General features: G+C 47.5%; 201 protein-coding genes and 1 tRNA gene (2 of these 202 running past the window's edge). 117 read left to right on the plus strand and 85 right to left on the minus strand.

The window, feature by feature from the left end; all coding sequences use genetic code 11:
• Positions 1-92, plus strand: the 3' portion of a protein-coding gene (locus tag HQ865_RS23250) for a hypothetical protein (protein ID WP_173417203.1). It extends 694 nt beyond the left edge of the window; only the last 92 of its 786 coding nucleotides appear in the window; its start codon lies off the left edge, out of view; the stop codon is at positions 90-92.
• Positions 93-175: 83 nt separating this feature from the next.
• Here HQ865_RS23250 and HQ865_RS23255 read toward each other — a convergent pair whose 3' ends face one another.
• From HQ865_RS23255 to HQ865_RS23280, 6 genes are all read right to left on the minus strand, one after another.
• Positions 176-1,555, minus strand: coding sequence for a sialate O-acetylesterase (locus tag HQ865_RS23255; RefSeq protein ID WP_173417204.1), 1,380 nt, complete (start codon positions 1,553-1,555; stop codon positions 176-178).
• Positions 1,556-1,953: 398 nt separating this feature from the next.
• A complete protein-coding gene (locus tag HQ865_RS23260) occupies positions 1,954-3,024 on the minus strand; it encodes a PA0069 family radical SAM protein (RefSeq protein WP_173417205.1) in 1,071 nt (356 codons plus the stop codon).
• Between the two features lie 29 nt (positions 3,025-3,053).
• Complete coding sequence (locus HQ865_RS23265; protein ID WP_173417206.1) at positions 3,054-3,689, minus strand: response regulator transcription factor; 636 nt, start codon at positions 3,687-3,689, stop codon at positions 3,054-3,056.
• A complete protein-coding gene (locus HQ865_RS23270; protein WP_173417207.1) occupies positions 3,661-4,488 on the minus strand; it encodes a sensor histidine kinase in 828 nt (275 codons plus the stop codon). Before HQ865_RS23270 ends, HQ865_RS23265 begins: the two co-directional genes overlap by 29 nt.
• Positions 4,449-5,111 carry a hypothetical protein gene (locus HQ865_RS23275; RefSeq protein ID WP_173417208.1) on the minus strand — a complete coding sequence of 221 codons (663 nt, stop codon included), beginning with the start codon at positions 5,109-5,111 and terminating at the stop codon, positions 4,449-4,451. The genes HQ865_RS23270 and HQ865_RS23275 overlap by 40 nt, the downstream gene beginning before the upstream one ends.
• 59 nt (positions 5,112-5,170) lie before the next feature.
• Positions 5,171-5,671, minus strand: coding sequence for a hypothetical protein (locus HQ865_RS23280; RefSeq protein WP_173417209.1), 501 nt, complete (start codon positions 5,669-5,671; stop codon positions 5,171-5,173).
• A gap of 213 nt (positions 5,672-5,884) precedes the next feature.
• On the opposite strand from HQ865_RS23280, the gene HQ865_RS23285 reads away from it, so the two are divergent.
• The gene (locus HQ865_RS23285) at positions 5,885-7,012 is read left to right on the plus strand and encodes a metallophosphoesterase family protein (protein ID WP_173417210.1); all 1,128 of its coding nucleotides are present in this window, start codon (positions 5,885-5,887) and stop codon (positions 7,010-7,012) included.
• A 4-nt stretch (positions 7,013-7,016) separates the two neighbouring features.
• On the opposite strand, the gene HQ865_RS23290 is transcribed toward HQ865_RS23285, so the two are convergent.
• The 5 genes from HQ865_RS23290 to HQ865_RS23310 form a co-directional block, all read right to left on the minus strand.
• Positions 7,017-7,655, minus strand: a complete 639-nt coding sequence (locus tag HQ865_RS23290; RefSeq protein WP_173417211.1) for a LutC/YkgG family protein — start codon at positions 7,653-7,655, stop codon at positions 7,017-7,019.
• Positions 7,656-7,728: 73 nt separating this feature from the next.
• A complete protein-coding gene (locus HQ865_RS23295; RefSeq protein ID WP_173417212.1) occupies positions 7,729-9,144 on the minus strand; it encodes a family 43 glycosylhydrolase in 1,416 nt (471 codons plus the stop codon).
• Positions 9,145-9,213: 69 nt separating this feature from the next.
• Entirely contained in the window at positions 9,214-9,909 is a 696-nt protein-coding gene (locus HQ865_RS23300; RefSeq protein ID WP_173417213.1) for an SGNH/GDSL hydrolase family protein, read from the minus strand.
• A 25-nt stretch (positions 9,910-9,934) separates the two neighbouring features.
• Positions 9,935-11,464 carry a glycoside hydrolase family 28 protein gene (locus HQ865_RS23305; protein WP_173417214.1) on the minus strand — a complete coding sequence of 510 codons (1,530 nt, stop codon included), beginning with the start codon at positions 11,462-11,464 and terminating at the stop codon, positions 9,935-9,937.
• Between the two features lie 102 nt (positions 11,465-11,566).
• Positions 11,567-11,893, minus strand: a complete 327-nt coding sequence (locus tag HQ865_RS23310; RefSeq protein ID WP_173417215.1) for an RNA recognition motif domain-containing protein — start codon at positions 11,891-11,893, stop codon at positions 11,567-11,569.
• Positions 11,894-12,283: 390 nt separating this feature from the next.
• Here HQ865_RS23310 and HQ865_RS23315 point away from each other — a divergent pair, with 390 nt between their 5' ends.
• The gene (locus HQ865_RS23315) at positions 12,284-12,739 is read left to right on the plus strand and encodes a DinB family protein (RefSeq protein ID WP_173417216.1); all 456 of its coding nucleotides are present in this window, start codon (positions 12,284-12,286) and stop codon (positions 12,737-12,739) included.
• A gap of 3 nt (positions 12,740-12,742) precedes the next feature.
• Positions 12,743-14,668, plus strand: coding sequence for a TlpA disulfide reductase family protein (locus tag HQ865_RS23320; protein ID WP_173417217.1), 1,926 nt, complete (start codon positions 12,743-12,745; stop codon positions 14,666-14,668).
• Positions 14,669-14,897: 229 nt separating this feature from the next.
• Here the strand turns inward: HQ865_RS23320 and HQ865_RS23325 are convergent, their stop codons facing one another.
• Positions 14,898-16,466, minus strand: a complete 1,569-nt coding sequence (locus HQ865_RS23325; RefSeq protein WP_173417218.1) for a CotH kinase family protein — start codon at positions 16,464-16,466, stop codon at positions 14,898-14,900.
• A 234-nt stretch (positions 16,467-16,700) separates the two neighbouring features.
• Between HQ865_RS23325 and HQ865_RS23330 the strand changes: the two genes are divergently transcribed.
• Positions 16,701-17,474 carry a cupin domain-containing protein gene (locus HQ865_RS23330; RefSeq protein ID WP_173417219.1) on the plus strand — a complete coding sequence of 258 codons (774 nt, stop codon included), beginning with the start codon at positions 16,701-16,703 and terminating at the stop codon, positions 17,472-17,474.
• 366 nt (positions 17,475-17,840) lie between these two features.
• Here the strand turns inward: HQ865_RS23330 and HQ865_RS23335 are convergent, their stop codons facing one another.
• Positions 17,841-18,839: a glycoside hydrolase family 43 protein gene (locus tag HQ865_RS23335; RefSeq protein WP_173417220.1), complete on the minus strand. Its 999-nt coding sequence runs from the start codon at positions 18,837-18,839 to the stop codon at positions 17,841-17,843.
• A gap of 260 nt (positions 18,840-19,099) precedes the next feature.
• Between HQ865_RS23335 and HQ865_RS23340 the strand changes: the two genes are divergently transcribed.
• Entirely contained in the window at positions 19,100-19,486 is a 387-nt protein-coding gene (locus HQ865_RS23340; RefSeq protein ID WP_173417221.1) for a DoxX family protein, read from the plus strand.
• A gap of 369 nt (positions 19,487-19,855) precedes the next feature.
• On the opposite strand, the gene HQ865_RS23345 is transcribed toward HQ865_RS23340, so the two are convergent.
• Complete coding sequence (locus HQ865_RS23345) at positions 19,856-20,404, minus strand: REP-associated tyrosine transposase (protein ID WP_173417222.1); 549 nt, start codon at positions 20,402-20,404, stop codon at positions 19,856-19,858.
• A gap of 183 nt (positions 20,405-20,587) precedes the next feature.
• On the opposite strand from HQ865_RS23345, the gene HQ865_RS23350 reads away from it, so the two are divergent.
• Positions 20,588-21,115 carry a 5' nucleotidase, NT5C type gene (locus HQ865_RS23350; protein WP_237073559.1) on the plus strand — a complete coding sequence of 176 codons (528 nt, stop codon included), beginning with the start codon at positions 20,588-20,590 and terminating at the stop codon, positions 21,113-21,115.
• 194 nt (positions 21,116-21,309) lie between these two features.
• On the opposite strand, the gene HQ865_RS23355 is transcribed toward HQ865_RS23350, so the two are convergent.
• The 3 genes from HQ865_RS23355 to HQ865_RS23365 form a co-directional block, all read right to left on the minus strand.
• A complete protein-coding gene (locus HQ865_RS23355; protein WP_173417223.1) occupies positions 21,310-22,617 on the minus strand; it encodes a nucleoside hydrolase-like domain-containing protein in 1,308 nt (435 codons plus the stop codon).
• A 14-nt stretch (positions 22,618-22,631) separates the two neighbouring features.
• A complete protein-coding gene (locus HQ865_RS23360) occupies positions 22,632-23,642 on the minus strand; it encodes a pectinesterase family protein (protein ID WP_173417224.1) in 1,011 nt (336 codons plus the stop codon).
• Positions 23,643-23,944: 302 nt separating this feature from the next.
• Positions 23,945-24,487 carry a 30S ribosomal protein S16 gene (locus HQ865_RS23365; protein WP_173417225.1) on the minus strand — a complete coding sequence of 181 codons (543 nt, stop codon included), beginning with the start codon at positions 24,485-24,487 and terminating at the stop codon, positions 23,945-23,947.
• A gap of 259 nt (positions 24,488-24,746) precedes the next feature.
• Here HQ865_RS23365 and ffh point away from each other — a divergent pair, with 259 nt between their 5' ends.
• The 3 genes from ffh (at position 24,747) to HQ865_RS23380 (ending at position 30,778) form a co-directional block, all read left to right on the plus strand.
• Entirely contained in the window at positions 24,747-26,075 is a 1,329-nt protein-coding gene (gene ffh / locus HQ865_RS23370; RefSeq protein WP_173417226.1) for a signal recognition particle protein, read from the plus strand.
• A 394-nt stretch (positions 26,076-26,469) separates the two neighbouring features.
• Positions 26,470-29,787 carry a TonB-dependent receptor gene (locus HQ865_RS23375; protein ID WP_173417227.1) on the plus strand — a complete coding sequence of 1,106 codons (3,318 nt, stop codon included), beginning with the start codon at positions 26,470-26,472 and terminating at the stop codon, positions 29,785-29,787.
• Positions 29,788-30,076: 289 nt separating this feature from the next.
• Positions 30,077-30,778 carry a hypothetical protein gene (locus HQ865_RS23380; RefSeq protein WP_173417228.1) on the plus strand — a complete coding sequence of 234 codons (702 nt, stop codon included), beginning with the start codon at positions 30,077-30,079 and terminating at the stop codon, positions 30,776-30,778.
• Positions 30,779-30,883: 105 nt separating this feature from the next.
• On the opposite strand, the gene HQ865_RS23385 is transcribed toward HQ865_RS23380, so the two are convergent.
• A complete protein-coding gene (locus HQ865_RS23385; RefSeq protein WP_173417229.1) occupies positions 30,884-32,641 on the minus strand; it encodes a lysophospholipid acyltransferase family protein in 1,758 nt (585 codons plus the stop codon).
• A 73-nt stretch (positions 32,642-32,714) separates the two neighbouring features.
• On the opposite strand from HQ865_RS23385, the gene HQ865_RS23390 reads away from it, so the two are divergent.
• From HQ865_RS23390 to lpxB, 4 genes are all read left to right on the plus strand, one after another.
• Positions 32,715-33,551 carry a helix-hairpin-helix domain-containing protein gene (locus HQ865_RS23390; protein ID WP_173417230.1) on the plus strand — a complete coding sequence of 279 codons (837 nt, stop codon included), beginning with the start codon at positions 32,715-32,717 and terminating at the stop codon, positions 33,549-33,551.
• On the plus strand, positions 33,548-34,075 hold the full coding sequence (locus tag HQ865_RS23395) for an adenine phosphoribosyltransferase (RefSeq protein WP_173417231.1): 528 nt from the start codon (positions 33,548-33,550) through the stop codon (positions 34,073-34,075). The genes HQ865_RS23390 and HQ865_RS23395 overlap by 4 nt, the downstream gene beginning before the upstream one ends.
• Positions 34,076-34,232: 157 nt before the next feature.
• Positions 34,233-34,487 carry a hypothetical protein gene (locus HQ865_RS23400; protein WP_173417232.1) on the plus strand — a complete coding sequence of 85 codons (255 nt, stop codon included), beginning with the start codon at positions 34,233-34,235 and terminating at the stop codon, positions 34,485-34,487.
• Positions 34,488-35,594 carry a lipid-A-disaccharide synthase gene (gene lpxB / locus HQ865_RS23405; protein ID WP_173417233.1) on the plus strand — a complete coding sequence of 369 codons (1,107 nt, stop codon included), beginning with the start codon at positions 34,488-34,490 and terminating at the stop codon, positions 35,592-35,594. It abuts the gene before it with no gap.
• A gap of 252 nt (positions 35,595-35,846) precedes the next feature.
• Here lpxB and HQ865_RS23410 read toward each other — a convergent pair whose 3' ends face one another.
• The 4 genes from HQ865_RS23410 to HQ865_RS23425 form a co-directional block, all read right to left on the minus strand.
• Positions 35,847-36,002 (minus strand): hypothetical protein, encoded by a 156-nt coding sequence (locus tag HQ865_RS23410; protein ID WP_173417234.1) that lies wholly within the window; start codon positions 36,000-36,002, stop codon positions 35,847-35,849.
• 35 nt (positions 36,003-36,037) lie between these two features.
• A complete protein-coding gene (locus HQ865_RS23415) occupies positions 36,038-36,196 on the minus strand; it encodes a hypothetical protein (protein WP_173417235.1) in 159 nt (52 codons plus the stop codon).
• Between the two features lie 32 nt (positions 36,197-36,228).
• Complete coding sequence (locus HQ865_RS23420) at positions 36,229-36,411, minus strand: hypothetical protein (RefSeq protein ID WP_173417236.1); 183 nt, start codon at positions 36,409-36,411, stop codon at positions 36,229-36,231.
• 179 nt (positions 36,412-36,590) lie between these two features.
• Complete coding sequence (locus HQ865_RS23425; RefSeq protein ID WP_202020422.1) at positions 36,591-37,796, minus strand: MFS transporter; 1,206 nt, start codon at positions 37,794-37,796, stop codon at positions 36,591-36,593.
• Positions 37,797-38,391: 595 nt separating this feature from the next.
• Between HQ865_RS23425 and HQ865_RS23430 the strand changes: the two genes are divergently transcribed.
• Positions 38,392-38,465, plus strand: a tRNA-Ala gene (locus tag HQ865_RS23430).
• Positions 38,466-39,017: 552 nt separating this feature from the next.
• Here the strand turns inward: HQ865_RS23430 and HQ865_RS23435 are convergent.
• Positions 39,018-39,212: a hypothetical protein gene (locus HQ865_RS23435; protein ID WP_173417237.1), complete on the minus strand. Its 195-nt coding sequence runs from the start codon at positions 39,210-39,212 to the stop codon at positions 39,018-39,020.
• 251 nt (positions 39,213-39,463) lie between these two features.
• On the opposite strand from HQ865_RS23435, the gene trxB reads away from it, so the two are divergent.
• The 20 genes from trxB to HQ865_RS23535 all read left to right on the plus strand — a co-directional run bounded on the left by trxB (position 39,464) and on the right by HQ865_RS23535 (position 66,314).
• Positions 39,464-40,438: a thioredoxin-disulfide reductase gene (gene trxB, locus HQ865_RS23440; RefSeq protein ID WP_173417238.1), complete on the plus strand. Its 975-nt coding sequence runs from the start codon at positions 39,464-39,466 to the stop codon at positions 40,436-40,438.
• 399 nt (positions 40,439-40,837) lie between these two features.
• Positions 40,838-41,806 (plus strand): FecR family protein, encoded by a 969-nt coding sequence (locus tag HQ865_RS23445; protein ID WP_173417239.1) that lies wholly within the window; start codon positions 40,838-40,840, stop codon positions 41,804-41,806.
• 34 nt (positions 41,807-41,840) lie between these two features.
• Positions 41,841-43,289 (plus strand): redoxin domain-containing protein, encoded by a 1,449-nt coding sequence (locus HQ865_RS23450; protein ID WP_173417240.1) that lies wholly within the window; start codon positions 41,841-41,843, stop codon positions 43,287-43,289.
• A gap of 15 nt (positions 43,290-43,304) precedes the next feature.
• A complete protein-coding gene (locus HQ865_RS23455; protein WP_173417241.1) occupies positions 43,305-44,339 on the plus strand; it encodes a TlpA family protein disulfide reductase in 1,035 nt (344 codons plus the stop codon).
• 50 nt (positions 44,340-44,389) lie between these two features.
• Positions 44,390-45,805, plus strand: a complete 1,416-nt coding sequence (locus tag HQ865_RS23460) for a TlpA family protein disulfide reductase (protein WP_173417242.1) — start codon at positions 44,390-44,392, stop codon at positions 45,803-45,805.
• A 229-nt stretch (positions 45,806-46,034) separates the two neighbouring features.
• Positions 46,035-49,403: a SusC/RagA family TonB-linked outer membrane protein gene (locus tag HQ865_RS23465; RefSeq protein WP_173417243.1), complete on the plus strand. Its 3,369-nt coding sequence runs from the start codon at positions 46,035-46,037 to the stop codon at positions 49,401-49,403.
• An 11-nt stretch (positions 49,404-49,414) separates the two neighbouring features.
• Complete coding sequence (locus HQ865_RS23470; protein WP_173417244.1) at positions 49,415-50,854, plus strand: RagB/SusD family nutrient uptake outer membrane protein; 1,440 nt, start codon at positions 49,415-49,417, stop codon at positions 50,852-50,854.
• 12 nt (positions 50,855-50,866) lie between these two features.
• A complete protein-coding gene (locus HQ865_RS23475) occupies positions 50,867-51,595 on the plus strand; it encodes a DUF4843 domain-containing protein (RefSeq protein WP_173417245.1) in 729 nt (242 codons plus the stop codon).
• A 23-nt stretch (positions 51,596-51,618) separates the two neighbouring features.
• Complete coding sequence (locus HQ865_RS23480; protein ID WP_173417246.1) at positions 51,619-53,127, plus strand: PKD-like family lipoprotein; 1,509 nt, start codon at positions 51,619-51,621, stop codon at positions 53,125-53,127.
• Between the two features lie 24 nt (positions 53,128-53,151).
• Entirely contained in the window at positions 53,152-54,285 is a 1,134-nt protein-coding gene (locus tag HQ865_RS23485) for a TlpA family protein disulfide reductase (protein ID WP_173417247.1), read from the plus strand.
• A 65-nt stretch (positions 54,286-54,350) separates the two neighbouring features.
• Positions 54,351-56,087 carry a trypsin-like peptidase domain-containing protein gene (locus HQ865_RS23490; RefSeq protein ID WP_173417248.1) on the plus strand — a complete coding sequence of 579 codons (1,737 nt, stop codon included), beginning with the start codon at positions 54,351-54,353 and terminating at the stop codon, positions 56,085-56,087.
• Complete coding sequence (locus tag HQ865_RS23495) at positions 56,084-57,787, plus strand: trypsin-like peptidase domain-containing protein (protein ID WP_173417249.1); 1,704 nt, start codon at positions 56,084-56,086, stop codon at positions 57,785-57,787. Before HQ865_RS23490 ends, HQ865_RS23495 begins: the two co-directional genes overlap by 4 nt.
• Before the next feature lie 41 nt (positions 57,788-57,828).
• Complete coding sequence (locus HQ865_RS23500) at positions 57,829-59,259, plus strand: redoxin domain-containing protein (protein WP_173417250.1); 1,431 nt, start codon at positions 57,829-57,831, stop codon at positions 59,257-59,259.
• Positions 59,260-59,522: 263 nt separating this feature from the next.
• Positions 59,523-59,972, plus strand: coding sequence for a protein-disulfide reductase DsbD domain-containing protein (locus HQ865_RS23505; protein ID WP_173417251.1), 450 nt, complete (start codon positions 59,523-59,525; stop codon positions 59,970-59,972).
• A 102-nt stretch (positions 59,973-60,074) separates the two neighbouring features.
• Positions 60,075-60,596, plus strand: coding sequence for an ACT domain-containing protein (locus HQ865_RS23510; protein ID WP_173417252.1), 522 nt, complete (start codon positions 60,075-60,077; stop codon positions 60,594-60,596).
• Between the two features lie 37 nt (positions 60,597-60,633).
• Positions 60,634-62,271: a protein-disulfide reductase DsbD family protein gene (locus HQ865_RS23515; RefSeq protein WP_173417253.1), complete on the plus strand. Its 1,638-nt coding sequence runs from the start codon at positions 60,634-60,636 to the stop codon at positions 62,269-62,271.
• A gap of 114 nt (positions 62,272-62,385) precedes the next feature.
• On the plus strand, positions 62,386-63,540 hold the full coding sequence (locus HQ865_RS23520; RefSeq protein ID WP_173417254.1) for a cysteine desulfurase family protein: 1,155 nt from the start codon (positions 62,386-62,388) through the stop codon (positions 63,538-63,540).
• Positions 63,541-63,543: 3 nt separating this feature from the next.
• The gene (locus HQ865_RS23525) at positions 63,544-64,353 is read left to right on the plus strand and encodes a sulfite exporter TauE/SafE family protein (protein WP_173417255.1); all 810 of its coding nucleotides are present in this window, start codon (positions 63,544-63,546) and stop codon (positions 64,351-64,353) included.
• A gap of 10 nt (positions 64,354-64,363) precedes the next feature.
• Positions 64,364-65,746: an MBL fold metallo-hydrolase gene (locus tag HQ865_RS23530; RefSeq protein ID WP_173417256.1), complete on the plus strand. Its 1,383-nt coding sequence runs from the start codon at positions 64,364-64,366 to the stop codon at positions 65,744-65,746.
• A 100-nt stretch (positions 65,747-65,846) separates the two neighbouring features.
• Complete coding sequence (locus tag HQ865_RS23535) at positions 65,847-66,314, plus strand: Lrp/AsnC family transcriptional regulator (RefSeq protein ID WP_173417257.1); 468 nt, start codon at positions 65,847-65,849, stop codon at positions 66,312-66,314.
• Here HQ865_RS23535 and HQ865_RS23540 read toward each other — a convergent pair.
• The 3 genes from HQ865_RS23540 to HQ865_RS23550 form a co-directional block, all read right to left on the minus strand.
• Positions 66,302-66,892 (minus strand): RNA polymerase sigma-70 factor, encoded by a 591-nt coding sequence (locus tag HQ865_RS23540; RefSeq protein WP_173417258.1) that lies wholly within the window; start codon positions 66,890-66,892, stop codon positions 66,302-66,304. The two genes, HQ865_RS23535 and HQ865_RS23540, sit on opposite strands and share 13 nt — an antisense overlap.
• 368 nt (positions 66,893-67,260) lie before the next feature.
• The gene (locus HQ865_RS23545) at positions 67,261-67,629 is read right to left on the minus strand and encodes a hypothetical protein (RefSeq protein ID WP_173417259.1); all 369 of its coding nucleotides are present in this window, start codon (positions 67,627-67,629) and stop codon (positions 67,261-67,263) included.
• Positions 67,610-68,149, minus strand: a complete 540-nt coding sequence (locus HQ865_RS23550) for an SRPBCC family protein (RefSeq protein WP_173417260.1) — start codon at positions 68,147-68,149, stop codon at positions 67,610-67,612. The genes HQ865_RS23545 and HQ865_RS23550 overlap by 20 nt, the downstream gene beginning before the upstream one ends.
• Before the next feature lie 325 nt (positions 68,150-68,474).
• Here HQ865_RS23550 and HQ865_RS23555 point away from each other — a divergent pair, with 325 nt between their 5' ends.
• The 26 genes from HQ865_RS23555 to HQ865_RS23680 all read left to right on the plus strand — a co-directional run bounded on the left by HQ865_RS23555 (position 68,475) and on the right by HQ865_RS23680 (position 105,442).
• A complete protein-coding gene (locus HQ865_RS23555; protein WP_173417261.1) occupies positions 68,475-74,117 on the plus strand; it encodes a HAMP domain-containing protein in 5,643 nt (1,880 codons plus the stop codon).
• A 6-nt stretch (positions 74,118-74,123) separates the two neighbouring features.
• Positions 74,124-75,362 carry a hybrid sensor histidine kinase/response regulator gene (locus HQ865_RS23560; RefSeq protein ID WP_173417262.1) on the plus strand — a complete coding sequence of 413 codons (1,239 nt, stop codon included), beginning with the start codon at positions 74,124-74,126 and terminating at the stop codon, positions 75,360-75,362.
• 73 nt (positions 75,363-75,435) lie between these two features.
• Positions 75,436-76,389: an acetylxylan esterase gene (locus HQ865_RS23565; RefSeq protein WP_173417263.1), complete on the plus strand. Its 954-nt coding sequence runs from the start codon at positions 75,436-75,438 to the stop codon at positions 76,387-76,389.
• Between the two features lies 1 nt (position 76,390).
• The gene (locus HQ865_RS23570) at positions 76,391-77,071 is read left to right on the plus strand and encodes a GDSL-type esterase/lipase family protein (protein WP_173417264.1); all 681 of its coding nucleotides are present in this window, start codon (positions 76,391-76,393) and stop codon (positions 77,069-77,071) included.
• A gap of 2 nt (positions 77,072-77,073) precedes the next feature.
• A complete protein-coding gene (locus tag HQ865_RS23575; RefSeq protein ID WP_173417265.1) occupies positions 77,074-77,826 on the plus strand; it encodes a phytanoyl-CoA dioxygenase family protein in 753 nt (250 codons plus the stop codon).
• Between the two features lie 258 nt (positions 77,827-78,084).
• Complete coding sequence (locus HQ865_RS23580) at positions 78,085-79,350, plus strand: MFS transporter (RefSeq protein ID WP_237073561.1); 1,266 nt, start codon at positions 78,085-78,087, stop codon at positions 79,348-79,350.
• Between the two features lie 4 nt (positions 79,351-79,354).
• A complete protein-coding gene (locus HQ865_RS23585; RefSeq protein WP_173417266.1) occupies positions 79,355-80,302 on the plus strand; it encodes a hypothetical protein in 948 nt (315 codons plus the stop codon).
• Between the two features lie 16 nt (positions 80,303-80,318).
• Positions 80,319-81,137: an HpcH/HpaI aldolase family protein gene (locus HQ865_RS23590; RefSeq protein WP_173417267.1), complete on the plus strand. Its 819-nt coding sequence runs from the start codon at positions 80,319-80,321 to the stop codon at positions 81,135-81,137.
• Between the two features lie 6 nt (positions 81,138-81,143).
• On the plus strand, positions 81,144-82,097 hold the full coding sequence (locus tag HQ865_RS23595; RefSeq protein WP_173417268.1) for an aldo/keto reductase: 954 nt from the start codon (positions 81,144-81,146) through the stop codon (positions 82,095-82,097).
• A 373-nt stretch (positions 82,098-82,470) separates the two neighbouring features.
• A complete protein-coding gene (locus HQ865_RS23600) occupies positions 82,471-85,608 on the plus strand; it encodes a SusC/RagA family TonB-linked outer membrane protein (RefSeq protein ID WP_173417269.1) in 3,138 nt (1,045 codons plus the stop codon).
• A 19-nt stretch (positions 85,609-85,627) separates the two neighbouring features.
• A complete protein-coding gene (locus tag HQ865_RS23605) occupies positions 85,628-87,274 on the plus strand; it encodes a RagB/SusD family nutrient uptake outer membrane protein (protein ID WP_173417270.1) in 1,647 nt (548 codons plus the stop codon).
• Between the two features lie 40 nt (positions 87,275-87,314).
• Positions 87,315-88,244, plus strand: a complete 930-nt coding sequence (locus HQ865_RS23610) for a DUF5017 domain-containing protein (protein WP_173417271.1) — start codon at positions 87,315-87,317, stop codon at positions 88,242-88,244.
• 19 nt (positions 88,245-88,263) lie between these two features.
• Complete coding sequence (locus tag HQ865_RS23615; RefSeq protein ID WP_173417272.1) at positions 88,264-89,664, plus strand: fasciclin domain-containing protein; 1,401 nt, start codon at positions 88,264-88,266, stop codon at positions 89,662-89,664.
• A 17-nt stretch (positions 89,665-89,681) separates the two neighbouring features.
• Positions 89,682-91,085, plus strand: a complete 1,404-nt coding sequence (locus tag HQ865_RS23620; protein WP_173417273.1) for a sialidase family protein — start codon at positions 89,682-89,684, stop codon at positions 91,083-91,085.
• 84 nt (positions 91,086-91,169) lie between these two features.
• Positions 91,170-92,408 (plus strand): mandelate racemase/muconate lactonizing enzyme family protein, encoded by a 1,239-nt coding sequence (locus HQ865_RS23625; RefSeq protein ID WP_173417274.1) that lies wholly within the window; start codon positions 91,170-91,172, stop codon positions 92,406-92,408.
• Positions 92,409-92,411: 3 nt separating this feature from the next.
• Entirely contained in the window at positions 92,412-93,425 is a 1,014-nt protein-coding gene (locus HQ865_RS23630) for a D-2-hydroxyacid dehydrogenase (protein WP_173417275.1), read from the plus strand.
• Positions 93,426-93,433: 8 nt separating this feature from the next.
• Positions 93,434-95,218: a sialidase family protein gene (locus HQ865_RS23635; protein ID WP_173417276.1), complete on the plus strand. Its 1,785-nt coding sequence runs from the start codon at positions 93,434-93,436 to the stop codon at positions 95,216-95,218.
• Positions 95,219-95,230: 12 nt separating this feature from the next.
• The gene (locus HQ865_RS23640) at positions 95,231-96,709 is read left to right on the plus strand and encodes a sulfatase family protein (protein WP_173417277.1); all 1,479 of its coding nucleotides are present in this window, start codon (positions 95,231-95,233) and stop codon (positions 96,707-96,709) included.
• 31 nt (positions 96,710-96,740) lie between these two features.
• Positions 96,741-98,126 carry a sialidase family protein gene (locus HQ865_RS23645; protein ID WP_173417278.1) on the plus strand — a complete coding sequence of 462 codons (1,386 nt, stop codon included), beginning with the start codon at positions 96,741-96,743 and terminating at the stop codon, positions 98,124-98,126.
• Positions 98,126-99,052: a dihydrodipicolinate synthase family protein gene (locus HQ865_RS23650; RefSeq protein ID WP_173417279.1), complete on the plus strand. Its 927-nt coding sequence runs from the start codon at positions 98,126-98,128 to the stop codon at positions 99,050-99,052. Before HQ865_RS23645 ends, HQ865_RS23650 begins: the two co-directional genes overlap by 1 nt.
• A 171-nt stretch (positions 99,053-99,223) precedes the next feature.
• Complete coding sequence (locus HQ865_RS23655) at positions 99,224-101,197, plus strand: carbohydrate binding domain-containing protein (protein WP_173417280.1); 1,974 nt, start codon at positions 99,224-99,226, stop codon at positions 101,195-101,197.
• Between the two features lie 9 nt (positions 101,198-101,206).
• Positions 101,207-102,070 (plus strand): aldo/keto reductase, encoded by an 864-nt coding sequence (locus HQ865_RS23660; protein ID WP_173417281.1) that lies wholly within the window; start codon positions 101,207-101,209, stop codon positions 102,068-102,070.
• A gap of 127 nt (positions 102,071-102,197) precedes the next feature.
• Positions 102,198-103,118 (plus strand): Gfo/Idh/MocA family oxidoreductase, encoded by a 921-nt coding sequence (locus HQ865_RS23665; RefSeq protein WP_173417282.1) that lies wholly within the window; start codon positions 102,198-102,200, stop codon positions 103,116-103,118.
• 3 nt (positions 103,119-103,121) lie between these two features.
• A complete protein-coding gene (locus HQ865_RS23670) occupies positions 103,122-103,904 on the plus strand; it encodes an SDR family oxidoreductase (protein WP_173417283.1) in 783 nt (260 codons plus the stop codon).
• 13 nt (positions 103,905-103,917) lie between these two features.
• Complete coding sequence (locus HQ865_RS23675) at positions 103,918-104,703, plus strand: SDR family oxidoreductase (RefSeq protein WP_173417284.1); 786 nt, start codon at positions 103,918-103,920, stop codon at positions 104,701-104,703.
• Between the two features lie 25 nt (positions 104,704-104,728).
• Entirely contained in the window at positions 104,729-105,442 is a 714-nt protein-coding gene (locus tag HQ865_RS23680; protein ID WP_173417285.1) for an SGNH/GDSL hydrolase family protein, read from the plus strand.
• Between the two features lie 194 nt (positions 105,443-105,636).
• On the opposite strand, the gene HQ865_RS23685 is transcribed toward HQ865_RS23680, so the two are convergent.
• From HQ865_RS23685 to HQ865_RS23695, 3 genes are all read right to left on the minus strand, one after another.
• The gene (locus tag HQ865_RS23685; protein WP_173417286.1) at positions 105,637-107,010 is read right to left on the minus strand and encodes an NAD-dependent succinate-semialdehyde dehydrogenase; all 1,374 of its coding nucleotides are present in this window, start codon (positions 107,008-107,010) and stop codon (positions 105,637-105,639) included.
• Between the two features lie 10 nt (positions 107,011-107,020).
• The gene (locus tag HQ865_RS23690; RefSeq protein ID WP_173417287.1) at positions 107,021-108,196 is read right to left on the minus strand and encodes an iron-containing alcohol dehydrogenase; all 1,176 of its coding nucleotides are present in this window, start codon (positions 108,194-108,196) and stop codon (positions 107,021-107,023) included.
• A 248-nt stretch (positions 108,197-108,444) separates the two neighbouring features.
• Positions 108,445-109,308 (minus strand): AraC family transcriptional regulator, encoded by an 864-nt coding sequence (locus HQ865_RS23695; protein ID WP_173417288.1) that lies wholly within the window; start codon positions 109,306-109,308, stop codon positions 108,445-108,447.
• Positions 109,309-109,499: 191 nt separating this feature from the next.
• Here HQ865_RS23695 and HQ865_RS23700 point away from each other — a divergent pair, with 191 nt between their 5' ends.
• From HQ865_RS23700 to hisD, 11 genes are all read left to right on the plus strand, one after another.
• Entirely contained in the window at positions 109,500-109,892 is a 393-nt protein-coding gene (locus tag HQ865_RS23700) for a RidA family protein (RefSeq protein ID WP_173417289.1), read from the plus strand.
• Entirely contained in the window at positions 109,893-110,885 is a 993-nt protein-coding gene (locus tag HQ865_RS23705) for a 3-hydroxyacyl-CoA dehydrogenase family protein (RefSeq protein ID WP_173417290.1), read from the plus strand. It abuts the gene before it with no gap.
• Positions 110,886-110,906: 21 nt separating this feature from the next.
• Positions 110,907-112,211, plus strand: coding sequence for an aspartate aminotransferase family protein (locus HQ865_RS23710; protein ID WP_173417291.1), 1,305 nt, complete (start codon positions 110,907-110,909; stop codon positions 112,209-112,211).
• 21 nt (positions 112,212-112,232) lie between these two features.
• Complete coding sequence (locus tag HQ865_RS23715; RefSeq protein WP_173417292.1) at positions 112,233-113,174, plus strand: 3-hydroxyacyl-CoA dehydrogenase NAD-binding domain-containing protein; 942 nt, start codon at positions 112,233-112,235, stop codon at positions 113,172-113,174.
• Positions 113,174-114,262: a dipeptidase gene (locus HQ865_RS23720; RefSeq protein WP_237073568.1), complete on the plus strand. Its 1,089-nt coding sequence runs from the start codon at positions 113,174-113,176 to the stop codon at positions 114,260-114,262. The genes HQ865_RS23715 and HQ865_RS23720 overlap by 1 nt, the downstream gene beginning before the upstream one ends.
• 13 nt (positions 114,263-114,275) lie before the next feature.
• Positions 114,276-115,640, plus strand: a complete 1,365-nt coding sequence (locus HQ865_RS23725; protein ID WP_173417293.1) for a neutral/alkaline non-lysosomal ceramidase N-terminal domain-containing protein — start codon at positions 114,276-114,278, stop codon at positions 115,638-115,640.
• A gap of 369 nt (positions 115,641-116,009) precedes the next feature.
• On the plus strand, positions 116,010-116,870 hold the full coding sequence (locus HQ865_RS23730) for a fumarylacetoacetate hydrolase family protein (RefSeq protein WP_173417294.1): 861 nt from the start codon (positions 116,010-116,012) through the stop codon (positions 116,868-116,870).
• 16 nt (positions 116,871-116,886) lie between these two features.
• Positions 116,887-118,026 carry a D-TA family PLP-dependent enzyme gene (locus HQ865_RS23735; protein WP_173417295.1) on the plus strand — a complete coding sequence of 380 codons (1,140 nt, stop codon included), beginning with the start codon at positions 116,887-116,889 and terminating at the stop codon, positions 118,024-118,026.
• A 45-nt stretch (positions 118,027-118,071) separates the two neighbouring features.
• Positions 118,072-120,996 carry an FAD-binding and (Fe-S)-binding domain-containing protein gene (locus HQ865_RS23740; RefSeq protein WP_173417296.1) on the plus strand — a complete coding sequence of 975 codons (2,925 nt, stop codon included), beginning with the start codon at positions 118,072-118,074 and terminating at the stop codon, positions 120,994-120,996.
• Positions 120,997-121,423: 427 nt separating this feature from the next.
• Positions 121,424-123,616: an alpha-galactosidase gene (locus HQ865_RS23745; protein WP_202020423.1), complete on the plus strand. Its 2,193-nt coding sequence runs from the start codon at positions 121,424-121,426 to the stop codon at positions 123,614-123,616.
• A 21-nt stretch (positions 123,617-123,637) separates the two neighbouring features.
• A complete protein-coding gene (gene hisD, locus HQ865_RS23750) occupies positions 123,638-124,927 on the plus strand; it encodes a histidinol dehydrogenase (protein WP_202020424.1) in 1,290 nt (429 codons plus the stop codon).
• Positions 124,928-124,971: 44 nt separating this feature from the next.
• On the opposite strand, the gene HQ865_RS23755 is transcribed toward hisD, so the two are convergent.
• Positions 124,972-126,003: a hypothetical protein gene (locus HQ865_RS23755; protein ID WP_173417297.1), complete on the minus strand. Its 1,032-nt coding sequence runs from the start codon at positions 126,001-126,003 to the stop codon at positions 124,972-124,974.
• Positions 126,004-126,012: 9 nt separating this feature from the next.
• Positions 126,013-127,743 carry an ArnT family glycosyltransferase gene (locus HQ865_RS23760; RefSeq protein ID WP_173417298.1) on the minus strand — a complete coding sequence of 577 codons (1,731 nt, stop codon included), beginning with the start codon at positions 127,741-127,743 and terminating at the stop codon, positions 126,013-126,015.
• Between the two features lie 135 nt (positions 127,744-127,878).
• On the opposite strand from HQ865_RS23760, the gene HQ865_RS23765 reads away from it, so the two are divergent.
• Positions 127,879-128,334, plus strand: coding sequence for a DinB family protein (locus HQ865_RS23765; RefSeq protein ID WP_173417299.1), 456 nt, complete (start codon positions 127,879-127,881; stop codon positions 128,332-128,334).
• A gap of 1 nt (position 128,335) precedes the next feature.
• Here HQ865_RS23765 and HQ865_RS23770 read toward each other — a convergent pair whose 3' ends face one another.
• From HQ865_RS23770 to HQ865_RS23795, 6 genes are all read right to left on the minus strand, one after another.
• A complete protein-coding gene (locus HQ865_RS23770) occupies positions 128,336-129,097 on the minus strand; it encodes a hypothetical protein (protein WP_173417300.1) in 762 nt (253 codons plus the stop codon).
• Between the two features lie 250 nt (positions 129,098-129,347).
• Positions 129,348-129,998: a 4'-phosphopantetheinyl transferase family protein gene (locus HQ865_RS23775; protein ID WP_173417301.1), complete on the minus strand. Its 651-nt coding sequence runs from the start codon at positions 129,996-129,998 to the stop codon at positions 129,348-129,350.
• Positions 129,998-130,249 (minus strand): acyl carrier protein, encoded by a 252-nt coding sequence (locus HQ865_RS23780; protein ID WP_173417302.1) that lies wholly within the window; start codon positions 130,247-130,249, stop codon positions 129,998-130,000. The genes HQ865_RS23775 and HQ865_RS23780 overlap by 1 nt, the downstream gene beginning before the upstream one ends.
• A gap of 3 nt (positions 130,250-130,252) precedes the next feature.
• Entirely contained in the window at positions 130,253-131,521 is a 1,269-nt protein-coding gene (locus tag HQ865_RS23785; RefSeq protein ID WP_173417303.1) for a beta-ketoacyl-[acyl-carrier-protein] synthase family protein, read from the minus strand.
• Entirely contained in the window at positions 131,518-131,982 is a 465-nt protein-coding gene (locus tag HQ865_RS23790) for a 3-hydroxyacyl-ACP dehydratase FabZ family protein (protein WP_173417304.1), read from the minus strand. Before HQ865_RS23790 ends, HQ865_RS23785 begins: the two co-directional genes overlap by 4 nt.
• A gap of 14 nt (positions 131,983-131,996) precedes the next feature.
• On the minus strand, positions 131,997-132,797 hold the full coding sequence (locus tag HQ865_RS23795; RefSeq protein ID WP_173417305.1) for an SDR family oxidoreductase: 801 nt from the start codon (positions 132,795-132,797) through the stop codon (positions 131,997-131,999).
• Between the two features lie 286 nt (positions 132,798-133,083).
• Between HQ865_RS23795 and HQ865_RS23800 the strand changes: the two genes are divergently transcribed.
• From HQ865_RS23800 to HQ865_RS23835, 8 genes are all read left to right on the plus strand, one after another.
• The gene (locus HQ865_RS23800; protein WP_173417306.1) at positions 133,084-133,563 is read left to right on the plus strand and encodes a hypothetical protein; all 480 of its coding nucleotides are present in this window, start codon (positions 133,084-133,086) and stop codon (positions 133,561-133,563) included.
• A gap of 12 nt (positions 133,564-133,575) precedes the next feature.
• On the plus strand, positions 133,576-134,475 hold the full coding sequence (locus tag HQ865_RS23805) for a hypothetical protein (protein WP_173417307.1): 900 nt from the start codon (positions 133,576-133,578) through the stop codon (positions 134,473-134,475).
• Positions 134,476-134,490: 15 nt separating this feature from the next.
• The gene (locus tag HQ865_RS23810; protein ID WP_173417308.1) at positions 134,491-135,639 is read left to right on the plus strand and encodes a beta-ketoacyl-ACP synthase III; all 1,149 of its coding nucleotides are present in this window, start codon (positions 134,491-134,493) and stop codon (positions 135,637-135,639) included.
• A 284-nt stretch (positions 135,640-135,923) separates the two neighbouring features.
• Positions 135,924-136,331 carry a hypothetical protein gene (locus HQ865_RS23815; RefSeq protein WP_173417309.1) on the plus strand — a complete coding sequence of 136 codons (408 nt, stop codon included), beginning with the start codon at positions 135,924-135,926 and terminating at the stop codon, positions 136,329-136,331.
• Positions 136,321-137,337: a BtrH N-terminal domain-containing protein gene (locus HQ865_RS23820; protein ID WP_173417310.1), complete on the plus strand. Its 1,017-nt coding sequence runs from the start codon at positions 136,321-136,323 to the stop codon at positions 137,335-137,337. The genes HQ865_RS23815 and HQ865_RS23820 overlap by 11 nt, the downstream gene beginning before the upstream one ends.
• The gene (locus tag HQ865_RS23825; RefSeq protein ID WP_173417311.1) at positions 137,325-138,086 is read left to right on the plus strand and encodes an ABC transporter ATP-binding protein; all 762 of its coding nucleotides are present in this window, start codon (positions 137,325-137,327) and stop codon (positions 138,084-138,086) included. Before HQ865_RS23820 ends, HQ865_RS23825 begins: the two co-directional genes overlap by 13 nt.
• On the plus strand, positions 138,076-139,359 hold the full coding sequence (locus tag HQ865_RS23830) for an ABC transporter permease (RefSeq protein ID WP_237073570.1): 1,284 nt from the start codon (positions 138,076-138,078) through the stop codon (positions 139,357-139,359). Before HQ865_RS23825 ends, HQ865_RS23830 begins: the two co-directional genes overlap by 11 nt.
• A 7-nt stretch (positions 139,360-139,366) precedes the next feature.
• On the plus strand, positions 139,367-139,630 hold the full coding sequence (locus HQ865_RS23835) for a phosphopantetheine-binding protein (RefSeq protein WP_173417312.1): 264 nt from the start codon (positions 139,367-139,369) through the stop codon (positions 139,628-139,630).
• A 190-nt stretch (positions 139,631-139,820) separates the two neighbouring features.
• Here HQ865_RS23835 and HQ865_RS23840 read toward each other — a convergent pair whose 3' ends face one another.
• Positions 139,821-142,013 carry a transglycosylase domain-containing protein gene (locus tag HQ865_RS23840; RefSeq protein ID WP_173417313.1) on the minus strand — a complete coding sequence of 731 codons (2,193 nt, stop codon included), beginning with the start codon at positions 142,011-142,013 and terminating at the stop codon, positions 139,821-139,823.
• 332 nt (positions 142,014-142,345) lie between these two features.
• On the opposite strand from HQ865_RS23840, the gene HQ865_RS23845 reads away from it, so the two are divergent.
• The 5 genes from HQ865_RS23845 to HQ865_RS23865 all read left to right on the plus strand — a co-directional run bounded on the left by HQ865_RS23845 (position 142,346) and on the right by HQ865_RS23865 (position 147,605).
• Positions 142,346-143,413: an Mrp/NBP35 family ATP-binding protein gene (locus tag HQ865_RS23845; RefSeq protein WP_173417906.1), complete on the plus strand. Its 1,068-nt coding sequence runs from the start codon at positions 142,346-142,348 to the stop codon at positions 143,411-143,413.
• A 258-nt stretch (positions 143,414-143,671) separates the two neighbouring features.
• Positions 143,672-143,950: a NifU family protein gene (locus tag HQ865_RS23850; RefSeq protein WP_173417314.1), complete on the plus strand. Its 279-nt coding sequence runs from the start codon at positions 143,672-143,674 to the stop codon at positions 143,948-143,950.
• A 90-nt stretch (positions 143,951-144,040) separates the two neighbouring features.
• The gene (locus tag HQ865_RS23855; RefSeq protein ID WP_173417315.1) at positions 144,041-144,676 is read left to right on the plus strand and encodes a peptidase associated/transthyretin-like domain-containing protein; all 636 of its coding nucleotides are present in this window, start codon (positions 144,041-144,043) and stop codon (positions 144,674-144,676) included.
• A gap of 758 nt (positions 144,677-145,434) precedes the next feature.
• Positions 145,435-146,943, plus strand: coding sequence for a DUF2271 domain-containing protein (locus tag HQ865_RS23860; RefSeq protein ID WP_202020425.1), 1,509 nt, complete (start codon positions 145,435-145,437; stop codon positions 146,941-146,943).
• A complete protein-coding gene (locus HQ865_RS23865) occupies positions 146,943-147,605 on the plus strand; it encodes a PepSY-associated TM helix domain-containing protein (RefSeq protein WP_173417316.1) in 663 nt (220 codons plus the stop codon). Before HQ865_RS23860 ends, HQ865_RS23865 begins: the two co-directional genes overlap by 1 nt.
• A 749-nt stretch (positions 147,606-148,354) precedes the next feature.
• Here HQ865_RS23865 and HQ865_RS23870 read toward each other — a convergent pair.
• The 11 genes from HQ865_RS23870 to HQ865_RS23920 form a co-directional block, all read right to left on the minus strand.
• Positions 148,355-149,881, minus strand: coding sequence for an IS1182 family transposase (locus HQ865_RS23870; RefSeq protein WP_173413881.1), 1,527 nt, complete (start codon positions 149,879-149,881; stop codon positions 148,355-148,357).
• Positions 149,882-149,969: 88 nt separating this feature from the next.
• Positions 149,970-151,583, minus strand: coding sequence for a M28 family peptidase (locus tag HQ865_RS23875; RefSeq protein ID WP_173417317.1), 1,614 nt, complete (start codon positions 151,581-151,583; stop codon positions 149,970-149,972).
• Positions 151,584-151,828: 245 nt separating this feature from the next.
• Positions 151,829-152,263 carry a ribose 5-phosphate isomerase B gene (rpiB, locus tag HQ865_RS23880; protein WP_173417908.1) on the minus strand — a complete coding sequence of 145 codons (435 nt, stop codon included), beginning with the start codon at positions 152,261-152,263 and terminating at the stop codon, positions 151,829-151,831.
• 329 nt (positions 152,264-152,592) lie between these two features.
• Complete coding sequence (locus HQ865_RS23885; RefSeq protein WP_173417318.1) at positions 152,593-152,925, minus strand: MGMT family protein; 333 nt, start codon at positions 152,923-152,925, stop codon at positions 152,593-152,595.
• 2 nt (positions 152,926-152,927) lie between these two features.
• Positions 152,928-153,578 (minus strand): tRNA (guanosine(46)-N7)-methyltransferase TrmB, encoded by a 651-nt coding sequence (gene trmB / locus HQ865_RS23890; RefSeq protein ID WP_173417319.1) that lies wholly within the window; start codon positions 153,576-153,578, stop codon positions 152,928-152,930.
• Between the two features lie 338 nt (positions 153,579-153,916).
• The gene (locus HQ865_RS23895) at positions 153,917-154,357 is read right to left on the minus strand and encodes a hypothetical protein (RefSeq protein WP_173417320.1); all 441 of its coding nucleotides are present in this window, start codon (positions 154,355-154,357) and stop codon (positions 153,917-153,919) included.
• A gap of 8 nt (positions 154,358-154,365) precedes the next feature.
• Positions 154,366-154,704, minus strand: a complete 339-nt coding sequence (locus HQ865_RS23900) for a hypothetical protein (RefSeq protein ID WP_173417321.1) — start codon at positions 154,702-154,704, stop codon at positions 154,366-154,368.
• Positions 154,705-154,775: 71 nt separating this feature from the next.
• Complete coding sequence (locus tag HQ865_RS23905) at positions 154,776-155,042, minus strand: YtxH domain-containing protein (protein ID WP_173417322.1); 267 nt, start codon at positions 155,040-155,042, stop codon at positions 154,776-154,778.
• Positions 155,043-155,178: 136 nt separating this feature from the next.
• On the minus strand, positions 155,179-156,222 hold the full coding sequence (locus HQ865_RS23910) for an AI-2E family transporter (protein ID WP_173417323.1): 1,044 nt from the start codon (positions 156,220-156,222) through the stop codon (positions 155,179-155,181).
• Positions 156,223-156,468: 246 nt separating this feature from the next.
• On the minus strand, positions 156,469-156,678 hold the full coding sequence (locus tag HQ865_RS23915; RefSeq protein WP_173417324.1) for a histidine kinase: 210 nt from the start codon (positions 156,676-156,678) through the stop codon (positions 156,469-156,471).
• Positions 156,679-156,682: 4 nt separating this feature from the next.
• The gene (locus HQ865_RS23920; RefSeq protein ID WP_173417325.1) at positions 156,683-158,119 is read right to left on the minus strand and encodes a sigma-54-dependent transcriptional regulator; all 1,437 of its coding nucleotides are present in this window, start codon (positions 158,117-158,119) and stop codon (positions 156,683-156,685) included.
• Between the two features lie 151 nt (positions 158,120-158,270).
• On the opposite strand from HQ865_RS23920, the gene HQ865_RS23925 reads away from it, so the two are divergent.
• Positions 158,271-159,038 carry a helix-turn-helix domain-containing protein gene (locus HQ865_RS23925; RefSeq protein ID WP_173417326.1) on the plus strand — a complete coding sequence of 256 codons (768 nt, stop codon included), beginning with the start codon at positions 158,271-158,273 and terminating at the stop codon, positions 159,036-159,038.
• Positions 159,039-159,108: 70 nt separating this feature from the next.
• Positions 159,109-159,519: a DUF1398 domain-containing protein gene (locus tag HQ865_RS23930; RefSeq protein ID WP_173417327.1), complete on the plus strand. Its 411-nt coding sequence runs from the start codon at positions 159,109-159,111 to the stop codon at positions 159,517-159,519.
• Positions 159,520-159,686: 167 nt separating this feature from the next.
• On the opposite strand, the gene HQ865_RS23935 is transcribed toward HQ865_RS23930, so the two are convergent.
• From HQ865_RS23935 to HQ865_RS23970, 8 genes are all read right to left on the minus strand, one after another.
• The gene (locus tag HQ865_RS23935) at positions 159,687-161,213 is read right to left on the minus strand and encodes an IS1182 family transposase (RefSeq protein ID WP_173413881.1); all 1,527 of its coding nucleotides are present in this window, start codon (positions 161,211-161,213) and stop codon (positions 159,687-159,689) included.
• Between the two features lie 90 nt (positions 161,214-161,303).
• A complete protein-coding gene (tatC, locus tag HQ865_RS23940) occupies positions 161,304-162,173 on the minus strand; it encodes a twin-arginine translocase subunit TatC (protein ID WP_173417328.1) in 870 nt (289 codons plus the stop codon).
• Positions 162,174-162,218: 45 nt separating this feature from the next.
• Positions 162,219-163,559 carry an acetyl-CoA carboxylase biotin carboxylase subunit gene (gene accC / locus HQ865_RS23945; RefSeq protein ID WP_173417329.1) on the minus strand — a complete coding sequence of 447 codons (1,341 nt, stop codon included), beginning with the start codon at positions 163,557-163,559 and terminating at the stop codon, positions 162,219-162,221.
• 103 nt (positions 163,560-163,662) lie between these two features.
• Positions 163,663-164,148, minus strand: coding sequence for an acetyl-CoA carboxylase biotin carboxyl carrier protein (gene accB / locus HQ865_RS23950; RefSeq protein ID WP_173417330.1), 486 nt, complete (start codon positions 164,146-164,148; stop codon positions 163,663-163,665).
• A 310-nt stretch (positions 164,149-164,458) separates the two neighbouring features.
• Positions 164,459-165,448 (minus strand): beta-ketoacyl-ACP synthase III, encoded by a 990-nt coding sequence (locus tag HQ865_RS23955; protein WP_173417331.1) that lies wholly within the window; start codon positions 165,446-165,448, stop codon positions 164,459-164,461.
• Between the two features lie 13 nt (positions 165,449-165,461).
• Positions 165,462-166,400 carry a phosphate acyltransferase PlsX gene (gene plsX, locus HQ865_RS23960; protein WP_173417332.1) on the minus strand — a complete coding sequence of 313 codons (939 nt, stop codon included), beginning with the start codon at positions 166,398-166,400 and terminating at the stop codon, positions 165,462-165,464.
• Positions 166,401-166,416: 16 nt separating this feature from the next.
• On the minus strand, positions 166,417-166,608 hold the full coding sequence (rpmF, locus tag HQ865_RS23965; protein ID WP_173417333.1) for a 50S ribosomal protein L32: 192 nt from the start codon (positions 166,606-166,608) through the stop codon (positions 166,417-166,419).
• A gap of 17 nt (positions 166,609-166,625) precedes the next feature.
• Positions 166,626-167,150 carry a YceD family protein gene (locus HQ865_RS23970; RefSeq protein ID WP_173417334.1) on the minus strand — a complete coding sequence of 175 codons (525 nt, stop codon included), beginning with the start codon at positions 167,148-167,150 and terminating at the stop codon, positions 166,626-166,628.
• 302 nt (positions 167,151-167,452) lie between these two features.
• Between HQ865_RS23970 and HQ865_RS23975 the strand changes: the two genes are divergently transcribed.
• Positions 167,453-168,220: an SMI1/KNR4 family protein gene (locus tag HQ865_RS23975; protein WP_173417335.1), complete on the plus strand. Its 768-nt coding sequence runs from the start codon at positions 167,453-167,455 to the stop codon at positions 168,218-168,220.
• Between the two features lie 95 nt (positions 168,221-168,315).
• Here HQ865_RS23975 and ruvC read toward each other — a convergent pair whose 3' ends face one another.
• From ruvC to thrA, 12 genes are all read right to left on the minus strand, one after another.
• Complete coding sequence (ruvC, locus tag HQ865_RS23980; protein WP_173417909.1) at positions 168,316-168,906, minus strand: crossover junction endodeoxyribonuclease RuvC; 591 nt, start codon at positions 168,904-168,906, stop codon at positions 168,316-168,318.
• 63 nt (positions 168,907-168,969) lie between these two features.
• Positions 168,970-169,632 (minus strand): hypothetical protein, encoded by a 663-nt coding sequence (locus tag HQ865_RS23985; RefSeq protein WP_173417336.1) that lies wholly within the window; start codon positions 169,630-169,632, stop codon positions 168,970-168,972.
• Between the two features lie 8 nt (positions 169,633-169,640).
• Entirely contained in the window at positions 169,641-170,075 is a 435-nt protein-coding gene (locus HQ865_RS23990; protein ID WP_173417337.1) for a hypothetical protein, read from the minus strand.
• 122 nt (positions 170,076-170,197) lie between these two features.
• On the minus strand, positions 170,198-171,523 hold the full coding sequence (locus HQ865_RS23995) for an amidohydrolase (protein WP_173417338.1): 1,326 nt from the start codon (positions 171,521-171,523) through the stop codon (positions 170,198-170,200).
• Between the two features lie 65 nt (positions 171,524-171,588).
• A complete protein-coding gene (locus tag HQ865_RS24000; protein ID WP_173417339.1) occupies positions 171,589-172,584 on the minus strand; it encodes a phosphotransferase enzyme family protein in 996 nt (331 codons plus the stop codon).
• Between the two features lie 258 nt (positions 172,585-172,842).
• Positions 172,843-173,124: a hypothetical protein gene (locus tag HQ865_RS24005; RefSeq protein ID WP_173417340.1), complete on the minus strand. Its 282-nt coding sequence runs from the start codon at positions 173,122-173,124 to the stop codon at positions 172,843-172,845.
• Positions 173,125-173,267: 143 nt separating this feature from the next.
• Positions 173,268-175,994, minus strand: a complete 2,727-nt coding sequence (locus tag HQ865_RS24010) for a YncE family protein (RefSeq protein ID WP_173417341.1) — start codon at positions 175,992-175,994, stop codon at positions 173,268-173,270.
• Positions 175,995-176,045: 51 nt separating this feature from the next.
• On the minus strand, positions 176,046-176,477 hold the full coding sequence (tnpA, locus tag HQ865_RS24015; RefSeq protein ID WP_173417342.1) for an IS200/IS605 family transposase: 432 nt from the start codon (positions 176,475-176,477) through the stop codon (positions 176,046-176,048).
• 175 nt (positions 176,478-176,652) lie between these two features.
• Complete coding sequence (locus tag HQ865_RS24020) at positions 176,653-176,883, minus strand: hypothetical protein (RefSeq protein ID WP_173417343.1); 231 nt, start codon at positions 176,881-176,883, stop codon at positions 176,653-176,655.
• Positions 176,884-177,011: 128 nt separating this feature from the next.
• Positions 177,012-178,316 carry a threonine synthase gene (thrC, locus tag HQ865_RS24025; protein WP_173417344.1) on the minus strand — a complete coding sequence of 435 codons (1,305 nt, stop codon included), beginning with the start codon at positions 178,314-178,316 and terminating at the stop codon, positions 177,012-177,014.
• Positions 178,317-178,494: 178 nt separating this feature from the next.
• Positions 178,495-179,472, minus strand: coding sequence for a homoserine kinase (locus tag HQ865_RS24030; protein WP_173417345.1), 978 nt, complete (start codon positions 179,470-179,472; stop codon positions 178,495-178,497).
• A 185-nt stretch (positions 179,473-179,657) separates the two neighbouring features.
• Complete coding sequence (gene thrA, locus HQ865_RS24035) at positions 179,658-182,108, minus strand: bifunctional aspartate kinase/homoserine dehydrogenase I (RefSeq protein WP_173417346.1); 2,451 nt, start codon at positions 182,106-182,108, stop codon at positions 179,658-179,660.
• A gap of 497 nt (positions 182,109-182,605) precedes the next feature.
• On the opposite strand from thrA, the gene rsgA reads away from it, so the two are divergent.
• Positions 182,606-183,526 (plus strand): ribosome small subunit-dependent GTPase A, encoded by a 921-nt coding sequence (gene rsgA / locus HQ865_RS24040; RefSeq protein WP_173417347.1) that lies wholly within the window; start codon positions 182,606-182,608, stop codon positions 183,524-183,526.
• A gap of 103 nt (positions 183,527-183,629) precedes the next feature.
• Positions 183,630-184,088 (plus strand): D-aminoacyl-tRNA deacylase, encoded by a 459-nt coding sequence (gene dtd / locus HQ865_RS24045; protein WP_173417348.1) that lies wholly within the window; start codon positions 183,630-183,632, stop codon positions 184,086-184,088.
• A gap of 55 nt (positions 184,089-184,143) precedes the next feature.
• On the opposite strand, the gene HQ865_RS24050 is transcribed toward dtd, so the two are convergent.
• Complete coding sequence (locus HQ865_RS24050; protein ID WP_173417349.1) at positions 184,144-184,509, minus strand: GxxExxY protein; 366 nt, start codon at positions 184,507-184,509, stop codon at positions 184,144-184,146.
• 225 nt (positions 184,510-184,734) lie between these two features.
• Here HQ865_RS24050 and HQ865_RS24055 point away from each other — a divergent pair, with 225 nt between their 5' ends.
• The gene (locus tag HQ865_RS24055; RefSeq protein ID WP_173417350.1) at positions 184,735-185,067 is read left to right on the plus strand and encodes a nucleotide pyrophosphohydrolase; all 333 of its coding nucleotides are present in this window, start codon (positions 184,735-184,737) and stop codon (positions 185,065-185,067) included.
• 1 nt (position 185,068) lies between these two features.
• Positions 185,069-185,779, plus strand: coding sequence for a DUF4349 domain-containing protein (locus HQ865_RS24060; RefSeq protein WP_173417351.1), 711 nt, complete (start codon positions 185,069-185,071; stop codon positions 185,777-185,779).
• A 188-nt stretch (positions 185,780-185,967) separates the two neighbouring features.
• On the opposite strand, the gene HQ865_RS24065 is transcribed toward HQ865_RS24060, so the two are convergent.
• Positions 185,968-186,612, minus strand: coding sequence for a class I SAM-dependent methyltransferase (locus HQ865_RS24065; protein WP_202020426.1), 645 nt, complete (start codon positions 186,610-186,612; stop codon positions 185,968-185,970).
• A gap of 147 nt (positions 186,613-186,759) precedes the next feature.
• On the opposite strand from HQ865_RS24065, the gene HQ865_RS24070 reads away from it, so the two are divergent.
• From HQ865_RS24070 to HQ865_RS24080, 3 genes are all read left to right on the plus strand, one after another.
• Positions 186,760-187,953 carry a glycosyltransferase gene (locus tag HQ865_RS24070; protein WP_173417352.1) on the plus strand — a complete coding sequence of 398 codons (1,194 nt, stop codon included), beginning with the start codon at positions 186,760-186,762 and terminating at the stop codon, positions 187,951-187,953.
• Between the two features lie 255 nt (positions 187,954-188,208).
• Positions 188,209-189,753: a sulfatase family protein gene (locus HQ865_RS24075; RefSeq protein WP_173417353.1), complete on the plus strand. Its 1,545-nt coding sequence runs from the start codon at positions 188,209-188,211 to the stop codon at positions 189,751-189,753.
• A 75-nt stretch (positions 189,754-189,828) separates the two neighbouring features.
• Entirely contained in the window at positions 189,829-190,302 is a 474-nt protein-coding gene (locus HQ865_RS24080) for a DUF6252 family protein (RefSeq protein WP_173417354.1), read from the plus strand.
• 22 nt (positions 190,303-190,324) lie between these two features.
• On the opposite strand, the gene HQ865_RS24085 is transcribed toward HQ865_RS24080, so the two are convergent.
• Together HQ865_RS24085 and HQ865_RS24090 are read right to left on the minus strand one after the other, a co-directional pair.
• Positions 190,325-191,098, minus strand: a complete 774-nt coding sequence (locus tag HQ865_RS24085; RefSeq protein WP_173417355.1) for a phosphosulfolactate synthase — start codon at positions 191,096-191,098, stop codon at positions 190,325-190,327.
• A 107-nt stretch (positions 191,099-191,205) separates the two neighbouring features.
• Complete coding sequence (locus HQ865_RS24090) at positions 191,206-192,195, minus strand: hypothetical protein (protein WP_173417356.1); 990 nt, start codon at positions 192,193-192,195, stop codon at positions 191,206-191,208.
• A 55-nt stretch (positions 192,196-192,250) separates the two neighbouring features.
• Between HQ865_RS24090 and HQ865_RS24095 the strand changes: the two genes are divergently transcribed.
• Positions 192,251-193,261 (plus strand): dipeptide epimerase, encoded by a 1,011-nt coding sequence (locus HQ865_RS24095; RefSeq protein ID WP_173417357.1) that lies wholly within the window; start codon positions 192,251-192,253, stop codon positions 193,259-193,261.
• On the opposite strand, the gene HQ865_RS24100 is transcribed toward HQ865_RS24095, so the two are convergent.
• The gene (locus tag HQ865_RS24100; RefSeq protein WP_173417358.1) at positions 193,258-194,478 is read right to left on the minus strand and encodes a 3-deoxy-D-manno-octulosonic acid transferase; all 1,221 of its coding nucleotides are present in this window, start codon (positions 194,476-194,478) and stop codon (positions 193,258-193,260) included. The two genes, HQ865_RS24095 and HQ865_RS24100, sit on opposite strands and share 4 nt — an antisense overlap.
• A 56-nt stretch (positions 194,479-194,534) precedes the next feature.
• Between HQ865_RS24100 and HQ865_RS24105 the strand changes: the two genes are divergently transcribed.
• The 5 genes from HQ865_RS24105 to HQ865_RS24125 are packed head-to-tail and all read left to right on the plus strand — an operon-like array spanning position 194,535 to position 199,676.
• Positions 194,535-195,845, plus strand: coding sequence for a UDP-glucose dehydrogenase family protein (locus HQ865_RS24105; protein WP_173417359.1), 1,311 nt, complete (start codon positions 194,535-194,537; stop codon positions 195,843-195,845).
• A gap of 3 nt (positions 195,846-195,848) precedes the next feature.
• Positions 195,849-196,832 carry a UDP-glucuronic acid decarboxylase family protein gene (locus tag HQ865_RS24110; RefSeq protein ID WP_173417360.1) on the plus strand — a complete coding sequence of 328 codons (984 nt, stop codon included), beginning with the start codon at positions 195,849-195,851 and terminating at the stop codon, positions 196,830-196,832.
• 6 nt (positions 196,833-196,838) lie between these two features.
• Entirely contained in the window at positions 196,839-197,867 is a 1,029-nt protein-coding gene (gene galE / locus HQ865_RS24115; protein WP_173417361.1) for a UDP-glucose 4-epimerase GalE, read from the plus strand.
• 7 nt (positions 197,868-197,874) lie between these two features.
• The gene (gene rfbB / locus HQ865_RS24120) at positions 197,875-198,927 is read left to right on the plus strand and encodes a dTDP-glucose 4,6-dehydratase (protein WP_173417911.1); all 1,053 of its coding nucleotides are present in this window, start codon (positions 197,875-197,877) and stop codon (positions 198,925-198,927) included.
• A gap of 2 nt (positions 198,928-198,929) precedes the next feature.
• Complete coding sequence (locus HQ865_RS24125; RefSeq protein WP_173417362.1) at positions 198,930-199,676, plus strand: tyrosine-protein phosphatase; 747 nt, start codon at positions 198,930-198,932, stop codon at positions 199,674-199,676.
• Between the two features lie 106 nt (positions 199,677-199,782).
• On the opposite strand, the gene HQ865_RS24130 is transcribed toward HQ865_RS24125, so the two are convergent.
• Positions 199,783-201,027 carry an ABC transporter permease gene (locus tag HQ865_RS24130; protein WP_173417363.1) on the minus strand — a complete coding sequence of 415 codons (1,245 nt, stop codon included), beginning with the start codon at positions 201,025-201,027 and terminating at the stop codon, positions 199,783-199,785.
• 146 nt (positions 201,028-201,173) lie between these two features.
• On the opposite strand from HQ865_RS24130, the gene HQ865_RS24135 reads away from it, so the two are divergent.
• Positions 201,174-201,893, plus strand: a complete 720-nt coding sequence (locus HQ865_RS24135) for a peroxiredoxin family protein (protein ID WP_173417364.1) — start codon at positions 201,174-201,176, stop codon at positions 201,891-201,893.
• Positions 201,894-202,045: 152 nt separating this feature from the next.
• Here the strand turns inward: HQ865_RS24135 and HQ865_RS24140 are convergent, their stop codons facing one another.
• Positions 202,046-202,399 (minus strand): HesB/IscA family protein, encoded by a 354-nt coding sequence (locus tag HQ865_RS24140; protein WP_173417365.1) that lies wholly within the window; start codon positions 202,397-202,399, stop codon positions 202,046-202,048.
• A 95-nt stretch (positions 202,400-202,494) separates the two neighbouring features.
• On the opposite strand from HQ865_RS24140, the gene HQ865_RS24145 reads away from it, so the two are divergent.
• The 3 genes from HQ865_RS24145 to dnaA all read left to right on the plus strand — a co-directional run bounded on the left by HQ865_RS24145 (position 202,495) and on the right by dnaA (position 206,422).
• A complete protein-coding gene (locus tag HQ865_RS24145) occupies positions 202,495-203,025 on the plus strand; it encodes a DUF7935 family protein (RefSeq protein ID WP_173417366.1) in 531 nt (176 codons plus the stop codon).
• A gap of 3 nt (positions 203,026-203,028) precedes the next feature.
• Positions 203,029-204,579, plus strand: a complete 1,551-nt coding sequence (locus HQ865_RS24150) for an acyl-CoA mutase large subunit family protein (RefSeq protein ID WP_173417367.1) — start codon at positions 203,029-203,031, stop codon at positions 204,577-204,579.
• Between the two features lie 415 nt (positions 204,580-204,994).
• Entirely contained in the window at positions 204,995-206,422 is a 1,428-nt protein-coding gene (dnaA, locus tag HQ865_RS24155; RefSeq protein WP_173417368.1) for a chromosomal replication initiator protein DnaA, read from the plus strand.
• A gap of 787 nt (positions 206,423-207,209) precedes the next feature.
• Here dnaA and HQ865_RS24160 read toward each other — a convergent pair.
• The 5 genes from HQ865_RS24160 to HQ865_RS24180 form a co-directional block, all read right to left on the minus strand.
• Positions 207,210-208,643 (minus strand): EMC3/TMCO1 family protein, encoded by a 1,434-nt coding sequence (locus HQ865_RS24160; RefSeq protein WP_173417369.1) that lies wholly within the window; start codon positions 208,641-208,643, stop codon positions 207,210-207,212.
• Positions 208,624-209,193 (minus strand): hypothetical protein, encoded by a 570-nt coding sequence (locus HQ865_RS24165; protein WP_173417370.1) that lies wholly within the window; start codon positions 209,191-209,193, stop codon positions 208,624-208,626. Before HQ865_RS24165 ends, HQ865_RS24160 begins: the two co-directional genes overlap by 20 nt.
• Complete coding sequence (locus HQ865_RS24170; protein WP_173417371.1) at positions 209,190-209,750, minus strand: RNA polymerase sigma factor; 561 nt, start codon at positions 209,748-209,750, stop codon at positions 209,190-209,192. Before HQ865_RS24170 ends, HQ865_RS24165 begins: the two co-directional genes overlap by 4 nt.
• A 581-nt stretch (positions 209,751-210,331) precedes the next feature.
• Complete coding sequence (locus tag HQ865_RS24175; RefSeq protein ID WP_173412997.1) at positions 210,332-211,867, minus strand: IS1182 family transposase; 1,536 nt, start codon at positions 211,865-211,867, stop codon at positions 210,332-210,334.
• A 78-nt stretch (positions 211,868-211,945) separates the two neighbouring features.
• A complete protein-coding gene (locus tag HQ865_RS24180; RefSeq protein WP_173417372.1) occupies positions 211,946-212,248 on the minus strand; it encodes a hypothetical protein in 303 nt (100 codons plus the stop codon).
• Between the two features lie 162 nt (positions 212,249-212,410).
• On the opposite strand from HQ865_RS24180, the gene HQ865_RS24185 reads away from it, so the two are divergent.
• From HQ865_RS24185 to HQ865_RS24200, 4 genes are all read left to right on the plus strand, one after another.
• Positions 212,411-213,394, plus strand: a complete 984-nt coding sequence (locus tag HQ865_RS24185; RefSeq protein WP_173417373.1) for a pyruvate dehydrogenase complex E1 component subunit beta — start codon at positions 212,411-212,413, stop codon at positions 213,392-213,394.
• A 266-nt stretch (positions 213,395-213,660) separates the two neighbouring features.
• Positions 213,661-214,506 (plus strand): dienelactone hydrolase family protein, encoded by an 846-nt coding sequence (locus HQ865_RS24190; protein WP_173417374.1) that lies wholly within the window; start codon positions 213,661-213,663, stop codon positions 214,504-214,506.
• Positions 214,507-214,622: 116 nt separating this feature from the next.
• Positions 214,623-215,594: a lysylphosphatidylglycerol synthase domain-containing protein gene (locus tag HQ865_RS24195; protein WP_173417375.1), complete on the plus strand. Its 972-nt coding sequence runs from the start codon at positions 214,623-214,625 to the stop codon at positions 215,592-215,594.
• Positions 215,578-216,708, plus strand: coding sequence for a glycosyltransferase (locus tag HQ865_RS24200; RefSeq protein ID WP_173417376.1), 1,131 nt, complete (start codon positions 215,578-215,580; stop codon positions 216,706-216,708). The genes HQ865_RS24195 and HQ865_RS24200 overlap by 17 nt, the downstream gene beginning before the upstream one ends.
• Before the next feature lie 617 nt (positions 216,709-217,325).
• Here the strand turns inward: HQ865_RS24200 and HQ865_RS24205 are convergent.
• Both HQ865_RS24205 and HQ865_RS24210 read right to left on the minus strand, forming a co-directional pair.
• On the minus strand, positions 217,326-218,081 hold the full coding sequence (locus HQ865_RS24205; RefSeq protein ID WP_173417377.1) for a LytR/AlgR family response regulator transcription factor: 756 nt from the start codon (positions 218,079-218,081) through the stop codon (positions 217,326-217,328).
• Between the two features lie 214 nt (positions 218,082-218,295).
• A complete protein-coding gene (locus tag HQ865_RS24210) occupies positions 218,296-220,110 on the minus strand; it encodes a sensor histidine kinase (RefSeq protein ID WP_173417378.1) in 1,815 nt (604 codons plus the stop codon).
• A 471-nt stretch (positions 220,111-220,581) separates the two neighbouring features.
• On the opposite strand from HQ865_RS24210, the gene fumC reads away from it, so the two are divergent.
• From fumC to HQ865_RS24230, 4 genes are all read left to right on the plus strand, one after another.
• On the plus strand, positions 220,582-221,979 hold the full coding sequence (gene fumC, locus HQ865_RS24215; protein ID WP_173417379.1) for a class II fumarate hydratase: 1,398 nt from the start codon (positions 220,582-220,584) through the stop codon (positions 221,977-221,979).
• Positions 221,980-221,983: 4 nt separating this feature from the next.
• Entirely contained in the window at positions 221,984-222,571 is a 588-nt protein-coding gene (locus HQ865_RS24220) for a fumarate hydratase (RefSeq protein ID WP_173417380.1), read from the plus strand.
• Between the two features lie 5 nt (positions 222,572-222,576).
• Positions 222,577-223,365, plus strand: coding sequence for a S1/P1 nuclease (locus HQ865_RS24225; protein ID WP_173417381.1), 789 nt, complete (start codon positions 222,577-222,579; stop codon positions 223,363-223,365).
• Between the two features lie 91 nt (positions 223,366-223,456).
• Positions 223,457-223,891 (plus strand): low molecular weight protein-tyrosine-phosphatase, encoded by a 435-nt coding sequence (locus HQ865_RS24230; RefSeq protein WP_173417382.1) that lies wholly within the window; start codon positions 223,457-223,459, stop codon positions 223,889-223,891.
• A 350-nt stretch (positions 223,892-224,241) separates the two neighbouring features.
• On the opposite strand, the gene HQ865_RS24235 is transcribed toward HQ865_RS24230, so the two are convergent.
• Positions 224,242-227,157, minus strand: a complete 2,916-nt coding sequence (locus tag HQ865_RS24235; RefSeq protein WP_173417383.1) for an outer membrane beta-barrel protein — start codon at positions 227,155-227,157, stop codon at positions 224,242-224,244.
• A 406-nt stretch (positions 227,158-227,563) separates the two neighbouring features.
• Here HQ865_RS24235 and HQ865_RS24240 point away from each other — a divergent pair, with 406 nt between their 5' ends.
• Positions 227,564-227,836 (plus strand): hypothetical protein, encoded by a 273-nt coding sequence (locus tag HQ865_RS24240; protein ID WP_173417384.1) that lies wholly within the window; start codon positions 227,564-227,566, stop codon positions 227,834-227,836.
• A 47-nt stretch (positions 227,837-227,883) separates the two neighbouring features.
• Here the strand turns inward: HQ865_RS24240 and HQ865_RS24245 are convergent, their stop codons facing one another.
• Positions 227,884-229,131, minus strand: a complete 1,248-nt coding sequence (locus HQ865_RS24245) for an aspartyl protease family protein (protein ID WP_173417385.1) — start codon at positions 229,129-229,131, stop codon at positions 227,884-227,886.
• 179 nt (positions 229,132-229,310) lie between these two features.
• On the opposite strand from HQ865_RS24245, the gene HQ865_RS24250 reads away from it, so the two are divergent.
• Positions 229,311-230,513: a D-alanyl-D-alanine carboxypeptidase/D-alanyl-D-alanine-endopeptidase gene (locus HQ865_RS24250; RefSeq protein WP_237073573.1), complete on the plus strand. Its 1,203-nt coding sequence runs from the start codon at positions 229,311-229,313 to the stop codon at positions 230,511-230,513.
• Between the two features lie 148 nt (positions 230,514-230,661).
• On the plus strand, positions 230,662-230,686 hold the 5' portion of the coding sequence (locus HQ865_RS24255; RefSeq protein ID WP_173417387.1) for a TfoX/Sxy family protein. 344 nt of this gene lie beyond the right edge of the window; the window shows 25 of its 369 coding nt (coding positions 1-25); it begins with the start codon at positions 230,662-230,664; its stop codon lies off the right edge, out of view.

Raw genomic sequence — 230,686 nt, forward strand, 5'->3', positions numbered from 1 at the left:
TGCAGATAAAACAACTATGGGGCGCCGCCGAACTAACCCGTACTGATATCGCGGTGCCGGGATTGAGGATCAGATTTGGGTACAAGTTCTGATTTGCTTCGCGTCATTGAGTCATTACGCTACACTGTCATTTATCCGATGTATCCCAATGACTAATGACAGCGTAGCGAAATGACTAATGATCATCCGTCCTGAACGGGGATGCTGGCAAGCCTTCCTGATTGTATAAGTTGCCTGTTGGCCTGTCGGCCCAGGCGTAGCGTACCTGTGTGGGGTTTGATATTTCGGCGCTGCTTACTTCAACCTGCTTCCCGTTGATCACCGCATCAGCCAATACCCATTTATTATCGGCACCGGCAATAACAAAACCTTTCAGCGGGCCGTCCTTGGCCAGCAGACCACTGCCAATATGATCGAACTTCAGGATCATCTTGTTGCCTTTTATTGCTGCCGATTTAAACATCGGCCCTGAATATTCCAGCCCTTTTTGGCCGTAAAGCAATGCCTTTGCCGGTAATGACAGGCGATAACCAGCCTCGGGTTTTTGTGGATAATGCCACCCGCCCGAGCGTAGATCGAAATTAACGGTCATGGCCATATTAGGTAAGCTAAGCGCCTGCCGTTGCCCCTCGCGCACCATTGGGATAAAGGCGGCGGTATCTAAGGGGATAGGCTTATTGGGCCTTTCGCTGGAAAGCTGGCCGTAGTAAAACGGGAAATCGCCCTGGCCCCAGGCTTTGCGCCAGCCGTTTATCAGCATTTTGAATTGCACGCCGTATCGCGGGGTCATCACGGTATCGTAGGTGTTTTGTTCGCCCTGTATCCAAACGGTGCCTTTTATGCCATAGCCCACAACGGGAGCCACATATTTATTAAAGTTGCTGCCGGCGGCTATGTTTTTGGTGGTGCGCATGCCTGGGTCGGCGGCTACGGTTTCCTGGTCAAACCAGGTCTCTATCAGGGTGCCGCCAACTGCGGTTACCATCAGCCCAACTGCGCAATCTACTGATTTTAAGATCTCCTTGCCAAAAAAGAAACCCGTTGCCGAGCAGCCCCCCGCCGTAGCCGGACTGATCACCTGCCAGTTAGCGGTACTGTTGCGTGGCGGTCGCATATTCATATAACGCATCAGCGGCAGATTGGCGTTTTTAATGGTATCAGCAAAGCGGTCTTTAAACTGGCTGGTATTGTTTAGCGTAAGGTCCATGTTAGATTGGCCTGCGCATTGCCAAACCTCACCCACGTAAACATCGGTAAGGGTAATGGTATTGCTGCCGGCAATAGTCATCTCCAGCGGACCGGCTGCTTTCATTGGACTTAACACTATGCGCCATTTACCATCGGTACCGGCTTTGGTAGTTTTAGTTTGCCCGTTAAAAGTTATGGTTACTTGCTCGCCGGCACCGGCAGTGCCCCAAACAGGGCAGGGCATTTTGCGTTGCAGCACCATATGATCGCTAAAGGGTGGGGCGATGATAATGGCAGCTTGTGCTACGCTAAAACCCAACAATAAAAACACAATGGCAACGCCACGGGCAATGGGGATAGTTTTCATAAAAAAGGATAATTGGTTGTGATCCAGTTTAAATATCACATTAAATAAAAATTGTAGTATCCTGTGCTATCCTGAAAAGCGGGTATGGTCACAGAGGTTTTACAAAAGGTGTAGCTATATAAACCGCTTAAGTTTTTAAAATATGCCGTCATTCTGGAGCGATATAATCCCGGTGGCCTCTAATGGTTTTTATGACATGCCGATGAAAGCCCCCTCTAAATCTCCCCCAAAGGGGGAGACTTTGGAACCCTCTCCGCTGGAGAGGGCAGGGTGAGGCTTCAGCGGAAAAACAAACATGTCATGGGTAGCGATAGCGAAGACTCTCCGTTATGTGAGTAGACTACATAGTTTGGGATTCTTCGCTATCACTCAGAATGACGATCTGGTTTATAAGAGAATTAAAACAAACTCGTTTGCCGCCCATTTTTGGGGATGAACAGCGTGTGATCCATCGCCGGCATTTCGCGGCCTTGCATAAAACGGTTGCAGGCCATGCGGAAAAGCTGGTGGATAGACCGGGCTACTTGTCCTTCACCGCTCATGCGGCGGCCGTATTCGCTATCGTTCAGTGATCCATCATGGCAGGCGCGAATCATGTTCAGCACCTTTTCGGCACGATCAGGGAACGCTTTGTGGATCCAGTCGGTAAATATTTCGGCAATACTGCCGTTCAGGCGTACAATGGTGAAGCCGGCCCCGCGCGCGCCACGGTCGGCTGCGGCTTTTATAATAGCTGGTACCTCGTTGCTGTTTAAGCCGGGGATGATGGGGGCAGCCATTACCCTTACGGGGATGCCACGTTCCGATAGTTTTTGTATCACGTTCAACCGGCCGCTGGCAGTAACGGTGCGCGGTTCCAGTTTTTGGCGCAGTTGCTCGTTTAACGAATTGAGGGATACGTTTACGCTAACCAAATTCATAGATGCCAGTTCGGCCAGGATATCGATATCGCGAAGGATCAAATTATTCTTGGTAATGAAGGCTACGGGATTGCGATAGCGCAGAAACAATTCGAGCATGCGGCGGGTAATTTCCAGTTTGCGTTCTATTGGCTGATAACAATCGGTATTGCCCGATAGCAGGATGGTTACCGGTTTGTAATTCTTTTTATTAAAATATTCTTCCAGCAGTTCGGGTGCGTTGCGTTTAACGATGATCTTGCGTTCGAAATCCAGCCCGGCACTGAAGCCATAATATTCGTGGCTATTGCGGGCATAACAGTAGATGCAACCATGCTCGCAACCCTGGTAGGGGTTAATGGAGTGCATATTGCCCAGGTCGGGGCTATTGCTTTCGCTGACGATCTTTTTCGGGGTTTCCTCGTAGATCTGTGTGGCCGAATTTTCCAGTAAAGGTTCATCAATCCCCTCTATATGGTCCTGCACATATTTACGCTGTAAAAACTTGTTGTGGGTATTAACCTGCGCACCCCTGCCCTTAAAAAACTCCGGATTATCCTCATGTGCCATAGCACAAATTTGCTAATTTATTTAGCAAATTACAATTCTATCAATTTATTTTTTATGGCATAAAGTACCAGGCCAACACGGCTTTTTATCTGTAGTTTCTCAAAAAGCTGGTCGCGGTAACCATCAACCGTGCGCGCGCTGATGCACATGGTGTCGGCTATTTCTTTGTAGGTCAATTCGGTAGCGGCAAGCTTTAAAAACTCCAGTTCGCGGCTGTTTAGTTTGATCAGTTCGGGCTTATGGTTAAAGCTGTTGATGATGTGGCGGGTAACAAACTCGGGGTAATAAACTTCTCCCTGCGATACCTTTTGCAGCGCCTGCTCAAACTCGTGTGGTTCGGCATCTTTTAGCAGGTAACCTTTTACGCCCATCTTCACCATTTCCAGCACCTTTTCGGCATCGCCAAACATGCTAAGGATGATAATATGGATATCCGGGTAGTTTTTGCGCAGCCAGCGGGCGGTTTCGGTACCATCCATTATTGGCATGTTGATATCCAATAAGATAATATCAGGCTTAACTTTTGGGGTAAGCTTGTTGGTTAGTTCTTCGCCATTGCCGGCTTCAAACAAAACCTGGTAGCCTTTAAATTCGCTGATAAGCGACGCGATGCCGCTGCGAAAAAGGCGATGATCGTCAACCAGCGCTATTTGGATGGGTGCCATCTATATTTAGTTGTTTAAATGGATCGAGTTTAACTTTAATTATACAGCCTTGCCCCGGCGCTGTTTCAAGCGTTGCTACGGCACCGATCAGGGCCGCACGGCTTTCCATATTCTTTAATCCGGCACCGTTTTTTGTGTTGGCCGTATCGGTGGTAAAGCCAATTCCGTCATCGGCAAGCGTCAAATTAAACGATTCTTCGTCATATATCAAACTAATGCTAAAATTACGCGCGTGGGCATATTTCAGCGCGTTATTCAACGCTTCCTGGAAAATGCGGAACAATACCAGTTCGCGTTGCTCACCCAGGCTGTATTGATCGCCGCTTACCTGCAAATTTATTTTGATCAACCCGCTTTTGTTAACGCGGTCTATCTCCAAATTCATCGATCGCACCAGGCCAAACTGGCTGATCTGTTGAAAACTCAAACTCTTGGAAAGGTTGCGCAGATCGGTAATTACCTGGGCCAGCAGGTCGCGGCTCTCGTCTATCTTTCGCTGTTTTTTATCCTCGGCCATACTGGCGGTAGTGCCCAGGTTAAGTTTAACAAACGAAAGCACCTGCCCGATGTTATCGTGCAGTTCCTGGCTGATATAATTGAGGGTTTGCTCCTGCACTTCTATCTGGGTGGTTAGTATCTCCTGGCTGAAGACAGCCTTCATATGTTCCTGCTCGGTAATATGTATGGTGCGTTTTTTTTGATAAAAGAATAGAAAGCTGATGATGAAAATACCCAGCAACAATAGCATAATGGTGCCTGCTATAATGATGAGGACATAGTCTTGATCGGCCTGAAACATAGAAACGCAATTATTAAGCAAGAATATAAAATAATGTTGGCCACTCCGCTAACAACATGAAAAATTTCCCTGAATAATAATGGCCGGCTATACGCTAAATTAAACGAAGCGAAAAACAAAAATTCGGATAAGAAAAAGAACAGCAGGCCGGTGTTGACCCAAAAATCGGGCTTGTGCAGCAGGGCCGTTTCCTTATCAAACTCACCCATCAGCAAATAAAAGAAGCGGCATACCATAATGATCAGCACGCCGTACTGTATCACAATAGCGATGGAGCACAACCGCATAATGCCCTGTATAAAGCAAATATCTATCAGCGTAAAAGTGAATACGCAAAGCGTAATAAAGGTGAAGCGTTTTTTCTCCTTCTTTTCGCGATAAGCACTAATAATAAAGAAGCTGTAGAACAGGTATTCGAACGCGATCTCGATATTTACCGCCCATAAATTTGATTTATTGGGGCCTATGCCAAAAAGCTTGTTAGACGACCCATACTCATACAATAAGATAATGGCCAGGTAAGGCAAAAAAAGCTTGTAGCGGGTAAGGTTGAATCTCTTGTACGAGAAAAGGCAAATAAAAAAAGCGGCTACTTCTAAAACTAAATTAATTATTCTGGCCATACGAAATGTAAATGCCGGTTATTTTATCAATAACCGGCGTTTCACCATAAATATAAGTCTTAGTCGATAGCGCAGCCACAGCCGGTATCAGGCGGGCAGATGAGCCCGTGGTTTACACCGCGGCCATCGCCTTCACCTTCGGTATCACCACTTTTTCCATCAGCGCCGGCTTCTACAAGGTCCTCATCGTTTTTGATCAGGTCGCGGTCGCGTTGGCCATTGATGTTTTTGGTAGGTACCAATATTACGGTTTGCTGGTTGTGATAATGAGACGGGATCTCATGGTCGCGGTGCAGCACGCCGGTTTTGTGTACGGCAAAATAAACACGCAGGCCAAATTCATTATTGTTTTCGGCATTGCAGCCATGGTCGGCAAACATCTGGTCGATGGCTGCCTTGGTAAACCAAACACTTTTTGAATCTTTAGTGCGGTCAAGGTCAACTATATTGCCGTTCTCGTCCTTCTTTTTAATTACTTCGTAATAGTTATCAACTAATTTTTGTAACTGGCTTTTCTTCACACCACCATTGCCGCGCGAAGTAGGGTTTAATTTTGACATTGGGCTTTAATTTATAGGTTAATATTTGGCTAAAAATAACATTATGTTTCAAATAAAAGCATACCGTTTTTTCACGGTATAAAACACAGTTAAAACCCCCTTACATACTGTGGTTTACACTAAAATTCAACCCATTATATTTTGTCAATTTTGATGCGCACGTCAATCTTAACCTATAAACACAATTTGGCTTAAAAAACTGTTATATATTTTATGCGAAGCCTGCTACAACGACTACTAAAAAAGCCGATCATCAGGCTGACCGATAAATACTCATCGCGCCCCGATAAAAAGCGCGTGAACAAGGCATTGACCGAACTTTACCAGGATATTGCCGGTGGAGGCAGCAAACGCGGGAAAGTGATCCCGTTCGACGCGTCGGCACAAAAATTCATCATCCTGTCCGATCAGCATAAGGGCGCGCGCGATGGCGCAGATGATTTTGCCATGGCCGAGAAAAATTACCTGGCCGCGCTGGATCATTATAACCGCAACAGCTTTCATTACATTAACCTGGGCGATAGCGAGGAACTTTGGGAGAACCGGTACCTGAGCATTAAAAAACATAACAAAGCTACGTTTGAGCACGAGCAGCTTTTTTTAAAGCGTAATGCTTTCACCAAGATCTTCGGTAATCACGATCTGTATTGGGATAACGATCCGCTGGCGGCATTTGGCCTGTCGCAATTGTATGGCCAAAGCGTAAAAGTTTTAGAGGGCGTTGTGCTGCAAACCAAAGTCCATAACAGGGAATTATCTATCTACCTAACACATGGCCACCAGGGCGATCTGCAAAGTGATGGCAACTGGCTTAGCAAGTGGTTTATATCAAACGTATGGGGTCCGCTGCAGGCATATCTACGTATTAACCCCAATACCCCCGCCAATAACGATCAGCTGAAGACCACGCACAACCGCATGATGTATGAATGGAGCGAAAAGCGCGAAGACCTGCTGCTGATCACCGGGCATACGCACCAGCCGGTGTTTAAATCGTTAACGCATCTTGAAACCTTGTATGCCGGACTTGACAAAGCCAAGGCAGACAACGATGAACCCCGCATACGCAACCTGCAGCACCAGATTGATGAACGCCATTTTAAGGGCGATAAGGTTTTAGAATTTAAAGACCATGACTATAAACCGTGCTACTTTAACAGCGGCTGCTGCTGTTTTGACGACGGCGACATTACCGGGATAGAAATTGAGGATGGGCACATACGGCTGATCAAGTGGAAATATATAACGCATAAACAGCCACAAAGGGTGGTACTTGATGAATGCAGCCTGGGCGACCTTGTAAACTTTGGCAATAAAAAACCACAGTTACAGCACGCCTAAGTAATTAGCCATCGAGCAGGAAAACAAACAACTCCTTAGGGCCATGGGCGCCCAACACCAGCGTTTTCTCGATATCGGCCGTACGGCTTGGGCCGGTGATATTGCTGATCATACTGGGGATATTGCTGCCATATTTTTCCTTTAGCAATTTAAAGGCATCCTTTAAATCGGGTACCAGTTGCGATGTATAGGCTACCACCAAATGCACCGGCGGGTAAATGCTAAGCCTGCGCCCGGCGCCATTGGCGTTGCTGATCATTATGCTGCCATTGCGGGCCACCAGGGCTTCGCAAAGGGTTATGCCTGCTTCGGCCTGGTCAAAATCTTTATCGGTCTCAAAAAAGGGGAATTCGTAGTTCTTTAATAATTGCTGCAGGGCGGGTTCCCAGCAGTATATCTTGTGCCAGCTGCGCTCTTCGGCAATGGTGAGCAGTTGTTCTATCAGGTGTATCTCGTCTTCGCAAAAAATAAAGTTGCCGGCCACCGCCATCAGTTGCTCGGCGAAGATCACCTCCAGCAGTTCGTCATTATCGGCATAAAGTGGTAGTTGCTCCAGGTTGGGGTAGGGGTTGTCCCGCTTCTCCAGCAAGGCGCTGCGCACTTTTTTCAGCAATTTTTCTTTGGCTGTGGTAATGTTTTTCATGCTTGCTTAACGTACCGGTTGAGTTTGGCTTCAAAAGTACAAAAAGCTCAGTACATTATGTTCAGGTACCCGCTCAATTAACTAACACCTGATCTATCCAAACCATGTTTCCCTTACTGCCATAATCGTTCCGGCGCTTATCGCTCCATTTGCTGTGTTCGCCTAAAACGGTAATGGTTAAGGTATAATCATCTTCGGGCAAAAGCGGATTAATGAACCTGATACCTTTTGTTTGATTAAGGGAATACATGTCTATCGTAGCCGTCAATATTTTTTTACCACGGCGGTTACTGATACTTATCTGTGCATAGCCACCTGTTGGCCCGGTCGGGCCATAAACCACTACCCGCTTACCGTGAAATTTAACAGTAAGCATGGCGCCCTTTTCATCAGAGCTGCCGTTAGCTAAGTTTGAAGAAGTATTATGCTGCCAGTTCCCGGTAAATGCATACGCGTTTTTATCACCGGCCAGTACGCTTTTGCCGGTTATCAAATTTTGCAGCGGGGGCATGTTCCAATGAGTATCTAAACACCAGCTATCCATATAATTTGGTATATATAACGATGTGCCGTGGATGTAAAGCGGTTGCCACACATAAGTAGCTGCCGATGCCTGTCGCGGGTACGACCATCTATCGCCCATGAACATAAAAATAGTATCCCGTTCGGTTTCAACAGGGAGCACAAAGGTAGTTTGCGAGTTATAGGTCAGGCTGCCCTCGGGCGCAAATAGTCCGCGGGCCGTCCATGGGCCTTTTAATGATGTTGCCGTCAGGTAGAAATTATCATTACGTTCCCAACTGGTGCGGTGCGAGCCGAGCCAAAAGTAAATTCCGCCCTTTTTCAATATTGCCGGCGACTCGCATTCGGGCGACATATCTTTGATGACCTGTTCGGTGGCGCTTTTGTAATCGTCGCTCAACCGGTAGATCTCGCCGCTGTGCAGTAGCAGATAGCCCGTGCCATCCGTATCCTGGAAGGTACCCATATCCCATTTCCGTATCGGTTTGCCGTTAAACAATATCGGCCCGCGAAAGGTATATGGTCCCGTAATTTTACTTGCCGTAGCATAGCCAATGCATTGGTCTTTATATCCCATATCGTCGGTATGCATCAGCATCACATATTCACCGGTTTTGGGGCACTTCATCACCTTCGCACGTTCGCCAACGCGATTGGGGCCAAGCCGGCCGCTATCCTGCACGGGTAGGGCAATACGCTCAAACTTCCAGTGGCTCAGGTCGGTTGATGAATAACAATTGAAGCCTGTGAACGCGTTTGTCGTATCAGAATGCTTTTCGCCGAATAGATAATAACGGCCATTATCTTTAATAATACCCGCCGCGTGGGCGCTTACCACCTGTCCGCGGTCATCAAACCAGGGCACGCCCGAGTAAATAGTAGAGGCGATGCCGGTTTTTTGAGCGATGGCGTTGCCAGAAAGAGTTAAGAATAGTAGTGTGAGAATAGATTGGGAGAAATTTTTCATTGATGGTTATGCTATGTGCAACCACATCGATGGATGTGAAACCCATCGCTATAATGGTTAAGGTTTTGTTTACTTCACCATCAGTGCAACTACCGGTTCTATCAGCTTGCGCGATGCTACGGCATCCATGTGCAGGCCGTCGGTGCTCATGGTTTCCATATCAAGGCCCGGGGTTTTATGGCCGTTCACAAACAGGCAGCCGTTCTTTTTGGCTATCTTTTCAAAGCTTTTGCTCATGGCCTCTACGCGCTTGTTACCGCCGATGTATTTTTCCTGCGTATCGGTCTTGCTGCCATAGGGGGGAGGCGAGATGATAATGATCTTCGCTTTATTGATGGTGGGATAAGGGCAGTTTTTTATCTTTTTGATCAGCGTTTCCAGGTTACCGGGTACCTCCTGCTGGCGCGGGTCGAAGATGGCCTTAGCATCGTTGGTGCCCAGTTCCATCACCACAAAATCGTAGGGGCGGTCGCCGGTTGCATCGGCGGCCTTTTTCAGGTTGCCATCTATCACCATCAGCGAATTGGCGGTGGTATCATTTAAATTAATGAAGCCAATGGTCCGGCCCGATTTGCTGATGTTAAACACCGTAGCATTGGGTAGCGCTGTCTTTAACTGGATTGGCCAGCTATGGGGAAAGGTACCATTACTATCGCCAAGTGTAAAAATATTCAGTTTCTTGTCTGACAATGCCGTGCCCTGCGCATGCGATAAGAACGGCAGCAGCGATAATAAAACAACCATAAGCCTCATTTTATTTTTCATGATGTTCCTGTTTAATATAAGCTGTTTAATAAACTACGTTGGTACTGTTGTTTGCTTCGTAAACCGGTTTTGCCCCGCTTGCCGATTTGACATTGGTAAAGTTCAGCCGCTCGGCATCTTTAATTACAATGCGCGCGTTATCGGGTGTAATGATGTTGGTAAAGCTGCAATCTTTCAGCTTATGGGCATCGTCCTTAAAACCGTTCAGATCCATCACCGGCCCTTTGGCAACGCTGGCTTTCGACAGATCGATATTCCGGAACGTGAAATTAGCGAACGTTGGCGGCTCTGGAGCGGCGGCGCCATCATTGTTATAGTTAAGAGCCGTAAAAATGGTGATCTTTAATAGCTGGCAATCGGCCACGGTTACGTTTTTTACATAGCCGCCGCGCTCTTTGGTGCCTTTTATCTGCATGCCGTTCAGCAGCGCGCCTGCTTTGCAGTCCTGCACCAAAACATCGCTCACCCCGCCCGACATTTCGCTGCCGATGGAGATGCCATGCCCCTTAATAAAATCGCAATCGGTAATGCGCACGTTGCGGGTAGGCTTGCCAATGGTAAAGCCCTCGGGGTTTTTGCCCGATTTAATGGCGATGCAATCATCGCCGGTAGAGAAGCTGCAATTGAAGATATAGCTATCGTCGGACGAATCGGGATCCAAACCATCGCCGTTATGGGCCGTACTCACAATTTTCAGATCGTGGCAGGTAACGCCCTTGCTGTAAATATAGTGGATGGTCCAGCAGGGCGAATCCTGGATGTTAAGGCCCTGGATCTCCACATCGCGGCAGTTCAGCAAGCAGATCAAGCGCCCGCGAACCCGAAGACCGCCGTGGTCCATCATGTTTTTAGCCAACGGACTGTTGCCCCCGCTGATGGTGCCTTCGCCTTTAATGTGCAGATCATCCACCGTATATCCGCCTTTATTATTCATGATACCAGCGTTGATAAGGCTGGCGTAGGTTTTCATTTCCCAGCCCTCAAAGCGGTTATTGATAAATGGGAGATAATCAACATCGCTCACGCTACCTTTTAATACCCCACCTTTGGCAATTTGCAGGGTCATGTGGCTTTTCAGGTAAAGCGCGCCGCTCATAAATGTGCCCTCGGGTATCAGTACGGTGCCATTGACCGGGCATGCGTCTATAGCTTTTTGAATGGCTTTGGTGTTAATGGTTGCGCCATCACCTTTGGCACCAAAATCTGTTACGTTAAAGGTTTTGCCCTGGTGTTGAGTGTTGAATTTAACAGGGGCGGATGGCGCCGAGAGTTTGCCATCCCTGTCTTCGCTGCGGACAGCGCAGCTATACGTCTTTACCGGCGACAGTCCATTCAGTATATAATTGCCTTTGGCGGTTGTGCCTGCTTCCTTACCATTTAAAATAATATGATAGCGGACAATATCATCGTACTTTACAGGCTTATCCCAAATAAGGGTGGCCGATGTGGCCGATAGGGTACCCGGCGCTACCATTAGTTTTTGAGGTGCCTCAGTAGCAAAGGCAGCGGACAATCCGCTTAACAGCAGGGCAAGCAATAGGTATTTCTTTTTCATTAATGGCAATAATTGGTGGCGTGCTGCACACACGATAGGTAAAAGTATACATTGCCCTGAAAAATACCGTCCCGAACTGTTATGACGATGTTATACTTGCGTTTAGGTATTACGCCTTGGCCGCATTTTTTTTGGCGGGCCGGTACGCGGGGCAACTTTTACGTAAGATCTAACTGGTGCTGGTGGTGCTTCCTCAACCATGTTTAAGCGTAGTTCCTTACCGTGCAGCATGTAGCCGTCAAGCGCGTCAACCGCGGCATCAAGACCGGCCCTTTCGGTAATTTCGAGAAAGGCGTAGCCTTTAGAGATCCTTGTTTTTTTATCCCTTACAATTTTAATGGTACTTACCGTAGCGTGAAGGCTAATTAATTGCACCAGTTCCATTTCGGTAGTATCTAAGGGAAAACCACCGACATATAATTTAACCATAACCTACATTTAGTGTCAGGATAAAAATAAGCATTCTGTTTGAGATATGGTTCAGTATTTTTACCTGTTAATTTTAGCTATTTTTTCGGCATAGCGGTAGTTTATTGATCTATTTGCTATTTATTTAACCACAAAGGTCGCAAAGGAAGAAACACAAAGGGCACAAAGATTTTAGTTGGAGATATTTAAGTTTTTAAAGGCGCAAAGCTCGTTTTTTGCCTTTGTGAGTTTTGTATCTTATCTTCTTTTTTCAATTCCCTGTATTCTTTGTGGAATCAACAACACGAAGATCTTTGTGTACTTTGTGATTAAATCATCGATAATTTAACACGTAACAGCGCTAAAACCAAACATAAATCAGCATCTTTAAGCAACCAAGACCAACACCAAATGAAAAGTGTATTTAACCCTGCCGATGTTGCCGAATTAACCGGCCGTATTAATAATTTAACACCTGCCACGCAACCACAATGGGGCAAAATGAGCGTGTCGCAAATGCTGGCGCATTGCAATGTGAGTTACGAAATGGTGTACGATCCTGAAAAACATCCCAAGCCCAAAGGACTGATGAAGTTTATTGTGAAGGCCTTTGTAAAGAAAGTGGTAGTTGGCCCCAAACCTTACAAAAGGAATACCCCGACAGCCCCGGCTTTTATTATTAAAGATGACAGGAGCTTTGAAACCGAGAAAGCCCGATTGACAGACTACCTCAACCAAACCCAGCAGCTTGGCGAAACACACTTCGACGGTAAAGAATCGCACTCGTTTGGGCCATTAACGGTGGGCGAGTGGAATACCATGTTTTATAAACATTTGGATCATCATTTAATGCAATTTGGGGTGTAGGGTATGATGCAGAAATTTGTAAAAGCAGCGTTATTTGTTTGGCTTACCGGATGTGCGCAAACCTTGCTTGCCCAAAACCCTTTAACCAGCAGCCCGGCTTTTCCCGAACGGGGGCAGGAGGTAACTATTACCTACCACGCCGGATCGCCCGGTGCTAAAATACCTGCGGGCGCAAAAAACATCAGCCTGGTGTTTACCTACTCTACCTTTTACGAGTTACCTTATAAGTTACCACTGGTGCAGCACGGTAACGATTGGTCGGTTACTTTTAAATTGCAGCGCTACGCCACCTTTGCCACGTTTTATGTGCAAAGCGACAATATAATTGATAAGCCCGCCGATAATAAACATTACAATATAGCCGTATACACCAACGGTAAACGGGTAGAAAACGGCTACCTGCACGAGGCTTACAGCCTGAGCGCGCAAATGGGCCGTAGTGCACTGGTGCACGATATGCAACGTCAGTTGCTGCAGACCGAACTGGAGAATTACCCCGATAATTACGAGGCGAAGATCCGTTTGATCACCAATGGCATAGCCGGCACTAAAGACGCGGCCGAAAAGAAAAAGCTATACGAACAAGGCGAGCAGATGATTGCCGGTTACTTTGCCCAGGCCCCCACCGTTATGGGCCGCATTAACAAGGTAACCATGGGCTACCTGATCCTGGGTGAGAACAGCCGGGTCGATTCCGTACACCGTGTGGTGGTTAACAAATACCCAAACAGCGATGCCGCCATGGATCTGCTGACCGAGATCGTCAACAAAGAGAAGGATACCACTAAGCGCATTATCAAACTGGAGCAGGCCTTAAAAACAGCTAAAGACCCGCGTGGCGATGGCGCTAAATCGCTACACTCGGACTTGTTTGATTATTACGCGGCCCGCAAGAATGCGCCAAAAGCATTGTATCATGCCCGCTTTTTCAGGAATGATACCAGTCCGCACCGTGCGCGTACCTTAAAGGAAATTGCCGAAACGCTGACCAAAAACCACTTAGCACCGGATACAGCGTTGAAATATGCCGGCCAGGCACTGGCCATTGTTGACACTTACCCGGTAGGCATTATCCGTTATTTCCCTGAGTTTGGCTATATTCCCGCTTATGTAGCCGATAGTACCCGTGCTAAGCAAGTGGGTATGGCCAGGGCAAGTTTGTTATCGATAGCAGCTATCAATCATATATCAAAAGGCCATACGATAACTGCTATAAAAGAAGCTGATGAGGCTGTAACTTTGTCAGACGATAAGCAAACGTTGAATAATATAGCCTGGGTTTACGAGCGTCAACATCAGCCCGAAAAAGCCTTTAACACCTATTGGAAGATATTACTTAAAGAACCCGGCGATAGCCTTGCCCTTAAAGCATCCCGCAAAAATTACCAGGCCTACAAAGGTTCGGCCGATGGGTATAAAGAGCGCCTGGCCGAACTGGAAAAAATACAAAAGCAGCAAATGACCCGCCTGGTTAAAAAAGAATTGCTGAACCTGCCCGGTCCGCAATTGTTAGCCATTACCGATTTGCAGGGCCACCCGCTGGATAAGGAAAGCCTGAAAGGCAAGGTGGTGATCATGGATTTTTGGGCTACCTGGTGCGTACCCTGTATGGAGGAATTGCCCTACCTGCAAAAGGTATATACCAAGTATAAAGATAACCCCAGGGTTGTGTTTATGGTGATAAACAGCGGTAGCAAAAACACACTTGCCGATGCGCAAAACTGGGCCAAGCAACATAGTAACTACACTTTTCCGTTGTTTTATAACGGCGACAGCAATATTGGCGATAAGGTTGGCTTTAACCTGATACCTACCATCGCCGTGCTCGATCGATCGGGCAAGATGCAGTTGCGCACCATTGGTTTTGAAGGCGCGGTGTTAGAGCAAAAGCTAAGCGCCGGGATTGACCTGCTGTTGGAGGGGATGTAAATTCGACATGAGAAGTAGTGTCCCCCCAAAAAAAATCACGTCGGGGCTATTGGTGGGTAGAAACAAAATAAGACACGAAGCGTTCCGAGCGGAACGCTTCGTGATGACCGCATGGAATCTACCGACCAAATGTGCCTGACGGCACATTCGGAATACTTATGAAAGCATAGGCCTCTGTGCCCTCTGTGTTTCTCCCTCTGTGGCCTCTGTGGTTAAATCAACCTTATCCCTACCATGAACCCATGTTAGCATCCATCCAATTGATGCGTTGCTGCAGAAAATCTTTCATATAGGCTACTTCTTTATCGTAAGTGCCCAGCCAAACGGCGTTTGGCCATACATATTGGTCTAATATCGGCCATTTCTTAAAGTTTTCCTGCTGCGATAGTTTCAGGTAGGCGGCGGTTTGGTCGATATCGGTAAAGATCTGCTTAACCTCTTTTTCCCTTATCTGTGCCCATTTGGCTCGCACTTTTAAATCGTAGGTTGGGTCTTGCGCCAGGCGGATCATCCAGGTAGCGTCGCGGATAAACCAGATGCCGGTTGGGTTTTGGGCAGGGGTATAATTGATGTTACCTGCGCTCAGATCAAAATCCCAGATGGGGCCCATATTCAGTTTGCCGTCGCGGTCTTTATAGTAGAAGATACTGCTGAAATCGCGGGCATCGTTCTCAAATATCTCGTTGGTAAAATACCAGGTGATAAACGAATCGGGGTTGATGTATTTGGCATAACCCTTATCCGGGTCTTTAAAATCGGCCGAGAACAGGGCATCTTCGGCAGCCTGGAAATAATTGTGGATATAATCCAGCTGTTTAGCGGTAGGCGCGTCCGGCGATTTTACCACAAAGGGCAAATTCTTAGTGGTTCTGAACCACGATGCACCGTCAAGTTTCTGGTCAAGCTCTACCAGGTAACCGCCAGTAATTTCGCTGTCGGATGTGTTTTTATCGCTCAGCTCCTTTATCGCTACCCGGTTTGAATTAACTTCAACCGAGGTAGTGAGCAGGTAATTACCCACAAATTCGCCGTTCAGTACTACTTCAACAAAGCGGCAATCGGGGGTAAAGTCGGCGCCCAGTCTTTTGCCCAGTTGCAGGGCCAGGTAGTTACGCATCAGGGTTTTATCATCATAATTGGCCAACAATATCCAATCCTTAGCCGCGGCCATACCCAGCATCATTATCTTCGAATCGAACTTGATCTTATACGGCTTCTTCTTAAACTCGGGCAAAGCCCAGGTAGAGTTGCCATGACCTTTTATCTGCATGGTCATGCTGTTAACCTCCTGCGTAAAGCCCTGGTTAGCATCAATAATAACACTGCCTTTTACATAGTTATCTTTAGAGGAAATAGCCGATGCCGATGTGATGTATAAAACAGGCAGCCCGGTAAACACCTTAAACTTTACCGTATAAGTTTTAACATCGCCGGTGGCCGAGGTAACATTTAGGATAACCGGCTTGGTGTAATCGGTAATAGTAACGCCGCTTACCTGGGTGGTGTCGCCTACTTTTACAGTGGTGTTGGCCGTGCGCGTGGTAAAGGTTAAAGCCAGTTTTTTTACCAGCATCCTGTCGGGAACTAACGCGGTGATATCCGTACCCGATATGGTGCAGGTAACATCGGCAGCAATTTTGCCGGTATTGTTTTTAGCCTGGATAACAGCCGATGTTATGCCAGCGCTATCAGGCTTTACAACCGGTTTAATTTCTTCGCCATCTATGGTGGTGGTGCCTTTTTTGCAGCACCATACACTTAAAGCTATCAATACTAACAGCGCGTACCTTTTTATCATATTTTTTTGCACGTAAACTATCCCGGGGAATGCACTATTGCATCCCATTTTTAATTCCTCCACGAAAACGGCTGCTTTTGGTAGATGAGCCTTTTATGAGATAACAAAACCAACGCCTGCGCGTACCGGATTTTGTTGGGGGACAAAGATAAAAAATATAAATATATTTTTACTTAACCTGTTGATAGTGAATTTCATTACTAATTGTTACTTTCGGCTACCAGATAACCGTTTATGATGAAAAACTTACTCCTTTTAGGCATGCTTATTATAGCCGCAGGTGTGGCCGCGCAGCAAAAACCAGTACCATCGGGCGTGTACCACGTGGCCGATGCGCCTGTTGTTAAAAGCGGCGACCGCGAAAGCCGCAAGTTTGCCGAGGGCAGCACCGCCGAATTGAGTTACTTCCGTGTGCATAGCAGCACGCAATATAAAGGCGCGGCACCCAAACCGCCGCATGCCCAAACCGATATCGAAGAACTGATCTTTGTTACCGAAGGCACCATGAAGTTTACCATGGGCGATAAAAGCCAGGTGTTGAAAAAGGGCAGCATTGTGCTGGTGCCCCCACATACCATGCAGGCTACCGAGAACGCAGGCGATGGCCCGCTGACCTACTATGTACTGATGTTCCGTTCTAATAAGCCGATGGACCTGGAACGCTGCGCCAAAGCCGGCGGACCGGTGATGCTAAGTGCCGATTCGCTAAAATATGTTCCATCGGCTAAGGGTGGGGGCATCAAGTATTTCGACCGGCCGACTGCCATGAGCGAGAAACTGGAGATGCATATTACCGAACTGAAAGGCCGCGGCCCCAGTCATGACCCGCATACGCATGTGGATACCGAATTGATCCTGATGCTGGAGGGCGAGTGCGAGGAAAGCATCAACGGGAAAACTTACCGTGGTACCGCCGGCGATTTCTTTTTGATGAACAGCAACGAATTGCATGGCATTACCAATATACAGGATAAGCCCTGCCGTTATTTGGCCATCCGTTGGAAGTAAGCCCCGACTTGCGAATCTTATCATAAAAATCTTCCCCGTAAAGCAAAATTAAAAGAGTTGTTTATAAGAGCTATTGCCCGGTGTTTATCGGTGTAGTATATCATAAAGTGCCATTACGCTTACCACGGGCTGTTTTACATTAAGCATTATTAAAGAACGATTGGATTTTGCTGTTTGTGAAACTGGGGTTCCTCCAAATTTTATTTGGAGATTTAGGTTTAGCTAAAAAAGCGGCCTTTGCGAAGATCGTACAATGAATGTTTGTACTACAGCGAATATATACAATATACAAAAAAATAACGGCATGAGCAAATGCACGCTGCCGGTTTGGGCTAATTGTTTTTAGTGGAGGGTCGTACACCTTCGCTACGGCTTATACTCTTTACCCACCACCAGCTTATCGCCCGAAAGATCAACCTCGAATAAGTGCGGGATGCGGATGTACTTGCCGTTAACACTTTTGTGGCTGTGGATGCACATCAGCTGTTTGCCGTTCAGATCGGTAAAGAGCATGCCATGGCCAAAATCGGGCGGGGTGATAGGGTTCTTCTCCTGCACCCAGGGGCCATCCAGCTTGCCGCTGGCGGAGTAGGCCACGCCCTGTGTGTATACATTGTAAACCCAACTGGTCCAGATGATGCCCAGCTTACCGGTTTTGGTTTGGAAAACATAAGGGCCATCGGTTACCTTGTTTGGGCGGTCCTTGCCGTTCTCGTCCTTTTCCCGGCTCCAGGGCGAATCGCTGGCGCGGAACAGCACCTTCCCCTCTCCAATGCTGCCGCCCAGGTCGGGCTTCAGGGCAATCTTTTCAACCGTGCCGTTCCAGTTTTGCAGCCACTCGTAGCAGTATAGCATATAAGGCTTGCCATTCTCTATCCAAAAAGTGGCATCCAAAGTAGGCTTATTGGCGGGCAGATAGGTGGGATCCTGCATGGGCACGTAAGGGCCGTCGGGCTTATCGCTTACCAAAATATGGCAGGCGCGGCGTTCTATCACGTTGCCCTTCACGGTATCTATCTTCACATCGCGATTGGTAAAGGTGGCGAAGTAATAGTACTTGCCTTTATACTCGTGCAGTTCGGCTGCCCAGATCATGGGCCTTGGCCCCATCCACGAATTGGGGTCGGTTTGGGTTACCCGGTAGGGGCCGTCCCACAGTTTCATATCCTTGCTTTTCCATAGCAAGCCGCCGGTGCCGGTCATGTAATACATGTTAGTTTTACTGTCGGCCATAATAAAAGGGTCGCTCAGGCGGATGGAATCTAAGGGGATATTCTTTTTAGGTTCCATTTGCCGCATGCCCTGGGCGAAAGTTATAATGGGCAAAAGCAGGCAGGCTAACAGGGTAAGTTTGATGTTTTTCATCTGCGGGTTTTTAATGGTGATACTAAGATGAGGAAATGCATCCGTTTTTACAGGGGACTGATTTGTAAAATTGAGGGGAGAAAACCATAACCGTAGAAACACGATACCTCGTGTCTCCAGATATTTACAAAAAGCAAGAAGCACGAAGTATCGTGTCTCTACAGTCAATGCTTTCTTTCAATTTACATTGCCTTTATCTTTATCCGTATTATCATAAATACTACTATCTTAGATATCGAAAACCAATAATTAAAATTAACATGAGCAAGAAAGCGATCAACATTATTTACTGGATCTCGACCGGGCTGATATTGGCCATGATGCTTTTTTCGGCAGCCTCCAGCTTTATGGAAAACCCTGATGGCGCGAAAATGCTGGCAGCAATTGGCTACAGGCCATATGTATTGCACCTTTTGGCGGTAGCTAAGGTATTGGGTGTAATAGCCATCCTTACCCCCGGTTTCCCGCGACTTAAAGAATGGGCCTATGCTGGCTTTATGTTCGATCTGATCGGCGCTACCTATTCTTTTTATGCTTCGGGTTTTGCTTTTAAAGACTGGGCATTTATGCTGGTATTAATTGCTGTATTGGCATGCTCATATATTTTTTATCATAAAAGGTTAGCGTTAAAGGGTAGCGTGGCGTAAAGATCATTAATGTAGAGCCACATATTTGTGGCTCTTTTTTAAATATCGCTGCCACAGGTTTAGCGCAGCGTAACCTGTGGTACAGTTCGCTGAAGTTTACAAACTTCAGCGAAATTGTACTTAAACTATTAAAATAATATCCAACAACGGTTAAAGTTGTTGGTTTCTCTTAGGTTTTGTTTTTTGTAATGTAGATGCTTTTTGAGAGGTATACTTGGCAACTTGCGCTTGTATGAGTTTAGGTAATTTCTGTTAGTCGCTGCCGCAGGTTTAGCGTAGCGTAACCTGTGGTACAGTTCGCTGAAGTTTATAAACTTCAGCGAACTGTACCCGTACCTGTGACATGCTTTTATTATTCAGTAAAAGCAATCACACCATCAAAGTAATATCTAACAACCCCTTCTCTCCCGCATAATCTCTTGCACTGCTATACAAATAATGTTGCGGCTCACTCACCCAGCCGGCCTTAACCGGGTTATGATGTATGTAATCAACCTTTTGTTGCATTACCTCGTTGCTGAATAGTTCTATCGGGTGGACACCTTGTTGCCAAAACTGATGGTATTGATTAGCCGGATTATAAGCACCCTCTTGTTCAAACATCCAGATCATCCATTTTTGGCGGCTTTCCTGCGGGTTTTCTCTAATTGCTTTTACAATTTCTTTGGATGTGTGTTTTTTCATATCGCGCACAATAGCTTCCATTGGCAGTTGCCTGGTACCAATAACCATGTGTACATGATTGCTCATGATACACCAGGCATATACTTCCAATCCTTTATTAGCGATACAATATTTTATACTATCAAGCAATATTTCCTTATAAACAATCCGCGTAAATACGTCTATCCAATTAACTACCGAAAATGTAATAAAGTATGGGTTTTGCTGATTGTGAAACTTATAATTCCGACTCATGATGATGCAAGTTAAAAACTTGCCCGAATATTACCACAGGTTACGCTGCGCTAAACCTGCGGCAGCAAGGAGTTAAAAACTTGCCCGAATATTACGAGATACGAAGTATCGTGCCTCTACAATCTTCCCATTTTACATTTCCCTTACCCGCCTCTCCCCAATTTTCCCGACCTTGCCCATCTCATGAATAAACAACGCATTGCCATTGATATGGACGAGGTTTTGGCCGACCCTATTGGCAAATTTATAGACATTTACCAGCGCGAACACGGCTACACCTACACATTAGACCAAATGCACGGCAAGGAATTTCGCGACCTGTTGCCCGAAGAATTACAACCCACCCTGCGTGAATATATTAACCGCAAAGGCTTCTTCCGCGACCTGGAATTGATACCTGACAGTCGCGAAGTGGTAGAGCAGTTATGCCAAAAGTATGATGTGTTTATCGTTTCGGCGGCGATGGAGTTCCCCAACTCGCTGGAGGATAAGCTGCACTGGCTGGGCGATCACTTCCCGTTTATCCCCTGGACCAATATTATCTTCTGCGGATACAAAATTGTGAAAGCCGATATCATGATAGACGACCGTATCCGCAACTTCAGCGGGTTCGACGGCCGTAAGCTGCTGTTTACATCGCCCCATAACATCGCCATTACCGAATACGAACGGGTGAATACCTGGGATGAGGTGGCGGTGTTGTTGTTGTAAAACTATATCGTATAGACACGATACTTCGTGTCCCTACGGCTCCTGCCCTCTTTTCGCGAAGCGAAGAGAGGGCCGACCAGCGCAGCGTAGTCGGGGTGAGTAAACTGCGTGGCGAGGACTCACCCGGTCGTTGCTTCGCTTGACCACCCTCTCTTCGGCTTCGCCGGAAAGAGGGGATAATGGCTAAAGATTACCTACTTTAACCAAGCCCAGCGTTTGCCCCAATCCAGCATAATATCGCTGCGCCATTTCAGCACGGTTTGGCTGCCCTGCCAAATACCATCGTAAAGGGATGCATCGGGTTTATCGGTATACCAGTTGCTGCCCAGGCGGTAATCTGTTTGATGGGGCTGGCCCGGCCACAGGTTGCTTATCACCAACTTGCCCTGCAATGGCTCGAAGCCCGGGATTTTGGAACTAACCTTATAATTCAGCGTTTCGGTTTGCTTGGGGCAGTAGCGAATTACGTAATCGCCGTTGCCGTTATAAAAGCCGTCCCACTTTTGCTCGCCAATGCCGGCTTGCATGGTTAGGGTAAAACAGGCCGAATCGGGGGAAATATTAATTTTTGGTCCTTTAAAATGGAACTCCACTGTTGAGAAAGTGGGCACAGTATCGGTTATGGTCGTCGCGCGGTCGTAAACTATCCGGGCGCTGTGGTTAAACTTAATAAAGCTGCCACCCCAGCTTTCCCTTAGCGGGTTTTTCGGGTCGCCATCCATCATATACAGCAGCGATGGCGTATCGCCCATTTTGGGTATACCTTTGTAATAACTCTTAAAGGCCGCGCCCATATAGCCGGCATTGCTGATAAAGTTATTATAATAATTGGCTGGCTTCAGGTTTTCGGGCGATCCATTGCCCGAGAAGAAGCCATAGTACGAGCTATTACACTCGATAAACCACAACTTAGGGAAATTGGCGGCGATGTAGGCATAGCTGTTGGCGCTCCACTTTTTATTGGGGCCCCCTATCCAGTAAACCCGTATGCGCGATGCGATCTCAGGCGCATCATGCAGGGCCTGGGCCACATCTTCCAATCCGCCCCAAACCAAGACCCACAGTGGGCGGGTATCTTCCTTTTTTGCGCATTTGATGATCCAATCCGAACCCTCGGTAGCGGTTAAATAGCCTTTATATGGCGCGGCGCCTTTGCGCCCCTGTTTGCAAATGGCCCGCAAGGCATCGGGAGTGGGATATCCTTTTTGGTGCTGCTGTAGCTTGGGCAGGTCCTTTTCGTACAGGCCGATCATTTTCAGGATCTCCTCCTTATTGCCGGCCCCGTACGATGGCGACGACACCAGGCCCTCGGTATCGAACAGGTGGCTGTATATCAGGAAGTGGATCATCGATTGGTTATCGTCCGGGTCGGTGCCGCCAATATCGGTACTGATGAGGATGCGCGGTTTAACGGGTACCGGTTGCTGGGCATATGCCAGGCCTGTTAGGATGAAGCACAGGCAGGCAAAGATTATCGCTTTTATATTCACTTTAAATATCATAGGATGCATTGATATTAAGGGTTCCATTTACGGTTGAAAGTCCACGCGGCGTTAATATCACCGGCCTTGGGCGCGCCCGGTGCCTGGTAAAGATTATCTTTCAACCAGTTGAATTTAGGGCCGTCGGTATGGGCATTGGAATAATAAACGGTCGATTCCCAAACCATCGGCTTGGCGGTTTCGGCCTTATAAATAGGCTTATCCATCATGTTTTTATCAAAATGGCAATCTATCAGGTAAAAACTGGCCTCGTGGTGATAGCGGCCTAACTGGAAGTGCTGCTCGCCCTTAAAATAGCAGTTGCGGAAAACGCTTTTGATATCGCGGCCCTTGCTGCCATCGTGCCAAATGGCAATAGCGCCGGGTACATTGACAATAAAGGTGCAATTTTCGGCATAGGCCCAGCCACGGGGACAGTAAAAATCGGTGCCGCCTATCAGCGTACAATCCTTAAAATAATACATGCCTGTGCCGCTCCATGGCGATACCGTATCCTGCCCGTACGAGCGGACAATACAGTTGATCACCTTTAACCGGGTGGCCGTGCCTGTTTTCAGGGTAAACTGGTGCGCGGTTTTCACCACTTTTGTCTTTTCGGGTTTGCCCGTTTGGGCGTTGGTGCAATCAATAAATACCGAATCGGCAGCATCGTGGCCATAGGTGTTCTCTACCGTCAGATCGCGCAGGGTAATATCGTTACCGTCGATATTCATCACCGCGCTGTTTTTATCGCCCGGGTGCTGGCAGGTATAAATAAGGTGCGAGATGGATCCGCTGATCACCGTGCCCGTTTTGCTTTCGCCCTGTAGCGTGATGTGGTTTTTACGTATCGATAGCTGTTCCCTATAAAAGCCGTTCTTAATAAAGATCAACCTATCCTCCGCCGCCGAATCGGGCAGACTTTGCAGCGCCTGCTGTATGGTGCGGAAATCGCCCTTGCCCGATGGATCTACCACTATCCGGGTTTTAGCGGCTTGGCAAAGCGGTGCTATCAGCAAAAGGATGATGGTGCAGATTCTGGTCATTTTAAACTATCGCAAAATACAGGTTATCGATCGGGTGCTTGCGTGCGCAAGGCTTACAATGATAATGAATATCAACTTAGATTAAATGTAGGATGCGGGTAAATCTACGCAATCGATTGCGCTTACATAGATTTTAACCACAGAGGACACAGAGGGAGAAAAGCACAGAGGTCACAGAGAAATGAAATTACAAAAGAACTCTGTGTCCTCTGTGAAAATCTCTATGCCCTCGGTGGTTAAATCGCCACAAAAAAAGCCCCCCGAAATTCGGGAGGCTTTCTGTAAGCTTTCTAAGCGATAAATTATTCAGCGCTTTCTGCAGCTTCGTCAGCAGCTGGTGCTTCTTCAGCTTCAGCAACCGGTGCTTCTTCCACCTCTTCAGCAGGAGGGGTGTTTTTAGCAGCGATGGCAGCGGCTTTGTCTGCATTACGTTTAGCTTCAGCGGCAAGGGCAGCTTTTTTAGCGGCTTCCTTAGCTGTAGATAACGAATCTTTTTTACCGGTGATCTTGCTGTCTTTGCCTTCTAACCAGGCAGCAAATTTTGCTTCTACCTGCTCTTCGGTCAAAGCGCCTTTTTTCAGGCCGCCTTGTAAGTGTTTTTTGTATAACACACCTTTGTACGACAGGATCGCGCGGCAGGTATCGGTTGGTTGTGCACCATTGTTTACCCAGTCAAGCGTTTTGTCAAAGTTAATGTCGATAGTAGCCGGGTTGGTGTTTGGGTTGTACGAACCTAAACGCTCAATAAAGCGGCCATCGCGTGGAGCGCGGGAATCCGCTACCACGATGTAGTAAAAAGGTTTACCTTTTTTACCGTGTCTTTGCAGTCTGATTTTAGTTGCCATTTTTTTCTTTTATGTATTCAACATTGCCCCCGGAGTATTCTGCGGGGCTGCAAAGGTAAGTATATTATTTATACTGTGCAAGTTATTGTTTATCTGAACCTTGATTAAACGGATTTTGGGATTACAGGATTATTTTGCAAGGTTTCTGAAATCCTGTCCTCGGATAAATCTGTTTAATCAAGGTTCAGACAATCACCAAGAAATCAATTCAAAATCATACCTTTGTATCCGCAATTTTTTGATATAAGTACTAAAAGATATGTTCGAAAATCTTTCAGATAAGCTCGACAGGGCGTTTAAGGTATTAAAAGGACAAGGCACCATAACCGAGATCAATGTGGCCGAAACCATGAAGGAGATCCGCAAGGCCCTTTTGGATGCCGACGTTAACTATAAAACTGCTAAGGCCTTTACCGACGAGGTGAGGCAAAAGGCCATTGGCCAAAACGTACTGACCAGCATTTCGCCGGGACAGTTGCTCACCAAGATCATGAACGACGAGCTGACCGACCTGATGGGCGGCAGCACAGCCGACCTGAACTTCCCGGCAACGCCTACCATTATATTAATAGCGGGCCTGAACGGTGCGGGTAAAACCACCTTCAGCGGTAAACTGGCCAACTTTTTAAAAACACAAAAAAATAAAAAACCATTACTGGTAGCCGGCGACGTTTACCGCCCTGCGGCCATCACCCAGCTACAGGTTTTGGGCGAGCAGATCGGCATCCCGGTTTATGCCGACCTGGAATCTAAAGACCCGATTGGCATTGCCCGTGCAGGTGTGGCCCAGGCCAAGCAGAACGGCAACAACGTAGTTATTATAGATACCGCCGGCCGTTTAGCAATAGACGAGGCCATGATGGTGGAAATAGAACAGGTAAAGGCCGCCGTTAATCCGCACGAGATATTATTTGTGGTTGACGCCATGACCGGCCAGGATGCCGTGAACACCGCCAAGGTGTTTAACGACCGCCTTGACTTTACCGGCGCGGTACTGACTAAGCTGGATGGCGATACCCGCGGTGGCGCGGCGCTATCCATCAAATCGGTAGTGAACAAGCCGATCAAATTTATTGGTACGGGCGAAAAGATGGAGGCGCTGGACGTTTTCCACCCCGACCGTATGGCCTCGCGTATTTTGGGCATGGGCGACGTGGTATCCTTAGTGGAGCGCGCGCAGCAGCAATTTGATGAAAAGGAAGCCGCCGAACTGCAAAAGAAGATCCGCAAGAACAAATTCGACTTTAACGACTTTTACGGCCAGATCCAACAGATCAAAAAAATGGGTAACATGAAAGATCTGATGGGCATGATACCGGGCGTTGGCAAAATGATGAAGGATGTGGAAGTAGGCGACGATGCCTTTAAAAACATCGAGGCCATAATCCAATCCATGACCAAGTTTGAAAAGGAAAACCCGGATGCCATTAACCAAAGCCGCCGTACCCGTATAGCCAAAGGTTCGGGCACTAACATTGCCGAGGTTAACCGCCTGCTAAAGCAGTTTGAGGATATGCGTAAGGTGATGAAGCAAATGAGCAACCCGGCAGCCATGGCCAATATGATGCGCCGTATGCCGAAGATGTAATCTCTTTTTAGGTAAAAGCCGAAAGGATAAAGGCGAAAGCTAAAAGGAAGGCCCTATGCAAAAGCATAGGGCTTTTTTATAACCAAAGCCTTTGTGACCAGATCTGAAATTGAAGATCTTTGTGGCTCATCAAAAGGCAATTCTTTGTGGCCTTTGTGGTTAAATTGCCACCAACCCTTAACAGACACAAAAAACATCAGCCAATACCATATCGCATTTTGGCGGTTTTTTGAAAATGAAACTAATTGAAATAATTGCTAATAAAAAGGCAATTAATTGCAATAATACGAACCAATAAGTGTAATAATTGTTAAATTATTGTGCGATAAGATAATCGTTAGTTAACATATGGTTAACATTATAGCTAAACCTTTGTGGTCAAAGAAAACCACACATGAAAAAGCTCTACTTTATCATTTTTTCCGTGCTCATTTTAGGCATAGCCAATGAGGCCAATGCCCAGATCACCACCGGTGTTATCAGCGGTAAGGTGACAGATGCAAAAGGCGGTACATTGCCGGGTGTAACCATTAGCGTGGTAAACACCAGCACAGGCACACGCTACGGCAACCAAACAAACGCCGATGGTCGGTACACCATCACCAACGTTAACCCGGGCGGCCCGTATGTAATTACAGCCAGCTTTGTTGGTTACAAAAAGCAAGAATTAACCGGCATTACCGTAAACTTAGGTAACGCTACTTACAACTTCCAGTTGCTTGACGAATCGACAGCCCTAAAGGAAGTTGTAGTAAAATCAACCGGCGGTACTACTAAAACAGGCGCCAGCACCCGTATCAATCCAAACCAGTTGCGCACTATGCCATCGCTTAGCCGCAGCCTGCAGGACCTGACCCGTTTAACCCCGCAAAGCAATAACAACTCGTTCCAGGGTACTAACTACCGTTACAATAACGTAACCTTAGACGGTGCCATCAATAACGACGCGATCGGCTTCAGCCCATCATTAGGCGGCCAGAACAACGTATCGGGCCAGGTAGGTAGCAGTACCCGTACAAGCCCTATCTCGCTTGACGCGATCCAGGACATACAGGTTTATATTGCCCCTTACGATATCAAAATTGGTAACGTATTGGGTGGTAGTATCAATGCGGTTACCCGCAGCGGTACAAACACTGTTACCGGCTCTATCTACGGTTTTGGCCGTGGCGCGTTCATGATCGGCGCTAACCGCCTGCCCACCAACGTTGGTGGCGATAACGCCAGCGAACCATCTGCCTTCCACGATTTTCAATTCGGTGGCCGTTTAGGCTTACCTATCGTTAAGGATAAATTATTTTTATTCACTAACGAGGAGTTTGCACGCCGCCAGGATCCGGTTATCTTCGCGGCAGGCAGCGCGGGTTCGGCCGGTATTTTATCAGAGCAGGACGCTATCGACATTACCAAAGCATTTAAATCGTACACCGGTGGCCTTGACCCGGGTGTTTATGGTAATACTACCATCTTCTCTAATTCTAACAAGTTTTTTAACCGCTTAGACTGGAACATCAACGATAAAAACCAGTTGACCCTGCGTAACAATACCATCACTTCTACCGCTACCAACCTTGAGCGCGATCAGCAGAACTTCCGCTTCAGCGGTATCGACTATACATCACATAACAACTCAAACTCAACAGTTGCCGAGTTAAAATCAAGGTTCAGCAACTCGGTAAGCAATAGCTTCCTGTTAGGTTACTCTAACGTACACGATTACCGTGATCCTAACTCGAGCCCTGCATTGCCGCAGATCGAGATCACCGGCCGTACACCTGGTACTACCATCTTCCTGGGCACCGACCGTGAGGCCGCGATATTTGATATGCACCAGAAAACATTCGAGATCACCGATAACTTTACGCTGAACACCGGTAAACATACCTTTACCTTTGGTACACACAACGAGTTATATAACATCACTTATAACTTCGTAAACTCATGGAACGGTCGCGACGCGTATAGCAGCATTGATGCCTTTACCGGTGCGTTCAACTCTAACCCGGCTACGGTTACCGCTTTCACCCCATTGCGTGTAAGGGCTAACTTTAACTATACTAACAACACCCGCGATTATATCCTGGCTAATCCATCAGCCCAGTTTAAAGTTAACCTGCTAAGCCTTTACGCTCAGGATGAGATCCAGGCTGCCGATAACTTCAAACTTACCGGCGGTTTACGTATAGACTACGCAGGTGTACCAAACAAGCAGCCTTTAAGCGCCAAAACTACCGGCGCCGCTGTAGATCCTAACTACGGTACCACTTTTACCTACACAAAACCATCTGAAATTCAGAACAAATACCTGGATAACATCGAGTTTAACGGCCGCTTATCGTTCAACTACGATATCAATGGCGACCAAAGCGCTGTGATCCGTGGCGGTACAGGTACCTTTACCGGCCGTGTTCCGTTTGCCTGGTTCGGTTACGCGTTCTACAACAACGGTAACACTTACGGTGCTTACGATAAAAACAACATCAATACTACTACCAATACCATTACTCCGGGTACTAACCCAACCCAGGCCCCTGCAAACGGTGGTTTAGGTTTTGTTAACCAGCAGGTACCTGCTCCAAATACCAGCGCTACCGGCCCAACCCAGGTGGATATGATCGATAACAACTTCAAAATGCCACAGGTATGGAGAAGCAGCTTAGCCTTTGATTACAAAACACAGGATCAGTGGAGATTCTCTATCGAGGGTATCTACACCAGCGTTATCCACGACTTGAAATTCCAGCAAACCAACACTACCGACCAGGTTACTTACTATCCGTACGACGTACAGAAGCAACAGCCAATATTTGTGAACACCAAACCATCGGCTAACTTCACCAACGCTTACCTGTTATCAAACACCAGCGAAGGTAAACGTTACAGCATTACCGGCCAGGTTGGTAAAACATGGCCAATGGGATTGAATGCAGAGTTTAGCTATACCTATGGTCAGTCTAAAGATATCACCAACGGTATCCGTAACTCAATGGAATCAAACTGGCAGTTAAACCAGGCGCTTAACCCTAACTCGCCTACACTGGCTTTCTCAAACTTCGATGTTCGCCACCGCATTGTGGCTAACCTGAGCTATAAATTAACTTACGGCGCTGATAAAAAGAACTCGTCAAACTTCGCCCTGTTCTTTAACGCTGCTTCGGGTACGCCATACAGCTTCGGCTTCCTGCCAAGCGCTATCGATGGTACCGGTCAGCAAGTTAGCTTAGCTTACATCCCAAGCGTAGGCGAAACCATCAAATTCTTTAGCACTACACCAAACACACCAAGTGCTGCAGAGCAGGCAATGGCCAACGCGTTCGATCAATACATCAACGCCGACCAATACCTGAGCACCCGTCGCGGTAAATTTACAGAGCGTAACGGTGCCCGCACGCCTTGGAACACCAGCGCCGACTTCCGCTTCACTCAGGACTTCAGCGTAGGCAGCGGTGCTAAAAAACAAATGTTAACCTTTACGTTTGATATCATTAACTTAACAAACCTGTTGAACCGTAACTGGGGCCACTACTATTTCTCTCCAAACACGTTCAACTCTACATCAAGTATCGGTTTAACCCGCAACGTTACGCCATCGTTTGCTAACGCTGCTACTACTTACCCTACTTACAAATTTGTTAACCCGGGTGTACCTTACGCGGTTGATCCGTTCCAGTCGCGTTACCAAATGCAGTTTGGTGTACGTTACACTTTCTAATACGTAAAGAGCAAACAATTAATAATACCAGCCCCGCTGCCATTTGGCAAGCGGGGCTTTTTTGTTGGAAAGGCGCCCATTACGCAGAACTTTTTAAAGATATGTGAATATTGATGCCATTAGTAGAGAAATAGCATCTGCATGAAAATGAGATAAAACTTAGCGAAGGATTTTGCGCACAATAGCGTCTAATATGCAACGCGTAATTGTCCATAATTTGTCCGTTTAGTTTTTATATTAACTATTTGTATAAGTTGTAACTTTACGTTAACCGATCATAATTAACGCCATGAAAAAGCCTTCACCTAAAGCCGTTGCTCCACGGCTAAACTGTGACAAGGCCGGGTGCTTGCTGTGTTGCAGGGCCGGTCTTTTATTAATAATGCTGTTGCCTGCCTTTAAAACGCATGCGCAGGATTTTTTTCCCGAACAAAAAGATTACGCTGTAAGCGTGGGTACCGACCTGGAACTACCGGGCAAAAATCTTAGCGATTACCGGAAGGCAGTAGCGGCTAACGTAGGTATAATGCGCCTGCTGGACAGGTTTACAGTGGGTGTTAATTTTTCGTACCGCGAGTTTAGTCCCATTACCCCTGTTGTGGTAGAGCAAATAGACCCGGCGCACCAGTCTACCAGTACTTACTCCAGCTATAGTACCTTTTTATTTTATTTAAGCGGCGCATATAATGTGTCGCTTTCCGAAAAAGTAAAAGCCTATGGCGGCCTGAACGTGGGTGTGGGCTACAACACATCATCGATCCTTTATCAGCAGGATGATACTAACCTGTATTTTGGCGGTGGTGTTAAACAGCTTTATGCAGCCCCTAAACTGGGTTTAAGCTATGCTATAAATAATAATGTTGATGTAGAAATACACGCGGCCTATAACCTGCTTGCGCAAACAGGAAACCTGACTAACCCTACAACCCATGTTACCCGCACCAGTTTTTCATCGCTAACTACGGGTTTGGGATTGATGTTTAAGTTTTGAGGAAGACGGGAAGACCGGAAGACAGGAAGTCCGCAAGTATAAGCAAATCCTGTCTTCCGGACTTTCCCACTTGCGGACTTCCGGTCTTCCAGTCTTTCGGACTAACTACAAATTCTTCCCCAGTTTTTCCAACATTTCGTGGGGTACGTTGTGCAGGTCTAACACCAGGAAGCCATCAAGGCAATCGGCAAACTTAGGGTCGATATTGAAGCAGATGATCTTGGCGTTCAGGGCGATGTATTGGCGCAGCAGCACCGGTACCTTCATGTTGCGGGTTTCTACTTCAGATATAATGCTATCCAAGCCCTTCAACGAATCGTCGGCCCCGGCCATCAGCAGATCGGTATCTATTTTGGAAAAATCAACCTTAAACTTCTTTCTCGGCCGCACATATTGCGCCATATCATGGTCGAAATGGTTTTTGGTGATGTAATCGACAATCAACGATTTAGAAAACTTGCTGAAGGTATTGCTGATGCTCACCGGGCCAATGAGGTAACGGTAGCGCGGATTGTCGATCAGGTATTTCAAAATACCCTTCCATAGCAGGAACAGCGGCAAGGCCTTGCCCTGGTATTCGGCACGGATAAATGAGCGGCCCAGTTCAAGGCTGCGCTTTAATACAGATGTAAACTGACCTTTGATCTTAAATACCTCTGCCGTATAAAAACCTTTTTTGCCGCGGCTATAAAATATCTCATCGCCCAGGCCAATACGGTAGGCGCCTACGATGAGTTTGGTCTCCACATCCCATATAAACAGGTGATGATAATAGATATCATACTCGTCCAGGTCGATGCTTTTATTGGTGCCCTCGCCCACCTCCCGAAAGGTAATCTCGCGCAGGCGGCCTATCTCGCGGATGATATTTGGAATAAGCGATGTTGGCGCGATATATACCTCGTAGTTTTTTTCGGTCCACACCAGGTGGTCTTCGCGCAGTGGTTCCACTTCGCGTTCAATAATGCTGCGGTCGGTCTCAAAGGCCACCTCTTCCGGATCCTGCTTTATTTTAAACAGGTTGCGGGGACTAAATAACTTCTTTTCCTCCTCAAGCCCCGTGCCCAGCGCGTAAGTCTTGGCGCGCAGGTAGTTAAGTAGCTTGGTGGGGTTGTTACTATCGGGCACATCGGCAATATGTATCGGCTTACCGATGCGCAATTTAATGGTGTGGCCATGCTTGTTAAACAACTCGGATGGTAACTTGGCCGTACGCAGCGCCGGGTGGATCATGCTCAGCAGGTTGAACAATAACCCGTTGTTGCCATGGAAGTAAATAGGCACCACCGGTACCTTGGCCTTGGCAATAATTTTACCTACCACCGGGTGCCACTTGCGGTCGGTTACCTGTTGCTGTTCAATTTTATAGGTAGATACCTCGCCGGCCGGGAATATCCCGATGGGGGTGCCGTTCTTCAATAACTCCAGCGTGCTTTTCAACCCGCTGATGCTGGATGAATGGTCGATGTTCTCGAAGGGGTTTACGGCGATAAAGTAATCGCTCAGATTAGGGATCTTCTTCAGCAGGAAGTTGGCCATCAGCTTGGCATCGGGCCGGGCCATGCAAAGTATTTTTAATAATACCATACCCTCAATGCCGCCGTAAGGGTGGTTGGCAATGGCTATAAAGGCGCCATCAGAGGGAATGTTCTTCAGCTCGCGCTCGTCAAAATCAATAGTAACGCCCACGCCCTCTAAAATGGCGTCCACAAATTCGGGGCCTTGCTTGGGCTGGGCCTGGGCAAACAGATCGTTCACCTGGTTTATCTTCATGATCTCCATCAGCAAGGCTGCCAGGCCGGGCATTTTCAACTTATCCAGCTTGGTGGCTTTGGCAAATTCTTCTTTAGTGATGATCTTCATGTTTTCCGGTAGTAGCGTTTAATAGGTAAATATCCTTAAATTTTATTTAATTTACAGCACATAGCGTTCGCCCATGTCCTTATCGCCAAAAAAATACTTTTCGGTTACCAAAAAAGAGTGGAACGGTTTAGTTGTGCTGATGATCCTTATCGCATTGGTTTTAGTTGCACCGTACGTGTATCAATCATTTCACAAAAATGAGACCATTGATGTGAAGGACTTCAATGCCGCCGTAGCCCGGTTGAAGGGTACCGGGTTGGTAGACAGCAATACTACTGCAAACGCTACACCCTTTCGCTTTAACCCCAACAACCTGCCGCCCCAACAATGGGCAAAGTTGGGCCTTACCGAACAACAGATAGGCACCATTAAAAACTACGAAGCAAAAGGTGGTCACTTTAACAGCAAGGCCGATCTGAAGAAGATGTACAGCATCAGCGCCGAGGATTATAAGCGACTGGCTCCCTACATCGATCTGCCCGAAAAAGCGGGATACGTGGAAAAAACAAACGCCGTGGTAGAGATCAATAGCGCTGACACTTTAAAACTAATGCAGATCCGCGGTATAGGCAGCGGGTATGCCAGGCTCATCATCCGTTACCGCGACAGGCTGGGCGGCTTTTACAAGAAGGAACAACTAAAGGAAGTGGCCGGATTAGATTCGCTGACTTACCAGGATATCATCCCTTTTATAAAGGTGGATGAGGCTAAGATCATTAAAATAGACCTGAACAAGGCCACCCAGAATAGCCTTGCCGTGTTCCCGTACCTAAGTTACAAGCAACGTAATGCCATTGTTGAATACCGTAATCAACACGGCGATTATAAAGAATTAGCCGACTTAAAGAACATTCCTATTATAGATGATGTACTTTTGCGTAAAATTGAACCCTACATCAGTTTGAAATGATTGCAGAAGAAATAAAGAAAGCCATCAGGGATATCCCTGACTTCCCGAAGCCGGGTATTGTTTTTAAAGATATTACACCGATATTAAAAGACGCCGCCCTGTGCGACCGCATACTGGACGCTTTTGCCGAGCAACTAAAAGATACCAAAATAGATGTGGTGGCCGGTGTAGAAAGCCGTGGCTTTTTGTTCGGTTTATCGTTGGCAGGCCGCTTAGGCGTGCCCTTCATACCCGTGCGCAAGGCCGGCAAGCTGCCATTCACCATCAAGCAAAAAGCCTATAAGCTGGAGTATGGCACCGCCACCATCGAACTGCATACCGATGCTTTTGAACCCGGTCAGCACATATTGATACACGACGACCTGCTGGCCACCGGCGGCACGGTAACCGCCGCCAGCGAACTGATACAGGAAATGGGCGGCATAGTGGCGGGCTTTAGCTTTGTTGTGGGGCTTGGCTTTTTAAATGGGCGGGAAAGGATAGCGCCTATTAATGATAATATTTTGGTGCTGGCAGATTATTGAGTGGCTGCGCCAGAGATTAGTTGATTAGAGATTAGGTTAAAAAAATTGTCATGCCGAACTTGTTTCGGCATCCCATCTGATTAGTAACACCCATGCATAAGTACCTTGTATGTGGGGTGCCGAAACAAGTTCGGTATGACAGACTAAAATTGAAAACATGTTAAACAAAAACAATATACCCACCGGCATCCTTATAGGCTTGATCCTGCCGGTAATATCGGCCTTAATACTGGAACTTGGTTTTAAGGATTGGATCTACTTCCACCGTGGCTTACCTTACTTCGCGGTGGTGGCCGCCAATTTGGTCATCATCAGGATACTGGCTAAAAAGGGGCAGGACAGGACGGCTTCCGGCATCATGATCGTTAGTTTTGTGTTTATGGTGTTGGTTTATTTTTTCAGGTACAGATAAATGAAGTATTACCTGGTAGCGGGCGAGGCCTCGGGCGATCTGCATGGCGCCAACCTGATGAAGGCGCTAAAGGAACGCGACCCTGATGCCGATTTCCGGTATTTTGGTGGCGACCTGATGCAGGCGCAGGGTGGCACGCTGGTTAAGCACTATGCCGATATGGCCTTTATGGGCTTTACCGAGGTGTTGATGAACCTGCGCGCCATCTTTAAAAATCTGGCTGCCTGCAAAGCCGATATCAGCGCCTGGCAACCCGATGTCGTGATCCTGGTCGACTTCCCGGGCTTTAACCTTAAAATATCCGAATACGCTAAAAAGCAGGGCTTTAAAACCTGCTATTACATATCGCCCAAAGTTTGGGCCTGGAACCAAAAGCGGGTACTGAAGATCAAACGGGTGGTAGATCACCTGTTCTGTATACTGCCTTTTGAGGTTGATTTTTATAAAAAATGGGGCATGAAGGTAGATTATGTAGGCAACCCCCTGCTGGATGCCGTCTCGGCCTTCACGCCCGGTCCTGATTTTTTAACGGAGCATCATTTAGGCGATAAACCCATCATTGCCCTGTTGCCCGGCAGCCGCAAGCAGGAGATCAGCCGCCTGCTGCCCGATATGGTGCAGGTGGCCGTAAGGTTTCCGCAGTACCAGTTTGTAATAGCCGGCGCGCCATCGTTCAACGCCGGGTATTACAACAAATACCTTGGTGGGCAAAATATCCCCATTGTTTTTAATGCCACTTACAACTTGCTTACAAACGCCCGTGCAGCAGTAGTTGCATCAGGTACGGCCATGCTGGAAACGGCCTTATTTAATGTGCCGCAGGTGGTGGTTTATAAGGGTGGAGCCATTAGTATTGCCATAGGCCGCATGGTTATCGCCGTAAAATACATCTCGCTGGTGAACCTGATTATGGATAAGCCGGTAGTGAAGGAATTGATACAAGGCGATTGCAATCCCGGGCAGATCAGCGCTGAACTAAATCAGCTGGCTGCCGACACCCCGCACCGCACCCAAATGCTGGCCGATTACGATGAACTGGATCTCCGCATGGGGCAACCCGGCGCATCGGGTAAAACGGCGGATTTGATTATTGGGTATATGAGGTAGGTAATTTAACCACAAAGAACACAAAGAAGTACCGTACTCATTAGCACAAAGGTCATAAAGAGATTTTTGTGCTGATGAGTTAAATCTTTGTGTTCTTTATGCAAAATCTTCGTGCCCTTTGTGGTTAAATTGCCGCCACGGCTCACCACCGGGCAACAGACTTAAAAAGCAAAACCCTCTGTGCTTAACACAAAGGGCTCTGCCGTTTTCATAGATAATGTAGTAGAATTTGATAGGTAGATGTATGATAGATCAGGCGGCGATGAGCTGTTGCTGCTCGCCAACCTTACGTATGTTATTGTTTTTAGCGCGGAAGGCTTTCAGGTCTTCCATTAGCAGGTCCATCAATTGCTGATCGAACTTGGCGACTAATTTACTTGGGGCGGTTTTTGCGGTGTAAGTTTTCATATAGTTAAATGTTTTGGCAGGTTGACGTTTTTTTATTAAGCTGCTTTTAAGCGGTTGTTCAGGCTGTTTTGAATGGTGCTTACCAACTGGTTGTGGTTGTTGCGGGCCGACAGATCATTTACCAGGATGTTTTTCAGTTCCTCGTCAAAGCGGGCCATCAGTTTGCTTACGTTGAATTTCTTTTGGTTTTTCATAGTGGTAATGTTTTGCTGAATGTGGTATTTAACTAATTCTTTTTTTCCTTGTCAATATGATCGGTTTCGCTGAGGTTGTCCTTGCGGCGCTTCGCCTCTTCGTATTGCCTCTCGATCTGCTCCTTATCGCGCGCATCCGAAGGCTGGTTGGGGTGCAGCGGGTCTTCCCACTCTTTTTCCCCTTCAGGCGTTGTTTGTTTTTTCGCGGTCGACATATTGCTTATTAATTGATGTGTTAGCTATTATTCCAATTCAGTGCCAAAAATTAAATTCGGACGAAAAATTTGTCATAATCATGTCCTGTAAAACAAAAAAACACGCCGGATAGCGTGTTTTGTATGGTGCAGTTGACAATTTGATTACAATAAAACCTACACTGTGTTTTGTAGAGTAGTCAGGACAGTGCGGTTGCACGGTGCGCTTTCATCTTCTGCCGGGTGAGCAAATGGACGATAAGCACAACGCTGGATAAAGTGATACCGATAGCGCATACACCGGGCCACTGGTAATGCTGCCAGGCCATGGTAGCCAGGAAAGTGCCTGTAGAGCCACCGATAAAATACGATACCATATATACGGTATTAATACGGTTACGCGCCGCCGGGTTAAGCGCGAAGATGACGGCCTGGTTAGAGATATGTGTGGCCTGTACGCCAACATCCATCAATATTACGCCGATGCCTAAGCCAATTAAATTGTTGCCTGATAACAGGAACAGCACAAACGAAGCGATAATTAACACGATAGTAAAGGCCGATAATTTGTACGAGTCCATTTTATCGCTCAGGCGGCCCATCATGCCGGCGGCTACGGCGCCTAATACGCCCAGCAAGCCGAAGCCACCGGCCACATCGCTGCCCAGGTTAAATTGATACTTTAATAAGAATACCAGTGTTGTCCAAAACGCGCTGAAGCAGGCAAAGCAAAGCGCCCCGCGGAAGGAGGCCAACCGCAATGCCGGCTCATCCATAAATATTTTCACCAGCGATGCCATCAGGTGCTGGTACTTGCCTTTATAATCGGCCTCAACGCGGGGCAGTTGCAGGTAAACCAGCAGCCAGATAACCAGCATCATGCCTGCCGCTATATAAAACATGGCCCGCCAGCCAAAATGTTCGCCGATAAAGCCACTCAGTGTGCGCGATGCCAGGATACCTACCAGCAGGCCGCTCATAATAAAGCCTATTTTTTTACCACGCTCGTGCGGTTGGGCTAAATGCGCGGCCATAGGCACCAGCAATTGCGGAATAACCGAACTGATGCCGATGCACAAACTGGCTATTAATAAGATGGTAATGGTTGGCGCCCAGGCGGCTATCAGCAGGGAAGTGACCACAAAAATAAAATCGATCAGCATTAATTTCTTCCGCTCGAACATATCGCCCAGCGGAACGATGAATAACAGGCCCAGGGCGTAACCAATTTGCGTGAAAACGGCAACTTGCCCCGCTTTAGCACTGTTTATATGGTACGAATTGGCGATGTCATCCAGCAAAGGCTGATTATAATAGATGTTTGCCACCACAAAACCGGTGGTAATGGTCATTATCCATAAAATTAGCGGAGTTAGATGTGGTTTTTCTGATATTTTGCTTGTCATGTATAAATTTGGTCGGTATTTGCGCTTTTTTTGATTGTAAAATTATCTAAATATTAAGTTTGTGATAACTTAATGAGTTAAATACTGCTTTTTTGTCCTTGTTTGGTCTATTATTTTATATTTTTTTAATATTTTTTAAAATTTTTGTGATTATTTGATAGTTGGATTATAAAAAACTATTACTTTTGTATAGAAACGCTGGAATAGCTATCTGAAAATTGTGTTTTTTGAACGATAAATATTTTTTGATATAATTATGACAATCTTTTTTTAAATTATTTTAAAAAAATACAACGAATATCAAAACTAAGTGTTACTTTTACACCGTATTAAAAATACACATTAAAACGTCTTCTCATAATTTAGGTTTATAATTGGTTAGTAAAGGCCCCTGCCCATCAGGGGCTTTACTTTTTTATAAACTTTCGGTTGCAAAAGTACACGCTCAACATTTTATAAAACTCGGTTTAAAGTAAAATTTGTGTTTTAAAGACAGATCGTCCCGATGTTTACAGGCGGATCAAACCCATATAAAATAATTTTTAATTAGGGTTTACATTTTTAATAAGATATGATATATTTGCATCCCGCAATTGGGGGATTAGCTCAGCTGGCTAGAGCGCTTGCATGGCATGCAAGAGGTCACCGGTTCGACTCCGGTATTCTCCACTGATTATCAAGCACTTACAAGTATAGTAAGTGCTTTTTTATTTTCAGAGACCTCCAAATAGCTCCCCTGTATCCTCCACTTCACGCTTCCGGTAACAGTTTATGGCAGTAAACGCCATAAAGTAGTTTAAAATGGTTTAAAATTACCGTAGACCTCTTGCGTACCCTGCAAGCGTTTTCCTTCGCCAAAATAACCTAATACTTACTTTATTGGCGTTTTATTTTTGAGTAGTTTCTCATATAAAGAAGGACTGTCTTCGGATGTTATCCCGAGGTCAAAGTTGAGTTTCTAAAGAAAATTATATTATCCGAAGATACTAATGATGAAAAAAGATTTTGGACCGCTATTTGCCTCATCAATGACTTTCAATACTATGATTTAGAAAGGGCGATCAACTTTGCGGAAAGCATGAGAACAAATTTTCCTAATTCAGTTTATAGCGAGCGATTTATTGATATTAAACAAACCCTAATCGAATTTTCCTACGTGGATTTTTGCGGTTAGTTTTCGTGGCAATCTTCCTACTGGCCGGGGAACTCCCTTAGATATCCTTACGATTTAGCCTTCGATTTTTTAAAATCAACTTCCTTTTCGATCCGTCCTTGTATAATCTTGCAATATTCTACCGTAACATCAATCCAGTTTTCAAGTTCTTCATGATTGACGATTAAAGAATCTCCAATTTTGTATTTTTGTGCAGCCACCCACATTGTTTTAAAAACCAAGTATCGACCAACTGATCCCATCCGTAAAAAATTAACTGACGCCTTTGCACACGGAGAGCTCCTCCTTTTAATCGGGAATGAAAATAATAATAACCAGGTGATATAAAAGGCGACAAAAAATGAAAATTATGATTAATTGACGAAGAAAAACCAGGTGTTTTTGCAGTTTTTTTACGAACTATTGATTGTTAATTTAATGTAATGGATTTTTATAAAATATTTTAATAGATAGTTGCTTCCCGGGAATTATAAAAAGCCTTGGGCTTTACCTTATGAATTTAATTGATAAAACCGAACACGTAAAATGCCTGATCATCGGGTCGGGCCCGGCAGGCTATACGGCTGCCATATATGCATCGCGCGCTGATCTGAAACCTGTTTTATATACAGGCATACTGGCCGGCGGCCAGCTAACCCAAACCACCGAGGTAGAAAACTATCCCGGCTACCCTGATGGCATCCAGGGCCCCGAAATGATGGAGAACTTCCGCCGCCAGGCCGAGCGGTTGGGTACCGATATCCGTTTCGGTTATATCACTTCGGTTGATTTTAGCAGCCTGCCGCATAAGGTAGTGGTTGATGAAAGCAAACCCATCCTGGCCGATACGGTGATCATCTCTACCGGTGCATCCGCTAAATGGCTGGGGCTGGAATCAGAGCAAAAATATAATGGCTTCGGCGTATCAGCCTGTGCTGTTTGCGATGGTTTCTTCTTCCGCGGGCAGGATGTGGCTATTGTAGGGGCAGGAGATACCGCCGCTGAAGAGGCTACCTATTTAGCCAAGCTTTGCAAAAAGGTGTACATGCTGGTAAGGCGCGATGAGTTCCGCGCATCAAAAGCGATGATGCACCGCGTACTGAACACCCACAACATCGAGATATTATATAATACCGAAACCAAAGAAATTGTAGGCGACGGTATGAATGTAACTGGCGTTAAAGTACAGAACAATCAAAACAACGAAGAAAAGACACTGGAGGTAACCGGTTTCTTTGTAGCCATTGGCCACCACCCGAATACCGATATTTTTAAAGGCTGGCTGGATATGGACGAAACGGGTTATATCAAAACCAAAGCGGGCAGCACGTATACCAACATCGAGGGGGTATTTTGCTGTGGCGATGCGCAGGACCATGTTTACCGCCAGGCGGTAACAGCGGCAGGTACCGGCTGTATGGCCGCTATTGATGCCGAACGTTACCTGGCCGCTAAGGAGCATGTGGCTGTATTGGAAGAAATTATTTAAATAAACCCGGTAGGTAAGAAGACCGGATGCAGTTGTAGTGATTCTGCATATGTGTTAGGTTAAGGGAAGGCCGCTTACCCGGCCTTTATTCTGATAATGCTTATATGTGGACCAAACGCAAAGACAAAACGACGATACAGGAAAAACTGTTTGTTTTGGTCGTCAGTGCCGGCCTCATCGCACTGGTGATAATTGTCAAAATGATCTTTGATCTCTTCTTTTGATTGCTTCGCGCCGTTATTATCCTCTCTTTTATTGATAACTGATCGACCCTAATACGGTTTGGCTGCCCATCTTCGGCCATTTCAAGGCCGCGGTATTAAAAAATTTAAATTTTTTTTCAAAACCACTAAGGGTAAGCCCCATAGTTATGTAACTCCATTATATAAAACCAAAATAATGGAAGAAAAACAATTGGATCTGTTGATGAGGAAATTCCTGGATGGAACCGCCAACGAATCTGAAAAACAACAATTGAACGACTGGTACCGCGTTCAAAATGAAAGGGACATCATTTGGGAAACCGACCAGCCGAATGAAGAAAAGCAGGTAGCTAAGCAGATGCGCCAAAAATTGGAAGCGCATATATATGCAGGAAGGTCCCGGTCTATGAGGTTTAATAACGGGGTGATCGGTCGTGCGGCTGCTATATTCATTGGTGTATCGGTTATGGCGGGGGCTTACTTCCATTTTAAAGGGCCTAAATCAAACCTGCTGCCTGATAGAGCGGTAATTGCCGCTACAAGCGCGCTGGAGAACAGGTATGTGCTATTACCAGATAGCAGTACAGTATTGCTGCACCCGGGCGCGAAGATCGATTACCATTTTGATGGAAAAACCAGGCAGCTTACACTAATTGGCGAGGCTTATTTCGATATCAGGCATAAAACAGATCAGCCCTTTATTATCCATACCGGCAAAGTGATCACTACGGTATTGGGCACAGCCTTTAATATCAAAGCCTACCCGGGCCAAAAGGTAACCGTAGCGGTAACCAGGGGCAAGGTGAGCGTGATAGATGAAACTAAAAAAATGCTGGCCATACTGACGCCAAACCAATCGGTTGAATACAGCAGCGAGACAAAAACAGCCAATCAGCGTGCGGTAAAATCGGAAGAAATGATCACCTGGGTAAAGGCCGATATGCAGTTTGACGATATACCATTTAAGGAACTTGCCGAAAAATTAGAACACAGGTATAATGTATCGATCAAATTTAAGAGTCCGGCATCGGAAAAACAGCTGATCAGCGGGCATTTTAACGGAACGGAACCACTTGACCGTGTACTGCAGATCATATCTGAAACCACGGCTACCACTTATACTATTGATGGTAATACGGTAACTGTTGATACTAAAGGGAATTAATAAAGAAATAAAGCTCCGGCAAAAAATATAGTATATGAATTTGTATAAAAACATCGGTTTAATAGTGTTACTGAGCGGTTTAGCTTCTGTAGCCAATGCCCAGCAAAACAGGCAGCCTGCCAAACCCGATAGCTTAACGCTTTATTACCAGGGTTTAGCCAGATCGGGCACTACTGAGGATAAAGTAAAAATAACAACCGGCTTAAAACAACTGGCAGATAAGGATGAGGCCGGGATAACGCAAGCCACAAAAATTGCCGTAGCGATAAAGGCTACGGATATGGCCGATTCGTTAAGAAACGTTACCATCAAGCGTTACCCGCATGGGCAAGCCGCCTTTATTAAACAGTATAACGAACTGGTATCGGTAAAAGCTACGGCTGCCGAAAAGGAAAAAAAGTATGACCTGCTGATCAAACAATTCCCCGAGCCTGCACAAAATGCTGATGTGGCGTATGACTACGCCCGTTCTGAAGTGGCTTACAGTTATGCCCTGGAAGGCAACGCCGCTAAATGCGAGCAATGGGTGGAGACGGTTAAATCGCCATCGTACCTGGCTACCATAAGAACCATGAACGCGCAGACCTTAGCTTCGAAAAACGAATTCGCCACGGCCGAGCGCATGATCAGGAAATCGGTAGCTGCAGCAAAATCAGCAGCTGATGCCGGCAGCGGGAACAAAGACGCTTACTATGCTAACGTGAGTGCTTTGGCCAACGTGTTATATAAAGAGCAAAAATTTAAAGATGCTTTAACCTTTGCTACCGAGGCGTACGAAGGCAGCACACGCAAAACCGGCAGCGTTAAAACTGTATACGCATTGGCCCTTACAGCCAACAATCGCGGTAAAGATGCTTTGCCGATGTTGGTGGAGGAGGTAAAGGCCGGGCGTGCCAACGCTGATATTAAAGCCAGCTTGAAGGCAGCTTATGTGCAGGATAAAGGTTCGGATACCGGGTATACCGAGTTTATAGGCGGCCTGAGCAGCGAGTTGCAAAAAGCGGTTTTGGCCGGCTTGTCTAAAAAAATGATATCCGAAGCCTCGCCCGAATTTGCGCTTGTTGATCTGAACGGGGCGAAGGTGTCTCTTGCCAGTCTTAAAGGTAAGGTAGTGATCCTTGATTTTTGGGCTACCTGGTGCGGGCCTTGCAAAAAATCGTTCCCGGCCATGCAAATGGCACTGACCAAATACAAGAACGACCCGAACGTGAAATTCCTGTTTATCGACACCTGGGAAAGGGTGCCCGACCCTGCAAAAGATGTAAAAAGCTTTATTAAAGATAATAAGTATGATTTCCAGGTATTACTTGATGATAACAAGACCAAAGTAGTCGACAAGTTTGGGATCACCGGCATCCCTGCAAAGTTTGTGATAGATGGCAACGGAAAGATCAGGTTTAAACTAACCGGTTTTGATGGCGCTGATGATGCCGCGGTTGAAGAAATATCGGCAATGATAGAAATGGCAAAAAAGACAATTTAAATAAAAAGACACCACATGAAAATTTACGCGAAAGCGCTTAGCGTTTTATTATTATCCGGTTTATCCGCAACCGGTTTGCACGCCCAGGCACCTGCTCCCCCGGTAAAAGATCTGGGCGAACCTGCCCCCGCCTTAACCGTAGGCAAATGGCTGAAGGGTGGCGAGGTTGACGGCCTTAAAAAAGGAAAGGTTTATGTAGTTGAATTTTGGGCTACCTGGTGCCTGCCTTGTATTGCCGGCATGCCGCACCTCTCGGCTGTAGCGCACGAGTTTAAAGATGTAACCGTAATTGGTTGCAGCATTTTAGAACGCAAGACTACCGACCTGGCAACGATAGAAAAGTTTGTGGCCGGTAAACGCGATACCATGGATTACCACGTGGCGGTTGACGATGGCAGTAAAATGGCCGATAACTGGCTGAAAGCCTATGGCGAGCGCGGTATCCCTTTTGCCTTTATTGTAGATAAGCAAAACCGTATAGCCTGGGCAGGGCACCCGATGAACCTGGACAAGATACTGCCGCAAGTGGTATCCGGTAAATGGAACGTAGAGAAGGCCGCGGCTGATAGGAAGGATATGCAGCGCTTATCGAAAATTGATGGCAATGAGGTGGTAACCACTTTAAATAAATATATGGGGCGGCCAGGTAACCCCGTTGGCGCGCTTGCCAGGATAGATAGTTTTTTGAAGGTTGAACCCGGGTTGAAGTATTACCCTAAAATGGGCCATTTCACCTTTGTTGCTTTGGCCAAAACAAACGAAGCCAAAGCGTTGCCATTTGCTAAAACATGGTTCGAAGCTAATAACGACGCGCCATCTTATGCTACGGTAACGGATGCGGTGAACTACCTTGAACACCCCAGCCCCGAAATGTATGCTTTTGCAGCTTATTGTTATCAGGCGCAAATAGACAGGTACCCCTGGAGCATGGACTTGAAGGTGACCTACAAGGCGATGGCCGACCTGTACAAAAAAGGTGGCGATGAAAAGAAGGCGGCCGAATTTGCAAAAAAATCGGATGCCGCGCCCGCTGGCCGGCCAGCTCATTGATATTAAAAATCACAATCACTCAAAAACAATCACCACTAATAAAAACAACAATGAAGTACTTATTTACCCTGCTTTGCATCGGCATAATGCTATACGCAGGCGCGCAGAACCGTCAGCGCGTAAACCCGCTATTAAAAGAACTGACAGACCAGAAAGACCAGCAAGTATTGGCCGCTAAGTTGAAAACGCTGGAGGATAGCCAGAAAGAAGAAGATGTGAAACTGCTGGCCGATTATTATAACGCCACCGGCAACAAACAAAAGAACGAAGAAATAACCAAGCTGATCATGACGCGTTTTCCCAACGGAGCGATGGCGTTTGATGAGGCGGCTAACAATATTTATAATGAAAGAGACCCATTAGCCAACGAAAAAAGGCTGAAGGCGCTCATCGCAACATTTTCTTCAAACCCTGCTTTAGCAAATAACAGGATGTTTAATGCATCACGGTATTATGTAGCTATTACTTTTTTAGGAAAAAATAAACCGGAAAAGGTGAAGGAATACCTGGAGGCCATAACCGATACTACCTACAAAACTAACGCTTACTCGTATGCTGCCCGCGAAGCAATTGGTACCGGCGACTATGTTTTGGGCGAACAACTGATCAGGAAAACCTTTGCCGATGTGGCAAGGAGAGGAAACGTTAACCCTGCCGATATGGTTGAGTATTCAAGAATAGCCGGCCACTTGTTTTACCTGAACGGGAAGTATAAAGAAGGCTTCCCTTATGCCAAAGCCGCTTACGATGGCAAAAGCTTATGGAAGGATGTAAAGCCGATGTATTTAGACTATCTGGTAGCCAATCACGATTATAAAGAGGCTTACCCGATGATGGAGGAAGCCATCCGCACCGGCAACGCTTCGGCCGAGGTTAAAGCTCAATTTAAAAATGCTTACGTGGCCGCTAAAGGCAGCGACGCGGGCTTTACCGAATACGAAGCATCGCTATATACCGCGATGAAGGAAAGCATCAAAGCCGAACTTGCCAAAAAGATGATGAACGAGCAGGCCTTTGATTTCCACATTACCGACCTGAACGGGAAAGCGGTTTCCCTGTCCGATTTTAGAGGAAAAACCGTTGTGCTTGATTTTTGGGCTACCTGGTGTGCCCCTTGCAAGGCATCGTTCCCTAATATGCAGGCAGCGGTAACCAAGTATAAAAACGACCCGAACGTGGTGTTCCTTTTTATCCATACCTGGGAAACTAATAACACGCCTGCCAAGGATGCTGGAAGTTATATCAGGGATAAAAAGTTCACTTTCAATGTGCTTATTGATGCTAAAGACCCGGTTACCAAGGCCAATAACGCCGCGGTGGGTTACAAGCTAAAGGGCATTCCCGCTAAGTTTATTATCGATAAAAACGGTAAGATCAGGTTTAACTCGCTGGGCGGTGGCGCCGGCGGCAACGATGCTTTTGTAGAAGAAATATCAACCATGATAGAGCTGGCCAAGGCGGCTTGATCTGTGTTTAAATATACCCCTAACTAAACTAATTGATGAAAGGAGAACGCAACATGCATTGAATTATACTATCCGGAAATTGAAAGAAGCCGGGATGCGGCAACATCCCGGCCGATAGGATCAATAAATAATTTTTCACGAGAATTTACTTTACCCTTAACAAATGTATAAAAACTTTATCCATAAAGATGGGAAGTCTATTTGCTGCGCGCTTAAATTATCACTTGCTATGAGAGTCACCATATTTATATTCCTGGTTACCATATTTCAGGCAAAGGCTTTAACTTCTATTGCGCAAAAGATCACCATTAACGAAAAAAACGTATCGCTAAAAGAGATATTTAACGACATAAAAACACAGGGCAATTTTGATGTGTTTTACAGCAGCAGCCTTATTGACCCGGCCAGCAAGGTTAGTGTAAACGTGCAGCAGGGCAGTGTAGAAGATGTGTTGAACGAGGCGCTGGCCAATTTACCGTTAACTTATTCCATCAGCGACAAAGTTATTGTGATCACTCGCAAAAAGGCATTGCCTCCCGCGCCGGTATCTGCTGCAGCAGCGGCCGATACGGTGGTGAGCGGTACCGTAGTGGATGCTAAAATCAAGGAAAGCATACCCGGGGCTACCGTAAGTATTAAACAAAGAAAAGGCCTTGTTATTACCGACAAGGATGGTCATTTTATGCTGAACGCCCGCACCGGCGATTCCATACTGGTATCCTTTGTAGGCTACAAACCTAAAAGTGTAGCTGTAAAAAATGTAAAAACACGCTTACTGATTGTACTTGAAGAGGCGGTGAGCAATTTGAACGAAGTTACGATCAACGGTTTATTTACCCGTAAAAACACCACGTATACGGGTACGGCTTCTACCTTTAACCAGGAAGAATTATTAAAGGGAGGCTCGCAGAATGTGATCCAAAGCTTAACCGCCCTGGATCCGTCGATCGTTTTGGTACCGAATAATACTTTAGGGTCCAATCCAAACGCTTTGCCCCAGTTGCAGGTGCGCGGCCAAAATGGCCTGCCCGATCTGACCGGAGGGAGCGTTGCCAATGATCCGAATCAGCCCCTTTTTATATTGGATGGCTTTGAAACCACGCTGCAAAAAGTGGTCGATCTGGATATTTACCGGGTGGCCAGCGTTACCCTGCTTAAAGATGCCGCATCGAAGGCTATCTACGGATCGAAGGCGGCTAACGGCGTAGTAGTTATCGAAACTATTAAACCTAAACCCGGCCAGGTGCGCCTTACCTATAACCTGACCGGAGGCCTGAGCGCGCCTGATCTGAGCAGCTATCATCTGACCAACGCCTTTGAAAAACTACAGGCCGAGGTTAACGCCGGTGTTTATACCAGCACCAGCCCAACCAACCAGTATAACCTGGCTACCGAATACAATACTTATTTAAAGAACGCCCAAAGCGGAGTAAATACCTACTGGCTTTCTAAACCACTGCAAAACGGTATCAACCAAAGGCACTCGTTCATGTTTGAAGGTGGCGACGACCGCCTGGTTTACGGCGTGCAGTTATCCTATAACAACAACTCCGGCGTAATGAAGGGTTCGGCCCGTAATACGTTTGGCGGCGCTATTAACCTGAGCTATCGCTTTAAGGGATTAAACATCAGCAACGTGCTGACCCTTACCTCAAATAAGGCCTCAAATTCGCCATGGGGCGATTTTTCTACCTACGCGGCCATGAATCCTTACTTGCCTTATTTTGATGCTAACGGCAATATCCTGAAGCAGATCAATACGGTGCTTACACCACCGGCAGGTTCGCCCAACCTAACATCAAGCCCGGTTTATAACCCGGCGTATAATTCAACCTTAAGTTCGTTTGATGTAAGTAAGTATACTGATATCACCAACAATACATCGGTAGACTGGGCCATTACTCCGGCTTTCCGGGTGATCGCTAAATTCAGCATCACGGCGCAAAACAATGGCTCGGATACCTACAAGGCTGCCGATGATACCTACTTTACATCGGCTGTTTACCAAACCAGCACAGGTGTTTACCGTAAGGGCTATTATATTAAAGGTAATGGTACCATTAATAACTGGACGAGCAATGCGGTTGCCAACTATACCAAAAAACTGGGTAAAAGCACCGCGGCGCTGAACGGTGGTTATGAGGTAAGCAGCATGTCGTCGGCCGGTAGTTCGTTTAGTGTGGAAGGCTTCCCTAATCCTATGCTGACTTTGCCATCGCAGGGCTTGCAGTATATGCTTAATACCACGCCAACCAGCAGTGAAAGCACCGTACGCTCTTTAGGTTTATTCGCTTCGGGTAACTATGCCTTTGCCGAAAAATACCTGTTTGATGGTACCTACCGCGCTTCCGAATCATCGCAGTTTGGATCGAACAATCGCTGGGGACAATTCTGGTCGCTGGGTGTGGGATGGAACCTGCATTACGAAGACTTTTTGAAGAATGTGCACTTCCTCGATCTGTTGAAGCTGCGCGCCACCACCGGCTTTACCGGTTCGCAGGGTTTTAGCGCTTATCAAAGCGTGGGTACTTATGGCTACTACCTTAATTCAAATTATCAGAATGCAACCGGCGCCTACCTGTTAAGCCTCGCCAATCCCGACCTGGCCTGGCAGCGCCTGCAGGAGAATAACTATGGCGTAGATTTCGGCTTCCTTAAAAAGATCAGTGGTTATTTTAACTATTACGTGAAAACCACCAATGGTTTGTTAACAGATATCACCCTGCCGCCATCTGCCGGTTTTACCACTTATAAGGCTAATTTGGGTATCGTACAAAATGTTGGCTTCGATTTCAACGTGCGTTATATGATCTATAACGATCCTAAAAAACGGAACTACTTCAATGTATTTGCCACAGTGGCGCACAATACCAATACGCTGAAGCAGATCTCGGCAGCATTGCAGGCTTATAATAATAGCACCGCCGCGTCGCTTTCAAACGCTACTGCCACTGTGCTTAACCCTACGGTGGTAGTCAACAAGCCTAAGATCTTGTTAAAGGAAGGCCAGTCAATGAATGCCATATATGCTGTTCGTTCACTGGGTATCGACCCGGCTACAGGTAAAGAAGTATACCGCAAACTGGATGGCTCGGTTACTACCACATGGTCTGCCGATGACCTGACCGTTGTAGGTGATAACCTGCCTAAGATCAATACCGACTTTGGCTTCAGCCTGGCGCAATCGGGCGTTATTGTTAATGCCATCTTCAATTACCAGACTGGCGGGCAAATATACAACCAAACACTGGTTGATAAAGTAGAGAACGCCAATATCTATAACAACGTCGACATCAGGGTACTTACCCAGCGCTGGACAAAACCGGGCGATATCAGCTTCTTTAAAAACATAGCCGACCAAACACAAACACAGGTAACATCGAGGTTTGTAGAGAACAACCGCATACTTACCGCAAGTTCGCTGCAACTGCAATACGAGCTGGACAGGATCAAGGCTATCAAGCGCCTGGGCTTTACCCGCTTCAGGCTGGGCTTGCAAACCAGCAACCTGTTTGTGATATCGAGCGTAGAGCAGGAGCGCGGTACATCTTATCCTTTTGCCAGGGAAGTGGCTTTTACCTTAAATGCTAACTTTTAATTAAAAGAATTATGAAATTACGAATTGCTTTTTATACCCTGATCCTTGGCGTGGTGACCTTATTGGGAGCATGTAAAAAATGGATCGATGTACAGCCTAAAACGCAGATCGACCAAAATGTATTCTTCGCCAACGCGCAGGGTTTTAAGGATGCCCTGAACGGGGTTTATTTGAAGATGGGGACTACTCCGCTTTATGGTAAGGAATTAACCTTTGGCCTGGTTGATGTAATAGCCGGAAATTATAACATTTCTGCAAGCAATGGCTCTGTGGCGTATCAGCAGGCTTTTGCCGCCAACTATACCAACACAAACGTTCAGCCTATTATTGATGGCATTTGGTCTAACCAGTATAATGCCATTGCCAACGTCAACAACCTGCTGCAGCATATCGATGAGGTTGATCCCTCGATGTTTGCCGGTAAGGACCATGACGTGATCAAAGGCGAAGCTTTAGGTTTACGCGCATTCCTGCATTTTGATTTGCTGCGTTTGTTTACAAAGGCACCTGCTAACGGCGGTTTGGATACTTATGGCGTGCCGTATGTAACCACCTACGCTCCGGTCGTTACGCCAAGGCTTACGGTAAAGGCTACGCTCGCTAATATCATGAACGACCTTAAATCGGCAGAAACCCTGCTGAAGGCCGATTCATTATACGCTAAGAACATAGCGGTACCTGCCCGCGATCTGCGCTTTAACTATTACGCGGTTAAAGCTGTAGAGGCCCGGGTTTACTTATGGCAAAACGACCAGGCCAATGCCCTTGCCGCCGCGCAGGAGATAATTGCCGCCGCGCCGGTAAAGTTCCCTTTTATTTTACAATCGGTTATTGCAGCCAGTGCAGAGGCTAACAAAGACAGGGTGTTTACAACCGAGCATATCTTTGGGCTGAATGTAACCAACCTGGCAAACAATTATGCAGGTATTCTTGATTCGAGCAGGTTTACCAGTACTTTGGTCATCAACGCCGCACGGCAAACGCAACAGTTTGAAACGGCTACCGTAGGTTTAACCGATTACCGTAATGTTTACCTGATCAGGAATTACACTACGCCTACTGCTAAGATCTTCTTTGGTAAATTATACCAGCCCTCCGGCATATTGGCCGCTTACGCCAACCGCATGCCGCTGATCAAGGTCCCCGAGATGTACTATATAGCGGCAGAATGTTTGGCTACAACTAACCCAACGCAAGCCATCACTTACCTCAACACAGTACGTACGGCGCGGGGCATTACCACGCCGCTGGCATCAAACCTTACGGCCAGCGCCATCCAAACCGAAATTATGAAGGAGTACTGGAAGGAGACGACGGTGGAGGGCCAGATGTTCTTTTATTATAAGCGAACCAATGCCACCACCGTGCCCGGCATAGGTGCTGTCGGCGGTTACCTGTCCAGCAATTATGTGCTGCCGTTACCAGTTTTAGAAAATCAATTTGGATATTAAAATATTAAGGTGATGAAAAAATTAATGATGTTAATTGGATTAATTATCCTGTCGGGCGCCTTGTTTACCGCCTGCAAAAAAAATGACCACGATAAGGAATATAAAGACGTTGACCGTATAAGCCTCACCGGTGATCCGCTGCAGCTGGCCACCGCCGATTCTACACTGTTTACCTTTTCCATTTATCCAAAAGATACCACAGCATATAATATGCACGTGCTGGCATCTATCATGGGTAACGTAAGTACAAAGGACCGTCAGTTTACAGTAAAGGTACTGTCTTCGTCTACCGCCTTGCCCGAGGAATACACGTTGCCATCTACCTTTACCATTAAGGCCGGAACGGTTAAAACCATGCTTAACATCCGTGTAAAGCGTGCCGCAAGGCTGGCCAGCGCCAATGCTAAACTGGTATTGCAGATAGCCAATAATGATAACTTTCAGCAGGCGCCGCACCCCACCTTTAGTTTGGTGTTTACCGATCAGCTAACCATGCCGCCAAACTGGGTAAGCGCGGTTCAATTTTACTTCGGTACTTACAGTAAAGTGAAGCATAGCCTGCTGATACTTTCGCAGCCGGAGTATAAGGACCTCTCGGCGCTGGCAGGCCTTTATCCGCAGATATTTTATGTGGCAAGCGCCGGGCTGGACAGTTTAACGCGCTACAACAACGCGCATCCCGGCAACCCGATGAAAAATGAGAACGGATTGGCCATTGGCATTTGCAATGGCTGCAATTAATCATTCAATTAAAAGGATCGATCATGAAATTATTAAAATATGGAGTATATATCGCCCTGCTAAGCGCGGTATTGTTTTCCTGCAAAAAAGATCTGGGGAATTATACCTACACCAAGCTGCCCAACTTTTATGTAGATACCGTGGGCCAGGTGAAAAGCTTTTCGCTTTACCCGGTTACCGGCACGCTGACTATTAACCCTAAGATAGTTTACGATGGCGACGCGAGTAACCTAACCTACCTGTGGCGGTCGTACGGCAGTACAGCCGATACCCTGAGCAAAGAGAAGAACTTAAATGTTACCAATCTAACTTACGTGCCGGGCAACTACACTGCCGAATTGCAGGTAACCGAAAAATCGACTGGCATCCGGGCCTTAATGCGTTACAGCTACACCCTGCTATCCTTACGTGCTGATGGCTGGCTGGTTGAATATGAAACAGCGGCAGGCGGTAGCACCGATGTGGCGCTGATCAGGCATAACGAGGAGAACCTTAACGTTACCACCGATGATGTGCAGATGAATATCTTCTCGGCCATCAACGGCGCCCCGCTTACCGGTAAGCCAGTAGCCATCATTAGTAACACATCATCGCCAACGCTGGATGCGGTGTATACCGATAAAACCGCGGCAACTGTAAACCGGCCTACCTATAAGGTTACGTTGAATTTTGGCCAGATGTTCTCTTCAGGCGCGGCGCCGGCCACACCAAATATCCAGGCCGTGGGCGAGATCCCGTTCTTCGGCAACCACATTGTGAACAATGGGGATGTGATATGGATGTACAGCGGTTTGCTGGTAGGTAAGATCACTATCGATAACAAGGGTTACTACGCGGCACCGTTTATGAGTACGCTATACGCTCAAAACGGTATGTTTTACGACGCCCTTAACATGCGCTTTTGCTACCTTCAACAACAAACCAACCAGGGCGCCGCATTTGCCGGCCCGGCAGCAGGCTTTACACCAAGGTTTAGCCTCAACAACATTGGGAAGAACATGCTATACATGGGCCTGGGCAACGGTATTTTAAATAATGATACCTATAAGTTTGCTTTTTTTGAGGATCTGGATAAATCGCACCGCTGGTTGTATGGTATTAGCCCAACCACGCCAAACGCGCCTGATTACGCGCTAATTGATATATCGGCCATGCCGAATATTTTTAACGCCAAGTACTTCGCGCTGGGAACCTTAGGGCCGGTGGCATTTTACGCTACAGATAATAGCGTGTATAACTTCGCGTTTAGCAACACCACCAGCACCACTACAACGCCGGTAGCCGGCTTTACTGCCCCGGCAGGCGAGGTGATCACCTGTATCAAACCGTTCCTGGCGCAGGGCATTGGTTACACCGCTACTACATCGCAAAGCAACAAATTGCTTTACGTGGCTACATGGAATGCTACCACAAAAGCAGGCAAGGTGTACGTGCTTTCTACCAACGTAACCAGCGGCGCTATCGGAACAACTCCATTGAAGGTATTTAGCGGATTTGGAAAGATCGCTTCGATGGCTTATAAGCCACTTTAGTATCAGACAAACAAAGTAAATAAGATGAAAAATATAAAAATATGGGCCGGTTTTATAACAGCCCTTTGCTTATCCACTGTAGTTTTCGCGCAGAAGCCTGCAGTTACCCTTAAAATGGGCGATCCTGCCCCGCCTATAAAAATAGCTAAATGGCTGAAGGGCGAGCAGGTAGACGAGTTTAAAAAAGGCCAGATCTACGTGGTGGAATTTTGGGCGACCTGGTGCGCCCCCTGCCGAAAAGGTATGCCGCACTTATCAGAACTTGCTGAGAAGTATAAAGGTAAGGTGAATATTCTCGGCATCGATATTTTAGAGGTCTCAAAAGTAGCCGATAAAACCATTGATTATATGCCCAATGTTGAGCGGTTTGTAGCAAGTATGGGTAAAGCTATGGATTATAACGTCGGCGCAGACGGGCCTGATGCTTTTATGACCAAAAATTGGATGAATGCGGCGGGACAGCGGGGTATCCCGTGTGCGTTTATTGTTGATGGCAATGGGAAGGTGGTTTGGTACGGGTTCCCGCCATCAGGAATGGATGAAGCCCTTGAACTATTGGTTGCCGGAAAATGGGATGCCAATTCGCCGGCGCTTGTTGCTGAAATGGCCAAAAAGAAGGACGATCAGATTATGGAGATCCAAAAAGGGTATACACTTGCCTGGAAGGCAAAAGATAAACGCAAACAGATCGAGATCATTGATCAAATTATACCTATTGTAGGGGTTAACAATTTTGAAGGCGGGCATTGGCGCATGTATAAATACAAGTTCCTTACCGACATCGACCCTGTCGCCGCGAAGGCTTACGGGCAAGAGGTTTTCAAAACATATGAAAACTCCCCTATCATGCTGCTGGAATGGGCGGAGAGTATTATGGGGACAACAAAATTATCGCAATCACCAATCGTCGATGAAAATGTGCGCGATTACGATCTGGTGATGCAGATCGTCAAAAAAGCGATGGAGCACAGTGATCTGCAAGACCCGACCGTTCAAGCCATTTACGCCCAGGCCCTTTATCGCACAGGAAAAAAAGCTGAAGCAATCGCTGCGATGGAGAAGGCAAATAAATATCTTGCCACGAGTACTCAACATATTTCCGAAGAGCAAAAGGCCGAATACCAGACACTACTTGCTAATTACCGGAGCGGTAAATAAAAGTATGATGGTGGAGCTATGTTTTAAGATGCTTCTATCGGCTTTAGCCATCTCAAACATTTGATATGAAAAACAAACAAATTATAACAGCATTGTCCACCGCGACAATGCTGTTACTAAATACTATTGCCTTTTCGCAAGCTAAGGAGCTTGAAAAATTTACCCGGCAGGTACAGGAGGTAATTAAGAAGGCAGCCCCGGCCACCGTGTTTTTAGCAGATTACGATCCTCAAAAAAAGATCCTGACCAACGAACTCTTCAGCGGGGTAGTGGTCAGCAAAGACGGCCTGATACTTACCGCCGCCCACGTTTGCTTTCCGAACAAAACGTATATCGTAATTTTCTCTGATGGGACCGAACGCACGGCCACCGGTTTAGGCCGCATGCAATCTGTAGACGCGGCTATTATGAAAATTAACGAGCCGGGTAATTATCCAAGTGCGCCAATCGGCTGGTCGTCATCGCTTAAGGTGAATGAGCCTTGCATCAGTATTGCTTACCCCGGCAGCTTTAACACCAATACCATAAATACGCCGCCCGCAAAGCCAAAACGGCAGGTAGTTCGCCTGGGTTATGTAGCCGAACCTTTAACACGCCGTGGTACACGCATCCGTACCACCTGCCTGATGGAGCCCGGGGATTCGGGCGGCCCGGTGTTTGATATGTATGGCAGGGTAGTGGGTTTGCATAGCAGCATCAATATGCCGGTTACAGATAATATGGAAATACCGGTAGACCTATATCGCAAATACTGGACGGCCCTTAACAAACCCGAAGATTATAAAGCCATGCCTGCCGAGGATCTTGTACCGGTAGATTCGTTACGGATGGGCGAGAAGAACTTTATCGGCATCGCCAAACTGGATTCTACCTTCGGCGGACTGAAATCAAAGTATACCGACTATAGCCTGTTGGTAAAGAGTGTAAACAAGGGCAAGCCACTAAGTATTTTAGGCACAGCCGTATCGCTGGATGGATTAGCTGCTAAAAATCTGCTAAAGGGAAAAGGCTTCCTGGTTACCAAAAACTCTATGCTGGGCGATAGCATACAAGTGCAATTGCCCGATGGAAAAATGGTAGCGGGGAAAATCATCAGCCGTGATAATAACAGCGATTTGGCCCTGGTACAGATTGACACGAAGCTGAAAAATACCATCGATATCTATTCGCTTAAAGCAGATAGTATTACCAACGATCAGTTGGGTACTTTACTGCTCTCTGCCGAACCAGCCAAAACAGGTGTAGTGAGCGTATTGGCTTCTGCCGAGTTTCCGCTTAAAAACTTTTCGAGTATCGGCTATCTCGGTGGTGGCACCGCGAACAAGAACGGCAAGCTGGTGATGAACATGGTGCAGCCGAACACCGCCGCAATGGAGTTTTTAAAGGTGGATGATGAGATAACCAGTATCGACGGGCAAAAACTCAGCACCCCCGATGATTTTCTGAAAGCCATACAAAAGCACAAGCCTGGCGAGGTGGCGGTAGTTAACGGTAGCCGTGATAACAACGCCTTTTCTTATAATATCACCCTGCGCTTGCGCCCGCCGGCTAACAGCACACACATCGCGTCGAGATTTGAGGGTGGCCGCAGCGAACGTTACGACGGCTTTTGGGACACTTTTGTGCACGATGCTGTGATCAAACCATCAGAATGCGGAGGGCCGGTGTTCGATAGCAACGGTCGATTTATAGGCATCAATATGGCGCGTTACAGTCGTGTTAGTTCCATAGCCACTGCGGCACGCGGCGTTCAAAAATTTGTGGAGACTTCGGCCCGGTCATTAAGCAATACACAGATATGAGCGCGCGCAATATGATATTGATGGCTTTGGTCCTTGTATTGGGATTGGGACGTGCTTCCGCGCAGGCGTTAAATACTGGCGCGTTGCAAAAAAGCGTGCAGGAGGGCATTAAAAAAGCCTACCCCGCCAGCGTGAAGATAATGGGTTTTGATACCGTTCGGAAAATGCAGAACAGCGCGCAATTCAGCGGGGCGGTGGTGAGCGCCGGGGGGCATATCCTTACCGCGGCACATGCTATTCAACCTAACCGTACTTACAAAGTGCTGTTTCCTGATGGTAAAACCTGCATCGCCGTTGGGCTTGGCCGGATAGACCTTGCCGCCACACCTACCCAGCCAGACGTGGCTATGATGAAGATCATTACGCCCGGCAAATGGCCTTATGCGGAAATGGGTTGGTCATCGGCCCTTAAAAAGGATGAGCCTTGTATCAGCATTGCCTATCCCGAAACTTTGGGGCAGCCGCTGCCAACCGTGCGATTTGGATATATTGCCGATACGCTGAACAAGTGGGGTTTTATCCAGTCTACCTGCGTAATGGAACCCGGCGATTCAGGCGGTGCATTATACGATTATATGGGCAGACTGATCGGCTTGCACAGCCGCTGCGACTTATCGGAAGATATTAATTACGAGATCCCGGTCGATTACTACCGCAAATACTGGACGGCCTTAAATCAACCCAAAACATACACTGTTTTGCCGGAAGTTGTGGACGATGTAAAGAAGGATCCAAAAGCGTCGCAGATCGGTGTATACGCTGATCTGGAACATTTAGGCAAAACCCTGGATGCAGTAGCGGCCCCGTTTAGATCGGGCATGGTAGTTATCACCAGCAAGGTAAAAGGAGTGGATCAAAAGATCAATGGCACTATTATCGAACCTGTGGGATTGGGCGCGAAGAAGTACCAGGGCCAGCATTTTATCATCAGCAAAAGTTCGTATGTTGGCGATATGCCTATGGTAGCCACGGCGAAGGGAGCAGCGGTTAAAGCGAAGATAATTGCGCGCGATGCGGCAAATGACCTGGTGATATTTGGCTTAGATAGCAAGCTGGAGGGCGGTATCAAGATCGATATCAATAATGCCGATAGTTTGCAGTTAACCCAGTTAGGCAACATCCTGTTATTGCCACGGGTCGATTCGCTACCCAAAGTGAGTGTATTGAGCTCCGTGGGTTTTGCTATTCCGCTTAAATATAGCCCGGGTTTCTTTGGCGCGTCATCGGTTTTTCAGGATAATAAAATTGTGTTATCCCGCATACAGCGGGGCTCACCGGCTATGGATAGCTTAAAAACCGGCGATGTGATACAGAGCGTTAACGGCGAAGAATTAAAGCTCCCGCCAGATTATCAGCGGGTGTTGGAAAAATACCTGCCGGGCGATGTGATCAGTGTAGGCATTATTCGCGATGGGCAAAGCATGGTCCGCAAGGTTACCCTAAAAGCAAGACCCATGGCCGATCCGGGGCACGTTGCCGGCCGGCCGATAGGCGGTACCAGCATCCGTAAGGATGGCTTCCCGAAGGTATTCGCCACCGACGCGCGCCTGCATCCCGAAGAATGCGGTGGGCCGGTGTTTGATACTAAGGGCGTGTTTTATGGCATCGGTGAGGCAAGGTTTAGCCGCACCACGGCGCTGGTAGTCCCGGTGCAGCAACTACGCGTCTTCCTGAAAAATAGTTTAACAGACCAGAATTAACCCTTTCGATTTAATATATACCTCTATAAAATAAATCAATCATGAAAAATACATTAAGTATTGTTTTCTCTTTTTGCGTGGCCGTAGCATTCGGCCAGGGCAGGTCGAACCCGGCTGTCGATTCGTTAAAGAATGAAGCCGATCCCGCCAAACTTAAAATGAAACTTGCCGCTTTAGGAAACAGCAATAACGAGAACGATTTGGCCACCGTGGTGCAGTATTATGCATCAACCAACCAGTCGCCCAAAGGCGATTCGGTGATCTATGCGGCCGCGGCAAAATTCCCACATGGCCGTTATGCCTTGTTGGTTGCCATGAATAACTTCTCGCACGAGTCGGACCCGGTAAAGCAGGAAGCGCTGTTTGCAGAATTGCAAAAGACCTTCCCGGATAAAACCGAATCGATGGAGTTTAACCAGGCGCATAACACTATGGCCGTAACATTTGCCGAGGCTAAAAACACCGTGAAGGCGCTGTATCACCTGCAACAGGTAAAAGGCCGCTCGAATGCCATGGCGATAGCGACGGCGTTTTTAGCTTACGATCCCGCTGCCGCCGAAAAACTGGTAAAGCCAGAGTTAGACCGCCTGAAGCCAACCCTTACCGAAACTGCCCCCGCGCAGGGTAACGGACGTGGCGGCAATAACAACAAGGCCATGTATTACAGCTACGAGATACTTTACAGCAAGATCCTGGCTAAGCAGGGCAACAATGCCGAAGCGCTTAAATACGCTAAGGATGCCTACGATTATTTCCCGAAGACCACCATTAACGATGCTACCAAATCTTACGCGTATCTGTTGGCGGTAAACGGTCAATACCAGGAGGCCTTGCCATTGTTAACTCAGATCGCATCAGAAGGGCGATCGAATGCGGAACTGACCGTGCAGCTAAAAACGGCTTATGAAAAGGTTAACCCCGGTAAGGATGGCAGCGCCTACCTCGCATCGGTAAAAAATGACCTGCTGGCTAAGGTGAGCGCTGATCTGGGCAAAAAGATGACAAACGACCAATCGCCCGATTTTAGGGTAACCGATGTGAACGGCAAAAAAGTATCGCTGGCCGATTATAAGGGCAAAACCATTGTGCTTGATTTTTGGGCTACGTGGTGCGGCCCCTGCAAGGCTTCGTTCCCGGCTATGCAGCTGGCGGTAAACCAGTACAGGAATGATCCTAACGTTAAGTTCCTGTTCATCCATACCTGGGAGCGCTCAACTACGCCGCTGGCGGATGCTAAGGCCTATATCGCTGCCAATAATTACACCTTCCCGCTTTATATGGATGTTAAGGATGCCAAATCGAAGATCAACCCCGCGGTTACGGCTTTTAAGGTTCCGGGTATCCCCTCAAAGTTTATTATTGATGGTAACGGCAAGATCAGGTTTCATTTAACAGGCTTTACATCAGGACAGGACGAAGCCAACGCCGCTGAACTGGCCGCTATGATAGAAATGGCGCGTAAAGGTTCCTGATTCAGGGGATTATGCCTGAAAACGTAGGTAGTATCACCCCGCAATTATCCATTTAAACTGCCTTTTTGAAGAGGTTAAAATGAAAAAAAAGACAACGTTAGGGGAGTGGGCTGGTCTAAAACTGAATATTTTGATCATATAAATCCATAAATCCATAAAATTTATGGATTTATTATAAATGATTGTTATATAAATCAATATTACTGAATTTTATTGTTGTAATATTCATTTAACACTCAATTCATAAATCACATTATATCACCATGAAGAAGACCTTAAAAATTTTTATTGTGCTGGCCTTATTTGCCATAAAAGCGAAGGCGCAAATTTTAACCCCGGTTAACTGGAGCTATGCTGCCAAAAAAACCAGCGCTACAGAAGCCGTAGTGTTTTTAAAAGCTAATATTGATGAAGGCTGGCACGTATACTCGCAGTTTGTTAAAGAGGGCGGCCCTATTAAAACTACGTTCACGTTCACGGCCTCGCCGGAATATACACTTGTTGGAAAAACCATCGAGCCGAAGCCAATTGTACGTATGGAAAAAGTGTTTGGTATGGATGTGGCCTTTTTTGAGGGAAGTGCCATTTTTCAGCAAAAAATTAAATTGAAAAAAGGACAAACCACGGTTAAGGGATCGTTAGAATACATGACCTGTAACGACAAGCAATGCCTGCCGCCAACCACCGAGGAGTTTAGTATCCCGATAAAATAAGTAAGCAGAAAACTTTAGATTGCCTTTTGGGGATAGCCCCGGGCCACGCCTTTGCCTTTATTTTACGGTAATGGGCGTTGACAGACAAGCAACAATTGAATTATGAAAGAACAATATGTTTTAACCTTAAAAGCAGAAGACAGGCCAGGCCTGCTGCATTTGGTTACCGGAATGATCGAAAAGAGAAAGATGAAGATCAATAGCTTAAGCTTAGCGGCTACTGATATTAGCGACATTACCCTGATCACCGTAGAAGTGGTCGGCACTGAAGGTGAGATCGCCATCCTTGCTTTAAAACTGGAAAACATTATTGAGATTTTCGCGGTCGAGGTTGCTAAATATAACCAGGCGCTGTGTTTGCGGGCGGCCTATTTTAAAATAGACAGCGCTTTTTTTGAAGGCGTTAAGGCAAGCACGCTATCAAAATACAGTACCACTATTATCAAGACTTATCCCGGCGCTTTATTACTGGCCCAGTATGGCACCGATGCCGCTGTTTTAAGTTTATACAACGAGCTTGACGGCCCGCACCTGCTTGGCTTCAGCCAAACAGGGCTTATTGCCGATTGCGGTTTAATGGCCGAAAATGAAGATGTCGTCCGAATTATCGGGCTGGCCGCCTAACGGCCCTTAATGGTTAAAAAATTAATCGCAATTATAAATGAAGCACCCAATATTCATCTTTTTACTCGCCCTGGTATTTTGCCTGCCACTGTTTGGCCCGATACAGGCCAATGCCCAGGATACCGTTTCTACAGCCGACGTTACCTTTACGGATATCAAACCCGAAAAGACAGTAGCACCGGTTAAGGCTAAAAAAGCGGCAAAGACAGCCACAGGCCAGGCACACAAGCAGCAACAGCAGCAAACCTTATGGGCTATTTTTATAGCAGGTTTGCTGGGCGGCTTCGCGGCAATACTGATGCCCTGCATCTTCCCCATGCTACCGATGACGGTTAGCTACTTCACCAAGGGATCGGGCGATAAGAGCAGCGGCGTAGGTAAGGCCATCACTTATGGGGTAAGCATCATTGTTATATATGTGATCCTTGGTTTGCTCATTACCGTTTGCTTTGGGCCGGACGCGCTCAACAGCTTATCAACCAACGGCATCTTCAACTTTGCGTTCTTTTTATTGCTGGTGGTATTCGCCGCTTCGTTTTTAGGCGCGTTCGAAATTACCCTGCCCAGCAAGTGGGTTAACAAAATGGACCAGGAGTCGGACCGTAAAGGTTTGGCCGGGATCTTTTTCATGGCGGCTACGCTATCATTAGTGTCCTTTAGCTGTACAGGGCCAATTATTGGTACTTTGCTGGTACAGGCAGCTACTACGGGAGCATTGCTTGGCCCGGCGGTTGGCATGTTTGGGTTCTCGCTGGCATTGGCCTTGCCGTTTACTTTATTCGCCATGTTCCCAAGCTGGATGAACGCCCTGCCAAAATCGGGCGGGTGGTTAAACAGCGTAAAGGTTACCCTTGGTTTCCTGGAGCTGGCATTGGCCCTCAAATTTTTAAGCAATGTCGATCTGGCATATCACTGGCATTGGTTCGACAGGGAAGTATTCCTGGTGCTGTGGATCGTGATCTTCGCGCTGATGGGCTTTTACCTTTTAGGGAAGTTGAAGTTCAGTCATGATAGCGACCTGCCTTATATCTCGGTGCCACGCCTTTTCATCGCCATCATCACCTTATCGTTCACCATGTATCTGGTGCCGGGCTTATGGGGGGCGCCGTTAAAATCGGTAAGCGCTTTTCTACCGCCAATGTCTACGCAGGATTTCGACCTTTCGTCGGGCGTGAGCAATGCTGTTGCCGAAAGCGCCGATACCCAGCCGCATAAGTATAGCACCTTATTCGATAAACCCAAAGGCTTCAACCCGTACTTCGATTATGATGAGGGCCTGGCTTACGCCAAAAAAATGCACAAGCCGGTGATGATAGATTTTACCGGGCACGCCTGCGTAAACTGCCGTAAAATGGAAGCCAATGTATGGCCCGATAAGCAGGTAGCGCAACGCATCAACCAGGAGTATGTATTGATACAATTATATGTAGACGATAAAACCGACCTGGCTGCCAACGAGCAAACTACAACGCCTGAAGGCCGCGCCATCAAAACGCTTGGCAACAAGTGGAGCTACCTGCAAACATCAAGGTTCGAGGCTAATTCGCAGCCATTCTATGTATTGCTCGATCCGGAAACAGAACAGCCGCTGGTGGCCCCGCAAGGCGCCAATTACGATGTGGCCCAATATTTAAATTACCTGGATAGCGGCTTAGCCGCCTTCCGTAGAAAATAAAAAAACTACTTAAAAGTCTTCATTTCGTTCTTTTTATAAGTTAGTTAATAATAGTTAAGCGATAACTAAAAAAGCGTCCTCTGAAGCGGATGCTTTTTACCAAAAATTTTAATTATGGATCAGATCATCTATTTAGATAATGCAGCCACTACGGCATTGTCGCCCGAAGTTTTGGAAGCAATGCTGCCTTATATGCAGGAGCAATTCGGCAATCCGTCTTCAACCTATTCTTACGGACGCACCACCCGTTCGGCTATTGAGCGCGCCCGCAGAAGTGTAGCGCAGATATTGGGCGTAAAACCCACTTCGATATATTTTACCAGCGGCGGTACCGAAAGTAATAACACCGCGATCGCGTCGGCTGTGCGCGATCTGGGTTGCACCCATATCATCACCTCGCCTATAGAACATCACGCCGTATTGCATACCGTAGAACATTATAGCAAGGCAAAAGGCATCCTGTATTCATTTGTACAGTTAACCGCTGATGGCGAAGTGGATTATGAAGACCTGGAAAGGCAATTGGCAGAACAGGCCAGGGATGGTAAAAAGTGCCTCGTTTCACTAATGCACGCCAATAACGAGACCGGTGCTTTGCTGAATATAGAACATGTAGGCGATCTGTGCCGCACTTATGCTGCTGTTTTTCACTCTGATTGTGTGCAGTCTATCGGCCATTACCCTATCGACCTTGCCGAATGCGGGGTGCATTTTGCCTCTGCCGCCGGTCATAAATTTCACGGGCCAAAAGGTACCGGCATATTATACGTAGCCGAAAATGTTTATGCTTCACCACTTATACACGGTGGCGGGCAGGAGCGGAACATGCGTGCCGGTACCGAAAATGTTTACGGCATAGTTGGTTTTGCCAAAGCGCTGGAATTGGCCATGGCCCATTACGGACCAGAACGTGCCCACATCACCGCGTTGAAGGAACAGTTAAAACGCCGGCTGCTGGAAACTATCCCGGGCGTTAGCTTTCACAGCCCGGATAATTCACTTTATACCGTGCTGAGCGTATGCTTCCCGGATAACGGGCAGAACGATATGGTGATCATGCAGTTTGATATGAGCGGCGTATGTGTTTCGGGCGGCAGCGCCTGTAGCAGTGGCGAAGATTCGGCATCGCACGTAATGAAGGCTTTGGGCCGTACTGCCTGTGCCACTGTTCGCTTCTCCTTCAGCAAATACAATACTTCGGCTGATATTGAAAAAGCGGTTGATGCGGCTAAAGTGATCTTTCATAAAAGTAAACTCGAATTAGCCTAAATAATGGTACTTGAACTCGCCGGGTTTGTAGCTTGCGCCCTTATCGGGATCTCCCTCGGCCTTATCGGCGCCGGCGGCAGTATCCTTACCATGCCCGTATTGGTTTTTATGTTCAATATCCCGCCCATACTGGCTACCACCTACTCGCTGTTTATTGTGGGGGTAACCAGTTTGCTGGGCACGGCTATGAAGTTTAGAAAAGGCGATGTACTGCCCGGTATTGTCCTGTCATTCGGCATACTTTCTATGCTGGTGGTATTATTGATCAGGCGTTTTCTGTTACCGGTAGTACCGCCGGTATTGTTCCACATCGGTGCACGGGCAATGACCTATAATTGGTTAAGCATGGTTGTTTTTGCCCTTTTAATGATGCTGGCCGCCTGGTTAATGATCCGCCGCAAAGATATCGCGACGGATACCGACCTGAAGCCATCCGGCGCTAACGGAAGATCGGTTATCGCCGCTTTTTCGGTGGGTACGGTAACAGGCTTGTTAGGGGCGGGCGGGGGCTTTATCCTCATCCCTGCATTGACGCTACAGTTAAGACTGAATATGAAAAAAGCCGTTGGTACCTCACTGGCGGTGATCTTTTTGAATTGCCTGATCGGTTTTTTTTCGGATACAGGGCGGGGGCAGATCAATTGGGTGCTATTATCCGGCGTTACCTTAACCGCATTGGTGGGTTGCATAGCAGGTACCTCTTTGTCGCGACATATCCAGGCAGACCGTCTTAAGATCGGCTTTGGCTGGTTTATATTGATCCTCGGCATATTCATCTTACTAAAACAGGGTAGCCTTATTACTAATTTATGATCACATCAGCATGAAAATTGAACAGCTATATACCAATTGCCTGGCCCAGGGCGCTTACTTTATTTCGAGCGATGGCGAAGCGGCCGTTATCGATCCTATCCGCGAACCGGATGTTTATCTTAAACTGGCTAAAGCCTCGGGCAGCCGCATTAAATATATTTTTGAAACCCATTTTCATGCCGATTTTGTAAGCGGGCATCTTGAACTGGCCGAAAAAACCGGCGCTACCATCGTTTATGGCCCAACAGCTGTTACGGCCTTTGAAGCCTATATTGGCCAGGATGAGGAGACTTTTTGCATTGGCAAATTGCGCTTGAAACTGTTACATACGCCGGGGCATACCTTAGAAAGCAGTTGCTACCTGCTGGAAGACGAGACCGGAACGGCGACAACGATTTTTACCGGAGATACACTATTTATTGGTGATGTTGGCCGCCCCGACCTGGCCCAGCAGCCTAAAGAAGGCTTAACGCAGGATGAACTTGCAGGAATGCTGTTCGATTCGCTGCGCGATAAGATCATGCCGCTTAATGATGATATTGTTGTTTACCCGGCCCACGGCGCGGGCAGCGCCTGTGGTAAAAATATGAGCAAGGAAACCTGGGATACCCTGGGCAATCAAAGATTGAACAATTATGCATTAAATATTAACCTTAGCAGGGACCAATTTATTGCAGAAGTAACGGCCGGGCTCCCCCCGCCGCCGGCTTATTTCCCCATAAATGTTAGGTTGAACAGCCAGGGGTACACCGGTTTGCAGGATATCATCCGCAAGGGAACCCGCGCGTTAATGGCCGGCGAGTTTGAGCAGGAGGCCCGTAAAGAACATACCCTGATATTGGATACCCGCGATCCAGCTGATTTTGCAGCCGGGCATATTCCCGGATCGGTAAATATCGGGCTTAACGGATCGTTTGCTACCTGGGCAGGGGCCTTGTTACCGTATGAGAATGCCGGTTTGCTTATTGTGGCTAACAGTGGTAAAGAAACAGAGGTAATTACCCGTTTAGCAAGGGTTGGTTTTGATAACGTTACTGGTTATTTGCTGGGCGGATTTGAAGGATGGCAGGCAGCGGGTAAAACGATAAATAAGGTGCCCAATTTATCCGCAGCCGAGTTTTTTAAATTACAGGCTAAAAACAAATTTAATATTATTGATGTAAGGGCTGCTGCCGAATTTGAACAAGGGCATTTAGCGGGCGCTACTAATCTCCCTTTAGGTAATTTTCATCAGTTAGGCAACGTTGTTGATAAGCCGGAAGCTTATTATGTGTACTGCGCCGGTGGCTACCGGTCGATGATCTATATTTCGATGCTGAAGGCGGCGAAGAATATTGAATTAATTAACGTTAATGGTGGGTATGGCGCGCTGAAATTATTGATAAATGCCTGATAGGCTATAAAAAACAACAATAGTTTTCAATAATCGTGTGTTAATTTTCATTTTTTGAACAAAAAATTCTTATATTCACTACTATTAATCAAAAGTAATTATGGTACTGAATAATTTAGATCAAACAGACATCGACATTTTAAAGCTCCTGCAAAAGGACGCGAGTTTGACCAATAAAGAGATCTGTTATAAACTGAATAAATCTATCGGTACCATTCATCAACGCATCCAGCGGTTAAAAGATGAGGGGTTTATCCTGCGCACGGTAGCTATATTGAACCGTAAAAAATTAAATACCAGCCTCATCGCCTTCAGCCAGGTTTTATTGAACGACCATACGGCCGATACGCTGAATACTTTTGAACGCGAAGTAGCCAAATTTCCCGAAGTAATGGAGTGTTTTCAGATGACCGGAACCTTTGATTTTTTATTAAGGATAGCTACCAGCGATATGGATGCTTATCATGCCTTTTATCGTAACAAACTGGCCACGCTGCCTAATATTACAACCGTGCAAAGCTTTTTTGTATTATCCGAAACTAAGAGTATAACCGCTTACCCGTTGTAGCCTGTCCACAGGGATACAAATACGGTTAATGATATTACCCCGGCATTGCGCAAAGAGTAACGAATAGATTTCAGCGCTTTTGATAAATGCGCCTCTACAGTTTTTTCAGAGATATCCATATCGAGGGCGATCTGGCGGGCTGTTTTCCCATTTTCGCGGCTCGATTTAAAAACCAGTTTGCATTTTTCGGGCAGCGTTTCCACTACGCCGCTAATGTATTCCTGCAAAAACTGCGCGTAGATATTTTCATCATCAAAATAAGTATCTGCCTGGCTGATCACCTTAAACGCGATCTCACTTCTCCGGCGTTCGCGGACGGCATAGTTGATCACCGAGTATTTAACGGCCATAGCCAGATAGTTCGGTAACGAATCGATCCTGACGTCTTCACGCCTGTCCCACAACTTGATCATCACCTCCTGTACAATTTCCTGCGAGGTAGATTTGTCTTTGGTATGATTGTAGGCAATGGCCAATAGTTTACGCCAATACCGATCGTAAATTTCGGTCATCGCGGTTGCCTCTCCCTTTTGAAGGGCAGCTACCAATTGATCATCACCGTATTTACGAATGTTCATTATCAAAGAAGTTGTTGGGCTAAACCAAATTCATTGTAAATGATAACTGTGTAAAACAGCCAATATTACCAATTCGTTGATTCAAAGTTAAATCTATATTTTTTTGACATAAAATCAAACAATTAGCTTAAAATCTATAAATTTTATGGCATGTCAGGAAGGTATTGGCTCTTTTTTCACTCAAAGTGCTGTTTGGCTTGTGCAATTCTTATTTTTTTCATTTTGTAAGTGAGGCTTATTGGGGGCTTCTCAACAAGCCACCCGGCCTCATTTTACCCCGATCTTTGTGGGCATGAAAGAAAATTACATAGAAAATAAAGATACATCGGTGTTGGTACGGCGATAGCTGGCTAAATATCAGGGCTGCTTTACTCAAAGAGCGCGGCGCTGACAGGGGTTATTTTGCCAATGCGTTTATCCTTACGGGAAACGAGCTCGCATAATTGAATTGCCGCACCCTCAAAATCATCGTGCTGATCACTGAGCAGTAGCCAGGCGGTATCAAAGCCCTCGTCCAGTTCAAAATCGGTAATGGCTGGTATTTCTTCCTTTAGACTGGCATGATGCTCTCTTTTTGTGGAGATCCAGATGCCGTTATGCTGTGGATTTTTAGCCGTTCGGCGAAAGATGAATACGATCTTCCCGTCGAAATAAATATAGAACATGCCGATGGCCGGCTTTACAATGGTGTTGGCCGGCAGGTAGTCTAACAGGAAATCAAAAGGTACCGGCTTCAAGGATGTTTTTTAAATTCGTTAAACTCTTGTCCATATCCTTAGCCACATGCTTTTGCATCATGGGGATCAGCATATTTATCGGGTAGCCCAGCTCGCCGGCATTACTCCACCATAATTTAGTCTGATCATCGGCCAATGGTTCCAGCTCCATCAAAATGCGGGCGCTGGTTTTCATGGGCTTCACAAAGCGGATCTCCATCTCAACACTTTTGCCATCTACTATACTCATGATCTCTTTCTCGCCTTCGCCGGCATCCTTATTACCGCTCCATGCGTAAACATAACCCACTGTTCCGTCGGTACCGCGGAATTCCTTTTTACGGTCTGCATCAGCCATGGCATTGGTGTTAAATGCCTCCTGGTTTTTCAGAAACCGGACATAATCGAACACCTTTTGCACAGGCTCGTTGATGATGATCTCCCGTTTCACGTAATGCTTCTTCGGCATCAAAAGCGAGAGCAGGAAGAGCAGGGCGATGAGACCCGCAAGGGATAGCAGGATGATGAGGAGTATGTTCATGTAATAAAATTCGGGTAATAATTGATCTTATCAAAATATATGATTCATAAGAAATACCAAAACCAACAGTGTTTTAAAACTTAAAGGAATGTTTCAGCTTCGCCGATAAAGAATTCTTTCACAAAAAAAATCTCACCCCATCTAAAACAATTCTTTCCAATTTTGCTTTATACAAAGCCATTATTTCCAGCTCCTTTTGCAATAAAACAAGGATATTAGTAATGATTTTCCTTGCGTTATAATATTTTGCCGATAGCGATATTTTTTATTGTCTCATTTATAAAATGTTATTGAATCCTAAGTTCACAATTAATCAACCTGTCCGATGAAAGACGACGTTTTGGATGAAATTTTAGATAAGAACGGAATTGTAGACGAGCATCTTACCGATACCCTCGATCTGAAGGAACTATTAAAAGTATTATCGCTGGTGAAAAACGGGCGGCTCAACGCGCGCATGCCGGTTACCCAGGCGGGCATCAACGGCCGCATATGCGAGGTGCTGAACGATATTATCGACATGAACGAGCGCTTCGTTGCCGAGATCTCCTCGGCCGAGGTAACCATCGGCAAACGCGGGCACCTGGCCAAACGCATTGAACTGCCCGATGCGCGTGGCGAATGGGCGCGTGGCGTAACATCGCTCAATAACCTGATAGAGGACCTGACCACGCCGACCCTGGAAATTGCCGGTATGATCAACTCGGTAGCCAACGGCGACCTTTCCAAACATATCCCATTAGAAATAAAAGGCCACCCGTTAAAGGGCGAGTTTTTGCGTATCGCCAAGGAATCGAACCAGATGCTGGCCAAGCTGCAACTCTTCTCTATGGAGGTAACGCGGGTAGCGCGGCAGGTGGGTTCGGAAGGTAAACTGGGCGAGCAGGCCAAGATAAAGGGTGTAGCCGGTGTATGGGCCGAACTGACTGACTCGGTAAACCAGATGGCCGGTAACCTTACCGCCCAGGTGCGTAACGTGGCGGCGGTAACAACAGCCGTGGCCAAGGGCGACCTTTCCCGGAAGATCACCGTGGAAGCCAAGGGCGAAATATTAGAGCTGAAGAACACCATCAACACCATGGTGGATCAGCTGAACTCTTTTTCATCCGAAGTAACCCGTGTGGCGCTGGAAGTAGGTACCGAAGGTAAGCTGGGCGGCCAGGCTAAAGTGCCGGGCGTTGCGGGTACCTGGAAGGATTTGACCGACTCGGTGAACCGCATGGCCGGCAACCTGACATCGCAGGTGCGTAATATTGCCGGGGTAACCACGGCGGTGGCCAACGGCGACCTTTCCAAGAAGATCACCGTGGACGTAAAGGGCGAAATGCTGGAACTAAAGAAGACCATCAATACGATGGTGGATCAGCTGAATTCCTTCGCGTCCGAAGTAACCCGTGTGGCACTGGAAGTAGGTACCGAAGGTAAACTGGGCGGGCAGGCGCGTGTGAAAGGCGTCGGCGGGGTTTGGAAAGATCTGACCGACTCGGTAAACCAGATGGGAAGCAACCTTACCGACCAGGTGCGTAATATAGCCGGTGTAACTACGGCGGTGGCCAAAGGCGACCTTTCCCGGAAGATCACCGTGGATGCCAAGGGTGAGTTATTGGAATTGAAGAATACCATCAACACCATGGTGGATCAGCTGAACTCGTTCTCATCTGAAGTGACGCGTGTGGCGCGTGAGGTAGGTTCGGAAGGGCAGTTGGGTGGCCAGGCCAACGTGCCGGGCATTGGCGGTACCTGGAAGGACTTAACCGACTCGGTAAACCAGATGGCGGGTAACTTAACCGGGCAGGTGCGTAACATTGCCGAGGTAACCACGGCCGTGGCCAAGGGCGACTTATCTAAAAAGATAACGGTTGACGTGCAGGGCGAAATGCTGGAACTGAAGGTAACAATCAATACGATGGTGGATCAGTTGAACTCTTTCGGGTCGGAAGTAACGCGTGTGGCGCGTGAGGTAGGTTCCGAAGGGCAGCTGGGTGGCCAGGCCAATGTGCCCGGTGTAGGCGGTACCTGGAAGGATTTAACCGACTCGGTAAATAAAATGGCGGACAACCTGACATCGCAGGTGCGTAACATTGCCGAGGTAACCACGGCGGTGGCCAAAGGCGACCTTTCCCGCAAGATCACCGTAAACGCCAAAGGCGAGTTATTGGAACTTAAGGATACCATTAATACCATGGTAGATCAGCTTCGCGGTTTCGCATCCGAAGTAACCCGTGTGGCGCGTGAGGTGGGTTCGGAAGGGCAATTAGGCGGCCAGGCCAATGTGCCGGGTGTGGATGGTACCTGGAAAGATTTAACCGACTCGGTAAATAAAATGGCCGGTAACCTTACCGCGCAGTTACGTAATATAGCCGATGTATCCATCGCGATAGCTAACGGCGACTTATCTAAAAAGATCACGGTTGACGTTAGGGGAGAGATCTTGCAGCTGAAGGAAACCATTAATACCATGGTAGACCAGCTGCGCGGCTTCGCGTCGGAAGTAACGCGTGTGGCCCGTGAGGTGGGTACCGACGGTAACCTGGGCGGCCAGGCCTTTGTGCCGGGCGTTGCGGGTACCTGGAAGGATTTGACCGACTCGGTAAACCAGATGTCATCAAACTTAACATCGCAGGTGCGTAACATTGCCGAGGTAACCAAGGCGGTGGCCAGCGGCGACTTATCCAAAACAGTAATTATCGACGTGAAGGGTGAGATCATGGACCTGAAGAACACCATCAATACGATGGTGGATCAGCTGAACTCCTTCGCGTCCGAAGTAACGCGTGTTGCGCGTGAGGTGGGTACCGAGGGTAAGCTGGGGGGCCAGGCGCACGTAAAAGGCGTGGGCGGTACCTGGAAGGATTTGACCGACTCGGTAAACCAAATGGCATCAAATCTTACCGGGCAGATCCGTGGTATTGCCAAAGTGGCTACCGGCATTGCCAAAGGCAACCTGAAGCAGCGCTTATCCATCAACGCATTGGGTGAGGTGGCGCAATTAACCGATACCATTAACGAGATGATAGATACCCTGGCCGTATTTGCCGATGAGGTAACCACGGTGGCGCGTGAGGTGGGTGTGCAGGGCCGCTTAGGCGGGCAGGCCAGTGTGCCGGGCGCATCCGGTACCTGGAAGGATTTAACGGAGAACGTGAACCAGCTGGCACAAAACTTAACGGTGCAGGTGCGCTCCATATCCGAAGTGGCATCGGCGGTAACCAAGGGCGACTTAACCCGTACCATCCGCGTGGAAGCCAAGGGCGAGCTGGAAGCCTTGAAGGATACCATTAACCAGATGATCGCTAACCTGAAAGGCACCACGCTGCGTAACCACGAGCAGGACTGGCTAAAATCTAACTTAGCCAAATTTGCCCAAATGCTGCAGGGCCAGCGCGACAGGAATGCGGTGGCCAACAAGGTTTTATCAGAACTGGCCGAACTGGTGAACGCCCGTTACGGCGCGTTCTATATTTTAGAACAACGCGAAGGTGCCGACGAACCAAAACTAAAACTATTCGCCGGTTATGCCCAAAAAAGCCGCAAGCTGATAGACCAGGAATTTTCGCTGAGCGAGGGCCTGGTAGGGCAGTGCGCCACCGATAAGGAACGCATCAGGCTGGCCAATGTACCAAACGAATATTTGCAGATCAATTCGGGCATAGGGCAGGCCGCGCCTATCGATTTGGTGATACTGCCCGTACTGTTCGAAAATAATGTGAAGGCAGTAATTGAGCTGGCTTCGTTCGAGAATTTTAGCGATACGCATATCGACTTCCTCGATCAGTTGACCGAAAGTATCGGTATCGTACTAAACAACATCGAAACCAATACCCGTACCGAAGAACTGCTGAGCCAGTCGCAATCGCTGGCCGGCGAGCTTTCGGCACAACAGGAGGAGTTGAGAAGGGCAAATGATGAGCTGCACGATAAAGGCCGCTCGCTGGAAGAAAAGGCCGAACAGCTGACGCTGACATCGAAATATAAATCGGAGTTTTTGGCCAATATGTCGCACGAGTTGCGTACACCGCTTAACAGCTTGCTGATACTGGCCCAGCAGCTCTTCGAAAACCCCGAGGGCAACCTGACCGAAAAGCAGCGCATGTTTGCTAAAACCATCCACTCGTGCGGGGATGACCTGATCCAGCTGATCAACGATATCCTCGACCTGTCGAAGATCGAATCGGGCGTTATCGCGGCCGATGTGATGCCGGTTAGCTTTAAGGAGATCACCGGTTTTGCCGAATCGACCTTCAGGCCGATATCCGAAGCCAAAAACCTGAAGTTTGAGATAGAGGTAGAAGAAACCCTGCCCGAAATGATGGAGACGGACATGCAGCGCCTGAACCAGATCTTGAAGAACCTGCTATCCAACGCCTTTAAGTTTACCGAAAAAGGCCGCGTGAAACTGCATATCTTCCGCCCGGGCCAGGAGAACCCGCTGGAGCACGATTCGGTTATCGCGTTCTCTATCGAAGATTCGGGCATCGGTATCTCCAAAAACACCCAGGGCATCATTTTCGAGGCTTTTCAACAGGCCGAAGGTTCTACCAGCCGTAAGTATGGTGGTACCGGTTTGGGTCTTTCCATCAGCAAGGGTTTTGCCGAATTGTTGGGCGGTACCATTACCGTGGGCAGCGAACTGGGCAAGGGCAGTACCTTTACCCTGTACCTGCCACTAAAATACCAGGAAGAAAAGGCAGCGCCGGTGAAGGTAAAAGAACCAAACCCGGTACCGCACCTGCGATCGAGCATGGCCGATTCGGTAGCGATGGTGATAGATGATGACCGCCATAACATTACCGCCGAAGATAAGGTACTGCTGGTGGTGGAAGACGACCTGCGCTTCACCAAGATACTGATAGACAAGGCGCACAATTTTGGCCTGAAGGTGGTGGTGGCCATCACCTATCTTGAAATATTTGATAACATCATTAAATACAACCCTGTTGCCATCACGCTTGATGTGAACATGCCCGAATCGAACGGGTGGAAGTTGCTGAAGCTGCTGAAAATGGATACCAGCCTGCGGCATATTCCAGTCCATGTCATATCGGGCGAAGATAATAAGATAATGGCCCTTAAATTTGGCGCGCGTTCGTTCAGTCTGAAGCCATTATCAAACGCCTCGCTTGATGACCTGATCACCGGCATTGTCAATTTCCACATGCACGCCAAAAAGCGTGTACTGGTGATAGAAGATAATGAGACCGAACTGCAAAGGCTTACCGAACTCATCACTAACGACCGTGTGGAGGTGTTCAGCGCCACCACGGCCAAAAAAGCCCTTTCGGTACTGAAGAAGGAATTGTTTGATTGCATTATCCTTGATTATGTTTTGCCCGATGCCAACGGTATTGAACTGTTGAACAAGATCAACCTGCTGAAGCACCCGCAAACTACCATCCTGCTGCACTCGGCCCGCGACTTTACGCAGGACGAGCTGATCCAGCTGAAGCGCCTTAACCATAAGATCATCACTAAAACGCCGTCATCGCACATCCAGTTACTGGAAGAAATACTGGTGCTGCTGCATATCGACCGCAGGTATATCAGCGAAAGCAAACTGAAACTGATAGACAGCATCCGCGATAATGGCGATGTGCTGGACGGTAAAAAAGTGCTGGTGGTTGACGACGACGTGCGTAACCTGTTTGCCCTGACGGCGGTTTTTGAACGCTCCAAAATAGAGGCCATCACCGCGGAAAGCGGTCGCGAGGCGCTGGAAATACTGAACAATGACAAAAGTATTGATATTGTGCTGATGGATATTATGATGCCCGAAATGGACGGTTACGAAACCATCCAGATCATCCGCAAGGAAGCAAAACATAAAAGCCTGCCGATCATCGCGGTAACCGCCAAGGCCATGATAGGCGACCGGCAGAAATGTATTGCTTCGGGCGCTTCGGATTATATTACCAAGCCGGTGAAAACCGATCAGTTGTTATCGCTGATGCGGGTTTGGCTGATCAAATAAAATAGGATGGCTGTTAAGATACTGTTGGTTGACGATAATGAGAATAACCTCCTCTCGATAGAGGTTTCGCTGGATGCGGGGAAGTACGAGTTTCACCGGGCCACTTCAGGTCGCGACGCGCTGCGTATTTTGCTGAAGGAGGAGGATTTTTCGCTGATCCTGTTAGACGTGAAGATGCCCATAATGGATGGCTACGAAACCGCCGAACTGATCTATCAGCGCGATAAGCTGAAGCATATCCCCATTATCTTCATCACCGCGCATGATTACGAAGAGGCCGCCATATTTAAAGGCTACCAGGCCGGCGCGGTCGATTTTATCCGCAAGCCATTCAATCCCGAGATACTGCGATCTAAAGTGGCTGTGTTTACCGAGCTGTACATTAAAAACCAGCAATTGCGCCAGCAGGAGGAAAAGCTGCAGGTAATTAACGCCGAACTGGTAGAACTGAACCGCGGGTTGGAGCAACGGGTATTAGAGCGCACACTTGAACTGGAGAACCTGAACCACGAATTGCAGGCGCTCAACCTTTCTAAGGACAAGTTCCTGTCGGTCATCTCGCACGATCTGCGCAACCCGCTCACCGCCTTATTGGGCTCTGCCGATAACCTGCAGCGCGACGCGGAAAAGATGCAGCCCGATCAGATCAAGATGTTTGCGGGCATTATTAACCGCACATCGCAAAAAATATTGGCCCAGCTAAACGAACTGGTAGAATGGGCCAAAAACCAGCGTGAAAAGGCGAAGTTTCAACCCGAAAAGTTGCACCTGCTGCAAAGCGTGAACGAAGCATTGGAGCTGCTGAAAGTAAACGCGGCGCAAAAAGAGATAGGCCTTGATAATAATACCGGTGAAGCTATTTACGTGCATGCCGACGCGCTGATGCTGCGCTCCATCCTGCAAAACCTGGTAACCAACGCCATTAAGTTTACCCCATTTGGCGGCAAGCCGGTGTGCATCTCAGCGCAGGTCTCAGATAACATGGTGGAAATATGCGTGCAGGATTTTGGTGTGGGCATGTCGAAGGAAAGCAGTGAAATATTGCTGGGGCCAACAACCTCGGCCTCGCTGCTGGGTACCAACCAGGAAAAAGGCACCGGTTTAGGCCTGATGCTGGTTAAGGATTTTGTGGTACAGCACGGCGGCCGCATAGCCATAGAAAGCGAACCGGGAAAGGGTACCTGCTTTAAGTTTACCATGCCAACGGCGGATTGGCTCACTTCGCATAAAATAGTATCAGCATAGCATATAAACGTAGAGGGACGGGGTTATTGATAACCATAAATTTGATTTGGATATCAATTAACCTAAAAAGCGCATGAGGAAAACCGCTTTTGCTGCCATCGCGTTTATCGCCATCTTTTGCCTGTGCGAAAGTACAATAGCCGCGCCTGCTGATTCTTTATCCAAACGCATTTCCGAATTTTGGGCCAGCACCAAACAACAACTGGCCACCGTACCCATGGATGCGGTAGTAACACCCAGCCCGGAATCATTGCCCTATCATGCTTATAAAGTAACCTTGCGCGGGCTTAACGGCGTGCAGTTTTACGCCATGCTTTCCATCCCCGTTCAGGGCGAAGCGCCTGCCAAAGCATGGCCGGTTATTATAACTACCTGCGGCTATGGCATTGGCGCCGGACAGGGCATTATGCTGGGCGATTGCCTGCGTGGCTATGCTGTTTTGCAGGTATACCCGCGGGGACAGGGTATCTCTTCCGAATTTTTTAAGATAGAGGGTGATAAGCTTACATCGCACGGTGAGCAACCCGACGGTTTTTATTACCAGGGCGCCTACGCCGATATGATGCGCGCCATTGATTTTGTAATGACCCGTGCCGATCTGGATCATAACCGTGTGGTAATGATGTCTACCAGTCAGGGCGCGGGCACCTGTTTGGCCATAGCCTCGCTGGATGACCGGGTAAAGGCCGTGGTGGCGCATGTGCCGTTTTTGTGCAATATGCGGCTGGCCGCCACCATGCCATCATTAGTTAAAACCGTGCTGGATAAACATAAGGATAAGGCAGATACCTACCTGAAAACGCTTGATTACTTTGACCCCTATTATCTGGTTGAAAACCTGCATTGCCCCGTGCTGATGAGCGCCGGTGGCAAGGATACCACTTGTCCGCTGGTTACCGTGCAATCGGTTTACGACAAGCTGAAAACTAAAAAGCAACTGAAGGTATACCCCGGGTTGGCGCATACCACCTGTCTCGATTTTTATAAGATCAGCTGGCCATGGCTTGAAAAGCAATTGAAAAAATAATATGAAGATATTAAAGATGATCCTTTTAACAGCCTGCGTTGGTTTGGCCCCGTTGTTAGCCGATGCGCAAAACAATGCACCGTTTGATAGCACCTACCGCCCGCCTATTTACGCCGGCAAGGTGGGGCAATTTAAAAGCTTCCCCAAATCAACCAGTGATATCATTTTCCTGGGCAACAGCATCATGACCTATACCGACTGGAACGAATTGCTGGGACTTAAAACCGCCAAAAACCGCGGCATCCCCGGCGACATTACCTTTGGGCTTTTAGACCGTTTGCAGGATGTGATAGACGGCCACCCCGCCAAAATATTTATCCTGATCGGTATTAACGATATCACCCGCAACGCGCCCGAAGATCTGGTGGTAAATAACTATCGCCGCATGATTACCCGTATCAGGGCCGGCTCACCATCTACCAAAATATATTTCCACACGTTGCTGCCGGTTAACGATACTTATACACCACTCATCGGTAAAACGCAGCATATTGTAAATGTAAATGCCAAACTGAAGGAATTAACGGCTGCCGAAAAGGTAACCCTGATAGACCTGTACCCCAACTTTTTAGGTAACGATGGCAAACTGGACCCGAAGCTAACCTTCGACGGCCTGCACCTTAACGAACTGGGGTATTTTAAATGGGCCGGGATATTAAAAAAAGGTAATTATCTGAAATAGCTATGAAAAGTAAAGAGACCATTAAAACCGAATTTGCCGAAGACGGTTATGTGTTCATCCCCGGCTTTTTAAGTGCGGATGAAGTGGCGGCCATCAGCCAAAATTTTAACCGGGTGATTGATGAAGTAGTGCCCAACATGCCCGATAACCGTGTTTTTTATGAAGATAAAAGCAACCCCGCAACCCTAAAGCAGGTGATGGATATCCACGCGCATGATGCCTTTTTTCAGCAGGTGTTAACTGATAGCAAGTTTAAGGAACTGGCCGAATTTTTATTAGAAGATAAGGTGATCGGTAAAAACCTGGAGTATTTTAACAAGCCACCGATGATCGGCAAGCCTACGCCGGCCCACCAGGACGGTTATTATTTTATGTTAGACCCATCGGTAGCCGTAACCATGTGGATGGCCCTTGAACCTGCCGACGAAGAGAACGGCTGCGTGAAATATGTAAAAGGCTCGCACCTGAAGGGCATGCGCCCGCATGGCCGCACCAAAACCTTAGGCTTTTCGCAGGGGATAGTTGATTTTGGCACTGATGATGACCTGCAAAACGAAGTCGCATTTCCCGCAAAACCGGGCGATCTGCTGGTGCACCATTCGCTTACCATACACCGCGCCGGTGGCAATACCACGGCTGATAGAAACCGTAAGGCTTTAGGGCTGATCTATTTTGGCGAATCTGCGCGGGAGGATGTGGAAGCTAAGAAAGCTTACCAGCAGAAGTTACAGGAAGAGCGGGCCGCGGAGGTATAAATATCTACAATAATCTGCCTGACGTCCGCATTATTTCCATGCCCCTCTGGGGCATAGAATTACCAACTTGACTGACTAATGCATTGTAACCTATCCAATAAATTGATACAAATTAACGGGCTCATGGCGCCATGTAACGCCTAAATAGGCTATTTTTAATGTGCCGATTGAAAATAGTATCACTATTGTAAAATAAAGTAGTATCAATTAATGCGGGCAAAAGATACATTTGAAATAACAATTATCCCTTAAAACCCAATGGACGCATCCTTAACTAACGTAAGCACACCGCGAAACCCTGCAATGCCCTTTAGGGCCTGGCTGGTGGTGGGTTTACTTTGCGTGGTAGGCTGCCTCAACTACCTGGACCGTATCATGATCACCACAATGCGTGAATCCATTGTACAGTCGATACCCATGACCGACGCGCAATTTGGTTTGCTCACCTCGGTCTTCTTATGGGTGTATGGGATTTTAAGTCCGGTGGCCGGCTTCCTTGCGGATCGGTTTAGCCGCAGCCGGGTAATTGTGACGAGTTTGTTTATCTGGTCGGGAGTAACATTGTTAACCGCCAGTGCTACCAGTTTCCAGGGATTGCTGGTTAGTCGCGCCCTGATGGGGGTGAGCGAGGCCTGCTACCTGCCCGCCGCATTGGCCCTAATTGCCGATTACCATAAAGGCAGCACCCGTTCGCTGGCCATCGGCATACATTTGGCGGGGGTGATGATCGGTCAAAGTCTTGGCTTTCTGGGCGGATGGATCGCTGAAGATTACCATTGGAATACAGCCTTCGCCGCTTTTGGTGGTGTGGGCATTGTTTATTCAATTGTGCTGTTCTTCTTCCTGCGGGATGCGGGGAACCCGACAGATACAACTTCGGTTGAAGAACCCGCCGGCAAACCGAAATTCACCGAGGCGATAAAAGACCTGTTCAGCAAGCCCACATTCATTATGCTGCTGATATTTTGGGGATGCCTGGGCATTGTAGGATGGATGATATTGGGCTGGCTGCCTACTTATTATAAGGAGCATTTTAATTTATCGCAAACTAAGGCCGGCCTGTTCGCAACCGGTTATATGTACCCGCTCAGTATGGCAGGCGTGATCTTCGGCGGCTTTATTGCCGACAGATGGAGTAAAAGGAATAATAAGGCCCGCATCCTGGTGCCTATTATTGGCCTGTGCATAGCGGCGCCTGCTGTGTTTATGGCCAGCAATACCGATGTGGTGTATATCGCTTTGGCCGGTTTTATTACCTATGCGTTCACCCGGGTGTTTACCGATACCAACCTGATGCCCGTGCTGTGCATGGTGGCCGATAAGCGTTACATCGCCACTGGTTATGGTGTGCTTAATATGTTTGCCTGCATTGTGGGCGGTTTGGGTATTTACGCCAGTGGCGCCCTGCGCGACGCGCATGTAAACATGGCGCTGCTTTTCCGTATCGCATCGTTCAGCATGATCGTTTGCGCCCTGATCTTATTTATGGTGAAGAAGAATTTAGAGAACGCTCAAAAAAAATAACCACATGCTGTTGTACCTGCTAACCTTTATTTTCACCATGACTAATCCGCCAGCAACACAAACTACTGCCGCGCAAAATAAAAAAGCTTTAGATGAGCTGAACCTGACATTAACCCATCGCCAGAAATTTATCAAGGTACATGCGGCCGAATACCTGATCTGGACAGGGCACCCGCAAGCGCCCCTGAAAGCCTTTTTGCAGGAGGATGCCCAATATCATACCGAGCCTAAATACCGCATTGTAATATGGCGGGTACTGGCCCAGGCAGAAAGCAACGCGGCTCAGAAAAAGAAATGGCTGAATAATATCTACGCCGCTTACAAGGATATGAACGGCCCCGACCGTACCCATGCTACCGAAACACTGGCCAAATTGCAACAGCCGGTTACTAAACTGTTCCCGCAGGAAACGGCGAAAACACTGGTGGCTGATGACCGTAACCTGGCCACTTATGCCTTATGGGCCAATTCGTATGGATCTAAAACAAGGATGGATGCCAACCGCGAAAAGCTGTTGAATATGGCTTTAACTGATACAAATATCATCATCCGGCGCATCAGCGCTTATGTGTTGCGCAAGGAACAAGGGCTAACTTTAAAACAATGGAAGCGTTTGGATGAGGCCGCGCTGGCCATGAAAAAGACAGACGAGCTATACGTAACCTTTTTAGCCACAGCGCTGGTAACGGCTCCGGCAGGTGTAAGCAAGGAAAAGCTTGACCAGGTAGACGCGCTGATCACTACCGATATCAGCCATTACAGCGTGGGCGTACGTACCGAACTGGCCCAGGCGCTGGCGGAGCGGGGAACGAGAAAGCATTTAGATTTGTTAATAGGCATGCTGGCCGATAAGGACAGCGCGGGGATATACGACCCGGCATCGGACGAGGGCGCTGATCTGCGTGCTGCCGCGGCTTTTGCCATATTGAAAATTAATAGCAGGAAGAACTAAAATATACCCATATAGCATGAAAATGAGAGAAAGCCGCGTACTGGCAAAACTAAAGGCCGGCGGTGCCGCAAGCTGTTTAAAAGTAAATTTAGGCGATGGTCAGGCCGCCGAAATAGCAGCCATCTGCGGCTTCGATTGCCTTTGGATAGATCAGGAACATTTGGCGCAGGATTGGTCGGTGCTGAACTCGCAGATATGGGCGGCTAAATCGCGCAATGTGGATGTGATGGTGCGCGTACCGCGCGGCAGTTATAGCGGTTATGTAAAACCGCTGGAGATGGACGCGGCCGGGATCCTGGTGCCACATATCATGAATTTGGAGGAGGCTAAGCAGGTGGTGCAGATGACCAAATTCCATCCCATCGGTCGCCGGGCTATAGATGGCGGCAGTGCCGATGGCGCCTTCACCAATATGGATTTTCAGGATTATCTGAAGGATTCGAACGAGCAAAAATTTGTAGTACTGCAAATAGAAGACCCCGAAGTGCTGCCCGATATTGAAGCTATTGCCGCGCTTGATGGCGTGGATATGTTGTTCTTCGGCCCCGGTGATTTTAGCCAGGGTATTGGCGCCCCCGGCGAATGGAACCACCCGCGATTAATTGAGGCCCGCAAACTGGTGGCCGAGGTGGCCAATAAATACGGTAAATATGCCGCCACATCCGGCGGTATCGATAGCCTGGATAGCTTCCTTGAAATGGGTTATAAGTTTGTAAACGTAGGTGCCGATGTGGTAGGACTAAGCGCTTACTGCAATAACCTGGTCGATAGGTTTGGTAAATCGGTAGCGCAAAGGGTAGCCAGTTCAGCCATCAACCCAGGTAAGCCTTATTAATAGAGCATGAAGAAGCGGGCATTAGGCAATACGGGGATACAGGTGTCGGAAGTGGCTTTTGGCGGTGTAGAGATTGGCATGCCTTATGGTATCGGTGTCAACGGGAAAGAAGATATGCTGTCGACAGAAGAAGCCATCGACCTGCTGCACGAAGCTGCCGACAAAGGCATCAATTTTTTCGATACCGCCCGCCTGTACGGCGAAAGTGAGGCCATTATGGGCCAGGCCTTTTACGACAGGCGAGATAAAATAGTGCTGGCCACCAAATGCAAACATTTTAAAAATGCCGATGGCAGCCTGCCCGGTTATCAAACGCTAAAGGATATTATAGAATCATCGTTGCATGAAAGCCTCGGCTTCCTGAAAACCGACTATGTGGATGTTTTCATGCTGCACCAGGCCGATCTGGCGATACTGGATAATGATGACGTGCGGAAAGTTTTCGCCGGATTAAAGCGATCAGGAAAGATCAGGGTGACGGGAGCATCCACCTATACGGCTACAGAAACCGCGCGCGCCATTGATAAGGGTTGGGATGTGATACAACTGGCCTTTAACCTGATGGACCAGCAACAGGCGGCCAATTTTAAACATGCGCAGGAACAAGGCACTGGTATTGTTGTACGGTCGGTATTGTTAAAAGGCTTGCTGAGCGATAAGGGCCGCAATCTGCATCCGGCTTTAAGTAATGTGGAACGGCATATCAATGAGTACAGGGAATTATTAAGCGATGATATTGCCGGGATATCAACCCTGGCCACAAAATTCGCCTTATCATTTAATGAGGTTTCATCTGTTTTGGTAGGTATAGACCGCTCTGAATATTTGGACGCGGCCATCAGATCGGTTAGCGGCAGGTTGTTGAATGAGGCCGAACTTTCAAAAGCTAAACAACTGGTTTATCCCGATCCGGCATTTCTTGACCTGCCCGGCTGGGACAGGCAGGGCTGGTTAAAATAATACACATACGTTAGTTTATTTGGTTTAATAAATTGGTTTGACGGGTCCGGGAGTTTTTCCGGGCCCGTTTTTGTTTAGGTATTGGGATTTAACCAGGAATCTCCGTGGTTAAAAACGAACTACAACCAGATTATCCATCGATAAATAAAATAATATCAGGCCTTTAGCCCACTGGTCGAAAGATAGTATCATAAATCAAATTAATAGTAGTAGAAAGCCCTTTACGCAACAATTAAATTTGGGTGAAACTAATAATAAATAATACACTGATTTCGTGCTGGTAAAAAAATAACACCCTGTTGCAGGGCTGGAATTGCTTTGCCCTGAAATTTATGATATACCAATACTATTTCACAAATAAAATAAAGATCATATGCTCCAATTTTACAAGTATAAGAGAGGCCTGCTATCGTCGATAATTTTACTTTTCACGCTTACTGCTTTTTCGCAATCCCTCATCAGGGGTACAGTTAAAGACCCTAATGGGAACACCCTGCCGGGTGTAAGTGTAAAGGTAAAAGAAGCCCCGCAGGTAGGCGCCATTACCGATGCCAACGGCGCGTTCTCTATCCGCTCGGCGGCAACTTACAAAACTTTAGTGTTTAGTTTTATCGGCTACAAAACGCAGGAGGTATCCATTAATGGCCGTGATATTATCCCGGTTACGATGGAGGAAAACCAAACCGGGCTAAACGAGGTGATCATCACCGGTTATACCGGTACTGCCCGTAAAGACCTTACCGGTTCCATTTCCACCGTAAACATGAACGATCTGCAAAAAGCCCCGGTACAATCATTTGCCGATGCATTGGCCGGCCGTGTTACAGGCGTGCAGGTAATATCGCCCGATGGCAAGCCTGGTTCGTCCCCTACTATTATCGTACGTGGTTTAGGCTCGCTCACGCAGGATAGTTCGCCTTTATATGTGATTGACGGTGTGCCTATCGAAAGCCCTGATAATAATATGATAGATCCGGCCAATATCGAAAGCATATCCATACTTAAAGATGCTTCGGCTACGGCCATATACGGCTCGCGCGGGGGTAATGGCGTAGTAGTTATTACCACCAAACGAGGACAAAAAGGGCCGTCGAGGATTGATTATAACGGCTACTATGGTATCAACCAGCCCTACAAATATTATAAATTGTTAAGCCCTTACGAGTTTGTACGCCTGGCGCAAGACCAATTTCCAACGGCCAACCCATATTTATCCAACGGCCGCACACTGGAGGATTATCGTAATGTTAAAGGCACCGACTGGCAGGATATGTTGCTGCGGACAGGCAAGTCGCAAAACCATTCTATCATGATCTCGGGCGGTAACGATAATGCCAACTACGCGTTTTCGGGTAACTACATTAATCAAACCGGTATCATTATCGCGTCTGATTACACCCGGTACCAGGGTAAGTTCTCTTTAGATCAAAAGATCGGCACCAAGGCTAAGGTTGGCGGCTCGATGTCGTACAGCCGGTATATGACCACAGGTGGCGACCCGTCGCCGGGTTTAACATCGTCGCTATTTTTCAGCGCTTTTACCTATCGCCCAATACCGGGGCCGGCCTTTGATGATGCACCGCTGGAAGACCTGCTGTACGACCCCGACAACAGCTACCCGACAGATGCCCGCATGAACCCGATCATATCCTATACCAACGAGTTAAGGAATAAAATTAATAAAAACCTGTTTGGTAATATGTATGCAGATTATTACATATTAAAAAATCTGAAGCTGCACATCCAGGGGTCCATCAACTCAACCGATCAGCGTACCGAGGCATTTAATAATACCAAAACCAGGGGTGGCGGCCAATACAGCACCATCGGGGTTAACGGATCGGTTTTAAATGGCACTATAGATGTTTACAGCAATACCAACTTGCTGCAGTACGACGCGGTGTTTGGCCGGAACCATCACCTGAATGTGTTACTGGGTTCAGACCTGCAGCGCACCAACTATAAATCGTACGGGATGAGTTCGAACTTTATTCCCGACGAGCGTTTGGGCCTGAGCGGTTTGGATGTGGGGATCATCCAACAGAGCGGCGCGGTTGCCAAAATATCGTACAATACCCTTACCTCAGGCTTCAGCAGCGTATCTTATAACTATGCCGGTAAATACTATGTAAGCGGTACCTTCCGTGCAGACGGCAGCTCTAAGTTCCAGAATAACCGTTGGGGCTACTTCCCGTCGGCCGCCGTGAAATGGAAGATCAGCGAGGAGGAATTTTTCAAAAAGCAATCCATCATTTCCGATGCTAATATCCGTGCCAGCTACGGTGCGGCAGGTAACAACCGTGTAGGCGATTTTGATTATGTGGCCAACCTTAATTTCACCAGCCAGTTGTACCTGAACGGCGGCCTGGTTGGCTTTAACGGGGTAACCGGCACACTGCCTAACCCCGATTTGAAATGGGAGACCGATACCAAGCAAAACATCGCTATCGACCTGGGCTTTTTGAAAGATCGCTTTAATTTAACGGTAGAGTATTATAACGATAAGGTAAAGGACCTGCTTTACCGCACACCATTGGCGCCAAACACAGGCTATACGTCAGCAGTGAGGAATATCGCCGCCTTAAGTAACCGGGGGATAGAAATATCGCTGGGTGGAGATGTGGTGCGGGCCCAAAACTTTACCTACAATACCAATTTTAATATCTCATTTAATAAGAACAGGCTCGACGCGCTGTCGACCCCTACCGAAGAAGGCTTGACCACTACCGTAAACTGGGATGCCAACTTTGCCGCAGTACCAGCCTTTATAGCCAAGGTTGGCGGCCCGCTGGGGCAGATCTACGGTTACATATCTGATGGCCTTTACCAGTTAAGCGATTTTGATAAAACACCAAACGGTAACTATTTATTAAAAGCCAGCTTGCCGCTTAACGGCCCTACCCAAAGCCGCACATCAATGGTGCCGGGTATGGAGAAATACCGGGACATTAATAACGACGGTATTATTAACGATAACGATAAAACGGTTATTGGAAATGGCTACCCCATACATACCGGCGGCTGGAGCAATAACCTGCGCTACAAAAATTTCGACCTGAACCTGTTCTTCCAGTGGTCGTACGGTAACGATATCATCAATGCCAATCGTATTTGGTTCACCGGGGGGTCGGTTACCTTCCGCAGCAATTTAGGTCCGCAAAATGCTTTTGCCGATTACGCTAACCGCTGGTCGTTCAGCAATCAAAATACCGATATCGCCAGGATAGGCCAAAACAGCGCGGTGTATTCAACCCGGTATGTAGAGGATGGATCGTACATCAGGCTAAAGACCTTTAACCTGGGCTATACCTTCCCCGCTAAGATGTTATCGCGGGCTAAAATTCAAAAGCTGCGGGTTTATGTGGCTGCCAATAACCTGATCACCCTAACCGGTTATAAAGGTTACGATCCTGAGGTATCTACCTACGCTACGGCCTTAAGCCCTGCTTTAGATTACTCAAGCTATCCGCGGCCAATTACCATAACCGCCGGCCTTAACCTATCGCTATAATTTAAACTGTAAACAAGATATGAAAAAGATATTTGCAATAAGTTTAATCACCATCACGCTGCTCAGCACCGGCGGGTGTAAAAAAATATTAGATACCAAACCGCAGGACTTTTTATCGCCCGACCAGTTTTTTACCAAGCCCGAAGACGCCACCGCGGCTTTAGGCGCTGCCTGGCAAATGCTTACCAAAAGAGAGATGTACGGAGGCTACTACCAGTTTCGTTACGAAACCACCGATGATGCTTATACTAACCTGTCGGCGGCGTTCCCGGCCAATTTAGGTATCCCGGCATCCGATACGCAATGGGCAACCCGCTGGAACTATATGTACCAAACCATTCAGTACATTAACATTTTACTGGCCAACCTGCCCCGCGTGCCGATGGATGAAAGCCAGCGCGGTATTATAAAAGGCGAGGGCTTATTCCTGCGCGGCTTCCTGTACTACGAAATGGTTAAAGAATGGGGGCCGATACCCATGCGATTAACCCCCACTACCGACGCTACCGACGTAAACCTGGCCGCAACACCAATTAAGGATGTTTACGCGCAGGTGTTAAAAGATCTGACCGAGGCCGAGGCATTGGTTCCGGCTGCAACGGTGTCAAACTACGGCGGTGCAGGCTATGCGGCCAAAACCACCGTACAGGCTATATTGGCCCGTGTTTGCCTTAACATGACGGGCTACCCGCTTAACGATGTTTCTAAATACCAGGATGTAAAGAACTGGACACAAAAGATCATCGATTCAAGGCTGCATTCGTTAAACCCTGATTTTATCCAGGTGTTTAAAAACTATGCTGCCGGCATTATCGATAAAAAAGAATCGCTTTGGGAGATCGATTTTAACTATGTTTCGGGTAACTCCAATCCATCGGGTAGCATCGGCTTTTTAGATGGCATCAAGAATAATAATGTGCCCTTTGGTTCATCGGTTGGCCAGTACAATGTAACCCGTAAACTGATACTGGCCTACGGGCCTTTCGCAACGGCGGGTACAAAAGATCTGCGCCGCGATTTTACCTGCGCACCCTTCCAGTGGAAAGGAGGCCCAAGCGCGCCAAACTCAGACGCGGATATCGAAGCCAACAAAGTTTACTGGCCGTCTAACATGCTTTATGAGCGTTATTTTGCCAAATTCAGGTTGTACTGGGCGCCGCTGCCAAACGCGGCATCGCAACAATCGCCAATCAACTGGCCGGTGGTGCGTTATTCGGATGTATTGCTGATGATGGCCGAAGCCGAAAATTATATCAACGGACCTACAGCACTGGCCTATTCCTGCATCAACCAGGTGAGGGAGCGCGCCTGGGGTAAAATGCTGCCCGGCGCTACAAATATTGCCGAGGCGGATGAACCTATCGGCATGACCAAAGACGCCTTTCAGCAGGAACTGCAAATGGAGCGCTTTAGGGAACTGGCCGGAGAAGCTTTGCGCAGGCAGGACCTGATACGCTGGGGCATATTTGTGCCGACGATAAAAGCCTTGCTATCAGACATTACCGACCCCACTGCTCCTGCCGAGGGTAACCGTGGCGGCTCCAGCGGACAGGCTTATTTCGCGGTACAGAATTTAGCCAAGGTTACCGACCGCGATCTGCTATGGCCTTACCCAACTTCCGAGCTTCAGTACAACAAATTGCTTAAACAAAACCCGGGCTGGTAATTACCATCTGTAAAAAGACGATCAAAACATGAGAACAAACTTGAAACATATATATCAATGCCTGGTTGCCGGCCTTGTTGTGGTGGGCGCATTATCATCCTGCAAAAAGCAGGCTATAGATACGCCTAATTTTGATGTAACGGTTGATAAAACCAGCTATGCGGTAAACGAGCCGATTGTTTACACTTTCAGCGGCACGGCCGATATTGTAACCCTTTACTCGGGCATCAATACATCAACCGTTAATACCGAATATAAAAACAAAGACAGGCTGACTATTGACGGCGGCAAGCCGCAAATGCAGTTTACGTCCTTCCGTTCGGGAACCAGCACACAGGCTAATACACTTAAGGTATTAATGTCGGCCGATTACGATAATATTTTAAACCCGGATGATATTCAAAAAGCAACCTGGAACGATCTGACCGCGAAGTTTACGCTTTCAACCGGTGTGGATAACACCGCTTCGGGCCTGGTTGATCTGACTGACCAGATGAAGCCAAACACCCCGGTTTACCTGGCATTTAAATACGTAGCCAAAAAGGATGCCGCCGTTGCCCAGCCTACCTGGACCATCAAGAACCTTGCCATCACCAACACGGCGCCCGATGGTACGGTAACCACCATTGCTACGATAGCCAATTCGCTGTCGACCACCAACTGGGGTGTAATGAGTATCGCTAATTCTGCCAATAACTGGACATACAACACCACCGCACTGACATTTACAGGTGGCGCTATTAATGCCGATGATAACGAAGATTGGATCATCAGTCAGCCCATACAGCTCGACCGGGCGATCCGGGCATCGGGTACCAATATTAAGGCCAGTCCTACAACCAGGTTGACCACTTACACCTTCCCGGGCTATGCCACAGCGGGTACTTATACGGTAACCTTCGAGGCTATTAACGCCAATAAGTGGGATACCAGGCTGACGACAAAGGAATTTACGATAACAGTTAAATAGTTTTTTAATCTGACGATCAATGAAAAAAAGCATTACCAAAATATTAGCGATCATGATATTGCCCTGCCTGCTTGGGCTGGCGGGCTGCAAAAAGATATCATCGTATGATTATCCGCCCAGTACCGCTACGCCATACGTGCTGATCAGTAACGACAACAACTTCTCTACCTTTAAAGGTATTGTAGACCGGGCCGGACTGGCCGACTTGCTGAACAGTAACGATGCCTATACCGTATTCGCGCCAAACAACACGGCCTTTTCTTCGGTAGGGTATACGGCTACCTACATCAACAGCATGACCAATGCCGACCTGGCCATACTGGTAAAAAACCACATTGTACAGGGCAAGATCGATGTGAAAGCAACAACCTCGCCCCTCACTACACTTAGCGGCAGGAAGATCAATGTACAAAAAGGTGGAAGCACTTACTATCTTGATGGAGGCGATATCCTTAACACTAACCTGGCCACTACGGGAGGGTATTTGAATACCATTAACCGGATGATCTATGATAAGCCAACCATTTTAGATGTAATTAATACCTACAACGTTGGTGTAACCACGGTAGCGGCGCAACTTACTTACCTGGCGGCAGCCATTACAAGGGCAAGTACAGGCAGCACCAATTTTACAGCTTTATTTTCGGGCACCGATGCCTATACCTTATTCGCGCCTACTAACGACGCGTTTAACAATGCCGGGTATGCCAGTGTGGCCGCCGTGCAAGCCGCCGCGCCTGATGTTTTGGGCAACCTGCTCAAATACCAAATGATACAAGGCACAAAACTAACCAGCACTTTCGACAGTGTTGCCGTGAAAGCTTATAATGGCACCAATATTTATTTTGATGTTACTCAAAACGCTAATAAGGTAACATCGTGGTTTGCTAACGGTATTAACTTTAGCACCACCGGTGGTAACCTTACAGCCAACAATGGGGTTTTACATGTGGTGGGCAGATTTTTCCCTGCACCGGTTACTACGAATACTTTAGATCGTATCACTTCCGACGCTACCTTAACTATGTTTGCCGCGCTTATAGCGCGCGCCAGCACTGCCGATCCGAAGTTTAATTACACCAATATGCTATCGGGCAATTCATCATACACCGTATTCGCCGTTAACAATACGGGTTTAATAGCAGCGGGTTATGCCAACGTAGCGGCCATCAACGCGGAAAGCCCGACTGTTTTGGCAGCGATACTGAAGCTGCACATTGTACCTAAGCGTGTTAATAATATCAGCATTGCCGAGGGCGGTACAGTTGCATCTTTATCAGGCACCAACCTTACCATTAATACCAGCGGTGGTTATAAGGTAAAAGGCCCGTCGAACGCGGCCTCGATAACCGTCGCTACCGGTAACGTAGTAACTACCAATGGCATCTTAAACATTATCGGTTCGATATTAACACCTTAATTAGCAGATCAGGAGCGATGAGGAGGACAGCGTTATTTTTATTGTTGAGTGGGATGGTGTTTTCGTGCAGTACAGCGAAGAAGCAATTCAGCGCACACGTACAGGTTGTTGAAGAAGGGATGCCGGGGCAAACATCGCCCATCCCTTTCAGTCCGGGAATCCCGGTTTATGATGCCGCCGCAGTTTCTTACAATCGCGATAATAAGAGCGTTTTTAATATTCAGTTTAATCAGCCTGTCATCATCAGTGTGGCAGATAAGCCCCAGCCATGGGGCTTTTTTCAATTCCCGCATATTGGTACCCGGCCCGATGGCAGCCTGCAGGTAAAATGGAACATGAAGGCCGATGCCATGTCGGCTTATGGCATGGAGGGTTCGGGCGCGGCCATCTCTGCCGATGGCGGCAAGACCTGGCAATTGCAAAAACATACCGAAACCACCGGCGATGTGCTGTTGCCAAACGGCGACAGGCTGGAAATTGCCACACCCAAACCTATCGATACTAAAAATTTGAAGATGCCCAAACCGGTGCTCACGTCGGCACAGGGAAATACTTATACCAAAGAAACATCCAGCTATTACCGGCTTAACGATCTGCCTGCCGATTGCCAGGCGGTGTATCTGAAACGTTTGAAGAAAGGCGAAACCGAATGGAAAGATGAAAAGGCAACCCTTGCCGACCCCAATGCCGCCCGGCACACCACAGCCGGTTTGCTGCCGGTAATTTGGTGGGGAGATATGCATGTGGCGGCCGATGGTTCGCTGATAGCCGGCGTTTACCCCGGCACGTTGGTGAATGATGAGGGGAAGCTGGTGCCCAAATCAAATGTATTCTTCTATCGTTCCACAGATAACGGGCATTCATGGAACATCCAGGGCAGGCTGATGTACCAGGCCGATATCCTTGCCGATGCCAAAGGCAACAAGCGGATGGGCTTTACCGAACCTGCTTTTGAAATTTTACCCGATGGCACCTTCATCTGCGTTAGCCGCACTACCGATGGTAATGGCAATGGCCCTATGTATGCCGCTTATTCAAAGGATTGGGGCAAAACCTGGACTACCCCCAAAGCCTTTAGCGCCAACGGTGTATTACCGCAATTACTGCAACTAAAAAACGGGATACTGGTACTATCTTCCGGCAGGCCGGGTGTGCAGCTGCGTTTTGCAGCGGACGGGAAAACATGGTCGGATGCTTTTGAGATGTTACCTTACGCTACGGAAAAAGACCAGGTATCCTGCGGCTATACCGGTTTAATAGCTATAAATTCAGATACTTTCCTCGTGGTTTACTCCGATTTTAATTTTAAAAATGCTTCCGACGAGGTGCGGAAAGCCATTAAAATACGGCAGATCACCATTGATCCTGCATCATCCCGCCGGGCGCATATTCCAAAAGAAAGTATTATCAATCCAAATTAAAGTATTACTTAAACTTAGGCCAATAATTTAGATTTGGTATATCCCCCGGCCACCTGTTTATCATTCCGGCCGGGCCTGTAACCAATGAAAATTACCGACGTTAAAACCATCCTGCTTACCGGTCCGTGCACTAACGACCCCTATCTTTCCGAGGCGCGCAAGGTGCGCAGCGCGGCATTTATACAGATACAAACCGACAGCGGCTTAACAGGCATTGGCGAAACCTACGCCGGTTATTTCTGCCCCGAAGCCGTGCCCGAAATTGTGGAGTTTTTTAAACTCATACTGGTAGGTAATAACGTTGACAACATCCCCGGCTTATGGTACAAGATGTACCACTGCGGCAATTTTTGGTGCCGGGTAGGCTTGGGCGCCATCGTGCTTTGCGGTATCGAAGCCGCCCTGTGGGATTTGAAAGGCAAACAAGAAGGCCTGCCGGTTTGGAAACTGCTTCAGCAAAAATGGAAAAACGGTTTTAGCAGTACTGCCCATCATGAAAAGCTGCCATGCTATGCCACTGGCGGCCCCAGCAATTATCCTTTAGATAAACTGGCCGGTAAAATTGATTTCTATAAATCGCAGGGTTTTAACGGCGTAAAGATTGGCGCGGGCGCTTATTATAAAGATAAGGGTTTCGATATCCCATCCGAACCTGCCGCCGCGGCCGATTTTGAGGCGGGCAAGATCGCCTACATCCGCCAGCAGTTTGGCAGCGACTTGTGGCTGATGATGGACGCCCACATGGGCAACAGCGTAGCCACCTGGACATATGATACCGCCCTGGCCGTAGCCAAAGCGCTTGAACCTTATGATCTATACTTTTTAGAAGAACCCCTGCATTATACCCGTCCCGATTTGTACAGCCAGCTGTGTAAAAACACCAGCACCCCCATTGCCGGCGGCGAATGCTTAACCGCCGTTTGCGAGTGGCAGACGTTTATTGATCAGGATAGCTTCCATATCGGCCAGCCTGATGCATCGTTTACCGCCGGCTTAGATCAGTTTATGCACGTGGCCGCCAGTTTAGATAAAACCGGGCGTAAAATAGCCCCGCATGCCTGGGGCGCGGGCGCATCGCAAATGCAAAATATACATTGCGGCTTTGCTTGCCCCAATACCACCATACTGGAAGTTGCCCCGGCCTACGGTCCGCTGCACAACGAACTCATCGGCGATAGCCTGCAAATAAAAAACGGCTATGTATTGCCGCCCGAAAAGCCAGGTTTAGGTATCGAGTTGACGGAAGCAACGCTCAAACGTTTCCCGTTTGAGCGGGGTACGGGTGAGTTTAACAGCGTTCCGGGTAAAATTTTAACAAGGTAGATCATGGAATCGATCAACATATTAATTGATATGCCCGTGCATGGGGCTTCGCTTAAAAAGCTGGAGACAATACCGGGTGTAAATATCAAATTGGTCGGATCGCCCGAGGAGCGGGTAAGGTCGTTAGATAAGGAATTGATAGCCGGTGCCGATGTGCTGTTCTGTACCTTCCCGCCCGAAAACCATGCGGAGATGGAACAGTTGAAATTTATCCAGATCGCTTCGGCGGGATACAAGCAATTGATCGGCATCGGGCTGAATGAACGGAATATAAAAGCCAGCAACGCTCTCGGCGTTTTTGATGTGCCCATTGCCGAGTGGAATGTGGCCATGATGGTTAACCTTGCCCGCGATATGCGTGGTATGATGCATAACCAGGATAATGCCGTATGGGACCGCCCGGCCCGCTTTCAGCGCGAGATACGCGGTAGTGTAGTAGGTATCTGGGGGTATGGCGGCATCGGTCGTGAGACCGCCCGGTTAGCGAAAGCTTTGGGGATGACCGTGCATGTGCTGAGTAGAGGCGGTGTAAAACCACGTACCGATATTTACAGTGTTGAGGGCACCGGCGATCCGGAAGGTGTGCTCCCGGATAAGGTTTTTTTGATGGATGAAAAAGAGACGTTTCTAAAAGGTCTCGATTTCCTGATCATCGCCATGCCGCAAACTGATACCAACCAGGGCATCATCGGCGAATCGGAATTGAAACTGTTAAAGCCGACCACATACCTGCTCAACCCTGCCCGCGGCCCGCTGATTGACGAGCAGGCCCTGATAAAAGCCTTGAAAAACAACTGGATAGCAGGAGCGGCCTTAGATACGCATTACTACTATCCCACCCCGCCCGAACATCCATTGTGGGGCATGCCCAACGTGATTTTCACGCCGCATATTTCGGGTTCGAGTTTAAGCCCGAAGTTTTTGGAGCGGGTATGGGATATTTTTATTCAGAATGTACAAAGATTAACCGGCGGGCAGCCTTTATTAAACCAGTTAGCCCCGGCCGATTTGAAATAGAAATTGATATGAAAAACAAATTGATATTTACCTTCTCCATGTTCCTGCTCATCTGTACAGCAGCATCCGCCCAAACTAAACAGCAGGTGGAGGGCTTCGACACCGTGGCATTCCACTACGATGCCAACCGCAGCCGCCCGGTGATGGACTTTCGCGGGATGACCAAAGGTTATATGACCGCCGGCTGGTGGGCGCCCGAACAAATGAAAAAGAATATCCTGTCGTGGAAGACGGGCATAGTGCCCGAGAAGGTGGCTACCACCTTTTCGTTCATCGCGGCCACCTGTGTGTTGCCCTCCGAAATTACCGTTGGCCCCCAGGTGCGCCTAACAGTAAACGGTCATTATGCGCTCACATTTACCCTTGGCCGCATGAAGGATTATACCTGGCACGAGGGGGCGTACGAACTGAAATATATCTCTAAACGTGTAGAGTTCCCCTATACCGGCGCGCACCGCGAATTTGGCTTGAACGGCAACAGCGGCATCTACCAGTTAAGCGTACCGGCATCGGCCGTGGAAGCCGGTAAAGCCGCGCTGATAGAAGTGGAGATATTACCTTTTGAGCGCTGGCACAACGGCTGGTTCATGATCAAGCATTATCGTGATGTTTTACAGGCAGCCACCATCGCGTCGTTACAGGGGCAGATCAATGCCCTGCGTATGGATGCCAACGTAGCGAACGAGCAAACACATATCCTGGCTACCCAACTGTACAGCAAAATGCTGGGTACGGATAAATACCGCAATAATGTGATCTATACCAACGGCTACCGCCATATCCATCCGGCCGATATCATCAAACTAAAAAATGGCGATATCCTGCTGATGGCCCGCGAGGCTACCGAACACTTTGCCAACGATGGCGATGTGATTATGCTGCGCAGTAAAGACGGTGGCAAAACCTGGGGCGAAAAACAAGTGATAGGTGGTGTAAAAGATCTGGATGAACGCGAAGGCTGCGGGATACAATTGCGGGATGGCACCATTCTCGTGAGCATGTTCTACAACAATAATTACACTGTTGATGGTACCTACAACTGGGAGGGCAAAGGCAAACTGCCGCCAACTGATAAACCCCGATTAGGTTCGGAACTGATCCGCTCGACGGACAATGGCCATACCTGGTCGAAAATGACGACTATCGACCTGACCGGGATGCCGTTTAAGGGTATAGAAGGGCCAACCGACGCGCCTATTGAAATGCCCGACGGTTCTATCCTGATGGGTGTGATCGGCTACGGCAATCATGGCGATTCAAAAAATATTGCTTCCGTAATGCTGAAATCGACTGATAAAGGCAAAAGCTGGAAATACTTATCTACCATTGCTGACGACCCCGGCGGCAAATACGATGGCTTTGTAGAGCCAGGCATCACCCGCACCAAAACAGGCCGCATTGTGGCCGGCATGCGCAACAAGCAGGACGAAAACAATATCTGGATGACCTATTCGGATGATGACGGCAAAACCTGGGCGCCGCTTAACCGGACGGATATGATAGGCCACCCGGTTGATTTGATACAACTAAAGGATGGCAGGGTAATGGCCACCTATGGTGTACGTGAAGGCCCCGGTCGTCATACCGAGCCGGGAGGTGTAAGGGCCTGCTTCAGCAGCGATAACGGCAAAACCTGGGATATTAAAACCGAGGTGCAATTACGTAACGATTTTATCAACTGGGATGTCGGCTACCCGGAATCCATTCAGTTTGAAGACGGCAGCGTGATGACCGTGTATTACTTCAACCTGTTTGGTAAATACTTCCTGGGCTCAACTTTTTGGAAACCTTAAATACTTAACATGATGAGTAAAAAAATAACTGGTATTGTTGCGGCGGTAGCGGTGCTCGCTACGCTGGCCTTGTCGTTCACAAAGAAGAAGCAAGCTGATGGCAGGCCCAATATTTTACTCATCGTATCCGAAGATCACGGCCCGCACCTATCCTGCTATGGCGATAAGGTGATCCAAACGCCCAATCTCGATCAGATCGCTAAAGATGGCTTTCTTTTCAAAAACGCTTACGTTACCGAATCGGTGTGCAGCCCGTCGCGTAGCAGCATTTTATCAGGGCTGTATCCGCATCAAAGCGGGCATTTGGGATTAACTACACACGGCTTTCATTACGTGGGCCAGGTTACTACCATTTACCAGATATTGAAAAAAGCGGGTTACCGCACCGGGATGATCGGTAAGCTGCATGTAATGCCTGATACCATTTTTCCGATAGATTACCACCCGATAACCGACCCGAATTACAATAAAAAAGGCCTCATCCGCTACTCGGAATATGCCGATAAATTTATGGCCGCCGGTAACGAACCCTTCTTTTTGATGGTAAATTTCCCTGATACCCACTGGCCATTCCAAAACCAGGTAGAGGGGCGGCCTAAAAAAGTGCTCACACCCGAAGAGGTGGTTTCGTTCCCCTATATCGGTTTCGATAATCAGCGGATACGCGAATACACGGCCAGCCTGTACAACTGCATGGCCCGGCTTGATGAATGCGTGGGCGAACTGATGGCCAAACTGCATGGCTCGGGCAAGGAGCGTAATACGCTGGTCATCTTCTTGTCCGATCATGGCGACGAAATGGCGAGGGGTAAGTTTGATAATTACGAAGCATCAAACAAAGTGCCTTTTATGGTAAGCTGGCCGGGGAAGATCAGCACCGGAATAACTTCGGATGCACTGATCTCGTCGGTAGATATTATGCCTACCATTTTGGATGTGGCCGGTTTACCCGTGCCGCCAGGGCTTACCGGCAAAAGCCTGATGCCGCTGTTTAAAAACCCGGCCATGCCCTTCCGCGAATACCTGTTTACCGAGAAGAATTGTGATGAGACCGACATGTACTTCCCCCGCCGGGCGGTACGGGATAAACGTTACAAGGTGATCTATTCGCTGCTGGATACGAAGAACCGGGCGGCTGATAAATATACGGCCGAAAAGCATGGGGATGCCATTGCGGGCAGCCCGACCTTTAGCGAACTGGCCAATGCCACCGCATCCATCCAAAAAATGTATAATGATTGGCTGCACCCGGCCAAGGCCCAGCTTTACGATCTGGAGAAGGACCCATGGGAGTTTAACGACCTGTCGGCCGACCCGAAATACGCCGCGATAAAGCAGCGCCTGCTGAACCAGATCTTTAAATGGCAAAAGGATACCGACGACCCGCTGCGCTTCCCCGACAGGCTGAAGAAGTTTACGCAGGAAAACGATACCATTAAAATATCGGCCAATATGCAGTGGCAATACCCGCATTATTTGTACAATAAATAGCAATCACACACAAAACAATAACCTAATCAAAATGGAAAACGCAAACTACAATAATTCACGCCGCAGGTTTTTGCAAAACGCGTCGCTGCTGCTGGCCGGCATCCCACTGATGAAGCTGAACAGCTTTGCCGCGTCAAACTATCACGGGCAGGCGCTTGAACTACAGCGCAACACGCCGCAAACCGTAAAGGCCGATAAGCGCATCAAACTCACTTTCGGCGAGGAAGTAATGGTGATGCCTGAGGGCCTGCAACCATCCATGCTGTGCACGCAAAAAGGTACGATCGTGGTGCAGTCGCAATTACCTAAAAAGCCGCTCCCGCAAAAACGGATCTATTACCCCTTCGCCATGAAGACCGTAGTTTCAAGAGATGGCGGCCAAAACTGGGCGGAAGTGCCGCTGAAAGAGGGCGATAACGGCCTTGATCTGGAAGGCGCTATGGCGCAACTAAAAGATGGTACCATCATCGGATTAGAAACTTATGTGATACCCGGCGATAAACCCGATACCGGTGCCGGTTTGATGTACATATCAACCGATGATTATAAAACCTTGCAGGGCCCTATCGATATTACGTTCGATATGCCCAATGCCGATTTCTATGGTTCGTCCGACGATGGCGGCCGCCCGCATATTGCCATGCGTTTGCACCGCCGACTGATCGAACTGCCCAACGGCGACCTGCTCACCACTATTTACGGCTGGCAAAAAGGCGACGAGGCCAAATCAACCTACGAGCCGAATATGAAGCGCACGAGGGTGATGCTGTTCAAATCAAAGAACAAGGGGCATCACTGGACCTACGTATCCACCGTCTCTGACGATGTGCATGCCGGAACTGAAGGCATGGGCGAACCGGTGATTGTACGGGTATCAAAAGGAAAAAGGGCAGGCCGGCTGATCTGCCATATCCGTAGCGGGTACGAACTATACGCTACACACTCGGATGATGGCGGTAAAACATGGGTAAAAGCCAAACCTGTAGTTTTCGGCGGTATCGACGTATATAAAACCGCCGATTGGGCCGACTTGTTTAAGGATGTGAAACGCAAAGGCGTACTGATCACCCCCGATTCTCCGGAACTGATCGGCGCGGTGGTTGACCCTGACCTGATCGAGACGCGCAGCGGTGTGCTGGTAGCTGCTTTTGGTGTACGCATTGGTGCCAAGATCTGCTGGACGATACCTACCTACCCGTGGAACGGCAACTACCTGGCATTCAGTATAGACGGCGGCGATACCTGGAGCCAGGTGACACGCCTGACTACCGGCATTGATACCACCCATTACATGTGCGTAGAGGAAACGCCTAAAAACAACGAACTTTTTGTGGTGTACGACTTTGGCCATTGGAACGGCAAAGAGGGCCGCTACACTTACGGTCGTAAGGTAAACATCAGCGTAAACAAAGCCTGATGGAAGCCTTAACCGCCGGGCAGCTATTAGGTAACTGGGCAACGGTATTGTTGCCTATTAACGATGACGACAGCATCAATTACGAAAAGCTGTCGGATGAAATAGACCTGCTGATAGCTGCCGGGGTTAACGGCATTTACACCAACGGCACGGCCGGCGAATTTTACAATCAAACTGAGGAGGAGTTCGACCGGATCAGCCAGATGGTGGCCGAAAAGTGCAACAGGGCCGGTATGCCTTTCCAGTTGGGATGCAGCCACATGAGCCCTAAAATATCGCTGGAAAGATTGAAACGCGTGCTGCATTTAAAGCCCGGCGCCATACAGGTGATCCTGCCCGATTGGTACGCGCCCGGTATGCCCGAAGTAATTGATTACCTGAAGCTGATGGCGGCAACAGTTTTTCCCACCGGGCTTGTGCTGTACAATCCGGGGCATTCGAAAAAGAAGCTAAACCCGGAGGATTTCGCAGAGATCAGGGAAGCAGGCATCAGCCTTATCGGCTGCAAGCTGGCCGGAGGTGATAAGGAATGGTATCAAAAAATGAAGACGCTGAATCCTGAATTGTCGCTGTTTACGCCGGGGCATAAGCTGGCAACAGGTATTGGTTTTGGCGCTAACGGTTCATATTCAAATGTAGCCTGCATCAATCCCAAAGCTGCGCAATTGTGGTATGAGACCATGCTGACCGATATGGATAAAGCATTGGAAATGCAGGGCCGGATACAGGAGTTTATTTTTAAATACATCATCCCTTATATTACCGAAAAAGGGTATTCGGACCAGGCTATTGATAAGTTTTTGGCCGCTATTGGTGGCTGGTGCAATGTGGGTACCAGGTTAAGATGGCCGTACCATTGGATTGATGAAGCGGAGATTAAGAGAATGAGACCGATATGCAAGGATTTGCTGCCCGAGTTTTTTTAAGAAACTATTAAAGATGTTATTCATTACCGTTGACTTTAGTCAACGGAATAATGAATGAAATATAAGGGCTTTAGCCAAATTTATTCAGATGAGGTTTGGCTAAAGCCCAGTCTCTGTGTTCACTATTCCGTTGACTGAAATCAACGGCAATGAATTTGAAGAATTCTGAAAATGAAGATCGCTAATACTTACTTTTTTATTTGCTGTTTGACGCTGGCCGCCATCTCTGGCATCAGCAGTGCGCAGGTGGTTGTGCCTAACAATAATATGATCCTTAACGGCGATTTCATGTCGCGCGACCCCCTACAGCGGCCTACGCACTGGGTAATGGGCACCAGTTTGCAAACGGCCACACTTTCCGGCACAGAAAGGCATGGGGTTAATAAGGATGATCAATCCTTAAAAGTGGCTGATACATCCGCCATTAGCAATATTTTGATGCGCACGGAAAAGAAAATAGCCGATCCCGGCAGTTTGTATAATGCCATTGCCTGGGTAAAAACATCAAGCGGTAAACCCGCAGCCATCAAACTGGAATTTTGGGACCAGAACAATGTGGCTATCGCTTCCAAATCGGCAACGGTTGAGCCAACTGCTGATTGGCAGCAGGTAAAAATAGAGCTGAATGCGCCGGATAAATGCACCCATGTTACCATTGCCATTTACACGGGATTAAAGGAAACCGGGGTATCCTATTGGGATGATATTTCACTAACCTGCCGGGTTGATTATGATCCCGCGCTAAAAAACAACGTACGCGAATTATTTATGGATGATTACCGCGTTGCCGAAATGGTTGACGTGCAACGCGTGGTAAACCCCGGCGTAAAATCAAACATCCTCATCAAAGCTACCGAGCCATGGGAGGGAACATCGGCCTATATTTATGGCACGGTATTAAAAGATGAGCCTGCCGGCACCGGTTACCGCATGTGGTACTGCGCGTACATGGCCGGGAAGTATTTTGTTTGCTATGCCACCAGTAAGGATGGCATTAACTGGGTGAAGCCTAAGCTGGGCATTGTGGAATATAACGGCAGTAAGGCTAATAACATCTGTCGCGTTGGCGGCGGAACAGTGGTGTACGACCCCGATGATAAAGACGCATCGAGGCGGTACAAAATGATGTCGTTTGATGGGGAGATCAAGGAGAACTTTGGCTACAACGTTTACTTCTCGCCCGATGGTTTGCACTGGACGCATTACCCCAAACCGGTATTACCCTATGGCGATGTATCTAACGTGGCGTACGACAGGGAGAAGAAGTTGTTCATAGCCACCACCAAGCAACGCATGCTGGTGAGCAATACCAGCGTAACGCCGGGTAAAAACGACAGGGCGGCCTTTGTTTCGGTAAGTACCGATTTTATCAACTGGCACGCGCCGAATCAGCCCAATTCTCCATTTTCGCTGGCGGTAGAAGGCGACCCGGAGGATGACCGGCTGGTAATGTCGAGGGGCGGCATCGAGGCTAATGTTTACGGCATGCCGGTTTATCCGTACCAGGGTATTTATATCGGTTTCCCGTGGTTTTTTGATATTGCAACGTATAATTCGGGCGTGTTTGCCGTAACCGGCGATGGCAAAATACAGCCGCAGGTAGCCTCATCGCGCGACCTCAGGCATTGGAGCCGCCCGGTGCGCGACCCGGTTATCCCGCTTGGCAAAGCCGGGGCCTGGGACGATGGCACGCTCTATACATCAAGCAATATGCAGGTTGATGAGCGCGGGATGACCGTTTACTACGGCGCCATGAACCTGCCGCATGGCGGTAATGCGCTCAATATGGTGCAGCAGGCCCGCATTGCCAAAGCCACCTGGCGCAGGGATGGTTTCATATCGTTATACAATGGCGGCAGCGATACGGGCAAGGTGCTCACCAAAACCATTACGTTTACCGGCAGGCAGCTTAAAATAAATGCCAAATTGGATAACGGCGGCAGCTTAATGGTGGAGATTCTGGATAAAGACGGCGCGGTTATCGACGGCTATAAATTAACCCAGGCCAAAGCTATCACTAAAGATCAATATGCCGCTACGGTACAATGGAATGGCGGCACGGATGTATCCAAACTACAGGGCCGGGAAATAAAGCTGCGCTTCCATCTGCTGGGCGGTAATTTATATTCGTACTGGTTTCAATAATACCGAAGTATGGCGGCAAACATCGGGTTGGGTTGTGTAACGTTTGGCAGGGAGATTGATAAGGAAGCCTCGTTCGCGCTGATGGATCATGCCCGGGACATCGGCATTAAAAGCTTCGATACCGCTGCCGCCTATGGCAATGGTCTTTCTGAAACCATTATCGGCGAATGGCTGTCGGATCGTGGTGTAAAAAGCGGAGAGATCAGCATCGCTACTAAAATATTACCGCCTTATCATCCCGCACAAGTTTTAGCATCGGTTGAAGATAGCCTGAGACGTTTAAGGGTTGATACGATAGATATCATGTACCTGCACCGCTGGGATGCAAGCATCAGCAATGATACCTGGCTGATGTTGAATAATCTGAAGCAAGGTGGCGAAATCAAAGCTATTGGCGTAAGTAATTTCAATACAGAGCAGTTAAGTAATTCGGTTAACAGGTTGCAAGATCTGGGTATTCAATTAAGTTATATCCAAAACAACCATAACCTGGCTGTTAGCGATATCACCCCTGAAACGAGATTGCTGTGTGCAGGAAACGAGATCCGCATCATTACGTACAGCCCTTTGGGCGCGGGATTTTTAACCGGAAAGCATTTAAACGGTGTCGCCCAAAATTCAAGGTTCGATATCATGCCGGGCCATCAGGATGTTTATTTTAACAATGCGGCTAATAAGCGATTAAACAAACTACTACAGGTAGCCGCGCAAACCGGTGAAGCACCCGAACTGCTGGCCATGGCCTGGGCCTTGCATCAAGCGCAAACCTATTCGGTATTGGTTGGCGGGCGATCGGCCCAACAGCTCGACCTTGTTGCTAAAGCGATGCAATTTTATTCCCCGGAGATTTTTGCTGAACTTGAATCGGTTTAACCTACACTATCCTGCGGTAAAATAATACCAATATCATAGAAGAAAATAGTATCATGCTAAAGTATATAAACCGAGATTTGGTGCTATCGCCATTAAGCTTACCGGCGAAATTGTATATTTATAAAACATGATAAAACTTGGTATCATCGGCATGAGCCCGGGGAATGCGCACCCCTCTTCCTGGTCGGCTATTATTAATGGCACGTTTAACGCGCAGGCCATTACCAACCTGGGCTATCCGGCCGTAGCCGCTTATTTACAGGCTAACCGGGCCACATTAGGCTTGCCAAATGCCCGGGTAACCCACGTTTTAACCCAGGATAAGGAATTATCTGCGCAGATAGCCCTCACAGGCGGCATCGAAAACATAGTGGAAAACGCCGAAGAAATGATAGCCGCTGTAGACGCTGTTTTGCTTTGTCGTGATGACCCCGAAAATCACCGGGAAATGGCCAAACCTTTTATCGATGCCGGCATCCCGCTGTTTATTGATAAGCCGCTGTGCGATACACAGGAAGACCTGGATTATTTCAAAGCCGAAGTAGCAAAAGGCAAATTCATCATGTCCTGCTCATCCATGCGTTATGCGGGCGAATGTATGGCTGCCAAAAGCGACCTGGTTAACATGGGTAAAATAGAACTCATTACCGCCGTTGGTAAAAAGGATTGGACCAAATACGGCATGCACATGCTGGAAGCTATATTCTCCATAATGGATGACCCGAGGCCGTTAAGCGTGATCAACGTTGGCCGTGAAGATGCTGCCATTGTAAAGATAGATTTTGAGGGCGGCTTGCAGGCTACCATCCACCTGATGATGGATATTTCGGGCACGTTCCAGCTATCCATCTTCGGGCAGCAAAACTGGAAACTGGTAGATATCAAAAACTCATACGCCATGTTCCGCGATAATATTATCGAATTTATCCGCTCGGCTGAAGAGGGTAAGCCAAGGCTGGAATTCGCCAAAACAGAACAGATCATTAAAACATTGATCGCCGGAAACGATAGTTTAAAACAGGGCGGCAAAAAGATCATCATTAACTAAAAAATGAACGTTAAACAATTATTTGACCTTACGGGTAAAGTGATCCTGGTATCGGGCGGGGCAGGCAATTACGGTAAATGTATTGCCGAGGGCTTGGCCGAAGCAGGCGCCACGGTAATTATTGCTTCGCGCAATTTGGAGAAGCTGGAAGAAGTGGCCACTAACTTTCGTAAGGAAGGGTTGGATGTGCATGCCTTGCAGGTAGATCAGGCCGATCATGATTCGGTTTTGGCGTTGAGCAAAAACATTATCGACAAATTTGGCAAGCTGGATGGCTTTGTAAATAATTCGGTAGCGCGGCCAATGAAAGGCTACTACGCGCCGATAGAACAATTTGCCGAATCGATGCAGGTGAATGCCACCGGGATGATGGATATTTTGCGCGAACTGGGCGAACTGATTGCCCGCAACAGCGACGGGGGATCGATCATCAATATTAGTTCCATGATGGGGATGTTTGGGCCTGATTACTCTAACTATGAGGGTACCGATATGCCTAAAAGCCTGCCGCCCGATTACTTTTTCCATAACGCCGGGCTTATTAACCTTACCCGCTTTATGGCACAAAATTATGCCGGGAAAAATATCAGGGTGAACTGTATTAGTCCCGGTGGCTTGTTTAATAACCAGCCCGGGCGCTTTTTAGAAAACTATACTAAAAAAGTGCCGCTGAAGCGCATGGCCAATAACGATGATATTAAGGGCCTGGTAGTGCTGCTGGCATCAAAAGCGGGCGAATATATCAATGGTGAAAATATTTTAATGGATGGCGGCCTGAACGCTTAACGCAGCATTTAATATGGAAATAACGAATACAATATTAAGCCTTGCCGGCAAGGATATTTGGGTAGCCGGCGGCGCGGGCTATTTGGGGCAGGCCACAGTAGAACTATTACTGAAAGCCGGTGCCAAAGTTTTATGCATCGATCTGGAAGACCGTGCTCAGCAATTCGCGAAGACATTGGACAATCCCAACATTACCCCTATAGCGCTTGATGTGCGCAACGGCGAAGCCGTAAAAGCTTTTGTTGCCGCGCAATGTAAAGAACGGGGCCTACTGCAGGGTTTGGTGATATTGACCACCGGGTCTACCTCCAAACATTTTGCCGATTTAACCGAACAGGATTTTGATGATGTAGCCCATAACAGCCTAACCGCTACCTTTATGCTTGCCCGCGAGGTTGGTATAGCCATGGAGCAGGGTACAGGTGGCAGTATCGTGCTGTTCTCCAGCATGTACGGATCGGTATCGCCCGATCCACGTGTGTACGAACTGCCGATGAACATCAACCCAATCGAATACGGCGTTTGCAAGGCCGGCATAGTGCAGATGACGCGTTACCTGGCCGTGCATTGGGCTAAAAAAGGTGTTAGGGTTAATTGTGTTTCGCCGGGACCATTCCCAAGCCCGCAGGCGCAGGAAAAGAACCCGGAATTTACCGAACGGTTGGCTTACAAGGTGCCCATGGGCAGGGTTGGCAGGCAACACGAGGTAGCGGGTTCGGTAGCGTTCTTCCTGTCGGATGCGGCATCCTTCGTAACCGGGCAAAACCTGTTTGTTGACGGTGGCTGGACATCATGGTAACCCGGTTTGATAGCATAGCTTTAATATGAAATTTTTAACCATCATTTTTATTTTGTTTATGACGACAGCTTCGGTCGCCGGCGCGCAAAACCGTGTAACCATTGTTAACGCAGGCTATAATGGTAATAATACCGTTGAACTTTTAGCCAGGATAGATAAGGACGTGGTTGCCAAAAAACCGCAGCTGGTGGTGATGATGATCGGCACCAACGACATGCTGAACCTGCGCAACATCCTTACCGTGCAGGAATACAAAAAGCATTACCAGGAGCTGATCGATATCATCAAAAAACATTCGAAACTGATGCTGATGACCACCCCTCCCATCAATGTGGAGTATTTAAAGCAGCGTGTCGATCAGTCGCATTATGCCCCCGATGGCCCGCAGGCCCGGGTAGATTCGGCTAACGCGGTGGTGCGTGAGCTGGCTGCCAAAAACAAGTGCCACCTGATAGACCTGAACCGGATCCTATTAGCCTGCGGCGGCTCGACCGAGGATAAGGAATCACTGTTTCAGAACGTGCCTAATTTTAATATTAACGATGGTGTACACCCAACGGCCAACGGCTACAAGGTAATTGGCACGGCGGTGTACCAGGCCATTGTGAATACCTACCCCGATGTAAGCAGCATTGTTTGCTTTGGCGACAGCATCACCTTTGGGTATAAAATGCATGGCGAGGGCACTATCAAGGGCGATAGTTATCCGGCGGTGCTGAACCGGATGTTTAATCAGTAGAACTGTTGACTCACCCCGACTGCGCTGCGCTGGTCGACCCTCTCTTCGCTGCGCGAAAAGAGGGTAGGAGCAAAGTTTTTTAGCTTATGAAGTTTAAACTTCGTGAGCTGTTACTACATCCCTCTTTCCGCGCAGCGAAGAGAGGGTGGTCGAGCGAAGCAACGACCGGGTGAGTCTAACAGGCGATGCATTCTCTACCCCACATACACCGTCTTAATATTCACAAACTCGTGTATGCCAAACTCGCTCAACTCGCGGCCGTAGCCCGATTGGTTAACACCGCCGAACGGCAATCGCGGATCGGATTTTACCAGCGAGTTCACAAAGCAACAGCCCGCCTGTAATTGGGTACGTGCAATCTCTTCGCCCAGCGAACCATCTTGGGTAAACACCGCCGCCCCCAGGCCGAACGAAGTATCATTGGCAATGCTGATGGCCTGTTCGGTATCCCGGGCCGAAATGATCAGGGCCACCGGTCCAAAGATCTCTTCGGAATAGGCAGGCATCCCTTTTTTAACGCCGGTAAGTATAGTTGGCGTGTAAAAAGCATGATTACCTTTCACGGCTGGGATGGTACCGCCGAGGATGCATTTGGCACCAGCTTTTATATTGCTCAGCACCTGTTCGTGCAGTTCATCGCGCAGATCGGCGCGGGCCATAGGGCCAAGGTCTATGCCGGTTTCAAACGGGTCGCCTGTTTTTTTCTGCATCATTTTTTCTTTAAACAGCCGGGTAAATTCCTTTTCTATAGATTTAACCAGGATAAACCTTTTGGCCGCCACACAGCTTTGCCCGTTATTAATGAGGCGGCTGCTGGCGCAGGCCTGCGCGGCTTTTTCCAGATCGGCATCGGCTAACACAATGTAGGGGTCGTTGCCGCCTAATTCCAGTACCGTTTTTTTGATGAGGCTGCCCGCCTGCTGCGCCACTTTAATGCCGGCTTCGGTGCTGCCGGTAAGCGTAACGGCTTTAACCAATGGATGAGCGATGACATTCTGCACGGCCTTGCTGCCAATCATTAACGTTTGAAAAACATGCGGCGGGAAGCCGGATGTTTTCACCAGGTCTTCAATCACCAAAGCGCAGCCGGGCACGTTCGAGGCATGCTTCAGTAAACCGCAGTTGCCTGCCATCAATCCAGGCGCTAAAAAGCGGAACACCTGCCAAAAGGGGAAATTCCAGGGCATAATGGCCAGCACCACACCAATGGGCTGAAAGCTGGCATAGCTTTTTGAAGCATCGGTTTTAATGGGTTTATCGGCAAGGAAGGCGGCGCCATTTTCGGCATAGTAATCGCAAACCGAGGCGCATTTTTCAATCTCGGCCACGCCGTCTTTTAAAGGCTTGCCCATTTCCTTAGCCATCAGTGCCGCCAGTTCGTCTTTTCGGCTACGCAGGTTTTCGGCCAGTTTTTTAAGCATTCCGGCGCGTTGGGCAAAGGTGGTTTCGCGCCAGCTTAACCAGGCTTTATGCGTTTGTTCAACTTTGCGGGTAACGGCTTGCTCGGTATCCGCTTTATACGTTTTTATCACTTTTCCGTTTACCGGGTTAATGGCTTGTATGCTCATGTATCTTTTGTTAAATGGCCAACTCGCCTGAAAAGGCCGTTTTGTAGATGTTTGAAATATCTGTTTCGGTTAGCGCCATCGGGCAGCGGGCCAAAAGGCGCTTTTGTTTAACACCATCGGCGGTTAATTGTTCCAATGCCGATGCGGGTACGTTAAACCCGGCAAGGGTAGGTGGTATGCCAATATCGCGCAGCAAATTAACCAAAGCGAATATGCATTTTACCGATGCCTCCTCCGGGCCAATGCCGCTTACATCGCCACCCATCGCCGCGTAAATATCGCCCATTTTAGCAAAACAGCACGAGCGGATATAACTCATCACATAAGGGATCAGCACCGCGTTCGAATCGCCATGGGCGATGTGGAACTGCCCACCCAGCGGATAGGCCAGCGCGTGGATGGCCCCAACCCCGGCATTAAAAAATGCCAGCCCGGCAAGGTAGCTCCCGTAAGCCATATCGGTACGGGCCTGTTGATCGTTGCCGTTGGCCACCGCCGCCCTTAACGAACCACTGATAAGCTTAATGGCCTGCAACGCCAACCCATCCGAATAAGCGTTGGCATTGACAGAAATATAAGCCTCGATGGCATGGGTAAGCGCGTCGGCGCCGGTGGCGGCGGTAATTTTGGGTGGCACGCTTACGGTAAGTTGTGCGTCCACAATGGCAACATCGGCTATCAGGTAATCATGACTGATCACATCCTTGGTATGCTCCAGCGCCAGTACCGAGATATTGGTTACCTCGGCCCCGGTGCCTGATGTGGTGGGGATAAGGATGGTTGGTATGCCTTTTTGCTGTAATTTTTTTGAGCCTGATAAATTCAGGTAATCTTTAACATCGCCATCGTTGGCTGTGAAAACCGCGGCCAGTTTAGCCAGGTCTAATGCGCTGCCGCCGCCAATGCCAATCACCAGTGAATAATTGCCCGCCCTTGCAAAATCAACCAGCTGCTGGCCGGTTGCCAAAAGGGGTTCGGGGATGATATCGGTATAAATATCGTATAGGTAACCTGCATCGGCTATGGGTTTAATAACATTGTCCACAACGCCGATCTGCTTCAGTATAGGATCGGCCACGATCAGTATTTTCTGCGGAGCAAACTGCTGCACCTCGGTAAGCAAGTGCTGTACGGCTCCCCAGCCAATGTGGGTAACGGGGGTAACCGCAATTCGGGTATAATTCATAATGGGTTTATTGGATTTTCCCACCTTGTCATTTCGAACGAATCAGCGGCGGCGGTGCGTAAGGGATGAGGAGAAATCTTATGCGGTTAGTTTCAAGTGTGAAAGAGAATGCCTATCGTATAAGATTTCTCACCCTTTCCCAGCTGTTTCCTCCGCGTCAAGGGTTCGAAATGACAAGGTGCGTTGACACATCAAAATTACCAGCAGTTTAGCGTACTATCTACTACGAATTTGCTGATTACTAATACTTATACCCCAATCGTCTTCCTAAACTCCGTCGGGGTCATGTTTTTAAAGCGCTTAAACTGCCGGTTAAAATTGGCCAGGTTTTTAAAACCGCTTTCGTAGGCTATTTCCACAATATTATAGCCGTCATCAGCCAGCAGCTTGCAGGCATAGCCTATGCGTACGGTATTCAGGTATTCTACAAAGGTTACCCTGAAGTGGTCTTTAAAGAAGTTGCAAAATGTAGTTACCGCCATATTGGCTATCGAGGCTACTTCGGGCAGGGTGATCTCTTTATCGAAGTTGCGCATAATGTATTCGGTCACCTTGCCAAAGCGGTCGGATGCTTTTAACTCTACCTGCGTATAACCCGGGCTGGCCAGCAGTTCATATTCGGTAGAGGTAGCCAGGATATCAAATATTTCAAACAGGGCCGATAGCCGCATCAAGCCGCTCATGGTCACCATATTTTTCATCAGGGTGTTAATGCGGGTGCGGGTTTCGCCGTAATAGGCCAACCCTCTTGAAGATAATCGCAGGATATTCTTAAAATTCTCCATTTCAGGGATGCTTAAAAACTTTTCGCCTAAAAAGCTATCCATAAAATGGATCACAATGGCATCGGCCTGGTAATCCGCTTCGCCATTAATAAACTCGGGGTCATTTATCCAAACGTGAGGTATGCCCGATCCCATAAAAACCAGGTCATCATCGTTAAAATAACCAATATGATCGCCCACCATGCGGCGGCCGGTCGATTTTAAAACCAATACCAATTCAAATTCGGGATGGAAATGCCAGGGGCAGGGAAAGTACTTCCCCGTCTCGCGAAACACCACAAACGATTTATCAAAATCCTGCGGCAGCCTTTGTTCAATTGCCTTCATTCAATTATTAACTGGTTATTAATACAACATTAATGTATTTATTCTAAATAACCCAGATTGACGGCCTAATTGTGAAAGATAATATTAGTAATAGGTACGAAAGTAATAGTAAAGTACTACGCCCGGATTTACTTTTGATTTACAGGATAACAGGAATATTACACGGCTATTAACGCTAAATAAAAGGATATATGAATAAACAAAAGATCGTTCACCCCGACCGCCAGTCGGGTTTTGATACAGGCGCCTATTCAGATGGGGTACTGGTTGATGGCTTGCTGTTCCTTAGCGGCCAGGCATCGGTTGATTTTAAAACCTCCGAATTTGTTTTGGGGACGATAGAGGAAGAAACCACGCGCACACTGGATAACATTAAAGCCATTATCGGCGCTGCCGGCGCTACAATGGAGGATGTGGTGAAATGCACCGTCCACCTGGCCGATATCAACGATTTCGACCGTTATAACAAAGTTTACTCCACCTATTTTACCGGGATAAAGCCGGCCCGCACAACCGTGCAATCGGTACTGGCCGAAAGCTTGAAGGTGGAGATAGATTGCATTGTTAAAATACCAGCCAAATAAATGAGCATACTAAAAAATCCTGCGGATATTGAAGTTGGGGTAGTTGGGATTGGGCTGATGGGGAGCAGCATCATTGTATGCCTGCTGGCATCGGGCCACAGGGTTAAGGCTATCGCGCCTATCGGGGCCGATTTTGTGAATGCTAAAAAACGGATAAAAGACCAGCTGATCAATTGCGATCAGGCCGGCTTGCTGCCCAAAACCATCCCTCACTGCCTGGATATGCTGGAAATTAGCATGGACTATAACATCCTGGCCAATTGCGGCCTGGTGATGGAGTGCGTGATCGAAGACATCAACATTAAAAAGCAGGTTTATAAAAAGATAACCGATGTGGTTGCCGGTAATACAATCGTATCCAGCAATACATCGGCCATTGCCATCACCATTTTGCAAAAACTGGTGGCCGGGCCTGAAAGATTTATCGGTATACACTTTGCCGAGCCGGCCTACGCTACCCGTTTTTTGGAGATCACCTGCGGCGAAGTTACCGATACCAATTATGCCAACTGGGTATTTGCTTTGGCCCATTGCTGGGGAAAGGAGCCGACACTGCTCAGAAAAGATATTAAAGGCTTTATCACCAACCGCCTGATGTATGCCGTTTACCGCGAGATCTTCCACCTGATAGATAACGGCAAAACCAATATGGAGGATGCGGACAAGGCCTTCCGATATGATGTAGGATCGTGGATCACGCTGATGGGCTTGTTCAGGCGGATAGATTATTGCGGCTGGGAAGACCACGCGGTGATGTTTAAAAAGCTGTTCCCGCAATTATCAAACGCCGAATATGTACCCGAAGTAATGGGCGACATTGTAGCCCAAAACGGCCGCGGTATACAAAACTTAAACGGGCTGTATACTTACAGCCCCCGCGAGGCCAAAGATTGGGAAGAAGCATTCGCCGTGTTTAACGAGGAGATCTTCCGCCTGGCGGCATCGTACCCGGTTAGCTATTCCCGCAAAGAAAGAATATTAGTTTCATCCTAAAAAAAGACGTAGCGCTTATCAATGGAAATTAGAAAATATGACAAGTCTGCCCAATTATTAGAGCGGGCAAAAAAGGTTCTGGCTGGTGGTGTTTCTTCCGAATTCAGGAAGTATAACCACCCGCATGCCCTGTTTTATACGCATGGCAGTGGCAGCCGGGTGTATGATGTAGATGGCAACGAATATCTCGATTTCACCCTGAGCCAGGGCCCGCTGATCCTTGGCCACTCGCACCCTTACGTGATGCGGGCTATTACCGAATATTCGGCGCCGGGGCAGTTATATGCCGGGCAGCATATCCGCGAAATTGAACTGGCCGAAAAGATCAACCAACTGATCCCAGCTGCCGAGCTGATGCGTTTTTGTTTGGATGGTTCGGAGGCGGTGCATACGGCTTTCAGGGTAGCCCGCGCCAAAACCGGTAAGCAAAAATTCCTGCGTTTTGAGGGGCATTACCACGGCTGGCTGGATAACGTTTGCTGGGGCATCTCAACACCATCAGCAGAGGCATTGGGCAGCCGAGAAGAACCGGAGGTGTTCCCCTGGACGGCCGGCCTGGCCCAAAACACACGCGATGAATTTATTGTCATCCCATGGAACGATGCCGAACTGTTGCGGGAAACGGTAAAAAAAAACCATCACGAACTGGCCGCCATTATTACCGAACCGGTGATGTGCAATAACGGCTGCATTATGCCTAAAGACGGCTTCCTGCAAGCCATCCGGGCTTTATGTACCGAATATAACATGGCCTTTATACTGGATGAAGTGATCACCGGCTTCCGGCTTTCGCTGGGCGGCGCGCAGCAGTACTTCGGCATTAAGCCCGATATGGCCATTTTTGCCAAAGCCATAGCCAGCGGCTACCCCATCAGCGCCATTGTAGGCACCCGCGAATGGATGGGTTTGATCGAATCGGCAAAAGTGATCCATGCCGGCACCATGAACTCCAGCAATGCTACCGTAGCAGCAGCATTGGCAACCATAGAAGTTTTGGAAAAGGAAATGCCTTACGAGCAGATGTTCGCCCTTGGTAAAAAATTCATAGCCGGGCTGAAAGCCGCGGCCGAAAAAACGGGCCACAAAATGCTGGTACAAGGCCCGGGGCCGATGTTCAACATCGCCTTTACAGATGTTAATGAAATAGCCGATTACAGGGGTACTTTAGCTACGGATAAGGCTAAGCTAGGCAAATTTATTGCCGCCATGCATAACCGTGGCATCCGCATAATTGGCCGCGGCCTTTGCTATATTAGTGCTGCGCATACCGAAGCGGATATTGACCTGACCATTGACCAGGCTTACCAAGCCTTAAAGGAACTATAAACCTAAACAGATCCGAAAAAAATGAAAAAACTGATAAAACACACCGACCCGGTTTTGCTTGTTGGCGATGGCGAACTGATTGCCAGCGCCGCTGTTTGCCTGCTTACTGCCGGCCATACCCTTAATGTATGCACACAAAACGTAGCCGATTTTAACCTGCTGCTGAATAAGCACATCGACAGCCAGGGCAAAAACATCCCGCTTAGGGAAAAGCTGGCGGTAAGTGCTGTTTTAAAAGCCAACCGGGATTGTAGTTTAGTTATCGCCATCACCCACGAAGACGAGGAAAAAAAGAAAACCCTGCTGCAAAAACTGACCCCGCTTGTGAGGAAGGATGCCGTTGTGGCTATTAATACCGAAACCATTAGCCTTGAAGCATTGCAAAAGGGATTTGATAGGCCGGAACGGTTGATGGGCCTGAACTGGACCGAACCAGCGCATACCACTTTTTTCCTGGAGGTCATCGCTTCTGACGAGAGCGAGGAGATTGCAAAGGGTATCTCTATTTTGGCTAAATTGTTCTGGTCTAAGGATCCGTATTTGGTTAAGGGCGATGGTATCCGCAGTCGCCTGGTAAGCGCCATGGCAAGGGAGGCCTCCTTTTTGGTAGATAACGGCTACGCCTCGGTTGATGATATCGACCGTGCCTGCCGTAACGATGCCGGCTATTACTTGCCCTTTTGCGGTAACTGCCGCTATATGGATTTAATGGGCACCTACGCCTACGGCATGGTGATGAAGGACCTGAACCCCGACCTGTCAAAGGATACGCATATCCCCCGGTTTATGGATAAGGTATTGCAGGATGGCGGCATGGGCATGAAGAATAAAAAAGGCTTTTACACCTATACCGATGGCGAGGTGGAGCGCTGGCACGATACTATGGAGAAATTCAGCTACCAGATACGGGCCATTATTGAGAAATATCCGTTTAATTATAATAAAGAAACTTATACCGATTGATGATGCAGCGCCCCTTTATAGTTGATGCGCATTTAGATTTGGCCATGAACGCCCTTGAATGGAACCGGGACCTTTCGCAACCCCTGTCCGGCATCAGGCAGCGGGAAATGCACATGAAAGATAAACCCGACCGCGGTAAGGGAACTGTTTGCCTGCCAGAATTGCGAAAAGGCAGGGTTGGTTTGGTGGTTGCCACTCAGTTGGCCCGCTACACCCCGCCCGGCAGCGCCCTGCCCGGCTGGAACTCCCCGCAGCAGGCCTGGGCCATGACACAGGCCCAACTATGCTGGTACCGCGAAATGGAAAAATTGGGCGAGATGGTGCAGATTACCAACCTTACCCAGTTAGACGCGCATCTGGCACTTTGGGACAATACTACAATTGACGACGATAAAAAACCCATCGGCTATATCCTGAGTTTGGAGGGTGCCGATTCGCTGGTGGAGATAGATTATTTGCATACCGCTTATAGCTACGGTTTGCGCGCTTTGGGCTTATCGCATTTTGGCCCCGGCCGTTATGCGCCGGGAACCAAAATGCAGGGGCCACTCACCGCTAAAGGTGTGGAGTTGCTGAAAGAAATGAACTCCCTCAACATGATATTAGATGTAACCCACCTTACCGACGAGGGCTTCGACCAGGCGCTTGACCTGTATCATGGGCATATTTGGGCCAGCCATCATAACGTCAGGAAGATCGTTCCTAATCAACGCCAGTTAACCGACAATCAAATTAAGCGCCTGGTAGAACGCGGCGCGGTAATAGGTGGTATGCTGGATTGCTGGGCTATGGATATCCGCTTTATCGATACCGTATCCGACCCATGGCAGCTGGATATCCGCCTGGAGCATTTGGTTGACCATTGGGACCATATTTGCCAGATAGCGGGCAATACCGATCATATCGCCATCGGCAGCGACCTGGATGGTATCTTCGGTACCGAGCAGTCGCCCTGGGATATGAACTCCATTGCCGATCTGCAAAAGTACCAGTCGATACTTTCGCGCAGAGGGTATAGTGCCCGGGATATCGAAAACATATTCAGTAAAAATTGGCTGCGTTTTATCTGTAAAGCGTGGTCATCATAGCATATTCAGTTTTATGAATGATCAATTTTTAGCCGGCGCTGCCAATGTGGATATTACCCCGCCACTGGGTACTTATATCAACGGCGATTTTGTGGCCCACTACGCGCAATATATTCACGATCCGCTGCATGCGCGCGCCACTGTGTTTCAACATAGAGAAATGCTGGTGGCCATTGTTGTGGTTGATATCTGCGTAATGCCAAAAGATTTTGTTGACCGGGTGAAAGCTGAGATCAACAGGCAAACAGGCATCCTACCGGCCAATATGCTCATCTCCAGCACGCACACCCACGCGGCGGGTTCGGTGGCTTCGGTTTATCTGGGCGCTGCCGACCTGCAGTATATGCACAAACTGCCCGGCCTGATCGTTAAATCAGTACTGCTGGCTAAACAAAACCTGCGCCCGGCAAAATTGGCCTGGGGTAGTGTTGATGTTCCCGAACATGTGCTGTGCCGCCGTTACAGCATGCACCAGCCTTATAGGGCCAATAACCCCGTTAGCGGCAATGCTGATAAAATAAAAACCAACCCGTTCGACGGTGAAGACCTGATTGGCGAGGGCATTGCCAAAACCGATCCGCAGGTATCGTTTTTAGCCGTGAAGGGCATCGATGATGAATGGATCAGCGTAGTGGCTAATTACTCGCTGCATTATGTGGGCGATTGGGATAATGGTACCATCTCTGCCGACTACTTCGGTGAGTTTTCGCGCCAGCTGCAAGCCAAACTTAAGGCCGGCGACGGTTTTGTTGGCGCCATGAGCAACGGCACCAGCGGTAATATCAATATCTGGGATTTTTTAGGGGAAAAGGATTACCCCACCGGCAAATTCGAAAAAAGTAAGTTCATCGGCGGCGATATCGCTGAAAAGGTATATCAGCAATTGCAGCAAGCGGAATGGGATAGCAACCCATCTTTATCGGTGCAATACACGGAGATAGAACTTAAACTTCGCAAACCAACAGCTGCCGAACTGCAAAAAGCCGAAGCCGTAGTAATGGAAAGCAATTACGAGGGAATGAAGATCGATAACGAAACATTAGCCCGTTTGTATGCGCGTGAACAGGTTTTACTTAACGACCTGCCCGATACCCTGGATTTCCCGGTGCAGGCTATCCGGATAGGCAATGGTGTTATTGGTGGCCTTGCTGCCGAAATGTTTGCCGAGACTGGATTATGGCTCAAAGAACATTCGTCAGTGAAGGATTATTTTACCATCGGCCTGGCCAATGGCAATACCGGCTATATCCCGCCCCAGCATGAGTTTGAGAACGGCGGGTACGAAACCTGGCGCAGCCGTACCAGCAAGCTGGAAACAAATGCGGAAGCGGTGGTAAAAAATGAATTGTTATCGCTGATAAATAAATTAAGTAGGTAGGTACTTGCTAATAACATGTCGCACCTCCGGCGCTTGCCTTTGAAGATAGTCCCAGAGGGCAATGCCATTATTTAAGCGATTCGGTGCTCCTGTAGGAGCAAAATATTGGTAGCATCATGGCATAACCTCAGCAAGCGTGCCGTTAGGTACGCTATATTTATTCCGTACCTATGGCACGGGAGAGGTTAATTATGGTGGTTTTTCTACCAATATTTCACCCCGATGAGGTGTACACGCTCTTAAATAATGATATTGCCCGAAGGGGCGACATGTTATTGGTTCTAATACCGAAAAGACCATAGAACTCCGAAGGAGTGAAATGTTAAATATTAAACGCACAGATAAATTATACAAAACTGCTATACATAAATGAAACTATTCAGGTTTGGTGAACCGGGTAAAGAAAAACCGGGTGTCATCATTGGTGAGAAGAAATATGACGTATCATCCTTCGGGATGGATTTTGACGAGGACTTTTTTGGCGGCAACGGCATGGAAGAATTGTCGAAATTCCTGCTGAATAAAGAGGTAAGCCTACCGGTTGTTGGCGATGATGTACGTACTGGTCCGCCGGTAAAGCGGCCGGGTAAGATCATCTGCATCGGCTTAAACTTCAGGGACCATGCTAAGGAAACCAACGCGCCGATACCTGCCGAACCCATTGTTTTCTTCAAAGCCACCACAGCGCTTTGCGGACCGAATGACAATGTTATCATCCCCAAAAACAGTGTTAAAACCGATTGGGAAGTTGAACTGGCCGTAGTGGTAGGCAAAAAGGCGTCGTACGTAAAAGAGGCCGATGCGCACAAACACATAGCCGGTTATGTGTTGCATAATGATTACAGCGAACGCGAGTTTCAACTGGAGCGCGGCGGGCAATGGGTTAAGGGCAAAAGCTGCGATACCTTCGCGCCGCTTGGCCCGTTCATAGCTACGCCCGAAAAGGCCGGCAATGTAGATGATCTGAAGATGTGGCTAAAGGTTAACGGGCAGCTGATGCAAAGCAGCTCTACCAGTCAGCTGATATTTAAAGTGCCATTTTTAATTCATTACCTCAGCCAGTTTATGACGCTGATGCCAGGCGATATCATCAGTACCGGTACACCGCATGGCGTTGGGCTTGGCTTTAAGCCGCCCATCTATTTAAAGTCAGGCGATGTGGTGGAGCTGGGCATCGATAATTTAGGCACGTCCACGCAAAAGGCGGTGGCTTACACCCAACCCTGGTAACCCCTATATTTGAAACATGAACGAACAGGCAGATTGGTACCGGGTAAAAAATGTGCAGCAGGCAGATAGCCCCGCGCTGCTGCTTTATCACGAACGGGTGATCAATAACATTGAGCATTTAATAGCGATGGCCGGGAACCCGGATTTGTTGCGCCCGCATGTAAAGACCAATAAATCGGCCAGTGTTAGCCGCCTGATGATTGAACGTGGCATCACTAAATTTAAATGCGCCACCATTGCCGAAGCCGAAATGCTTGGCCAAAGCGGCGCTAAGGATGTGTTGCTGGCTTATCAGCCTAATAAAGCGAAGCTTGGGCGGTTTATAGAATTGATGGGCGCATATCCGGGCACAAAATATTCCTGTTTGATTGATAATATACAGACTGCGAGGATGATATCGGATATGGCGATTAATCATAGCCTGAATGTGTCTGTATTTATTGATCTCAACGTTGGTATGGATCGTACGGGTATAGTACCTGATGAGGCGTTAAAGTTATTTAACAGAATAGAAACACTCTCAGGTAACGAGACAGAGGAGTTTCCCGGTATCGCGTTTGCAGGTCTGCACGCTTACGACGGCCACATCGAAGATGAAAACATAGATGAGCGTATCGCCCATTGCGAGCGTGAATTTAAAGCTGTTGAACAACTGCGGAACGATATAAAGAGAATGGGTTATCCGTTCCCTTTACTCGTAGCGGGCGGCTCACCCACCTTTGCCATTCATGCCAAAAGAGCAAATACCGAATGCAGCCCCGGTACCTTTGTATTTTGGGATAAAAACTATCACGACCATATCCCCGAACAGCATTTTCTTTTTGCCGCGCTGGTGCTAACAAGAGTTGTTTCATTGCCGGCCGAAGATAAGATTTGCATCGATTTGGGTTATAAAGCCGTAGCCTGCGAAAAGCCATTGGCCGTGCGTGTATACTTTTTAAACGCGCCCGAATTGATGCCCTGCAGCCACAGCGAAGAGCATTTGGTGGTGCAAGCGCCCCAAGGCCATCCGTATAAAGTGGGCGATGTGCTTTACGCACTGCCCATGCATGTATGCCCAACGGTGGCCATGTATAACCAGGCGCATATTATTCGCAATGGTATGTTTACCGAAAAATGGGCCATTGATGCCCGCGGCCGCGAATTAAGTATTTAGCAAACCTTTTTAAATCAAAATAAATTATCCCGAGGTTTGTAAGGTATGCATCACCTGTCTGCTCAGTTTAAAACCATTGCCGGCCAAATCAACGGCGAGTTATACTTTGATGATTCGGCCCTGCACCAAACGCAGCTGCTGGCCTATTCTACCGATGCCTCTGTTTACCAGGAGAAACCCTTGGCCGTAGCCCTGCCCAAAAACAGCGAAGACGTGAAGGTGCTCATCAATTTCGCGCAGCAGCACCAGCTAACGCTGATACCCAGGGCGGCCGGTACATCGCTGGCCGGGCAGGTGGTGGGCAACGGCATTGTGGTTGATATCTCCAAATATTTTAACCGTGTAATTGAGGTAAACCAGGCAGAGAAATGGGTGAAGGTACAGCCCGGCGTCATTCGTGATGACCTGAACAACTATCTTAAGCCCTATGGGCTGATGTTCGGTCCCGAAACTTCGACAGCTAACCGCGCCATGATCGGCGGGATGGTGGGCAATAACTCCTGCGGCCTGCACAGCATTGTGTGGGGTTCCGTGCGCGACCATTTGATAGCGGCCAATGTAATATTGAGCGATGGCACCGAAGTGGTGCTGAATGCTAAAACCGATCCCTTGTCGCCTGGGGGCAATCCCCTTGAAAATAAGATCTACCAGCAGCTGATTGATCTGGTTTCAAATAACCAGGAACTAATCCGCAAAAACTATCCCAAGGCCAGCGTTACGCGTCGCAATAATGGTTACGCTTTGGATAGTTTGCTGCACATGCAGCCATTTAATGCCGATGGCCCCGAGTTTAATTTATGCCAGTTACTGGCCGGCTCTGAAGGTACGCTGGCTTTTGTTACCGAAGTAAAAATTGCCCTGCTCGATTTGCCGCCGGCCGAAACGGCGCTGATCTGCATCCATTGCAACTCTATACAGAAATCGCTTACGGCCAATATGATAGCCCTGAAGCATCAGCCCATGGCATCGGAACTGGTGGACAAGTTCATTATGGATTTTACCATCGGCCACCCCGAGTACGGCAAGAACCGCTTTTTTATCGAAGGCGATCCCGAAGCTATCCTGATGGTGGAGTTTATGGAACATACCCGGGAAGAGATAGAAGCGCGCTGCCAAAAACTGATCGGCGATTTGAAAGCCAATAATGCCGGGTACGCCTACCCGGTGCTGCACAATGCCGATACCAAATACGGCTGGGAGGTACGCAAGGCTGGCCTGGGTTTGCTGCGCAACATCAGTGGCGATAAGCAGCCCGTTAACCTGATAGAAGACTGTGCCGTAGCCCCCGAAGACCTGCCCGCTTACATTCACGATCTGCAGCAGTTGCTGGCCCGTAACGGCGTAAGCGCCTCCTACTATGCCCATGCCGGGGCAGGCGAACTGCACGTAGAACCGGTGCTCGATTTAAAGAGTGAAGAAGGTGTAAAACTGTTCCGCACTATATTGGCCGAGACGGTTGACCTGGTAAAAAAATACAACGGCTCCCTATCCGGCGAGCATGGCGACGGCCGCCTGCGCGGCGAGTTTATCCCGGCCCTGTTGGGTAACGAGGTTTACGAGTTGCTGAAGCAGGTAAAAAACATCTTCGACCCGAACCGGGTGTTTAATGCCGGTAAAATAACCGATACGCCCAAGCTGGAGGCAAACCTGCGTTACCAGGTGGGCAAACAACCCGCCCCTAAAAAAACAACGTTCGATTTTTCGGGCAAGGGCGGGATCCTGAAGTTGGCCGAAAAATGTTCGGGCAGCGGCGATTGCCGTAAGAGCGAGATTTCAGGTGGCGTGATGTGCCCCAGCTATATGGCTACCCGGCGCGAAAAGGATACCACCCGTGCCCGTGCTAATGTGCTGCGCCAGTTTTTAAGTAACGAGGCCGATGATCAGCCCTTCAATCACCAGGAGATAAAGGAGGTGATGGACCTGTGCCTAAGCTGCAAAGGTTGCAAGGCCGAGTGCCCATCAAGCGTGGACGTAGCCAAAATGAAGGCCGAGTTTTTGCAGCATTATTACGATCATAACGGCGTACCTTTCCGCGCAAAGCTGATCGGTAATTTTACCGGGCAAATGAAACTGGCCTCGGTATTTCCATGGGGATTTAACCTGCTTTACGGTACCCCTTTTTTACGCCGCATCGCCAATCATATCGTCGGGTTTCACCCAGACCGTACCATCCCTAAACTAAGCCCGGTTACCTTGCGAGACTGGCATAAAAAGAGAACTAAACCATCCGCGCAACCCCGTAAGGTGTATTTGTTTTGCGATGAGTTTACCAATTATAACGATACAGAAATTGGTAAAAAAGCTATCCAACTGCTGGAAGCTTTGGGTTATCAGGTAATTATCCCCAACCACGAAGAAAGTGGCCGCACCTGGTTATCAAAAGGCCTGGTGAAAAAAGCGGCTGGGATAGCCAATAAAAACATCAGCCTGTTAGCCGGATTGATCACCGCCAATGCTCCCCTGATCGGTATCGAACCATCGGCTATATTGACTTTCCGCGATGAGTATATCGACCTGGCTGATACCGCTAACTTTGAGAACGCGCTGAAGATCTCTAAAAACGTATTCACTATCGAGGAGTTTCTGAGCCGTGAAGCCAGCCGCGGACTGATCAGCGCTTCAAGCTTTACCTCCGAGTCAAAAGAAGTGGTGATACATGGGCATTGCTTCCAAAAGGCGCTATCTACCCAAAAAAGTATTACCGATACGCTCAGCATCCCGGCTAATTACAAAACCACGCTCATTCCATCGGGCTGTTGTGGTATGGCCGGTTCGTTCGGGTACGAGAAAGAGCATTACGAAGTATCGCTGCAAATTGGCGAACTGGTACTTTTTCCCACCCTGCGCAAAACTACCGCTGATACTATTATCGCCGCATCAGGTACTTCCTGCCGGCATCAGATTAAGGATGGTACGCAAAAGCACGCGCTGCACCCGGTAGAGATATTGTGGGATGCGCTGGTTAAATAGCAACCGCAGCCTTAGTTTTTCATGCCCCGGACACATTAAGGACAAGTGTGCTCCGGTAGGAGCAAAATATCGGTAGCGCAATGGTCTGATTATTCTTGCGTGCCTTTAGGTACGCTATATTCCGTACCTACGGCACGGAGGATTAGACTTCTAATTTTTTCTACCAATATTTCACCCCCATAGCGTGCCTGATCTCTAACTTAACGACACTGCTCGTCGGAATATTGAAATTTATAATTCAAAAAATATGGTAATAAGTAGTTCTTCCATAAAAAATAAACTGTTTAATCATGGGCGATCACCTCTGTGATCAATCCCCAACCAACTATGTAAAATAGTATCATAAATGCCTAATTTATAGATACCCCCACTGCTTGCCTCCTGTTAACTTTGTTAAGTTCAGTATGTAAAACCGGCTTAACTTTTTATGAGCGTAAATCCAGCTAAAATTTCCCGCGCTATCATTTGTTTCATGTTTTGTTGTTCCATCGCTATCGGGCAAACTAAAAAAGGCGCGATAACTGAATTGGCCGACCCTAAAGGCTGGGTGATCGAAACCAGATCTTCGGCCTACCAGTTGTACATCAACTCATCAAACAGCATCAGGCCGGTATTTTACGGATCGCGCGAGCAGGCCGAACAGCAAAAAAAGAACGCCCAATGGTTTGACGGTATTGAAGAGGTACCGGTGCGGGGCAACTTCCCTTTCAAAACCCCCGCGCTGGAAGTGATCTATGCGGATAACGTGCGCGATGCTGAACTGGAATATGTGAAAGGAGAAGTAATAGATATTGAGGGCAGGCAAACCCTGAAGATCACCCAAAAAGATAAATACTACCCGTTGGAGGTGACATCCTACATCCGCGTACTGCCCGAGTTTGATATCCTTGAAAAATGGATGGTGGTAAAAAACACAGGGACTAAAGGCAATATCAAAATAGAAAACGCGCAGTCGGGCAGCATTGTGCTCCCGGCTGATGAGTATATGCTTACGCACCTGGCGGGCAAGCAAATGAACGAATTTCAGCAGCAGCAAACCCTGCTTACACCTGGGTTAAAGGTGATCCAAAGCAAAGCTTTTAAGGCCAATTTTAACCCACCATGGTTTATGGTGCGACCTCAAAACGCGGCTAAAGATGCCGGGCCAGCCTGGTTCGGTTCGTTGCATTACAGCGGCAACTGGGATCTGACCTTCGATAAATCCATCGACGGGAACGTACAGATATTGGGCGGCATTAACTTTTGGGACAGCGCGTGGCAATTAGTGCCCGGCGCCAGTTTTGAAACGCCCAAGTTATCGGTAGGCTATACCAATGATGGCCCCGATGGCGCTGCTCAAAACATGGCGGCTTATGCCCGCAAAACCATCCTGCCGGCAAGGCACCGTAACGATTTGCGCCCCGTATTATACAACAACTGGGAAGCTACCTTTTATGCCGTTAACGAAGACCAACAACTGGAGCTGGCCAAAAAAGCAAAGGACATCGGCATTGAATTATTTGTAATAGATGATGGCTGGTTTAAGGGCCGCACCAGCTCTACCACCGGGTTGGGCGATTGGGAGGTAGATAAAACAAAATTCCCGAACGGCCTGGGGCCGATGATTAAAAAGATAAACGATATGGGCATGGATTTCGGTATCTGGATAGAGCCGGAAAGCCTGGTGCCCGCTGCCGAAGTTTATAAAAACCACCCCGATTGGGTTTTCGATATGCCACCCAACCGTACGCTGCCCATTACGCGCCGTTATTTGAATTTGGCTAAAGAGGATGTGTATCAGCATCTGCTGGAGGTATTGAGCAAACTGTTAGCCGAAAATAATATCAAATTTATTAAATGGGACCAAAACTCCTACCTGTCGGAAACCGGTTGGAAGAGCGCCCCGGTGGAGATACAGCGCGAAGTGCGTATCCGCTTTATGAAGAATGTTTACCGTTTGGTTGATGAACTTAAAAAGCGCTTCCCAAATGTTTGGTTTGAAAGCTGCGCCAGCGGCGGCGGCCGGGTTGACCTGGGTATGCTATCGCGTATGGACCAGGCCTGGGTAAGCGATGATACCAGTCCCCTGGACCGTATTTATATGCAATACGGTTACCTGTGGGCACTGCCTGCCAATACCATGGTAAGCTGGGTAACGGGAAACGCTGTGCATCAGTCTACTTCGCTCGATTTTAAATTTGATGTATCTATGGCCGGCGTACTGGCCGTGGGCGATGACCTGCGTAAATGGAATAGCGGGGATATGGCCACCGCGGCTAAAAAAATAGCCGAATACAAGGTGATCCGCCCATTGGTGCAACAGGGTACAGTTTACCATTTGGTATCGCCGTTTGAAGAGAACCGCTCGGCGCTGCAGTACTCTGATGCAACAACCAGATCGGCTGTCATCTGCTATAACATGGCCGAATACCTGATGGGCAGTCAGTATGGTTCAAGACAGGCAAGCACCTTGAAGTTAAAAGGCCTGAAAGCTGATCAAGCCTACATCATACAAAAAATTGAAGAACGCGATAAACCGGGCACAACCTACAAAGGCGCTTACCTGATGAATATAGGTATTGAATGGCCGGTTAAAGGCGCTAATAAAAGCCAGATACTGTTGGTAACCCCAAAGCAATAAAGACAAAGGATTTAATAAATTATGAAATACATTAAACAAGGAAAAAGCGATACCGAGCTAAAAGAAGCCGATGCGAAGGTTAAGGAAATTGTAAGCGGCATCATCAAAAACATCGAAGCCAATGGCGATGTGGCCGTAAGGGAACTATCAGAAAAATTTGATAAGTGGGCACCCGAAAGCTTCCGCTTAACCGAAGCGCAGATAGCCGAAATTGTGAGCGCCGTACCCGAACAAACCGTTAACGATATCAAATTCGCGCAGGCGCAGATCAAGAACTTCGCCACTAAGCAGCGCGCATCGATACAGGATATTGAGTATGAGACCCTGCCCGGCGTGTTCCTGGGGCATAAAAACATCCCGGTTAACAGCGCGGGTTGCTACATCCCCGGCGGCAGGTACCCAATGGTGGCCTCGGCGCACATGAGCATCCTCACCGCCAAGGTGGCGGGTGTAAAGCGGGTAATTGCCTGCACGCCTCCAATTAATGGCAAAGTGCCTGCGGCTACCATCTGCGCCATGCATTTGGCCGGGGCCGATGAGATTTACCTGTTAGGTGGTGTACAGGCGGTTTGCGCCATGGCCATCGGTACCGAAACCATACAGCCGGTGGATATTATTGTTGGTCCGGGTAATGCCTATGTAGCCGAGGCAAAAAAACAACTGTATGGCAGGGTAGGCATCGATTTGTTTGCCGGCCCTACCGAAGTGCTGGTGATAGCCGACGAAACATCCGATGCTGAAATTGTGGCTACAGACCTGTTAGGTCAGGCTGAACACGGCCCTACATCTCCCGCCTGCCTGATCACCACATCCGAACAACTGGCCAATGAAACGCTGGTGGAAATTGAAAAGCAATTGTTAGTGCTGCCGACGGCAGATATTGCCGGCGTAGCCTGGCGCGATAACGGATCGGTTATAGTTGTGGCCGATGAAAAGGAGGCTGTAGAAGTAGCCGATAAACTGGCTTACGAACACGTGGAAGTATTGACCAAAGACCCGAACTACTTCCTGCATAACATGACCAACTATGGCGCCCTGTTCCTTGGCCCGGAAACCAATGTGGCCTATGGCGATAAGGTGATCGGCACCAACCATACCCTACCCACCAATAAGGCCGCGCGCTATACCGGCGGCCTGTGGGTGGGTAAATTCCTGAAGAACTGTACCTACCAGCGCTGCACGCCGGAAGCGGGCGCTTTCATCGGCGGGTACTGTATGCGCCTGTGCGAAATAGAAGGCTTTATGGGCCACCGCGAACAAGCCGCCCTGCGCGTTCGCCGGTATGGGAAAAAGGAAGAAGTGGAAGCTTAATAATTAAAGTAAAAGAGGCCGGGAGTTTTCCTGGCCTCTTTGCTTTAATTATCCTTAAACCTCGCTATCGTCTTCCTTCCCAAATCATACGTTACCCTAAACACCTGCTGGCTGCTGCCGGTGCTTTCGGGGGTTTGGTGGAAACTGAATACAAACTGGCCTTTAATGTTTTTAAACAGGAATGGGGTATAGATGATATCTACCCGGTTATAGGTCTTTTTGCTGTAGTACGAGTCGCCGTAAACAATTTCGTGGCCCTGGCCGGCGTAAAACTCATCAAACAAGGCCAGTTTATGATAGCTTAGGTAAACGCTGGCCACAAAACCTTTTGGTATCTTAAAGCCATCTACCCCGCGCTGGCGCTCTAATGATATCATACCGCCGGCCTCAACCGAAAGTGAATCGAAGGTGGTTTGCTTGTGGCTGAAATCCATCCCTAAGCGTATTTGCGCGCCGCCGTTATCATTGATATGGTCGTTAGGTAAAAGCACTTCGGCGCCGGCATCGTGCAGCAGCAAAAAGTAATGCGAGATGTAGAAGTTGCCATCGGCCTTGGGTGTGTACTTACCCGATGCACCGAAGATGAACTGCTCGCGGTCGGTAACGGTTTGGCGGCTCACCCAATCCAGCCAAAAAGTTTCGTAACCGTGGTGGTTTTGGTATCGCGCCAGCAAGCCCTCCACATTGGGGCGAAAGTAGCGCAGCGTATCGTTTAACAGGGCGCGGGGATAGTTGCTTACCAAACCCTCGCGCGGGAAGGCGCCGGCATTAAATTGCCAGGCCGAACTTTTATACTGGTAATAAGCCACCGGGTCTACCTTACCGAAGAATGGTTTGGCGCCAAACTCGTGCAGGCCGTTTACGCCCACTACAAAGCTGTTAAGACTATCCAGGTTCAGGCCAAAATCCAGCGCGGTACGTGTGCCTGAGTAGGTGCGCGAGCGAGCTACAAACTCCTTATACTCGTGGTTATCTAAAAAGCCCAGTCCGTTAAAATGCACATCAAGCGTTTGGGCGCGGGTGGCAAGGGTGGCGGTAAAAAACAGGGCGATCAGCAGGTAATATCTTTTTATCATAGGGTGTAATTATTCAACGGTAAAACTAATGGGGCGGCTGTTCCTGCCGCCCGGGAATGGTGTGGTGCGCACCGAAAAAACCAGCTCGTACTTACCCTTTACAGTCGGCGCGTGAAACTCGAAATGGTAAGGAATACTTTGATGAGCCGGGATACTGATACTATCCTGCCGCGAACCGAAGCGCACGGGGAACAGTTCCTCCTCATCCTGTAAAAAAATGGCGGCTATCACCAGCTCGTGCGGGTAGCCCTGGTTCTTAAAGCTAATGGGCCAGTTGTACGGGTTGGTGATGGTGAGGTCTAAAGCCATGGCCTGTCCGGGTTTGGCCTTCATGTTTTTGGCATCGGTACGGATATCTACCTTTTGGAAGGTGCGTACGCTATCGATCCACATACTATGCCACATGCCACGGGTGGTGGGGAAGCTATCCAGCACCAGTCCCTTGCCATTAAAATCCATGGTGTACAGGGCGCGCTTGTGCTGCATGCTATCCTCAATGGGCCAGATATCAAATTGCGTGCGGCGGTAGGCACGGGCATCATAAGCAAAACCTTTTAGCGAATTGGTGTAATAGCTATACTTTGATGCCTCCTGGAAACCGCTGATAAAGATCACGTAATTATCGCCGGCCTTTTGCTTTAGTTGTTTAGCCCATTCGCGGTAGCCATAATAGCTTTGAAAGCGCGAACTGTTCTTAATAAAGGCAGGCGGGAAGATAAGTGATATCCGCAGCGCCATGACCAGCACAATATTAGCCACCGCCAGCGGGGCAAACCATTTGGGGGGCTCGCCTAATTGCTTAAAGCGGATCAGCACCAGCATCACCAGCGGCGCGAAGGCGATCAGCGTCCAGTGCGATTGTACCTCGCCTTTAAACGTGTTTAATAAAAAGAAGATCACCGTGCCGATGAAATTAACCAGCAGGCATCGGATAAAGGCATCCTTTATTTTAATGGTAAGCGCCACATAAAACAAAAACCAGCCGATGAGCGGCCCGGCCATCAGAATCTGTCCCGGGAAGTAAAGCACGGTGGTAATCGGTTCATAAACCTCGGCCGAGCGTTCGTACAAATGGTAACTGAGCGACGGATAATCGTGATGCATCTGCCACAGGATATGCGGGGTAAACAACGCGGCGGCAAGCACAACTATCAAATAAAAGCTTGGCCGCCTAAGCAGTTTGATGTTTGATAACAGGGTAAACCCAATGAGCAGTACCCCGTGATATTTGCTATAAAGTAAACCGGCAATAATTAATCCCAGCAGTAAGGCCCATTGCAACTTATCCTCGTCTGCATATTTTTGGTAGATAAAATAAAACAGCAGGGTAAAAAAGAACAACGGCACATCGGGCGTGGTGGTAAAACCATAAATGTGCAGGATGAGCAGACCGGGCACCACCAGTAAAAACCAGCGGGCCTCCACGGCATAGCGCTTCAGGATGAGCCAAAGCAGGTAGATGGACGCGCTGCTGGCCAAGATGGTCATCAGGCGAAGTCCTAACTCGTTATGTACCAGCATATCGCCCAGGCGGATGAAGATAGCTACCATCGGCGGGTGATCGTAGTAGCCCCAATCTAACAGGCGCGAGTAGATCCAGTAGTAAGCCTCGTCGGGGTGCAGTTCAAGCGTGTAGGCTTGTATAATATTGAAGATGGTCCAGCAAAGCAGGAAATACCAGATGGGTTTATCCGACCGATAAGAAGTATTTAGCGCGTTGTCCGGCATCCTGGTGCTCAAAAATTTTTGTAAAGGTATAATAAACGCCGTTAAGCCAAGCCTGTGCGAACGGAAATGACCATTACATGGAATTTTTAGACGCCAAAACGCTGCAAATAATTATGTTTGCAGCATACAAGCAAACCTTTACAAACCATGAGCCAGCAATTTGATACCATCCGTAACCCGCGTTTAACCATACTTGCCGCTATTGAGGGGCTTACTATCGAACAATTGAACACCGTTCCAGCAGGCTTCAATAACAATATTATCTGGAACCTGGGCCATATGGTGGCAGCCCAATGCGGTATTTGCTACAAACGTGCAGGACTTGCCCTGCCTATCGACGAGGCTTTTTTCGATACCTACAAACCCGGCAGCAAACCCGAAAGGTTTTTTACGGCCGAAGAATTTGAGCAAATAAAAACCCTGCTAACCACAAGTACCAATACTTTAGAAGCCGATCTGCAAAAGGATATCTGGGGTAATTACCCAACCTGGACAACCCGTTATGGTGTAGAGATACATAATATCCAGGATGCTATAGCCTTTTTACCTTTTCATGAGGGCCTGCACATTGGTGCCATTATCGCGCTGAAAAAACTGGTTTAAATTATCGCTTTATCGCATATCCCAGCCCGATGTTCAGCGATACAAACACCGCGCTTTGCTTGCCGGCAGGGCCGTTATTTAGGGTATAGTTATCATCTATCTTCCATTTAGAATTGGTTGCCTGCAGGTAATAGCCCACCCGTACGCCAATAGGGATATTGCGTTGTATAGTATAGCAATCCATTTGCTTAGGTTTTAGCTTGATGACATAATCAAACCCGCCACCAAGTTCGAAACCAAGGTTCGGGTTCCAAAGTGTTTTGCTTGCGGTAACGTTGGTTAATTCGTTAGAAAAATCGGCTGTGCTTTGCGTGCGGTTATCATCCTGTATGCGCAGCATGGCTTCGGATAGGTTTAAGCCGATAAAGGGATATAGCCTTACGTTTTCACTATTCGAAAAATTATAACCTGCGCGGGTGTAAAACTGGAACTGGTTGTATTTGGCCCGGATCCCGTTTGATGGATTACGATCGCCGGTGGAGGTGAATGAGCCGCCCAAACCATCTTCAAACAGCCAGTTTTTATGTACATGGCTCATGCTTAAATTCAGCCACATATTATTTTCGGGCAGGGATGGGATGGCGTTTTTATTCAGTATGGCATTCAGATCTCCCAGCTTACCTGGGCGATAGGTTACCTGGATCTGCGCAGCACCGGCAATATCGCGCCGGCCAAACCAGCCGTGGTGTTTGGCGGTATCGGTTTGTGCATGAGCGGCGGTTAACATAGCCAGGGCGCATAGGGTTAATGTCAGTTTTTTCATAAACAATGTTTTAAGTGGTACTATTGGTTAATTAAAAGCTTTAACGTTTTGTTTTAATTAATGATATGTACGAGGAGGAGATTAAATAGGTTTGCGTGGTGCTGTTTATCGGTTGGTACTGTTATTAATGGTAGTCTGCGCATAGCCGGACCGACGTAAATACAGCACTAACTAAACATAAAAGCACAAACCAGACGTATGTAGAGATTGTCCTCGTTCCTCACGATGACATTATGGTTGATACGGTTCTTTATACCACCGCATAGCCTACCCATTCCCCATGATGCGATAAAGAAACCATTGCACCAGTATTCTTTCCCTTAGCGGTAATGAACGGATAACCGGAAGAGCTTTTTTCTACGCTATAATTTTTGTTGTAAGACAGTAAAGGATCTGCCAGCAAGAATTGGCGAACTGCGGATGATTGCGTTTGCGGATCGGTGGTATCGATACGTTTTATACCCCAATGGATATTCCTGAGATCAGGATTAAACGAAGCTACGGTATGCAACACTTCATCACCATAAATTATTGAGCGGGAGTAAAGCGTTTGATTTTGAAAAGAGATCGTCGCCCTGAAGCTGGCGTCATCATCAAAGCCGGTACTGACAATATTTACAGGAATGGCAGGTGAGGCTTTGACGGGTGTGTCTAAGCTAATAACAACCGTTTTAACAGGAGAGAAAACCAGATCGGGCTGCAATCTTTGCAGGCATTTGTACGCCGCCTCCTTAACCGACCATAACAGCCATACAAATTGTTCAAGCGGGATATGGCTGAGATTAGCGTAGTATAATTGCTGTTCTGTTTCGGCTAATATTTTTTTGTAGAACCGCGGGTTACGGGTACGGGCAGTATCAATAGTATTTAAAGCAATAATATCGTTGCCGATGCTGTTCATCAGGCATTTAAACGCTCGGCAATCACATCGATACAACTGCCTACGTTTATCATTTTTTCGGCATCGTCATAATCAATTTCCACGTTGTATTTTTCTTCAGCGTCGATAATAATATCTACCAGGTTAGCCGAATTAATCTTCAGGTCCTTTATCAGGTCGGTGTTTTCGTTTATGCCGGCCAGTTGTTCTTTATCAAGGGTATAAGGTGCCAGTATTTTTTTTAGTTCGTCTAAAATTTCTGCTCTGTTCATTTGTTATTTATATTTTGAAAATATTAAACAGCTGTTAACATCTCCAAATCCAAAATTAGCCTTTGCTAATATATTAATATCTTTCTTAATCGTTGTTAATGGTATACAATCCTCAGCTATCAATTGTGTTATCCCGGGGTTCGGATCTTCGAGGTTGATATTTGGGTGGGCAAAGTTATGCTTTATTTGCAATATCGCCGCCACCGATTCTATCGACCCTGCCGCGCTCAAACAATGCCCTATCATTGATTTTAGGGAATTGATAAGTGGAAAATCCTTGCCGTTACGCCCTAAAGCCGTCGCCCAGTTCTGTACTTCCTGCTTATCGGCCATGGTAGCGGTTAAATGCCCGCTTACCAAATCTATATCATCCCGATGAATACCAGATGAAATTACCGCATCATCAATGCATTTTATTACTCCCGCAGGGTTTGGGGCCGTCATGCTGCCGCCGCCTCGCTGCCCGCCGCTGTTGCTGCTGCCGCCTAAAACCTCGGCGTAAATGGTGGCGCCGCGTTCAAGGGCCATATCCAGGTCTTCCAGTATCAAAGCCCCCGAACCCGATCCCGGCACAAAGCCACCGGCAGTAGCGCTCATGGGACGCGACGCTTTTTCGGGCGCGTCATTAAATTTGCGCGAAAGCACCCGCATACTGTCGAAAGCGCCATAAACGTATGGGTCAACATATTCGCTGCTGCCCACCAGCATACGGTTGGCCTGGCCTTGTTTTATGTATTGATAGCCCATTAAAATAGCCTGCGTACCCGTTGCGCAAGCCACCGAGTTGGTAGTGATCATATTGCCCAAACCCAACCGGCCGGCTATATAGCTGGTCACCCCGCTGTTCATGGCCTGCTCTACCACCCGCGATCCCAGTTTGCGGGCCTCTCTATTATCTACCCGGATGATCACGTTCTTCATAGCCTCGGTATCGGCCACGCTGTTACCGAAGATGCAGCCCGTATCCCAGCGCGGTTCGTCGGTATCGTAAGGCAAACCGGCATCGGCCCAGGCATCAAGTGCGGCAGTTATCCCGTAGCCAATATTAGTGCCTTTTAACCCGTGAAAGGTAACTTCGGATATGTATTTCTTCAAGCTATCCCATTCAAAATCGGGCACTCCGGCCACCTGGCAACTAAAGTTAAGTTCCTGGTATAGCGGCACAAATTTCACGCCCGAAATGCCGTTCTGTATCGCATTAAGGAACGCAGGCACCCCAACGCCGTTTGGCGATACCACCCCTATACCGGTAACAACTACGCGCCTGCTCATTTTTTAAAACCGTCTACATGCTTAATTATTCCGCTGAACATACCCCGCGCTACCAGCTCGCCGGTTTCATCCAGCAGTTCTACATAGCACTTCAGCTTACCAAAACGGAAGTACTGCTTTTTTGATACCACCGTTACCTTTTGCCCTGGCAGCACCATTTTAAAGAACGATACATCGGTTGAGGTTAATAACGGGAACAAGTCGCTCTCATCGCCCAAATCCAAATTAGCATCCTTCAATATCAAAAATATACCCATTACCACCAGGCCTATCTGCGCCATAATTTCGGTAATGATCACGCCCGGCGTTACCGGGTTGCCGGCAAAATGATCTTCGTAAAAAAAGGCGTCTTCCTTCAACGTAAAATCGCCGATCACTTCATCCTCCGTCAGGCGGGATATATTATCTACAAAACGGAAAGACGATTTATAGGGCAGATGGTTTAATATACTGTTCTTCATTCGGTTTCGTAAAATTACCGGCAGTGTTCGCCGCCGTCAACGTGTATCAGGCTGCCGTTTATCCAGGCGGCCTCGTCGGTACATAATAAATAAATTACCCCGGCTACGTCGCGCGGTTCGGTCATGCGTTGTAAGGGGTTGCGGGTTTGGGCTATCTCTACCAGTTTTTCGCTACCCGGTATTCTTTGCAGGGCGGCCGTATTGGTAATACCAGCCTGTATCAAATTAGTTTTGATACCAAAAGGCGCGAACTCCACTGCCATATAGGTAACCAAACTTTGCAGCGATGCTTTGGCAATGGCAACCGCGGCATAGGCATCCCAATGCTTATCGGCACCCTCGCTGGTAAGGCCGATAATACGGGCATCAGCATGAAATAAGCCGGCGTCGAGCAGGTCGCGTGTCCAATCGAGCAGGCTGTTGCTCATGGCGTAGCTGGTGAGTTGGATATCCTCGGTAGTTAACAGGGCTTCATTCTTTTGGGTTGATACCAGGGGTTTCAGGTTACCACGGGCAACCGAATGCATCAGCAGTTTTACCTTACCTTTTTTATCGGCAACAAAATCGGTCATAAAGCTTTGGCGCGATGCGGCATCCAATACATTAAGGTTAAAGGGTAATACCTCAACGCCGTTTTTGGCGGCTACTTCAACCAATGTGGCAACCGTTTTTTTGGCCATGGCTGATGGCTCGCGGTACAACACGGCAATATTCATCCCGTGCGCTGCCAGCTTTTCAACGGCGGCAAAACCAAAGCCGCTTGATCCGCCCAGTATTACTGCCCATAAGCCCGAAAAAGGTAAGTGTTTATCCACCCGGTAGCTGTTTTTGTATGTCTGATAGACTTATCCCTACATAATTATTGGAGGTATCGGGGGTTTGAATCCCTTCCTCTCCACTATTTTTAAAAGTATATGTTGGGCTCAGTCGTTTTAAACCTTATCAATTAAATACCCTCAAAATAAACAAAATTAATTGAATACCCGGGGTAAATATATTTCAGGATATTAAATCAATTATGCGGGCTTATTGTTTTAGGCTTGGTGTTTTTATCCCCGAAAAAGAACCGGGGAATTTTATTATGTTTGATCGCTTATGAAAATGAAGATAGTTTGCAAGATAACTTTCGTAATGCTTTTCCTGTTGACCGTCAGCAGCAGTTATCAACGCGCATTAGCGCAAAAACTGGATAAAAACACGTTCTATGCCGTCATGACATCGGGCAAGCCGGAGGATATCGAAAAAGAATTATCTATACTAACCGAAGAGCAGCAGGCTTACGCGGGCGCCTTACTGATCCGCAAAGCTGGCTTGCCTAAAGTAAAAGAGCGTTTAAAGTTATTTAAAGCTGGCAAAGCCAAACTGGAAACCGCCTTAGCCGCCGAACCTGATAATACCGAATACCATTTCCTCCGTTTAACTATACAGGAGCATTCGCCTAAAATAGTAAAATACAAAGCCGATATCCCCGCCGATAAGGCATTCGTAATTAAGCATTTTGATAAGCTTTCGCCAGTAGTTCAGCACGCGGTGAAGGAGTATGCCAAGGAATCAAAAGTGATAAAACCCGAAGAATTATAATTTTATACCCGAATGAGTAAAAAGGTTTTAGCTATCTACTATACCCAATCGGGGCAGATGACGGATATCATCAGCAACTTTACCGCGCCGTTAATTGCCGGTGGGGTAGATGTAGATATTGTTTTGGTGCAACCCGTGGTTAATTACGATTTCCCCTGGACCGGCAGCCGTTTCTTCAGCGTTATGCCCGATTGCCAGTTAGGCGTGCCTACCGAATTGCAACCATTTGAATTAAAGCACAATGCTTACGACCTGGTGATCCTGGGTTATCAGCCCTGGTTCCTGTCGCCAAGTATCCCGTCAAACTCTATCATCCAGCACCCTAAATTCAGGGCGGTGGTGAAAGACACGCCGGTGGTCACCATATCTGCCGGGCGCAACATGTGGCTTAATGCTTTTGATAAGATAAAACAGTTACTGGCCGATGCGGGCGCCAAATTTGTAGGCAACGTAGCACTGGTAGATAATAACCCCAATTTTGTTAGTTTCATCACCATTTTTTACTGGATGCTTACAGGTAAGAAGGAACGCTACCTTAATATCTTCCCTAAACCGGGCGTATCCGAAGAAGATATTAAGCACACCAGCGTTTATGGCGAGGTGCTTTTGCAGCACTTAAACAACGGCGACTGGGACACTTTACAGCAGGAAATGGTTGATAAAGGCGCGGTGCGTGTTAAGTATCCGCTGATGGTAATTGAGGGCAAAGCCGGCGTTATATTTAAGGCCTGGGCAAAATTTATTTCAAAACGCAAAAACAAAATGCCCTGGATAACAGCTTATAAGTATTATCTTTTTATAGCGTTGTTTTTAGGTGCGCCCATACTGCTTACTTTAGATGCGATATTTTTGCGGCCATTTACGCAAAAAAGCATCCGTGCAAAAAAACAGCACTACTTATTGTTAAACTAAAACTGATCGAAATATATGTCTGCCAACCCGGTTTATATTGTTAATACCTCGGCCTATTTCCCCAACCAACCCGTTAGTAACGACGAGATGGAGGAATACCTGGGCTATATTAACGGCAAACCATCAAAATCTAAAAAGATAGTATTGCGTAACAACGCCATCACCAACCGCTATTACGCGTTGCAGAAAGGCGGTAAGTCGACCCATACCAATGCCCAGATGACCGCACTGGCCGTACGCGAATTATTTGATAACGACCCCGAAAAATTAAAAGATATTGAATTGCTAAGCTGCGGCACCTCATCTCCCGACCAAATGATGCCCAGCCACGGGGTGATGACCCACGGCTGGCTGCCCGAAGCTGGCGGCATAGAGGTAGTATCGCCTGCAGGTGTTTGCTGCGCCGGTATGCACGCGTTGAAATTTGCTTACCTGGCCATTAAAGCCGGCGAGGTGAATACCGCTGTGGCTACCGGTTCAGAAAGGTTTTCGGGCCTGCTGGTATCTGATGTATTTGAAGAGGAAGCCCACAAACTGGTAGAACTGAACGAGAACCCGTACATCGCGTTCTCGAAAGAGTTTTTACGCTGGATGTTATCTGACGGTGCTTCGGCATTTTTACTGTCGGATAAACCCAATGAAGAGGGCTTAAGCCTGCGCATTGAGTGGATAGAAGGCGTATCCTATGCCGACCGGATGGAACCCTGCATGTACATGGGATCTGAAAAGGAAGCTGACGGCACCTTTAAAGGCTTTATGGATTATACGCCCGAAGAGATCATGAACAAATCTATCTTCAGCGTAAAACAGGATATCAGCTTGCTAAGCGATAACATCGTTCCGTTGGGTGGGCAAAAAATTAAAGAGATATTCGAGAAAAAAGGTTTGACCGTTAATGATATCGACCACTTTTTACCGCATATCTCCAGCAATTTCTTCCGCGGTAAGATATACGATATGATAGAAGAATACGGCGGCGGCATCCCTTACGAAAAATGGTTTATTAACCTTTATACCGTAGGCAACGTTGGCGCGGCATCCATCTATTTAATGATCAACGAGATGTTCCACAGCGGTAAATTGAAGAAAGGTGAGAAGTTATTGCTGCTGGTGCCGGAAAGTTCGCGGTTTAGCTATATGTATGCGATGTTGACGGTGGTGTAGAGCACCTTGCAAACGGGGGGACTCACCCGGTCGTGGCTACGCCCGACCACCCTCTCTTCGCTGCGCGAAAAGAGGGGCTGGGTTACCGATACTGCTCCTGCCCTCTTTCCGCGCAGCGAAGAGAGGGCCGACCAGCGAAGCGTAGTCGGGGTGAGTAAGACGGGCGATAAGCACACCCGAAAGCCTCACCTAAATCCTCTCCAGAGGAGAGGACTTCAGAAGCTTTATAACCCTCTCCTCTGGAGAGGGAAGGGTGAGGCCTTTACATATTGAAAAGAATTAAAATGAAAAAAGAGAACGTACCACAAGACCTTAGCGCGTTGGCCAAGATCACCAAAGAGGTGTGCTATGCTACCGACGAGAGCGGGCAGTACGTTACGCAGTTAAGCAGCGGCTGGGATGTAAAAATAAGCGCGCTGGATGCGGCCTGGCAGGATATAGACGGCCGCGTGGCACAGGCCAGGCAGCAGGTAATTGACGGCAAAGCCAGCCCTATTTTATTTTTTATGGAATACCGCCTGATGGATATTAAACTGCTGGCCCAGTATACCGGCTTTTGGCAATGGCAGATCAAACGCCATCTTAAGCCTGATGTATTTAATGAATTATCTGAAAAAAAATTAACGCTATACGCCGAAGCTTTTAACGTAAGCATCGCCGACCTGAAAACCCTCACCGTGCATGAAAATTGATCTAGAACACCGGCAATCGGCACATTGCGAATCGGGGGTTACCAGTAGTTTATTATGGGAAGCATCAAAAGGTAAAATTACCGAACCGCTGGCTTTTGGCATTGGCGCGGGTTTGTTTTACGCTTATATCCCCTTCATCAGCATTAATAATGGCCCGGCCATAGCGTTCCGTACCATGCCCGGCTGGATCTTCGGCCGTACCTGTCGTTCGCTGGATATCCCGGTCATCCGAAAAAAATTCAGTTCGCGCGAAAAGGCCGAAACTTACCTGATGGAGCAGCTAAATGCCGGTCAGCCCGTAGGTTGCCAGGTAGGGGTTTATTATCTCAGCTATTTCCCTAAAGAATACCGCTTCCATTTCAACGCACATAACCTGATCGTTTACGGTAAGGAGGGTGATAACTATTTGATCAGCGACCCGATCATGGAGACACCCACCACCCTAACCAGCTACGAATTGGAGCGGGTGCGCTTTGCCAAAGGGGCTTTAGCGCCAAAAGGGCAGGTGTATTACACCAAATACAATGGCGAGATAACCGACGGCCGCATCCGCGAAGCGATAAAAAGCGGCATCAAACGTAATGTGTTCAATATGTTGAGCATACCCGGTCCATTCGCGGGGGTTAAAGGCATCCGTTTCACCGGGAATAAAATAAAAGGCTGGCGCGATAAGCTGGGTTTAGAGAAAGCCAAACTGTATTTGGCGCAACTGGTGCGCATGCAGGAAGAAATTGGTACCGGTGGCGGCGGATTTCGCTATATTTATGCCGCATTTTTACAGCAGGCCCACGCCTATTTGCCACAGGACGAATTGTTAGAGATATCTAAACTATTTACACTTGCAGGCGATAAATGGCGCACAGCGGCGGTACACGCGGCCGGCATTTATAAAGGCCGTATTGGCAGCCAGGCCGATTTTGATACCATGGGCAACTATTTGCTGGAAATTGCCGAATTAGAAAGAGAAGCTTTTATAGCTTTGAAGAACATTAAATGGTTAACGTAACTTACCCGGCTGTCGATATCCAGAACCTCAGTTTCCAATACCCGGGGAACGGGGAGCCATCTTTTACTCATTTAAATTTAAAGATCGCTAAAGGCGACAGGTTCGGTTTGTTCGGCCCCAACGGCGCGGGCAAAACCACGCTAATGAATTTAATGACCGGCCTGCTGAAACCCAGCGAGGGCAGCATCGCTTTGGCGGGCGTAAAAGTTGGCCGTCATAAATACCGCGTGAACCGCTTGTTCGGTTTTATACCGCAGGATTTTTCTTTTTACCAGGAACTAAGCCCTGCCGAGAATTTGGAATTTTTCGGCGCCTGGTATGGCCTGAGCCGTAACAAGATCAAACAAAAGACCGACGAGTTGCTGAACATTATGGGCCTGGAAGATGTGCGCGATAAGCAGGTACAGCAATTTAGCGGCGGGATGAAACGTAGAGTCAACCTGGCCATTGGCGTTATCCACAATCCCGGTATTTTGTTTTTAGACGAACCTACCGTTGGGGTTGATGTGCAAACGCGCCACGCCATCATCAATTACCTGATAGAGCTGAACAAAAGCGGCACTACGCTGATATACACCTCGCACCAGTTAAGTGAGGCCGAGGACCTTTGCAACCAGGTAGCCCTGATGGATAACGGCCAGGTGATGGCGCAGGGATCGCTGGATGACCTGCTGGAAGAACATAAGCACCACGATCTGGAAGAACTATTCTTAAATTTAACCGGTAAACATTTTAGGGATGATGTTTAAGCTTTGGGCCACCATAATAAAAGATGTGCGCATTTTGCTGCGCGATAAGGTGGGCATTCTGCTGATGTTCATTATGCCCGTGGCGCTGGTAATTGTGGTCACCAGTATCCAGAACAGCACCTTTCAGTTCATGAATAAGAACAAGCTGCTGTTGCTGGTCAGCAACAGGGATACCGGCAAGCTTAGCCCGCAGCTGATACAGGCCATTAATAATATCGGTATGTTCAAGGTGTCCGAACTGCCAAAAGGTACCGATAGCGCCGGCATCAACACCAGGCTGCACAGCAAAGAAGCTGAACTGGCCATTATGATCCCTGCCGATTTTTCGGTTAAAGTAAGCGAACGGGCAAAAGCATCGGCCAATAAAGCATTAAAAAGTTTTGGGTTGGAGGGCGACTCGATAAAGGCTAATGCATCGGACACCAATCCTATCAGCATGTATTATAACCCGGTATTGCAGGAGCAATTGCGCCTCTCGGTACAGGGTGCCCTGCGTAGCGCTTTGCAACTGGTAGAAAGCCGCGAAACCCTGGGCGACCTGTACATGTCCATTAATGATAAACCGCTGCCTCCTGCATTGGAAAAAGAGATGCTGAGCAGCAAGACCGTCATCAACCAGATACCCACCTCGCGTGGCAGCGACAGGCAGGTGCCCAACGCCACCCAGCATAACGTGCCGGCGTGGACCATCTTCGCCATGTTCTTCATTGTAATGAGTCTAGGCGGCAGCGTAGTGCGCGAAAAAGTGAGCGGCAGTTATATCCGGTTGAAGACCATGCCTACCAATTACTTAGTTGGGCTGGCATCAAAGCAGATCGTTTACCTGGGTGTAACTATGTTCCAGGCGCTGGTGATATTTACTATTGGCGTATGGCTGTTCCCGGTGATGGGCCTGCCCGCGCTGAATATCCCGCATGATGTTTTGGGGCTCATTGTAGTTACCCTGTTCACCGGGTGGTGCGCGGTAAGCTATGCTATATGCATTGGCGTATTTGCTAAAACACAGGAGCAGGCCAACGGCTTCGGGGCGGTATCTATTGTGATACTGGCGGCCATCGGCGGGCTAATGGTGCCCAGCTACGTAGTATCCGGGCCAATGAAAGCGCTGGTGAACTTTTCGCCGCTGCATTGGTGTATCGAAGCTTACTACGGCTTATTTTTAGAGGGCGGAAAATTTACCGATGTACTGGCAAACATTATACCTTTGATCGGCATTACCCTATTGCTGCAAGCCATAACGGTAATAGGCTTAAAACGAAAAAATTTAATATAATTACAGCATGGAAAAAACAGAACTGAAGCAACAGCTAAAAGTCCAGATCATACAATTTTTAAACCTGACAGAATTAACCCCCGAGGATATTAAGGACGATGAACCGCTGTTTGGCGATGGTTTAGGTTTAGATTCTATCGACTCGCTGGAGCTGATCGTGCTGTTGAAAAAGGAATACGGCATTAATATCCAAGACCCTAAAGAAGGCCGCAAGATATTGGTGGATGTAAATACTATGGCCGATTATATTGAGGCTAACGGGAAGAAGTAGTATCGTAAAACCTGTGGGGTAGGCTGTCATGGGTAGCACGTCGAACCATGGCGGGCAGACCCCTCGAACCAGTCTTCGACAAGCTCAGACTGACATCCCTGTTATAAATTATCGTCAAAAAACACAACGTCATTCTCAGCAAACAAAAAGAGACACGAGGTATCGTGTCTCTGCAATGTATTGGGATGAATTATAACAATCCGCGTTCCTTTAATTCCTTTTGGCGCTCTTTCTCCTGCTTTTTCAGCTCCCGCTTTTCCTGGCGGATCTGCTTTTTGGTTTTTCCGGCAGTATCAACCTTTGGCTCCTCGTTTTTGGTGCTATCCTTCTTTTTGCCACCGCCAAATAATCGCTGGAAAAAATTCGGCTTCTTTTCCGGTTCCGGTGCAGGTGGCGGGGTAACCTGGGTTACCGGCATATCGTTTTCGTCATCGTCATCGCCCTGCTTAAATATGCGGGTAATATTGCCGGTATCAGCCGGGTTCAACTGCCTGCGCAGGCTTTCCTTAAGGCGCACGGTGAACAGGCCATAATTACTGCTGTCGCGGTGTACGGTTAATCCGTGGCCTTCCATTAAATTACCTATAACATTAAAATAATAGCTCAAGCGCGGGTTCAGGCTGCCGTCGGGCAAAAACGCGTACAGGCCCGATTTTGGTTTCGGTACAATACTGGCCAAATAAATACTTTCGCCAAGTGTCAGCTCGGCCGGTGTTTTGCCAAAATAATAGCGCGATGCCTCGCCGATGCCGTATACGTTGCGGCCCCATTCAATAATATTGAAGTAAACCTCCAGCATCCGGTTCTTGGTCATGATGCGGTTACTCTCTATCATCCAAACGATCAGGATCTCCTCCATTTTGCGGGCCAGTGTTTTCTGGCGACTCAGGAAGGCGTTTTTAACCAACTGCATCGATATGGTGCTGCCACCCCGCTTAAATTTCTTCTCCATATAATCCGTCGCCAGCGATTTACGGAACGCCTCCTCAACAAAGCCATTGTTTTTGTAAAAAGTAGGGTCTTCGGCGGTCATTACGGCATTGCGCAGGTCGGGGGCAATTTCTTCCAGTGGGGTATAGTAGGGGTTGGCATTGCTGATGATGCGTGGCGGCATCGGTTTGCCCTTTTCGTACGGCGTATAAATAAAATCACCGTTCAGCTTACCAAAGTCGGTAACGCCATATTTCACCACTTTAAAGCCATCCTTGTCCAGTCGCGAATCAAACTGTACATCCTTGGGGTTAGCGGTATCCAAATAGAAATTCATCTTGTAGTTCAGCTTGCCCGCTACATGTATGCCCTGTAAGGATTCGAACGTACCGCCGGGGAATGAATCGAACATATCCTGCGCGTTTACCCAGCCCGTGTTTACCTTCATCTCGTAGATCTTCACCGGGTTCAGCGTATATTTCAGATAGGGGTGCGCGGTTAGCTTCTTCATGTAAATGACCGACGAACTATCCAGCGAAACAAAGTTAGATCCTACAAAAATATTGGCATCTATCGAGCCATTAGGCACCACAATATCATTGGCCGCAAGCGCCTTATGGTTTACCACCAGGTTGCGTGCCGATAATGTACTAAAGATGCGGGTCTCGCCACCGCTGTTCTCTACCTTATTCAGGCGGGTGGTGATGGTATCAAAACTCACATGGGCATGGAAGCGCTTCTCTACAAACGGCAGGGTGATCTTGCCTTTATCAGAGAACAGGCTGATATCGATATTCTTATCCGATGGGTGCATCGTCCCGGCAAAATGCCAGATGGTATCGCTGTTATTTACTTTAATGTTTGATGATAACCTGCCATCTTTTATCGAAGCCGTTGTAGCAACTGTAACCTTCGATGAATCATCGGTATAGCTTACCCTAAAACTTTTCATCTCCAGGTTATCGGGTATTTTATAAAGCACCTGGTTGATCAGGTTATCGGCAATATCGGCCAGGTCGGTTTTTTTGTGTACTGTAGTGGTGTCTTTTTTCTTGCGGAACAGGAAATCGAAGTTCTTTACGCCCTTAATATTGGTAAGGTTCAGGTTGCCGGTCTCCATATTTACTTCGGCCAGTTTTACCTTGCCAAACAACAGTGGGAACAACTTTACACCTATCTCAAATTTGGTAATACGCAACAGGCTATCGCGATTTTCGGGAACAACGGTGATAGACGTAAAAGCCACAGTAGTTAATCCGGTAAAGTGCGGATCGGTGAGTTGTACATCAAGATTATAATCCTTTTTTGCTTTGGCCCTGGCTTTTGCGATGGCATTTCTCAATAACACTTCGCGCTTTGACCAGGCAACAAAGCCCCCGATAATTAAGAGTACCAGCAGGGAAACAAGAGTGATAATGGCTATACGGATATATTTGGGGTTGAGGCGCTGCATTCAAGAGGTATTTTTGTCAAAGCTAAACTAAATCTTATCCGATACAAACGCTGCGAAGGGTAAAATGTTTCCTTTGGAACGCAGCTAAATCTCCCCAATACCACATTGTCATTGCGAGGAGCCCGGGTGGGGCATTAGCGATGGCGCGACGCGGCAATCTCGTCGCATTACTCTGCTTACTACGAGATTGCCGCGTCGCGCCCATTTCACTGGCTTCCCCACTGCTCCTCGCAATGACAAACTATTTAGGAGAGGGATTGGGGAGAGGTAAAGCTATTTTTCATTATCATGACAAACTTCCCCCCGTGTTGTAGTAGATTTGCAGTTGCATGATGACCATTACTAAAGAACAAGTTTTACAAGCACTTAGCAACGTTGAGGAACCCGATCTGAAAAAAGACCTGGTTACCCTTAACATGATACAGGATATTGCCATTGATGGCGACAATTTAAGCTTCTCGGTGATACTGACCACGCCGGCCTGCCCCTTGAAGGCGATGATAGAGAATGCCTGCCGCAATGCCATCGCCCACTTTATCAGCAAGGAGATTAAGGTGAGCGTAAATATGACCTCGCGCGTTACCACCCAAAAAAACACCGGGGTACCGGGCGTGAAGAATATCATCGCGGTAGCATCGGGCAAGGGTGGTGTAGGTAAGTCTACCGTGGCGGCCAACCTGGCTCTGGCACTTTCAAAAAGCGGTGCGCAGGTTGGTTTAATAGATGCGGATATTTATGGGCCGTCGGTACCCATCATGTTCGGTTTGGAGGGCGCGCGCCCGCAAGCCAGCCAGGTGAATGGTAAAACACGCATAGAACCGATAGAGAAATACGGCATTAAATTATTATCGATAGGTTTCTTCACCGACCCTAACCAACCCGTACCATGGCGCGGACCAATGGTTTCAACCGCGGTAAAGCAGTTGTTTAACGATGCTGATTGGGGCGAACTGGATTACCTGGTAGTCGATTTGCCGCCGGGTACCGGCGATATCCATATCACCGTAACGCAAACCTTCCCGGTAACAGGCGCGGTGATTGTTACTACCCCGCAAAACGTTGCCTTGGCCGACGCCAGGAAAGGCATAGGCATGTTTATGATGGAAGCCATCAACGTACCTATTTTGGGTGTGATAGAAAATATGGCCTACTTTACCCCTGCCGAATTACCGGAGAACCGTTATTATATCTTCGGGCAGGATGGCGGTAAAAAGCTGGCCCAACAAATAGCAGCGCCATTTTTAGGCGAATTGCCGCTGGTGAAAAGCATCAGCGAATCGGGCGATGCCGGCGCGCCGGTAGTGTTGCAGGATGGCGTAATGACCGAAGCCTTTATGCATATTGCCGAACGCGTGGCGCAACAGGTGGCGATCGCAAATGCGAAGGCGAATAGTAAATAGCCCCACCCAAACCCTCCCCAGCAGGGAGGGCTTAAGGACTTTTAGAACCCTCTCCTCTGGAGGGGCAGGGTGAGGCTTCAACAATTTGTCATTGCGAGCTATAGCGCGGCAATCTCGTAGCTTGAATTGCGACCTACGAGATTGCCGCGTCGCCCCAAGCCACAGGGCCCAGCCGCTCCTCGCAATGACAAGATGGGGAAGAGCAGCGCCTCTTTGAATTAAAAAATTATTAATACCTTTATATATAAATAAATTAAAATGAGTTTAGTAGCACAGGTGGAGTCGGCATTGGATACTATCCGTCCTTATTTGGAGGCCGATGGCGGGAATGTATCTGTAGAGGAGATAACACCGGAAAATGTGGTAAAGTTAAGGTTATTGGGGTCGTGCGGATCGTGCCCGATGAGTATCATGACCTTAAAGGCAGGCATTGAGCAGGCCATTATAAAGGCTGTACCCGAAATTACCGCTGTTGAAGCCATTAACCTAACCGATATAGACGACCCTAACGCCGTACTGCCCGAAAACATGCGTTAGTGTTAAGAATTGTTAAATTGGCATTGGCTTTGTTGCAATAAATTATCTTTGTAAGGAGTTATTATAACCAATAAGGGGCATACCGAAACCATGAAGTACCTGTTAGCATTGTTGCTTGTTTTTTTTTCGGCAGCGGCGGTTTTCGCGCAGCAGCAGGAGAAACCATTGGTGCAGTTTTCGGGCGTGGTGCATAATTCCGATAGCAGCAACGTAGTGATCCCTTATGTTACCATCACCAATATCAGTGCTAACAAGCAAACCTTTATTGCTAACTACAAAGGCTACTTTTCGTTTGTAGCGCATGAGCAGGATACGCTTCGCTTTACTTGCGTAGGTTTTTCGCCGGTTACGGTGGTGATCCCCGAAAATGCCAATAAAAGCTATACCCACAATGTGGCCATGAAATCGCAGATCACCAATCTGCCTACTTTTAAGGTGTTCCCATGGGCTACTACTGATGAGTTCAGGCGCGATTTTATAACCATGAAGCTGGCGGATGATGACCTGGAGGTAGCCCGCAAAAATCTGAGTAAAGGCTCGATCGCCGAAATGGCCAAAACATTGCCCCGCGATGCACACGAGATCCAATCGGCCTATGCCCAGGGCGAGCATATCAATATCCTGAACCAGCATTCGCTGATGCCTAACCCACTGCTTAACCCAATTGCCTGGGGCACTTTAATCAAGCAAATTTCTGAAGGCGATAAAAGCCGTAGCGGGAATTAAGAAGGTTTATTAAATTTAACGACTTCTGTTGTTCAGGCGCAAGCAAAAAATGAACAAAAATCCTTATTTTTTGAACAAAATTTGAACACGTAACACATTGATGTATAGCTAAATAAGTGTGTTTGTTCAATTTTTCACTTTTTCTCCTCTCGCTGTTTTTTTAAGGTACTGACAAGGGCACGCCACCGTTGTAATGGTGATTATCGATACTTTGTCTCTACAGGTTTATGCCAGAGCCGAGCGTTAGCTATGGACCATGGGATTATTAAGAGGCTTGACACCCCGGCGGGCAATGTCATTAAGTTAAGCTTTTAAGCCCCACCTAAACGGCGAAGCCCTCATGAAATAATCCTCCCCAAAGGGGAGGACTCTAAGAATTTTGCGCTTGTGCAGCCTAAGTCTCCCCTACCGGGGGAGATTTAGAGGGGGCTTTATTCGGCTGATCATCCTTAACTTAATGGCACCCCGGGCGGGGTGAAATATTGGTAGAACCGTATTATATTTATTCCCCCCGTGCCTTTAGGTACGGAATATATATGGCGTACTTAAAGGCAAGCGGTAACGCCTATGTTATCAAACTACTACCGATATTTTGCTCCTAATGGAGCATTTTTCACCCGTTTTTTTATTAAAAAATTTTCCTGTTGATAATTTAAAAAGCCTGATTATCTTAGCAATAAGCTATAAGTATAAGTTATATCAATGTAACTTATTGATAATTAAATATATACTATTATTTATAATCAGTCTAATTAAAAATGAAATCGCTAATTACGCTCTTTTCGGGATGTTTCCTGCTGATGTTGTGCAGCAACTTTACCGTACCAAACACAAAAAACACACGCGTTTATGTATCCGATTACGAAAACGTACTGGGTACCTCGCTTGAAATAAAAGTGTCGGCCACATCGCCAGATGAAGCTGCAAAGGCAGAGGATGCTGCCATGGCAGAAATAGATCGCCTGAATAAGATATTGAGCGGTTATGATGCTAAAAGCGAGTTCCGCCAGTGGATGAATGGCAGCAAACAGGCAGTAAAAGTATCGCCTGAATTATTCCAGGTGTTGAACCTGTTTGATAAATGGCGTGTGCAAACCAACGGCGCACTTGACGCATCGGCAGAAGCTGTAGGTAAAGTTTGGAAGGCTGCCGCGCAACGTAACCAATTGCCAACTCAAACCGAAATTAACAACGCTGTTGCGCAGGTTAAGCAAGCGCATTGGGCACTGGATGTTAACAACCAAACCGCTACCCGTTTAGATAACGCATCGCTGATGCTGAACACTTTCACTAAGAGCTATATTATGGATAAGGCCTGCGCTGCTGCCATGAATACCAACGGTGTAAACGGCGTGGTGCTGAACATTGGCGGCGATATTATGGTGCGTGGCGAGCATACCGAACAAATAAACGTAGCCAACCCTAAAGCTGATGCCGAGAACGATGCGCCAGTAGCCATGCTGAACATCAGCAACAAAACTGTGGCCACCAGCGGCAACTACCGTCGTGGCGAAATGATACAGGGTAAATGGTATTCGCACATTGTAGATCCGCGTACCGGCCGCCCGGTTGAGCAGGTGATCAGCGCTACTGTTATTGCGCCAAACGCTGTCGACGCAGGCGCTTTGGCAACCTCGTTAAACGTATTAACCCCTGCCGAAGGCAAAGCACTGGTTGAAAAAGTTGAAGGCGCCGAATACATGATGATCACCGCCGACGGCAAACGTATTGAAAGCGATGGCTTTAAAGCTTTGGAAAAACCTGCCGCAAAACCTGCTGTAACCACCGCCAGTATATCAAAAGATAAACTTTGGGATACTAAGTACGAATTGTCTATCAACATAGAACTGGCGCAAATTGAGGGTGTGCGCGTGCACCGCCCGTTTGTTGCCGTTTGGGTAATGGATGCTGATAAAAAACCGGTGCGTATGATTGCCCTTTGGTACAATAAACCACGCTGGCTGCGCGATATGCGCTCGTGGTACGAAACCTATAACGAGGCCTTCACTGCCGAAAACAGCAGCATCAGTTCTACCACCAGCGCTACCCGTGCGCCGGGCAAATACACCCTGAAATGGGATGGTAAGGATGACAAAGGCAACCTGGTGAAACAGGGTAAATACACCATTTACATTGAGGCTGCCCGCGAACATGGTACCTATCAACTGATCAACCAGGAAATGGAGTTTAAAAAAACCCAGGTGATAGATCTGGCCGCAAATACAGAAATTGCTTCAGCATCGCTGGATTATCATAAAATTAAATAATGGCTGAACATAAACCAGGGCAACCCCGCACGTTGGTAAGGCATCCGCGCACGGATAAAAAGCCTAAACCTGCCTGGCAAAAAAACACGGCGGCACTGTCGCGCTGGCTGCACATTTATTTGTCGATGGTCAGTTTTGTTATCGTGCTGTTCTTTTCGGTAACGGGGCTTACCCTTAACCATGCCGATTGGTTTGGCGATAAAGAGCACCTGACCAAGTACAAAGGCAAAATGCCGGTAGAGTGGGTAAACGCCACTGATACCAACGCCATTAAAAAACTGGAGATAGTTGAGCGCTTGCGTAGCACCCACCACATTAAAGGCGCGGTAAGCGATTTTTTGATTGAGGATAACCAATGCTCATTATCCTTTAAAGGCCCCGGCTATAGCGCCGATGCCTTTGTTGACCGGAAGACCGGCGAGTATAAGCTGAACGAGGTGAGCCTTGGCCTGGTTGGTGTAATTAACGACCTGCACAAAGGCCGCGACAGTGGTTCGAAATGGAGCTGGGTGATCGACATCTCGGCCGGCTTCCTGGTGCTGATATCATTGAGCGGCTTGGTGATGCTTTGCTTTATGAAGAAGAAGCGCCTGAGTGGCTTTATATCGGCTATAGCGGGCGCAATTATCTGCTACCTTATTTACGCGCTGCTGGTGCCTTAAAATATTAATTGTGATTTTTCTAAAAGAGAGCGGCTTTCGGGCCGCTTTTTTGGTTTGATGGCACAACCGTTCGGCATAAACCCGGGCGTAGTGGAAACCCTGCAAGCGCGCGATAGGGTGTGCTGGTGGCAAGGCGCGGAGTTGGAGCGGAGAACGGGTGCAAACGCTTAATGGAAGCACAGGCATTGCTTTTCAAAACGCTTCAACAAGCCACAAATAGGTGGCTTTAAGGTAAATAAATAAGGAGTTCCCTCCCACGGGGAGGGGCGTGTTGGGCTTGTGTAGTGGCAGGGAGGGGTTTATACGATGTTGCATCGTGGTTAAACCCCTCCCTACACCCTCCCAATAGTAATAGCCCATAATTAGGCATATTGTAATAAAAGCGTTGGGAATGTGCGATTCCCTCCCATGGGGCGGGTGTAGGGAGGGGTTTATACGGTATAGCATATCGACTAAACCCCTCCCTACCACTACACAAGCCCGGCACACCCCTCCCCAAGGAGGGAACTGTCTAATCATGGGCTATTACTCTCCCAATGGGAGGGAATCGCACATTCCCAGTGCTTTTTCGAGGGCTCGGGCGATGATTGTCGTAAAACAAAAAGAGGCCGTCTCATAAGTCAATTATGAGGCGGTTTTTTCGTTGATGCCGATTTAGATGAGTTATTAGGAAAGCGGGACTGTATCAGCCTGCTTTCGATTTTTTTGAGTTGGTTCAGGTGTTTTTATCGGATAAAAAGCCTTTTTTATCAGGCTTTCCACTTTCTGAGGTTATGTGCGATGGATAATAACCCTATTTCGACCTCGGTTTTGGACATTCCCTTCAGCAGGAATCGCCTGAAGCCGTGATTATGCTTCAGGTTGGCGAACACCGGTTCGACATCTGCGGGCCGTCGCTTTCGGTATTTGATGCCCTGTTCGGTATTCAATCTTTCTTTCGCTATCTGCTTGTGTATTCTAAGGCTGTGGTTGATCTCCACCACGCGGTTACCGGCTGCTTGGTGACAAACGCCCCGCATGGGGCAGTTTTCACAATTCTGCGCCTGATAGCGGCTGATCAGTTGCACATAGCCGGATGTGGAGACCCGCTGCCCGGTGCCGATATGCTGCATGTGTTGTCCCATCGGACATACCAGGTAATCTTCCTGTTCATTATAGTGCAAACTGTCATTACCGAATGCTTTGATGCCTTTATTTTGTTCCTGGTCGAACGTGTTGTATTTGATATAAGCTTCAATGCCTTTTTGCTGTAATACGCCATAGTTCTCGTCCGAACCGTAGCCCGCATCGGCCACTACCGCTTTTGGAAGTGCATGATATAAAGTTTCGTATTGTTCGATGTGTGATGGAAGGGTCTGGTAATCGGTTGTGGTTTGGTGCAGGCTATAGTTCAAGATGAACTGCTCCTGGGTGGAGATCTGCAGATTGTATCCGGGTTTAAGCTGCCCGTTCAGCATAGGGTCTTCTTTCATCCGCATGAAGGTGGCACCCGGGTCGGTCTTCGAAAAGCTGTTGCGACCGCCTAACAGCTTTTCCTGCTCGTCATACCGGGCCAGGTTCTCCGGCCAGTGCTTTTTGGCATAGTTCAGCTTCTGCCTTACTTTCTTATCGACATCTTCCTTATCGTCCAGGGCGGCGTTGATCTTTGAGATCGTTTCTTTTACTTTTTCCGGGTTGATCTCGCTGTATTCCAGCGGTGCGGTGTCTTTAAGTTCTTCGGCAGCGATGGTTTGCGCATAACTCCACAGTTCATCCAATTGGGCTTTCATCTTCTCCTTGCTGTTCTTAATGCTTTTGCCCCATACAAAAGTGTACTTGTTCGCTACCGATTCGATCTTGGTACCATCGGTAAAAACAGCTTCTTTCAGCGAGACGATACCTTCCTGCTGTAATAACAATACGATCTGTGAGAAGATCTCCTTTAAAACACCCGACAGCTTCTCGCTCCGGAAACGGTTGATGGTATTGTGATCAGGCTTTTTCATGCCTAAAAGCCACATGAAATGTACATTCTGCGCGGCCTGGTCTTCCAACTTCCGTGAAGAATACGTGTTGGTCAGATAACCGTAGATCAGCAGCTTGAGCATCAGCCGCGGATGAAAGCTGGATGCCCCGCCGCCTTTATACTTGCGGTTAATCGGTTTAACATCTACCTGATCGACCACCTTCGATACAATACGTACCGGATGACCCTGCGGTACCAGTTCCTCCAGTTTATACGGTAAAAAGGTTAACTGGTCAGGATCATATTCCTTAAAGACTACTTTTCCTCCCATGCCTTTAAGTTACTGAAAATTACGCTCAAAAACAAAGAGGCTGCCTCGCTTTTGAGACAGCCTCTTTTCTATATCAATAAAAACCTGATTAGTTTTTAGGTGCATCCTTGGCGTCAACAACCGGGCGCGCATCGCGGTTAGCTAACTCCCAACCCATAAAATAGGCGTGCTGCGCGCGTTTAGCTAACAGCGGGAAGTTGATCTTGCTTACCTCGTCGCCCGCGCCATGGTAATCGGCGTGGGTACCGTTAAACCAGAATACAATTGGTACGCCGTGTTTAGCGAAGTTGTAGTGATCTGAACGGTAGTAGAAACGGTTCTTGTCGTTCAGGTCGTCATAACGGTAATCCAGTTTCAGGTGGGTATACAGGTTATTGGCATCCTCGGTAATTTGGTGCAGGGTGCTGCTCAGCATGGCCGAACCGATAGGGAACACATAATTAGCCGAATCGGGGTTGCCTTTGTAGTCATCGCCAATACGACCGATCATATCGATGTTCAAATCGGTAATGGTGTTAGCTAACGGGAATACCGGGTGCTCGGTGTAGTACTCAGAACCTAACAGGCCTTTTTCTTCGCCTACGTTACCCAGGAACAGGATGGTACGGCGTGGACCATGGCCATCTTTTTGGGCCTGGGCAAAAGCACGGGCAATGGTAAGGATACCGGTAGTACCGGAACCGTCGTCGTCGGCACCGTTGTTTACTTTATCCTTTGCATCTGGCGCAAGGTTTAAGCCGATGTGATCATAGTGGGCCGAGAATACCAAAACTTCATCTTTTAATTTTGGATCGTTACCCGGGATCATCGCAACAATATCAGCCGACATTACATCTTTTGTTTCGGTACCGAACGAGGTATTAACACTGGCTTTAACCGTTTGCGATTGCGGAGCGCCGCCATCAATAGCGGTTTTTAAAGCGGCATAAGTTTTACCGGTTGCCTTCAACAGTTGGTCGGCAACATCGGTAGTGATGTTAATGGTTACCACACCGCCCATAGCGTTACCGCCACGGCCGCCACCGGCTGGCGCTGCTGCGCCAGGTTCCCGTTTAAGGGCAACGCCCGGGTGCTGAAAAGCAAAGCGCGGAGCCATCTGGGCCACAGTTGGGCTGGCAGACAGGATCAGCGATGGGCCTTTTTCCATAATGGCACGCATGCGTGGGTTCATCATCCCACCACGGCGACCGCCTGCGCCACCAGCCGGAGGCGTTGCAGGGGCTGCACCCGGAGGGTTTTCGTTCATTACTAACACTACTTTACCTTTAAGGTCGGCAGTTAATTCGGCATCGGTACCGTAACCTACGTAAACAATATCGTCGGCCTTAACGGTAGTGGTAGGGGCACCACCGGTAGCGTAAAAATCTTTACCCATAGTTAATGCCTTACCGTTAACGGTGAAGTTGCTTACTTTAAAGCTGGTTTGGGTTAAAGGCACATCTAAAAAGTACGAACCCTTGTTGGCAGGCAATAAGCCTAATTTTTTGTACTCGCCGGCTATGTATTTAGCGGCTTTTTCGGCACCAGGCTGGCCTGTTTCGCGGCCTTCCATGTCGTCGGCGGCAATAACGCTCAGTTGTTGCTTGGCAAATTCAGCGGTGATCAGTTTCGAATACTTTATCGCATTCTGATCGGGTTTTTGCTGGGCGCAGGCTGTGGCGGCAATGGCCATAGCTGCAACCCATGTTGCGGTTTTTTTCATGTTTGTTTGATCAGTTTAGCCCGTTTGGGCAGCAGGGCTGCTTTGCGGAAGTTTATGTTTGTTCTTTGTTTTTAGTTTCTATTTTAAGCTCCGTAGACTCACCCCGACTACGCTACGCTGGTCGACCCTCTCTTCGCCTTCGGCGTAAAGAGGGCAGAAGCAATATTTAATAGCCCCTTCCCCTCTTTCCGCGTAGCGGAGAGAGGGTGCCCAAGCGAAGCAATGGGCGGGTGAGTCTCAACTTCTCAGCAACTCATCTTACCCACCCGGGTAGCATGCCTGCCACCTTCAAAATCGGTAGACAGAAAAGTATCCACAATTTTTTTAGCCTCATCAAGCGATATAAACCTGGCCGGGATGCAAACCACATTGGCATTATTATGCTGACGGGCCAATGCGGCCAGTTCCGTATTCCAGCAGATGGCGGCACGGATGCCCTGGTGCTTGTTAGCTGTAATGGCCACACCGTTGGCGCTGCCGCAAACCAGTATACCAAAGTCGGCCTTGCCGCTTTCTACTGCCGAGGCTACCGGGTGGGCAAAATCGGGATAATCAACCGAATCTGTTGAATAGGTGCCGAAATCGGCGATCTCGTTTGCCTGTACACTGCCTGCCAATACTTGTTTATATTCAAAGCCGGCGTGGTCGGCGCCGATAGCTATCTTTAAGCCAGTTTTCATCATCTCAAATGTATTCAAATTTGTGAGGGACTAAAGTAACTATTTTGTTGCCAATTGGAAGAAGATGTCGTGCCCAGCATGACGGAAGTATTTACCCCGACTACGCTACGCGGGTCGGCCCTCCCTTCGCTGCGCGGAGCAGCCGGTAGGAGCAATGCCGGATAACTTTATCCCTCTTTGCGCGCAGCGCAGAGAGGGTGGTCGGGCGAAGCAACGACCGGGTGAGTCTTAACCTTGGTTAGTTTGCATGCGTTATGCTATTTTACAGGGCATCAGCTTTCAAAGCTCTGCATGACGGATTGGAGATCGAAGGGAAGGATGTGTAATAATTACAGCGCCAGCTCGATATTAGGGTCCCAGTAAAGGTTCTTGAAATTCACTACCTGGTCGTTTTCCACCAATACGCCCTCTTCGGCCAGTAGTTGCTGCATGGTATCGCCGCCGAAATGGAATTTACCGGTAAGCAGGCCCTGGCGGTTTACCACGCGGTGGGCAGGTACCTGTGGCGATACTTTACCGGCGTCGTTCATAGCGTAACCCACCATGCGCGATGAGCCTTTGGCACCCAGATAATTGGCAATGGCACCATACGATGTTACCCTGCCTTTTGGTATTAAACGCACCACCTGGTAAACCTGGTCGAAGAAGTCGGCACGCTCCATATTTATTCGAATGAGAATTTAAGGTAATTAATATTTTTATTATCCTTCAGGTATTTCTTTTCGTAGTAAGTTTTTATCGATAGCACCTCATCGGCATGGGGCGATTGGTACAGGTTTTCGGTGCGGGTATGCAGCTTAAGGCCTAGTTCGGCTATCTTATCGGCAGTGTAGGCGTGCAGGCCATCGTTATCTGTTTTAAGGTGAACAATGCCACCGGGTTTTAGCAGCGGATGGTACATTACCAAAAAGCGTGATGAGGTGAGGCGCTTCTTCTCGCGGCTCAGTTGCGGCTGCGGATCAGGGAAGGTGATCCAGATCTCGTCTATCTCGCCCGGGCCAAAATAATCCAGCAGGTTCTCTATCTGTATACGCAAAAAGCCAACGTTGTGGATATTATCCTCAAGCGCGGTTTTGGCGCCGCGCCAGATGCGGTTGCCCTTGTAATCGATACCGATAAAGTTTTTTTCGGGAAACAGGCGGGCCAGGTTAACGGTGTATTCGCCCTTGCCGCAGGCCAGTTCAAGCACTACGGGGTTGTCATTAGCAAAAAAGCCGTTGGCCCAGTTCCCCTGGAAAGGTTTCCCGGCATCCATTTGTACCACATTTTTAAAGGTGCTTACCTCGGCAAATCGTCTTAATTTGTCTTTTCCCACGTGCAGTGTATTTAACTGCAAAGGTAAAGTTTATGTTAACACGGTGGTAATGCTGGGTGTTGATTTTTGTTTGGGAGGGATAAAGGTAAATTTAACCACAAAGGGCACAAAGGTTTGCACAGAGGACACAGAGAGTGATGGTGGTATATTATAGTTATTTTATGGCGTTGCCTGCGGCCGGGCTTTCCGCTCATACTGCACAGGCCTTAGCCACGGGCGGGTATCCGCTTCAATCCCTAACGCGGGAGATTGTCTGAACCTTGATCTATCTGATTTAACAGATAACAGGATCTTTAAAATCGTGGAGATCCTGAAAATCTGTTTAATCCCGGTTCAGACTACTCCGCCGGCACCCCAAACCCCTTCAAATTCTCAGGATTGGCCTTTGGCTTATCCTTTTTACCAAATTTGCTGAACAAGCTTTTGGCTTTGTCCCACACACTCATTACCGAATCTTCGCTGATGAAGTGCGATGCTTTTTGCGAGGCAAGGCCCACCAATGTTTTCACTAAAAAGTTGGAGTTGCGGAAGATGGTTTTGTTTAACGCCACCGGCAATAATACGCGCGATAACAGCCCTACAAAATCCTGGCCTAATACGCCGCTGCTTTTAAGCCCCTCGGTAGCTGCCGATTTGGGGAACAGCGACATAAAGGTGGCGAATATATTGGCCGGACCGGTAAAACGCAGACCAATAGCGGTGCGCTGCTCCTGCTCTACACCTTTTAAACGGGCTATTTCGCTGTGCAGGTCATCAATATTTCTTATCCTCAGGTCCATAGCGGCGTTTATTTAAAAAGTTTTCTGATCAGGGCATTAACAATAGGTTTCTCCAGGCTTTTGCGGAACACCATCACAAAAATAATGACGACGATATACAGGAAGGCTACGCAGCCAAAGCCCTGCCACGATGAGTGCAGCACGCTTGAAAGGAAAAGCGCCAGGGTAATGCTGGCAAACAACACCGTCATAGATAAACCAAGGATGATAAATACATCGGTAACCATCCCGGCAAAAATAGAGGTGCCACGCTCGATGGCCCGCAGGCGCGCCAGCTTGATATAGGTTTCCAGGTATTCGCGTACCTGGTCAATTATCGGCTCGTCTTTAGGGTCTTTGTCTTCCATGCAGATGTGTTTGTAGATATTATTTAACCTGTCCCGGCAATTAGCCGGGACAGATCAGCGTATTTTTATATTCAGGCGTGTTCCAGGTCGTCCTGGTATTCTTCTTCGGCGCCTTTTACCTTGTTTTTAATGCTGTCGACGATCTTGTCTTTAAAGCCAACCAGGTTGTCAATTTCGGCAGCAGCCGTTTCTTTGATCGAGTCGCCCAGGTTTTTTAACGATTCGCTCAGCTTGTCGCGGGTCTCGGTACCTTTATCCGGCGCGAATAATATGCCTAACGCTGCCCCTGCTGCCAAACCGGCCAGCAATGCAACAACTACCTTTGTGTTATCATTCATAGTATTATAATTTTTAAGTTGAACAATTGTTTTTAATTGGGTTTAATTTTTATCAAATATGGCATTTTGCCTGTTTTGTTAACGTTAAGCCTACCGTCAAAGTATGGTCAATTTATAAATTGGTGTGATATTTTAGTTAAATATCAGGGCCTGTTTTTATCCGTTCCAGCCTGTCGGCCGCCATGCGGTTGGTTTCGTAGATCTCTACCAGCAGCAGAAAGTACGATAATAGTACCGGGCCAAAAACCAGCCCCAATATACCAAAAAGCGGGATACCGATGAATACCCCAATGATAGAAATTATAGGATGCGTGTTGGCTACCCGCTTATTAATGATCATGCGCAGCACATTATCTACGTTACCGATAAATATCAGCCCGTAAACCAGCAGTAAAACCCCCTTTAGCGAATGCCCGTTTATCATCAGGATAATAGCCGCGGGGATGCACAGCGTAGGCGCGCCTACCACCGGTAAAAATGAGATAAAAGCGCCCACTACGCCCCAAAAAACCGGATCGGGGATACCGAACACCAGGAAGCCGTTGGCCAGCAGTACGCCCTGCACAATGGATATGATACCCTGGCCCAAAACGTTGGAATAGGTAGCATCGCGCAGGGCTACAGCAAACTTCATGGCATGCTGCTCGCGGAAAGGAGCGTAGCGTAGCAGCCCGGCCTCAAACTCGCGCATCTGCACAAACATAAAGTACAGCAAAAAGTACATTACCAGCAGCGTGATCAATATACTCACCGCGCTGCTTAATATCGATGGGAACAGATCGGTAGCCAGCGAACCGACTCTTAGCATAATGCTGTCGGCCAGATGCGGCTGCTTAAAGTTCGATCCGGCAAATTTATCCAGCTTACCCAGCCATTCCTCTATCGGGAAGGTATTGCGGTTGAGGGTAGAGATCTTATCGATCATCATAAAGCTGAGGGTAAGAAAAGGGATCACCACCAAAATGACCGATATTAATATGATGATAACCGCCACAAGCGATTTATTCCATTTCTTCCCCTCTACCAAATACAGGTAAAATGGCCTGAAGATGGTATACAGCACTATAGCGCCCAGTATAGAGCTAAACAGATCGCTAAGAGCGTAAAACAGCAAACACCCCAGCAAGATGATGGCGATCAGGGTAATGTTATTACGCTGTTTATAGTTAAAAATGGACATGAATGGGTTGAGTATAATTTTGTTTCTGACAGGTAAACAAAGAAGTGGTGAAAAAGTTGTAGGTTGGAAGTGGCGAAATTGCATTGACGCGATTACTCACCCCGACGACGCTTCGCTGGTCGGCCCTCTCTCCGCTGCGCTGAAAGAGGGCCGAAGTTGTAGTGAAGATTGCATGTCCCCTCTTTCCGCGCAGCGGAGAGAGGGTGGTCGAGCGAAGCAACGACCGGGTGAGTTATCGCTACCCCTTTACTTTACCTCATCCAAAAACTTATTGATATTCTTACAGCCATCGCTGATAGAATCCATGTAGTATTGCCAGTCCGGAGGTGGGTCGGTCAGTTCAAAACGGAGTTGCTCCAGGCACAGGATCATCCCCGAAAGCTGGTTGCGGATATCGTGCCGCAGTTGGTAAAGTACCTCGGCGTCAATGGTTTTCTTTTCTTCTCCCTCCATCACAAAATTACTTGCCCAAATTAATGGCCTTCATTTTATTGTATAATGTTTTGCGGTCTATCTGTAAAATCTCGGCGGCCTTGGTTTTATTAAAATTCACCTCGCGCAGTACTTTTAATATGGTATCGTATTCGGCTTCCAGCGCGGCGTTTTTCAGGTCGTGCTTTGGCTCTTTGGCAGTGGCAGGGGTTGGTTCGGCATGGCTTACCGGGGCCGGTTCGGCAGCAGCCGGCATCATATATTTGGTGTTGATGGATATTTCCAGCGGCAGGGCTTTCATCTGCACCTCGTCGCCCTCGGTTAATAAGGCTGCACGGCGTACCACGTTCTTTAACTCGCGGATATTGCCCGGCCAGCGGTAATTCATGAAACACTCTATCACATCAGGGGCAAAACTGCTTACGTTGCGGCCCAGTTCCTGGTTGGCCATCTTTAAAAAGTGGTCAGCCAGCAGCATAATATCGCTGCCACGTTCGCGCAGGGCAGGCATGTAGATACCAAACTCGTTAAAGCGGTGGAAAAGGTCTTCGCGGAAGCGGCCTTTTTGGATAGCGTCCTGCAGGTTTTCGTTAGTTGCCACTATAATGCGCACATCCAGGTCTATCTCTTTAGTGCTGCCAATGCGCTTTACCTTGCGCTCCTGCACGGTGCGCAGCAGGGCGGCCTGTATATCGTAAGACAGGTTTCCCACTTCATCTAAAAACAGCGTGCCGCCGTTGGCCATTTCAAAGTGGCCTATTTTGGTATATAACGCACCGGTGAACGAGCCTTTTTCGTGCCCGAAGAACTCACTTTGGGCCAGTTCCTTGGTCAGCGAGCCGCAATCCATAGCGATGAATGGCTGCGCGTGGCGCGGGCTGTTAAGGTGGATACTTTTCGCTACCGATTCCTTGCCTGTTCCGCTTTCGCCGATAATGATCACACTGTAATTGGTTGGCGCCACCAGTTCTATCTGGCGTAGTAGTTCTTTCGATGCCTTTGCGTTGCCCAGTACAAACTCCGACGATAGTACTTGTTTCTTATCGCTTTTGCTGGGTTTGGTAGTGGTGGCCGCGGCCACGGGTTCCTCTTCCAGCAGGGCGTGGCGGGTTTCGATAGCTTTGGTAATGGTATTTAATATCTCATCGGGGTACAGCGGCTTGGTGATATAATCATAAGCCCCCATCTTGATCAGTTCTACCGCCATCTTAATATCAGAATACCCGGTGATGATGATCACCCCTGTTTTAGGGTAGCTGGTTTTGATATTGATCAGCATCTGGCGGCCATCCGTATCCTCCAGCCTGAAATCGCAAAGCACCAGGTCGTACTCGGCGTTTTTCAGATGCTCCATGGCGTTGGCGCCGTTATTGGCGGTGGTAACGTCAAAATTGTTGCGCGTTAAAAATTTGGATAATAATAGCCCAACGTTAACTTCATCATCAACAATGAGTATTTTTTTCATATTATCGGGAATGTAGGTATATGTATCAACGGTCAAGGTAATACAAATTTGGGAAATAATTTTATTCATTTCACACAAGAGCGAAAAATGTATCACCCTCGAGGCATTTTTTAACGCTATTTTTGCAGATATCCCTTTGCAACCGCTTTTAATGACGTTTATAAGCTATATCCCATGCCCTGCGCTGCAGCCATACGTTGCGTCCTTTGCTATTTCCGGGCAGGCGGACGGTGCGGTTTATAAGATATTGCCAGGCACCGGTTTGGTCATCGGGTTTCAGTACCGGGGCAGTTTGGCTTACCTGGAAGATGAAACAACGATACCTTTGGATACAGCGGGCATTACCGGATTGAACGATACTTACCGGGTGTTTAAAAGTTCGGCCAATATTGGTTCGGTGCTGGTGTTTTTCAGGGATGGCGGGGCGGCGCCATTTTTTAAAGATCCCTTGCACGAATTGTTTAAAGAGAGTATTTCGCTCGATAATTTCATGCTCCGGTCGGAACTACTGATACTGGAAGAACGCCTTTGCACGGCCAGGACCGATGGCGATAAGATAAAAGTGGTTGAGCAATTCCTGCTGTCTAAAATGCGGCAGCTAAAGCCCGACACGCTGGTAGCCGCTGCCATCGGCCTCATTTGGCAAAGCAGGGGGAACATCCGCATGGCCTACCTGTCCGAACGGCTCCACATTAGCCAAAGCCCGTTTGAAAAACGCTTTAGAAAAGTGGTTGGCGCATCGCCTAAAAAATTCGCATCGATAGTGCGGCTTAAAACCCTGATCGCCGACGCGGGCAGCGACCTGTCGTATACCGAAATAAGTTATAGCGCTGGTTTTTACGATCAATCGCACTTTATCAAAGAGTTTAAAAGCTTTACAGGTGAAACACCTGAAGCGTTTTTCGGGAAAGAAAAATAAACGATTTTTTACAATGATGGACTGCGTCAATTGGGCAGTTTTGCTTCAACAAAAACAAGTAATAACAACCATGAAAACCAATAACGAAACCCCGTTTACCGTAGAACAAATTAAGGCCGCCCACAGCAAAGTGAAAAGCGGCGCCGATTTCCCGGCTTATATACAGGAGCTAATAAAGCTGGGCGTTACCGGGTACCAGACTTTTGTAACCGATAGCCATACCCTTTATAAAGGTGCAAACGGCTATGAAACCGCGTCCGCTGCCCGGTACGAGCCGTTGATCATAGCCGATGCAAGCAATAAATCGGTATTTGTTGATCAACTGAAAAACCATCAGCGGGGCGGATCAGATTATTACACTTTTTGCCGACAATGCGCTGAAGCAGGGATTGAAAAGTGGGTAGTAGATATGGCCGCCATGACCTGCGTGTACTACGATAAGGCCGGGAATGAAATATTGAGCGAAGCGATCCCACAATAATTGGGCGTGTAAAAACAACAACGAGGCCGTCTCATAAGTCAATTATGAGGCGGTTTTTTCGTTGATGCCGATTTAGATGAGTTATTAGGAAAGCGGGACTGTATCAGCCTGCTTTCGATTTTTTTGAGTTGGTTCAGGTGTTTTTATCGGATAAAAAGCCTTTTTTATCAGGCTTTCCACTTTCTGAGGTTATGTGCGATGGATAATAACCCTATTTCGACCTCGGTTTTGGACATTCCCTTCAGCAGGAATCGCCTGAAGCCGTGATTATGCTTCAGGTTGGCGAACACCGGTTCGACATCTGCGGGCCGTCGCTTTCGGTATTTGATGCCCTGTTCGGTATTCAATCTTTCTTTCGCTATCTGCTTGTGTATTCTAAGGCTGTGGTTGATCTCCACCACGCGGTTACCGGCTGCTTGGTGACAAACGCCCCGCATGGGGCAGTTTTCACAATTCTGCGCCTGATAGCGGCTGATCAGTTGCACATAGCCGGATGTGGAGACCCGCTGCCCGGTGCCGATATGCTGCATGTGTTGTCCCATCGGACATACCAGGTAATCTTCCTGTTCATTATAGTGCAAACTGTCATTACCGAATGCTTTGATGCCTTTATTTTGTTCCTGGTCGAACGTGTTGTATTTGATATAAGCTTCAATGCCTTTTTGCTGTAATACGCCATAGTTCTCGTCCGAACCGTAGCCCGCATCGGCCACTACCGCTTTTGGAAGTGCATGATATAAAGTTTCGTATTGTTCGATGTGTGATGGAAGGGTCTGGTAATCGGTTGTGGTTTGGTGCAGGCTATAGTTCAAGATGAACTGCTCCTGGGTGGAGATCTGCAGATTGTATCCGGGTTTAAGCTGCCCGTTCAGCATAGGGTCTTCTTTCATCCGCATGAAGGTGGCACCCGGGTCGGTCTTCGAAAAGCTGTTGCGACCGCCTAACAGCTTTTCCTGCTCGTCATACCGGGCCAGGTTCTCCGGCCAGTGCTTTTTGGCATAGTTCAGCTTCTGCCTTACTTTCTTATCGACATCTTCCTTATCGTCCAGGGCGGCGTTGATCTTTGAGATCGTTTCTTTTACTTTTTCCGGGTTGATCTCGCTGTATTCCAGCGGTGCGGTGTCTTTAAGTTCTTCGGCAGCGATGGTTTGCGCATAACTCCACAGTTCATCCAATTGGGCTTTCATCTTCTCCTTGCTGTTCTTAATGCTTTTGCCCCATACAAAAGTGTACTTGTTCGCTACCGATTCGATCTTGGTACCATCGGTAAAAACAGCTTCTTTCAGCGAGACGATACCTTCCTGCTGTAATAACAATACGATCTGTGAGAAGATCTCCTTTAAAACACCCGACAGCTTCTCGCTCCGGAAACGGTTGATGGTATTGTGATCAGGCTTTTTCATGCCTAAAAGCCACATGAAATGTACATTCTGCGCGGCCTGGTCTTCCAACTTCCGTGAAGAATACGTGTTGGTCAGATAACCGTAGATCAGCAGCTTGAGCATCAGCCGCGGATGAAAGCTGGATGCCCCGCCGCCTTTATACTTGCGGTTAATCGGTTTAACATCTACCTGATCGACCACCTTCGATACAATACGTACCGGATGACCCTGCGGTACCAGTTCCTCCAGTTTATACGGTAAAAAGGTTAACTGGTCAGGATCATATTCCTTAAAGACTACTTTTCCTCCCATGCCTTTAAGTTACTGAAAATTACGCTCAAAAACAAAGAGGCTGCCTCGCTTTTGAGACAGCCTCTTTGTTAAATATGATGTAAGCTGAGATTAGCTTCTCATCAGCTCTTCACTCTTTTTGATCTTACGTTTCTCCACAGCTACCGCTACAAAAATACTTACTTCGTAAAGGATAAACAGTGGGATACTTACCACTGTCATGGTCAGCATATCGGGCGTTGGGGTAACTACCGCGGCTATGATCAGGATAACCACAATGGCATAGCGCCGGCTGGCCCGCATAAACTTAGGCGTCATGATGCCCAGGTTAGCTAAAATGTATATCAGGATAGGCAATTCAAAAACAAGGCCGGTGGCCAGTGTTAAGGTGGCAACCGATGACAGGTACGAATCGATATCGGGCAAATTAAGGATATCCGGACTAACTGTATAGCCCATTAAAAAGTGTACAGATATAGGTGTGATTACATAATACCCGAACATAACCCCCAAAAAGAACAGGAACGTGGCATAGAATACGAAACCGCTAGCAGCCTTACGCTCCTTCTCATGCAGTGCCGGCTTTACAAAGCGCCATATCTCCCACAACAGGTACGGGATACCCAAGGTGATACCTGCCAGCAACGAAGTATTGATCTGTAGGATGAACTGCCCGGCCATCTCGTTATTCATTAATTGTACCTTGATGGTGTTGAAACACATATCGCGGTGCAGCCAATGGCCCAGTTCGCACATTTTACGGGCCGTCCAAAAATCGTTTTTGCTGGGGGCCATTATAATACCCTGCCATAGCGTATCAAAATAACTGAACGCCAGGATGGTGAATACCAATATAGCTACAGAAGCACGGATCAAATGCCACCTTAAAGCCTCCAAATGGTCGAAGAACGACATTTCGGCTTCCAGGTTTTTTCCTTTATCCTTTATGGCATTTACAAGTTTATTTCCGGTATCGCTCATGTTAAACCTTTGTTTAGGGGTATTTTTAAATTATTAAAGGCTTAATTAGTCGGCGTACTCAAAAGTCTCCATAAACTTGGTGGTAAAGTTACCAGCACGGAAATTAGGATCCTGCAACAGCTTCAGGTGGAACGGAATGGTGGTTTTTACACCCTCGATCACAAATTCGCTCAGCGCGCGCGACATGGTGCTCAACGCTTCTTCGCGGGTTTGCGCTACGCAGATCACCTTGGCTATCATCGAATCGTAATTTGGCGGGATCACATAACCGCTGTACACATGCGTATCCACACGCACACCATGGCCACCCGGCGAGTGGAAATTGGTAATTTTACCTGGCGACGGACGGAAGTTGTTGAACGGATCCTCGGCATTGATACGGCATTCGATGGCGTGCATTTGTGGCTCGTAGTTTTTGCCCGAGATAGGGATACCGGCAGCAACCTTTATTTGTTCCTTAATTAAGTCAAAATTGATTACCTCTTCGGTTACGGGATGCTCTACCTGTATGCGGGTATTCATCTCCATAAAGTAGAAATTACGGTCTTTATCCACCAAAAACTCGATGGTACCGGCACCTTCGTATTTAACGGCTTTGGCGCCTTTAATAGCCGCCTCGCCCATTTTTTTACGCAGTTTTTCAGTCATGAAGGGGGATGGGGCCTCTTCCACCAGTTTCTGGTGACGGCGCTGGATAGAGCAGTCGCGCTCGCTTAGGTGGCAAACTTTGCCGTACTGGTCGCCCACTACCTGTATTTCAATATGGCGTGGGTCTACCACGTATTTTTCCAGGTACATGCCATCGTTAGCGAAGGCGGCGCCTGCTTCGGCACGGGCCGAATCCCAGGCGGGCTCAAACTCTTCATCCTTCCACACAATGCGCATACCGCGGCCACCACCACCGGCAGTAGCTTTAAGGATAACAGGGTAGCCGATCTTTTTAGAGATCTCTAAACCTTGCTTAACGCTCTCCAACAGACCTTCCGAACCCGGGATACAAGGTACACCGGCTTTTTTCATGGTTGCCTTAGCCGAAGCTTTGTCGCCCATGGCGTTGATCTGGTCGGCAGTGGCACCGATGAACTTGATATTGTATTCGGCGCAGATAGCCGAGAATTTGGCATTTTCAGATAAAAAGCCGTAGCCCGGGTGGATGGCGTCGGCATTGGTCAGCTCGGCGGCCGAGATGATGTTGGGGATATTCAGGTACGAATCGCGGCTGGCCGGCGGACCGATACATACGGCCTCATCGGCAAAACGCACGTGCAGGCTGTCGCGGTCGGCGGTTGAATATACAGCTACCGTTTTTATACCCATCTCCTTGCAGGTACGGATGATACGCAAGGCTATCTCACCACGATTAGCTATTAATATTTTTTTAAACATTTTTTTTAGTTGATTGGGTTGATTAAGTTGACTATGTTGAATGGGTTAAAAAAATGCAGGTAGATAACTACTCACTTAATCAACCGCTCACTTAATCAACTGACTAAACAGGTTCTACTAAAAACAAAGGCTGGTCGTATTCAACCGGCGAAGCGTTATCTACCAGCACTTTAACAATACGGCCCGATACTTCGGCTTCAATTTCGTTAAACAGCTTCATCGCCTCGATAATGCACAGTACGCTGCCAGTGCCTATCTCGTCGCCCACATTCACAAAGAATGGTTTCTCCGGGCTGGCCGAACGGTAGAAGGTACCGATCATTGGCGATTTGATAGTGATATATTTTGAGGTATCAGCCGCCGCTGGCGCTGTTGCCGGAGCCGCTGCTGCCGGTGCTTCCTCTGTTGCAGGGGCAGCTGCCGGTAAGCCGGCTGCTACTGGTTGTGCTTGTGGCACAGTTGCCGTAACAAAGGTTGGCGCCTGGTTGGTTTTAATAGTGATCTTAAAATTCTCCTGCTCAATAGCAACTTCATTTACGCCCGATTTTGAAACAAAGCGTATAAGGTCCTGTATTTGCTTAATATCCATAGTTTGTAAGTAATGGTTTTAGGAATAACAGTTTTTAGGTTTATCAAAATATGCAAATGTGCGTATGTGCAAATATGCAGATGTTTCTTTTTTAATATGCAAATATGCGTATGTGCAAATATGCAAATGTTATTTTAATGTGCAGATATGCTATGCGCAAATATGCTTTGTCAATAGTTTTCTTCAATATGCAAATGTGCGTATGTGCAAATGAAGCTGGCTGTAGTATAACAACCTATGGTTAATTATGTTCGGGGAATGTGAAAGGCATCATATGCACATTTGCATATCCGCACATTTGCACATTAAATTAATACGCCCACTTAAGGTAGATAGAACCCCAGGTAAAGCCGCCGCCAAAGGCAGCCAGTATAATGTTGTCGCCTTTTTTAAACTTGTCTTCCCACTCCCACAGGCACAGCGGTATGGTGCCGTTGGTGGTATTGCCATAACGTTCGATGTTTACGATCACCTTGTCTGATGTTACACCGGTGCGGTTAGCGGTAGCATCGATAATGCGCTTGTTGGCCTGGTGGGGTATCAGCCAGGCAATATCATCGGCAGTAAGGTTGTTCTTTTCCATTACCTCGGCAGCTACATCGGCCATATTGGTAACGGCAAACTTAAACACCGCCTGGCCTTCCTGGTAAGCAAAGTGTTCTTTAGCGTCGACAGTTTCGTGCGATGCGGGTTTTAACGAACCGCCTGCCTTTTGGTGCAGGAACTGACGGCCTGAGCCGTCGCTGCGTAAAATCGAATCGACAATGCCTAAACCTTCGGTATTGGGCTCAAGCAGGGCAGCGCCGCAGCCATCACCAAAAATAATACAGGTAGCACGGTCTTCGTAATTGATGATCGACGACATTTTATCACCGCCAACAACCAATACTTTAGTATGCTTACCACTCTCTATAAACTGCGCGCCGGTAGCCAGGCCAAATATAAAGCCCGAGCAGGCCGCCTGCAGATCGTACCCCCAGGCATTCTTCGCGCCAATTTTATCGGCTAAAATGTTTGCGGTAGCCGGGAATGGCATATCGGGGGTGGTAGTGCAAAATATGATCAGGTCGATCTCTTCGGCGCTGATGCCGCGTTTTTTTAATAGACCTTCAACAGCCGGAACGGCCATATCTGAAGTAGCAAGGCCCTCGCCTTTTTGTATACGACGTTCTTTTATGCCGGTACGGCTGGTGATCCATTCATCGTTGGTATCGACCATGGTTTCCAGTTCCTGGTTGGTAAGCACATACTCAGGGGCGTAGCCGTGCACCGCGGTTATAGCGGCATGAATTTTACTCATTTATAAATCTGTTTTACTGAAAAGCTTGTTTTACTTTATCAACCAAACCTGTTTCGACCATGTTTTTTGATAGCAGCACCATGTTTTTGATAGCTTCCGGACTTGATATGCCGTGGCCTACCACAACAGGGGCGTTCACGCCCAAAATGGGGCTGCCGCCATACTGCTCGTAATTAAAGCGGTCGAAAAATTCGTCTTTAAGGCCCTTTTTAATAGTGATGACATAAAAAGATTCGGCCATTTTAAGGATCACGTTACCTGTAAAGCCATCGCAAACGTAAACGTCGGCACTGTCGTTAAACAGGTCGCGGCCTTCCACATTGCCAACAAAGTTAAACAAGGTGGTTTCTTTCATTAAAGGGTAGGTAGCCTGGCAAAGGAGATTGCCTTTTTCTTCTTCCTCGCCAATGTTCATTAGCGATACGCGGGGATTTTCGATACCATATACCGATTGGGCAAACAAGCTACCCAAAACGCCAAACTGCACCAGCACTTCGGGCTTGCAATCGGCATTGGCGCCTACATCCAACAAAATACCCAAACCGCCTTTCAGTTTGGGTACAATGGTTGTCATGGCGGGGCGTTGTACGCCCGGTATGGTTTTTACGCTGAACATGGAGCCCACCAGCATAGCGCCTGTGTTTCCGGCCGATGAGAACGCGTCGATCTTACCCTCCTTTAAAAGGTTAAAACCTACACTGATGCTCGAATCGGGCTTTTGAACAATGGCCTTGGTGGGATGCTCGCCCATGCCAATCACTTCGGTTGTGTTTACAAACTCGAAGTTATCGGCGCTAAAATTATTTTCCTGTAAAATTTCAAGGGCAACTGCCTGATCTCCAATCAGTACAAGCTTTTGCCCTTCAGCTAATGATTTACAAGCTGCTATCGCCCCTAAAACAGTTGCTTTGGGAGCGTAATCGCCGCCCATAATATCTAAGCCAATCTTCATTTACAGAAAATTAAACTTAGGCTACGGCTGCTTTCTCAATAAGTACTTTACCGTTGTAGTATACGTTACCATCAACAGTGTAAGCGCGGTGCGGTAAGTGGATCGCGCCTGTAGTTTGGCAAGTAGTTAAAGTAGGAGCCTCAGCTTTGTAGTGTGTACGGCGCTTCGCGGTTCTTGATTTGGAAAATTTCCGTTTTGGATGTGGCATAATTTCTTATTATTATGTTATTTAATGTTTTTGAGCGCATCCCATCTCGGGTCATTCAGCTGCTCTGTTTGTTCGTCACTTGCCGATAGTTCTGTTAACCTATTCAGCATATCCTTATCACAATATGGGGTTGCCCCCGGTTTGCCGCAGGTAGCTATAAAAGGCACCGCGACATTTATGTATTCGTACATCAGCCCGGCAACGTTGATCTCGTGATCGTTTTTACCAAGGGCAATTACTTCCTCATCTTCATCCACCGGCTCGTCGCTAAATTTAGCGATCTGCTGCTCGTGTATATCCACCTGCTGCGGATAACCGGCCAGGCATTTATCGCAGGTTAACTGAATATCTCCCTTAATGCTGAAGTTCAGGATCAGCATAGTTTCCTGCTTTTCCAGATCCACCTTGCATTGCAGGTTGGCCTTTTTTACCAGCGAGTATTCAAAATCGTCGAAGAACGCGTCGGTGATCACATAGTCAAACTCGTGCTTACCCAGTTTTAAACCGGTAAAGGGGATGGCGTATGTTCTCAGTGATTTCAATGAGCAATATTTAGCCCGCAAATGTAGGAAAAATAAATATATCTGGAAAGTGATTTTTAAATGAAAATGTTAATAAGGCTTTTGGGTGTGGAAAACGTGGGGCTGCAGGCGAGGATTGGTGGTGATTTAACCACAAAGGGCACAAAGGGAGGAACACAGAGAGCACAGAGGCTTTCAAACTCCCTCCCTGGGGAGGGGCGCGGTCGGATGTGTGATGGCAGGGGGGGGTATCACGATTTAAAATCTCCATGGTTTAGATGTTGAGATTAATATTATCTATTTTGCATCATCAACAAAAGAATATGATTAACATCGATGAGATCATCAACTATCTGAGAGAAAATCATACCGAAATAAGTATTGAGCTTAAACCCGGTGCCAGCGCTGAATTGATTATGCAAGTAGAAGAAATTTATAAGCTTAAACTTCCTGATGATGTACGCAAGTTTTATGAATTTACGAATGGCTTTGAATTACTTGATGACCACATTTTCAATATTATATCGCTTGAGGATATCATTGATAATAAAACACAGTATAATGACGCTTACATTAACATTGCTGAATATTTGATATACAGTGATGTTTGGTCTTTGATAATTGACCCCGCTGACCATAATAATTATCAGATTACTAATAGCGATCACACAAACAACAAAGAAATTACGCTTACCAAATCATTAGCAGACTTCCTGCATCATTTTATTATTGGCGGCCTGTTTGAAAAAGAAGGTTTGTACCATTGGTACAACGAATTGCTTGTAGAGAAACTGACCAGCTCACCCGGAAATTTAGCGGGCACTTTTTATTTTGAGGAGTTATTTCGGATTACAGGAAGAGGGCCAGTAATGAGCGGGCAGATTACATCAGGCAAATTATCGGCCAGCAATTTGTTTTGGTTTGAAAACGATGATTATAAAACGATAATTGATATTGAAAGTATTGAACTTGGCCGTAATGCTAAAGGCGGATTTGTGGGTTTAATGCTGAGCAAATATATCCACCATAGTACAGAAAAGAAGATCAAAAAATTAAGAGGCAGCACTATAAACATCTACAGGTTCAATTAAAGTCGCCTGTCATGCCGAACTTGTTTCGGGAACCCACACGCAAAGTCGACTTATATGATGAGATGCCGAAACAAGTTTGGCATGACGTTCTGGATTTACTTCTTCACCTTCAGCGGCGAAGCCACCCGCTGCGTATTCTCCTTCACAAATGATTCCCAGCCCGAGTAGCTGATCTTATTCCCCCTGCCGGTAGTAATGCGCTGAAAACTGTGGCAAACGGCTACGGCCAGTCCATCGGTAGCATCTAAAAACTCAGGGGTTTCTTTAAATTTTAGCAGGGTTTGCAGCATGGCGGCTACCTGCTCTTTAGTGGCATTACCGTTGCCGGTGATGGATTGTTTGATCTTGCGGGGGGCGTATTCGCATATGGGCAGGTTACGGGATAGCGCTGCCGCGATGGCAGTGCCCTGTGCCCGGCCAAGCTTTAGCATAACCTGTATGTTTTTCCCGTAGAACGGCGCTTCAATGGCCAGGCAATCGGGTTTGTAATTATCTATCAGGGCTACGGTTTTCTCGAAGATGCGCTGCAGCTTCAGCATATGGTCGTCAAGGCTGGCCATTTTTACTACGCCCAAACTAATCAATTCCAGCTTGTTGCCGCTCTCTTTCACCAGGCCATAACCCATTACGGCTGTACCGGGGTCTATCCCTAAAATTATCCGCTCTTTTTGTGGGGCCTGCTGCATGGTTACAAAGCTAAGGTTTTTAGCGGGCAAATGTTAACAGGCACGCGCAGGTACTGTGCTTTGTTAATAAGGTGGCGCCAGGATGTATAGTTTATAGGTGGCCGCTATCAGCCCCACCACCGAAAGATAAAATATCCACTTGCCGCTATTCCTGTCGCCGGGCGAGTAAACAAATACCTGCTCGCCGTTGGGGAGGGTCTTTTTGCTTTTCCACAAGTGCCAGCCTATAAAAAAGCCCAGCACGCCGCCAAACAAGGCAAAAAAGTAACCCACCATTACCCAAAAATGCTCCGAATGCTCGGGTTTCTTCAGTTCCTGCATGCGTTTTTCACCGATCTCTTTTTCGCGGGCAGCATCAATAACCACACCCCTTTCCTTTAGTATCTTTTTAGCCAGGGCATAGTCAAAGGCACTCCACTCATCGGGTTTATTGATGATCTCCATCAATTCATCGTCATCAAATCCAAATAAATAATGGTCCAGGTCCGCCTCGTCGGCATAGCGGCCTTCGTATGCTTCAATTACCTGGTTAGCCCGGTCAAAATCGTCGCTGCTTATTTTTACCCAATACTCGCGCGACATTTCGGTACGCGTTGCGAACGAAGGATTAAACAGGTCGGGGCTTTCTTCCAGCACATACTCGATATGGTGTGCTGCCAATATTTCGGCCAGGTTATTGGCCAAAGCCAGATCGTTAAATTTGCGGTAGGTGAGTAATTCGGGCATGATCTGGTTTAACTAAATGAAATATGTTTCATAAATAATAAGCGCCGGGTGCTTTTGTCAAAATACAGCATCCAAAAACTATAGTCAAGATCGGTTTTATCAGCTATTCCCCATAAGGTATAGCGGGTTTGTTCGTCTGCTGTTAACTCGCTATTCATCTCTGCAGGATGAAAAAATTTAAGCGAATCGATAGTGCTGGTACGGTTTAACCTGAATTTACCACAGGTAACAAAAATGCCTGGCAGGGTAGCCAGGTCTATCCTTTCCAGGTTGACAGAATCGCCATATTTAATAAAGCTGCTGTTTTTAAAATATACGCGCCAGGTGTTGTTTGTGCTATCGGTTTTATCAACGTTAATGCTGGTTATGCTATCGGGCCGGCCAAAACAGTTTAATACATGGCTGTAAGTGTCGGTATAAGTGATCAGGCCATTCAGTTTCATGTTCGAGATGAAAAAGCCACGTTTGTTCCCGGCAGGCTTTTGATCGCGATTGCAACAGGCAAGCAGCGTGGCGAAACAAATAAGCAGGTATTTAAACAGTCGCATAAATAGGTGTCCGCATATTATTTCCCCTTCGGCATATTCATATAATCTATTGCCAAATTGCACAAGGCTTTTACCCCCAGCGTAAACCCGCTTTCGTCAATAAAAAAGTCGGGCGTATGGTGGGCCGGGGCTTTGGTTGGATCGCTGCCTTTGGGCAGGCCGCCTAAGTGCAGGAAGATACCGGGCACCTTTTCCTCGTAAAAGCTAAAATCCTCGGCGCCGGTTTCGGCGTTGCGTAATAGTACATTGCTTTTTCCGGCAGTGGCTTCCAGCGTGGGCAGCATTTTGGCTACTAACTCAGGATTATTATAAGTTACCGGGTAATGGCTGCTGTACGGGATCTTTATCTCAACGGTAGCGCCGTTAGCTTCAGCGGTTTTGGTGGCGATGGTTTTTATGCGTTCGATGATCATCTTCTCATCGCCGGGACTAAAAGTGCGGATGGTGCCCAGCATGGTAACCGCTTCAGGGATAATATTGCTGCGGTTACCACCATTAATAGCACCAATGGTTACCACGGCCGGGTTATCTGTAATATGCAGGTTGCGGCTCACCACGGTTTGCAGGTTGTTTACGATCTGCGCGGCCGTCACCACCGGGTCCACGCTTGACCATGGGTAGGCCCCGTGCGCCGAACGGCCTTTAACGATGATCTGCATATCGTTCACCGCTGCCATATCGCCGCCGGGACGATAGGTGATGGTGCCCGCAGGCTGGTACGATTGGATAAGCAGGCCGAAAACAGCATCCACCTTCGGGTTTTCCAGTACACCCTCGGCCACCATTTGTTCGGCGCCCGATTTTTTACCGTCCTTCAGTTCAGCCGGTAAAACCCCTTCTTCCGATGGCTGGAAAATGAATTTAACAGTACCATGCAGGTCATTCTTCATCACGGCCAAAACTTCGGCGGCACCCATCAAAATCGCCATATGCGAATCGTGCCCGCAGGCATGCATTACCCCGGTCTCGGCACCGTTATACATCGTTTTTACCTTCGATGCGAATGGCAGTTTAACACGCTCGGTAACCGGCAGGGCATCCATATCGGCACGCAGGGCTACCACAGGGCCGGGTTTTCCACCTTTTAGTATACCTACCACGCCGGTTGTGGCCACACCGGTTTTTACCTCGATACCTAACGATTGCAAGTGTTTGGCAATAATTTCGGCGCTGCGCACTTCGTGGTTGCCCAGTTCGGGGTGTTCGTGGAAATCGCGGCGCCAGGCTATTACTTTGGCTTCAATGGCATCGGCCTTTTTAGCTACCAGCGTTTTTGATGCATCGGTTTGCGCTAAGGCCGATAGTGATATTAAGGAAAACGAAAGGAGGAAAAGCTTTTTCATGCCCGGGAATGATTTTTCACTAAGATAAACATCTGCCCGGCATATTAAAAACAGGGGCGGGATGTTTATGAAATATTCCAGGTTGTGGCCACAAAGCTGCGCAGGTAGTTAATAATTCCTTTTAGGTGCGAAGCTTGCGTAAAGGCAAAAAACTGATCGTGCGTGGTGTGGAAGCCCATATAAAACAACCAAAAGCCAAGGCCAAGGTAGGGCACCGCCGCCTTTTCCTGTTCGCTTAAAGGGCGCACCTGCTGATAGCCCTCTAAAAATATATCATAAGCTTCACTGGCTGCTTCCTGCGTTGCACGGCCGGTGTATATATCCAGGCACAGGTGCTGATGAAAGGTAGCGATATCGTTAACCAGCCAACCATAACCCATAAAATCAAAATCGAAAAAGGTAATGGCATCGCTATCAAAATGGAAATTCTTCGGCAGGAAATCGAAATGGCAATATCCGCTGGTAAACCCACCGGCCGATAAGTTTGTTAAAACATTAACAGCCCTGCCGGCAGTTTCCTGCAGCCATTGATAGTCTTCGGCAAGATCGGCAAAGTTGGGTTTCACCATTTCCAGCGGCTGGTAAAGGGTTGTGTCAAAATCAAAACCACAGCGCGTGCCAGCGGGGTTTACGCCTGCTGAAACCTGGTGCATACGGGCCATTTCACGGCCTAAAACCTGTAGCTGGGTCGTACTCATTTGGCGCACAACCGTACCATGCGCGTAAGTGAACAGTACCGCGTGGCGTATACCCTCAATAGCTTCGACAGCCTGTATCGCATCACCCGATTTATCGGTAAGCGGATGGGAAACCGGCACGCCGGCTTTGTTTAAGGTTAACAACAGATCGACCTCGGCTTGTATTTGAGGCAGATTACGGTGCGATGAACGGTATACCCTTAAAATGTATTTATCGCTAAGCGTGTTTACTAAATAAGTATCGCCAACGCCGCGCACCAGCAGGCGGCAATCCGTGTTAGCAAAGCCGTATTTATCTGTAATGTATTTAGCTAATGCTACGGGGCATAAAGTGGAATACGTTGCAGGGAAAATAGTGGACATGGCGACGAAGAATAAGGCGGTGAATATAGGGAATATGGGCGATTTTGAATGGATTTGTGCTTCTTATATCTGTTATGACCCCGCGCCCATTTGACTCACCCGGTCATTGCTTCGCTCGACCACCCTCTCTTCGCCTGCGGCGAAAAGAGGGATGAACTGGTAGCGATGGGTTTGACACCCATCGCCAAGTTAACCACCACAACTCCTGCCCTCTTTTCGCGCAGCGAAGAGAGGGCCGTCGGGGTGAGTCTACAGGTATTATTTAGCTACATTTAAATAAAACGTTTGCCGGATACCCTTAAACACAAAGGGCACTTCGGGCATCAGGTTTTGGCAATCGCCGCTGATATCGATGGTAAATGGTCCGCTGGTAAATGCCGAAACGGAGATATAATAATCGCCGGGGATAACGGCCAGCGGCAGGTTAAAATCGCTGTAAAAGGTATAGGTCATGGCGTGGTGGTCCGGGCCGGATACGGTAATGATGACGGCGCTCCCTTGCTGGTTTTGCAGGGTACCGGTAATGTTAACGGTTTTCATAGATGGGCGTAAATGATAACGGTATGATAATAACAAAGTTACCGGGCGCGGCTTGCCGCAAACGGGTGTTTTTACGGTATTTAGACAGGGGAATATGCGGATAAAAAAAGAGCCGGATAATTATCCGGCTCTGCAAAATTGATTTAATCGTCGTCATCATCGCCGGTATCATGCCCGGCATATTTTTTAGGGTAGGGCTTTTTACCCTTTACCGAATTCCAGATGATGCGGTTCATCAGGTCATCGTTACCACCATCAATGTGTTTAAACTCGGGGCGCATAGATTGCCGGGCGTAATACAGATCAATACCCTTCAGCATAGATAGCTTGGCGTTCATCTCGTTAAGCGGGACCTGGTTGGCTACATGCGTATACACAAAGCTGTTATCGGGCCGTTGTGTAAAGCAGTTGAACATGGGCAGCGCGGTAGCGTCAACCGAGTTCATTGGCGGGATGCCCAATATCTGTTCGATGGTACGCACAATACAGGTTTGATTATAGTTGGTATGCACGGTTTGCTTCAGCCTGCTGTACGGACTGATCACAAAGCCGGTAGTGCGATAGGCCGATACATGGTCCCAGCCTGCCTGCGAGTCGTCTTCGGTTACAAATATTACGGTGTTTTTCCAAAAGCGGCTTTTGCTAACGGCCTCCACAATGCGGCCAAGGGCCAGATCGTTATCGGCTACCATGGCGCGCGGGGTAGGTAGCCTTGGCGTTGTGCCGCCGGTATGATCGGCGGGCAGGGCCATCACCATCAGTTGCGGTAGTTTATCGCCCGGTTGCTTTTCGTAATCGTTCAGTTCCTTTATAAAGGCCGAGGCGCGGATCTGGTCGTTAATGTCATGATCGTCATAACCCGGGTAGGTGGGCGATAACATGGGGCGCACGCGCGAGATGGTGCTGGTATTATTAAACTCGAGCATTTTGCCGGCCATGTAATCGTTGTAGATAGGCAGCCAGGTGAGGCCTTTTTTAAAGTGAGGGGTGCAAGCCTCGCCATAAATGCGCACGGTTTTGCCGTGGTCGGCGGCGTTATTCCAGATAAAGCCTTTTTTGTCGTACACCAACGCGTCTTCCTGCACGTGCGGGTAACTGCGGAACCATGCCCTAACGTTCTTCTCCAGGTAATCGGTCACCATGGCAGCATCTGTCCACTGGTGGCCCTCGGCCGATGATTTGCCCGATACATAGTAGTTATCCATCAGCAAAAAGTCCTTTACCAACTGGTGCTCGTTAGGGGTTACCTGTTCGCCAAAAATGCAAAGGTCGGGGCTGCCGTTACCAGCCTTTACATCGCCCAAAACCTGGTCGTAGGTGCGATTTTCTTTAATGATATAAATAACATGCTGAAATACCGATGGTTCGCCAATGCGCTCGGGAACGGGCACCGGGGCTACATCTTTACGCGGCATCAGGCGGGCCAGCTCGGCACGGTAGGCCAGATTTAGCTGGTTAACACGTTTGGTATACGTTTCAAGTGTTTTATCATCAGGCAGCGGGATGAACGATACCGTAGCCAATTGCCGGTGGCTGTTAAAAGCGTCGCCATTGGTAGCGGGCAGATCGCTGGGTTTACGCTTCATATCCTTAGCGTTGATCCTGGAACCCTCGCCCTCCAGGTTGGTAACCACCAGCGTGTTGTTTTTAATGATCAAGCCGGCGGGGTAAGCCTCGGTAGGGATAAAGCCTTTTATCATACTGCTACCCGAGCCTTTTGTTGCCGATTTGCCGCTCAACTGAACTACAGCTACCGCGTTATCCAATCCGTTGGAAACGTATAATGTGCGGCCATCATCGCTCAGGGTAATCGCGTTGGGTGTATCGCCTATAAAACCCTTATCGCCTGGGTGCAGGCTCACGTCAATGGTTTCGGCAATTTTATCGTCGGTGGTGTTAATTACCGATATATTATCGCTGTTGCCATTGGCTACATAAATAAAGCGCCCATCGGCCGAAGCGATGACATCATTAGGATGCAAGCCTGTTTCTATTTCTTTAATCACATTGCCCGAATTAGCATCGAACACCGATACCGTGCCGCGGCTTGTAGCCCCGGTTTGCGCATTGGTATAAGCCTTGCCGTAGGGTACACCGGCGGCTTCCGCATTTTTATCGGTAACTTGCGGACCAGCCCAATTGCTCAGGTATATCTTATTGCCCACCTTGGCCATGCCGTAAGGCGCAACGCCCGTGGGCTTAGCCCATGTTAGTTCCTGCTTATCCCAGTTTATTTTTAATAATTGGTTATTGCCGTTCAATACCACATACAGGTAGTTGATGCCGTCCTGTTGCGCCATCAGCACTTTATTGGGCAACGCCAGTGGCGATTCGCCCTCGGGTTTTATGGCGAAAGACTTGCTGAGGCTTAACTTTTGGCCATCCCAGCCGGCTTCCATTACAAACGATTGCTTATTACCCGCGTTGGCCGAACCCCACAAGATCTTCACTTTGCCATCGGCAGTTTTGTAAACTTCAAGGCCAGAGAATGTGCTCATCTGCCCGCGGTATTTGGCATCGGCGGTATATAGCCACCGATCGATCACTTTATGGTCGCTGATGCTTACTACGCTCATGCCATAACGGTCTTCCACAGCAACCAGATCGGTACCGGGGATGGCTTTCAGGTCTAAGCTGTGGTTCTCCTGCGTATCTTCGCCATAGCGTAACACCTCGCCGGCCGGGTCTATAATGCGGTTATAGGGCATCAATACCGGTAAATTGGTTTGGCGCAGGGTACTGTCGTCGTAACTGTTATGCTGGTTAACTTGATCGGCGTTTTTAAGGGCATGTGTGCGGTTAGGCTGATGGCAGGCGGAAAGCGCCAACGCCATAATTATAGCCGGAGCGATAGTTTTATATGAGCTCATTTTTTGGAGATGAAAGATAAAGATAGGGTATCGGGGGGAAATATCAACTATTCAGCTTTTATCCTGTAGGCGTATCCCGGCCTTAATTTCCTTTAACTCATCGGTAAAAGATTTATTTTTATGGTGGATTTGTTGCCTGTAAATATAATTTCGTACAGCTTTCAAATTGGCGGGGCTTACCGAAAACGCGGCAAATCCATCTTGCCATGTAATATACTGATCCGGTATTTCCTTAAAGTGCTCCCATGTATTTCCTTTTATGGTTTTAACCACATCTGCAACCGTTTGATCTGTACGTAACCTGACCAGTAAATGCACATGATCTTCTATTCCGTTGATGCAATCGAGGTATATCTCGTATTCTTTGCTTATCGAATTTGTAACGTTAAATAATTCCTTACGTAGATCGGGGGTTAAAATAGGCTGGCGGTTTTTTGTAGACCAAATAAGATGTACCCATAACGCGGAGTAGCTTTGTGGCATAATTTAGGTTGTGTGATTGGGGTTCGTTGTTTCGTTTTTAATAATTTGTTAGCGATGGGTTTCAAACCCATCGCTACGGTAGGAATAAAAATATGAATTTTAGGCCTTGTAGCATGTATTATAGCGATGGGTTTCAAACCCATCGCTATGTGGATATAGGGTATCGGGGGGAATATCAACTATTCAGCTTACTTTCATACCCATCCTTAACGCACTGGCTGATGAAAGTGCTTAAACCGCTGCCGCGTTCGGCAAGGTGTTTCATCTGTTTGATATTGATGGCCCCGGCGCTGTTATTGGTGTACAGGTAAATATCACCGCCAACAAATTGTACGGTAATGCTGCCGGGGGCCGCCTCATAAGCCGCTACGCCCGAATCGCCTTGTTTATTTGCATAAGGCACCATAACTTATTATACGGAATATCAGCGTGTTGGTTTTAAAAAACTCAAAAAACAACCAGTTCGTTTAAAAATAAAACCGCCCCGAATTAACGGGACGGCTTACGGTTTATGGATTGGTTTAGAGTGCGGGTTTAATTATTTAACAAGTAGCTTTTAAACTCGTTAAAATCGGCTTTTAATGGTGTGGCCAGCCTTGGCTTTTCCTGCAAGGTTTTTACCTGCGCAGGCACTTCTACCGCTTTACCTATTTGCTCCGGGAATACATCCGGGAATTTGCAAGGGTGCGCGGTGGACAGGAATACGCCGGTCACATCATCATCCTGTTTATCCAGCCAGTCGGTTAAGGCCAGCCAGGCAATAGCGGTATGCGGGCAGGCCACGTATTTATACGCGCCAAATATTTTTACAATGGCCTTTACGGTATCCTCATCGTTAAAGCTGTAGCCGGTGATAAGTTTCTTCAGTTCGGCGGTATCATTTTTGAATAGGTCGGCTATGCGCACCCAGTTGCTGGGGCTGCTTACATCCATTGCGTTGCTCAGGGTAGCCACGGTTGGTTTGGGCTGATAAACGCCTGTCTTTAAAAACTCGGGAACGGTATCGTTAGCGTTGGTAGCGGCTATGAACTGCTGCACCGGCAAGCCCATCTTCCAGGCCAATAAGCCTGCGCCGATGTTACCAAAATTACCGCTCGGCACGGCGAATACCACTTTGCTTTTGCCCTGTTTTAACAATTGCGCATACGCATTGAAGTAATAGAATGTTTGCGGAATCAATCGGGCGATATTGATGGAGTTGGCCGATGTTAAACGGAAAGCCTCGTTCAGTTGGGCATCGGTGAAAGCTTGTTTCACCAACGCCTGGCAATCATCAAAAGTGCCGTCAACTTCCAGCGCGCGGATGTTCTGTCCGTTGGTGGTCAATTGCAGTTCCTGGATATCGCTTACTTTACCTTTTGGATAAAGGATGGTAACGCGGGTATTTGGCACGCCTAAAAAGCCCAGCGCCACAGCGCCGCCTGTATCGCCCGAGGTTGCTACCAATACATCCAACTGCTTTTCGCCCGCTTCCAGGAAATAGCCCATTACACGGCTCATAAATCGTGCGCCAAAATCTTTAAACGCCAGCGATGGCCCGTGGAATAATTCCAGCACGTAAACGTTTTCTTCCAGTTCAACTACCGGCGCTTCAAAATTGATGGCATCATCTATCAGGGCTTTCAGATCGGCATCGGGTATAGCGCCGGCCAACATATGTTTGGCTACGGTAAAGGCGATCTCGGGCAGGGTATACTGATCAAGATTAGCTATAAATTCCTGCGGCAGCGGGTTGATGGCTACCGGCATATAAAGCCCCTTATCCTGCGGCATGCTGTTAAAAACAGCTTCCTTAAAGGATACGTTGAGGGCGGTGTTATTGGTACTGTATAGGTTCATTTTTGGTCATTGGTCATTACGCTTCGCTGTCATTATGCTTTGCGTCATTGGGTCATTATTTTTATTGTTATGCTGAAGCCTCACCCTGCCCTCTCCAAAGGAGAGGGTTCTAACGCTTCTTAAATCCTCTCCTTTGGAGAGGATTTAGGTGAGGCCTCCTCATTTGCACATCTGCACATTATATCACCCTCGGCCCGGCATCGTTTATTGTTGATACGTAAGCGTTGGAGTTGATCTTCATTCCGGTTAAATATTGCTGTAATTTATGGGTGATGTTGTGCGCGGTCTGCTCGTCGCGGGTAAAGGCGAATACCGACGGGCCGGATCCGGATATACCGAAACTTACCGCGCCCAGCTCCATGGCTTGTTCGCGCATTTGGTAAAAGCCGGGGATCAGCATGCTGCGTACGGGTTCTACCAATACATCCTTCATACTGCGACCGATCAGGCCGATATCGTTCATGAACAGGCCGCTTACCAAACCGGCCACGTTGCCCCATTGAGTAACCGCGTCCTTCATGTTGATCTTGTTGCGGATGATCTGCCTGGCCTCCCTTGTAGGTACATCCACATCAGGGAAAACGATGGCACACCACAGATCTTTAGGGTGGGGCAGGCGCACTACATCCAGCGGTTCGTAACTGCGGATAAGCACAAATCCACCCATCAGCGCCGGGGCTACGTTATCGGCATGGCCGTGCCCGCAGGCCATTTCCTCGCCTTTCATGGCAAAGGGTAATAGCTGGGCTACGTCGCGCTGATCATCCAGTAAAGTTTTGGCGGCGAACAAGCCCGCTACCGTACTGGCCGAGCTGCTGCCCAAACCACTGCCGATCGGCATTTTTTTATGCAGTTCGATATCCAAACCCAGATCGGTGCGGCCAATGCTTTCCAGGTAATGGCGCACGCTAACGCTCACGGTATTTTTAGCCGGATCCATAGGCAGGCGACCGTTATCGCCGGTGATCTTGCTGATGCTGATGCCCGGTTTATCGGTAACACGCATCACCACTTCATCGCCTGGGGCGTTCACCGCAAAACCCAGCACATCGAAGCCGCAAACCACGTTGGCAACAGTGGCTGGCGCGAAGATTTGTATAGAAGTTCCGGGCTTCGCTGTTTCAGTTTGGGTTAGTTCTTGTAGTTGAGTATCCATTTTGTTTTTTTCAAGCTGTCATTGCGAGGTACGAAGCAATCGCGAAGCGGCAGAGCCAAATCTGCATAGTTCGCGGTTGCCGCGTCGCCCCATCGCCTCAAGCCTCCCTCCGCTCCTCGCAATGACATATTTTGTTTAATTTCTTCATTTGCACATCTGCATATACGCACATCTGCACATTCTCCCTAATTCGCTCCCACATTTATCAGATCGGCGAACACGCCGGCGGCGGTAACCTCGGCACCAGCACCGGGGCCTTTTACTACCATGGGGCGTTCTTTGTACCTGTCGGTGTTAAAGGCAATGATGTTATCGCTGCCGCTCATGGTGTAGAAAGGGTGCTCGGCATCTACCATTTGCAGGCTGATGCTGGCTTTACCATTTTCCAGTTTGCCAATGTAGCGTAATACTTTATTACCACTCTCGGCCTCGTTCTTCAGGTTATCGAAGAAGGCGTTCTCGCTTTTCAGTGTAGCGTAAAAATCTTCAACAGTAGCCGCGTCCAGACTGGCTTGCGGCAGGATGTTGTCTATCTGCACATCTTCGGCTTCCATTTTATAACCGGCATCGCGGGCAAGGATCAGCATTTTGCGCATAAAATCGGTGCCCCGCAGGTCGTCGCGCGGATCGGGTTCGGTATAGCCTTTTTCCTGCGCCAGTTTTACCACATCGTGAAAGTTGGCATCGCCCTTAAAGTTGTTAAAGATGAAAGATATGGTGCCCGACAGGATGGCCTCTATCCTTTGCAAGCGGTCGCCGCTGCCCATCAGGTCTTTCAGCGTGCGGATGATCGGCAGACCGGCACCCACGTTGGTCTCGTAAAAGAAATCGACCCCGTGCAAACGCGCCGCATCATGAAAAGCCTTGTACTGGCTGTATTTACCCGAGTTGCCTATCTTGTTGCAGGTAACTACCGATATGTTCGACTTGAAGATCTCCTCGTAAAAAGCGATCGGCAGCGGACTGGCAGTATTATCTACAAACACGCAGTTGGGCAGGTTCATACTCTTCATGCGGGCCACAAAGCCGGCAAGGTCGGCTTGCTCGCCTTTGGCCTGCAGTGTGCTCTCCCAGGTATCCAGATCGAAACCATCGGTATCGAAACTCATTTTACGGGTATTGCTGATTCCGGCTATCTTTACCTGTATACCATTATTCTCTTCTAAAAATCCTTTATGCTGGTTCAACTGGTTGAACAGCGTTTTGCCGATGTTGCCGGTACCCAAACAGAAAGCGTGCAGGGTTTTATTTAACTGACTGAAGAAAGCATCGTGCACAGCATTCAGCGCTTTGGCTAAATCGCTGCCGCTGATGATCACCGAGATATTATATTCTGATGATCCCTGCGCAATGGCCCTTACGTTAACACCGTTACGGCCCAGCGCATGGAATAACTTGCCCGACATGCCGGGGGTTTGCTTCATATTTTCGCCCACAATGGCCAGTATAGAAAGTTCTTCTTCTATCACCGGGTGTTCCAGTTTCCTGGCTGCTAATTCCAATTCAAACTCCTGCTCTATCAGGGCTTTGGCTTTCTCCGCGTCATCAGGCTGAACGGCAAAGGTGATGCTATGTTCGGACGATGACTGGGTGATCAGGATCACGTTGATCTGCTCGCGGGCCAGTAGCGAGAACAACCTGCCGCTAAAGCCGGCCTTGCCAACCATGCCACTGCCCTCTAAATTAATGATACTGATCCTGTTTACCGACGAGATGCCTTTGATGGCCAAATTAGAAGCCTTGCAATCGTGACGGATCACGGTCCCCTCGAAAGTGGTATCGAAGGTATTTTTTATCACTATAGGGATCTTCTTCAAAAAAGCCGGGATCATGGTAGGCGGGTAGATCACCTTGGCACCGAAGTAGGATAATTCCATGGCCTCGGTATAGGTCAGCTCCGGTAGCGAGAAGGCTTTTTTCACCATGCGCGGATCGGCGGTCATCATGCCGTTCACATCGGTCCATATCTCTATGGATGACGCATTAAGTACCGAACCGAATATGGCCGCGGTGTAATCGCTGCCACCGCGGCCCAGGGTTGTAACCTGTCCGGCATCGTTACTTGAAATGAAACCGGTAACGAATAATATTTTATCGTGGTTGGCCAGGTACAGATCTTTGATCAGCATACCGGTCAACTCCATATTTACTTTGGCTTGTCCATGGGCGCTGTCGGTCTTTACCACTTCGGTAGCATCAACAAACAGGCAGCCATCAAAATACTGCATGGCAATGCGGCTAACCAACAGGGTGCTGCAACGTTCGCCATAACTCAGGATCAGGTCGCGGGTCTTGGCGGTAAGTTCGCGCAGGGTAAGTACGCCCTGCAGCAGGTCTTCCAGTTGGTTAAAATACAGTTTAAGGCGGGTGAATACCGGGTTTTGCTGCTGCACATCCAGTAGTTCTTTTACAACGGCAAAATGGCGTGCTTCCAGTTCGGCCAGGTGAGCGGTAAACTCTTTACCGCTGGCGGCATTTTCAGCCATTTCTACCAGCAGGTTGGTAACCCCGCTCATGGCCGATAGTACCACTACCGGGCTGCCCTGGCTACGGTCCTCAGTTTTCAGTATATCGATAACTGTGCTGATGCTTTTGGCGCTGCCTACCGATGTTCCGCCGAATTTTAAAACTTTCATTATTAGCGTTATTCAATTGTGATGTAAACAAAAACGCCTTCCTCTTTTCTGGAGGAAGGCGTTTTTGTGTTTCTGTATCTGTTTGCACCAAACGATTATCTTCCTCCAAGGTTTATCCCGGTGGTAATAATAATGGTTGTTATGGTGTTGTTGATTGTCATTTTTTTAATTACGACAAATTAAGTAGATTAATATTAAAGTTGCAAGAAAAAACAATAATATTTTTTCAGATGGCAAAATAACAGACTAAACAGGATTAATATTTTATTATGCATGCATAATTCGGAATAATATTTTGAATTATGTTTTATGATGATTTAACCACAAAGGTCACAAAGAAAGGATGCACAAAGTTCACAAAGGCAAAATCATGAATTTATAAACGGCAAAAAAACTTAGTGCCCTTTGCGAAAAAACCTTTGTGTACTTTGTGGTTAAATAGCCACAAACAAATTTCTGAATGCTTTTCTGTACCTAATGCTTAATTTTACCCCCTTATGCAGGGACTCATCATAAAATCTACCGGAAGCTGGTACCAGGTGCAAACACCCGATGGTAAGCGCTACGAGGCGCGCATTAAGGGCAAGTTCCGCATTAAGGGCTTAACTACCACCAACCCCATTGCCGTGGGCGACCAGGTTGATTTTGAGTTTGAACCCGGCAGCGATAACGCCGTGATCAACAACCTGCACCCGCGCAAAAATTATATCATCCGCAAGTCCATCAACCTGTCTAAACAGGCGCAGATCATAGCTGCCAACCTCGATCAGGCTTTTCTGGTAGTTACGCTGGCTTCGCCCCGCACCTCGCTGGGTTTTATCGACAGGTTCCTGGTTACTGCCGAAGCTTACGATATCCCCGCGGTACTGATCTACAACAAACTCGACCTGTTTAGCGATGAGGGCCTGGAGATCCTGGCCGAACACAAAAGCATTTACGAAAACATCGGCTATCCATGCTACGAGGTATCGGCGCTGGTAGGGACCAATATCAACCAGGTAAAGGAATTGATCAAAGATAAAACCACGTTATTTTCTGGTCATTCAGGCGTTGGTAAATCCAGCTTGATCAACGCCCTGTTGCCCGACCTGTCCCTGCGCACCGGCGAGGTATCCGACTGGAGCGATAAGGGCATGCACACCACCACTTTTGCCGAGATGCACCAGTTGCCCGAGGGCGGGTTTATTGTGGACACACCCGGGATTCGCGAACTGGGCGTGATCGATATTGAACAAGGCGAACTCAGCCACTTCTTTCCCGAAATGCGCGAGCGGCTGAACCAGTGCCGCTTTAACAACTGCCGACACGTGAACGAGCCCGGCTGCGCCATCATTGCCGCGGTTGAGGAAGGCGAGATGGAGCTATCGCGTTATGAAAGCTACCTGAGCATTTACCACGGGCACGATACGAGGGCGTAGGGAGAGAAACCAGATAATAGAATCAAGATATAAGACATTGTGATTGGCTTGTTCGAAAATCTTATCTTGGCTCCTGAATCTCACATCTTGAATCTATTTTCGCATGCGTGCAGTACTACAACGTGTTTCTTCGGCTTCGTGCACGGTGGATGGCAATATCACCGGGCAAATTGGCATGGGTTTTTTGGTTTTATTGGGCATTGAAGATGCCGATACCCCCGACGACCTGCAATGGCTTGCCCAAAAGATAACCAACATGCGGGTTTTTGGCGATGAGCAGGGACTGATGAACAAGGCCCTAGCCGATGTTGGCGGCGATATCTTGCTTATCTCACAATTTACCCTATTCGCGCAGACTAAAAAAGGCAACAGACCATCCTTTATCCGCGCGGCAAGGCCCGATAAGGCCATCCCTATGTACAAGCAAATGATAAAAGCATTGGGCGAGCTTATCGGCAAACCCATAGCCACTGGCATTTTTGGCGCGGATATGAAGATCAGTTTGGTAAATGATGGCCCGGTAACCATTGTGATGGATACCCGCGATAAGGAGAATCATTAATAAGGAAATTTTTTATAGTACGAATTGAAAAGAATTTAGGAGGATTTCACGAATTTTAGAATACTACACGCTGAAATTCCATTGAGGGCGTGCCGAAATTCACAACCAAGCCAAGGCGGACACCGGACGCTTTCAGGTAATTTAATGTTTGTTTGATGTAAGGTTCACCTATATATCCAGCATTCTTTATTTCAAGAATTATATTATTATATACTATAAAATCAGCTATAAAGAGGTGCTTTAATATTTGCTCTTTATAGGTTATTGTAAAAGGCTTCTCGCGCTGAAATGGAATATCGAGGCGTGTCAACTCCAACTCCAGGGCATCTTTATAAACAACCTCTTTAAATCCGTGCCCCAATACTTTATGTACTTCAAAGCAAGCTCCAATAATTTTATACGATTCGTCCTTAAATAGCATATGGATATTGTGATGGTTTAAATTATTTGTGTACCGAATTTATAACAAATCAATAAAAATTCGCAATCAAATAATCCTAAAAATTCGTGAAATCCTCCTAAATTCTTTTCAATTCGTGCTATATAATTCCTCACAATATTTTATAAACTAAATCGTTAGTTATTCATTGGTGTACATAATTTTTATCTTGGCATTTCATTTATAAAGTTTAGTGCATTATCAATCATGACCATTCAGCAAGCCCAGCAACTGGTAGATAACTGGATAAAAACTACCGGTATCCGCTATTTTAACGAACTGACCAATACTGCCATCCTGATGGAGGAGGTAGGTGAAGTGGCCCGTATTATGGCCCGGCAATATGGCGAGCAATCGTTCAAAAAATCGGATACCGAGGTTAACCTGGCCGATGAAATGGCCGATGTGCTTTTTGTGCTGATCTGCCTGGCCAACCAAACCGGTATTGATCTGACCCAGGCGCTGGAAAAGAACCTGGAAAAGAAAAGCATCCGCGATGCCGACCGCCACCGTGATAATGAGAAACTAAAACCTAAATGATATGAAAAAGCTGTTCCTTATCCCTTGCCTGTGTCTTACATTGTTGTCGTGCGGGCACCATGCCGAACGTCCATCAGCTGTAAGGATCGTCGACGTTTCATTAGCACGCCCACCATCAGATGAAGCCCGGAAACCGGTATCACCATCAGACACGGCAAGAAAGCTGGTAAAGGACGGCGATATCAAGTTTGAAACAGCAGATATACAGCAAACCCGCAAGCAAATTATAACATCACTCCAAAAAGTGGGTGGTTATGTATATGAAGAAAACGAACATAATAACAGTGATGAAAACCGGAAGGAATACATACTGCGCACCCGTATCCCGGCTAAAAGTTTCGAAACTTTTTTGGATAACGCGTCGGCTACAGCCATACAGGTAGATAGTAAAAACATCAGCATTCGCGATGTAACTACGCAGTATATAGACATGGCAACAAGGCTGCGCAATAAACTGTTGCTGGAAACGCGCTACCGCGACCTGTTAACCAAGGCTACCCGCATGAGCGATATTTTGCAGGTAGAAGGTAAACTGGATACCATCCGCAGTGATATCGAATCGGAACAGGGGCAGCTTAACTATTTAAATCGCCAGGTTGCATACAGCACTTTGCTCATTACTTTCTACACCAAAAATAAAGTGCAGGCTAACAACAGCGACACGGTGGCTTATCAGTTAAAAAAATCACTTGGGCAGGGCTGGATATGCTGAAGGATATTTTTTACGGGCTGATCAGTATATGGCCCCTGCTGATGATCTTTACCATATTGATCATCTTATTTAAACGCTGGCGCAAGCGCCGCAAAGGGGTTTAGGCATAAAATAAAACGCCATTGCGATTAATTGCAATGGCTTTTTATTTTAAAACAATCTCTTTTGGAAAGGGCTGGATGAGGTGGTTATTTAACCGCTTCCAGCTTAACGCAAAGATCAAAGCGTTTGCGATTTTCTACCAGTTTAAACATTGGGTCTTCCGAATCGTTAAACTCAATTTCGCGGATGGTTTTAAAACCAGCTTTTTGCAGTTCGCTAATGGTGGCTTCCTTATCCCAAAGCCACAGGTGGTTCAGGTAGCCGTAGGCCAGCTTTGATACCGCCTTTAGGTTGCGGGGGCGTTCTTCCATGGCCATCAATGTTCTTTTAATAAAACGGATAGATGCTTCAGCGTCGCCTTTTGCCTTATCGGCAATATAATCGTCAACCAACACTTTTAGGTCGGGCATGATCAGCCTGAACCTACCGCCGGGCTTCAGCATTTTATAGCTGTTAGCAACAGCCTTACGGAAATCAGCCAGCGACATGTGCTCCAGCACGTGCGAGCAGTAAACGCCGTCGGCACTGTTGTCGGCTATGCCGGGCAGGCCTTCGGTAACATCGCCGTACTTCACGTTTTTATCAAATACTTGTCCAAGCGCATTCTTCATCACCCAGCCCAGCACCGGGGTTTTTTGGATACGAAGGGTGGGCGAAACATCGAAGTTTCTCCATTCGGGCGGAGCGCATTGGCCGCAGCCATAATGTACGTACAGTTTTTTGTCTTCCATTGCTTTATTTAAAGGGGTATTTACTGTGAATATAATAAATAATCCAAATTTGCTACAGTTTTTATATCAATATTCATGGGCAAAACGTATAAGTAAAAATATTATTGCCGATTTTTATAGCGGCCATAATTAATTATAGATAGATACATGATGACCAACAGGAATATACTATGCCTTAGCAGCACCGAATGGGGCGGCAATTACATAAAAGCTACTGTTGAATTGATGAAGGAGCTGTCTACACAAAACAAGCTGCTTTTTGTAAACAGCCCCTATACTATGAAGGACCTGTACGATGGCATCCGCGGCCGCAAACAGGTAGAACTGGCCCGCGCGTTCGGTTTGAAAAGCCGCATCGATACCATTATACTACCCAATGGCGGCACGGTGCATTTGTTTACCCCGCCGCCATCTATCACCATAAACTTTTTACCCCCGGGCTTTATCTACCAAACCCTGTTACGGTTTAACGGTTGGAATTTGCGTGTAACCGCATCCCGGGCGCTCAGAAAGCTGAAGATGAACGACCGCCTGATCAACTTTGTGGCCTTTAACCAGGGCATGGGCGTAACTACCGGTCGCCGTTTTGGCGAGCATACGCTCATTTATCATTGTTATGATGAGATCCGCGGAGCGCACCCATGGCTGCAAAAACATGGTATAGCGCTCGAAGAGCGTTTTATGAAAATGGCCGACGGCGTTATTGTAACATCAAAGGGGCTATACGAAGCGAAGAAAGACCATTGCCGTGTTTGTTATGTAGTGAAAAACGCCGTAAATATCGACCTGTTCAGCAAAGGGTTCCATACCGAAATTGAGCAGAAAAAGGTTGTGGGTTATGTAGGCACCATAGACGAGCGGCTGGATTACGACCTGCTGGTGAACCTGGCCGATAAAATGCCCGATACGCAATTTGTATTTGTAGGTCGCGTTACTACCGATTTTAACGAAGAGAAGGAACTATCCGAATGCCCTAATGTTACACTTACCGGCGCTAAATTGCCTGATGAATTGCCGGGTTACCTCAAAACATTTTCAGCAGGTATTATCCCTTTTGTAAAAAGCGATTTTACTAAGGGCATCTACCCCATGAAGATTAACGAGTACCTGGCCGCAGGCTTACCGGTGATCAGTACCGATTTTAGCAACCTGGATGATTTTGAAGGCATTATCCAAATTACCGGCGATAAGCACGAATTTTTGCAGCACCTGCAAACCGAACTGGCTACCGATACCCCCGAAAGGCGCGAAGGCCGTCTGGCTGTAGCTAAACAAAACACCTGGACGGTAAGGGCGGGGGAGTTGTCGGATGCGATTGAGAAGATAGAAGCGGGCTTATAAACCGCGTTACTACGAGGCATGCGGCAATCTCTAAAAACCTCACCTAAATCCTCTCCAAAGGAGAGGGCTTAAAAATTTTTAGAACCTTCTCCAGACGAGAGGGCAGGGTGAGGCTCTTAGAGAGATTGATTCGCATCGCGCGATGACGTAACGGTCTCCAATGCCAGTATCATTTAATAATTAGCCAATATCCCCCTGCCAAAGCCCGGCTAATTATCTTTATTTGCGTCATAACCAATTGTTTCTATCCCCCTTATGAAAAAAATATCATTACCCGTACTGGCGTTGCTGTTTTCGTTCAGCAGTGTTTTGGCTCAGGCCATTAAGCCGCTCGAAAAGCCCAATATTATCTACATCCTTACCGACGATCTGGGTATTGGTGATGTAAGCTTTTACAATAAAACCAAAGGTAAGCTAAGTACACCAAATATCGACAGGCTGGCACACGAGGGTATGGCTTTTAACGATGTACATTCATCATCGGCCGTGTGCACGCCGTCGCGCTATAGCATCCTCACAGGGCGCTATGCCTGGCGAAGCCGTTTAAAAAGCGGGGTGTTGAGCGGGTATGATAAACCACTGATCGATTCGGACAGGTACACCGTGGGTAAATTGTTGCAGCAAAACGGCTATACCACGGCCTGCATCGGTAAGTGGCATCTGGGTTTGGGCTGGTCGGTTACCACACCCGGCGCTAAACCGGTGATAGATTATACCAAAAACATCAGCAACGGGCCAACTACTTTAGGCTTCGATTATTTTTATGGGATAGCCGCTTCGCTAGACATGCCACCCTTTATATTTATTGAGAATAACCATACCGTAGGCCTGCCAACCGCCACCAAAAAATGGGTGCGCGAAGGCCCCGCCGGCGAAGATTTTGAAGCTGTAAATTGTGTGCCTGCATTGGTCGACAAGGCATCGGCCTATATAAAAGATAAAGCGGCAAAAAAGCAGGCCTTCTTTTTATACTTCACCCTGCCATCGCCCCATACGCCTATCGTACCATCTGATAAGTTTAAAGGCAAAAGCGGCATTACCGAATACGGCGACTACGTGATGGAAACCGACTGGGCAGTAGGCGAGATCTTAAAAGCGGTGGATGAGGGTAAGATAGCCAAAAACACACTCATTATGTTTACCAGCGATAACGGCTTTGCCCCTTATGTACTTAAAACCATGAATGTGGAGGCGCTGGGGCATTACCCGAGTATCGATTATCGTGGTTATAAGTCGGATATTTGGGAGGGGGGGCACCGTATCCCTTACATTGTGCGCTGGCCCGGCCATGTTGCTGCGGGTAGCCATTGCGATAAAACGGTTTGCCTTGGCGATTTTATGGCGACTACCGCTGCCATCCTGCATCAAAAACTGCCCGATGCCGCCGGGGTCGACAGTTATAGTATCTTGCCTTACTTAAGCGGTAACCAAAGCAAAGATATCCGCGAGGCTACGGTGCACCATTCCATCGATGGTAATTTCGCCATACGCCAGGGTAAATGGAAGCTGGAACTGTGCGCCGGTTCGGGCGGGTGGGAGTTACCTAAAAACCCAGAGGCGCTGAAGAACGGCATGCCGCCGGTACAACTGTATGATATGGAAACCGATGTTAAGGAAGAACACAATGTGCAGGATAAGCACCCGGATGTTGTGAAACACCTCATAACACTGCTGCAGCAATATGTAGATAATGGCCGTAGCACCCCCGGGAAACCTCAAAAGAATGATGGAGCTATTGATATCTGGATGAAGAGTAAAAATGTAGCCGCGCCTGCGGGAGCGGAGAAGGCGGGGGATTAATTTATTCCCAGGCTGTAAAATATAGAAAGATGTGCTACCTTGGGTAGTACATCTTTTTTGTTTTATCATTACATCATGAAAAACCTTATCCTATTATTACTTTGTTTTATCGCTTTACTATTTAACTCTTGCAAGAAAGATGCTGATTTAGAAACTTACTTAACGTATAAAGTTGATGGCGTAGCAAAAACTACTAATCGGCTATTTGCAGAGCTAATTAATGGGTCTTCAAATTCACAAATTATAGGCGTTAAAGATGCCGAGCAGGTTACATTAAAAATTGCTGGTGCAAAAACTGGAACTTATCAACTGCCAGACAATGCCAGTATTAACAAATTTGGATATGCTGCTGATTTAACTGGCGATGGTTTTTATGGCGCCATTACAGGCTCGGTTACCATTACGGTGGTAACAAAAACATACATTAGCGGCACTTTTCAATTTACAGGGAAAAGCATCAATACCGGTCTAATTAAAACAATTACCGAGGGCAGATTTACATGCAAATTTAATAATGCTCTGCTTCCGGCTACTAAAACAGAACTATAAGAAACGGAGATTGCCCCTGCAACTACACCTCTTTCGGCGCGCTCAAAAAATGATCGAAAGTATCGCTGCGCAAGCCTAAACGGATGGTCTCCAGCGGGATCATATCCGCGGGGGCAATGTTGCCCAGGTTTACGTTGGCGCCTAACAGCTTGATGAACCAAACTTGTTGTGGTTTTTGCGGTGCTTCCCAAATAATGGCTTCCCCGGGTATTTGGGTCAGTATCTCATCTACCAAACCCTGGCGCACCTCGCCCGAATCGCGGTAGATACCCACGTTGCCGCTTTCACGGGCCTCGGCAATCACCTTCCAGCTACCTGCCTCCAGTTCGGCCTTCATCAGTTGGATCCATTTGTAAGGCGCGAAGATTTTCTGCACATCCTTAGATCCTACTTCCGATATCACCGTCACCTGGTCCTTCAGCTGGCGGATATATTCGCATTTTACGTCGTGCGGGATAGTGATGGACCCATCGGATACTTCGGCATGTTGCAAGCCGTATTTATCCAGCAGGCGGCGGTAATCATCAAACTGGTTGCGCACAATAAATGCCTCGAACAGGGTGCCGCCAAAATAAACCGGGATGCCGGCATCCTTATACAACTTTAGCTTGGCATCAAGGTTTGGGGTAACGTATGATGTAGCCCAGCCCAGTTTTACAATATCGGTATTGGCGCCGGCTGTCTCGATCAGGTCTTCCACCCCGCGCAGGCTAAGGCCTTTATCCATTACCATGGTGAGGCCGTTATTACGGGGCTTTATGCTGCGTTCAGGTAAATCGTTAATGTTATAATTCATGGTTATAGCTTATAACTTTATGTTTTAACGATGCGAAGATAAATAAATTATCGGGAATGCAACAGGTAGCGCACCCGATAATATTTATCCTTTACAAAAGCAAATGCTTAAGCCGGCAGGGCTATCTCACCGGCCGGTATAAAATCCCCATCGGCGTTAAGCAGGAAACTCATCGGCTTCTCGGGGTTTTTGATGATCTCTAAAAGTAGATAGCCCCATTTCTTCCAAAAATTTTCCAGCACCTGCCCGTAGGTTTTATTTTGCCAGTGATCAAACAAAGGCTTGCTGTTCATACCGCGCAGGGGGACGGCTTCAATGTGTAGCTCATCGCCAATAGGCAACTGGTCATATTCGGGCATGCGGTTAAAGAGGTAGGCCGAGTAAAAAATTTTCGCGCAAATCTCCTCAAACTGGATGGGGTGCAGGGTTTGCCCGGCTATTTTATCCAATAACTCCTGGTGATAGCGGCCATTGGTACCATTATCCTGCAGGCAAATGATCAGGCCCATATCGCGCAGGCGGATGGAGAAGGTGAGGGTGTTGATCTCGTCGCGGTACACAAATTCATCGGGCGCATTATCAACCTTAAACAAAAACAGGCTGTAAGGCTTAAAGCCATCAAAATGAATAGGCTTGTTGATGCTTTGAAGCATGAGCAGCAGGTGGCTGAATTTATGGATGATAGATTGCGAGATGTTAAACGCTTCGCCCTGGGCATGCTGCAGTTTTATACCGGCCTGCATCTCGTTAAATATCATGCCGTATATCAGTTTGCCCGCCCATTGGAAGAGTTTTAGTTCATCCAGTTGTTTTACGGCGTTGTAACCTTTATCAAAAGCGACGGCTATCTCGTCCTCCAGCGGTACAAAAAAGTGGTTGTTGATCCCGGTGGAGCAGGGGACTTTCAGATCTTTATAAGTTGTGATACTTTCATCAAGCAGTTTAAAAGGCTTTTCTTCCAGCGCGTAGCGGGTCATCAGCCATTGGGGGAAAACCTGGATGCGTTCTTCATCCGGATTGACAGTCTCGCCGGTTAAAAAGCAAATACGGTTGCTAAAGTTAAAAGCATCAAAGGGGTTATAAATTTGTACCGCCATAGGCCGCAAAGATAAGCATTGAAGTATTTGAAAATTTTTAGCTTTGGAATTTAACATGAAACTGACTTACCGCCCATACGAATTAGCGTTACGCCACCCATTTACCATATCGGGTTTCTCGCGCACATCAACCCCGCTGATGCTGGTAGAACTATCGCACGAGGGTTTTACCGGCCATGGCGAAGCATCAATGGTACCCTATATGGGCGAAAGCCATCAAAGCGCCGCCTGGTTTTTAAACAAAGTTGATGTAAAAGAACTGCACTATCCCTTCGATTATGCGCGCATCATCAATTACCTGGATAGCATTGCCCCCGGCAACCCGGCCATAAAAGCCGCCATTGATATTGCCCTGCACGATCTGGACGGTAAGTTGCAAAACAAGCCCTGCTGGCAAATAGTAGGTAGCGATCCGGCACTGATGCCGGTTACCAGTGCAACAATAGGCATCGACACGCCCGAAGTAGTACTGAAAAAAGTAAAGGAAGCCGAAGGCTGCAAAGTGATAAAAGTGAAGTTGGGCCGCGATACCGATAAGGTATTGATAGAAACCATTCGCTCGGCTACGGAGGTACCATTATATGTAGATGCCAACCAGGGTTGGACCGACCTTGAACAAAGCCTGGATATGACCCACTGGCTGCACCAACAGGGTGTACAACTGATAGAACAACCCTTCGCCAAAGCCAATATAGATGCCAATGCCTGGCTTACCGCGCGCAGCCCGATACCAATTATTGGCGATGAAGCGGTGCAGCGCCTGGGCGATGTAGATAAGGCGAACGGCGTTTATCACGGCATTAACGTAAAGCTGATGAAATCGGCAGGGATGTATGAGGCGCGCCTGATGATACAGCGCGCCAAACAACTGGGCCTGAAAGTGCTGATAGGCTGCATGAGCGAAACAAGCTGCGCCACACTTGCCGGCGCGGCTTTAGCCCCGCAATGCGATTGGGCCGACCTTGACGGGCCATTCCTCACCCGCAACAACCCCTATGCCGATCCGGAATTTAAGGATGGGAAATGGGTGCTGAACGATGACGCCGGGCTTGGCTTGAGAAATTAATTGACGGAAATATAATTAATAATGCTTTCCGTAGCGCCGGTATTTTCCCGCACGTAGGTTTTTATTTTTGCGGATGCCGATGCCTGGTATTCCTCATCATTCATTAACCGATTGGCCACCTGTTTCAGTTCGTTCGCATTGTTAATGCTGGTGCCCGCATTTAACGCAATCAGCTCTCTTGCTTCGCGGAAGCGCTGGTAGTTGGGGCCAAAAACAACCGGCAAGCCAAAAGCCGCCGCTTCCAGCGTATTGTGGATACCCACGCCAAAGCCACCACCAATGTAGGCTACCTCGCCATATTGATAAAGCGACGATAGCATGCCGATATTGTCGATAACCAGTACTCTTAGATTTGAGACGTGAGATTTGAGATTTGAGATTTTGGAAAAGCGTACCGTTTCGTTTTCAGGCAGCAAACCCATCAGGTGATCGATCTTATCCTCACCAATTTCGTGCGGGGCGAAGATGAATTTCCAATCAGGGTACAGGCTGATAAGTTGTGTTAACAATTCTTCGTCTTTTGGCCAGGTGCTGCCGGCTACAAATACCTTTTGCCCGGCTTTAAAAGCGGCAATAACAGGTAGTTCTTTCGGGTTTTGGGCATTTTCCCAAACCCTGTCAAAGCGGGTATCGCCGCTTACCGTAACATTGGTGATGTTTAAATTTGCCAACAATTGTTTAGAATCATCATCCTGTACAAAAAAATGGCTCACCATGCCCAGCATTTTACGGTGCAGGCCGCCATACCACTTAAAAAACACCTGTCCGGGCCTGAAAATACCCGATATGATATATAGCGGGATGTCTCTCTTATCCAGTTCGTTAAAAAAATGATACCAGTATTCGTACTTGGTAAAAATGGCCATTTCGGGCTGCAGGGTATCTATAAAATGGCGGGCATTAGTAGCGGTATCCAGTGGCAGATAATAAACGGCATCGGCCAGCGGCGTGTTCTTCCTGATCTCGTATCCCGAGGGTGAAAAAAAAGTTACAACTATAGGTTTTGCCGGGTATTTAGCCTTTAAAGCTTCTAAAACAGGGCGGCCCTGCTCAAACTCGCCTAATGATGCAAAATGAAACCAGGCACAGCCTTTCAATGGCTTTAGCGCTATGTTTTTACGCCCGTTTATCCATAAAGCGGCCTTTTTATTAAAAAAAGATGCCAGCCAAACAAAAGCGTAATAAAACTTGATAACTATATTATACGTAAACAACATTTAAATGCGAAATTACTATCTTCGCCGTAATAAGTTACCCTAAAAAATTTTAGCACATGAAAATAGCTGTCGTTGGTACAGGATACGTAGGCCTGGTTACAGGAACCTGCCTTGCAGAAACAGGAAATCATGTTATCTGCGTTGATATTAATGTTAAAAAGGTAGAGGCCATGAAGAATGGCCAACTGCCTATTTATGAACCGGGGTTAGAATTATTATTCAACCGTAACATCAAGCAGGAAAGGCTTTCGTTCACCAACAACCTGGCCGAAGCCATTGAAGAAGCTAAAATTATATTCCTGGCCTTGCCAACCCCTCCGGGTGCCGATGGCGCTGCCGATCTGAGTTATGTATTAGGAGCAGGTAAAGACATCGCCTTATTATTAAAGGAATACAAGGTTATCGTAACCAAATCTACCGTACCGGTGGGTACTGCCGACAAACTGACCGCCGTTTTAAAAGCGCATACTGATGTGGAATTCGCGGTGGTATCTAACCCAGAGTTTTTACGTGAAGGTGTAGCCGTGGACGACTTTATGAAGCCTGACCGTGTGGTAGTAGGTACTACCGACGAGCGCGCCCGCAAACTGATGGCCGAACTGTATGGCCCGTATGTACGCCAGGGTAACCCGATCATTTTTATGGACGAGCGTTCATCTGAACTGACCAAATATGCCGCCAACTCTTTCCTGGCTACCAAAATATCGTTTATGAACGAGATCGCTAACCTATGCGAACTGGTTGGCGCCGACGTGGATATGGTACGCCGCGGTATCGGGTCTGACGACCGTATCGGTAAACGCTTCCTGTTCTCGGGAATCGGTTATGGCGGTAGCTGCTTCCCTAAGGATGTGCAGGCGCTGGCCAAAGCATCTGAAGAGAACAAATACGATTTTAAGATCCTTAACGCGGTAATGGATGTAAACACCATCCAAAAAACAGTGTTGGTTGAAAAGGTAAAAAGCTATTTTAAAGGCGACCTGAAGGGCAAAAAATTTGCTTTATGGGGTTTGGCATTTAAACCTGAAACCGATGATATCCGCGAAGCTCCTGCATTATATATTATCGACGACCTGATAGCCGCCGGTGCCTCTGTTGCCGCGTTTGACCCTGAGGGTATGAAAAATGTGAAAGACCTGATAGGCGATAAAATTTCGTACGGGAATAACCAATACGACGTTTTACAGGATGCCGACGCGTTACTGATCGTTACCGAATGGTCGGTTTTCCGTACGCCTGATTTTGATGAGGTTGAAAAACTGCTGAAAAACAAGGTTATTTTTGATGGCCGTAACCTTTACGATCTGCAAAAAATGATCGATTGTGGTTTTTATTACAATAGTATCGGCCGAAAAATTGTTAGCTAAAGCATGAAAGACCGTAAACGTATCCTGATAACCGGCGCGGCTGGTTTTTTAGGCTCGCACCTGTGCGACAGGTTCATTAAGGAAGATTACCACGTGATCGCAATGGATAACCTGATCACCGGCGACCTGCGTAATATTCAGCACCTGTTCAAGCTGGAGAATTTTGAATTTTACAACCACGATGTTTCCAAATTTGTTTTTGTTCCGGGTAACCTGGATTATATTCTGCATTTCGCATCGCCGGCCAGCCCTATCGATTATTTGAAGATCCCGATACAGACCTTGAAGGTAGGATCATTGGGCACGCACAACCTGCTGGGTTTGGCAAGGCATAAAAATGCGCGCATGCTCATCGCCTCCACATCTGAAGTTTATGGCGACCCGAACATCAACCCGCAGCCCGAAGAGTATTGGGGTAACGTAAACCCGGTTGGCCCGCGTGGTGTTTATGACGAGGCCAAGCGCTTCCAGGAAGCTATTACGATGGCTTATCATACTTTCCACGGTGTAGAAACCCGTATTGTGCGCATATTTAATACCTACGGACCGCGGATGCGCCTGAATGACGGCCGTGTGCTGCCGGCATTTATTGGCCAGGCACTGCGTGGCGAATCATTAACCATGTTTGGGGATGGATCGCAAACACGCTCGTTTTGTTATGTGGACGACCTGATTGAGGGTATTTACCGCCTGCTGCACAGCGATTATGTGCAGCCGATGAACATAGGTAACCCTGATGAAATTACCATACGCGAGTTTGGTGAAGAGATCATCAAACTGACCGGCACCGATCAAAAATTGATCAGCCTTCCATTGCCAACCGACGACCCTAAACAACGCCGCCCTGATATTACTAAAGCGAAAAGCATTTTGGGTTGGGAGCCAAAGGTATCGCGCAGCGAAGGTTTGAAGATCACTTACGATTATTTCAAGTCGCTGCCCGAGCACGAGATCAAGCATAAAGATTTTACATATTATAACAAATAAGCATTCATGGCTAAAATATTAGTGACCGGTGGTTTGGGTTTTATAGGTTCGCACACGGTTGTAGAACTGGTAAACGCGGGGTATGAGCCGGTTATAGTTGACGATCTTTCTAACTCGCAACTGGCTATATTAGATCAGCTGAATACGATAATCGGCCATAAGCCCGCATTCTATCAGCTCGATCTTACCCTGGAAACCGATGTGCAAACCCTTGCACTGGCCGAACCTGAGATAGAAGGTATCATTCATTTCGCGGCCTTTAAAGCCGTTGGCGAATCGGTGGACCTGCCACTAAAATATTACCGCAATAACTTTTACTCGTTGATTAACTTGCTGAACGCGTATTATAGCAAGCCGGTAAATTTTGTGTTTTCATCAAGCTGTACCGTTTACGGCCAGCCCGAAAAACTGCCGGTAACCGAAGACGCGCCGGTGCAGCCGGCCCAATCGCCATATGGCAATACCAAGCAAATATGCGAGGAGATATTGCAGGATATGATCGCATCGGGCGGAAGCAAGTACAAGGTGATATCATTACGCTATTTTAATCCGGTAGGCGCCCATGAAAGTGCCCTTATCGGCGAATTACCTATCGGCGTACCACAAAACCTGGTGCCGTTCATCACGCAATCGGCCATTGGCAAACGCGGGCCTATTACCGTATTTGGCAGCGATTATAATACACCCGATGGCAGCGCCATTCGCGATTATATCCACGTAGTTGACCTGGCCAAAGCGCACGTGGCGGCACTGAAACTGGCAGCAAAAGAAAGCTTTACCGGTTACGATATGTTTAACCTGGGTACAGGCAAAGGATCTTCGGTGCTGGAGGTGATCAACGCGTTCGAGCAATCGACCGGGGTTAAATTAGATTATAAAATTGGCCCGCGCCGTGCGGGCGATGTAGAGCAGGTTTGGGGCGATGTAACCAAATCGGCCGAAAAGCTGGGCTGGAAAACCGAGTTAGGCATCGATGTAATGATGTCATCGGCCTGGAAGTGGGAAAAATATATTGCACAAAACCCATTAAACTAAGATGAACATCAAAAAAATCATTATTACCGGAGGCGCTGGCTTTATTGGCTCGAATGTAGTGCGTCGTTTTGTAACGCAGCACCCCGAGTATCATATTGTTAACCTGGATAAATTAACCTATGCGGGTAACCTGGCTAATTTGCGTGATATTGAACATGCGCCCAACTACGAGTTTGTAAAAGGCGACATTGTTGATGCCGATTTTATCGACCGCCTTTTTGCCACCCACCAGCCTGATGCAGTAGTTCACCTGGCTGCGGAATCGCATGTGGACAGGTCGATCACCAATCCATTGGAGTTTGTGATGACCAACGTTATCGGTACGGTAAACCTGCTTAATGCGGCCAAAAAGTATTGGAAAGGCCGCTACGACATTACCCGTTTTTACCATGTATCTACCGATGAGGTTTATGGTACACTGGGCGAAGACGGTATGTTTACCGAAGAAACCGCTTACGATCCGCATTCGCCATACTCGGCGTCAAAAGCCAGTTCAGATCATTTTGTACGCGCTTACCAGGATACTTACGGTTTAAACGCTGTGATATCCAATTGCTCAAACAATTATGGCTCGTATCATTTCCCCGAGAAACTGATACCGCTTGCCATTCACAATATCAAGCAAAGCAAACCGATCCCGGTTTATGGTAAAGGCGAGAACATTCGCGATTGGCTGTGGGTAGAAGACCATGCCCGGGCTATTGAGGTGATATTCCACAAAGCCAAATCGGGTACTACCTATAATATTGGCGGCCATAACGAGTGGAAAAATATCGACCTGATCAGGCTGTTATGCCAGATCATGGACAGGAAACTGGGCAGGGCAGAAGGCGAATCGGAAAAACTGATCACTTTTGTAACCGACCGCGCAGGGCACGACCTGCGTTATGCTATTGATGCCACCAAACTGAAAAACGAACTGGGCTGGATACCAAGCATTACCTTTGAGGAGGGCCTGGAGAAAACAGTTGACTGGTACCTGCAAAACCAGGAATGGCTGGACGACGTAACATCAGGCCATTATCAACAATATTATAATGATCAATACACTAACAGATAAGCATGTTCGGACTTTTTAAGAAGAAGGAAAAAATTAAAAAGCAGAGAACGTTTGACTATAGTGCGTTAAAGGTTGATATGCACTCGCATATACTGCCGGGTATTGACGATGGTGCGCAAACACCCGAAGAAAGCATAGTGCTGATAAAAAGTATGATGGAGGTGGGCATTACCAAGTTTATAGCTACGCCGCATATTCTTATCGATTATTACCGCAATACGCCCGAAACCATTAATAACGCGCTGGAGATATTAAAAGCCGAGTTGGTTAAGGAGGGTATAGATGTTGTGGTTGAAGCCGCTGCCGAGCATTTTTTTGATGAAACCTTTGAACCCAGGGTTGATGCGGATGGCCTGATGATAATGAAGAATGATTATGTGTTGTTTGAGTTTGGATTTATAACCAAGCCGCCCAATATTGTACAAGTTATCCAAAAACTAAACGATAAAGGATTGAAGCCAATATTGGCCCACCCGGAGCGATATCAATATCTTAGTATAGATGAGTTAAAGATGTATCGCAGCTGGGGTTGTAGCCTGCAATTAAATACAATATCGCTTACCGGCTACTATGGTCTCGAAATTAAACGGATCGCGGAGGCACTTATCGATAACCAAATGATCGATTTTATATCCAGTGATATGCACCATCCCCGCCACGCCGCGGCATTTGAGCAAGCACTGCTAATGCCTTATATGGAAAAACTGATGAGCGAGGACTATCCGTTAAAGAATACGCTTCTTTTATAGAAACCCGAAACGCCGGAAAAGACCGAAAGTCCGGAAGATACATGTTGGTTGTAAAACACAAGCTCAACTTATATCTTCCGGACTTTCCGTCTTCCGGCCTTCCCGGTTATTCGTATCTCAATGCCTCAACAGGGTCAAGCCTTGCTGCTTTTTTAGCCGGGTAATAGCCTGAACCAAGGCCGATGCCTGTACAAAGCGCAATTGCGCAAAACAGCCATACCCATGGTATAATAAACTGGCCGCTAATATTTACGGCAATCAGGTTACCAGCGGCCATACCTAAAACAATGCCGCCAATACCACCTATCAGGCAAATTACAATAGCCTCAATTAAAAACTGCTTGCGGATAATAGCCGGTGTGGCGCCAATGGCTTTACGCACACCTATTTCGCGGGTACGTTCGGTAACCGATACCAGCATAATATTCATCAGGCCGATGGCCGCACCGATAAGCGTAATAATGCCTATGCCAAAGCCTGCCGCCTGGATACCGTTTAACTGAGTGGCCAACTGCTCCTTCATCGAGTCGCTGCGCGAGATCTCGAAGTTATTATCCTGCCCCATCCTTAAGCCACGGATATTACGGAACAGCGAGGTCGACTCGCCGGTAGCCGCGTCTTCTTCGGCAGGGGTGCCCACCATTACGGTAATGGTATAACTGGCATTGGGGTTGGTGCTGATCTGTTTGGCTTTATACAGCGGGATGATACACTCCTGGTCGGCATTGCTAAAGCCCGAGCTGGAACCCTTTGTTGCCGTCAGGCCGATCACCTTGAATTTGTTTGAACCCACCAGTATCATTTTGTTGATCGGGTCGCTGTTTTTAAACAGGCGGTTCCTGATATCATCACCAATAATAACCACGTTGGCGCCACGATCAATTTCGGCTTGCGTGAAATTACGGCCCGCGCCAAGCGTATAGCCGGCAGTTTTCAGATAATTTTCGTCGCTGCCTAAAATAGAAATATTAGGGTTGGTCTTAAAATCGCCATATTTCACCGTAGACAGGTTTGATGCATAGGTGGTAACCGAAACCGTGGCCGGTATTTTTAAACGTTGTTTAAAGCGTACCGCCTGTTCGTATTTAATAGGCGTCCATACCTTACGCTGGCCACCGCCACCAAATTTAATACCCGAACCGCGGTTACGGATGGTGAACGAGTTGGCGCCCATTTGCGAAAAAATATCGTTGGTGCGTTGCTTCAGGCCCTCGATAGCGGTTAATATACCCACCAGCGCCGTTATGCCAATGGCTATAATTAACGCCGTAAGCGATGTGCGCAACCTGTTGCCGCCGATGGATTGCAGCGCGATGGCCACATTTTCCCTGAAAGTAGTTTTTACCGCCATGCTATAAAGATAGTGAAATCAGGAAATTAGACAGCAGTTGAGCGTGCTTTGTTACAACCTGCCGGTAAATTAATTATGACCATGCCCAATAACATTTGCGCAATCAAACCGTATACTGTATTTTCAAAGCAAAGTATTTTAAAACAATGAAAAAGATATACCTAAACCTTTTATTGCTATTTGCAACATCGGCCCTTTTTGCCCAAACACCGGCCCCGCGCCGCATAACGCTAACCGAAAACTCTGTTGTAAAAGACACGGCAGGATATCAGTACCCTTACGTAGTATGGCAAAAGCTATCATCTACGGGCGATTACTGGTTAAAGCCAATAAACCCAAGAGACGAGAATACCGAGTTTTTACTGATAAAACGCACCGAACAACAAAAAGCGGAAATGCTGAGCCGTATGCCCCGCCCCGGTGATAGTAAGTTTTTTACCACCGGTGCGGCTATCAAACCATTCAGGATAAAAGACATCAACGGCAATAAAATTGAAGCAAAGGACTGGGCAGGCAAAACCGTGGTGCTTAACTTTTGGTTCATCGGTTGCCCGCCATGCCGCGCCGAAATTCCCGATCTGAACAAACTGGCCCTGAAGTATAAGGATAACCCCAACGTGATATTCATAGCCGTAGCGCTTGACGAAGCATGGGAGGTAAACGACTTTATTAAAAAGAACCCCTTGGCCTATCACCTGGTAGGCGATGGCCGCAGCATCGCTAAACTGTTTGATATTAATTTATATCCAACAAACGTAGTAGTTGATAAGCAGGGGAAAGTGCAGTTGCACTACTCGGGTGGCTACATGAACGGCCCGCAATGGCTGGATAAAACTATACAGGAAAGCGATAAGCTAACTATGTAAACAAGGAGGGCTTACCAATCATTGGTAAGCCCACTTTGCTTTATTAGGTTATGCCGAACTTGTTTCGGCATCTCATCTGATTAGTCTGCCCCTTATGTTTTTACTATGCATGTGGGATACCGAAACAAGTTCGGCATGACTAATCGTAATATTTATACCGAGAATGATGTGCCGCAACCGCAGGTGCTTGCCGCGTTAGGGTTGTTAAAGGTAAACCCGCGCGAGTTCAAACCATCCTGCCAGTCTATTTGCATACCGGCCAGGTACATACCATGGGCCTTGTGCATATACACCTTCACGCCGTCTATCAGGTACTCCTGGTCGCCGTCCTTCTTTTGGTCGAAGCCTAAAATATAACTCATACCCGAACAGCCGCCGCCTTCAACCCCTACACGCAGGCCGAAGTCGTCGCCCAGGTCCTGCATATCCTTTAATTTATGAATTTCCTTTACAGCACCCGGCGTAAAGCTTACGGGAGCCATCGCGGTTTCAACAACAGTACTCATCTTAATTTTAATTAATGTGTTCAAATATAAGGTAAAATGCACAAATTTGTTGCCGCTAACCCATTTATGACCTCTGCTTAACATTTTATTTCGCCATGATGATCTTTTCTTTTTTGTACGAGGTTGTGAAATTTGCCGTAGCGGGTATCGCCATTGTAATGGTGGCTTTTTACCTGGCCCGCCCTTATTTGGATAGCAGTCAAAAGCTGCAACTGCTGGACCTTAAAAAGGCCACATCGGCCCAAACACTGCCTTTACGCCTGCAGGCTTACGAACGTGTAGTATTATTAATAGACCGGATAAATCCATCAAATATGCTGCCGCGGCTAAACGTATCGGCCTATACCGCTGCCGAACTGCAAAGCCTGATTGTAACCGAGGTGCGTAACGAGTTTCAGCACAATGTTACCCAGCAGCTATATATAAGCAGCCGCGCCTGGACGCTGGTGAAGCGCATAAAGGATGATACGCTTAACCTTTGCAACGGTGCCATGAAAACCTTGCCTGCCGATGCCAGCGGCCTTGATCTCGGTCGAGCTATACTGGCGCATCTAAGCAAAATGGAGCACGACCCTTATGATATGGCTGTTGGCATGATCCGCACCGACCTTGAAGAACTGTTTTAAATTATGGCCGAAGAAAAACGCATCGAAACCACATCGGGGATAGAAATCAAGGAGGTTTACACCCAACCATCGGGGATGGACGAAACACCCGGGCAATTCCCTTATACCCGCGGCATTCAGAAAGATATGTACCGCGGCCGGCTGTGGACCATGCGCCAGTACGCCGGCTTCAGCACCGCGGCCGAATCGAACAAGCGTTATCATTATCTGCTGAGCCAGGGCACCATGGGCCTTTCGGTAGCGTTCGACCTGCCCACGCAGATCGGGTACGATTCAAGCCATGATATGTCTGAAGGGGAAGTGGGCAAGGTGGGCGTAGCTATCGACTCGTTAAAGGATATGGAGATCCTGTTTGATGGTATCGAACTGCAAAAGATCACCACCAGCATGACTATCAACGCCACGGCGTCTATCCTGCTGGCCATGTACATCGCCCTGGCTAAAAAACAGGGTGCCGATCTGAAGCTGCTTTCAGGAACTATCCAAAACGATATATTAAAGGAGTACGCCGCGCGCGGTACCTATATTTATCCGCCGGCGCCATCTATGCGCCTCATTACCGATGTGTTTGAGTATTGCAGCAAGGAGGTGCCCAAGTGGAATACCATATCCATATCCGGCTATCACATTCGTGAAGCAGGATCTACCGCGGTGCAGGAACTGGCCTTTACTTTAGCCAACGGTAAATCGTACCTGAAGGCCGCGCTGGATAAGGGTTTGGACATTAATGTATTCGCCCGTCGCTTGTCGTTCTTTTTTAATTGCCACAATAACTTCTTCGAGGAGATAGCCAAGTTTCGCGCCGCCCGCCGCATGTGGGCTAATATTACTAAGGAACTGGGCGCTACCCACCCCGACGCGCAAAAGCTGCGCTTCCATACCCAGACGGGTGGATCGACCCTTACGGCGCAGCAGCCTTATAATAATATCGTACGCGTAAGCAACCAGGCCATGGCGGCTGTTTTGGGCGGCACACAATCGCTGCATACCAATGGTTATGACGAGGCCCTGTCGCTGCCAACCGAGGCGGCGGCCAAGATAGCCTTGCGCACCCAGCAGATCATCGCCTTTGAAAGCGGGGTAACTGATACGGTGGATCCGATGGCCGGATCGTACTTTGTAGAGGCGCTGACCGACGAGATGGAGGCGGCCGCCAAAGTGTATATTGATAAGATAGACGCCATGGGCGGATCGGTAAAAGCCATTGAGCAGGACTACATTCAGCAGGAAATTGGTAATGCAGCGTATGCTTATCAAAACGCTATTGAGTCGGGCGAAAGGGTGATCGTGGGGGTTAATAAATTCACCCAAACAGAGGAAAATCATGGTGATATTTTTAGGGTGGATGACACCATCCGGAAGCACCAAATTGCCCAAATTTTGGCCCTTAAAAATAGCCGTGATAACACGCTTGTAAACCGCAATTTAGAGCAGTTAAAAACCGCCGCGAAGGGTACTGAAAATTTAATGCCGTTTATTCTGAATTGTGTGGAAAACTATGCTACCCTTGGCGAAGTTTCCGATGCTTTGCGAAGTGTGTTTGGGGAGTATTAATAGCCTGTAATTGTGGGTGTTAGGCGGTATTTCCTGTAAGTAATTTTACTAATAGTAAAATTGCTAAATAATAAAATTTAGCTTGATAAATAATTAATAGTCAACAATTTATCATTGTGGTTAAATTTTAAAAAATCAAAACTTATTATAAACAAACCCCGTATAATAACGTTGATACAACAGGTCAGTCCGTGACAGCGGCTGGCCTTAAAGCCCGGTTTACGCCGTAGTTACCAACCTAAATTTTCGATCAAAAAAGCGTCAAAAAACCCCTCATTTGGGTCAATTCAGACAATTAAAATTTATTTCAAATTTTAATTTTTTAATAGCTTTTTTTTTTGAATATTCGATGTTCCGTAACCGTCGCATCGGATGCTTCTGTAGAGGGTGTAAATCAATATATTAACAAAGCCGTATGGAAAAAACTTGTACTAACGTTTGGAATAGTTGTCTGCAAATCATAAAAGATAATATACCCGCCCAGAGTTTTAAGACCTGGTTTGAGCCTATAAAGTCTTTGAGATTAGAAGGCAGCATCCTGACGATACAGGTGCCAAGTTTGTTTTTTTACGAATGGCTGGAGGAGCACTATGTGGGCCTTTTGCGCAAAACCATTAAAAAACAACTGGGCGAGGACGGACGCTTAGAATATAATATAGTGGTTGAACAATCATCATCCAGCAAGCCATACACTACCAACATTCCATCAAACGGTAACGGTGCCGAAGGCAAAAACCAATCGATGCCTATCCCTATTTCGATAAATAAGGATATCAAAAACCCGTTTGTAATACCAGGGCTTAAAAAACTGAACGTAGACCCGCAGCTTAACCAGAATTATACCTTTGATAATTTTGTGGAAGGTGATTGCAACCGCCTGGCCCGTTCGGCCGGTTACGCGGTGGCAGCCAAACCGGGTGGCACATCATTTAACCCGCTGATGATATATGGCGGTGTTGGTTTAGGCAAAACCCACCTGGCGCAGGCCATCGGTAACGAAATTAAACGCTCGCTACCCGATAAGGTAGTATTATATGTATCGTGCGAGAAATTTACACAGCAGTTTGTAGACGCGCTGAAGCATAATAACATTAACGACTTTGTTAACTTTTACCAGGCTATCGACGTGCTGATCATGGACGACGTGCATAACTTTGCCGGTAAGGAAAAAACACAGGACTTCTTTTTCCATATCTTCAACCACCTGCACCAAACCGGTAAGCAGCTGATCATCACATCAGATAAAGCGCCGAAAGACCTGGCTGGTTTAGAAGAGCGCTTGCTGTCGCGTTTCAAATGGGGCCTCTCTGCCGATTTACAGGTACCCGACCTGGAAACCCGCATGGCTATCCTGAAAACCAAAGTTTACCAGGATGGTATCGACCTGCCCAACGAAGTGTTGGAATACGTTGCCCACAATATTGATAACAATGTGCGCGAACTGGAAGGCGCTATGGTATCCCTGTTGGCGCAATCTACCCTTAACCGCAAGGAGATAGATCTGAACCTGGCCAAGCAAATGCTGAAGAACTTCATCAAGAACTCTACCAAGGAGATCTCGATGGAATATATCCAAAACCTGGTGTGCGAGTACTTCGAAGTACCCATCGAAATGGTAAAATCGCAAACCCGCAAGCGCGAGATCGTTCAGGCCCGTCAAATTTCGATGTACCTGGCCAAGGCACATACCAAAAGTTCATTAAAGTCTATCGGTCACTTCTTCGGCGGCCGCGACCACTCTACGGTGATCTACGCTTGCCAAACGGTTGAGGATTTGATTGATACCGATAAGAAGTTTAAAGGCTATGTGGCCGATATTCAGAAGAAATTGAAGATGTCGTAAACAGGCTTTTATGAAATATTAAAGCGGGGCTGATTTTTAAAATCAGCCCCGCTTTTTGTTTTACTCCCCACCACTAAACAGTCCTGTATACTCCTCCCACGGGTACTATGTAGCAGCATCTTTGCTATCCCCCGGAGGGGTTACCTGTTTGTATCCACCGATCTTGAAAATATGTATGCCCCCGGGAGAGGGTAATAGCCCATCATTAGGCAGATAAACAGGTTGCTCCTGCGGAGCCAAATTTTAAGCTTAACCTATTGCCATCACTACGGGCAATGTCATTAAGTTAAGCTTTTAAGCCCCACCTAAACGGCGAAGCCCTCATGAAATAATCCTCCCCAAAGGGGAGGACTTTAAGAATTTTACGCTTGTGCAGCCTAAGTCTCCCCTACCGGGGGAGATTTAGAGGGGGCTTTATTCGGCTGGAGCGATATGTTGGTAGAAAAAGATGGCAAGTAAGGCAGAACCCCATCGGGGTGATCTGTAAAATGCCCATTTATCCGGCTCTGCCTAATCATGAGCTATTACTCCGGAGAGGGGCTATCCAGCAACAGCCGGGGGGTAGCACCTCCGGCGCAAAAGAAAAAATGAATGTACTTTTCTATAAACAGGTAGCCCTTACGGGGCATTGAATTATAAATTAAAAAGATATGTGCACAGGGTAACTCTCCAGGGAGGGAACTAGCTAATTTAGGATATTACTTCTCAATAGGAAATAGCTATAAAACACAAAAGGGGCCCTTGCGGCCCCTTTTGTCTCAAACTATTATTTAACTATAACGCGCGATTATTGATCAAATTTCACGCTGCTGTAGTTCGATTTAATAACGATCACCTTATCGCTGTTGCCTTTGCCAATATGGCCTTTATAGGTTTGCGTAGTGGTCCAGCGACGGTCATCTTCGCCCGGGCTTTTGCTGGTTACATTAACACCGTTGTTATAAGTAAATGCCCCATAACGTACGGTTACATCAAAGTCAGCATTATCGTTAGTCAAAGAACTTAATTTTACCGGAGCATATTGTGCATTCACTTGTAATGTCTTCAAATTTTTACCAAGATTAGTGATCTGCACACCATCGCCAGAGCGTACGGTAATATTACCCGAAGTGCTGATGGTGCCAATTTTGGCCGGGCTGTAGCTAAATTCGGCATTCAGCTTATCTGCCGATTGCAGGTCCAGGCTACCATAAGCCAGCTTTACATCAGCGCTGGTAAGGCTTTCGATATTGGCATCCCCATAGCGTATATTGATCACGTTGGCAGGGTTAGTTAGCGCTTTTGTGGTCAGGCTGCCAAAGCTGTTTTTGATATCCAGTTTGCCAGATAGTTCGGGCAATACGATAGCGCCATAGCTATTGGCAATGGTAAGCGCGTTTTTAGCCGGCATGTATACGGTATAGTTTACCACGGTTTTGCGTACGGTTGTTTTACCGTTAGTGGTCATGGTGCCCCACCAGGTATTTTTGGTATTCTCGTCGCCAATCTGGGTTTTAAAATTCACGCCATTAGCGTCCTTGCTATCGTTAATTTTTACCAGGTCCAGCAATTTTTGGGCTTCGTCATCCTCGTTGGCGTAAGCTTTAATTTCCACATCAACCTTTACTTCGTTTTTGTTCCAGGTGTTCACTACTACCTTGCCGTAGCGGTTCTCTACCTGTAGTTTATCGTTAGCATCAACATTATAGCTTTTGGTGTATGCTTTGGTTTTCATTTTGTACTCGCCGCTCTGTACCTTTTTTTCGAAATCGGCGTCGCTACGCTCGAAGTTAAGGTGCAGCTTACCCAGGGTTTTAAACTTTTCGTCAAACTTCAGGTCCATTTTTTTGAAGTTTTCGGCAAACAGCTTGCTGCGCTCGGCCATGGCTTTTTTCATTTCCTCGCCGCGCAGGCTGCTCATTTCCTTCTGCAGGGCGCTCATTTGCTCCTGTAGTTTCTGCATTTTTTTGCGATAGGTGCTATCCTGCAGCATGCCCAGGTCGTTAAAGGTATAAGCCGACAACGGGGCGATATGGGCAATTGAACCATTGGTGCTGTAAATTGCCGATGGTGTAGCCAAACTGTAAACAGTTGTAGCCGGGTTTTGCCCTGCCGATGCTGTCGGCGCCGGGCTATTAGATGACGAGCCGGTGCCCGACGATTGCTGCGCGTAGTTAGGCGCACTGATGGCCATCAGGCCCGCGAATGCGATAGCGGCTATGTTATATACTTTTGATTTCATGTTCCTGTTGTTTTTTAAATTCGTTAAATTGTTCAATTACGTTCAGTTGTTGATTTAGCACCTCGGTTTGTACCTGCAAGTTCCGGATCATTGCACGTAAAACACGCTCCTGGTTGGGGCTGGTGGCCAGATCATGATTTAGCTTTTTATATGTAGAATCCATCTTGGCTATCTCGGCGCTAAACTCGTGGTAAAGCTCCGGGTTAGATTTTGATAGTGTTTTTAACTCAGCGCGCTTATTTTGCACCATAGATGCGTATTGCACACGCTGTTTGGCATACACGGGATTGATGGCGGCGTAATCAACCTTGTTGCTTTGGCTTTTAATGTAGAATATAAAGCCCGCGCCCATCACCATAATTACTATGGCCGCCACCCTTAGTACGAAGCCCAGCGAAAATGTTTTAGCTTCTCGCTTTTCGGCCTGCTTAACTTCTTGTTCCTGCTCCTGCAGTTTGCTTACGATATTGCCCCATAACTCCATGCGGGGTTCCAGGTCATCAAATTCGTCGCGGTTGTTCCTGATAAAATCTTCCAGTTGCTTGCTCATGCCACTAATCCTTTCACTTTTAATAATTCACTTAATTTTCGCTTCGCCCGTAAAAACTGCGTACGCGAGGTGTTTTCACTTATGTTTAATATTTGCCCTATCTCTTCGTGATCGTACCCCTCCAGTAAATACAGGGATAGTACTACGCGATAGCCCTCGGGCAGTTCCTTCATCGCTTCCTTTATGCGCTCTACCTTGTAAAGCGTTTCCTCCTGGTCGTCGGGCTCCTCGTCGGGTATGTTCTCCAGTTCGCCGTCTTCCAGTTCGGCCCATTCCATTTTGCGCTTTCGCAGCAGGTTGATGGACTTATGCACCACAATTTGTTTCAACCATAAACCGAATGTGGTCTCCTGCCTGAAGTCCTTAATCCTGTTAAAGGCATCAAGGAAAGCCTCCTGCAACACATCCTCGGCCTCATCCATATTACCAACCACCCTAAAAGCAATGTTCAGCATCGCTTTAGAATATAACTTGTACAGATCGAAGCATGCCTTTTTACTGCCCTGCTTGCATTCTGCCACCAGTTGATAATGTTTATCTATATATACAGCTTCCAAATTGTGAATCAGCTTTCTGTACTAAATGACGCAAGTATTTTTGCCGCGTTGCACGCAGGCCTAAAAAAAATTTTATTTTTTTGAAGTTAGGGATTTTTAAGCAGGTAATAGATTGGTGGAGGCTGCTGCTACATATTCAGGTTTGTGATTTTATGGACGTCAGTCCGGCTCAATTGCCGCCTGAGGGGCTGTTACTTTTTCTTGATAAAAAGTAACCAAAAATCAAGACAGCAAAAATGCTTCCTTGCCGCACATGGCCCTTGCCCTGCAAAACAAGCAGAACCACAGGGCTGAACCTTGGTGCCTCCGCTTCGCACGCTCGTATCCACCGCTTCAGGCACCAAGCTAATGCCCTTTCCCTCCCGCAGGCCACCATCGTTCTGCTCGTTTTCACCCGGAAGCTGTTTTGCTGTCGGAGTGGTGACGAAACAGCGCAGATCCTGGAGGCCGTATCATAAATCAAATGATGCGGTCTTTATTTTTTTAGCCTAATAGCTGAATTTGGTATTGAGTTTCTATGGAATTTTTTGAGGGGGAGGGGGTAGCTTTCTTGGGCGAACCTGAGTGGTAAAACGACTCATTTAAGCCGCTTTTTTCCTTAGATTTTGTGCGATTGCAACTAAACCCCATTCTATTTCTACTTTTTCCTTGCCGCGGAGCATAAACCGTTTAAAGCCATGGTTCTGCTTAATATTACCAAATACAGGTTCTACATCAAAGCAGCGTTTCTTTCGCCGTTGTATGCCTTCTTCACTGTTTAACAGCTCGTGCGCCTTTTGTTTCAGGCGGTTCAGGTTTTCATTGATTTCAATGATCCGATTCCCTTTTGATTTATGGCAAATACCGTTCAGCGGACAGTTAGCGCAGTTAACTGCCTGGTATCTTTTTACCGTTTGTTCAAACTCCGTGCTTGTTTTTCTTTTACTTGTTCCGATGAAATTCATTTGCTGGCCCATCGGGCAGATGTAACAATCTTTCTCCTGGTTGTAAAAAAGCTTATTTGCTGCAAAAGGGTGCTTGTTGTTGTGATTCTCATTTTGTTCCTTATCGAACATCCCATACTTTACAAAGGCGATTGTTCCTTTTTGTTCCAACCGCGTGTAGTTCTCCTCGGAGCCATATCCGGCATCGGCTGTAAGCACTTGCGGTGCTTTGCCAAAGCTGACTTCATGCTGCGCTAAATGAGCACTTAATGTATTGGTGTCTGTGGTGTTGGAGTGAATGGTGTAATTGACAATGAACTGGTTGGATGTGGATATCTGAACATTATACCCCGGTTTTAACTGGCCGTTTTTCATGTGGTCTTCCTTCATCCGCATGAATGTGGCATCCGTATCGGTCTTGGAATAGCTGTTGCGTTCACCCAGCAGAGCTTCCTGCTGCTCATAGCGGGCAATGGCCTGCGGGTAATGTTTGCTGATATACCGCAGCTTGCTTTTGACCTGTTTGGAAACATCCTCACGCGAGGAAAGCTTCTCATTGAGTTTATCTACTGCGGCATTGACCTTTTCACTGTCAATAACAGTAAAGTCAGGCGGATCAGGCAGCCTGTCTTCTTCTTTTGCTACGCTTTGGGCATAGTCCCATATCTCTGACAGCTGCTTTTTCATCTTTTCCTTATTGGTCTGAATCGCTTTCTTCCAGACAAAGGTATACCGGTTTGCATTCGCCTCTATCTTTGTCCCGTCCGTATTCACTTCTTCAATACTGAGCAGGCCTTCCTCTGCCAAAAGTTTCACCACATCTTCGAACACATCACGCAGCGCATGCTTCAAACGTACGCCCCGGAAACGGTTGATCGTATTATGATCAGGATAGTTCATCGAACTCAGCCACATCAGGTAAACGCTTTCCCGGCAGGCTGCTGCCAGCTTTCGGCTGGAGTAGGTGTTGGTTACATACCCATATACCAGCACCTTTAACAACATTTGCGGGTGATAGCTTGAACTCCCGCGGATATGATAAGCTTTCAGCAATGGTTCCAGATAGAGCCTGTCGATCACATCGTTAACTACACGCACCGGGTGCGATGCCGGAACTAATTCGTCAAGTGTTGGAGGAATAGCCATCAACTGCCGTTGCTGGTAGGGCTTGAATACAGGTCTTTTAGAGGACATACTACGCTACTTTCGATACATAAATATATGAAAATCAGATTATTATATCAAATAAATACCCCTCTTTATTCCAATAAATTATGCACAAATAAAAAAGAGGCCATACCATGATTTATGATACAGCCTCTTTACCTTTCTTGTTCCCGACAGCGGTTTGCTTCCGGCAAGATCGGGCAAAACAATGCTGGCCTGTGTGCCGGAAAGGGGAAGCGGATTTGCCTGAAGCGCTGACTTGCGCGTGCGCGAGCAGCGGCAAATTCTTGCGTACCGTGGTTTTGCCTGATGCGGGCAAAGGCCATGTGCGGCAAGGGAAGCATTACCGATGTCTTGAATTTTTGCTACTTTTTTTTCAAGAAAAAAGTAGTAGGCCCCTGCGGCCATGAGCAGACCAACGCTAATTAAAGCACAAACTGAAACATAACATCAAAACCTTTTTTTGTAAAATATTTATTCCCGCTTTATATATCAATTACAGCAGGTTGTTTTTAAAACATTCATGCGCTATATTTGCCATCGCAAAAAAATGTTCATTTAAGATTTATAATGAGAGAAATACAATTCAGGGAAGCGCTTCGCGAAGCAATGAGCGAAGAGATGCGCAAGGACGAAAATATTTACCTGATGGGCGAAGAGGTTGCCGAGTATAACGGTGCCTACAAAGTGAGCCAGGGTATGCTTGATGAATTTGGCGCCAAGCGCGTTATCGACACACCTATTTCTGAATTAGGTTTTGCCGGTATCGGTATCGGTTCGGCCATGAATGGTTTGAAACCGATCGTCGAGTTCATGACGTTTAACTTCTCGTTAGTAGCTATCGACCAGATCATCAACGGTGCAGCTAAAATGATGAGCATGAGCGGCGGCCAGTTTTCGGTGCCAATTGTATTTCGTGGCCCAACCGGTAACGCGGGTATGCTAAGCTCGCAGCACAGCCAGTGCTTCGAGAACTGGTATGCTAACTGCCCGGGCCTGAAAGTTATCGTTCCATCAAACCCTTACGATGCTAAAGGTTTAATGAAATCAGCTATCCTTGATCCCGATCCGGTTATCTTTATGGAGTCGGAAGTAATGTATGGCGATAAAGGCGAAGTACCTGAAGAACCATATTATATAGAGATAGGCAAAGCAAAAGTTACCAAAGAAGGTACCGATGTTACCCTGGTAGGCTTCGGCAAGATCATGAAAGTGGTTAACGCAGCAGCTGCCGCACTTGAAAAAGAAGGCATCAGCCCCGAAGTGATCGACCTGCGTACGGTGCGCCCTATCGATTACCCAACCATTATCGAATCGGTTAAAAAAACCAACCGTTTAGTATTGGTAGAAGAAAGCTGGCCATTAGGCTCTATCGCTACCGAGATCGCTTTCAAAGTACAAAAGGACGCGTTCGATTATTTAGATGCACCTATCATCCGTATTATGGGTGGCGACGTACCACTACCATACGCACCAACTTTGATACAGGAATACCTGCCAAACGCCGAGCGTGTTATTGCCGCTGTTAAAGAGGTAATGTACGTTAAACAATAAGGCAACCACACAATTTGAAATACTAAAGCCATTTGCATTGCGAATGGCTTTTTTTGTGAGATTTGGGACGAAAGAGCGTTGGCCGGTGCGATTCCCTCCCATAGGGAGGGTGTAGGGAGGGGTTTAACCTCTGATGCAATATCTAAGAAACCCCTCCCTGCCACAACACAGGCAACCGCACCCCTCCCCAAAGAGGGAACTTGGAATATTCCACAAAACAATTATTCCTTAAACTTGTACTCTACTAATTCCAATAGATCATCATCATGAAAAAACTCATTCTTTTAGCCCTATTGTGCCTTGGCTTTACGTTGGGCTACGGGCAAAGCAAAATGGCCTGCTGCGCCAAGCCATCGGCTACTAAGCAATTTGCTATGCTGGCAAGCAATAAAGCGTTCGTCATGTCGCACAAGCTGCCCCGCAAGTTTCATTTTCAAAGCAGCATTGGGCAAAATGTTACCTATAAAACCCCGGATGGTAAAGAAGCCACCGGTTACCTCTTAAAAGCTAAAAAAGCGACCAACAACTATCTGCTGGTAATACACGAGTGGTGGGGCTTGAACGATTGGGTAAAAAAAGAAGCCGAAAAACTATATACCGATGTAGATAATGTAAACGTATTGGCGCTGGACTTGTACGACGGCAAAATAGCCGCCACCCGCCAGGAAGCCGGCCAATTTATGCAGGCTGTTAAGGAAGACCGCGCACAGGCTATTATAAAAGGTGCCATTGCCTATGCCGGTCCGAAGGCCCATATTGCCACCATTGGCTGGTGCTTTGGCGGCGGCTGGAGTTTACAAACCGCCCTGATGGCCGGCAAACAAACCGTTGCATGCGTAATGTATTACGGCATGCCCGAAAAGGATTTAACCAGGCTGAAAACGCTGAACAGTGATGTGCTGGGCAACTTTGCCAACAAGGATGCCTTTATTAACCCCAAAATTGTTGCCCAATTTGCGGCGGATATGAAGAGCGCCGGTAAAAAACTGGAGTTGCACCAATACAACGCCGACCACGGATTTGCCAACCCCAGCAACCCTATTTACGATACCCAGGCCACTAAAGAGGCCTATGCCTTTACCCTTACCTATTTAAAAGCGAGGTTGCGGTAGAAAGTCCGAAAGACCGTAAAGTCGGGAAGTCCGAAAGATATAAGAATAATCTTCCGGACTTTTCGGACTTCCGGACTTCCCGACTTTTTTCCCTAACATTGCACAAATTACCTGTGTTGAATCGTTCTGCAAAAAAAACTGTTTCTTACTTATTAAAAGGTGGTATCCTGGTACTGGCCTTTTTGTTTATTTACCATCGCCTTAATAATAATCACGACCTGCAGCAATTTGAAACGCTGATAGCCGGTATTAGCAGGCTGAAAGCTACCATAGTTATGTCGCTGGTATTTGTACTGATGCTGGTGAACTGGCTTTTGGAGGCCGCCAAATGGCGCTACCTGGCTAAGCGCCTGGCCCCGGTTGGCCTGTGGCAATGTATCGAAGCTGTTTTTTGCGGACTGACCTGGGCGGTATTTACACCCAACCGTATTGGCGAATATGGTGGCCGTGTGATGTTTTTGCCGCCACGCAAACGCATACACGGAGTGTTTGCCATGGCGGTAGGGGCGTTCGGGCAAAATGTAATTACCAATGTGTTGGGTGCTATCGCGATTGTATGGTTTGTACTCACCTTTCTGCATTTAAACATCTGGCTAAATATGGGCGTTGTGGTATTGGCCATAACCCTAATGGTGGTGATGCTGTTGTTTTACTTCAACATCCGTTGGGTGGTATCCTTGCTGGACAGTGTTAAATTCCTGAAAAAATTCCATCGCTTTTTCGATATCATGGGGCGCTATTCATTTACCGAAATGCTGAATATTATGGGGTATTGCCTGGCGCGTTTCGCGGTATTTTCGTTCCAGTATTACCTGGTCATCCACCTGCTTATTCCATCTATACCGCTTTACGATGTACTGCTGATGGTGTTTGTATTATTCTTTGTGCAATCTGCCCTGCCATCGTTAGACCTGCTGGATATTGGCGTTCGTAATTTCACCGCCAGCACCCTGTTTGCTTATGTAACCAATCAAAATATAGCCGTTATGGCTGCCGTTACATCTATTTGGCTGATAAACCTTATAATTCCTGCTATATTAGGATCTGTTTTTGTTTTTAAACTCCGTTTTTTTGATAACACTTTATAGTATCATATGCCTGTTGTTCACAGGCTTGTACCTGGCCATTATTGCCTACCTTATAAAAGGATGGGCTGCGTTAAAACGCCCTGTTGCCGCCAGCGATAATTTCAAAACAAAGGTAACCATACTGATAGCCGCCCGCGACGAAGAGAAGAACATCCGTGCTACCATTGAAGATCTGCTGGCGCAGGAGTATCCGAAACATCTTACCGAAATTATTATTGTCGACGATCATTCAACCGATAGCACCCCGGGCATTATCCGTAGTTATGCCGGCATGGGGGTAACTTTATTTCAGCTACAAACCGACGAGATATTAAATTCCTATAAAAAGAAAGCCATTGCCGAAGCTATTACCCGCTCCCATGGCGACTTGATGGTAGCCACAGATGCCGATTGCCGCATGGGGCCGAAATGGCTGAGCACTATTGTGGGGTATTTTGAAAGCGGCGATAAACTGATGATATCATCGCCGGTAACCTATTTCCAGGAGAAGACTTTGTTTGAGCACATGCAAACATTGGAATTTTCCTTCCTGATAGGCATCGGCGCTTCGTTTATCGGTAACCGGCGCGCTTCAACCTGTAACGGCGCTAACCTGGCCTACCGAAAGGATACTTTTTATGAAGTTGGCGGGTTTAAGGGGATAGACGATCTGGCATCGGGTGATGACGAACTGCTGCTGCAAAAGGTAGCCGAGCGCTTCCCCGGCAAAATTGGTTTCTTAAAGCACCGCGATGCCATTGTGTATACGCATGCCAAGCATAATTTAAAAAGCTTTATACAGCAACGCCGTCGCTGGGCCTCAAAATCAACTAAGTATAAGGATAAGAAGATCATCGCACTTGCTGTTTGCTTTTGGGTGTTCAACGCCATGCTGGTGGCCAACGGGGCGCTGAGTTTTTTCAGTCGCGATATGCTAAACCTGTTTTTAGTGCAGATAGGGCTGAAATATTTGTTCGAAATTGTATTCCTGATCCCGGTAATGACATTCCTGAAACGCCCGGGATTGGTATGGCTCATCAGCATTGTGGCCCCGCTGCATATTCTTTATGTGGTATATATCGGTATCAGGGGCAATACGGGGAAGTATGCCTGGAAGGGGAGAATGGTAAAGTAGTGATTGCATCGATGTTCGTTTTGTGTTTTTATTAACGTCAGTCTGCTCATAGCCGCAGGGGCCTACTACTTTTTTCTTGAAAAAAAAGTAGCAAAAATTCAAGACAGCGCTAATGCTTCCTCTGCCGCACATGGCCTTTGCCCGCATCAGTCAAAACCACGGTACGCAAGAATTTGCCGCTGCTCGCGCACCCACCATGCCATCGCTTCAGGCAAATCCGCTTCCCTTTTCCACCACACAGAGCCCGCATCGTTTTGCCTGATCTTTCCGGAAGCAAACCGCTGTCGGGAACCCCCACCCAAACCCTCCCCGAGGGGGAGGGTTTAAAAACAACGGTGGTAATCCGAGCGGAGCAAAGCTCCGCTCGGATTGGCTTCCTAAAAAGAGCGTGAGGCTGTCATAAAAGCGGGCCAGCGTTGGCGGGAATGCCGTGAGAAGCCGCCTCCGGCGAGAAGCTGCTCACGCAGGGCGAGCAGAAGCTTTTTTATGACTTGGGTTTTTGGTTACTTTTGGGCCCAAGCCAAAAGTAATTAGGCCCCTGCGGCTATGAGCAGACTAGCGTTGATAAATGCATAATCGTGAGATACCTCACGCAAACAATAATGATGCGGCTGCACTTACAGCTTAAACTTCACCGCCAGCGCATCCCTTACCTTTTCGCGGTTAAGTTTCGATACCGGTATTTTACTGTTATCAGTTAGCAACAAGCTCCCGCCATCTTCCCGCAGCCAGCTTTTAATAAAAACGGTATTTACCAGATGCGATTGATGACAACGCAGGAAGCCATAGCCTGTAAGCATATCGGCATATTCCTTTAGGGTTTTGGATACGATGATGCTTTCGCCGTTGTTCAGCACAAAGCGGGTATAGGTATTATCAGCTTCGCAACGGATAATATCGTGAATGTTTACGTAGCGGGTTTCGCCAAACAGGGGCAGCGCAATGCGGGGCCTGGTTTGGTTATCATCCTTAAGATATTCCAGCAGATAGTTTAACCGTTCGTTCTTTTGTTTTTGACTGACGGCTCTTCGGGCTTTATCAATGGCGGTTTTCAGTTCATCAATGTCTATAGGTTTCAGCAAGTAATCAAGCGCGGCAAATTTTACGGCTTGTATGCCATACTGATTGTAGGCGGTTACAAATATGATCTCGAAGTTGATCTCATCCAGCTGCTTCAGCAGATCGAATCCCGATTGCGCGTGTAACTGGATATCTAAAAACACCAGTTGAGGGCGATATTGTAAGATGGCTTTCAATGCGCTGTCTACATCATTAGCTTCGGCGCAAATGTTCACATCCGGTGCATAAACACGCAGCAGTTGCCGCAGGTTTTCCCGGTTTGCTATTTCGTCGTCTACTATCAGTGCCTTCATGTTGTTTTTCTGATTTTTAGCCTCCTCTTGAGAGGGCGGCGCAGACACATCTTAACCACCTTGTCATTTCGAACGAACAGTGAGGTGGGTAGTGCTGCTGCGTGAGGAGAAATCTTGTACATGCGTCTGGCTGCTTGTATAAGATTTCTCACCCTTTCCACGCTATTGCCTCCCGCAAAGGGATTCGAAATGACAAACTGCTCTTAATAAAATCTTACACCCAATTCCGCAATTCGATGGTGATCAGTGTCCCCTTACTATCGGATGTTTTGTGCAGTAAGATAGTGCTATTTTTATAGATGCTGTTCAGCAGTTTAATGCGGTCTTCACAAAGCTTCAGGCCCATGCCGGCGCCATTGGAATCACCGAAGCCCTTACCATTATCATTCACCGCCAATATCAGTGTGCTGTCTTTTTGGGTGATGATCACTTCTATCATACCATCGCCATTAAGGGCGGATACGCCGTGTTTCACCGCGTTCTCTACAAACGGCTGCAGTAGCATGGCGGGGATCTCTATTTGCTGGTCTACCTGGTTTTCATCAGCTACAATATTAAACTCAAAACCGAAGCGGGTTTGCTCCATCAGCAGGTAATCGTTCAGCAGGCTGATCTCGTGCTCAATGCTCACCAGTTCCTTGTTGCCATCATCAAGCACGTTGCGGGTGAGGCGGGCAAAGCGGGCCAGGTATTTGTTGGCGTTTTCCACATCGTTCTTGTTCATCAGGTTTTGTATCCCCGCAAGGGCGTTAAAAATAAAATGAGGGTTTAACTGCGCGCGTACCGATGCCAGTTGCAGTGTGGCTATCTGCTTGTTTTTAGCTTCGGCTGCCAGTTTGCGTTTTTGCTGGTCGCGGTACATCATAAACATAAAGCCGCCGGTGGTTAGGATGATAACAATGATAAGCATCAGCGTGCGGAAGGAGATCATGTGTACACTATCCAACGCGGGCAATACGGTGAAGTGAACATTGGTAGCCAGGTTTCGAAGAAAAATAACCGGCTCGCCGCCATGTTTATGCACCACCGGAGTAAAGGTAACCTGGTAAACCCCGGGGTATTTCCAAAACTCTTTGTAAACCGAGAAGCGTGAATTTTTTTCGCCAAGATTTATACTGTCCGTATGTCCGTCGACGGTCCGTTTTAAACTGATGACATATAAATACGATCGTCCACCGTTCTTAATGTCGAACGAAAGGTTTTTTATCGAGTCGGCCAGCCGAAATTTTGGCTCTTTGGGATTCATTGTTTCGCTAAAATCCTGCACAATTACTGTATCGTGTGGAACTACTTTACCTTTTACAACCCTGCCAAATGTTTGTCGGCTATTCTTTAGTTCAGTTAACCCATATGAAAATAAGCTATTGCCGGGCAAGGGGCGCTTCTTTATGGTATATTCAATATTGCCATATACTTTTGCCGGTTCTATTTTGGCCCAATCTACCAGCATGGCATCGTACTGGCGAAATTCTTTTTTATTATAAACCTCGATCTTTAAGCGGCGGCCCTCCGCATACTCAAACTTGCCCAGGTAAGCGTATACTGCCTTATGATCTGCGGTATATTTAAACACAGATGGGGTGGTCCAGGATACAACCTCCCTTCTGTCATTTTCTATTACGTGATACAGGAAATCGCCAGCGTTTTTTTCGGTAATGTACAGGCCTGAAAACTCTACCGGGCAGTCGCCGTCAATAATAATGCTTTTATACCTGAACTCGTGTCCCCATGGCAGGCCTTCGTATACCTGGCTGCTATTCTTCTCGCCGCCGTTAAACCTGATGCCGATATTATGGTAATAAGGATACACGTAGTAATAATGATCATTGCCCATCAATTTTGCCTTCTGCATGATGTGAAGATGATACATCTGATCGGGTGTGGCATTGGTGGTATCAATCATTCCCTGCCCGTTCCAAACTAATTTATTCCTGCTCAAGCCTTTATCTAAAACAGGCTGCGCTTTAACCGATAAGCCCAGGATAAACAGGCAGGAACAGATTAGCGCGGTGGTTTTGATCGATCTCATGATTAGCGGCTGTTAAGTTAATATTTGTTTGCCGATATAAAACTGTGGTGTTTAGGTGTTGAAAAAAAGCATGAAACAGTAAACAACCTGTGTGGCTTAGTATCCGGCAATTGCAAAATATATCGATAATAATCCAGGTAAATGGTGGCGTAAATTTGTCAGTACCCTCAAAAAAGCGGGTTGAGGAGAGAAAATGAAATTCTGAACAAATGCATTTATTTGACTTAAAATCAACAGATTGTGTGTTCAATTTTTGTTCAAAAAACGTACTTTTTTGTTCATTTTTTATCCCCCTGAAACAGCTTGGCAACTCCTGTACCGGCATACGCCCATAGCTTTTGCGCCATAACAATTCTTCATCAGTTAGCTAACAGAAGGCCCATACGTAAATATTCTATGTAACAGAAACCTTTTACCTTTCAGCTTTACGCTCAAAACCATAACTTTGCGCCAAATTTCATAGAGATAACCATGAGTTTCAGAATAGAACACGATACCATGGGCGAGGTACAGGTACCTGCCGATAAATACTGGGGCGCGCAAACACAACGCAGCCGCAACAACTTTAAAATTGGTCCGGAAGCAAGCATGCCGGTTGAAATTATTGATGCCTTTGCTTACCTTAAAAAAGCAGCTGCATTTACCAATACCGACCTGGGCGTACTAAGCGCCGAGAAGCGCGACCTGATAGCCGCCGTATGCGACGAGATACTGACAGGCACCCTGGCCGGCGAGTTCCCGCTGGTGATATGGCAAACCGGTTCGGGTACGCAAAGCAATATGAACGTAAACGAGGTGGTAGCTAACCGCGCGCACGTATTGCAAGGCAATAAACTGGGCGAAGGCAAAACCTTCATCCACCCTAATGATGACGTGAACAAATCGCAGTCATCAAACGATACCTACCCAACCGCTATGCACATTGCCGCCTATAAAATGGTGATCGACGTAACCATACCGGGCGTAGAAAAACTGCGCGATACGTTGAAGGCAAAATCTGAAGCATTTAAAAGCGTAGTAAAAATTGGCCGTACCCACCTGATGGATGCTACACCGCTTACCCTGGGCCAGGAGTTTTCGGGTTATGTATCGCAGTTAGATCATGGCCTGCGTGCTTTGCGTAACACTTTGGCACACTTGAGCGAGCTGGCTTTGGGCGGTACCGCCGTTGGTACCGGCATTAATACCCCTGCCGGTTACGACGTAAAGGTGGCCGAATATATCGCCAAATTCACTAACCTGCCATTCATTACAGCTGAAAATAAATTTGAAGCGCTGGCCGCTCACGATGCTATTGTGGAAACACATGGCGCGCTGAAACAAATTGCCGTATCGCTGATGAAGATAGCTAACGATATCCGTATGCTGGCTTCGGGCCCGCGTTCGGGTATCGGCGAGATCCACATCCCGGATAACGAACCGGGGTCATCGATCATGCCGGGCAAGGTTAACCCAACCCAGAACGAAGCCGTTACAATGGTTGCCGCCCAGGTAATGGGTAATGATGTGGCTATCTCGATAGGTGGCTCAAACGGCCATTACGAACTGAACGTATTTAAACCGGTAATGGCTGCCAACTTTCTGCAATCGGCCCGCCTGATTGGTGATGCCTGCGTATCGTTCAACGATCATTGCGCGGTTGGTATCGAGCCTAACTACGAGGGCATCAAGAAACACTTGGAGAACTCGCTGATGCTGGTAACCGCGCTTAACCCGCACATTGGTTACGAGAACGCTGCCAGGATCGCTAAAACAGCCTTGAAGGAAGGGTTATCGTTGCGCGAAGCTGCCCTGAAACTGGAATTACTAACCAGCGAACAGTTTGACCAATGGGTACGCCCTGAGGATATGATCGGTAGCTTGAAATAGTTTTATGCTGAAAGCGAAAAGCATAAAGCGCAAAGCCCAAACAAGGCTGAAAGCAGAAAGTGAAAAACAAGCAGCATCTAAAGCCGGCTTGCTAAATTTTCTTAAAGCTTTCAGCTTTTTGCTTTCGGCCTTAAGCTTAGCAAGCTGCTCCTTCAACCCCAACCTGCAGGGCAAGGGTGAAACATACTTGCAAGGCGAGTGGCAGCAGGATAGCAGCGCCGTGCAGCAAAAGCTGATCACGTTTTCGGCTTATCGTATTAAGTTTGATTGCGATTCGTTTTACATGCAGATCCATAGCCGCAGCGCCGTGAATTATGGCAGCGATACCTGCCGCAAAAACGGACAGTGGGCCGAGTATATTAAAGGCGCGTACCGCCAGCGTAACGATACGCTGTTTATGAAGGGGCAGTTTTGCAACGCCAACTTCAGCCTGAAAACCAATACCGATTGTTTCCGTGTTGGCCCTTACGAGGAGTTGTTTCGTGTGAGTAAAAAAAGCGATTCGCTGGTGCAACTCTCGGGCACATCAAACGTTATACCTGTTCAATTAAAACTGATCAAACGAACTACCTGTACGCAAAAACCACTTTAACCCGTATGAAAATATTCAGAAAATTTGGCGCAGCCGCCATCCTGTTTTGTTTGCCGTTCACCACATTTGCCTGGGGTACCAATGGCCACCGTATTAGCGGCGAAATAGCTTATAGCTACTTAACACCCAAAGCCAGGCTGGCTGTAAAGCAAATATTAGGTAACGAATCGATGGCCATGGCCAGCAACTGGGCCGATTTCATTAAATCGGACGATAGTTTTAGATACCTGTACAACTGGCATTTTGTTGATTTCGATAAGGCTATGACACAGGCTGAAATGAACGACTACCTGGCAAAGGATACCGAAGTTGATGCCTATACCAAAATGAACTTTATGATAGCCGAGCTGAAAAAGCCGGGATTATCTAAAGAGAACAAATTGCTTTACCTGCGCATGCTGATCCACGTGGTAGAGGATGTGCACCAGCCATTCCACACCGGCCATAAAGACGATAAGGGCGCTAACGATTTTAAACTGAACTGGTTTGGCAAGCCAACCAATATGCACAGCCTTTGGGATAGCGAACTGATAGATTTTCAACAGTTAAGCTATACCGAATATGTAGCCGCCATTAATCATACAACTACAGCACAACGTGCCGAATGGCAAAAGGCCCCCATCAGCCAATGGTTGTATGAAAGCAATCAGCTGGCCGAAAAACTGTATACTGATACCAAGCCGGGCGATAACCTGAGCTATAAATACAATTTCAATCATCTTGATATCCTTAACCAGCAACTGCTGAAAGGCGGCGTTAGGCTGGCCGGGGTGTTGAATGAGATATTTAAGTAAATGTGCAAATGCGAAAATGTGCAGATATGCAAATTAATTGATGCATCATCTGCACATTTGCATATACGCATATTTGCACATTATAATTAGCATGAAAATCCTAATGGTATGCCTGGGCAATATTTGTCGTTCGCCGTTGGCGGAGGGGGTGATGCAGCATTTGGCCGATGAAGCCGGGTTAGACTGGCAGATCGATTCGGCCGGCACGGGTAACTGGCATGTGGGCGAAGGGCCGCATCATGGATCGGTACGTACGGCCAAAGCGCATGGCATCGACATTAGCGGACAGGTGTGCCGCTTGTTTCGCGTGAGCGATTTTGATGAATTTGACCGGATCTATGTGATGGATAAAAGCAATCGCACCAATATCCTTAATATGGCCCGTAACACCGAAGATACCCAAAAAGTAAAGCTGCTTTTGGGCGATGCGGAAGTGCCCGATCCTTATTATACCAATTTGTTTGAAGAAGCGTATGGATTGATCGAGGATGGGTGCAGGAAGATTATCGGGGAGTATCAGAAATAAACCTTCTTAAAACAGCCATAATAACATGTCATGCTGAGTAATATAATCCCGGCGGCCTCTAATGGTTTTTATGACATGCCGATGAAAGCCCCCTCTAAATCTCCCCCAAAGGGGGAGACTTTGGAACCCTCTCCTCCGGAGAGGGCAGGGTGAGGCTTCAGCGGAAAAACAAACATGTCTTGGGTAACTTGTTTCAGCCCCCCATCACACAGGTCGTACAGTCTGGACTTAAACTATGCAAATGGGATACCGAAACAAGTTCGGGGTGACGCATGGGATGAGAACAACAAAAAAGCGCCGATCGGGTATACCGGTCGGCGCTTTATATTTGGAGGGAGCGTTAAACTTTATTATTGCGGGCCGCCAAAGCCGCCGCCTCCAAAACCACCGCCGCCGCCACGGTTACCGCGGTCGCCACGGCCTTCGCCTGGCATACGGTCACCACGGCCTTCACGACCGCCCTGGTCTGGTGCCTTGCCGGCAAATTTTTGAAGGCGGATGTTTAGTGTTAACAAGAAGTAACGGCCTAAGCGGTTAACGTTAGTTTCGGTTAATGATGTAGCCGATGATGTTAACGAGTAACCTGTTTGCTGGTTAAACAAATCGTTACCTGCTAAACGGATGGTTGCCATATTGTTTTTCAGGAAGCGGCGCTCAACATAAACATTCAGGATGTTAGGGTTGGTTACAGCCAGTGTATAACCGTAGTTCATTGTACGGGTAAAGTCGTAGCTTACGGTCCAATCCTTCCATAAATAGTTTTTACCATTCAGGCCGATATTCCATGCACGTACGTTTGAACTAACCTGGGTTAGGCTGGTTTTAACAGAATTATCGGTTTTGTTAATCGAGTAACCGGTGTTAATGGTTGCGTCGATGATATCAGTAATATCAGTACGGAACCTGAAGTTTGGACCAATGGTAGTGGTTTTTGCAATATTCTTTTGTGCAACCGCGTTAGCCACGCTGCCATCAGTTAAGAAACCAATGTTATTGATATAGTTGGCCTGGCCACCCAGCGATACGCTGAACTTACGGTTATCCCATGGTTTGGTGAAGTTAAAGAACCCACCATAGCTGTAATAACCATCCGCATTTAAGTATTTGGTTAAAACGGTTCCATCGGTATTGGTGATAGAGTTAGTTACAATTTTATTGCTGGTTTTGTTGTAGTTAAAATTCAGGAAAAGCACATCGCCAGTGTTAAAGCTAAACTGGTTGTACCTGATGTTTACGCTGTTGTTAAACTCGGGGTTCAGGTCAGGGTTACCCTGTACCGGGTATTGGGCGTTAGATTTATCCAACACCGGCTGTAACTGGTTAAAGCTTGGCTGATTGCTGTTGCCGCTGTATTGCGCGTTAAACGACTGGCTGCGCGAGAAGTTATATACGTAACGTGCTGTTGGTACCCAGTTAAAGCTGGTTTTATGGGTATTTACACCAGTAAGCTGATTTGTACCATCTAATGCGGTTGGCTGTACGCCTAAACCAATGGTATAGTTATACAACTTCTCAACAAAGCGGTAGTTTAAGCTAAACCGGTTAGTGATAAAGTTATAACGATAATCGTTACTTTGGGTAGGGTCGGTAACAAAATTAGTTCCTGTATTTGATACAAGGCTAAGCTTATCGCTGGTAGTGTGCGAATAGCTGTAGTTATAACTAAGTTCTAAGAAGCTGCGTAAGGTTAACGGCTCAAGGTATGAGAAGTTACTGTTGATATTATTTACCCTGCTTGCTGTGCTGTTATACTGGTTAAGCGGCACAGGCGAAGCTCCCTGTAAATAGTTATAAATTGGATGTTGGTTATTATCGCTATGTACCGAACTACCAGTAGCAAATACGCTAAAATTACGGCCATGCCCGTTGAAACGGTGGTTATATAAAATATTTACACCATAGTTTGGCGACCATGCCAGGTTACGCGCGGTAGACGTATAATGCTTGTTGGTTGCAGTGCCGCCAATATTGTAAGCCTGCTGAACCTCGTCGGCATAGTTGGTAAGTGTACTTGAGTAAGAGTATGTTGGCGTAAATTTCAGATAGTTAATGGTATCCGGCTTGTACTCCATGTTCCAGGTAAAGCGGTGGTTAACGGCCTTATCCTTTTCGTTGCTCGATTGGCTGCTTAAAGAAGAACTGGTTGGTGTAGTAACCGACTGGCGTGTTGAACTGATGGTATTGGTAGAGTTGTCAGAAAAGCTGTAGCTGCCGTATACCGACAGGTTTTTACCCCACTGATCGCGGTAGTTTAAACCGGCTGTATGTACATCGGTTAAGCCGTTTTGGGCCTGACCGCCGCCGCCACCGAAGCCACCACCACCGCCACGGGCAGCGTTGCCACGGCCACCGCCGCCACCGCCACCGAAGCCGCCACCACCACCGCCGCCGCCACCGAATGAGAAGGTGTTAGCGTTAACGTTGTTAAAGTTGCCTAACAGGTATATCTGCTGGTCGCCTTTAAATTTGAACGAGTTGATAAGACCTACATAACGTGTATCGTTAGTTTGCGGTTTTGGTAAGGCATCCTTACCACCGCCACCGGTAATATTAGCCGAGTAGCCGTAGTTTTTATCCTTACGGATGGTAATGTTCATTACCTGGTTAGGGTCGCCGGTTTTAACGCCGGTAAGGTTAGCCTGGTCGCCGTAGTCGTCAATCATCTGGATGTTTTCAACCACGTCCGCAGGCAGGTTTTTGGTGATACTTTGCACGTCGCCGCCAAACACGTCTTTACCGTTGATACGGATCTTGGTGATCTGCTTGCCTTTTGTGCTGATATTGCCATCCTTATCCACATCCACACCCGGTAGTTTTTTCACCAGGTCTTCTACCGGGGCGTTATCGCGCACCTTGTAAGCTGCGGCGCTATATTGGGTAGTATCTTCCTTTAAGGTAACCGGGGTAATACCCACAATAGTTACACCGCTCAGCATTTTCGAGCTGGTTTTTAATATAACGGTACCTACCTCAAGCGGTTTGCTGTCGGCAGCGAAGGTGAAATGCTTGATAATGCCCTCGTAGCCTATTGAGGTAATAGTAAGTGTAACTTTATTGGCTTTAATGCCATTAAAGGCAAATTTACCGTCGAGACCGGTAATGCGGGTGGTGCTGTCGCCTTTGTCGGTTTTAATTTTAACGCTGGCGCCAATTACAGTTTGCTTGGTAGTGTCGATCACAGTACCCGTAATGGTGTGCGAGCCCTGCGCTTTTGCCAGACTACCCAGCAACAAGAAGATGGAAAATAGTAAGAATATACGTTTCATATAGTTGTTTATAATGCCCGATCGGGTGTTTTTATACACCGTAGTTTTTATTACTACACAATCAGACTGCAAAAGTTCAATTTCTTTACATCAAATATTTAATATTCATAGCATTGTTACATATTATCATAAAAAATGACCAAAATATGGGCTTTGTAATGAAAATAATATACAAATGCGGCTATGATATTTACACAAATGATAATTGTAATACGGCTGTTACCAATTGGTGCGATAACAATGCGCAAAGATAAGAAAACTCTTTTTATTGAAATGACGTATAATGGAAGTGTTTGGTTATCAACATTTTTTATTGACCAATGTTTATAACTGGAGAAATGTTAATATAAACAATAGGTAAAAAATTTCGTTAAAGTTTATAATACAGCAATCACTATCAAGCATCATGAGAAGCATCAGGGCATCGTTACACAATAAGATCCATAACTGGATCGATACGTTCGGCTTCAGGCTGAACGCATCGCAGGTTGATCGTAAAAGCAACATCACCACCAATCACTATTTTTTCGAAACCTTTAACTTTTTCGAACGCAAAAGCCAGGATCATCCCGAGCGGGCACAGTTTTTATGTTTCGATACCTATGGCGAAAAAATAAAGGTAAAATCGCTGCTCGATCTGCAAACAGCGTTTTTCGATAATATCAGTCAGTTGAAATAAGCTATTGGATGGTAATCAGCACCGGCCTTTTTTAAGCCGGCTGCTCCTTATATCCGTTTTTTTAGCGTGAGTATCACCTTGCGGTATTCTTTATTGCGATAAACATCTAATAACAGGTTGCGCCCATCGCGCGAGCGAAATATGCCATCGATCTGCTCTATCGACATTTTTCCAACATCCCTGAAATTGATGCCTATTATCTCGTCGTCTTTTTGTATCCCTACATTATCTGCCGCCGATCCGGGCTCAACCCGGCCTACTATCAGGTGGCCGTAATCCTGTCCGTCAAAATAATATTCCATCCCGGTCATGTCATGTTCAAACGGATCACTAAACCCGTCGGCCTTTTTTAGGTACATGGCATTATTAGCGTAATCTATAATTACGGTAAACCGCTTCAGCACGCCGAAACCAATACTGCCATCCCGCGGTATCAGCGGCATTTCCTGCTTTAAATATTCCATATCCGGGAACGATGTGACAACATCTTTTAATTTATAACTACCCAGGTCCAGTTCGGTAACGCGGCTGATATAACCCTGTACAGGGCCTGTTAGCCCAACACCTAAATTTGCGGCAATGAAGTTTTCGGGCAAACCCTGTTCCTTCAGCATATTCTCTAACGATAGCGGATGGCCCGCGCCCAGGTCTACCAGTAGTTTCCTTTTCTTTATCGTTCCATCGGGCATTTTAACATAGGTTTCCATGTAAGGCTTCTTATCTTCAATGGTAAGGGGTATTTTGTTGCCCTTGCGTAAAAGCCGCACATACTGCGGTTTGGAAACCGTCATGGTGCTATCGTAAAAATTAAAGCGCACCGCCAGGTTGCTAAAAAACTCGTACCCAAGCAAGCCATGTATAGGCATGCCGGCATAGTTTGAAAGGGAAAAGCGGTCTTCCTTTAATATAGCCGCCGCTACGCCATTGCTGCTGATATGGGGCAACTCTACTTTTAAGTTAGGGGTAATAAAGGCCTCGTAGCTATCGCCGTTAAGCCCGTACATTTTAATGGTGCGCTTAGATTGCAGGTTGATGGAGTCTACCATTGTTGGGGCAGTGATCAGCATCAGGCCAACGCCGGTATCTAAGATAAAGTTAAAGGGGCCTCTATCGTTAATTTTCAGGCTTACGATAACCATATTCCGTACCGTACGGAATGGGAAGGATACCCTTTTTTTGTTACCCTCCAGTTCAAACGATTGCGATCGGGCAAATAAGGGGCAGGCTAAAATTAGGATAAATAGTAGCTTTATACCATGGTGGCATATATTCCGGGTAATTACATTAATTTGCAAGGCGGTTTAATAATAGTTAATTAAATTTAAGCATAATAAAAACAATAAATACTTATTTCGATATGCGAATTTCACCTTTTTGTTTTTTGCTTTTTATCGTAGCTCTTCTTGGTGTATCGTGCAAGTCTCAATATATATGGGCATCCAGGGTTCAGCGGTTGTTTAAGGAATCGAAAATTGTGAACGATCACTTCACCGGCTTTGCCCTGTACGATTTGGACAAGCAGCAAATGGTGTATGAACTGAACGACGATAAGTATTATAACCCCGCATCAAACACTAAACTATTTACCTTTTATACCAGCCTGTGCATGCTGGGCGATTCCATCCCGGCCCTGCAATACGTTACCCGCGGCGATTCGCTGATATTTTGGGCCACCGGCGATCCGTCATTTCTGCATAGTGATCTGAAAGCTACCCGTGCGCTTAATTTTTTAAAGAACAGCAAAAAACAACTCTATTTCTCATCGGGCAGGTATACCGGCAATTTTTATGGCTCTGGCTGGCCCTGGAGCGATTATAACGATTACTACCAGGCCGAAATTAACGAACTGCCGCTGGAAGATAATGTGGCCCTGCTATACGCTGGTACCGATGGCAAGCTGAAGATAAAACCAGCTTATTTAACCGATTACCTGCGCCGCGACAGTACTTATCGCCCTAAAGCCTTTAATGTGCAGCGCAATTTTTTAGATAATCATTTTACCTACCCGGCCATGCCTGTGCCCAAAAACTTTAAGCAGGAGATCCCCTGGAAAACATCGCCATCGCTAACCCTGGCTATGCTGCAGGATACGCTGAAGCGCTTTGTTGATGAAGTGCACCAACCCCTGCCGCCCGATGCCAAAACTATATACAATGCCAATGCCGATTCGGTTTACCGTCGCTTTTTGCAGCCCAGCGATAACTTTATTGCCGAGCAATTACTACTGGTATGCTCGTCGGTAAAATTTAAGGTGCTCAATAAAGATTCGGTAATTAACTACGCCACCAAAAACCTGCTGAATGACCTGCCCGACAAACCCGAATGGGCAGACGGATCGGGCCTTTCGCGCTATAACCTGTTCACCCCGCGCAGCATCGTAAAGCTGCTTTGCAAGATCCAGGCTAAGGTAAATAATGATGCCCTGCTGCACAGCATGATGCCCATTGGCGGCGTAGCCGGTACCATAAAAAACGCTTACAAAACCGATAACGGCGTACCTTTTGTATGGGCCAAAACCGGTTCAATAGCCAACAATCACAACCAAAGCGGCTATTTGGTTACCCGCAAAGGGCGCCGGCTGGCCTTTAGTTTTATGAACAATAACTTTACCCGCCCAACCAGCGAGATACGCGGGGAGATGGTGCGGATAATGACTTTTATAAGGGAGAATTTTTAACGGATAGCAATTTAACCACAAAGGACACAAAGAAAGGAACCACAAAGACCACAAAGGCTATGCAATCAAAAAGAGGAAGTATTTTTCTTAGCGCCCTTTGTGAAAACCTTTGTGTACTTTGTGGTTAAATTTCCACTCCACCCAAACTATGCCCTACGACGAAAAAACAGTAA

Source organism: Mucilaginibacter mali, assembly GCF_013283875.1.
GTDB lineage: Bacteria > Bacteroidota > Bacteroidia > Sphingobacteriales > Sphingobacteriaceae > Mucilaginibacter > Mucilaginibacter mali.

What these genes read in the sequence shown, in the direction of transcription:
- HQ865_RS23435 (WP_173417237.1), bottom strand. Translation starts at nt 39,212, where the DNA reads ATGGGATCAGTTGGTCGATACTTGGTTTTTAAAACAATGTGGGTGGCT.
- HQ865_RS23565 (WP_173417263.1), top strand. Translation starts at nt 75,436, where the DNA reads ATGAGGAAAACCGCTTTTGCTGCCATCGCGTTTATCGCCATCTTTTGC.
- ruvC (WP_173417909.1), bottom strand. Translation starts at nt 168,906, where the DNA reads ATGCAGCAGGCCCCACAAAAAGAGCGGATAATTTTAGGGATAGACCCC.
- HQ865_RS23800 (WP_173417306.1), top strand. Translation starts at nt 133,084, where the DNA reads ATGAAGATAGTTTGCAAGATAACTTTCGTAATGCTTTTCCTGTTGACC.
- HQ865_RS23710 (WP_173417291.1), top strand. Translation starts at nt 110,907, where the DNA reads ATGGAAATTAGAAAATATGACAAGTCTGCCCAATTATTAGAGCGGGCA.
- HQ865_RS23895 (WP_173417320.1), bottom strand. Translation starts at nt 154,357, where the DNA reads ATGGACCTGAGGATAAGAAATATTGATGACCTGCACAGCGAAATAGCC.
- HQ865_RS23575 (WP_173417265.1), top strand. Translation starts at nt 77,074, where the DNA reads ATGAAAAGTAAAGAGACCATTAAAACCGAATTTGCCGAAGACGGTTAT.
- HQ865_RS23700 (WP_173417289.1), top strand. Translation starts at nt 109,500, where the DNA reads ATGAATAAACAAAAGATCGTTCACCCCGACCGCCAGTCGGGTTTTGAT.
- HQ865_RS23560 (WP_173417262.1), top strand. Translation starts at nt 74,124, where the DNA reads ATGGCTGTTAAGATACTGTTGGTTGACGATAATGAGAATAACCTCCTC.
- HQ865_RS23300 (WP_173417213.1), bottom strand. Translation starts at nt 9,909, where the DNA reads ATGAAAAATAAAATGAGGCTTATGGTTGTTTTATTATCGCTGCTGCCG.
- HQ865_RS23825 (WP_173417311.1), top strand. Translation starts at nt 137,325, where the DNA reads ATGGTTAACGTAACTTACCCGGCTGTCGATATCCAGAACCTCAGTTTC.
- HQ865_RS23990 (WP_173417337.1), bottom strand. Translation starts at nt 170,075, where the DNA reads ATGAAACTGAATGGCCTGATCACTTATACCGACACTTACAGCCATGTA.
- HQ865_RS24150 (WP_173417367.1), top strand. Translation starts at nt 203,029, where the DNA reads ATGGCCGAAGAAAAACGCATCGAAACCACATCGGGGATAGAAATCAAG.
- tatC (WP_173417328.1), bottom strand. Translation starts at nt 162,173, where the DNA reads ATGAGCGATACCGGAAATAAACTTGTAAATGCCATAAAGGATAAAGGA.
- tnpA (WP_173417342.1), bottom strand. Translation starts at nt 176,477, where the DNA reads ATGCCACAAAGCTACTCCGCGTTATGGGTACATCTTATTTGGTCTACA.
- HQ865_RS23450 (WP_173417240.1), top strand. Translation starts at nt 41,841, where the DNA reads ATGAATTTGTATAAAAACATCGGTTTAATAGTGTTACTGAGCGGTTTA.
- HQ865_RS23295 (WP_173417212.1), bottom strand. Translation starts at nt 9,144, where the DNA reads ATGAAAAATTTCTCCCAATCTATTCTCACACTACTATTCTTAACTCTT.
- HQ865_RS23260 (WP_173417205.1), bottom strand. Translation starts at nt 3,024, where the DNA reads ATGGCACATGAGGATAATCCGGAGTTTTTTAAGGGCAGGGGTGCGCAG.
- HQ865_RS23920 (WP_173417325.1), bottom strand. Translation starts at nt 158,119, where the DNA reads ATGAAAAAAATACTCATTGTTGATGATGAAGTTAACGTTGGGCTATTA.
- HQ865_RS24070 (WP_173417352.1), top strand. Translation starts at nt 186,760, where the DNA reads ATGATGACCAACAGGAATATACTATGCCTTAGCAGCACCGAATGGGGC.
- HQ865_RS23715 (WP_173417292.1), top strand. Translation starts at nt 112,233, where the DNA reads ATGAAAAAACTGATAAAACACACCGACCCGGTTTTGCTTGTTGGCGAT.
- HQ865_RS23455 (WP_173417241.1), top strand. Translation starts at nt 43,305, where the DNA reads ATGAAAATTTACGCGAAAGCGCTTAGCGTTTTATTATTATCCGGTTTA.
- HQ865_RS24205 (WP_173417377.1), bottom strand. Translation starts at nt 218,081, where the DNA reads ATGAAGGCACTGATAGTAGACGACGAAATAGCAAACCGGGAAAACCTG.
- HQ865_RS24065 (WP_202020426.1), bottom strand. Translation starts at nt 186,612, where the DNA reads ATGGAAGACAAAAAACTGTACGTACATTATGGCTGCGGCCAATGCGCT.
- accC (WP_173417329.1), bottom strand. Translation starts at nt 163,559, where the DNA reads ATGTTTAAAAAAATATTAATAGCTAATCGTGGTGAGATAGCCTTGCGT.
- HQ865_RS23270 (WP_173417207.1), bottom strand. Translation starts at nt 4,488, where the DNA reads ATGTTTCAGGCCGATCAAGACTATGTCCTCATCATTATAGCAGGCACC.
- HQ865_RS23930 (WP_173417327.1), top strand. Translation starts at nt 159,109, where the DNA reads ATGAAAACCAATAACGAAACCCCGTTTACCGTAGAACAAATTAAGGCC.
- HQ865_RS23490 (WP_173417248.1), top strand. Translation starts at nt 54,351, where the DNA reads ATGAAAAACAAACAAATTATAACAGCATTGTCCACCGCGACAATGCTG.
- HQ865_RS24175 (WP_173412997.1), bottom strand. Translation starts at nt 211,867, where the DNA reads ATGTCCTCTAAAAGACCTGTATTCAAGCCCTACCAGCAACGGCAGTTG.
- HQ865_RS23380 (WP_173417228.1), top strand. Translation starts at nt 30,077, where the DNA reads ATGAAAAAGCCTTCACCTAAAGCCGTTGCTCCACGGCTAAACTGTGAC.
- HQ865_RS23975 (WP_173417335.1), top strand. Translation starts at nt 167,453, where the DNA reads ATGATTAACATCGATGAGATCATCAACTATCTGAGAGAAAATCATACC.
- HQ865_RS23510 (WP_173417252.1), top strand. Translation starts at nt 60,075, where the DNA reads ATGAAAGAACAATATGTTTTAACCTTAAAAGCAGAAGACAGGCCAGGC.
- HQ865_RS23680 (WP_173417285.1), top strand. Translation starts at nt 104,729, where the DNA reads ATGAAATTTTTAACCATCATTTTTATTTTGTTTATGACGACAGCTTCG.
- HQ865_RS23515 (WP_173417253.1), top strand. Translation starts at nt 60,634, where the DNA reads ATGAAGCACCCAATATTCATCTTTTTACTCGCCCTGGTATTTTGCCTG.
- HQ865_RS23410 (WP_173417234.1), bottom strand. Translation starts at nt 36,002, where the DNA reads ATGAAAACTTACACCGCAAAAACCGCCCCAAGTAAATTAGTCGCCAAG.
- HQ865_RS23540 (WP_173417258.1), bottom strand. Translation starts at nt 66,892, where the DNA reads ATGAACATTCGTAAATACGGTGATGATCAATTGGTAGCTGCCCTTCAA.
- HQ865_RS23345 (WP_173417222.1), bottom strand. Translation starts at nt 20,404, where the DNA reads ATGAGTCGGAATTATAAGTTTCACAATCAGCAAAACCCATACTTTATT.
- HQ865_RS24235 (WP_173417383.1), bottom strand. Translation starts at nt 227,157, where the DNA reads ATGAAACGTATATTCTTACTATTTTCCATCTTCTTGTTGCTGGGTAGT.
- HQ865_RS23595 (WP_173417268.1), top strand. Translation starts at nt 81,144, where the DNA reads ATGAAGAAGCGGGCATTAGGCAATACGGGGATACAGGTGTCGGAAGTG.
- HQ865_RS23855 (WP_173417315.1), top strand. Translation starts at nt 144,041, where the DNA reads ATGAAGTACCTGTTAGCATTGTTGCTTGTTTTTTTTTCGGCAGCGGCG.
- HQ865_RS23635 (WP_173417276.1), top strand. Translation starts at nt 93,434, where the DNA reads ATGAAAAACAAATTGATATTTACCTTCTCCATGTTCCTGCTCATCTGT.
- HQ865_RS24055 (WP_173417350.1), top strand. Translation starts at nt 184,735, where the DNA reads ATGACCATTCAGCAAGCCCAGCAACTGGTAGATAACTGGATAAAAACT.
- HQ865_RS23425 (WP_202020422.1), bottom strand. Translation starts at nt 37,796, where the DNA reads ATGACAAGCAAAATATCAGAAAAACCACATCTAACTCCGCTAATTTTA.
- HQ865_RS24185 (WP_173417373.1), top strand. Translation starts at nt 212,411, where the DNA reads ATGAGAGAAATACAATTCAGGGAAGCGCTTCGCGAAGCAATGAGCGAA.
- HQ865_RS24145 (WP_173417366.1), top strand. Translation starts at nt 202,495, where the DNA reads ATGATGATCTTTTCTTTTTTGTACGAGGTTGTGAAATTTGCCGTAGCG.
- HQ865_RS23660 (WP_173417281.1), top strand. Translation starts at nt 101,207, where the DNA reads ATGGCGGCAAACATCGGGTTGGGTTGTGTAACGTTTGGCAGGGAGATT.
- HQ865_RS24130 (WP_173417363.1), bottom strand. Translation starts at nt 201,027, where the DNA reads ATGGCGGTAAAAACTACTTTCAGGGAAAATGTGGCCATCGCGCTGCAA.
- HQ865_RS23720 (WP_237073568.1), top strand. Translation starts at nt 113,174, where the DNA reads ATGATGCAGCGCCCCTTTATAGTTGATGCGCATTTAGATTTGGCCATG.
- dtd (WP_173417348.1), top strand. Translation starts at nt 183,630, where the DNA reads ATGCGTGCAGTACTACAACGTGTTTCTTCGGCTTCGTGCACGGTGGAT.
- dnaA (WP_173417368.1), top strand. Translation starts at nt 204,995, where the DNA reads ATGGAAAAAACTTGTACTAACGTTTGGAATAGTTGTCTGCAAATCATA.
- HQ865_RS23420 (WP_173417236.1), bottom strand. Translation starts at nt 36,411, where the DNA reads ATGTCGACCGCGAAAAAACAAACAACGCCTGAAGGGGAAAAAGAGTGG.
- HQ865_RS23505 (WP_173417251.1), top strand. Translation starts at nt 59,523, where the DNA reads ATGAAGAAGACCTTAAAAATTTTTATTGTGCTGGCCTTATTTGCCATA.
- HQ865_RS23845 (WP_173417906.1), top strand. Translation starts at nt 142,346, where the DNA reads ATGACCATTACTAAAGAACAAGTTTTACAAGCACTTAGCAACGTTGAG.
- HQ865_RS23525 (WP_173417255.1), top strand. Translation starts at nt 63,544, where the DNA reads ATGGTACTTGAACTCGCCGGGTTTGTAGCTTGCGCCCTTATCGGGATC.
- HQ865_RS23465 (WP_173417243.1), top strand. Translation starts at nt 46,035, where the DNA reads ATGAGAGTCACCATATTTATATTCCTGGTTACCATATTTCAGGCAAAG.
- HQ865_RS24030 (WP_173417345.1), bottom strand. Translation starts at nt 179,472, where the DNA reads ATGGATACTCAACTACAAGAACTAACCCAAACTGAAACAGCGAAGCCC.
- HQ865_RS23520 (WP_173417254.1), top strand. Translation starts at nt 62,386, where the DNA reads ATGGATCAGATCATCTATTTAGATAATGCAGCCACTACGGCATTGTCG.
- rsgA (WP_173417347.1), top strand. Translation starts at nt 182,606, where the DNA reads ATGCAGGGACTCATCATAAAATCTACCGGAAGCTGGTACCAGGTGCAA.
- HQ865_RS23665 (WP_173417282.1), top strand. Translation starts at nt 102,198, where the DNA reads ATGATAAAACTTGGTATCATCGGCATGAGCCCGGGGAATGCGCACCCC.
- HQ865_RS23620 (WP_173417273.1), top strand. Translation starts at nt 89,682, where the DNA reads ATGAGGAGGACAGCGTTATTTTTATTGTTGAGTGGGATGGTGTTTTCG.
- HQ865_RS24005 (WP_173417340.1), bottom strand. Translation starts at nt 173,124, where the DNA reads ATGAAAACCGTTAACATTACCGGTACCCTGCAAAACCAGCAAGGGAGC.
- accB (WP_173417330.1), bottom strand. Translation starts at nt 164,148, where the DNA reads ATGGATATTAAGCAAATACAGGACCTTATACGCTTTGTTTCAAAATCG.
- HQ865_RS24000 (WP_173417339.1), bottom strand. Translation starts at nt 172,584, where the DNA reads ATGTCCACTATTTTCCCTGCAACGTATTCCACTTTATGCCCCGTAGCA.
- HQ865_RS23820 (WP_173417310.1), top strand. Translation starts at nt 136,321, where the DNA reads ATGAAAATTGATCTAGAACACCGGCAATCGGCACATTGCGAATCGGGG.
- HQ865_RS23580 (WP_237073561.1), top strand. Translation starts at nt 78,085, where the DNA reads ATGGACGCATCCTTAACTAACGTAAGCACACCGCGAAACCCTGCAATG.
- HQ865_RS23735 (WP_173417295.1), top strand. Translation starts at nt 116,887, where the DNA reads ATGAACGAACAGGCAGATTGGTACCGGGTAAAAAATGTGCAGCAGGCA.
- HQ865_RS23900 (WP_173417321.1), bottom strand. Translation starts at nt 154,704, where the DNA reads ATGGAAGACAAAGACCCTAAAGACGAGCCGATAATTGACCAGGTACGC.
- HQ865_RS23400 (WP_173417232.1), top strand. Translation starts at nt 34,233, where the DNA reads ATGTTAAACAAAAACAATATACCCACCGGCATCCTTATAGGCTTGATC.
- HQ865_RS23375 (WP_173417227.1), top strand. Translation starts at nt 26,470, where the DNA reads ATGAAAAAGCTCTACTTTATCATTTTTTCCGTGCTCATTTTAGGCATA.
- HQ865_RS23830 (WP_237073570.1), top strand. Translation starts at nt 138,076, where the DNA reads ATGATGTTTAAGCTTTGGGCCACCATAATAAAAGATGTGCGCATTTTG.
- HQ865_RS23885 (WP_173417318.1), bottom strand. Translation starts at nt 152,925, where the DNA reads ATGGAGCGTGCCGACTTCTTCGACCAGGTTTACCAGGTGGTGCGTTTA.
- fumC (WP_173417379.1), top strand. Translation starts at nt 220,582, where the DNA reads ATGAGTTTCAGAATAGAACACGATACCATGGGCGAGGTACAGGTACCT.
- HQ865_RS24075 (WP_173417353.1), top strand. Translation starts at nt 188,209, where the DNA reads ATGAAAAAAATATCATTACCCGTACTGGCGTTGCTGTTTTCGTTCAGC.
- HQ865_RS23480 (WP_173417246.1), top strand. Translation starts at nt 51,619, where the DNA reads ATGAAATTATTAAAATATGGAGTATATATCGCCCTGCTAAGCGCGGTA.
- HQ865_RS23935 (WP_173413881.1), bottom strand. Translation starts at nt 161,213, where the DNA reads ATGGGAGGAAAAGTAGTCTTTAAGGAATATGATCCTGACCAGTTAACC.
- HQ865_RS23290 (WP_173417211.1), bottom strand. Translation starts at nt 7,655, where the DNA reads ATGAAAAACATTACCACAGCCAAAGAAAAATTGCTGAAAAAAGTGCGC.
- HQ865_RS23645 (WP_173417278.1), top strand. Translation starts at nt 96,741, where the DNA reads ATGGAAAACGCAAACTACAATAATTCACGCCGCAGGTTTTTGCAAAAC.
- HQ865_RS23445 (WP_173417239.1), top strand. Translation starts at nt 40,838, where the DNA reads ATGGAAGAAAAACAATTGGATCTGTTGATGAGGAAATTCCTGGATGGA.
- HQ865_RS23695 (WP_173417288.1), bottom strand. Translation starts at nt 109,308, where the DNA reads ATGAAGGCAATTGAACAAAGGCTGCCGCAGGATTTTGATAAATCGTTT.
- rpiB (WP_173417908.1), bottom strand. Translation starts at nt 152,263, where the DNA reads ATGAAAACTGGCTTAAAGATAGCTATCGGCGCCGACCACGCCGGCTTT.
- HQ865_RS24090 (WP_173417356.1), bottom strand. Translation starts at nt 192,195, where the DNA reads ATGGCGGTACAAATTTATAACCCCTTTGATGCTTTTAACTTTAGCAAC.
- thrA (WP_173417346.1), bottom strand. Translation starts at nt 182,108, where the DNA reads ATGAAAGTTTTAAAATTCGGCGGAACATCGGTAGGCAGCGCCAAAAGC.
- HQ865_RS23385 (WP_173417229.1), bottom strand. Translation starts at nt 32,641, where the DNA reads ATGAAGATCATCACTAAAGAAGAATTTGCCAAAGCCACCAAGCTGGAT.
- hisD (WP_202020424.1), top strand. Translation starts at nt 123,638, where the DNA reads ATGAAATACATTAAACAAGGAAAAAGCGATACCGAGCTAAAAGAAGCC.
- HQ865_RS23475 (WP_173417245.1), top strand. Translation starts at nt 50,867, where the DNA reads ATGAAAAAATTAATGATGTTAATTGGATTAATTATCCTGTCGGGCGCC.
- HQ865_RS23785 (WP_173417303.1), bottom strand. Translation starts at nt 131,521, where the DNA reads ATGAGCAGGCGCGTAGTTGTTACCGGTATAGGGGTGGTATCGCCAAAC.
- HQ865_RS23390 (WP_173417230.1), top strand. Translation starts at nt 32,715, where the DNA reads ATGTCCTTATCGCCAAAAAAATACTTTTCGGTTACCAAAAAAGAGTGG.
- HQ865_RS23860 (WP_202020425.1), top strand. Translation starts at nt 145,435, where the DNA reads ATGAAATCGCTAATTACGCTCTTTTCGGGATGTTTCCTGCTGATGTTG.
- plsX (WP_173417332.1), bottom strand. Translation starts at nt 166,400, where the DNA reads ATGAAGATTGGCTTAGATATTATGGGCGGCGATTACGCTCCCAAAGCA.
- HQ865_RS23340 (WP_173417221.1), top strand. Translation starts at nt 19,100, where the DNA reads ATGAGCAAGAAAGCGATCAACATTATTTACTGGATCTCGACCGGGCTG.
- HQ865_RS24230 (WP_173417382.1), top strand. Translation starts at nt 223,457, where the DNA reads ATGAAAATCCTAATGGTATGCCTGGGCAATATTTGTCGTTCGCCGTTG.
- HQ865_RS23555 (WP_173417261.1), top strand. Translation starts at nt 68,475, where the DNA reads ATGAAAGACGACGTTTTGGATGAAATTTTAGATAAGAACGGAATTGTA.
- HQ865_RS23955 (WP_173417331.1), bottom strand. Translation starts at nt 165,448, where the DNA reads ATGAGTAAAATTCATGCCGCTATAACCGCGGTGCACGGCTACGCCCCT.
- HQ865_RS23600 (WP_173417269.1), top strand. Translation starts at nt 82,471, where the DNA reads ATGCTCCAATTTTACAAGTATAAGAGAGGCCTGCTATCGTCGATAATT.
- HQ865_RS23670 (WP_173417283.1), top strand. Translation starts at nt 103,122, where the DNA reads ATGAACGTTAAACAATTATTTGACCTTACGGGTAAAGTGATCCTGGTA.
- HQ865_RS23585 (WP_173417266.1), top strand. Translation starts at nt 79,355, where the DNA reads ATGCTGTTGTACCTGCTAACCTTTATTTTCACCATGACTAATCCGCCA.
- HQ865_RS23530 (WP_173417256.1), top strand. Translation starts at nt 64,364, where the DNA reads ATGAAAATTGAACAGCTATATACCAATTGCCTGGCCCAGGGCGCTTAC.
- HQ865_RS23705 (WP_173417290.1), top strand. Translation starts at nt 109,893, where the DNA reads ATGAGCATACTAAAAAATCCTGCGGATATTGAAGTTGGGGTAGTTGGG.
- HQ865_RS24240 (WP_173417384.1), top strand. Translation starts at nt 227,564, where the DNA reads ATGAGAAGCATCAGGGCATCGTTACACAATAAGATCCATAACTGGATC.
- HQ865_RS23805 (WP_173417307.1), top strand. Translation starts at nt 133,576, where the DNA reads ATGAGTAAAAAGGTTTTAGCTATCTACTATACCCAATCGGGGCAGATG.
- HQ865_RS24060 (WP_173417351.1), top strand. Translation starts at nt 185,069, where the DNA reads ATGAAAAAGCTGTTCCTTATCCCTTGCCTGTGTCTTACATTGTTGTCG.
- HQ865_RS23985 (WP_173417336.1), bottom strand. Translation starts at nt 169,632, where the DNA reads ATGCCCGAATTACTCACCTACCGCAAATTTAACGATCTGGCTTTGGCC.
- HQ865_RS24210 (WP_173417378.1), bottom strand. Translation starts at nt 220,110, where the DNA reads ATGAGATCGATCAAAACCACCGCGCTAATCTGTTCCTGCCTGTTTATC.
- HQ865_RS23320 (WP_173417217.1), top strand. Translation starts at nt 12,743, where the DNA reads ATGATGCAGAAATTTGTAAAAGCAGCGTTATTTGTTTGGCTTACCGGA.
- ffh (WP_173417226.1), top strand. Translation starts at nt 24,747, where the DNA reads ATGTTCGAAAATCTTTCAGATAAGCTCGACAGGGCGTTTAAGGTATTA.
- HQ865_RS24165 (WP_173417370.1), bottom strand. Translation starts at nt 209,193, where the DNA reads ATGAGCAAGCAACTGGAAGATTTTATCAGGAACAACCGCGACGAATTT.
- galE (WP_173417361.1), top strand. Translation starts at nt 196,839, where the DNA reads ATGGCTAAAATATTAGTGACCGGTGGTTTGGGTTTTATAGGTTCGCAC.
- HQ865_RS23685 (WP_173417286.1), bottom strand. Translation starts at nt 107,010, where the DNA reads ATGAGCATACAAGCCATTAACCCGGTAAACGGAAAAGTGATAAAAACG.
- HQ865_RS23570 (WP_173417264.1), top strand. Translation starts at nt 76,391, where the DNA reads ATGAAGATATTAAAGATGATCCTTTTAACAGCCTGCGTTGGTTTGGCC.
- HQ865_RS23265 (WP_173417206.1), bottom strand. Translation starts at nt 3,689, where the DNA reads ATGGCACCCATCCAAATAGCGCTGGTTGACGATCATCGCCTTTTTCGC.
- HQ865_RS24010 (WP_173417341.1), bottom strand. Translation starts at nt 175,994, where the DNA reads ATGAGCTCATATAAAACTATCGCTCCGGCTATAATTATGGCGTTGGCG.
- HQ865_RS24095 (WP_173417357.1), top strand. Translation starts at nt 192,251, where the DNA reads ATGAAACTGACTTACCGCCCATACGAATTAGCGTTACGCCACCCATTT.
- HQ865_RS23395 (WP_173417231.1), top strand. Translation starts at nt 33,548, where the DNA reads ATGATTGCAGAAGAAATAAAGAAAGCCATCAGGGATATCCCTGACTTC.
- rpmF (WP_173417333.1), bottom strand. Translation starts at nt 166,608, where the DNA reads ATGCCACATCCAAAACGGAAATTTTCCAAATCAAGAACCGCGAAGCGC.
- HQ865_RS23905 (WP_173417322.1), bottom strand. Translation starts at nt 155,042, where the DNA reads ATGAATGATAACACAAAGGTAGTTGTTGCATTGCTGGCCGGTTTGGCA.
- HQ865_RS23865 (WP_173417316.1), top strand. Translation starts at nt 146,943, where the DNA reads ATGGCTGAACATAAACCAGGGCAACCCCGCACGTTGGTAAGGCATCCG.
- HQ865_RS23640 (WP_173417277.1), top strand. Translation starts at nt 95,231, where the DNA reads ATGAGTAAAAAAATAACTGGTATTGTTGCGGCGGTAGCGGTGCTCGCT.
- HQ865_RS23285 (WP_173417210.1), top strand. Translation starts at nt 5,885, where the DNA reads ATGCGAAGCCTGCTACAACGACTACTAAAAAAGCCGATCATCAGGCTG.
- HQ865_RS23255 (WP_173417204.1), bottom strand. Translation starts at nt 1,555, where the DNA reads ATGAAAACTATCCCCATTGCCCGTGGCGTTGCCATTGTGTTTTTATTG.
- HQ865_RS23770 (WP_173417300.1), bottom strand. Translation starts at nt 129,097, where the DNA reads ATGAAAAAACTGACATTAACCCTATGCGCCCTGGCTATGTTAACCGCC.
- HQ865_RS23840 (WP_173417313.1), bottom strand. Translation starts at nt 142,013, where the DNA reads ATGCAGCGCCTCAACCCCAAATATATCCGTATAGCCATTATCACTCTT.
- HQ865_RS23630 (WP_173417275.1), top strand. Translation starts at nt 92,412, where the DNA reads ATGGAATCGATCAACATATTAATTGATATGCCCGTGCATGGGGCTTCG.
- trxB (WP_173417238.1), top strand. Translation starts at nt 39,464, where the DNA reads ATGAATTTAATTGATAAAACCGAACACGTAAAATGCCTGATCATCGGG.
- HQ865_RS23550 (WP_173417260.1), bottom strand. Translation starts at nt 68,149, where the DNA reads ATGAACATACTCCTCATCATCCTGCTATCCCTTGCGGGTCTCATCGCC.
- HQ865_RS24225 (WP_173417381.1), top strand. Translation starts at nt 222,577, where the DNA reads ATGAAAATATTCAGAAAATTTGGCGCAGCCGCCATCCTGTTTTGTTTG.
- HQ865_RS24180 (WP_173417372.1), bottom strand. Translation starts at nt 212,248, where the DNA reads ATGGCCGCAGGGGCCTACTACTTTTTTCTTGAAAAAAAAGTAGCAAAA.
- HQ865_RS23850 (WP_173417314.1), top strand. Translation starts at nt 143,672, where the DNA reads ATGAGTTTAGTAGCACAGGTGGAGTCGGCATTGGATACTATCCGTCCT.
- HQ865_RS23590 (WP_173417267.1), top strand. Translation starts at nt 80,319, where the DNA reads ATGAAAATGAGAGAAAGCCGCGTACTGGCAAAACTAAAGGCCGGCGGT.
- HQ865_RS23605 (WP_173417270.1), top strand. Translation starts at nt 85,628, where the DNA reads ATGAAAAAGATATTTGCAATAAGTTTAATCACCATCACGCTGCTCAGC.
- thrC (WP_173417344.1), bottom strand. Translation starts at nt 178,316, where the DNA reads ATGAACCTATACAGTACCAATAACACCGCCCTCAACGTATCCTTTAAG.
- HQ865_RS23625 (WP_173417274.1), top strand. Translation starts at nt 91,170, where the DNA reads ATGAAAATTACCGACGTTAAAACCATCCTGCTTACCGGTCCGTGCACT.
- HQ865_RS23740 (WP_173417296.1), top strand. Translation starts at nt 118,072, where the DNA reads ATGCATCACCTGTCTGCTCAGTTTAAAACCATTGCCGGCCAAATCAAC.
- HQ865_RS23495 (WP_173417249.1), top strand. Translation starts at nt 56,084, where the DNA reads ATGAGCGCGCGCAATATGATATTGATGGCTTTGGTCCTTGTATTGGGA.
- HQ865_RS24085 (WP_173417355.1), bottom strand. Translation starts at nt 191,098, where the DNA reads ATGAATTATAACATTAACGATTTACCTGAACGCAGCATAAAGCCCCGT.
- HQ865_RS23325 (WP_173417218.1), bottom strand. Translation starts at nt 16,466, where the DNA reads ATGATAAAAAGGTACGCGCTGTTAGTATTGATAGCTTTAAGTGTATGG.
- HQ865_RS23460 (WP_173417242.1), top strand. Translation starts at nt 44,390, where the DNA reads ATGAAGTACTTATTTACCCTGCTTTGCATCGGCATAATGCTATACGCA.
- HQ865_RS24140 (WP_173417365.1), bottom strand. Translation starts at nt 202,399, where the DNA reads ATGAGTACTGTTGTTGAAACCGCGATGGCTCCCGTAAGCTTTACGCCG.
- HQ865_RS23335 (WP_173417220.1), bottom strand. Translation starts at nt 18,839, where the DNA reads ATGAAAAACATCAAACTTACCCTGTTAGCCTGCCTGCTTTTGCCCATT.
- HQ865_RS23725 (WP_173417293.1), top strand. Translation starts at nt 114,276, where the DNA reads ATGAATGATCAATTTTTAGCCGGCGCTGCCAATGTGGATATTACCCCG.
- HQ865_RS23470 (WP_173417244.1), top strand. Translation starts at nt 49,415, where the DNA reads ATGAAATTACGAATTGCTTTTTATACCCTGATCCTTGGCGTGGTGACC.
- HQ865_RS24110 (WP_173417360.1), top strand. Translation starts at nt 195,849, where the DNA reads ATGAAAGACCGTAAACGTATCCTGATAACCGGCGCGGCTGGTTTTTTA.
- HQ865_RS24190 (WP_173417374.1), top strand. Translation starts at nt 213,661, where the DNA reads ATGAAAAAACTCATTCTTTTAGCCCTATTGTGCCTTGGCTTTACGTTG.
- HQ865_RS23350 (WP_237073559.1), top strand. Translation starts at nt 20,588, where the DNA reads ATGAATAAACAACGCATTGCCATTGATATGGACGAGGTTTTGGCCGAC.
- HQ865_RS23330 (WP_173417219.1), top strand. Translation starts at nt 16,701, where the DNA reads ATGATGAAAAACTTACTCCTTTTAGGCATGCTTATTATAGCCGCAGGT.
- HQ865_RS23500 (WP_173417250.1), top strand. Translation starts at nt 57,829, where the DNA reads ATGAAAAATACATTAAGTATTGTTTTCTCTTTTTGCGTGGCCGTAGCA.
- HQ865_RS24220 (WP_173417380.1), top strand. Translation starts at nt 221,984, where the DNA reads ATGCTGAAAGCGAAAAGCATAAAGCGCAAAGCCCAAACAAGGCTGAAA.
- HQ865_RS23280 (WP_173417209.1), bottom strand. Translation starts at nt 5,671, where the DNA reads ATGTCAAAATTAAACCCTACTTCGCGCGGCAATGGTGGTGTGAAGAAA.
- HQ865_RS23790 (WP_173417304.1), bottom strand. Translation starts at nt 131,982, where the DNA reads ATGAAGAACAGTATATTAAACCATCTGCCCTATAAATCGTCTTTCCGT.
- lpxB (WP_173417233.1), top strand. Translation starts at nt 34,488, where the DNA reads ATGAAGTATTACCTGGTAGCGGGCGAGGCCTCGGGCGATCTGCATGGC.
- HQ865_RS24080 (WP_173417354.1), top strand. Translation starts at nt 189,829, where the DNA reads ATGAAAAACCTTATCCTATTATTACTTTGTTTTATCGCTTTACTATTT.
- HQ865_RS23615 (WP_173417272.1), top strand. Translation starts at nt 88,264, where the DNA reads ATGAAAAAAAGCATTACCAAAATATTAGCGATCATGATATTGCCCTGC.
- HQ865_RS24125 (WP_173417362.1), top strand. Translation starts at nt 198,930, where the DNA reads ATGTTCGGACTTTTTAAGAAGAAGGAAAAAATTAAAAAGCAGAGAACG.
- HQ865_RS23315 (WP_173417216.1), top strand. Translation starts at nt 12,284, where the DNA reads ATGAAAAGTGTATTTAACCCTGCCGATGTTGCCGAATTAACCGGCCGT.
- HQ865_RS23310 (WP_173417215.1), bottom strand. Translation starts at nt 11,893, where the DNA reads ATGGTTAAATTATATGTCGGTGGTTTTCCCTTAGATACTACCGAAATG.
- HQ865_RS23535 (WP_173417257.1), top strand. Translation starts at nt 65,847, where the DNA reads ATGGTACTGAATAATTTAGATCAAACAGACATCGACATTTTAAAGCTC.
- HQ865_RS23365 (WP_173417225.1), bottom strand. Translation starts at nt 24,487, where the DNA reads ATGGCAACTAAAATCAGACTGCAAAGACACGGTAAAAAAGGTAAACCT.
- HQ865_RS23780 (WP_173417302.1), bottom strand. Translation starts at nt 130,249, where the DNA reads ATGAACAGAGCAGAAATTTTAGACGAACTAAAAAAAATACTGGCACCT.
- HQ865_RS23675 (WP_173417284.1), top strand. Translation starts at nt 103,918, where the DNA reads ATGGAAATAACGAATACAATATTAAGCCTTGCCGGCAAGGATATTTGG.
- HQ865_RS23655 (WP_173417280.1), top strand. Translation starts at nt 99,224, where the DNA reads ATGAAGATCGCTAATACTTACTTTTTTATTTGCTGTTTGACGCTGGCC.
- HQ865_RS23875 (WP_173417317.1), bottom strand. Translation starts at nt 151,583, where the DNA reads ATGAAAAAAACCGCAACATGGGTTGCAGCTATGGCCATTGCCGCCACA.
- HQ865_RS24160 (WP_173417369.1), bottom strand. Translation starts at nt 208,643, where the DNA reads ATGAAATCAAAAGTATATAACATAGCCGCTATCGCATTCGCGGGCCTG.
- HQ865_RS23835 (WP_173417312.1), top strand. Translation starts at nt 139,367, where the DNA reads ATGGAAAAAACAGAACTGAAGCAACAGCTAAAAGTCCAGATCATACAA.
- HQ865_RS23415 (WP_173417235.1), bottom strand. Translation starts at nt 36,196, where the DNA reads ATGAAAAACCAAAAGAAATTCAACGTAAGCAAACTGATGGCCCGCTTT.
- HQ865_RS24100 (WP_173417358.1), bottom strand. Translation starts at nt 194,478, where the DNA reads ATGTTGTTTACGTATAATATAGTTATCAAGTTTTATTACGCTTTTGTT.
- HQ865_RS23485 (WP_173417247.1), top strand. Translation starts at nt 53,152, where the DNA reads ATGAAAAATATAAAAATATGGGCCGGTTTTATAACAGCCCTTTGCTTA.
- HQ865_RS24105 (WP_173417359.1), top strand. Translation starts at nt 194,535, where the DNA reads ATGAAAATAGCTGTCGTTGGTACAGGATACGTAGGCCTGGTTACAGGA.
- HQ865_RS23995 (WP_173417338.1), bottom strand. Translation starts at nt 171,523, where the DNA reads ATGAAAAAGCTTTTCCTCCTTTCGTTTTCCTTAATATCACTATCGGCC.
- HQ865_RS23925 (WP_173417326.1), top strand. Translation starts at nt 158,271, where the DNA reads ATGACGTTTATAAGCTATATCCCATGCCCTGCGCTGCAGCCATACGTT.
- HQ865_RS24135 (WP_173417364.1), top strand. Translation starts at nt 201,174, where the DNA reads ATGAAAAAGATATACCTAAACCTTTTATTGCTATTTGCAACATCGGCC.
- HQ865_RS23775 (WP_173417301.1), bottom strand. Translation starts at nt 129,998, where the DNA reads ATGAACAGCATCGGCAACGATATTATTGCTTTAAATACTATTGATACT.
- HQ865_RS23690 (WP_173417287.1), bottom strand. Translation starts at nt 108,196, where the DNA reads ATGAATTATACCCGAATTGCGGTTACCCCCGTTACCCACATTGGCTGG.
- HQ865_RS24020 (WP_173417343.1), bottom strand. Translation starts at nt 176,883, where the DNA reads ATGGTGCCTTATGCAAATAAACAAGGCGATTCGGGCGTAGCGGCTTAT.
- HQ865_RS23870 (WP_173413881.1), bottom strand. Translation starts at nt 149,881, where the DNA reads ATGGGAGGAAAAGTAGTCTTTAAGGAATATGATCCTGACCAGTTAACC.
- HQ865_RS23650 (WP_173417279.1), top strand. Translation starts at nt 98,126, where the DNA reads ATGGAAGCCTTAACCGCCGGGCAGCTATTAGGTAACTGGGCAACGGTA.
- HQ865_RS23910 (WP_173417323.1), bottom strand. Translation starts at nt 156,222, where the DNA reads ATGTCCATTTTTAACTATAAACAGCGTAATAACATTACCCTGATCGCC.
- HQ865_RS23745 (WP_202020423.1), top strand. Translation starts at nt 121,424, where the DNA reads ATGAGCGTAAATCCAGCTAAAATTTCCCGCGCTATCATTTGTTTCATG.
- HQ865_RS23730 (WP_173417294.1), top strand. Translation starts at nt 116,010, where the DNA reads ATGAAACTATTCAGGTTTGGTGAACCGGGTAAAGAAAAACCGGGTGTC.
- HQ865_RS24050 (WP_173417349.1), bottom strand. Translation starts at nt 184,509, where the DNA reads ATGCTATTTAAGGACGAATCGTATAAAATTATTGGAGCTTGCTTTGAA.
- HQ865_RS23755 (WP_173417297.1), bottom strand. Translation starts at nt 126,003, where the DNA reads ATGATAAAAAGATATTACCTGCTGATCGCCCTGTTTTTTACCGCCACC.
- HQ865_RS23360 (WP_173417224.1), bottom strand. Translation starts at nt 23,642, where the DNA reads ATGACCAGAATCTGCACCATCATCCTTTTGCTGATAGCACCGCTTTGC.
- HQ865_RS23355 (WP_173417223.1), bottom strand. Translation starts at nt 22,617, where the DNA reads ATGATATTTAAAGTGAATATAAAAGCGATAATCTTTGCCTGCCTGTGC.
- HQ865_RS23815 (WP_173417309.1), top strand. Translation starts at nt 135,924, where the DNA reads ATGAAAAAAGAGAACGTACCACAAGACCTTAGCGCGTTGGCCAAGATC.
- HQ865_RS23810 (WP_173417308.1), top strand. Translation starts at nt 134,491, where the DNA reads ATGTCTGCCAACCCGGTTTATATTGTTAATACCTCGGCCTATTTCCCC.
- HQ865_RS23275 (WP_173417208.1), bottom strand. Translation starts at nt 5,111, where the DNA reads ATGGCCAGAATAATTAATTTAGTTTTAGAAGTAGCCGCTTTTTTTATT.
- HQ865_RS23305 (WP_173417214.1), bottom strand. Translation starts at nt 11,464, where the DNA reads ATGAAAAAGAAATACCTATTGCTTGCCCTGCTGTTAAGCGGATTGTCC.
- HQ865_RS23765 (WP_173417299.1), top strand. Translation starts at nt 127,879, where the DNA reads ATGAGCCAGCAATTTGATACCATCCGTAACCCGCGTTTAACCATACTT.